General features: G+C 72.0%; 143 protein-coding genes, 2 pseudogenes and 1 riboswitch. Of the genes and pseudogenes, 97 read left to right on the top strand and 48 right to left on the bottom strand.

Annotated features, from left to right (window positions below):
• Window positions 1-235 (bottom strand): hypothetical protein (locus ABT137_RS28735; RefSeq protein WP_351713899.1); only part of this gene is annotated, 235 nt, incomplete at its 3' end.
• Window positions 232-1,011: a transcriptional repressor LexA gene (gene lexA, locus ABT137_RS28730; protein ID WP_133028126.1), complete on the bottom strand. Its 780-nt coding sequence runs from the start codon at window positions 1,009-1,011 to the stop codon at window positions 232-234. The genes ABT137_RS28735 and lexA, both read right to left, overlap by 4 nt.
• Before the next feature lie 503 nt (window positions 1,012-1,514).
• Here lexA and nrdR point away from each other — a divergent pair.
• The 3 genes from nrdR (at window position 1,515) to ABT137_RS28715 (ending at window position 6,239) form a co-directional block, all read left to right on the top strand.
• Complete coding sequence (gene nrdR, locus ABT137_RS28725; protein ID WP_351713897.1) at window positions 1,515-2,066, top strand: transcriptional regulator NrdR; 552 nt, start codon at window positions 1,515-1,517, stop codon at window positions 2,064-2,066.
• A gap of 164 nt (window positions 2,067-2,230) precedes the next feature.
• The gene (locus ABT137_RS28720; RefSeq protein WP_351713895.1) at window positions 2,231-5,131 is read left to right on the top strand and encodes a vitamin B12-dependent ribonucleotide reductase; all 2,901 of its coding nucleotides are present in this window, start codon (window positions 2,231-2,233) and stop codon (window positions 5,129-5,131) included.
• 196 nt (window positions 5,132-5,327) lie between these two features.
• Window positions 5,328-6,239 carry a hypothetical protein gene (locus ABT137_RS28715; protein WP_351713893.1) on the top strand — a complete coding sequence of 304 codons (912 nt, stop codon included), beginning with the start codon at window positions 5,328-5,330 and terminating at the stop codon, window positions 6,237-6,239.
• A 366-nt stretch (window positions 6,240-6,605) separates the two neighbouring features.
• Here the strand turns inward: ABT137_RS28715 and ABT137_RS28710 are convergent, their stop codons facing one another.
• A complete protein-coding gene (locus tag ABT137_RS28710; protein WP_351713891.1) occupies window positions 6,606-6,959 on the bottom strand; it encodes a MerR family transcriptional regulator in 354 nt (117 codons plus the stop codon).
• A 101-nt stretch (window positions 6,960-7,060) separates the two neighbouring features.
• Between ABT137_RS28710 and ABT137_RS28705 the strand changes: the two genes are divergently transcribed.
• Window positions 7,061-7,846 (top strand): amidohydrolase family protein, encoded by a 786-nt coding sequence (locus ABT137_RS28705; protein WP_351713890.1) that lies wholly within the window; start codon window positions 7,061-7,063, stop codon window positions 7,844-7,846.
• Window positions 7,847-7,995: 149 nt separating this feature from the next.
• Here the strand turns inward: ABT137_RS28705 and ABT137_RS28700 are convergent, their stop codons facing one another.
• A complete protein-coding gene (locus ABT137_RS28700) occupies window positions 7,996-8,529 on the bottom strand; it encodes a TerD family protein (RefSeq protein ID WP_351713888.1) in 534 nt (177 codons plus the stop codon).
• 150 nt (window positions 8,530-8,679) lie between these two features.
• Between ABT137_RS28700 and ABT137_RS28695 the strand changes: the two genes are divergently transcribed.
• The 3 genes from ABT137_RS28695 (at window position 8,680) to ABT137_RS28685 (ending at window position 10,971) form a co-directional block, all read left to right on the top strand.
• Window positions 8,680-9,285, top strand: coding sequence for a YdbC family protein (locus ABT137_RS28695; RefSeq protein ID WP_351713886.1), 606 nt, complete (start codon window positions 8,680-8,682; stop codon window positions 9,283-9,285).
• 86 nt (window positions 9,286-9,371) lie between these two features.
• Window positions 9,372-10,031 carry a histidine phosphatase family protein gene (locus ABT137_RS28690; RefSeq protein ID WP_351713884.1) on the top strand — a complete coding sequence of 220 codons (660 nt, stop codon included), beginning with the start codon at window positions 9,372-9,374 and terminating at the stop codon, window positions 10,029-10,031.
• A 10-nt stretch (window positions 10,032-10,041) separates the two neighbouring features.
• Entirely contained in the window at window positions 10,042-10,971 is a 930-nt protein-coding gene (locus ABT137_RS28685) for an ADP-ribosylglycohydrolase family protein (protein WP_351713882.1), read from the top strand.
• 546 nt (window positions 10,972-11,517) lie between these two features.
• Here the strand turns inward: ABT137_RS28685 and ABT137_RS28680 are convergent.
• The gene (locus ABT137_RS28680; protein ID WP_351713880.1) at window positions 11,518-13,065 is read right to left on the bottom strand and encodes an MFS transporter; all 1,548 of its coding nucleotides are present in this window, start codon (window positions 13,063-13,065) and stop codon (window positions 11,518-11,520) included.
• 188 nt (window positions 13,066-13,253) lie between these two features.
• Here ABT137_RS28680 and ABT137_RS28675 point away from each other — a divergent pair, with 188 nt between their 5' ends.
• The 3 genes from ABT137_RS28675 to ABT137_RS28665 all read left to right on the top strand — a co-directional run bounded on the left by ABT137_RS28675 (window position 13,254) and on the right by ABT137_RS28665 (window position 15,356).
• Window positions 13,254-13,877 (top strand): TetR/AcrR family transcriptional regulator, encoded by a 624-nt coding sequence (locus tag ABT137_RS28675; RefSeq protein WP_351713878.1) that lies wholly within the window; start codon window positions 13,254-13,256, stop codon window positions 13,875-13,877.
• An 82-nt stretch (window positions 13,878-13,959) separates the two neighbouring features.
• Window positions 13,960-14,661 (top strand): ribonuclease HII, encoded by a 702-nt coding sequence (rnhB, locus tag ABT137_RS28670; protein WP_351713876.1) that lies wholly within the window; start codon window positions 13,960-13,962, stop codon window positions 14,659-14,661.
• A 68-nt stretch (window positions 14,662-14,729) separates the two neighbouring features.
• Window positions 14,730-15,356, top strand: a complete 627-nt coding sequence (locus tag ABT137_RS28665; RefSeq protein WP_351713874.1) for a hypothetical protein — start codon at window positions 14,730-14,732, stop codon at window positions 15,354-15,356.
• A 309-nt stretch (window positions 15,357-15,665) separates the two neighbouring features.
• Here the strand turns inward: ABT137_RS28665 and ABT137_RS28660 are convergent, their stop codons facing one another.
• Both ABT137_RS28660 and ABT137_RS28655 read right to left on the bottom strand, forming a co-directional pair.
• Complete coding sequence (locus tag ABT137_RS28660) at window positions 15,666-16,286, bottom strand: hypothetical protein (RefSeq protein ID WP_351713872.1); 621 nt, start codon at window positions 16,284-16,286, stop codon at window positions 15,666-15,668.
• 285 nt (window positions 16,287-16,571) lie between these two features.
• A complete protein-coding gene (locus ABT137_RS28655) occupies window positions 16,572-18,737 on the bottom strand; it encodes a RecQ family ATP-dependent DNA helicase (protein WP_351713870.1) in 2,166 nt (721 codons plus the stop codon).
• Window positions 18,738-18,867: 130 nt separating this feature from the next.
• Between ABT137_RS28655 and ABT137_RS28650 the strand changes: the two genes are divergently transcribed.
• The 7 genes from ABT137_RS28650 to ABT137_RS28620 all read left to right on the top strand — a co-directional run bounded on the left by ABT137_RS28650 (window position 18,868) and on the right by ABT137_RS28620 (window position 30,757).
• Window positions 18,868-20,433 (top strand): DUF4192 domain-containing protein, encoded by a 1,566-nt coding sequence (locus ABT137_RS28650; RefSeq protein ID WP_351713868.1) that lies wholly within the window; start codon window positions 18,868-18,870, stop codon window positions 20,431-20,433.
• Between the two features lie 366 nt (window positions 20,434-20,799).
• Window positions 20,800-22,908, top strand: coding sequence for a glycogen debranching N-terminal domain-containing protein (locus tag ABT137_RS28645; RefSeq protein ID WP_351713866.1), 2,109 nt, complete (start codon window positions 20,800-20,802; stop codon window positions 22,906-22,908).
• Between the two features lie 178 nt (window positions 22,909-23,086).
• Window positions 23,087-23,845, top strand: coding sequence for an NUDIX hydrolase (locus ABT137_RS28640; RefSeq protein WP_093498678.1), 759 nt, complete (start codon window positions 23,087-23,089; stop codon window positions 23,843-23,845).
• Between the two features lie 80 nt (window positions 23,846-23,925).
• A complete protein-coding gene (locus tag ABT137_RS28635) occupies window positions 23,926-26,640 on the top strand; it encodes an ABC transporter ATP-binding protein (RefSeq protein ID WP_351713864.1) in 2,715 nt (904 codons plus the stop codon).
• 162 nt (window positions 26,641-26,802) lie between these two features.
• Window positions 26,803-27,690: a FadR/GntR family transcriptional regulator gene (locus ABT137_RS28630; RefSeq protein ID WP_351713862.1), complete on the top strand. Its 888-nt coding sequence runs from the start codon at window positions 26,803-26,805 to the stop codon at window positions 27,688-27,690.
• A gap of 524 nt (window positions 27,691-28,214) precedes the next feature.
• Window positions 28,215-29,768: an RNA polymerase sigma factor gene (locus tag ABT137_RS28625; RefSeq protein ID WP_351713860.1), complete on the top strand. Its 1,554-nt coding sequence runs from the start codon at window positions 28,215-28,217 to the stop codon at window positions 29,766-29,768.
• Between the two features lie 122 nt (window positions 29,769-29,890).
• A complete protein-coding gene (locus ABT137_RS28620) occupies window positions 29,891-30,757 on the top strand; it encodes a serine protease (RefSeq protein ID WP_351713858.1) in 867 nt (288 codons plus the stop codon).
• A 97-nt stretch (window positions 30,758-30,854) separates the two neighbouring features.
• Here the strand turns inward: ABT137_RS28620 and ABT137_RS28615 are convergent, their stop codons facing one another.
• Complete coding sequence (locus ABT137_RS28615; protein WP_351713856.1) at window positions 30,855-31,085, bottom strand: DUF7455 domain-containing protein; 231 nt, start codon at window positions 31,083-31,085, stop codon at window positions 30,855-30,857.
• Window positions 31,086-31,526: 441 nt separating this feature from the next.
• Between ABT137_RS28615 and ABT137_RS28610 the strand changes: the two genes are divergently transcribed.
• The 6 genes from ABT137_RS28610 (at window position 31,527) to ABT137_RS28585 (ending at window position 38,963) form a co-directional block, all read left to right on the top strand.
• Window positions 31,527-33,650 carry a DNA gyrase/topoisomerase IV subunit B gene (locus tag ABT137_RS28610; protein WP_351713854.1) on the top strand — a complete coding sequence of 708 codons (2,124 nt, stop codon included), beginning with the start codon at window positions 31,527-31,529 and terminating at the stop codon, window positions 33,648-33,650.
• A 735-nt stretch (window positions 33,651-34,385) separates the two neighbouring features.
• Window positions 34,386-34,919: a DUF1453 domain-containing protein gene (locus ABT137_RS28605; protein WP_351713852.1), complete on the top strand. Its 534-nt coding sequence runs from the start codon at window positions 34,386-34,388 to the stop codon at window positions 34,917-34,919.
• Window positions 34,916-36,067 carry a sensor histidine kinase gene (locus ABT137_RS28600; RefSeq protein ID WP_351713850.1) on the top strand — a complete coding sequence of 384 codons (1,152 nt, stop codon included), beginning with the start codon at window positions 34,916-34,918 and terminating at the stop codon, window positions 36,065-36,067. The genes ABT137_RS28605 and ABT137_RS28600 overlap by 4 nt, the downstream gene beginning before the upstream one ends.
• A complete protein-coding gene (locus tag ABT137_RS28595; protein ID WP_217552983.1) occupies window positions 36,064-36,747 on the top strand; it encodes a response regulator transcription factor in 684 nt (227 codons plus the stop codon). The genes ABT137_RS28600 and ABT137_RS28595 overlap by 4 nt, the downstream gene beginning before the upstream one ends.
• A 69-nt stretch (window positions 36,748-36,816) precedes the next feature.
• Window positions 36,817-37,374, top strand: a complete 558-nt coding sequence (locus tag ABT137_RS28590) for a DUF485 domain-containing protein (RefSeq protein ID WP_351713848.1) — start codon at window positions 36,817-36,819, stop codon at window positions 37,372-37,374.
• Window positions 37,371-38,963 carry a monocarboxylic acid transporter gene (locus tag ABT137_RS28585; RefSeq protein WP_351713846.1) on the top strand — a complete coding sequence of 531 codons (1,593 nt, stop codon included), beginning with the start codon at window positions 37,371-37,373 and terminating at the stop codon, window positions 38,961-38,963. Before ABT137_RS28590 ends, ABT137_RS28585 begins: the two co-directional genes overlap by 4 nt.
• A 15-nt stretch (window positions 38,964-38,978) precedes the next feature.
• Here ABT137_RS28585 and ABT137_RS28580 read toward each other — a convergent pair whose 3' ends face one another.
• On the bottom strand, window positions 38,979-39,671 hold the full coding sequence (locus ABT137_RS28580; protein WP_351713844.1) for a response regulator: 693 nt from the start codon (window positions 39,669-39,671) through the stop codon (window positions 38,979-38,981).
• A 158-nt stretch (window positions 39,672-39,829) separates the two neighbouring features.
• On the opposite strand from ABT137_RS28580, the gene ABT137_RS28575 reads away from it, so the two are divergent.
• The 3 genes from ABT137_RS28575 to ABT137_RS28565 are packed head-to-tail and all read left to right on the top strand — an operon-like array spanning window position 39,830 to window position 42,604.
• Window positions 39,830-40,651: an ABC transporter ATP-binding protein gene (locus ABT137_RS28575; protein WP_351713842.1), complete on the top strand. Its 822-nt coding sequence runs from the start codon at window positions 39,830-39,832 to the stop codon at window positions 40,649-40,651.
• Window positions 40,641-41,507: an ABC transporter permease gene (locus ABT137_RS28570; RefSeq protein ID WP_351713840.1), complete on the top strand. Its 867-nt coding sequence runs from the start codon at window positions 40,641-40,643 to the stop codon at window positions 41,505-41,507. Before ABT137_RS28575 ends, ABT137_RS28570 begins: the two co-directional genes overlap by 11 nt.
• Before the next feature lie 53 nt (window positions 41,508-41,560).
• Complete coding sequence (locus ABT137_RS28565; RefSeq protein WP_351713838.1) at window positions 41,561-42,604, top strand: ABC transporter substrate-binding protein; 1,044 nt, start codon at window positions 41,561-41,563, stop codon at window positions 42,602-42,604.
• A gap of 6 nt (window positions 42,605-42,610) precedes the next feature.
• On the opposite strand, the gene ABT137_RS28560 is transcribed toward ABT137_RS28565, so the two are convergent.
• From ABT137_RS28560 to ABT137_RS28540, 5 genes and pseudogenes are all read right to left on the bottom strand, one after another.
• Window positions 42,611-43,291, bottom strand: coding sequence for a response regulator (locus tag ABT137_RS28560; RefSeq protein WP_351713836.1), 681 nt, complete (start codon window positions 43,289-43,291; stop codon window positions 42,611-42,613).
• On the bottom strand, window positions 43,288-44,961 hold the full coding sequence (locus ABT137_RS28555; RefSeq protein WP_351713834.1) for an ATP-binding protein: 1,674 nt from the start codon (window positions 44,959-44,961) through the stop codon (window positions 43,288-43,290). The genes ABT137_RS28560 and ABT137_RS28555 overlap by 4 nt, the downstream gene beginning before the upstream one ends.
• Before the next feature lie 83 nt (window positions 44,962-45,044).
• Window positions 45,045-45,989, bottom strand: a complete 945-nt coding sequence (locus ABT137_RS28550) for a ferredoxin family protein (protein ID WP_351713832.1) — start codon at window positions 45,987-45,989, stop codon at window positions 45,045-45,047.
• 82 nt (window positions 45,990-46,071) lie between these two features.
• Complete coding sequence (locus ABT137_RS28545; RefSeq protein WP_351713830.1) at window positions 46,072-47,325, bottom strand: citrate/2-methylcitrate synthase; 1,254 nt, start codon at window positions 47,323-47,325, stop codon at window positions 46,072-46,074.
• A gap of 38 nt (window positions 47,326-47,363) precedes the next feature.
• A pseudogene (locus ABT137_RS28540) lies at window positions 47,364-47,663 on the bottom strand (formyltransferase family protein); the annotation flags it as partial.
• 155 nt (window positions 47,664-47,818) lie between these two features.
• Here ABT137_RS28540 and ABT137_RS28535 point away from each other — a divergent pair.
• The gene (locus ABT137_RS28535; protein ID WP_351713828.1) at window positions 47,819-49,117 is read left to right on the top strand and encodes an ROK family protein; all 1,299 of its coding nucleotides are present in this window, start codon (window positions 47,819-47,821) and stop codon (window positions 49,115-49,117) included.
• A gap of 4 nt (window positions 49,118-49,121) precedes the next feature.
• Here ABT137_RS28535 and ABT137_RS28530 read toward each other — a convergent pair whose 3' ends face one another.
• Window positions 49,122-50,213 (bottom strand): Gfo/Idh/MocA family protein, encoded by a 1,092-nt coding sequence (locus ABT137_RS28530; RefSeq protein WP_351713826.1) that lies wholly within the window; start codon window positions 50,211-50,213, stop codon window positions 49,122-49,124.
• A 130-nt stretch (window positions 50,214-50,343) separates the two neighbouring features.
• Here ABT137_RS28530 and ABT137_RS28525 point away from each other — a divergent pair, with 130 nt between their 5' ends.
• The 3 genes from ABT137_RS28525 (at window position 50,344) to ABT137_RS28515 (ending at window position 54,452) form a co-directional block, all read left to right on the top strand.
• Entirely contained in the window at window positions 50,344-51,381 is a 1,038-nt protein-coding gene (locus ABT137_RS28525) for a sugar phosphate isomerase/epimerase family protein (protein WP_351713824.1), read from the top strand.
• A 730-nt stretch (window positions 51,382-52,111) separates the two neighbouring features.
• Complete coding sequence (locus ABT137_RS28520; RefSeq protein WP_351713822.1) at window positions 52,112-53,278, top strand: citrate synthase; 1,167 nt, start codon at window positions 52,112-52,114, stop codon at window positions 53,276-53,278.
• An 85-nt stretch (window positions 53,279-53,363) separates the two neighbouring features.
• Window positions 53,364-54,452: a CobW family GTP-binding protein gene (locus ABT137_RS28515; protein ID WP_351713820.1), complete on the top strand. Its 1,089-nt coding sequence runs from the start codon at window positions 53,364-53,366 to the stop codon at window positions 54,450-54,452.
• Here the strand turns inward: ABT137_RS28515 and ABT137_RS28510 are convergent.
• The gene (locus ABT137_RS28510; RefSeq protein ID WP_351713907.1) at window positions 54,449-56,905 is read right to left on the bottom strand and encodes a DNA gyrase/topoisomerase IV subunit A; all 2,457 of its coding nucleotides are present in this window, start codon (window positions 56,903-56,905) and stop codon (window positions 54,449-54,451) included. The two genes, ABT137_RS28515 and ABT137_RS28510, sit on opposite strands and share 4 nt — an antisense overlap.
• A gap of 288 nt (window positions 56,906-57,193) precedes the next feature.
• On the opposite strand from ABT137_RS28510, the gene ABT137_RS28505 reads away from it, so the two are divergent.
• The 4 genes from ABT137_RS28505 (at window position 57,194) to ABT137_RS28490 (ending at window position 62,022) form a co-directional block, all read left to right on the top strand.
• The gene (locus ABT137_RS28505; protein WP_351713818.1) at window positions 57,194-58,597 is read left to right on the top strand and encodes a M16 family metallopeptidase; all 1,404 of its coding nucleotides are present in this window, start codon (window positions 57,194-57,196) and stop codon (window positions 58,595-58,597) included.
• Window positions 58,594-59,982, top strand: coding sequence for a M16 family metallopeptidase (locus tag ABT137_RS28500; protein ID WP_351713816.1), 1,389 nt, complete (start codon window positions 58,594-58,596; stop codon window positions 59,980-59,982). The genes ABT137_RS28505 and ABT137_RS28500 overlap by 4 nt, the downstream gene beginning before the upstream one ends.
• 192 nt (window positions 59,983-60,174) lie before the next feature.
• Window positions 60,175-60,338: riboswitch (cyclic di-AMP (ydaO/yuaA leader) on the top strand.
• A 12-nt stretch (window positions 60,339-60,350) separates the two neighbouring features.
• On the top strand, window positions 60,351-61,106 hold the full coding sequence (locus tag ABT137_RS28495; protein ID WP_351713814.1) for a M23 family metallopeptidase: 756 nt from the start codon (window positions 60,351-60,353) through the stop codon (window positions 61,104-61,106).
• 220 nt (window positions 61,107-61,326) lie between these two features.
• A complete protein-coding gene (locus tag ABT137_RS28490) occupies window positions 61,327-62,022 on the top strand; it encodes a GntR family transcriptional regulator (RefSeq protein WP_351713812.1) in 696 nt (231 codons plus the stop codon).
• Between the two features lie 207 nt (window positions 62,023-62,229).
• On the opposite strand, the gene ABT137_RS28485 is transcribed toward ABT137_RS28490, so the two are convergent.
• Window positions 62,230-62,511, bottom strand: coding sequence for an HPr family phosphocarrier protein (locus ABT137_RS28485; protein WP_351713809.1), 282 nt, complete (start codon window positions 62,509-62,511; stop codon window positions 62,230-62,232).
• 176 nt (window positions 62,512-62,687) lie between these two features.
• Here ABT137_RS28485 and ABT137_RS28480 point away from each other — a divergent pair, with 176 nt between their 5' ends.
• The 4 genes from ABT137_RS28480 (at window position 62,688) to ABT137_RS28465 (ending at window position 68,194) form a co-directional block, all read left to right on the top strand.
• On the top strand, window positions 62,688-65,582 hold the full coding sequence (locus tag ABT137_RS28480; RefSeq protein WP_351713807.1) for a bifunctional acetate--CoA ligase family protein/GNAT family N-acetyltransferase: 2,895 nt from the start codon (window positions 62,688-62,690) through the stop codon (window positions 65,580-65,582).
• 133 nt (window positions 65,583-65,715) lie between these two features.
• Window positions 65,716-66,303, top strand: a complete 588-nt coding sequence (locus ABT137_RS28475) for a DUF5998 family protein (protein ID WP_351713805.1) — start codon at window positions 65,716-65,718, stop codon at window positions 66,301-66,303.
• Window positions 66,303-67,496 (top strand): alkaline phosphatase family protein, encoded by a 1,194-nt coding sequence (locus ABT137_RS28470; RefSeq protein ID WP_351713803.1) that lies wholly within the window; start codon window positions 66,303-66,305, stop codon window positions 67,494-67,496. The genes ABT137_RS28475 and ABT137_RS28470 overlap by 1 nt, the downstream gene beginning before the upstream one ends.
• A gap of 47 nt (window positions 67,497-67,543) precedes the next feature.
• Entirely contained in the window at window positions 67,544-68,194 is a 651-nt protein-coding gene (locus ABT137_RS28465) for a thymidine kinase (protein ID WP_351713801.1), read from the top strand.
• 66 nt (window positions 68,195-68,260) lie between these two features.
• On the opposite strand, the gene ABT137_RS28460 is transcribed toward ABT137_RS28465, so the two are convergent.
• On the bottom strand, window positions 68,261-70,231 hold the full coding sequence (locus ABT137_RS28460) for a helix-turn-helix domain-containing protein (RefSeq protein WP_351713799.1): 1,971 nt from the start codon (window positions 70,229-70,231) through the stop codon (window positions 68,261-68,263).
• 344 nt (window positions 70,232-70,575) lie between these two features.
• Between ABT137_RS28460 and ABT137_RS28455 the strand changes: the two genes are divergently transcribed.
• Both ABT137_RS28455 and ABT137_RS28450 read left to right on the top strand, forming a co-directional pair.
• Window positions 70,576-71,337, top strand: coding sequence for an SDR family NAD(P)-dependent oxidoreductase (locus tag ABT137_RS28455; RefSeq protein ID WP_351713797.1), 762 nt, complete (start codon window positions 70,576-70,578; stop codon window positions 71,335-71,337).
• Between the two features lie 26 nt (window positions 71,338-71,363).
• Window positions 71,364-71,564 carry a hypothetical protein gene (locus tag ABT137_RS28450; protein WP_351713909.1) on the top strand — a complete coding sequence of 67 codons (201 nt, stop codon included), beginning with the start codon at window positions 71,364-71,366 and terminating at the stop codon, window positions 71,562-71,564.
• A gap of 58 nt (window positions 71,565-71,622) precedes the next feature.
• Here the strand turns inward: ABT137_RS28450 and ABT137_RS28445 are convergent, their stop codons facing one another.
• Window positions 71,623-72,426 (bottom strand): VOC family protein, encoded by an 804-nt coding sequence (locus ABT137_RS28445; RefSeq protein ID WP_351713795.1) that lies wholly within the window; start codon window positions 72,424-72,426, stop codon window positions 71,623-71,625.
• A 313-nt stretch (window positions 72,427-72,739) separates the two neighbouring features.
• Between ABT137_RS28445 and ABT137_RS28440 the strand changes: the two genes are divergently transcribed.
• Window positions 72,740-73,582, top strand: a complete 843-nt coding sequence (locus ABT137_RS28440) for a sulfurtransferase (protein WP_351713793.1) — start codon at window positions 72,740-72,742, stop codon at window positions 73,580-73,582.
• A gap of 57 nt (window positions 73,583-73,639) precedes the next feature.
• Here ABT137_RS28440 and sepH read toward each other — a convergent pair whose 3' ends face one another.
• Complete coding sequence (gene sepH, locus ABT137_RS28435) at window positions 73,640-74,677, bottom strand: septation protein SepH (protein ID WP_351713791.1); 1,038 nt, start codon at window positions 74,675-74,677, stop codon at window positions 73,640-73,642.
• 471 nt (window positions 74,678-75,148) lie between these two features.
• Here sepH and ABT137_RS28430 point away from each other — a divergent pair, with 471 nt between their 5' ends.
• Entirely contained in the window at window positions 75,149-75,964 is an 816-nt protein-coding gene (locus ABT137_RS28430) for a hypothetical protein (protein WP_351713789.1), read from the top strand.
• Here ABT137_RS28430 and ABT137_RS28425 read toward each other — a convergent pair.
• The gene (locus ABT137_RS28425; protein WP_351713787.1) at window positions 75,888-77,207 is read right to left on the bottom strand and encodes a D-arabinono-1,4-lactone oxidase; all 1,320 of its coding nucleotides are present in this window, start codon (window positions 77,205-77,207) and stop codon (window positions 75,888-75,890) included. The genes ABT137_RS28430 and ABT137_RS28425 overlap by 77 nt on opposite strands.
• On the bottom strand, window positions 77,167-78,405 hold the full coding sequence (locus ABT137_RS28420) for an MFS transporter (protein WP_351713785.1): 1,239 nt from the start codon (window positions 78,403-78,405) through the stop codon (window positions 77,167-77,169). The genes ABT137_RS28425 and ABT137_RS28420 overlap by 41 nt, the downstream gene beginning before the upstream one ends.
• 163 nt (window positions 78,406-78,568) lie before the next feature.
• Between ABT137_RS28420 and ABT137_RS28415 the strand changes: the two genes are divergently transcribed.
• Complete coding sequence (locus ABT137_RS28415; protein WP_351713783.1) at window positions 78,569-79,696, top strand: ferrochelatase; 1,128 nt, start codon at window positions 78,569-78,571, stop codon at window positions 79,694-79,696.
• Between the two features lie 8 nt (window positions 79,697-79,704).
• A complete protein-coding gene (locus ABT137_RS28410) occupies window positions 79,705-80,520 on the top strand; it encodes an inositol monophosphatase family protein (protein WP_351713781.1) in 816 nt (271 codons plus the stop codon).
• Between the two features lie 266 nt (window positions 80,521-80,786).
• Here ABT137_RS28410 and ABT137_RS28405 read toward each other — a convergent pair whose 3' ends face one another.
• Complete coding sequence (locus ABT137_RS28405) at window positions 80,787-80,960, bottom strand: hypothetical protein (protein WP_167450044.1); 174 nt, start codon at window positions 80,958-80,960, stop codon at window positions 80,787-80,789.
• A gap of 421 nt (window positions 80,961-81,381) precedes the next feature.
• On the opposite strand from ABT137_RS28405, the gene ABT137_RS28400 reads away from it, so the two are divergent.
• The 4 genes from ABT137_RS28400 to ABT137_RS28385 all read left to right on the top strand — a co-directional run bounded on the left by ABT137_RS28400 (window position 81,382) and on the right by ABT137_RS28385 (window position 84,929).
• Window positions 81,382-82,035: a response regulator transcription factor gene (locus ABT137_RS28400; RefSeq protein WP_003993508.1), complete on the top strand. Its 654-nt coding sequence runs from the start codon at window positions 81,382-81,384 to the stop codon at window positions 82,033-82,035.
• Window positions 82,036-82,040: 5 nt separating this feature from the next.
• Entirely contained in the window at window positions 82,041-83,300 is a 1,260-nt protein-coding gene (locus ABT137_RS28395; protein WP_351713779.1) for a sensor histidine kinase, read from the top strand.
• 401 nt (window positions 83,301-83,701) lie between these two features.
• On the top strand, window positions 83,702-83,998 hold the full coding sequence (locus ABT137_RS28390) for a DUF4193 domain-containing protein (protein WP_003997302.1): 297 nt from the start codon (window positions 83,702-83,704) through the stop codon (window positions 83,996-83,998).
• Between the two features lie 13 nt (window positions 83,999-84,011).
• Entirely contained in the window at window positions 84,012-84,929 is a 918-nt protein-coding gene (locus ABT137_RS28385) for a hypothetical protein (RefSeq protein WP_351713777.1), read from the top strand.
• Window positions 84,930-85,018: 89 nt separating this feature from the next.
• On the opposite strand, the gene ABT137_RS28380 is transcribed toward ABT137_RS28385, so the two are convergent.
• On the bottom strand, window positions 85,019-85,486 hold the full coding sequence (locus ABT137_RS28380; RefSeq protein WP_351713775.1) for a DUF3093 domain-containing protein: 468 nt from the start codon (window positions 85,484-85,486) through the stop codon (window positions 85,019-85,021).
• Window positions 85,487-85,544: 58 nt separating this feature from the next.
• Here ABT137_RS28380 and ABT137_RS28375 point away from each other — a divergent pair, with 58 nt between their 5' ends.
• The 8 genes from ABT137_RS28375 (at window position 85,545) to ABT137_RS28340 (ending at window position 93,515) form a co-directional block, all read left to right on the top strand.
• Entirely contained in the window at window positions 85,545-86,129 is a 585-nt protein-coding gene (locus ABT137_RS28375) for a PaaI family thioesterase (RefSeq protein WP_351713773.1), read from the top strand.
• Window positions 86,126-86,707, top strand: a complete 582-nt coding sequence (dut, locus tag ABT137_RS28370; RefSeq protein WP_502984589.1) for a dUTP diphosphatase — start codon at window positions 86,126-86,128, stop codon at window positions 86,705-86,707. Before ABT137_RS28375 ends, dut begins: the two co-directional genes overlap by 4 nt.
• Window position 86,708: 1 nt before the next feature.
• A complete protein-coding gene (locus ABT137_RS28365) occupies window positions 86,709-87,473 on the top strand; it encodes a DUF3710 domain-containing protein (RefSeq protein WP_351713771.1) in 765 nt (254 codons plus the stop codon).
• Window positions 87,474-87,677: 204 nt separating this feature from the next.
• Window positions 87,678-88,847 carry an alginate lyase family protein gene (locus tag ABT137_RS28360; RefSeq protein WP_351713769.1) on the top strand — a complete coding sequence of 390 codons (1,170 nt, stop codon included), beginning with the start codon at window positions 87,678-87,680 and terminating at the stop codon, window positions 88,845-88,847.
• Window positions 88,848-88,999: 152 nt separating this feature from the next.
• Window positions 89,000-91,558, top strand: a complete 2,559-nt coding sequence (locus tag ABT137_RS28355; RefSeq protein WP_351713767.1) for an ATP-binding protein — start codon at window positions 89,000-89,002, stop codon at window positions 91,556-91,558.
• Entirely contained in the window at window positions 91,555-92,241 is a 687-nt protein-coding gene (locus tag ABT137_RS28350; protein ID WP_351713765.1) for a response regulator, read from the top strand. Before ABT137_RS28355 ends, ABT137_RS28350 begins: the two co-directional genes overlap by 4 nt.
• Before the next feature lie 77 nt (window positions 92,242-92,318).
• A complete protein-coding gene (locus ABT137_RS28345; RefSeq protein ID WP_351713763.1) occupies window positions 92,319-92,717 on the top strand; it encodes an OB-fold nucleic acid binding domain-containing protein in 399 nt (132 codons plus the stop codon).
• 3 nt (window positions 92,718-92,720) lie between these two features.
• Window positions 92,721-93,515 carry a DUF3159 domain-containing protein gene (locus tag ABT137_RS28340; protein ID WP_351713761.1) on the top strand — a complete coding sequence of 265 codons (795 nt, stop codon included), beginning with the start codon at window positions 92,721-92,723 and terminating at the stop codon, window positions 93,513-93,515.
• A gap of 66 nt (window positions 93,516-93,581) precedes the next feature.
• Here the strand turns inward: ABT137_RS28340 and ABT137_RS28335 are convergent, their stop codons facing one another.
• Window positions 93,582-94,253, bottom strand: a complete 672-nt coding sequence (locus ABT137_RS28335; protein ID WP_351713759.1) for a potassium channel family protein — start codon at window positions 94,251-94,253, stop codon at window positions 93,582-93,584.
• Entirely contained in the window at window positions 94,253-94,924 is a 672-nt protein-coding gene (locus ABT137_RS28330) for a potassium channel family protein (RefSeq protein ID WP_351713757.1), read from the bottom strand. The genes ABT137_RS28335 and ABT137_RS28330 overlap by 1 nt, the downstream gene beginning before the upstream one ends.
• Window positions 94,925-95,287: 363 nt before the next feature.
• Here ABT137_RS28330 and ABT137_RS28325 point away from each other — a divergent pair, with 363 nt between their 5' ends.
• From ABT137_RS28325 to ABT137_RS28315, 3 genes are all read left to right on the top strand, one after another.
• Complete coding sequence (locus ABT137_RS28325; protein ID WP_351713755.1) at window positions 95,288-97,333, top strand: APC family permease; 2,046 nt, start codon at window positions 95,288-95,290, stop codon at window positions 97,331-97,333.
• 157 nt (window positions 97,334-97,490) lie between these two features.
• The gene (locus ABT137_RS28320; protein WP_351713753.1) at window positions 97,491-98,819 is read left to right on the top strand and encodes a class I SAM-dependent RNA methyltransferase; all 1,329 of its coding nucleotides are present in this window, start codon (window positions 97,491-97,493) and stop codon (window positions 98,817-98,819) included.
• Between the two features lie 67 nt (window positions 98,820-98,886).
• The gene (locus ABT137_RS28315) at window positions 98,887-99,141 is read left to right on the top strand and encodes a hypothetical protein (RefSeq protein ID WP_351713751.1); all 255 of its coding nucleotides are present in this window, start codon (window positions 98,887-98,889) and stop codon (window positions 99,139-99,141) included.
• A gap of 263 nt (window positions 99,142-99,404) precedes the next feature.
• Here the strand turns inward: ABT137_RS28315 and ABT137_RS28310 are convergent, their stop codons facing one another.
• Both ABT137_RS28310 and ABT137_RS28305 read right to left on the bottom strand, forming a co-directional pair.
• Entirely contained in the window at window positions 99,405-100,901 is a 1,497-nt protein-coding gene (locus ABT137_RS28310; protein ID WP_351713749.1) for a carboxylesterase/lipase family protein, read from the bottom strand.
• 42 nt (window positions 100,902-100,943) lie between these two features.
• Window positions 100,944-101,591, bottom strand: a complete 648-nt coding sequence (locus tag ABT137_RS28305) for a TetR/AcrR family transcriptional regulator (protein WP_351713747.1) — start codon at window positions 101,589-101,591, stop codon at window positions 100,944-100,946.
• Between the two features lie 170 nt (window positions 101,592-101,761).
• On the opposite strand from ABT137_RS28305, the gene ABT137_RS28300 reads away from it, so the two are divergent.
• Together ABT137_RS28300 and ABT137_RS28295 are read left to right on the top strand one after the other, a co-directional pair.
• Entirely contained in the window at window positions 101,762-103,300 is a 1,539-nt protein-coding gene (locus ABT137_RS28300) for a long-chain-fatty-acid--CoA ligase (RefSeq protein ID WP_351713746.1), read from the top strand.
• Window positions 103,301-103,510: 210 nt separating this feature from the next.
• Entirely contained in the window at window positions 103,511-104,527 is a 1,017-nt protein-coding gene (locus ABT137_RS28295; protein WP_351713744.1) for an extracellular catalytic domain type 2 short-chain-length polyhydroxyalkanoate depolymerase, read from the top strand.
• A gap of 81 nt (window positions 104,528-104,608) precedes the next feature.
• Here ABT137_RS28295 and ABT137_RS28290 read toward each other — a convergent pair whose 3' ends face one another.
• The gene (locus ABT137_RS28290) at window positions 104,609-105,217 is read right to left on the bottom strand and encodes a TetR/AcrR family transcriptional regulator (protein WP_351713742.1); all 609 of its coding nucleotides are present in this window, start codon (window positions 105,215-105,217) and stop codon (window positions 104,609-104,611) included.
• 108 nt (window positions 105,218-105,325) lie between these two features.
• Between ABT137_RS28290 and ABT137_RS28285 the strand changes: the two genes are divergently transcribed.
• The 4 genes from ABT137_RS28285 to ABT137_RS28270 all read left to right on the top strand — a co-directional run bounded on the left by ABT137_RS28285 (window position 105,326) and on the right by ABT137_RS28270 (window position 111,173).
• Entirely contained in the window at window positions 105,326-106,519 is a 1,194-nt protein-coding gene (locus tag ABT137_RS28285; RefSeq protein WP_351713740.1) for a M20 family metallopeptidase, read from the top strand.
• Window positions 106,516-107,895, top strand: coding sequence for an amidohydrolase family protein (locus tag ABT137_RS28280; protein WP_351713738.1), 1,380 nt, complete (start codon window positions 106,516-106,518; stop codon window positions 107,893-107,895). The genes ABT137_RS28285 and ABT137_RS28280 overlap by 4 nt, the downstream gene beginning before the upstream one ends.
• 444 nt (window positions 107,896-108,339) lie before the next feature.
• Window positions 108,340-108,861: a hypothetical protein gene (locus tag ABT137_RS28275; RefSeq protein ID WP_351713736.1), complete on the top strand. Its 522-nt coding sequence runs from the start codon at window positions 108,340-108,342 to the stop codon at window positions 108,859-108,861.
• A gap of 341 nt (window positions 108,862-109,202) precedes the next feature.
• Entirely contained in the window at window positions 109,203-111,173 is a 1,971-nt protein-coding gene (locus ABT137_RS28270) for a potassium transporter Kup (RefSeq protein ID WP_351713734.1), read from the top strand.
• A 131-nt stretch (window positions 111,174-111,304) separates the two neighbouring features.
• Here ABT137_RS28270 and ABT137_RS28265 read toward each other — a convergent pair whose 3' ends face one another.
• Complete coding sequence (locus ABT137_RS28265) at window positions 111,305-112,060, bottom strand: GbsR/MarR family transcriptional regulator (protein WP_351713732.1); 756 nt, start codon at window positions 112,058-112,060, stop codon at window positions 111,305-111,307.
• A gap of 232 nt (window positions 112,061-112,292) precedes the next feature.
• Between ABT137_RS28265 and ABT137_RS28260 the strand changes: the two genes are divergently transcribed.
• Both ABT137_RS28260 and ABT137_RS28255 read left to right on the top strand, forming a co-directional pair.
• Window positions 112,293-112,958: a DUF4097 family beta strand repeat-containing protein gene (locus tag ABT137_RS28260; RefSeq protein ID WP_351713730.1), complete on the top strand. Its 666-nt coding sequence runs from the start codon at window positions 112,293-112,295 to the stop codon at window positions 112,956-112,958.
• Between the two features lie 68 nt (window positions 112,959-113,026).
• Window positions 113,027-113,845, top strand: a complete 819-nt coding sequence (locus tag ABT137_RS28255) for an alpha/beta fold hydrolase (protein ID WP_351713728.1) — start codon at window positions 113,027-113,029, stop codon at window positions 113,843-113,845.
• A gap of 36 nt (window positions 113,846-113,881) precedes the next feature.
• Here the strand turns inward: ABT137_RS28255 and ABT137_RS28250 are convergent, their stop codons facing one another.
• Window positions 113,882-114,079, bottom strand: coding sequence for a hypothetical protein (locus ABT137_RS28250; protein WP_351713726.1), 198 nt, complete (start codon window positions 114,077-114,079; stop codon window positions 113,882-113,884).
• A gap of 85 nt (window positions 114,080-114,164) precedes the next feature.
• Between ABT137_RS28250 and ABT137_RS28245 the strand changes: the two genes are divergently transcribed.
• The gene (locus tag ABT137_RS28245) at window positions 114,165-114,500 is read left to right on the top strand and encodes an ArsR/SmtB family transcription factor (protein WP_351713724.1); all 336 of its coding nucleotides are present in this window, start codon (window positions 114,165-114,167) and stop codon (window positions 114,498-114,500) included.
• A complete protein-coding gene (locus ABT137_RS28240; protein ID WP_351713722.1) occupies window positions 114,500-115,210 on the top strand; it encodes a cation efflux transmembrane domain-containing protein in 711 nt (236 codons plus the stop codon). The genes ABT137_RS28245 and ABT137_RS28240 overlap by 1 nt, the downstream gene beginning before the upstream one ends.
• A gap of 72 nt (window positions 115,211-115,282) precedes the next feature.
• On the opposite strand, the gene ABT137_RS28235 is transcribed toward ABT137_RS28240, so the two are convergent.
• Together ABT137_RS28235 and ABT137_RS28230 are read right to left on the bottom strand one after the other, a co-directional pair.
• Window positions 115,283-115,564, bottom strand: coding sequence for a hypothetical protein (locus ABT137_RS28235; RefSeq protein ID WP_351713720.1), 282 nt, complete (start codon window positions 115,562-115,564; stop codon window positions 115,283-115,285).
• 32 nt (window positions 115,565-115,596) lie between these two features.
• Complete coding sequence (locus ABT137_RS28230; protein ID WP_351713718.1) at window positions 115,597-115,920, bottom strand: hypothetical protein; 324 nt, start codon at window positions 115,918-115,920, stop codon at window positions 115,597-115,599.
• A 676-nt stretch (window positions 115,921-116,596) separates the two neighbouring features.
• Here ABT137_RS28230 and ABT137_RS28225 point away from each other — a divergent pair.
• The 6 genes from ABT137_RS28225 (at window position 116,597) to ABT137_RS28200 (ending at window position 142,728) form a co-directional block, all read left to right on the top strand.
• Entirely contained in the window at window positions 116,597-121,702 is a 5,106-nt protein-coding gene (locus ABT137_RS28225) for an acyltransferase domain-containing protein (protein ID WP_351713716.1), read from the top strand.
• A gap of 1 nt (window position 121,703) precedes the next feature.
• Window positions 121,704-124,940: a type I polyketide synthase gene (locus ABT137_RS28220; RefSeq protein ID WP_351713714.1), complete on the top strand. Its 3,237-nt coding sequence runs from the start codon at window positions 121,704-121,706 to the stop codon at window positions 124,938-124,940.
• Between the two features lie 10 nt (window positions 124,941-124,950).
• Window positions 124,951-133,050, top strand: coding sequence for a hybrid non-ribosomal peptide synthetase/type I polyketide synthase (locus ABT137_RS28215; RefSeq protein ID WP_351713712.1), 8,100 nt, complete (start codon window positions 124,951-124,953; stop codon window positions 133,048-133,050).
• A gap of 47 nt (window positions 133,051-133,097) precedes the next feature.
• Window positions 133,098-134,225 (top strand): LLM class flavin-dependent oxidoreductase, encoded by a 1,128-nt coding sequence (locus ABT137_RS28210; protein WP_351713710.1) that lies wholly within the window; start codon window positions 133,098-133,100, stop codon window positions 134,223-134,225.
• Between the two features lie 186 nt (window positions 134,226-134,411).
• Window positions 134,412-136,961, top strand: coding sequence for an AprA-related methyltransferase (locus tag ABT137_RS28205; protein WP_351713708.1), 2,550 nt, complete (start codon window positions 134,412-134,414; stop codon window positions 136,959-136,961).
• A gap of 91 nt (window positions 136,962-137,052) precedes the next feature.
• The gene (locus ABT137_RS28200; protein ID WP_351713706.1) at window positions 137,053-142,728 is read left to right on the top strand and encodes an ATP-binding protein; all 5,676 of its coding nucleotides are present in this window, start codon (window positions 137,053-137,055) and stop codon (window positions 142,726-142,728) included.
• 128 nt (window positions 142,729-142,856) lie between these two features.
• On the opposite strand, the gene ABT137_RS28195 is transcribed toward ABT137_RS28200, so the two are convergent.
• Window positions 142,857-143,330, bottom strand: a complete 474-nt coding sequence (locus tag ABT137_RS28195; RefSeq protein ID WP_351713704.1) for a MarR family winged helix-turn-helix transcriptional regulator — start codon at window positions 143,328-143,330, stop codon at window positions 142,857-142,859.
• Between the two features lie 71 nt (window positions 143,331-143,401).
• Here ABT137_RS28195 and ABT137_RS28190 point away from each other — a divergent pair, with 71 nt between their 5' ends.
• From ABT137_RS28190 to ABT137_RS28175, 4 genes are all read left to right on the top strand, one after another.
• Window positions 143,402-143,776 (top strand): cupin domain-containing protein, encoded by a 375-nt coding sequence (locus ABT137_RS28190; RefSeq protein ID WP_351713702.1) that lies wholly within the window; start codon window positions 143,402-143,404, stop codon window positions 143,774-143,776.
• A gap of 96 nt (window positions 143,777-143,872) precedes the next feature.
• A complete protein-coding gene (locus ABT137_RS28185) occupies window positions 143,873-145,363 on the top strand; it encodes an MFS transporter (RefSeq protein ID WP_351713700.1) in 1,491 nt (496 codons plus the stop codon).
• Window positions 145,364-145,813: 450 nt separating this feature from the next.
• Window positions 145,814-145,975 (top strand): hypothetical protein, encoded by a 162-nt coding sequence (locus ABT137_RS28180; protein ID WP_351713698.1) that lies wholly within the window; start codon window positions 145,814-145,816, stop codon window positions 145,973-145,975.
• A complete protein-coding gene (locus ABT137_RS28175; RefSeq protein WP_351713696.1) occupies window positions 145,957-146,517 on the top strand; it encodes a flavin reductase family protein in 561 nt (186 codons plus the stop codon). The genes ABT137_RS28180 and ABT137_RS28175 overlap by 19 nt, the downstream gene beginning before the upstream one ends.
• 84 nt (window positions 146,518-146,601) lie before the next feature.
• On the opposite strand, the gene ABT137_RS28170 is transcribed toward ABT137_RS28175, so the two are convergent.
• The gene (locus ABT137_RS28170; RefSeq protein WP_351713694.1) at window positions 146,602-147,222 is read right to left on the bottom strand and encodes a DedA family protein; all 621 of its coding nucleotides are present in this window, start codon (window positions 147,220-147,222) and stop codon (window positions 146,602-146,604) included.
• Between the two features lie 171 nt (window positions 147,223-147,393).
• Window positions 147,394-147,570 carry a hypothetical protein gene (locus ABT137_RS28165; protein WP_351713692.1) on the bottom strand — a complete coding sequence of 59 codons (177 nt, stop codon included), beginning with the start codon at window positions 147,568-147,570 and terminating at the stop codon, window positions 147,394-147,396.
• A gap of 359 nt (window positions 147,571-147,929) precedes the next feature.
• Here ABT137_RS28165 and ABT137_RS28160 point away from each other — a divergent pair, with 359 nt between their 5' ends.
• The gene (locus ABT137_RS28160; RefSeq protein WP_351713690.1) at window positions 147,930-148,508 is read left to right on the top strand and encodes a DUF1877 family protein; all 579 of its coding nucleotides are present in this window, start codon (window positions 147,930-147,932) and stop codon (window positions 148,506-148,508) included.
• A 60-nt stretch (window positions 148,509-148,568) separates the two neighbouring features.
• On the opposite strand, the gene ABT137_RS28155 is transcribed toward ABT137_RS28160, so the two are convergent.
• Window positions 148,569-149,843, bottom strand: coding sequence for a prolyl oligopeptidase family serine peptidase (locus ABT137_RS28155; protein WP_351713688.1), 1,275 nt, complete (start codon window positions 149,841-149,843; stop codon window positions 148,569-148,571).
• Window positions 149,844-150,156: 313 nt separating this feature from the next.
• Here ABT137_RS28155 and ABT137_RS28150 point away from each other — a divergent pair, with 313 nt between their 5' ends.
• Entirely contained in the window at window positions 150,157-151,401 is a 1,245-nt protein-coding gene (locus ABT137_RS28150) for a serine hydrolase domain-containing protein (protein WP_351713686.1), read from the top strand.
• A gap of 1 nt (window position 151,402) precedes the next feature.
• Here ABT137_RS28150 and ABT137_RS28145 read toward each other — a convergent pair whose 3' ends face one another.
• Window positions 151,403-154,177, bottom strand: coding sequence for an AAA family ATPase (locus ABT137_RS28145; RefSeq protein ID WP_351713684.1), 2,775 nt, complete (start codon window positions 154,175-154,177; stop codon window positions 151,403-151,405).
• A gap of 219 nt (window positions 154,178-154,396) precedes the next feature.
• Here ABT137_RS28145 and ABT137_RS28140 point away from each other — a divergent pair, with 219 nt between their 5' ends.
• From ABT137_RS28140 to ABT137_RS28095, 10 genes are all read left to right on the top strand, one after another.
• Window positions 154,397-157,195: a LuxR C-terminal-related transcriptional regulator gene (locus ABT137_RS28140; protein ID WP_351713682.1), complete on the top strand. Its 2,799-nt coding sequence runs from the start codon at window positions 154,397-154,399 to the stop codon at window positions 157,193-157,195.
• 31 nt (window positions 157,196-157,226) lie between these two features.
• The gene (locus ABT137_RS28135; protein WP_351713680.1) at window positions 157,227-158,198 is read left to right on the top strand and encodes an alpha/beta hydrolase; all 972 of its coding nucleotides are present in this window, start codon (window positions 157,227-157,229) and stop codon (window positions 158,196-158,198) included.
• Window positions 158,199-158,271: 73 nt separating this feature from the next.
• On the top strand, window positions 158,272-159,300 hold the full coding sequence (locus tag ABT137_RS28130) for an AraC-like ligand-binding domain-containing protein (RefSeq protein WP_351713678.1): 1,029 nt from the start codon (window positions 158,272-158,274) through the stop codon (window positions 159,298-159,300).
• Window positions 159,294-160,250, top strand: a complete 957-nt coding sequence (locus tag ABT137_RS28125) for a helix-turn-helix domain-containing protein (RefSeq protein WP_351713676.1) — start codon at window positions 159,294-159,296, stop codon at window positions 160,248-160,250. The genes ABT137_RS28130 and ABT137_RS28125 overlap by 7 nt, the downstream gene beginning before the upstream one ends.
• A 109-nt stretch (window positions 160,251-160,359) precedes the next feature.
• Complete coding sequence (locus tag ABT137_RS28120) at window positions 160,360-161,283, top strand: VOC family protein (protein WP_351713674.1); 924 nt, start codon at window positions 160,360-160,362, stop codon at window positions 161,281-161,283.
• Window positions 161,284-161,304: 21 nt separating this feature from the next.
• Entirely contained in the window at window positions 161,305-162,666 is a 1,362-nt protein-coding gene (locus tag ABT137_RS28115) for a cytochrome ubiquinol oxidase subunit I (protein WP_351713672.1), read from the top strand.
• Window positions 162,659-163,981, top strand: coding sequence for a cytochrome d ubiquinol oxidase subunit II (locus ABT137_RS28110; RefSeq protein ID WP_351713670.1), 1,323 nt, complete (start codon window positions 162,659-162,661; stop codon window positions 163,979-163,981). Before ABT137_RS28115 ends, ABT137_RS28110 begins: the two co-directional genes overlap by 8 nt.
• A complete protein-coding gene (locus tag ABT137_RS28105) occupies window positions 163,978-165,699 on the top strand; it encodes an ATP-binding cassette domain-containing protein (RefSeq protein WP_351713668.1) in 1,722 nt (573 codons plus the stop codon). Before ABT137_RS28110 ends, ABT137_RS28105 begins: the two co-directional genes overlap by 4 nt.
• Window positions 165,696-167,192, top strand: coding sequence for an ATP-binding cassette domain-containing protein (locus tag ABT137_RS28100; protein ID WP_351713666.1), 1,497 nt, complete (start codon window positions 165,696-165,698; stop codon window positions 167,190-167,192). The genes ABT137_RS28105 and ABT137_RS28100 overlap by 4 nt, the downstream gene beginning before the upstream one ends.
• Entirely contained in the window at window positions 167,189-167,653 is a 465-nt protein-coding gene (locus tag ABT137_RS28095) for a DUF5709 domain-containing protein (protein WP_351713664.1), read from the top strand. Before ABT137_RS28100 ends, ABT137_RS28095 begins: the two co-directional genes overlap by 4 nt.
• A 66-nt stretch (window positions 167,654-167,719) precedes the next feature.
• Here ABT137_RS28095 and ABT137_RS28090 read toward each other — a convergent pair whose 3' ends face one another.
• The gene (locus ABT137_RS28090) at window positions 167,720-168,217 is read right to left on the bottom strand and encodes a MaoC family dehydratase (RefSeq protein WP_351713662.1); all 498 of its coding nucleotides are present in this window, start codon (window positions 168,215-168,217) and stop codon (window positions 167,720-167,722) included.
• Between the two features lie 18 nt (window positions 168,218-168,235).
• A complete protein-coding gene (locus tag ABT137_RS28085; RefSeq protein WP_351713660.1) occupies window positions 168,236-169,207 on the bottom strand; it encodes an SMP-30/gluconolactonase/LRE family protein in 972 nt (323 codons plus the stop codon).
• 206 nt (window positions 169,208-169,413) lie between these two features.
• Here ABT137_RS28085 and ABT137_RS28080 point away from each other — a divergent pair, with 206 nt between their 5' ends.
• Window positions 169,414-170,502, top strand: a complete 1,089-nt coding sequence (locus ABT137_RS28080; protein WP_351713658.1) for an LLM class flavin-dependent oxidoreductase — start codon at window positions 169,414-169,416, stop codon at window positions 170,500-170,502.
• A complete protein-coding gene (locus ABT137_RS28075) occupies window positions 170,499-171,146 on the top strand; it encodes an FMN reductase (RefSeq protein ID WP_089104230.1) in 648 nt (215 codons plus the stop codon). The genes ABT137_RS28080 and ABT137_RS28075 overlap by 4 nt, the downstream gene beginning before the upstream one ends.
• A 21-nt stretch (window positions 171,147-171,167) precedes the next feature.
• Here the strand turns inward: ABT137_RS28075 and ABT137_RS28070 are convergent, their stop codons facing one another.
• Complete coding sequence (locus ABT137_RS28070) at window positions 171,168-172,037, bottom strand: LysR family transcriptional regulator (protein WP_351713656.1); 870 nt, start codon at window positions 172,035-172,037, stop codon at window positions 171,168-171,170.
• 88 nt (window positions 172,038-172,125) lie between these two features.
• Window positions 172,126-172,713, bottom strand: a complete 588-nt coding sequence (locus ABT137_RS28065) for a Dps family protein (RefSeq protein WP_351713654.1) — start codon at window positions 172,711-172,713, stop codon at window positions 172,126-172,128.
• Between the two features lie 211 nt (window positions 172,714-172,924).
• Here ABT137_RS28065 and ABT137_RS28060 point away from each other — a divergent pair, with 211 nt between their 5' ends.
• Window positions 172,925-174,286, top strand: coding sequence for a dihydrolipoyl dehydrogenase family protein (locus tag ABT137_RS28060; RefSeq protein ID WP_351713652.1), 1,362 nt, complete (start codon window positions 172,925-172,927; stop codon window positions 174,284-174,286).
• Here ABT137_RS28060 and ABT137_RS28055 read toward each other — a convergent pair.
• Window positions 174,278-175,504 (bottom strand): MFS transporter, encoded by a 1,227-nt coding sequence (locus ABT137_RS28055; protein WP_351713903.1) that lies wholly within the window; start codon window positions 175,502-175,504, stop codon window positions 174,278-174,280. The genes ABT137_RS28060 and ABT137_RS28055 overlap by 9 nt on opposite strands.
• Window positions 175,505-175,680: 176 nt before the next feature.
• On the opposite strand from ABT137_RS28055, the gene ABT137_RS28050 reads away from it, so the two are divergent.
• Both ABT137_RS28050 and ABT137_RS28045 read left to right on the top strand, forming a co-directional pair.
• The gene (locus ABT137_RS28050) at window positions 175,681-176,025 is read left to right on the top strand and encodes a GNAT family N-acetyltransferase (protein WP_351713650.1); all 345 of its coding nucleotides are present in this window, start codon (window positions 175,681-175,683) and stop codon (window positions 176,023-176,025) included.
• Window positions 176,026-176,141: 116 nt separating this feature from the next.
• Entirely contained in the window at window positions 176,142-177,884 is a 1,743-nt protein-coding gene (locus ABT137_RS28045) for a pyruvate dehydrogenase (RefSeq protein WP_351713648.1), read from the top strand.
• A 3-nt stretch (window positions 177,885-177,887) separates the two neighbouring features.
• Here ABT137_RS28045 and ABT137_RS28040 read toward each other — a convergent pair whose 3' ends face one another.
• The 5 genes from ABT137_RS28040 to ABT137_RS28020 all read right to left on the bottom strand — a co-directional run bounded on the left by ABT137_RS28040 (window position 177,888) and on the right by ABT137_RS28020 (window position 183,445).
• Window positions 177,888-179,498 carry an MFS transporter gene (locus ABT137_RS28040; protein WP_351713646.1) on the bottom strand — a complete coding sequence of 537 codons (1,611 nt, stop codon included), beginning with the start codon at window positions 179,496-179,498 and terminating at the stop codon, window positions 177,888-177,890.
• On the bottom strand, window positions 179,495-180,235 hold the full coding sequence (locus ABT137_RS28035; protein WP_351713644.1) for a YoaK family protein: 741 nt from the start codon (window positions 180,233-180,235) through the stop codon (window positions 179,495-179,497). The genes ABT137_RS28040 and ABT137_RS28035 overlap by 4 nt, the downstream gene beginning before the upstream one ends.
• On the bottom strand, window positions 180,216-180,758 hold the full coding sequence (locus ABT137_RS28030) for a DoxX family protein (RefSeq protein WP_351713642.1): 543 nt from the start codon (window positions 180,756-180,758) through the stop codon (window positions 180,216-180,218). Before ABT137_RS28030 ends, ABT137_RS28035 begins: the two co-directional genes overlap by 20 nt.
• Before the next feature lie 49 nt (window positions 180,759-180,807).
• On the bottom strand, window positions 180,808-181,470 hold the full coding sequence (locus ABT137_RS28025) for a hydrolase (RefSeq protein ID WP_351713640.1): 663 nt from the start codon (window positions 181,468-181,470) through the stop codon (window positions 180,808-180,810).
• Between the two features lie 103 nt (window positions 181,471-181,573).
• On the bottom strand, window positions 181,574-183,445 hold the full coding sequence (locus tag ABT137_RS28020; RefSeq protein WP_351713901.1) for an amidohydrolase: 1,872 nt from the start codon (window positions 183,443-183,445) through the stop codon (window positions 181,574-181,576).
• A 294-nt stretch (window positions 183,446-183,739) separates the two neighbouring features.
• Between ABT137_RS28020 and ABT137_RS28015 the strand changes: the two are divergent.
• Window positions 183,740-183,876, top strand: a pseudogene (locus tag ABT137_RS28015) (esterase); the annotation flags it as partial.

Here is a 183,876-nt window from a genome sequence, read left to right as displayed (position 1 = left end):
TCAGGGCGGCGATGTGCTGGAGTTCGGCACGGGAGGAGTCGCCGAAGAGGATGGGGAAGACGGGGATCTGCTGCCGGTCGACGGAGAGCTTGTTGGCGCCGGTCAGGCCAACCCGCGGTCCGAGGCAGGCGGATCGGTCGCCGGGGTCCGGACAGTGCAGGACCCCGGAACCGGCGCAGGGGTCCCGGGGCCCGATCTGAGGGCGGGCGGGAGGACCGCCCGCCGCAGGCGTCACACGCGCCGCAGTACCGCGACGACCTTGCCCAGGATGGTCGCGTCGTCGCCGGGGATCGGCTCGTAGGCCGCGTTGTGGGGGAGGAGCCAGACGTGGCCGTCCTCGCGCTTGAAGCGCTTGACGGTGGCCTCGCCGTCGAGCATGGCGGCGACGATGTCGCCGTTCTCGGCGACCGGCTGGCGGCGGACGGTGACCCAGTCGCCGTCGCAGATCGCGGCTTCGATCATGGAGTCACCGACGACCTTGAGCACGAACAGCTCGCCGTCACCGACCAACTGCCGGGGAAGGGGGAAGACGTCCTCGACCGACTCCTCGGCGAGGATCGGCCCACCGGCGGCGATCCGGCCGACCAGCGGGACGTAGGACGCGGCGGGCTTGCCGGCGGTGTCCGTGGGCTGCACGGTCACCGCCTGGTCGGAGCCGCGCACCTCGTACGCGCGCGGGCGGTGCGGGTCACGCCGCAGGAAGCCCTTGCGCTCCAGTGCCATCAGCTGGTGCGCCACCGAGGACGTGCTGGACAGGCCGACGGCCTGGCCGATCTCCCGCATCGACGGCGGGTAGCCCCGCCGCTGCACCGAGTCCCGGATCACCTCGATCACCCGGCGCTGTCGGTCGGTGAGGCCCGAGCTGTCCGCCCGGATGCCTGGAGGTCGGCCCGGCAGGGAACGCTTGTGTCCCTCGGGATTCACGGCTTCGTTCATGGCATGCACCGGGTCGAGTCGGCCCTGGGAGCGGTCCTGGGCGGTGATGGTGGCACTGTCTGCGGTCGTGGTCACGTCGGCCCCTCTCGATGGTCTCCCTGCTGGACAACGGTAGTTGCTTTCGAAAGGTTGCGCCAAACACACGTTCGAGTGAAAAAACGCGGTTCACCGTACGTGATCGCAAGTCTGGGTGTATGGCTCACGCGGTACCCGGCGGGCAAAAGAGCCCATTGTTGTACTCTTCACCGCCGGGGGACGGCCTTGTGGGTGTGCCCAGTCTGCCATCCGGGCCGCCGCCGACCGGGATGTCCGTCCCCATCTGCGCCGGAGTCGCACGTGACCTCCGTGCGGCGCCCACGGTATCTCCGTATCCGCCGTAGCGGTACGTGTGCGACACGCGCGACCTGGTGATGTATCTGCCAATCACCACATCTAGTGGTTGGATTGCTACTGCAGCCCACAAGTTGTGGTCCCCCGGGTCTCCGGTCTCTCTGAGATCGCCTATGCTTGGGGCTGCTTCGAGGGGCCCATGTGGCCCAGCGAGGCTATTGAGTCTGCTGTGAGGAGGGTTGGAGATCATGCACTGCCCCTTCTGCAGGCACCCCGACAGCCGTGTGGTCGACAGTCGTACGACCGACGACGGCACGTCGATCCGCAGGCGCCGCCAGTGTCCGGACTGCTCCCGTCGTTTCACGACCGTGGAGACGTGCTCGCTCATGGTGGTCAAGCGGTCCGGAGTCACCGAGCCGTTCAGTCGTACCAAGGTCATCAACGGCGTGCGCAAGGCATGCCAGGGACGGCCTGTCACCGAGGACGCACTCGCCCAGCTCGGCCAGCGGGTCGAGGAGGCGGTGCGGGCCACCGGAAGCGCCGAGCTGACCACCCACGACGTGGGACTGGCCATACTCGGCCCGTTGCAGGAGCTCGATCTGGTCGCCTACCTGCGATTCGCCTCCGTCTACCGGGCGTTCGACTCGCTCGAGGACTTCGAGGCCGCGATCGCGGAGCTCAGGCAGGCGGCCCAGGACCCCGTCGCGGACGACGAAGACGCGGGAGCGGGGGGCCAGGAGGACGATCACGGGTCAGGCGGGAGCGCACAGGTGCCCGCACCCGTTCGCGTCGCCGGCTGACGGGAGGACCGGAACCGGCCGGAGGGCCCGGATCCGGTTGTCGGACGGCGATCCAGGACTTGTCGCGGGTGGCAGCTGACGGCGCTCGCGACGCGAAAACAGAACAGTGTGTCACGGGAACATCGTGGCATTTCAGGGCGTTTTAGCCCGTACAGGGAGGCGGCATGACAGAGACGGCGAGCGATCCGGCACGGAGTTCCCGCGCGAAGGGCACCAAGGCCACCAAGGGACTGCGTATCGAGCGCATCCACACCACCCCCGGCGTACACCCGTACGACGAGGTGAGCTGGGAGCGCCGTGACGTCGTCATGACCAACTGGCGCGACGGCTCGGTCAACTTCGAGCAGCGTGGCGTCGAGTTCCCCGACTTCTGGTCGGTGAACGCGGTCAACATCGTCACCAGCAAGTACTTCCGCGGTGCCGTCGGCACCCCGCAGCGCGAGACCGGTCTCAGGCAGCTGATCGACCGCATCGTGAAGACGTACCGGAAGGCCGGTGAGGACCACAAGTACTTCGCCTCGCCCGCCGACGCCGAGATCTTCGAGCATGAGCTGGCGTACGCCCTCCTGCACCAGATCTTCAGCTTCAACAGCCCCGTGTGGTTCAACGTGGGCACCCCGCAGCCCCAGCAGGTCTCCGCCTGCTTCATCCTGTCCGTCGACGACTCCATGGAGTCGATCCTCGACTGGTACAAGGAAGAGGGCATGATCTTCAAGGGCGGCTCCGGTGCCGGCCTGAACCTCTCCCGGATCCGCTCCTCCAAGGAGCTCCTCTCCTCCGGCGGCAACGCCTCCGGCCCGGTCTCCTTCATGCGCGGCGCCGACGCCTCCGCGGGCACCATCAAGTCCGGCGGTGCCACCCGCCGCGCCGCCAAGATGGTCATCCTCGACGTCGACCACCCCGACATCGAGGACTTCATCGAGACCAAGGTCAAGGAGGAGGAGAAGATCCGCGCGCTGCGCGACGCGGGCTTCGACATGGACCTGGGCGGCGACGACATCACGTCCGTCCAGTACCAGAACGCCAACAACTCGGTCCGCGTGAACGACGAGTTCATGAAGGCGGTCGAGCAGGGCGGACAGTTCGGTCTGCGCGCCCGGATGACCGGCGAGGTCATCGAAGAGGTCGGGGCCAAGTCCCTCTTCCGCAAGATGGCCGAGGCCGCCTGGGCCTGTGCCGACCCGGGCATCCAGTACGACGACACCATCAACCACTGGCACACCTGCCCGGAGTCCGGCCGTATCAACGGCTCGAACCCCTGCAGCGAGTACATGCACCTGGACAACACGTCCTGCAACCTCGCCTCGCTGAACCTGATGAAGTTCCTGAAGGACGACGGCAAGGGCAGCCAGTCCTTCGACGTCGAGCGCTTCGCGGAGGTCGTCGAGCTCGTCATCACCGCGATGGACATCTCCATCTGCTTCGCGGACTTCCCGACCCAGAAGATCGGCGAGAACACCCGCGCGTTCCGTCAGCTCGGCATCGGCTACGCCAACCTCGGCGCTCTGCTGATGGCGACCGGTCACGCCTACGACTCGGACGGCGGCCGCGCGCTGGCCGGTGCCATCACCTCCCTGATGACCGGCACGGCGTACAAGCGTTCCGCCGAGCTGGCCGCGGTCGTCGGCCCGTACGACGGCTACGCCCGCAACGCCGACGCCCACCAGCGCGTCATGCAGCAGCACGCCGACGCCAACACCGTGGCCGTCCGCAAGGACGACCTGGACACCCCGGTGTGGGCCGCCGCCACGGAGGCCTGGCAGGACGTGGTCCGCCTCGGCGAGAAGAACGGTTTCCGTAACTCCCAGGCGTCCGTCCTCGCTCCCACCGGCACCATCGGTCTCGCGATGTCCTGCGACACCACCGGTGTCGAGCCCGACCTGGCGCTCGTGAAGTTCAAGAAGCTGGTCGGCGGCGGCTCGATGCAGATCGTCAACGGCACGGTCCCGCAGGCCCTGCGCCGCCTGGGCTACCAGGAGGAGCAGATCGAGGCGATCGTCGCCCACATCGCCGACAACGGCAATGTGATCGACGCTCCCGGCCTCAAGCACGAGCACTACGAGGTCTTCGACTGCGCCATGGGCGAGCGCGCCATCTCCCCGATGGGCCACGTCCGCATGATGGCCGCGATCCAGCCGTGGATCTCCGGCGCCATCTCCAAGACGGTCAACATGCCGGAGACGGCGACCGTCGAGGAGGTCGAGGAGATCTACTTCGAGGCCTGGAAGCTCGGCGTCAAGGCGCTCGCGATCTACCGCGACAACTGCAAGGTCGGCCAGCCGCTCTCCGCCAAGACCAAGGAGAAGGAGAAGGCCGAGGTCACCGAGAAGGCCGAGGCGACCATCCGCGAGACGGTCGAGAAGGTCATCGAGTACCGCCCGGTCCGCAAGCGCCTCCCGAAGGGTCGTCCCGGCATCACCACGTCCTTCACCGTCGGTGGCGCCGAGGGCTACATGACGGCCAACTCCTACCCGGACGACGGCCTGGGCGAGGTCTTCCTGAAGATGTCCAAGCAGGGCTCGACCCTCGCGGGCATGATGGACGCCTTCTCCATCGCGGTCTCCGTCGGCCTCCAGTACGGCGTGCCGCTGGAGACGTACGTCTCGAAGTTCACCAACATGCGCTTCGAGCCGGCCGGCATGACGGACGACCCGGACGTGCGGATGGCGCAGTCGATCGTCGACTACATCTTCCGCCGCCTGGCGCTGGACTTCCTGCCGTTCGAGACGCGCTCCGCGCTCGGCATCCACTCCGCCGAGGAGCGTCAGCGGCACCTGGAGACCGGTTCGTACGAGCCGTCCTTCGACGATGACGACGTCGACGTCGAGGGCCTGGCCCAGTCGGCGCCGCGCGCCCAGGAGCTGAAGGCCGTCGCCGCCCCGCGGACCGAGGCCGACTCGGCCAAGGCCGCCCCGAGGCAGGCGCACACCAGCGCCGAGCTGGTGGAGATGCAGCTGGGGATCCAGGCCGACGCCCCGCTCTGCTTCTCCTGCGGTACGAAGATGCAGCGAGCCGGTTCCTGCTACATCTGCGAGGGCTGCGGCTCGACCAGCGGCTGCAGCTGACTCTGGGCGCCGCTGAGGCGTAGATTGCCTGTTCAGGGCGGTGGAGCCGGTCTCACGGCTCCACCGCCCTCGACGCGCGTGACGCCTGGCTGTTGTGTTGGACGCAACGCGCCGCCGCGTCGAGGGCTTGTCGTGGCGATTGCTGTCGTGGCACGCTCGGGGCCATGATCAAGAGAATCGAGTCCTCCGTTCGCCGATGAGCGATACCACCGGGACAGGACTGCCCGGGTCACCGACACCGCTGTTCGATCACGCACTCCAGCTGCATCAACTGGCTCCAGGGGAGCCGCTTCCGCGCGACGGGGAACCCTATCCCGACGACGAGTCGCACCGTTCTCGGCGAGGCCCGGAGGCACCTGAGGACCGGCACTCGGCCGGCAAGGACGTTGCCCTCATCCTGAGCACGCATTTCGCGACGGCCTCCGCACTGCCCAGCGAATTGGCGGATGCCTTCCACGACGTCTACATCCCGATTCACCGCAACGAGCACATCGCCGCCGCGGCTGAGCGGGCAGACAGAGAACGCTGTCGCCAGACGGGCCGCTGGCTGGTCCGACATGGCACCGACCGATGCTCCGTCACGGTTGGGCTGGCCCTGGTCGCTGCAGTGGGAACAGCAGACGACATCCCGTTGATTCAAACGATCGGGCTGCTCTCCAACCGCTTCGGGCCACTGGCGGCGCACGCTCTCGAGATCCAGCCAGGAGGCGTCGCGGCCCTGCTGTGGCTTGCCGAGCGGGTCACCGGCTGGGGACACGTCTATGTCGTTGAAGCTCTCTGCAGACTCGACGACCCGACTGCCCGACCCTGGCTGCTTCGCAGGGCCTGCGACGGCGACATCCTCAACGGATACTTCGCCGGCCAGGTCGCCACAGTCGCCAGACTCCATGAGGCGCTTGTGGACCTCGACTCCGACAGCGACATGGTCGATCACATCGGTCGGCTACTCCATCTCATGAGCGACTGCGGAGGGATGGGACTCACCCTCGCTCACTACCCCCATGCGGGAGTTGTCCTGGAAGCTCATGCTCGCCACGTGGGTTCGCTCGGGCCGACCATCGAGCGCTACTTCACGGTCGCGGTGCTCACTCAGCACCTGACCACGTAGTCCCTCCAGGCTGCGGGGTGCACTGCGGCGCAGCAGGAAGCGCTCCGGACGACGTACCTCGACGTCCTCGACCGAGAGGAGTGGACGCAGACCGCACGCGCCGGATTCGCGGCGGATGACAACCGCATGCGGTGGCTCGCCGACCACCGGGCGCCGCAGTTGAGGCTGCGTGCGTTCCCCGATCGAGAGCCGACTGTCGGGGAATAGCGCACGCCGGGAAAAGTGATCTCCACCAGTGTCGTGAGCCCTCATCGGGCGTGAATTGGCTGTTCGGGTGGGGTGTCGGCGGTTTGGCCGACACCCGACCACGCGATTCGTCGGCGCGGCTGTTGCCTGGAACGCAGCCTTGTCGCGCCGGCCGTGCGGCTACTCGGCTCGTTCGGCTGCCGTAATGGCTCGTTGCAGGGTCTGGCGAGCCTGTGCCAGTTCATCTGCCCGCTGGTCAAGACGGGCGAGTCGGGCACGTAGTTTGTCCAGCACTCCCGGACACGGACGTAGCGAGCCGTCGGCGAGGGAGCAGGGCAGTACCTGCCGGATCAGGCTTGTGGACAACCCGGCCGCCAGCAGGGAGCGGATCTGTCCGACCGTTTGCTCGGCGGCATCGTCGTAGTCTCGGTACCCGTTGGCCTGACGGCTCGAGGCGAGTAGGCCGACGCTCTCGTAGTACCGGAGAAGGCGCTCGCTCGTCCCGGTTCTCCTGGCCAGTTGCCCGATCAGCATCGCTGCTCCACTGCGCTTGACCTTGCCATGGTGTCAGCCCTCAACGATGGGACCGACGGCAGCATTCCATCGCTGTCACCGATCCTGACCAGGAGAACTCGTTGATCATCGATGCGCACAGCCATGTCCACGATCCTGTGCACAGCCATATCGCCCTGCTGGACGAGGCAGGAGCCGACCGTGCCGTGCTCTTCGGCACCCGGCCCCATCCCGAGCGGGCCACTGATCTGGCTTCGTTGCGGCGTGAGATGAGTGTGCTGGGCGAGACGATCGGCGGACAGTCCAACGGTCCGGACAGCTACCGGGCCGCGTGGCAGGAACTGGACTCGGCGTGCGCGGCATACCCGGATCGCTTCATCGGGTTCGGCAAGGTTCGTCTGGACCAGTCGGCCGAGCAGATCGCGGCGGAGGTCGAGAAGGAGATCGTGGGCCGGGGTTTTCGGGGCATCGGTGAGCTGACCCCACCACCGGATGGGGCCGGACGGATCGAGCCGGTCCTCCGGGCAGCCGCCGGCCACGGCGGGCTGCCGGTCGTCGTGCACGGGTTCGCGCCGACCACGTCGGGAGACCTGGCAACTCTGGCCGGTCTCGCGCGCCGTCACCCGACCGTCCCCGTGGTGATCAGCCAGCTCGGCGGTCTGAACTGGCTGACGGCCATTGAGCTGGCCCGGGACACCCCGAACATCTACCTGGAACTGTCGACGGCGAACATCATCTTCGCGGTGCGACTGGCCATCGACGAGGTGCCTGACCGCACCCTGTTCGGCTCGGACGCGCCCTACGGTGACCCGTTCCTCGCCCGCGCCACCGTCGAACGCGTCACCGCGCCGGGTGCACTGCGCGATCGCGTCCTGGGTGGCACCCTCGCGGAACTGCTCGGTCTCTGACCGTACGTGCGTGCCCCGCCGGTACGAGGAACAGCGCATGCCAGGAATGAGTGCTCTGCGCCAGTACGAGTCGATGTGACGTGGAGTAAGGGGCGAAGGCCGTGGCCGGCGCCCCTTACCGTTCGCCTGTCACGGGCGATCGGCCGCCGTCAGGGGCGGCCGAGTCCGCCCATCTCCCGGCTGAAGACCACCGGGTCGTCCTCGAAGCCGTGCATCCCGGGCCGGAAACTCCAGTCGCCGGACCCGTCGCGTACGAACTCCGCGACGGTCGCCGCCGTCGCCCCGAGGACCGAGCCGAAGTCGTCCTCGGCCAGCACGTTGTAGCCCTCCCGGACGCGGACGGCCGGGTTCAGGACGTTCACGAACGTCCGGTGCGTGGCCCGCTGCTGGATGACGACTCCGACGACCACGCGCGCGTACCGGCTGTCGAGCCGGTCCAGTTCGAGCGTCATCACCTCGTCCCAGCCGAAGCCCTTGCCGTCCTGGCTGTCCCGGTTGAGAAAAATCGTGCCGTCGGGCGAACGGCTGTCGAAGTGCACCAGATAGGCCGGAGTTCCGTACGGGTCAACCGTCGTGAACGTCCCGGCGACGACGTCGAGATCGGTGGGCGGCTGCCCGGAAGGGCTGGGATCCCACTTCACCGCGACCTCGACCTTGCGGATCGCCTTGCTGAAACCGCTCACCACGCGTCCCCTTCCCCCTAGAGGTCACTGCCCCAACTGATGGTTTGCCAAGGCTCTTTGTCCATCGTGCCACGCGCGCGGGGGCGTATGCGCGGGTGATCTCTGCCGGAGCGTGACCAGCGCCACGCCCCATGGCCTTACGATGGCGCGGTGCTGGTCAAGTGGATTCGCTGCACCGTGGTTGACCGCCGGGGCTTCGAGCGGGGGCAGCGGAAATGGGCGGGGCTTCCGGGGGAGCCGGGATTTCGGGGACAGGGCGGGGGCTGGAGTCGGCAGCGACCTGGAGTGGCGCACATCTTCGCCTTCTGGGAGAGTCGTGCCTTCTACGACTCCTTCATGGCGCGCTCGCACGACCGCCTGGCCGCGTCCCAGTCCGGCACGTACAAGGACCAGCAGGTCAAACTGTTCGAGTACCGGTTCGACGTGAAGACCGGCTTCGAACCGCGGTTCACGGACAGCGACCTGGTCCGGGTGGCTCTCTGCCGGGTGCACGAGGAGCGCGTCGAACACTTCACGCTGATGCAGGAGAAGGTCTGGAACCCGGCGATGGCCGGCTCGCCCGGCATGATCCGCGGCATGTTCGCGGAGGCTCCGGAGAACGAGTTCATGATCCTTTCGATGTGGCGGTCGGCCGCCGAGCACGGCAAGTACCGCACCGAACGGGTGGAGCGGCTGGCGCTGCGCGCCCAGACGGAGGCCGACATCGCGGCCCTCACGGGGGACATCGTGGAGCTCGAACCGAGCTGGATCGTTTGATTATCCAACCCTCGATTTGTGTGACCTGCGCTGTATGGGGCCCATCCGAGTGCTCGATTTTTCGTCACTCGATCTAGGGTTTTGGCATGGCACGACCACGGCGCATCGTCCTTGTCCGGCACGGCGAGTCAACCGGCAATGTCGACGACTCCGTGTATGAGCGGGAACCCGACCACGCGCTGGCCCTGACCGAGCGGGGCTGGCGGCAGGCCGAAGAGACCGGAAAACGCGTCCGGGAGATCTTCGGCCGGGAGCGTGTCAGCGTGTACGTCTCCCCCTACCGCCGTACGCACGAGACCCTCCGCGCCTTCCACCTGGACCCGGATCTCATACGCGTGCGCGAGGAGCCCCGGCTGCGTGAGCAGGACTGGGGAAACTGGCAGGACCGCGACGACGTGCGGCTGCAGAAGACGTACCGGGACGCGTACGGTCACTTCTTCTTCCGCTTCCCGCAGGGGGAGTCCGGGGCCGACGTCTACGACCGTGTCGGCGGCTTCCTGGAGAGCCTGTTCCGCAGCTTCGAGGCGCCGGACCACCCGCCCAACGTGCTCCTGGTGACCCACGGCCTGGCGATGCGGCTGTTCTGCATGCGCTGGTTCCACTGGACGGTCGCGGAGTTCGAGTCGCTCTCCAACCCCGGGAACGCCGAGATGCGGATGCTCGTTCTCGGGGACGACGGCAAGTACACGCTCAACCAGCCGTTCGACCGCTGGCGGGACCCGGAGTCCTACTGGATGAGCGGCTAGGCTGGCCGCGATGACCTCCTCCTTTGATTCCCCGACCCCGGGGCGCCTGGAGCGCGCCCTGGCCAGCCTGCGCGGACTCTCGGTCGGCGACGCGCTGGGCTCGCAGTTCTTCGTGCCGGTGAACTACCCGCTGCTCAAGCGGCGGGAGCTGCCCCCGGCGCCCTGGCAGTGGACCGACGACACCGAGATGGCCTGCTCCGTCGTCGCCGTCCTGGCCGCCCACCATCGCGTCGACCAGGACGCGCTGGCCCACTCCTTCGCCGCGCACCACGACTTCGACCGGGGCTACGGGCCCGCCGTCAACCGCCTGCTGCGCCTCGTCCGGGAAGGCGGCGACTGGCGCGAGCTGGCCGCCGGGCTCTTCGACGGGCGGGGATCCTGGGGCAACGGCGCGGCGATGCGGATCGCACCCCTGGGCGCCTGGTACGCGGACGATCCGGAGCAGGCCACGCACCAGGCCGAGATCTCCGCCTACCCCACGCACCAGCACCGGGAGGCCGTGGCCGGTGCCATGGCCGTGGCGGCTGCGGCGGCGCTGGCAGCCGCGCCCGGCGGCCCGCCGAGCCCCGAGGCGCTCCTCGACGGGGTCGTCGCCCTCGTCCCGAAAAGCGCCGTCGGCCAGGGCCTGCGGCGCGCCCGCGACATGCTCGACTACGCCGACGCGGGCACCGTCGCGGCCGTCCTGGGCTGCGGACGCCGTACGACGGCCCATGACACCGTGCCCTTCGCGCTCTGGTCGGCGGCACGCGCCCTCGGCGACTACGAGACGGCGTTCTGGGCGACCGCCCAGGTGGGCGGCGACGTGGACACCACCTGCGCCATCGTGGGCGGCGTGCTCGCGGGCGGCAGGGCGGGAGCGCCGCCGGCCGCATGGGTGGAGCGGACAGAGGAGCTGCCGGAATGGGTACCGGCGGGGGCGGGGTCCGCTGTCGGCGGATGACGTCGGCAGACGTGCCACGGTCTGACTCGGGTGCTTGAGTCGGGCGCTCCCCGGCTTCATACAGGTCCGCGTCGACTGCACCGCAGGGGCCCGTGGCCTGGAAGTACGGTGCCGCATCTGCGCTGAAAGCGCGCCCCCCGGGACCCTTTCGGAACTCTCCGTGCCCGATGGGAACTCTGCGTGACCGCGAGGCGTTTTCCCGGCAACCGCAACGCGCTCTGTCCGAGTGCGGACGGAGCACGGAGCAGGAAGCGAGCCGCTGGGGGTGCGTGGGCGATGGGGACCGGATGGGCTCTTGCGAGGGTGTCCGCGGCGCCGGTGACCGTGGTGGTTGCGGCCGCAGTATTAGTGGCCGTGATGCCAGTGGCCGTGGCGCTTGTGGCCGTGATGCCAGTGGACCTGATGCCAGTGGCCGTGGCGCTTGTCGCCGTGGCGCCCATGGCCGTGACGCTCGTGGCTGCGATGCGGATGGCCGGACCTCGGCCTCTGCCGTCTGTCCCCTGGCTGAGGTCCGGTCATCCGCGGCTCTGCGCGGACCCGGCGGGGTCAGCCCACCCCCGGGCCGGCCGTGCCGGCGAGCGCTTCGAGGTCGCTCTTGCGGACCTTGATCACCAGCCAGGCGGTGAGCAGCCCGAGCCCGGCCATGACGGCGGCGGGGATGAACGCGGTCGAGATGCCGTGCGCGAGCACCTCGTGCCCCCACGGCGCGGGCAGCTGACGGGTCTTGGCGAACTCCGCCTTCTGCTCCGGCGAACCGTCGGCGAGGAACTTCGGCAGCTGCTTCTTCGCCTCGTCCTTGCTGGCCGAACCGAACACCGTGGTCAGGATGGACAGCCCCAGCGAGCCGCCGACCTGCTGCATGGCGTTGAGCAGCCCGGAAGCCGCCCCGGCCTCGTGCTGGGCGACACCGGAGACCGCGGTGACGGTCGCCGTCACGAAGTTCAGCCCCATACCGAAGCCGAAGACCAGCATGGGCCCGAGGATTCCGCCGAGATAGGAGCTGTCGGGCTTGATGAACGTCTGCCAGGTGAGTCCGACGACCACGAGCGCCGAACCGGTCATCATGAACGGCTTCGGGCCCAGGACGGGCAGGAACCGCTGCGAGAGCCCGGCGCCGACGGCGATGGCCGCCGTCACGGGCAGGAAGGCCAGACCGGCCCTGATCGGGCTGTAGCCCAGCACGTTCTGCACGAACAGCACGATGTAGAAGAACATCCCGAACATCGCGGCGGCCAGGCTGAGCATGATCACGTAGGTGCCGGAGCGGTTGCGGTCGGCGAACATCCGCAGCGGGGTGATGGGCTCCTTCGCCCGGGTCTCGATGAAGACGAAGGCGAGCAGCAGGACCACCGCGGCGGCGAACGACCCGAGTGTCAGACCGTCGCGCCAGCCTTCCTCCGAGGCCCGGATGAAGCCGTAGACCAGGGCGGCCATGCCCAGGGTGGAGGTCAGCGCACCCGCGATGTCGAAGCGTCCGGGGTGCCGCTGGGACTCGTTGATGTACTGCGGGGCGAGAGCGGCGATCAGCAGCCCGATCGGTACGTTGACGAAGAGCACCCAGCGCCAGTCGAGCCAGTCGGTGAGCATCCCGCCGGCCAGCAGACCGATGGCCCCGCCGCCCGCGGAGACGGCGGCGAACACGCCGAACGCGCGGTTCCGCTCCGGGCCTTCGGGAAACGTCGTGGTGATCAGCGCCAGCGAGGTCGGCGACGCGATCGCGCCGCCGACACCCTGGAGGGCGCGGGCGGCGAGCAGTTGCCAGGGTTCCTGGGCGAGACCGCCGAGGAGCGAGGCGAAGGTGAACAGCAGGATGCCGGTCATGAACACCCGGCGCCGGCCGAGGATGTCGCCGGCCCGCGCGCCGAGGAGCAGCAGGCCGCCGAAGGTGAGCGTGTAGGCGCTGACCACCCACGTGAGGTCCGTGGTGCTGAACTTGAGCGCCTCTTGAATGTGCGGGAGCGCGATGTTCACAATCGTCGCGTCAAGTACCACCATGAGTTGGCAGGCGGCAATCACGGTGAGTGCGATGCCGGGACGCCCCTGCCGGCGGGCCGCACCTGGTTTCTGGTCCGGTATCAGCTGAGAGGTTGTCACTATGGATCCCCCACGAAGGTGTTAGTGAACGCCAGCGTTCACTGTCGCGTCAACGGTAGTGAGTCCTCGGTAGAGAACGCAAGCGTTCACTTAATTGCGCGTCGTGTGTCGCGTCCCCCTTTGCCGTCGCGCGCCGCGCCCCCCGCTCCGGAATTCCCGCTTCCCCTCGCTCGCTGGAGAAACATCAGATGGTTACCTCGCGCTGGACTGCCGCTGCCCCTCAGGCGGCCTCCCCTCGTCGGCGCGGTGCGGTCCTCGAACGCGCGATCCTGGACGCCGCCCTGGAGCAGCTCAGCACGGTCGGCTGGAACGGCCTCACCATGGAGGGCGTCGCCGCCGGCGCCCAGACCGGGAAGGCGGCGGTCTACCGCCGCTGGCCCTCCAAGGAGGAACTGGTCGCCGACGCGCTGCAGGCCGGCCTGCCACGTCTGGAGGAGGCCCCCGACCTTGGAAGTGTGCGCGAAGACCTGTTGGCCCTGTGCCGGCAGGCCCGGGACGCGATGTTCTCGCGCCCCGGCTTCGCCCTTCGGTCCGTGATTCACGAATGCGATCCCCTGCAGGTCGAGCGGTTCCATGGCGTGATCTTCGACGGGGTGGTGGGGCCGACGATCCAGCTGATCGGTGACATCGTCACCCGCGGCATTGAGCGGGGAGAGGTGCGTGCGGACGCGGCCAACGGCTATGTCCTCGACGCCATTCCGGCCATGATGATGTACCGGAACAAGATTTCTGGAAGCGAATGGAACGACCAGGAGATCGAGGAGATGATCGACCGTTTCATGCTTCCGCTGCTGCTGTCGCGCGGGGCGTGAGCCGCGGCTCCGGCGGCCCCCGGCGTGGTCCGGGAGGCCGGGGTGTCGCTCGGGGATCAGTGCGGCGTACCCTAAGGGCGCCATGCCGTACGAACCGCCTACTCACACCGTCGAGCGCTCCCTTCGCGCCACGACCGGAGCGAAGGTCATTGCCGGTGTCGACGAGGTGGGGCGCGGTGCCTGGGCCGGGCCCGTCACTGTCTGTGCCGCGGTCACCGGTCTTCGCCGACCGCCCGAGGGCCTCACCGACTCCAAGCTGCTGACCGTCAAGCGGCGTACGGAACTTGCCGAGGTGCTGCGGGGGTGGGTCACGTCCTACGCCCTGGGGCATGCCTCGCCGGAGGAGATCGACGACCTCGGGATGACGGCCGCACTGCGACTCGCGGCGATCCGAGCCCTGGAGACCTTGCCGGTGCGTCCGGACGCGGTCATCCTCGACGGGAAGCACGACTACCTGGGTACTCCGTGGCGGGTGCGCACGGTCATCAAGGGTGACCGATCGTGTGTGGCGGTGGCCGCTGCCTCGGTGATCGCCAAAGTTCAGCGCGACAAAATGATGGCCGAACTGGGTATCGACCATGCAGACTTCGGATTTGCGGACAATGCCGGGTACCCGTCGCCCGTGCACAAGGCCGCACTGGAGGAGCGGGGCCCCACCCCGTACCACCGGTTGTCGTGGGCGTATCTTGATGCGCTGCCCCAGTGGCGGCACCTCAAGAAGGTCCGCAGCTGGGCGGAGGGAAGCGTTCCGGAGATCGAGGGTCAGCTCGGCTTCGATTTCTGACGTTCCGGTCGCACAGTTGTGCCACCCGGTTCACGTGACCTGCACCAACGTTTGATAAATATCAGCTCATGCCTCTCTTTCCCGAGGAGCCTCAGATTCACGAGAGTGCCCAGGGTCCCCGCGCCACTCCGGCCAGTGGCCGTACCGCGCCGACCCCTCGTCCCGTACCCGGCCCCCGCCCCGCGGCTCCGTCGCGTCCCGGTCGTCCCGGCCCTCAGCGGCCCACGCCGCCGGTGCAGCGCTCGCCGCGTGACGTGGCCAAGCCAGGCCAGCCCGGCCCGGCCGTCCCCGCCGCGGCAGCGGCGGCCCCGCAGATCCAGCTGATCCCGGCCTCGGTCGAGAGCGCTCTCGACGCGGCCGAGGAAGCAGTGGACCTGCTCCTCGAATCGGGTCGTGCCCCCGGCGACGTGCTGGTGATCACCACCGGCGCGCAGCATCCGTGGGCCGACCACGAGTTGTCCTTCGGCGAAGCCTCCTACTGGGCCCAGCACGACGCGGGCGACGACGTCTTCTACGCGGACGCCGCCGTCGCCTCCCGTGCCGTGACCCGCTCCGTGGTCGTCGTCGCCGTCAACGGCGGCCCCGACACCGTCGCCGCCACCGCCCTGCCGCTGGCCCTCTCCCGGGCCGGCGCCCTGCTGATCGTCTGCGGCGACCCGCAGCGCATCAACTCGGTGCTGGGCGCAGGCGTCTGAGCTGCCTCCGGCACCTCTGGGACTCCGGAGTTACCGAAGGGGCCGCGGCGGTGACTCGCACGGTGGCGCCTTCGGCATGCCCGGACGACCGTCGCGGGCCGCTGCCCGTCGCGGTGGTGGCCGTTCGGCGGGCGGAGGATCCGGAGCGCGGGCACCGGGCCGGTTCCTCCGGGTGACCGGACGGTGGGACGGCGGGATGTCCGCTCCGGCGCGGAGCGCGGCGTGACGCCGAGCACCCCGTAGGGCGTCTTCAGGGCGCCGTGCCCGGCGGGGCGTGCCCGGCCGGTGCTCCCTTGCAGGGGCCGGGGTTCAGCGGGCGGCCGCGCGGCGCAGTACCTCGGAGACGGCGCCGCCGGTACGCGGCGACAGGGGTGGGGCTTCGGACAGGGCAAAGGGTTCGGGAGGCGAGTCGGCGTTGGGACGCCGTCCGCCGCGCCCCTCGCCGAGCACCTGCCAGCCGTCGTGCGTCAGCGTGATGTACGCCCCGCAGCGCAGCCCGTGCAGAGTGCAGGCGTCCCGCAGCCCCCACATCCAGGCACCGTCCTCCTCCGTCCAACGCGCGTCCCCCTCGCGGCAGTAGAGCAGTACGGCGGTCCGCACCGGGGTGCGGCGGCGCAGGTCGTGCGGGATGACCCGGCGCAACTGGGCCAGCAGCGCGTTGCGGAACATCCAGCCGTCGGCCGGAGCCGAGCGCCGGCCGAAGGACGCGCTGGCACACAGCCGTTCCTCCGGATCGAGGACGGCGACGACCGCGGTGCCCGGTCGGGGGCGATGCCGGGTGTGCAGACCGCTGACGACCTCGCGAGGGTTGCGCAGCAGCGGTATTCCGGCGTCGGCCCACTCCGCGGGCTCGAGCAGACGACTGGCGGAAGCGGCGGACGCGGACGTCGACAACGATGCCGCCGAGGACGGAGCGAATCCGAAGGTCACGTTCCTCCCTTCGGCTACGCGCCCACACTGCGGGCGAGATCGGATTCGGGGCCGCGCGCACCGCAGCAAAGCCCAACCGGATCACGGACGAGCCGTGCGGGGAGCGGACCTCAATTCTTGCTGTCGAACTTGGATGCGGCAACGAGCAAATGGGGCCACCGACTGTTATCTGGCGGTGCGTGGCTTATATCCCTACCCGATGAGGTGCCCGGCGACCCCTGGGACGTTCGAGCACGGCACGTTCGTACGCCGCACCCGGCACCGTTTCGAACAGCAGCGGGCCGGTCAGCCCTGAACGGCGAGGACCAGCGGCAACACCCCCCGCGCCCCGGACCTGCGGAGCATGCGCGCCGCCACCGCCAGGGTCCAGCCGGTCTCGGTGAAGTCGTCCACCAGCAGGACCGGCCCCTGGACCTCGGCGAGGGCGACGGCGAGGCCGGGCGGCACGGTCAGCGCACCGTCGAGGGCCTTCAGGCGCTGGGCACTGTTGCTGCGCGAGACCCGAGCCGCCTCGCCCGCGTACTCCACGGAACCCAGCAGGGGCAGCCTGCCGACCTCCGCGATGCGTGCGCCCAGGGAGTGGACCAACCGGGGCCTGGAACGCGAGGCCACGGTGACGACACCCGTCGGCCGCGGCTGCGGGCCGGCCGCGCCCGGGGCCCAGCCGCCGGGTCCCTTCGCCCAGTCGGCCAGTACGTCCACCACGGCACGGGCGACATCGTCCGGCACCGGCGTGTCCGGGGCCTGGGGAGCGAGCAGCGGTCGCAGCCGATTGCCCCAGCCGATGTCCGACAACCGTCCCAAGGCCCGTCCCGCCGATGCCTGTTCACCGGCCGGAATGCGCCCCTTGAGATCGATGCCGATCGCCGGCAGCCCGGTCGGCCACATCCGGCGGGGCTCCACCTCGACGCCCGCGCGGCCCAGATCGACCCGCGCGGCGTCCAGCGCGGCCGAGGTGGTGTCGGCCGTGAAGCGGGGCCGCGCGCAGTTGTCGCAGCGGCCACAGGGCTTCGCGGCCTCGTCGTCCAGTTGGCGCTGCAGAAACTCCATCCGGCAGTCCGGCGTGGCCGCGTACTCGCGCATCGCCTGCTGTTCGGCCTCGCGCTGCTTGGCCACCCAGGCGTACCGGTCGGCGTCGTACGCCCACGGCTGCCCGGTCGCGACCCAGCCGCCCTTGACCCGCCTGACCGCGCCGTCCACGTCGAGGACCTTCAGCATGGACTCCAGCCGGGAGCGGCGCAGCTCCACCAGTGGCTCCAGCGCGGGCAGCGACACGGAGCCGCCGGCCCGGGAGAGAACGTCCAGGGTGCGGCGCACCAGATCCTCCGACGGAAAAGCGAGCGAGGCGAAGTAGTCCCAGATCGCCTCGTCCTCCCTGCCCGGCAGCAGCAGCACCTCGGCGTGCTCGACACCGCGGCCCGCGCGGCCCACCTGCTGGTAGTAGGCGATGGGGGAGGAGGGCGAGCCGAGGTGGACCACGAACCCGAGGTCGGGCTTGTCGAAGCCCATACCGAGCGCCGAGGTGGCGATCAGTGCCTTGACCCGGTTGCCGAGCAGGTCGTCCTCGGCCTGCTGCCGGTCGGCGTTCTCCGTCTTCCCCGTGTACGACGCCACGGGGTGCCCGCGCTGCCGTAGGAACGCGGTGACCTCCTCGGCGGCGGCCACGGTGAGCGTGTAGACGATGCCGGAACCCGGCAGTTCGTCCAGGTGGTCCGCGAGCCAGGCCATCCGGTGCGCGGCGTCGGGCAGCCGCAGCACGTTCAGGCTGAGGCTCTCCCGGTCCAGCGGGCCGCGCAGCACCAGCGCGTCCGAGGTGCCGCCGGTGCCGAGCTGCTCCGCCACGTCGGCGGTCACGCGTGCGTTGGCCGTGGCGGTGGTCGCCAGCACCGGCACGCCCGGCGGCAGGTCGGCCAGCATGGTGCGCAGCCGCCGGTAGTCGGGCCGGAAGTCGTGGCCCCAGTCGGAGATGCAGTGGGCCTCGTCCACCACGAGCAGTCCGGTCGCCGCAGCGAGCTTAGGGAGGACCTGGTCGCGGAAGTCCGGGTTGTTGAGCCGCTCCGGGGACACGAGGAGGACATCGACCTCGCCGGCCGCGATCTCCGCCTGGATCGACTCCCACTCCTCCGTGTTGGAGGAGTTGATGGTGCGGGCGTGGATGCCGGCCCGGGCCGCGGCCTCCACCTGGTTGCGCATGAGCGCGAGCAGCGGGGAGACGATCACCGTCGGGCCGCTGCCCGAGGCGCGAAGCAGCGAGGTCGCCACGAAGTACACCGCGGACTTGCCCCAGCCCGTGCGCTGGACGACCAGGGCCCGGCGCCGGTCCGCGACCAGCGCCTCGATCGCCCGCCACTGGTCCTCGCGCAGCCGGGCAGTGCCCGTGTCGTCCCCGACGAGACGGGCGAGGACGGTGTCCGCCCGGGCCCGCAGTTCCGCGTTGCTCGTGTGCTCCATGCGTCCCATACAACAGGACGGGACCGACAGCCGGGCGGGCTGTGGATACCGGAGACGGCTTTGTCGTGTCCCTGATTTGACTTATCCACAGGCCCAACCGGAATCACAAGATCCGCGAGATCGTCTGCGCATGACGAATCACAGCGAAACCACCGGACCCTCCGAAAACGGCGACATCACCCGAGGCGCGGTCCCTCTCGGACCATCCGCCCACGACACCCAGGTCACCCTGCGCACCCCGGCCGAACTGGCCGACGCGCTGCCCTATCTGCTGGGGTACCGCCCCGAGGACAGCATGGTGCTGGTGGCCCTGCACGACCGCGCCGGCCGCGGCCGCTTCGGCGGACGGGCCCGGCTCGGCATCCCCGCCAACAAGGACGACTGGGAGTCGGCCGCGCGCCAGCTCGCACAGGGCCTGGTGACCGGCGGCGAGCGCCGGGGAGCCCGGCCCGAGCAGATGGTCGCCTACGTCTGCCAGGAACCGGCGCCCGGCGAATCGGGCCGGGACGTGATGCACCGGCTCGCTCCGCTGACCCAGCTGTTGCGTCTTGAGTGCGGTCGGCTGGACGTGCCGGTGATCGAGGCACTGTGCGTCTCGGACGGCCGCTTCTGGTCGTACTGCTGCCCGACCGAGGAATGCTGTCCGCCCGACGGCACCCCCATGGGCCTGCCCGGCACCTCCGTGCTCGCGGCCGCCGCCACCTACGCCGGGATCCAGGTCCGCGGCAGCCTGCGCGAGCTGCGGGCCAGGCTGCTCCCCTGGGAGACCGGCGCCGTGCCGGAGCAGGAGATCGCCCTGGACAGCGCCGGCATGGCACTGGTGCCCCGCATCCTCGACGACGCGTTCCGCGCGGACGTGGCCGAGGAGACCCTCGCCCTCGCCGGGCGGGTCATCGACCGGTACGCCGCTGCCACCCCCGTGTCCGGCACCCACCGGGCGGATGCCCGTGACGACACCCTGCTCTCCCACGACGAGGCCGCGACGCTGATTCTCGGACTGCAGGACCGCACGACCCGAGACCGCGCGGCCGCCTGGATGGAGGGCGACGAGGCGGGACCGGCCCTGCGGTTGTGGCGAGCCCTTGCCCGCCGCTGCGTCGGCCCCTACGGCGAACACGCCGCCGCTCCCCTCACGCTGGCGGGCTGGGTCGCCTGGTCGACCGGCGACGACCTGGAGGCACGGGAGGCCTTCGCGATGGCCTTGGGCGCGGACCCCGACTACCTCTTCGCCAACCTGCTCCACCAGGCCTGCAACGAGGGACTGGACCCGGAGTCGATCCGCCGCTGCCTGCGGACGGAACGACGCACGGAAAGCGCGGAACGCACTGCTGGACGGATGGAACTCACCGGACGGATGGAACCCACGGACCGCGTCGGCCGCGTGCCGGCGGACGGGACGGCTGCAGTCGGCGACGCCGCTCCGGCTCACCACGATGCCGACGAGTCGGCGGCCGCCCGGTCCGGCACCCGCCGTGGCCGCCCTCCACGCACTGCAGACACCGCCGACGACCGACGTCCGCGGCCGGCCGGAACCCGGCCCGGGCGGGTGCGCTCGGGGCACACCCGCCCCGGCGCCGCCGGGCCGGGCCGCACGCGTACGCGTGCGGCGGAGAAGGCGGAGCGGAGTGAGACAGGCGGCCGAGCCGCGCAGGAGGGCAGGCGATCCGGGACCGGCTGCAACGAGGGGGATGAATGAACGGGGGACGGCCATGTGCGGCAGCCGTCCGGACCTGGGCCGGTGATGTCGTCCACTGGGCGCGGAGCCTCGTCGCAGGGACGCCACGCCATGACCACCCTCGCTTCGGCGGGCGTCGCACCGGCTTGCCGTACCAGCGGGTGCGCAGCCACAGGCGCAGGCCGACCGGTCCGAACGACGCAGCACCGCGTCGACGTCGGATCGGGTTCGGCAGGCGGGGGCGTGACCAGGAGGAGTCCGTCTCCGTTCACCTGAGTGGCGGAACGCCTGGACGGGCCGTGCCGCCGTCCGTCCCCCGTCCCCCCGAAGCCCTCCGTCCGGTGCCCGGCACATCACAGGCGCACAGCGCGCAGAAGAAGCGTCCTCATGCATCAGCCGACTCCGCCCTCCACCGCCACCGACAACCGCCGCCTGCGGGACGGCCCGCCCTGGCCGCCGGCGCAAGGCGGCCAGGGCCACGCGCAGCAGCGCGGCCGCGCACCCCGGCCCACCCTCGCCCGGCCGGTTCCCCCGGGCCCGGGGCGCGTCGGCGGGCTGCCGCCCACGCACACCGCCCTGATCTGCGTCGCGCTGCCCGGCCTCGCCATCTCCACCGAACACGGTCAGTTGACCGGCCAGGGGCTGGAAGGGTTCTACCGCGCGGGCCGGCGGCTGCTCGCGCGCTGCCAGGTCCGTGTCGCAGGCCGCGCACCGCTCGCCGTGCAGGCCCGGATGACGGGGGCGGACTCCGCCCGCTTCGTCGGCACGCTCCGGGCCTCCCCGGCGGCGGGACCGGATCCGGACGTCGTCGTGGAACGAATCCGGCACGCCGACGGCACCGAGCGCATCACCGTGCGGAACTGCGCACCCCACCCCCTGCGCCTGCCTCTGGAGGTGGCCCTCGGCACGGACCTGGCCGACCTGAGCGCCATCGCATCCGGCACCTCGGGGCCAGAACTCCCGGCCAGCGTCCACGACTCCGGCCTCCGCTGGACCACCCCCACCGGCAACGCCTCGGTCACGGCGGACCCGCCACCATCCGACGCGCTGGCCTCGGCGGGACTGCTGCGCTGGGAGTTCGAGCTGCCGCCGGGCGGAACGGCGAGCGTGGAGCTGCGGGTGCGCCCGGACGGCGCGAGCCCCCTGCGCGCCGTGGGACGCGCCGCGACCAGCCCGCTGGCACCGGCCAGAGCCACGGGCGACGATCCGAGGGCCGCGGCCTTGCTGAGGGCGAGCATCCACGACCTCCAGGCGTTGCTGCTCCGCGACCCCGCGCACCCCTCCGACTGCTATCTCGCCGCCGGGGCGCCGTGGCGGTGCGGTCTGGCCCCGGCCGAGGCCCTCGCCGCCGCCCGGATGACCCTGCCCCTCGGTACCCGTCTCGCCGCCGGCACACTGCGCACCCTGGCCCGCACCCAACTCCGCGGTCCGGGACCGCGGACCGGCATGATTCCCGGCCCGCGCCGCGACGCCGGAGCGCACCTGCCGCCGGGCTGCACGGGGACGGAGGCCACCCTGCTCTTCCCCGTCCTGCTGTCGGAGGCCCGCCGCTGGGGGCTCCCGGAACAGGAGACGAGGGAACTGCTCCCCGCCGCCGAACGCTGCCTGACCTGGCTGCGCACCACGGTGGGCGACCACACCTACCTCTGCGACCCGCAGCCCGGCGGCCCCGCGCGTGGCGAGACCCAGGCCCACGCCCACCGGGCCGCCCTGCTCGGTGCCGACCTCCTCGACGTCTGCGGCCGGCCCGGAAGTGCCGCGCTGCGGCAGTGGGCTGCGGAGCTGAGGAAGGCGTTCCGGGCGGACTTCTGGGTCGATGACCGGGGCGGCGGCCGTCCCGCGGCGGCCCTGACCCCGGACGGCCGCCCCCTGACCCACCTCGGCTCCACCGCCGTGCACCTTCTCGACACCGGCCTGCTCGGTGGCGGTGAACTCGCCGTCGGCCTGCTCGACAAGGTGCAGACCGAGCAGCTCGCCCGGCTGCTCGGCGGACCGGCCATGGACTCGGGGTGGGGGCTGCGTGCCCTGGGAGCCAAGGAGGCGGGACACAGCCCGTTCGGACATCGGTCCGGCGCCGTCCGGGTCCAGGAGACGGCACTGGCGGTCGCCGGGCTGGCCGCCGCGGGCTACGAGAAGGAGGCGGGCGGGCTGCTGCGCGGCCTGCTGGCGGCGGCCGAGCACTTCGGTCACCGGCTCCCGGAGATGTTCGCCGGAGAGCAGCGCTGCGAGGGGAGCGCTCCCCTTCCGCACCCCGCGGCCTGCCGTCCGGCGGCCACGGCCGCCGCTGCCGGAGTCCTGCTCCTCACCACGCTCGCCGGCATCCGCCCCGACGCCCCGGCAGGTACCGTCACCCTCCGCCCGGTCCACAGCGCGCCTCTGGGCGAACTCGGCCTGACCGGGCTGCGGGTGGCCGGTGCGCCTTTCTCGGTGCGGGTCAGCCGGCTCGGCCTGGCCATGGTCGAGGAGGCCGCGGACGGCCTGCAGCTGGGGGTGTGAGCTCCTGCCGGGAGAAAAGGCGAGCGCTTACGGCGTCACGGCCGCGGTGAAGTGACGTCCGAGTCGCGAGCGTGTGCCGGAGCGAACCGGAGGGTGCACACCGGAGCGAAGTGGATCAGCCGTCGGAGTGAGTACCGAAGGGAGTGTTTATCGTCAGGCAGACGACTATGATCACCGCATGCCCTACGACCCGTCAGCCTTTCCGCCGTTCGCCGTCACCGTGGACCTGGTCGTGCTGACCGTGCGCCGACATGCCCTGTGCGCGTTGGCGGTACGCAGAGGCGAGTCGCCGTTCCAGGGACGCTGGGCGCTGCCGGGCGGCTTTGTGAGGGCCGACGAGGACCTTTCGCAGGCGGCGGCGCGGGAACTCGCGGAGGAGACGGGGTTGCGGGCCCACGACCCCGACGCCCCCGCCCAGGAGGGCGGAGCCCACCTGGAGCAGCTGGCGACCTACGGCGACCCCAAGCGCGACCCCCGGATGCGTGTGGTCAGCGTCGCCCACCTCGCCCTCGCCCCTGACCTCCCCGCGCCGCGCGCGGGCGGTGACGCCAGCAACGCGCGCTGGGCGCCGGTGGAGGAACTGCTCGCGCAGGGCGGCTACGGCCGGGACGGCGAGCCCGTCGCGCCGCTCGCCTTCGACCACGCCCAGATTCTCTCCGACGGAGTGGAACGGGCCCGGTCCAAGATCGAGTATTCGTCTCTGGCCACCGCGTTCTGCCCGCCCGAGTTCACGGTCGGCGAGCTGCGCCGGGTCTACGAGGCGGTGTGGGGGGTGGCACTCGACCCGCGCAACTTCCACCGCAAGGTGACCGGAACCCCCGGCTTCCTCGTCCCCACCGGCGGCACGACCACCCGCCAGGGCGGTCGCCCGGCCCAGCTTTTCCGGGCCGGCGGGGCCACTCTGCTCAACCCGCCGATGCTCCGTCCCGAGGTGTGACCGCCCGACAGCGCGAACTCGGGCAGGGTTAAAACCTTCTATACCCGGAAAAACGGTCATTCCGCGCTATCTTCCCTAAGGTGATCCAGGCCTTCGGACTGACCAGCAACCCCCGCAAGGCGCACCCGCCCGCCGTCGACGACGTGACCTTCGAAGCGGACGCGGGCCGCGTCACCGCACTCCTGGGCGGGGCGGGCGCGGGCAAGACCACGACGCTCAGACTGATGCTCGAACTCCAACAGGGCCGCGGCCTCACCTACTTCAGGGGCCGCCCCCTGCACCGCATCGCCCACCCCTCGCGTGAGGTCGGTGTGGTTCTCGGCGACGTCCCCGGTCACCCGTCCCGCTCCGTCCGCGGTCATCTGCGCATGCTGTGCGCGGCGACCGGGGTACCGGCCCGGCGCGCCGACGAAGTGCTCGAAGCGGTCGGGCTCATCAGCCTCAGCGAGGAGCGCCTCGGCACGCTGTCGCACGGCATGGACCGCCGACTCGGCCTGGCCTGCGCCCTCCTCGCCGACCCGCACACCCTCGTCCTGGACGAACCCACGGACGGCCTCCCCACCCGCGAAGCCCACTGGCTGCACCGCATGCTCAGGGCACATGCGGCGCAGGGCGGCACGGTTCTGTTCACCACCGCCGACCCCAAGGAGGCCGCCCGCACCGCCGACCGGGTCGTCACCCTGGAGACCGGCAGGCTCGTCGCGGACCAGGAGGCCGGCGAGTTCGCCCGCACCCGGCTCCGCCCACGTGTGGCCGTCCGCAGCCCCCACGCCGCCCGCCTCGCCGACGCCCTCGGCAAGGAGGCCCGCACCGCCCACCGCTCGGTGGAGGTCGTACGGGAAGACGGCAACCGCCTCTCCGTGTACGGCAGTACGACCGCCGAGGTCGGCGAGACCGCCTTCCGTCACGGCATCCTGGTCCACCAACTCGCCGACGAGACCGGCGACATGGGGCCGGGGGCCGGGGCGGAGCCGCCGACGGGGGAGGGGCGGGAGGCGGGAGCGGCGCCGGAGCCGGTGCGGCAGGAGCCGCCCCGCAGTGAGCCGACTGCAGCCGACGAGGAGTGGCCGGCGTGCGAGCGGGGATGCGCTGAGAGCGCGGCGGAGCAGGCCGCGGCGGACGGTGCCCGGCCGACGTATCCGCAGCGGGCCGAAGAGGCGCCTGCCGCCGACCGTCAGGACGCACCGCACCAGGAAGGGCGCAAGGACGCGGACCCGCCCGCGGTCGCACCGCAGCCGAGGACGGAGCTGGGCGGCCTGCAGTCAGCGGCCGCCCCGGGCCTCGCGCAGCAGCCGCGCACCATCGACCAGGAGCCGGGCCGGAGCCGGCCCACGGCCGCCACGGAACCCTGTGACGCGGCCGAACCCCAGCCCCACACCACCGTCGCAGCCCGCACTGACCACCCGGCCGTCACGTCTCCGCCCGCGCCCCCGGACTCGGAGCGCTCCACCCGCATGCGCCCCTCCGGCGAGTTGCCCGCTCCGGCAACGGCCGAGCCGTCGACCGCCCCCTCGCTCGCCAAGCCGTCGGCCTCCCTCGCCTCCGCCGAACCCTCCGGTCATGCCGGGGCGACCAGGACGGCGCCCGCCGTGCCCGCCCAGCCACCGGCCGCCACTTCCGTGCAGCAACCGAGCCGCCCGGTGTCCGTCGAAGCCCCGGCATCCCAGCCGCCGGGCCACACCGAAGCCGCCACAGCCCAGCCGGCGACCCGCGCGGTATCCGCCGACGCTCCTGGGGTCCGGCCCTCGACGGGCGCCGTATCCGCCGAAGCCGTCAGCGATGAGCCGCCGATCCGTGCCGAATCCTTCGACGCTCCCGCAGCCCGGCCCTCCACCCGCTCGGAAGCCGCCGAGACCCCCGCCGTCCAACTGCCCGCCCGGCACCCGCAGCCTGAGCCGGAACTCCGGAAGGCGTCGGCAGCCGGCGGCGAGTCCGCCCCGGCGCCGGTCGGCCCCGCGCGCGACGGAGCCGCCGAGGAGCTGGACCCTCTCTCCCCGCTTCCGCCCCCCATCTCCGTCCGCCCTGTCCCCAGCCCTCTCCGCCCCCTGCGCTACGAACTCCGCCGGGCTGCCGGGATCGGCACCGGCTTCCTCACCTGCGGTGCCGTACTGCTGGTGTCCGCCCTCACTGCCGTACTGCTGGCCCGGGTGGGACACACCCCGCAGGCCCGGCTGTTCGCGGCCTGGCCGCGGGAGCTGCCGCTGCCCCCGGCGGCGCTCGGCGCGGGACTGCTCGGGGCACTGGCCTTCGGAGACGAGTTCCGTCACCCCGCGCTGGCGTCGGACCGCGGCACCGTGCCGCGCCGACTGGGGCTGCTCACCGCGAAACTGCTGGTCTCCGGGGCGACCGCGGTACTGCTCTCGTTCCTCACGCTGGGCTGTGACGCCGAAGTGCTCTACCTCGTCTACGGCCGGGAGCTCGCACAGGTTCCCGCCGACTGGATCTCACTGACCGCGAGTTGGTTCGCACTGATCGTCGGCTGTGCCTGGGCCGGCGTACTGGCGGCCGGTGTCTTCCGGTCCACCACGGCCGGTCTCGCCGCGGTGCTCGCCGTACCCGTGCTCGTCGTGCCCGTCGTACACAGGGCGGTGCAGGGTACGGGGGTACGGATGGCCGCCGGACTCCCGATGCGGATGCGGGAGATGTTCCTGCTGAAGTGGCCCTTCGGGGGAGAGCGTTATCTGGTCGGTGCGGTCCGGGTAATCGCCCAACCTGTGGGCGGTGCACTGGCGTTGTCACTGGTGGCGCTGGTCTGCGCGTATCTGTTCAGCACCCTGCGAGCCAGGGCCCGATGACCGCGGACCGGGCGCTTGCGATCCCGCCGTGCGCACAACTCCCCGTAGAACGGCCATTTCTTTCCGATAAGGCGTCAATTGCGATGGGGTGAGCGATCACCCTTTCGTGTGCTTTTCACCAAAGACCTCAAGGGAGTTGGAAGCAGCGCCGACAAAGGATCCGTGAGTACCCTTGCGCACACCATGATGACCGCCGCCCGCTCCGCAGACTCTGGTCTGGTCGGCCCGGGCGAACTCGACCGCTACCCGTATGCGGAGGTCCCCGCCACCGATCGGGTCGGCACGCCCGCCTGGGAGGGCGCGGATCCGGAGCTGGGCCGTGTCGGCCGGCGCGCCGCGGGCAGCCGCGGCCGCGGACTGCACGGCCAACTCGTCCAACAGCTGGGTCAGATGATCGTCTCCGGCGACCTGGGTGCGGACCGCCCCCTGGTCCCCGAGGAGATCGGCCAGCGTTTCGAGGTCTCCCGCACCGTCGTCCGTGAATCCCTCCGGGTCCTGGAGGCCAAGGGCCTGGTCAGCGCCCGCCCGAACGTCGGCACGCGGGTCCGTCCCGTCAGTGACTGGAACCTTCTCGACCCGGACATCATCGAGTGGCGGGCCTTCGGGCCGCAGCGCGACGACCAGCGCCGTGAGCTCAGTGAGCTGCGCTGGACGATCGAGCCGCTCGCCGCCCGTCTCGCCGCCGGGCACGGGCGCGAGGACGTCCAGCAGCGGCTGTGCGACATGGTCGAGATCATGAGCCACGCCATGGCGCAGGGTGACGCGCTGACCTTCTCGCGCGCCGACGCCGAGTTCCACTCGCTGCTCATCCAGATCGCGGGCAACCGCATGCTGGAGCATCTGTCCGGCATCGTGTCGGCGGCCCTCCAGGTGTCCGGCGGCCCGGTCACCGGCTGTGAGCGGCCGAACGAGACGTCCCTGGCCCAGCACGCGCGGATCGTCGACGCTCTCGGCACCGGAGACGGCACCGCGGCCGAGTCGGCGATGCGTCAGCTGCTGACCGTCCACCCCGAGGTGGAGCGCGTGGTACCCGCCCCGCGCGAGCACTGACCCGCGTCGAGAGCGGTGCGCTCGGTCGGTGCCGCGTTCTCGGGGCGCCGTCGGTCCGGGAACCCGTTTCCGCCGGCCGCCGCCGGGCCCCGCCGGATCCCTCAGGGCTCCGGCGGGGCCCGGCGGTGCGGCGGGGTCGGCGGGATCGGCGGGGCGTGCGGTGACCGGTCGCGCGACAGGTTCCGCAGCGGTCGTACAACCACCTGCGCGGCGGCCGTATGGCAGGCTCCGCAGTGGTCCGAACGGCCCGGAGAGATCATCAACGACAACCTCTGCCCATGTCTGACCGTTTTTGAGCGCTTACGGGGTGTGACTCGGGCCACGTAGATTGGGCGTAACGCTCTTGCGAACAACGCGATGACCTAAGAGGTGACAGTCGCGGAGGGAATACGGACGCCATTCATGGCGCTGTGCATCTTCCCGGCCCCCGCCCGCGCCGTCGGCCCATCCCCAAGCCGGCGGTCGGCTCCAGTCCGTCCCGGACGGGGCCGGAAGCCGTTTTCCAACGTTCCGAGAGGTTGTTCGTGTCGGCCAGCACATCCCGTACGCTCCCGCCGGAGATCGCCGAGTCCGTCTCTGTCATGGCTCTCATTGAGCGGGGAAAGGCTGAGGGGCAGATCGCCGGCGACGATGTGCGTCGGGCCTTCGAAGCTGACCAGATTCCGGCCACTCAGTGGAAGAACGTACTGCGCAGCCTCAACCAGATCCTTGAGGAAGAGGGTGTGACGCTGATGGTCAGTGCCGCGGAGCCCAAGCGCACCCGTAAGAGCGTCGCAGCGAAGAGTCCGGCCAAGCGCACCGCCACCAAGACGGTCGCGGCGAAGACCGTGACCACCAGGAAGGCCACCGCCACGGCCGCCCCCGCCGTGGCGCCCGCCGTCGCCGACGACCCGGCCGAGGAGGCGGGGCCCGTGAAGAAGGCCGTTGCCAAGAAGGCCGCCCCCATCGCCAAGAAGACGGCCGCGAAGAAGACCGCGACCGCCGCCGCCAAGAAGACGGTGGCCAAGAAGACCGCCGCCAAGAAGGACGACGCCGAGATTCTCGAGGACGAGGTTCTCGAGGAGGTCAAGGCGGGCGCCGAGGAGCCCGAGGGCACCGAGAGCGCGGGCTTCGTCCTGTCCGACGAGGACGAGGACGACGCGCCGGCGCAGCAGGTCGCCGCGGCCGGTGCCACCGCCGACCCGGTCAAGGACTACCTCAAGCAGATCGGCAAGGTCCCCCTGCTCAACGCCGAGCAGGAGGTCGAGCTCGCCAAGCGCATCGAGGCCGGTCTGTTCGCCGAGGACAAGCTGGCCAACGCCGACAAGCTGGCCCCCAAGCTCAAGCGCGAGCTGGAGATCATCGCCGAGGACGGCCGCCGCGCCAAGAACCACCTCCTGGAGGCCAACCTCCGACTGGTGGTCTCCCTGGCCAAGCGCTACACCGGCCGCGGCATGCTCTTCCTGGATCTCATCCAGGAGGGCAACCTCGGTCTGATCCGCGCGGTCGAGAAGTTCGACTACACCAAGGGCTACAAGTTCTCCACGTACGCCACCTGGTGGATCCGCCAGGCGATCACCCGCGCCATGGCCGACCAGGCCCGCACCATCCGTATCCCGGTGCACATGGTCGAGGTCATCAACAAGCTCGCGCGCGTGCAGCGCCAGATGCTCCAGGACCTGGGCCGCGAGCCCACCCCGGAGGAGCTGGCCAAGGAACTCGACATGACCCCGGAGAAGGTCATCGAGGTCCAGAAGTACGGCCGTGAGCCCATCTCCCTGCACACCCCGCTGGGCGAGGACGGCGACAGCGAGTTCGGCGACCTCATCGAGGACTCCGAGGCCGTCGTCCCCGCCGACGCCGTCAGCTTCACGCTCCTCCAGGAGCAGCTGCACTCGGTGCTGGACACCCTGTCCGAGCGCGAGGCGGGCGTCGTCTCCATGCGGTTCGGTCTCACCGACGGTCAGCCGAAGACCCTCGACGAGATCGGCAAGGTGTACGGCGTCACGCGTGAGCGGATCCGCCAGATCGAGTCCAAGACCATGTCGAAGCTGCGCCACCCGTCGCGGTCCCAGGTGCTGCGCGACTACCTCGACTAGGTCGCGGTCGTACGGCGTCGAAGGCCCGGCCTCCCACTGCGGAGGCCGGGCCTTCGTGCTGCGGGTCGCGGTGCGCTGGATGACTCTGGGTGTCCCAGTCCCACCCAGAGTGAGGAGCGTGCATGCGCCGTTCTGTTGCCCCGGCCCTGATCCGGCCGCTGATCCTGGCGGCCGTCAGCACGGCCATACCGCTGGCCACCACGTCTCCCGCCGTCGCCGACAGCGTCGTGGTCGGCGGCTTCCCCGTCGACGTCTCCCAGGCCCCGTGGACGGTCGCACTGTCCAGCCGTGACCGGTTCGGAGGTACCCGGGCCGGTCAGTTCTGCGGCGGGGTGGCGATCGGCCGGACCACGGTGCTGACGGCGGCCCACTGCCTGGCCGACGAGGTCATCGGCGGGCCGTCCGACCCGGTGCGCGACCTCAAGGTCATCGCAGGCCGCACGGATCTGCTCGGGACGCAGGGCCAGGAGATCCCCGTGACCGTCGCCCGGGTCAATCCCGGCTACGACCCCGACACGAACACCGGTGACTTCGCCGTTCTCACCCTTGCCGAGCCCCTGCCGGGCCGCGCGGTCATCGCGATGGCACCCCGGGGGGACACCGCCTACAAGCCCGGCACCAGTGCCCTGGTCTCGGGGTGGGGCGACATCACGGGCGGTGGCGACTACTCGCGTCGGCTGTACGCGGCGCGACTCCATGTGCTGCCCGACGCGACGTGCGAGCGGGCCTATCCTGGCGGCGCCGACGGCACCTACCGGGCGGACTCGATGGTGTGTGCGGGCGAGACCCGGGGCGGCCCGGACGCCTGCCAGGGCGACAGCGGCGGGCCGCTGGTCGCCGGCGGGAAGCTGATCGGGCTCGTGTCGTGGGGAAGCGGCTGCGGGCGACCGGGGAGTCCCGGCGTCTATACGCGCGTCTCGGAGGTCGTACGGGCGCTTGGTGCCCGCGGTGCCCTCAGTGGTTCGCGCGGGCCCCACAAGAGCTCCTGAGGGCCTCTGTGCGGATACGACGAGGGCGGCCGCTCCCTGAGGAGCGGCCGCCCTTCACCGGCCTGTGCCGGAGCTGGCTCGTCGTGGATGCGAGAGGTCAGCGCTCATCTTCGGAGGCGGTGGCCGGAATGGAGGTCAGCCGTTCCGTCTCGTCCTGTATCTCAGCGGCGATCTTCTTGAGTTCCGGCTCGAACTTGCGTCCGTGGTGGGCGCAGAAGAGCAGTTCTCCGCCGCTGAGCAGCACGACGCGCAGGTATGCCTGGGCGCCGCAGCGGTCGCAGCGATCGGCGGCCGTCAGGTGGCTCGCGGGGGTCAGAACAGTAGTCACGTCGCCTCTTCTCTAGCTCGACGAGCTGTCGTACCAGGGTCAACATCCAACCAGCCCGAAAACGTTCCCGCTCGGGGCTTCTCCTCGAAAAAAATCTTTCGAGGTGGCCGTCTGCTGCCGGTTGGCGGCGAATGTGCCGTATTGCGTCGTTTTAGGTGCTTACGGGTTCGCGCGGTTCATCGGTCTCATCCTCCCGGCCGGGTTGCCGGTTGTTTGTGAGGACGTGCCCGGAGCCTAAATGGTTCATGCCTCGAAGGGAACGTGATATGTACTTCACTCCATCGAGGGATCGAACACCCATGCGACCCTGGACTAGTGTGAGTTCACCACGAGGGTGGCGTTACAACGGCTCTACCAGGCCTCGGTACCCTCTGAGCGGCGACCGAAGCCGGCCCCCTACCCAAAAGGGGCTCCATTGAAATTCAGCGAGGAGCGAACCGCGTGACCGCCGATACGTCCGTGCCGTCCACTGCGCTGCTGGCAGGAGCAGATCGGGACGGCTCCAACTACACCGCGCGGCACCTGCTCGTCCTTGAGGGCCTCGAAGCCGTGCGCAAGCGTCCCGGCATGTACATCGGCTCGACCGACAGTCGCGGCCTGATGCACTGCCTGTGGGAGATCATCGACAACGCCGTGGACGAGGCCCTCGGCGGCTACTGCGACCACATCGACGTCATCCTCCACGACGACGGCTCCGTCGAGGTCCGGGACAACGGCCGCGGTATCCCCGTGGACGTCGAGCCCAAGACCGGCCTGTCCGGCGTCGAGGTCGTCATGACCAAGCTGCACGCCGGCGGCAAGTTCGGCGGCGGCTCCTACGCCGCCTCCGGCGGTCTGCACGGCGTCGGTGCCTCCGTGGTCAACGCGCTCTCCGCGCGTCTCGACGTCGAGGTCGACCGCGGCGGCAGCGTGCACGCCATCAGCTTCCGCCGAGGCGTGCCGGGGGCCTTCACCGGCGTCGGCCCGGACGGCAAGTTCGAGGCCGGGAGCGGGCTGCGCAAGACCAAGAGGGTGCCCAAGACCCGCACCGGCACGCGCGTGCGCTACTGGGCCGACCGCCAGATCTTCCTCAAGGACGCCAAGCTCTCCCTGGACACGCTCCACCAGCGGGCCCGCCAGACCGCGTTCCTGGTGCCCGGCCTGACCATCGTCGTCCGGGACGAGTACGGCCTCGGCGAGGGCGGCAGCAAGGGCGAGGAGTCGTTCCGCTTCGACGGCGGCATCAGCGAGTTCTGCGAGTACCTGGCCACCGACAAGCCGGTCTGCGACGTTCTCCGCTTCTCCGGACAGGGCACCTTCAAGGAGACCGTCCCGGTCCTGGACGAACACGGTCAGATGACCCCCACCGAGGTCACCCGCGAACTCGGCGTCGACGTGGCGCTGCGCTGGGGCACCGGTTACGACCAGAACCTCAGGTCGTTCGTCAACATCATCGCCACGCCCAAGGGCGGCACCCACGTGGCCGGCTTCGAGCAGGCCATCCGCGAAACCCTCAACGAGGCGCTGCGCGCCAAGAAGCTGCTGCGCGTCGCCGAGGACGACATCGTCAAGGACGACGCCCTGGAGGGCCTCACCGCCGTCGTCACCGTCCGGCTCGCCGAGCCGCAGTTCGAGGGCCAGACCAAGGAGGTCCTCGGCACCTCGGCGGCCCGTCGGATCGTGAACAGCGTGATCTCCAAGGAACTGAAGGCGTTCCTCACCTCCACCAAGCGCGACGCCGCCGCCCAGGCCCGCGTGGTCATGGAGAAGGTGGTCGCCGCCGCGCGGACCCGCATCGCGGCCCGCCAGCACAAGGACGCGCAGCGCCGCAAGACGGCCCTGGAGTCCTCGTCCCTGCCCGCCAAGCTCGCCGACTGCCGCAGCGACGACGTCGAGCGCAGCGAGCTGTTCATCGTCGAGGGCGACTCCGCGCTCGGTACGGCGAAGCTCGCCCGGAACTCCGAGTTCCAGGCGCTGCTGCCGATCCGCGGCAAGATCCTCAACGTCCAGCGGTCCTCGGTGACGGACATGCTGAAGAACGCCGAGTGCGGGGCGATCATCCAGGTCATAGGGGCGGGCTCCGGCCGCACCTTCGACATCGACGCGGCCCGCTACGGCAAGATCATCATGATGACCGACGCCGATGTCGACGGCTCGCACATCCGCTGCCTGCTGCTGACGCTGTTCCAGCGCTACATGCGGCCCATGGTCGAGGCCGGCCGGGTCTTCGCCGCGGTGCCGCCGCTGCACCGCATCGAGATCGTCCAGCCCAAGAAGGGCCAGGACAAGTACGTGTACACGTACTCGGACCGCGAGCTGCGCGACAAGCTCATGGAGTTCCAGAGCAAGGGCATCCGGTACAAGGACTCCATCCAGCGCTACAAGGGTCTCGGCGAGATGGACGCCGACCAGCTGGCCGAGACGACGATGGACCCGCGCCATCGCACCCTGCGCCGCATCAACCTCTCCGACCTGGAGGCGGCCGAACAGGTATTCGACCTTCTGATGGGCAACGACGTGGCTCCCCGCAAGGAGTTCATCTCCGGCTCGGCGGCGACGCTGGACCGGTCACGGATCGACGCATAGCCGCTGCGCTGGGCTTTGGCCGAAGGAGACCGCCGGGCCGAGGCGGGGTGGGCCGGGCGGCGGTGAGGTGTCCGCTGCCCGGCCGGCCCCTCCGGCAGGGCACCGCCGGCTGACCGGCCAGATGCTGGTCGGTCGTTTTCCGCGGGGTGCCCGCCGGTTGCCCGGTGGAGCATCGGCCCGCCGTTTTGTGAGGTGCCCTGCCGGGTTGAGCGCTGCGGGGTGCCTGCCGGTTGGCCTTGGGATGTCGGCCGGGTGCTTCGCGAGGTGCCCGTCGGGTGTGCTGCGGAGTGCCTGCCGGTTGTCCCGCGGTTGCCGGCCGGCCCGTCTCAGGAAGTGCCCGTCAGGTGTGCTGTGAGGTGCCTGCCGGCCTTCCTGGGTGATTCCATTCGACCGTTCTGCGGGATCGCCTGCCGCCGCCGGTCCGGCCGGGGCCCGTCGGTCAGCCTGAGGCCCATCGCTCGGTCCACCGGAGGTCCATCGGTCCACCGGATGTGCATCGGTCCACCAGGGCCCGCCGGTCCGTCCAAGGGCCGGGCCCTCAGCGCACCCGAGGCCCCGTCGGGCGACGATGCACCCCCACCTGGTTCTCCACCTGGGGGTGGAGAGATTCCGCTCGCTGGAATCCACCCGTGATCCACCCCCGCTCCGATCTGCTGACCTGCGCATTTCCGTAGCGTCGAAGGCGTCGGCAGCTCCCGCTCCCGGCACCGCCCCTTCCCGCTCACGGAGGCTCTGATGTCCGGGCTCGTCAACGCGTTGCTGATCGTGGCCGTCGTCGTCGTGGTGATCGTGCGCCAGTTCCGCGCCCGCCCGATCGACACAGGCAGGCGCTGGTGGCTGGTGCCCGTGATCCTCGCGGTCGTCGCGCTGCGCGAACCCGGCATACTCGACGCCCACCACCGCACCGCCTCCGCCGCGCTGCTCGGCACGGAATTGCTGGTGGGACTGGTGATGGGTGCCGCCTGGGCCTGGACCACCCGGGTGTGGACGGAAGCCGACGGCGTCGTGTGGACCAAGAGCACCAAGGCCAGCGCAATCGTCTGGTTCGGCGGCATAGCCGTGCGGGTCGGTCTCTACGCCCTCGGGGCCGTCGTCGGCGTCCATCAGGACAGCGCGGCCCTCATGCTCGGACTGGCGGTCACCCTGCTGGTCCGCGCCGGCATCCTCGTCTGGCGCGCCCAGTCGCTCCCCTCCACTGCCTCCGTGAGCGGCCCCACCCGGGCGTACGGTGACGACATGGCCCGGGTCACCAGGAAGGAAGGCGTGTGACGGAGAACGCCTGGACGCGCTGGCCCTCACGAGAAGCGCTGGCCCGCGAAGGGCTCTCACGTCCCCGGCGCTCCCTCGCCTGGGGCGTGAGACTGCTCGTCCTCGCCCTGCTGCTGTGGAGTGCCTACAACCAGTCGCACGTCCACGGCTGGGGCATGGCCGCGGCGGTGGCGGGAGTTGTCGTGACCGCCGTGGTCTCCTGGGGATTCTTCCGGACCACCTATGCCCACCGGCTCGTGCCCTCTCTGGTGCTCATCATCGTCCTCCTGGGAATCGCGGTCCTGGCGGAGATCACCGGCTTCCAGGGACCGGCCCTCGTGGTTTGGTGCGGCTGCGGCATCTCCGCCCTGGAGCGGCTGCCGATCGCGATCGCTCTGCCCGTCACGTCCGTGGCCCTGGCCTCGTACTCCGCGTTCAACAACGACGTATGGCTGACCACCGTGGCCACCGTCGTGGGCATGGCGCTCGCCGGGTATGTCCTGCGACTCGACGCCGAGGCCCGGGGAGGTGCCCAGCGGCTGCTCGCCCAGGAGCGTGCCGCGAGAGCGGCCGAGGCCGAGTCGGCGGCGCTGGCGGAGCGGGCCAGGATCGCCCGGGAGATCCACGACGTGCTGGCCCACAGCCTCTCCGCCCAGATGGTGCACCTGGAGGCGGCACGGCTGCTGATCGAGCGCGGAGCCGACCGGGAGCAGATCCTCGAGCGGGTGGTGGCCGCCCGGGGAATGGCCCGCGACGGACTCGCCGAGACCCGCCAGGCCCTGTCCGCGCTGCGCGGGGAGATCACCCCGCTGGAGGACTTCCTGACCGAACTCGTCGGCTCGACCGACGGCGCCGAGATCACCGTGACGGGTGACCGCAGATCTCTGCCCGCGGAGGCGTCGCAGACCGTGCGACGTGTCGCCCAGGAGGCGCTGACGAACGTCCGCAAGCACGCTCATGGCGCCAAGGTCCAGGTGCGGCTGGACTACGGCGAGCACGAAGTGGTGCTGAACGTACGGGACTCGGGTGGTCGTCCCGGCGAGCTGAGCGGCGCCGGCGGCGGGTACGGTCTGCTGGGTATGCGGGAGCGGGCCGAGCTGCTGGGCGGGTCGCTGGAGGCAGGGCGTGACGACGAGGGGTTCGAGGTGAGGTTGAGGGTGCCCGTATGACGGAGACGGAGGGGGAGAAGAAGCCCGCGCGGGTCGTGGTCGCCGACGACCAGACGGTGGTCAGGGAGGGGATCGTGATGCTCCTCGGGCTGCTGCCCGGCGTGGAGGTCGTCGGAGCGGCGGGCGACGGGGAGGAGGCGGTCCGGTTGGTCGCCGAGCTCTCCCCGGACGTGGTGCTGATGGACCTGAGGATGCCGCGCTGCGACGGCGTGGAGGCGACCCGGCGGATCCGGTCGGAGTACCCCGGGACCCAGGTGGTGGTGCTGACGACGTTCGCGGACGACGAGTCGCTGTTCCCGGCGCTGCGGGCCGGCGCCCGCGGTTATCTGACCAAGGACGCGGGCGGTGACGAGATCGTGCGAGCCGTGGAGAGCGTGCTGTCGGGAGACGCGGGACTGTCGCCGAGCATCCAGCGGCGGCTGCTGGAGCGGCTGTCACAGCCTGAACCGGCGCCCGTGGCCACCGAGGCGCCCGACGGGCTGACCGCGCGGGAGACCGAGGTCCTGGTGCTGATCGCGGAGGGGTTCACCAACCAGGAGATCGCCCGGAAGCTGCACGTGTCGACCGCGACCGTGAAGACACACATCAACAACCTGTTCGCCAAGACGGGTCTCAAGGACCGGGCCCAGGCGGTGCGTTACGCCTATGGAAAGGGATTGGTGCGGCCACCAGCGGATTGAGTCACCTGATGGGGTGAAGAGCCCAGGGAAGAAGAGTCGGGGATCTTCCCGATCTGTCCATCCTTGGGCATGCAGTCAAGCAACGGGCGTCACCGCGACGGCGGGGGCGACTCCGAGAGTTCGGCCGGGCGGCACGAGGACCAGGGCGAGTACGGCGCGGCCTCCCGAGAAGTCAGGTACGAGGACCCCTGGTACGACGCGCTGGCCTCCGGCTGGGGCGAGCCGGACGGCACCGGGGAGCCGGCACCGGCCGTACCCGGTGCGCGAACGGAGGTGGACGGGGCGGCCGTTCGGGCCCGTGACGTCTATCTGGAGGTGCAGCGCAGCGCGGCCTTTCAAGAAGTGCGCAGCCGTTATCGGAGATTCGTGGTGCCGGGGGTCGCCGTCTTCCTCACCTGGTACGTGGGGTACGTGGTGACCGCGACGACGGCGCCCGGGCTGATGGCGCGGCCCGTCGCCGGAGCGGTGAACGTGGCGATGGTGGCGGGGCTCGGGCAGTTCCTCACCACGTTCCTGCTCACCTGGGCCTACGCCCGGCACGCGCGGTTGCGCAGGGACCGTGCCGCGCTGGAGCTGCGCTGGGACACCCAGGAGCTGACCCGGGGCGTCCAGGGTGGTGCGTCATGACGGGGCAGCACCAGACGCTGGCGCTGCTGCTGTTCAGTGCCTTCGTCGCCGTGACGCTCGGGATCACGACGTGGGTGAGCCGGAAGCGGCATGGTTCGGCGGAGGAGTTCTATGCCGGCGGGCGGCTCTTCTCCCCGATGGAGAATGGTTTTGCCATCGCGGGTGACTACATGTCGGCGGCCTCCTTCCTCGGCGTGACCGGTCTCATCGCGCTGTTCGGCTACGACGGGCTCCTGTATGTGGTCGGGTTCCTGGTGGCGTGGCTGGTGGTGCTGTTCCTGGTGGCCGAACTGGTGCGCAACTGCGGGCGGTTCACGCTGGCCGACGTGATCGCGGCGCGGATGAGCGAGCGGCCGGTGCGGATCGCGGTGGGGACGTCGTCGGTCACCGTGTCCGTTCTCTATTTGGTGGCGCAGATGGTGGGGGCGGGCAGCCTGGTCGCGCTGCTGCTGGGGCGGACCAGCCAGGCGGCGCAGGCGTGGACGGTCATCGGGGTCGGCGCCCTGATGGTGATCTATGTGTCGCTGGGCGGGATGCGGGCCACCACCTGGATCCAGATCGTGAAGGCGGTGCTGCTGTTGAGCGGGACGGTGGTGCTGACCGTGCTGGTGCTGCTGCGCTTCCACGGCGACATCGACCGGCTGCTGCTCACGGCCGCCGACCGCAGTGGGCACGGGAAGTCGTTCCTGGCGCCGGGACTCAAGTACGGCGGGAGCTGGAGCGCGCGGCTGGACTTCATCAGCCTGGGGCTGGCGCTGGTACTGGGCACGGCGGGCCTGCCGCACATCCTGTCCCGCTTCTACACGGTGCCGACCGCGCGGGCGGCGCGCCGTTCGGCGGTCTGGTCGATCGGGCTGATCGGGAGCTTCTACCTGATGACGATCGTGCTCGGCTTCGGGGCGGCGGCCCTGGTCGGGCCGGACGCGGTGCGTGCGTCGAACGCGTCGGGGAACACGGCCGTGCCGCTGCTGGCGCTCGACCTGGGCGGTGGCGCGGGTTCCACAGGCGGAACGGTTCTGTTCGCCGTCGTCGCCGCCGTTGCCTTCGCGACGATCCTCGCCGTGGTCGCGGGGATCACCCTGGCCTCCTCGGCGTCCGTGGCCCATGACCTCTACGCCTCGCTGCGCAGGCCGCACGCCAAGCACCGCAGCGAGGTCGCGGTGGCGCGCACGGCGGCGGTCGGTATCGGTGTCGTGGCGATCGCCCTCGGCCTGCTGGCCCGGGACATGAACGTCGCCTTCCTCGTGGGGCTCGCCTTCGCGGTGGCGGCCTCGGCGAACCTGCCGGTGCTGCTGTACTCGCTGTTCTGGCGGAACTTCACGACACGCGGCGCGGTGTGGGCCGTATACGGCGGGCTCGTGCCCGCGCTGGGGCTGGTCGTGCTGTCACCGGTGGTGTCCGGGAGCCCGGGCGCGCTGTTCCCGGGGGTGGACTTCCAGTACTTCCCGTTGCAGAACCCGGGGATCGTCTCCGTCCCGCTCGGCTTCCTGGCCGGCTGGCTCGGCACGGTCACCTCGGACGAGGTCCCGGACGAGGCCAGGCACGCGGAGACCGAGGTGCGGTCGCTGACGGGTGCGGGGGCCGTCTAGAGCGGCCGGAAACGGCTACGGCGCCACCCAGGCGTAGCGGTGCTCCGGTCGGCCCGTGTCGCCGTACTTCAGGGAGAGGCGGAGGCGGCCGGCCTGTTCCAGGTGGCGGAGGTAGCGCTGGGCGGTGGAGCGGCTGAGGCCGGTCTCGGCGGCGACCTCGTGGGCGGAGAGCGGATGGTCGGCGCGGTGCAGGACGCCGCAGATGAGGTCCGTGGTGGGCTCGGACTGACCGCTGGGCAGGCCGGGCGCGGACAGCGTCGGTGAGGTGCGCAGGGCGCCGAAGATCCGGTCGACCTGCTCCTGGCCCGTCAGTCCCCGACCGCCGACCCGGTCGACGGTACGGCGCAGGGCCGCGTAGGAGTCCAGGCGGGTGCGCAGGGCGGCGAAGGTGAACGGCTTGACCAGATAGTGCAGGGCGCCCAGGCGCATCGCCTTCTGGACGGTGGTCACATCGCTGGCCGCCGTGATCATGATGACGTCGGTGCGGAGGCCCTGTTCCCGCATGCGGTGGACGAGTTCGAGGCCGGTCTGGTCCGGCAGGTAGTGGTCCAGCAGGACCAGGTCGATGGTGCCGCGGTCCACGGCGGCCAGGGCCTGGGCGGCGCTGTGCGCGCGGGCGGCCACCCGGAAGCCGGGAACCTTCCCCACGTACTTGGCGTTTATCTCAGCGACGCGGAAGTCGTCGTCGACCACCAGGACGTCAATCATCAGGCCTCTCCTTCAAGGCCGGCGAGCGTTAAGCCCGTGTTTCGGCTCCGCAGTTGTAGCGCGAGCAAAAAGAGCACAACAGATGCTTGCGAGCAAAAGAACGGCTTGCGCCCAGAAGACTCCTGCCGTGGTCCGGGTCACACCTACCGTCCCGGCCCATGAGCGCAGACACCAGCCCCGCCATCGAGCTGCGGGGCGCGAGCAAGATCTTCAAGACCCCGTCGGGGGGTCTGCACACGGCCGTCCGCGACCTCGACCTCACCGTCGGGCGCGGTGAGTTCGTGGCCGTCGTGGGGCCGACGGGTTGCGGCAAGTCCACCACGCTGACCTTGGTCAGCGGCCTGGAGGAGCCCAGTGAGGGCGAGGTGCTGGTGGCCGGTGCGCCGGTCGCCGGCGTCGGCGTCGGCGACAAGGTCGGCTTCGTCTTCCAGCAGGACGCCACCTTCCCCTGGCGGACCGTGCTCTCCAACGTGATGGCCGGGCCCCGCTTCCGGGGCGTGCCCAAGGCGGAGGCCAGGGAGAAGGCCCGCGCCTGGCTGGCCAAGGTCGGGCTCGCCGCGTTCGAGGACCGCTATCCGCACCAGCTCTCCGGCGGCCAGCGCAAGCGCGTGGCGCTCGCCGCGACCTTCGTCAACGACCCCGAGATCCTGCTCATGGACGAGCCGTTCTCCGCGCTCGACGTGCAGACCCGGGCCCTGATGTCGGACGAGCTCCTTGAACTGTGGGAGGGCACGGGCGCCTCCGTGGTGTTCGTCACCCACGACCTGGAGGAGTCCATCGCGCTCGCCGACAAGGTCGTCGTCATGACCGCCGGGCCCGCCACCGTGAAGCAGGTCTTCGAGATCGACCTGCCCCGTCCGCGCAAAGTCGAGTCGGTGCGTCTGGAGCCGCGGTTCATCGAGATCTACCGCGAGATCTGGGAGTCCCTCGGCGAAGAGGTCCGCATCACCCGCGAGAGGGGTGCCGCCAATGTCGCCTGAGGTGCTCAGCACACCCGTCGTCGACACGGTGAAGACCGGTCCGGACCGCGCCCGGTCCAGGGCCCAGGCCGCCCGCAGACGCAAGGCGATCGTGTTCGCCGTGCGGGTGCTGCTCCTGGTGGCCGTCCTCGGCCTGTGGGAGGTCCTGTCCCGGGCGAAGTTCATCGACCCGTTCAACTTCTCGATGCCCTCGAAGATCTGGGACCAGATCTGGACCTGGGTGACCCACGGCACCGCGCTCGGTTCCCTCGGCGAGCAGGTCTGGTACACGCTCTACGAGGCGTTGCTCGGCTGGGTCATCGGGGTCATCGCCGGTGTGGTCTTCGGTATCGCCCTCGGGCGGATTGCCTTCCTGGCCGATGTCCTCGGCCCCTACATCAAGGTGCTCAACTCGATCCCCAGGATCGTGCTCGCCCCGATCTTCGTGATCTGGTTCGGTCTCGGCGCGTCCTCCAAGGTCGCCTCGGCCGTCGTGCTGGTGTTCTTCCCGGTGTTCTTCAACGCCTTCCAGGGCGCCCGCGAGGTCGACCGCAACCTGGTCGCCAACGCCCGGATCCTCGGCGCGAGCGACCGCAGGGTGACCCTCCAGGTCGTCATCCCGTCCGCCACCTCGTGGATCTTCACCAGCCTCCACGTCAGCTTCGGCTTCGCCCTCATCGGCGCCATCGTCGGCGAGTACATCGGCGCCACCAAGGGCATCGGCCTGCTCGTCGCGCAGTCGCAGGGCACCTTCAACGCGGCCGGTGTCTACGCCTCGATGACCATCCTCGCCGTCGTCGCGCTCGCCGCCGAAGGGCTCCTCACCTTCGTCGAGCGCCGCATCTTCCGGTGGAAGCCGTCGGGTTCCGACAGCTGAGCCTGCCCCCTCCTCTCCACCCCGCACCGCCTCTCACAAGGACGTGAACCGTCATGCGCAAGTCCGCCAGATACAGCACCCTGGCCGTCGCCGGCCTGCTTGCCCTCTCCTCCCTCACCGCCTGTGCCAACGACGCGGCGAGCACGGCCTCCACCGGCTCCGGCAAGGGCACGAAGGTCAAGATCATGGTCGGTGGCCTGGACAAGGTCATCTACCTGCCGGCCATGCTCACCCAGCGGCTCGGATATTTCGACGCCGAGGGCCTGAACGTGGAACTGCTGACCGAGCCGGCCGGCGTCCAGGCCGAGACGGCGCTCGTCGCCGGGCAGGTGCAGGGCACGGTCGGTTTCTACGACCACACGCTGGACCTGCAGACCAAGGGCAAGGAGGTGGAGTCCGTCGTGCAGTTCTCGCGCGCTCCCGGTGAGGTGGAGGTCGTCTCCACCAAGGCGGCCGGGGACATCACCTCGCCCAAGGACTTCAAGGGCAAGAAGCTCGGCATCACCAGCCTCGGCTCGTCGACCGATTTCCTCACCAAGTACCTCGCCGTCAAGAACGGGGTGAAGGTCAGCGACTTCTCGCCGGTCGCCGTCGGGGCGGGCGCGACCTTCATCTCGGCGCTCCAGCAGGGCTCCATCGACGGCGGCATGACGACCGACCCGACCGTCGCGACGATCCTGGACAAGAAGGCGGGCAAGGTCCTGGTGGACATGCGGACGCCGGAAGGATCCCAGAAGGCGCTCGGCGGGCCGTACCCGTCGTCGAGCCTGTACATGCAGACGGACTGGGTCAACGGTCACAAGGACACCGTCCAGAAGCTGGTCAATGCATTCGTCAAGACGCTCAAGTGGATGTCCACACACAGCGCCGCCGAGATCGCGGCCAAGATGCCCGCCGACTACGCCCAGGGCGACAAGGCCCTCTACACGCAGTCCATCAAGAGCACGCTGCCGATGTTCACCGACGACGGGGTGATGCCCGAGAACGGCCCGGAGACCGTGGAGAAGGTGCTCAAGGCCTTCAACACGAACATCCAGAACGCCGATGTCGACCTGAGCAAGACCTACACGACCGAGTTCGTCGAGGCCGCGAAGTAACACGCCTCAGCCGCGGGTCGCCCACACGTAACGGTGTTCGGGGCGGCCCGCGTCGCCGTACTTGAGGGTCAGCCGGGCCCGTCCGGTGCGTTCCAGGAGCTTCAGATAGCGCTGGGCGGTCTGCCGGCTCACCCCCGTCCGCTCGGCGATCTCCTGGGCCGACAGGGGCCCCTCGGCGCTCATCAGGGACTGGCGGACCAGCTCGGCGGTGGTGGGGGAGTGCCCTTTGGGCAGCCCCGGTTCGGACGGCGCGGACAGGGCGCCGAAAATGCGGTCCACCTCGGCCTGTTCGGCCTCGCCGCCGCCGTCCAGAGTGCGCCGCAGCTGCGCGTAGGCCTCCAGCTTGGCGCGCAACCCCGCGAACGCGAACGGCTTGACCAGGTACTGCAGAGCGCCGTGGCGCATGGCCGCCTGGACGGTCGACACGTCCCGGGCCGCCGTCACCATGATCACGTCGGTCTGGTGGCCGCGCCGGCGCATCTCCTGGACCACCGCGAGACCCGTGTCGTCGGGGAGGTAGTGGTCCATCAGGACGAGGTCGAGGCGTGGCAGGGTCTCCAGCCGGTGCAGGGCCTCGGCCGCGTTGTGCGCCGCGCCGGCCACGTGGAAGCCGGGCACCTTCTCGACGTAGGCGGCGTTGACCCGGGCGACCCGGGTGTCGTCGTCCACGACCAGGACCTCGATCATCGGGTCTCCTCCCCGGCCGGGGTGAACGCCGGTTCGAGCGCCGTCGCCGGCTCCAGTTCCGGCTCGGTCAGCGCCTCGGGGAGCACGACCGTGAACTGCGCGCCCCCGCCCTCCGGTTCACCCACGGTCGCGGTGCCGCCCTGCCGTTCGGCGAGCCGGCGCACCAGGGAGAGCCCGATGCCGCGCTTGCCGTGCGCGGGCGGCTTCTTGGTGGACCAGCCCTCCGTGAAGACCAGCTCCCGCTGTGCCGCCGGGATCCCGGGCCCCGTGTCACGCACCCTGAGGACGATCGCGCGGCCCTCCGCACACAACTCGACCTCCACGCGTGCGTGCGGCGTACCGGCGACCGCGTCCAGCGCGTTGTCCACCAGGTTGCCCACGACCGTGACCAGCCCCCTGGGGTCGATCAGCCGGTCCGGGAGCCGGGTGCGGTCGGACACCCACAGGGCGACCCCGCGCTCGGCCGCGACGGTGGCCTTGCCGACCAGCAGGGCGGCCAGCAGCGGGTCCTGAATCTTCTCCGTGACCTGCTCGGCGGTGACCCGGTGGTCGCCGACCACCTCGCCGACGAACTCCACGGCGTCGTCGAACATCTCCAGCTCCAGCAGCCCGAGCAGGGTGTGCATGCGGTTGGCGTGCTCGTGGTCCTGGGCGCGCAGGGCGTCGATCAGGCCGCGCGTGGAGTCGAGTTCGCGGCCGAGCTGCTCCAACTCGGTGCGATCGCGCAGGGTGGCGACCGCACCGCCGTCGTCGGTGGGCATGCGGTTGGCGACCAGGACCCGCTGACCGCGCACGGTGAGCAGGTCGGTGCCGGTGACCCGGCCGGCCAGGACGTCGGTGGTACGGCCCGCGCCGAGCGCGTCGTCGGGGGAGCGGCCGACGGCCTCGTCGCCGATGCCCAGGAGCCGCCGCGCCTCGTCGTTCAGCAGGCGGATACGGCCGCCGCGGTCGAGGGCGACGACGCCCTCCCGGATGCCGTGCAGCATCGCCTCGCGCTCCGCGAGCAGCGCCGAGATGTCGGAGAAGGCCAGGTCGCGGGTCTGCCGCTGCACTCTCCGGGAGATCAGCCAGGCGGCCAGCGCGCCGACCGCGAGCGCCCCGCCGGCATAGGCGAACAGCCCGGGGATCGTGCTGAGCAGCCGCGCCCGCACGCTGTCGTACGCGATGCCGACGGAGACCGCCCCGATGATCCGGTGCTTCGCGTCGTACAGCGGCACCTTGCCGCGCGCGGAGCGCCCCAGGGTGCCGTTGTCGATCTGCATGACCTCCTTGCCGGCCAGTGCCTCCCGGGGGTCGGTCGAGACGTGCCGGCCGATCTCCGAGGGTGTGGTGTGCGACCAGCGGAATCCGCCCCGGTCCATCACCACGATGTACTCGGCGTTCGTGGCCTTCCGGATCCGCTCGGCCTCCTTCTGCACCGGCCCGTGCACGCTGGGCCGGGTGGTCAGGACGCCCTCGGCGATCTGCGGGTCCTGGGCGGTGGTCTCGGCGATCGCCAGCGCCCTGCGCATCGCCTCCTGGTCCAGCTGCTTGCTCAGCGGTGCCAGGAAGAGCCCGGTCGCGAGCACCGCGACCCCGGCGGCGATGGCCAGCTGCATCAACAGGACCTGGGAGAACACCTTCCGGGGCAGCCGGGGGCGAAGACGGCGCACGGGGGGCGTGGGGCTCATACCCACGACGGTACGTGCGCGGGTGCGCCGTGTTTAAGGGGGTGTGGTGTGGATCTCTTGACCAGTTCTTGAGAAAGACCGGGTCAGCTCGCCAGCGCCGTCGTCGCGCGCAGCTCCCGCACCGACACCACGTCCATCCGGGCCGGCGACCCCAGCACCGACACCCCGCAGCTCTCCGGGCGTGGCGGCAGCGAGGCGCCCTGGGCCACGCACACCCGCCAGCGGCGGCCGTCGGTGTGGGCGACCGTGACCTTCCAGCGCGGAGCCGCGCCCTCGGTCCGTACGACGCTCAGTGCGCCCGCCGTGTACTCGTCCGCCGCCTCGCGCACGGCCAGTTCGGCCGCCTGGCCGGGGCGTTCCCAGGCGGAGCAGCCGCGGCACCCCTCCAGCACCACACGACCCTCGTGGATGCCGTGCAGGACCTCCTTGACGGCATGGGCCTCGGCCCGGCCGTACACGTAGCCGTACGGGAGGACGAGCACCGTCGGCGAGAAGCGATGACCACCCAGATGGGTGACCTCCCAGGTGCCCGTCGCACCGGACGCGACCAGCTCGGCGGCGAGCGGGCGGCCCAGCAGGGCGCAGCAGCGGTCGCGCCTGCCGTTGGTGCACACGAGCGCGAGCGGGCTGCCCGGGTGCGGCCGGCCGCCGAGCGCCGCGCCGAACGAACGGTGGTCGCCCGCGCCGAGCGCGGCGAAGTCGAGGCTGAGCAGGCGGGCCGGATCGCGGGTGGTGGCGCTGTGCAGCCAGACGTTCCCGGGGACCGTGTGGGCGACGTACACCTGGCGGACGGCGGGGGTGCCGGGATCGGCGTGGCGGCCGGGGCGGCGGATGAGGGCGATCCGTACTCCGGTCCCCTGGGCGGCGGCCTCCAGGGCGCGGCCCACTGCGGGGTCCAGATGGCTCGAAGTGAGCGCCTTGGGACCCCACGGGCCGGGTTGTTCCAGCAGCAGCCACGTCGTCGCGGTGGCGGCGGTACCCGAAACGGGCTCGTCGAGCATCCGGGAGACGGTTGCGCACCTACTCACAGAGGTGAGCCTAACCTGACTTTGCCCGGGGTGACTTCCGGCCTCCTCCGTTCGCGCCTCCGAAGAGGTTGCCGAAAGGCGGTTACGGCAGAGGTTGTGGCGGTTTCGGGCCTACGTAGTGGCCGCTGGGGCGCATGCGCAGCGGGCGTTCGCCGTACTCCTCCAGGGCGTGGGCGATCCAGCCCGCCGTCCGGGCGACGGCGAAGATCGTCTCGCCCGCGGTGGCCGGCATCCCGCAGGAGGCCGTGAACACGGCGAGCGCCAGGTCGACGTTGGCGTGCAGCGGCGTGTGCCGGGCGGTCGTGGCGACGATGTCCCGGGCCGCGAGCAGGGCGGGCTCCGCGCGGGGGACGCCCTCCAGCAGTGCGAACAGCGCACGCGCGCGTGGGTCCTCACCCTGGTAGAGGCGGTGGCCGAGGCCGGGGATGCGGCGGCCCGCGCGGAGTTCGTCCGCGATCACGGTGACGGCGGTGCCCTGGTCGAGGACGTCGAGCAGCAACCGGTGGGCGAGGCCGCTGGAGGCACCGTGCAGGGGGCCTTCGAGCACGCCGAGCCCCGCCGACACGGCCGCGTACGCGTGCGCACGGGCGGAGGCGGCGACCCGGACGGCGAGGGTGGAGGCGGCCAGGTCGTGGTCGACGAGCAGCGCGAGCGCGGTGTCCAGGACACGGAGTTCGGCGTCACCGGGGTCGATGCCGGTCAGCCGGCGCCACAGGCGGTGGGCCAGTGGGCCGTCGTCGTGCCCCCGCCGGCGCCGCACCGGGAGCGCGGCCACGAGCGTGGGGATCAGCACGCGCGCGGCGCCCAGGACGGACTCCTCGGACAGGTCGAAGCGCAGCGGGTCCTCGGCGGCCGCGGCGATCGTGGCGACCCGCAGCCGGTCGGTGGGCGAGGTGTGCTCGGGCAGTGCGTCGACGGCCCGGCGGGCGACCGCGACGGTGGCCTCCGGGGCGGTGAAGGTCATGCCCCGGGTCATGCGGCCCGTCCACAGCCACTCGGCCACCTCCTCGTAGGAGTGGTGCGCGGCGAGCTCGGTGGCGTCGACGCCCCGGAAGAAGTACCGGTCCTTGTCGATCAGCGTGATCCCGGTGCGCACCGACAGATCACCGCCGGAGCCCGGACTCCCGGCGGCCTCCCGCCTGTTGCGCCGGGCGAGCGCCGCCACCTCCCCGGCGTCGAAGGTGCTGGCACGACCCCCGGGCTCGCGTCTGCTGCTGAGCTGGCCCCGGCTCACGTAGGCGTACACGGTCTCGGGCTTCACACCGAGCAGCTCGGCGGTCTCCCTGGTGCTCAGCCGCCGCGTGGGACTGCCGGGAGCGGGGTGTTGATCGCGCATGGGCGTCACCGTAGCCGCTCCGGCATGGATTGACTCGATCAATGTTGACGGAGTCGAGTGGCCCAGGTGAAGGCGATGGTGTGGTTGCCGTGCCGGACGCCCCGGTCCTCGGCGTGCCACAGCACGGCCCGGGAGAGCACCGCCCGCTCCACGCCGGCGCCCCGCCGCCGGAGGTCGGCGGCGGTGTCGGCGTGGGTGACGCGGACGACGTCCTGCTCGATGACCGGGCCCTCGTCGAGGTCCTCGGTGACGTGGTGCGCGGTCGCGCCGACGAGTTTCACGCCCCGTTCCTCGGCCTTGGCGTACGGCCCGGCGCCGATGAAGGCGGGGAGGAACGAGCGGCCGGTGTCGCGCGGTAGCTCACCGGCGGCATCCCACCGAGCCGGTCGGGTGACGTTTCCACGCGGTCGGCTTCGCACGCGGTGATCCGCCGGTGGAGCCCTCCCGTCGCCGCCGGTGACGACGGCGGTCGTCAGGACCATAAGCTCACTGCATGACCGACCACACCCGTACGCTCTCCCTCGTCCTGGGTCTGATCAGGAGCGGAGCGGCCGTGACCAGGCCCGACCTCGGCCGGCAGACCGGGCTGGGCCGGACGATCATCACGCAGCGGGTGGACCACGCGGTCCGGATCGGCCTGGTGGCCGAGGGCGAGCCGGCCCCCTCCACCGGCGGACGGCCCTCCCGCATCCTGCGGATCGCGTCCGGTCGCGGTGCCGTCCTCGGCGCGGTGTTCGGCGCCACCCATCTGCACGCCGCGGTGACCGACCTCGACGGCACGCTGATCGCCGACCGTCGGGTGCCGTGGGACATCGAGTCGGGCCCCGAGGCGTCCCTGGCCACGCTGGTCGAGACGGCGGGGCCGCTGCTGAGCCCGGAGCTGCGGGAGCGCCTGTGGGGGGTGTGCGTGGGCGTCCCCGGACCGGTCGACTTCGCCCGCGGGATGCCGGTGCGGCCGCCCATCATGGCCGGCTGGCACGGTTTCCCGCTCCGGGACCGGCTCGAAGCCCACTACGACGTGCCGGCCTGGGTCGACAACGACGCCAACCTGATGGCGCTGGGCGCCTGGAGCCGGACCCGGGCGGCGGCGGGCGACAACCTGCTGCTCGTCAAGGCGAGCACCGGGATCGGCCTGGGCCTGATGTCCAGGGGCCGGCTGCACCGGGGAGCGCGCGGCGCGGCCGGCGACCTCGGGCACACCATCGTCGCCGAGGAGTCCCGGCACCGGTGCCGGTGCGGCAAGTTCGGGTGCCTCGAAGCGTTCGCGGGCGGCTGGGCCCTCACCCGTGACGCACGTGCCGCGGCCCTGGAGGGGCGCAGCCCCTTCCTGGCCGAGCGCCTGGAACGTCTGGAGCGCCGGGACGCGCCGTTGGCCGTCACCGACGTGCTCGACGGCTGCCGGGCCGGCGACCGGGTCAGCACCGAGCTCGTCACCAGGGCGGGCGAGCTGGTCGGCGGGCAACTGGCCACGCTCGTCAGTGTCTTCAATCCCTCGACGGTCTACCTCGCGGGAGTGCTGGCGCAGGCGGGCGACGTCTTCCGGGACCCCGTCGCGGAGGTCGTGGCCAGGCGCTCCCTGCCGCTGGCCACCGACGAACTCGTCATCGCCCGGGTCGACCTCGGCCGCGCCGAGGGGGTCGTCGGAGCGGCGACCCTGGCCATCGACGAGCTGCTGCACCCGGACCTGCTCGACCAGTGGCTCCGGCACGGCAGCCCGCGCGGGATCCGCGCACGCACCGCCGACCTCACCGAGCCGCTTCCCCTCGACGTGCCGCTGGCGGGTGCGCGGTAGCAGCTCACCTGTCCGCAGTCGGTACGTCGGTCCAGCCGCCGCCGCGCGCCGAGTCGACGACCGCCTGGGCGAGCTCTGCCGCGCGCAGTCCGTCGGCGAAGGACGGCATCCCGGTGACCTGTTCGCCGCGGATCGCCGCGTAGGCGTCGGCCACGAAGTCGGCGAAGGCCTCGTAGTAGCCCTGCGGATGCCCGGACGGCAGGCCGGCCGCCCGCCCGGTGGGGGCTCCGGGCCGGTTCGGGTCGCGCAGCAGCACCTCGTTGGCGTTCCGGCCGCCGATCCACAGCGACTCAGGGGTCTCCTGGCGGAACGCGTAGCTGGCGTCCGGCCCGTCGAAGGAGAACGACAGCGCGTTCTTGTACCCGGCGGAGACCTGGCTGACCACCACCGATCCGATCGCGCCGGCGTCGGTTTCGAGGAGGACGACCGCGCCGTCCTCGGTCTCCACGGGACGAGGGGTGCCGTCCGCCGCCGGGCGCGCCGGGACCGCGCGGGCGAAGGACGCGTTCACCCGGGTGATCCGCTGCCCGGTCACGAACTCGGCGAGATCGCACCAGTGGACCCCGATGTCCCCGAACGCGCGCGTGGCACCGCCGTCCGCCGGGTCGACCCGCCAGTTGGTGGCCTCGGTGTCGGCGAGCCAGTCCTGCAGATAGCTGCCGTGGATCAGCCAGGGCGGCCGGTGCCCCGGCCTCAGGATCCGCTTGCGTGCCTCCCGCACGGACGCGTAGTAGCGGTAGACGAAGGGCACGGCGGTGACCAGCCCGCGCTCCGCCGCCAGTTCGGTGAGTTCGCGTGCGGTCGCGGCATCGGTGGCCAGCGGCTTCTCGCAGACGACCGGCACACCGGCGGCGAGGGCCGCACGGCAGAAGCCGGCGTGTGTGGCGTTGGGCGTGCACACGTGCAGCACGTCCACCCCGTGCCGCAGCAGGTCCTCGACCGAGTCGAAGCCCTGGCCGGCCCGGAACTCCGCGGCGGCGCGGCGGCCCTTTCCGGGCGTCGATCCGACCACGCCCACCACCTCGCCGCCGGCCACGAGCGCCGACCGGGTATGCACGGCCCCCATGAAGCCGGTACCGATGACACCGACGCGCATGACACGCACCTCTTCTCTCTCCCCGGAGCTAACGCGTGAACAGATCGAAAAAACGGAGAGCGATCACTTCCGCAAGGTCGACTTTTGCTCACCGTAAGCTAAAGTGGCGGGAACGCCAAGGAGGCCGCACATGAACCAGAGCCAGGCACAGAGCCGGGAACCGGCCCGGCAGCCGGTCACCCTCTTCACCGGTCAGTGGGCGGATCTGCCGTTCGAGGAGGTGGCGCGGCTGGCGAGCGAGTGGGGCTACGACGGACTGGAGATCGCGGCCTCCGGCGACCACCTGGACCTGGCCCGTGCCGAGGCCGACCCCGACTACCTGCCCCACCGGCAGGCGATCCTGGAGCGCCACGGGCTGAAGGTCTGGGCGATCTCCCACCATCTCGGCGGCCAGGCCGTGTGCGACGACCCGATCGACTTCCGCCACCAGGCGATCCTGCGCCCGGAGATCTGGGGCGACGGCGACCCGGAGGGCGTCCGGCAGCGCGCGGCCGAGGACATGAAGCGCGCCGCCCGCATCGCCCGCAGGCTCGGCGCCGACACCGTCGTCGGGTTCACCGGATCGAAGATCTGGAAGTACGTGGCGATGTTCCCGCCGGTCTCCCAGGCGGTGATCGACGAGGGGTACGAGGACTTCGCGCGCCGCTGGAACCCGATCCTCGACGTATTCGACGCCGAGGGCGTGCGCTTCGCCCACGAGGTCCATCCGTCCGAGATCGCCTACGACTACTGGACGAGCGAGCGCACCCTCGAGGCGATCGGCCGCCGCCCGGCCTTCGGCTTCAACTGGGACCCTTCGCACATGATCTGGCAGGGCGTGGACCCCGTCGGCTTCATCACGGACTTCGCCGACCGCATCTACCACGTCGACTGCAAGGACACCCGCCTGCGGCCGCCGTCGGGACGCGCCGGGATCCTCGGCTCCCACCTGCCCTGGGGCGACCCGCGCCGGCGCTGGGACTTCGTCTCCGTCGGCCACGGCGATATGCCCTGGGAGGACGCCTTCCGCGCCCTGGCCGCCATCGGCTACGACGGCCCCGTCTCGGTGGAGTGGGAGGACGCGGGCATGGACCGGCTGCACGGCGCGGCCGAGGCCGTCGGCCGGATCCGCTCCGCCCTGTGGCCACTGCCGAAGGCGTCGTTCGACTCGGCGTTCAGCAACCAGTGAGCGCCCCGGGCGGGGTGACCGGCCGTTGACCTCGCCCGGGCAGCCGCCCACCCGACGAGCCTTGATGAGGCATCACAGTCCGCCGCACCCTCCCCTGCGGCGGGCGACACCCCGCTGAGCAGGGTCACCGAGCCCCGGGAGGCCCGTCACCTCGTCCAGCGTGCACGTCCTGTCCGTGGCCGCCGGGGACGGCAGCCTCACCCGGCTCAACTCCCGCCCCGCACCCGGCCCCCGGCCCGTCTACCTCGCGTTCGACGAGCGCCGGGGCGTCCGCGTCTCCACCGACCACGGCGACTTCGACCACGTCGACCACGTCTTCCGCGCGGACGACGGCACCTGGACGGTCGGGTATCTCTACGACGACTCGACCGACGCCGTCTCCGGACGGGCGTCGCCTGGTTCCGCGTCGCCGACGACGGCACGCTCACCCGGGCGGGAGACGTCCGCCTCGCCTGCTCCCTCCCCCCCCGGGCGTCGCGGCCCGCGGCTTCGCCTTCGATCCGTCGGGCACGTTCCTGCTCGTCGCCGACCGGCCGACCTGGTGCGCTCGTGCGCGGTCGACGGCGCCGACGGGACGTTGCCGCCGCTGACGGAGACGCATGTTCAGCAACCGGCGTTCATCGCGTTCGCGGAGCCGACTGGATGGCTAGTTGATTCAATCAATGTTGACGGAATTCCATCAATGATGGACAGTCGAATCATGTTCAGGGAGGAAAAACGGAGGCAGGTCATGACCGTCAACAGGAGTGCGTCGGTCCTCGTCGAGGTGCCGCGCGGGCTCGCCGGTGTCGTCGTCACGGACACCGAGGTCGGTGACGTCCGGGGGAGCGAGGGCTTCTACCACTATCGCCAGTACTCGGCGGTCGAACTCGCCCGCACCCGTGGCTTCGAGGACGTCTGGCACCTCCTGATCCACGGCGACCTGCCGGACCCGGAGCGCGCGGCCGCCTTCGCCGCCGAGACCGCCGCGCTCCGGCGCCTGCCCGACGGGGTCCGGACGGCCCTGCCCGAGGTGGCCGCGGCGAGCCGTACGTCCGGGCCGCTGGCCGGCCTGCGCACCGCCCTCTCGCTGCTCGGCGCGGCCAAGGGGTTCCGGCCGGTGTACGACATCGACGCGGACCGGCGCCGGGCCGACACGGTCGCCGCGTGTGCGGCCGTACCGACGCTGCTCACGGCGCTGTACCGGCTGGGGCAGGGGCTCGACCCGGTGGAGCCGCGCGAGGACCTGTCGTACGCGGCCAACTACCTCTACATGCTGACGGGCACGGAACCGGATCCCCGGCGGGCGCGTGCGGTCGAGCAATACCTGATCTCAACCATTGATCACGGATTCAATGCATCAACGTTCACCGCACGCGTCATCGCGTCGACGGGCGCCGATGTAGCGGCCTGCCTCGTGGGTGCCGTCGGCGCCCTGTCCGGGCCGCTGCACGGGGGTGCGCCCAGCCGTGCGCTGGACACCCTGGACGCGATCGCGACACCGGACCGGATCGACCCGTGGATCCGCGAACGGGTCCTCGCCGGTGACCGCGTGATGGGCTTCGGGCACGCGGTCTACCGCACGGAGGACCCCCGTTCCCGCATGCTCCGCGAGATCGCCCAGGACTTCGGCGGCCCCCGGGTCGAGTTCGCCGTGGAGGTCGAACGCCACGTCGAGCGCATACTCGCCGAGCTGAAGCCCGGCCGCGAACTCCACACCAACGTGGAGTTCTACGCGGGCGTGGTCATGGAACTGTGCGGCCTGCCCCGGGAGATGTTCACCCCGACGTTCGCGGCGGCCCGCGCGATCGGCTGGAGCGCCAACATCCTGGAACAGGCGACGGACTCGAAGATCATCCGGCCGGTGGCACGGTATGTGGGGCCGGAGCCGGGGGTGGTCAACGCCGTCACCGCGTAGCCGGAACGGGGTGTGGTGTCCGGTCCGGTGGGATTTCCTATCCTGGACCGGCCCGCCACCCCGCCCGCGCGAAAGAGGCCCCCCGTTGGAGCACCACCCCACCCCCCGGCAGATCCCGGTCGTCGTTCTCGCCGGATTCCTGGGGTCCGGGAAGACCACGCTCCTCAACCACCTGCTGCACCGCAGCGGAGGCAGCCGGATCGGGGCGATCGTCAACGACTTCGGGGCCATCGAGATCGACGCGATGGCCGTGGCCGGGGCCCTCGGCGACTCGACCGTCTCGCTCGGCAACGGGTGCCTGTGCTGTGCCGTCGACGCCAGTGAACTGGACGTCTACCTGGAGCGGCTCGCCAACCCCGGCACCGGTGTCGACGTCATCGTCATCGAGGCCAGCGGTCTCGCCCAACCCGAGGAACTCGTCCGGATGCTGCTCGCCAGCGAGCACCCCGGCATCGTCTACGGCGGCCTCGTCGAGGTCGTCGACGCCGCCGAGTTCGACGACACCCGCGCCAAGCACCCCGAGATCGACCGGCACCTCGCCCTCGCCGACCTGGTCGTCGTCAACAAGCTCGACCGGGCCGCGGAGGGCGGCGAGCGCGTCCTCGGACTGGTGCGGTCGCTCAGCGACCGCGGGGCCGCCGTCGTCCCCGCGACCTACGGCCGCGTCGACCCCGAGTTCCTGTTCGACTGCCGGCCCACCGCCGAGCGCATCGGACAGCTGTCCTTCGACGACCTGCACGACCACCACCACGACGGCGACGGAGCGCACGGGGGACATCTGCACGCCGCCTACGACAGCCTCTCCTTCGCCGCCGCGCAGCCCCTCGACCCCCGTCGGCTGATGGCCTTCCTCGACAGCCGTCCCGAGGGGCTCTACCGGATCAAGGGGTACGTCGACTTCGGGCCGTACGACACGGGCAACCGGTACGCCGTGCACGCCGTGGGGCGGTTCCTGCGGTTCTACCCGGAGGCCTGGGGGCGCGGCGAGGACCGGCTCACGCAGCTCGTGCTGATCGGCTCCGGCATCGACGCGGCCGCGCTCCGCAAGGACCTGGAGGCGTGCACGAACGACGCCCCACACGCCGACGAGCACGGCATGTGGGGCGTCCTGCGGTACGTCCAGGGCCTTGCGGAAGGCCCTGACGACGAGCCTGCGGGGGCGTACGGGGCCTAGACCGGGCCCGCCACCACCGACACCGTCTTCGCCAGCGACACGCCGGAGCCGTCGCGGCGTGGGTCGATCTCCGGGAGGTCGACCGGGGTGCCGTTCTTCTGGGCCGCCTTCGCCGGGACCGGGCCCGCCCAGGCGAAGGACAGGCAGTCCTCGCCCTTCAGGAACCGCTGGCAGCGCACGCCGCCGGTGGCCCGGCCCTTGCGGGGGTACTGGTCGAACGGGGTCAGCTTCGCCGTCGTCTGCACCGAGTCGTCGAGGGTGCCGCGCGAGCCGGCCACCGTGAAGACCACCGCGTCGGCCGCCGGGTCGACCGCGGTGAAGGAGATGACCTTCGCGCCCTCGGTGAGCTTGACGCCCGCCATACCGCCCGCCGGGCGGCCCTGTGGACGCACCTGGGAGGCCTGGTAGCGCAGCAGCTGCGCGTCGTCCGTGATGAAGACCAGGTCCTCCTCGCCGGTGCGCAGCTCCATCGCGCCCACGATCCGGTCGCCCTCCTTGAGGGTGATGACCTCCAACTCGTCCTTGTTGGACGGGTAGTCGGGGACCACGCGCTTGACCACGCCCTGCTCGGTGCCGAGGGCGAGACCCGGCGAGGACTCGTCCAGGGTGGTCAGGCAGACCGCCGTCTCGCCGTCCTCCAGGGAGAGGAACTCGGAGAGGGGCGCACCGCCGGCGAGGTTCGGGGCGGTCGCCGTGTCCGGGAGCTGGGGGAGGTCGACGACGTTGATGCGCAGCAGGCGGCCCGTCGAGGTGACCGCGCCGACCTCACCGCGCGCGGTCGCGGGGACCGCCGAGACGATGACGTCGTGCTTGGCGCGCTTGCCGTCGGCGTCCTCCGCGAACGGCCCGCCGTTCATCGTGCGGGCCAGCAGGCCCGTCGAGGAGAGCAGCACCCGGCACGGGTCGTCGGCCACCTGGAGGTCCACCACGGCCGCCGCGGCGCCCGAGGCCTCCAGCAGGACGGTGCGCCGCTCGGTTCCGAACTTCTTGGCCACCGCGGCCAGTTCCGCCGAGACCAGCTTGCGCAGCTCCGCGTCCGAGTCCAGGATCCGGGTCAGCTCGGCGATCTCCGCGGTGAGCTTCTCCTTCTCCGCCTCCAGCTCGATGCGGTCGTACTTGGTGAGGCGGCGCAGGGGAGTGTCGAGGATGTACTGCGTCTGGATCTCCGACAGCGAGAAGCGCTCCATCAGGCGTTCCTTGGCCTGCGCGCTGTTCTCGCTGGAGCGGATCAGCCGGATGACCTCGTCGATGTCGACGAGGGCGGTGAGCAGACCCTCCACCAGGTGCAGCCGGTCGCGGCGCTTGCCGCGGCGGAACTCGCTGCGCCGGCGGACCACGTCGAAGCGGTGGTCGAGGTAGACCTCCAGGAGCTCCTTGAGGCCCAGGGTGAGCGGCTGGCCGTCCACCAGGGCCACGTTGTTGATGCCGAAGGACTCCTCCATCGGCGTCAGCTTGTAGAGCTGCTCCAGGACCGCCTCCGGCACGAAGCCGTTCTTGATCTCGATGACCAGGCGCAGCCCGTGCTCGCGGTCCGTGAGGTCCTTGACGTCGGCGATGCCCTGCAGCTTCTTGGAGTTGACCAGGTCCTTGATCTTGGCGATGACCTTCTCGGGGCCGACCGTGAAGGGCAGTTCGGTGATGACCAGGCCCTTGCGGCGGGCCGTCACCGTCTCCACCGCCACCGTGGCCCGGATCTTGAAGGTGCCGCGGCCCGTCTCGTACGCGTCCCGGACGCCCTCCAGGCCGACGATCCGGCCGCCGGTGGGCAGGTCGGGGCCGGGGACGTGCTTCATCAGCGTGTCCAGGTCCGCGTTCGGGTAGCGGATCAGGTGGCGGGCGGCCGAGATGACCTCGCCGAGGTTGTGCGGCGGCATGTTCGTCGCCATGCCGACGGCGATGCCCGACGAGCCGTTGACCAGGAGGTTCGGGAACGCGGCGGGCAGCGCCACCGGTTCCTGCTCCTGGCCGTCGTAGTTGGGCGAGAAGTCGACCGTGTCCTCGTCGATCGACTCGGTCATCAGGCTCGTCGCCTCGGCCATCCGGCACTCGGTGTACCGCATGGCGGCCGGCGGGTCGTCGTTGCCCAGCGAGCCGAAGTTGCCGTGGCCGTCGACCAGCGGGACGCGCATCGAGAACGGCTGGGCCATGCGCACCAGCGCGTCGTAGATCGACGAGTCGCCGTGCGGGTGCAGCTTGCCCATGACCTCGCCGACCACGCGCGCGCACTTCACGTAGGCGCGGTCGGGGCGCACGCCCATCTCGTTCATCTGGTAGACGATCCGGCGGTGCACCGGCTTGAGTCCGTCGCGGGCGTCCGGCAGGGCGCGCGAGTAGATGACCGAGTACGCGTACTCGAGGTAGGAGCCGCGCATCTCGTCCACGACGTCGATGTCGAGGATTCTCTCCTCGAACGAGTCGTCGGGCGGCGGGGTCTTCGTGCTGCGGCGGGCCATCGCTGCCGGCTCCTTGCTCATGCGTGAACGGGATCTGACGCGGACCATTGTGGACCGCGGCACTGACAACCCGGGCCAGGACCCGGTCTCCGCGGCCCGCCCCGGTGCCCGGAAGCCGCCCGGAGCGCGGCCCGGAGACATTCGAGGCGGGTCGGACGCAGGCTACGCGATCCGCTGTGGGCGTACGTCGTGCGGGAACTTCGCCCGGCCCCCGCACGCTTGCATACAGTGGCAGGACCGGCAGAAAAACCGCGGTTCGGGACCGCTTCCGCGAGCGAAGGGACGTACATGCCCATGGGTCACACGACCACGGCCGAGACAGGCTCCGGAGGCCTGGCAGCGACCGAGCACCGCTTGGCCAACGGTCTGCGCGTGGTGCTCTCCGAGGACCACCTGACCCCGGTCGCGGCGGTCTGCCTCTGGTACGACGTCGGTTCCCGGCACGAAGTCAAGGGCCGTACCGGCCTGGCTCACCTTTTCGAGCACCTGATGTTCCAGGGCTCCGCCCAGGTGAAGGGCAACGGCCACTTCGAGCTCGTCCAGGGCGCAGGCGGCTCGCTCAACGGCACCACCAGCTTCGAGCGCACCAACTACTTCGAGACCATGCCCGCCCACCAGCTGGAGCTCGCCCTCTGGCTGGAGGCCGACCGCATGGGCTCGCTGCTCGCCGCCCTGGACGACGAGTCGATGGAGAACCAGCGGGACGTCGTCAAGAACGAGCGCCGCCAGCGCTACGACAACGTCCCCTACGGCACGGCCTTCGAGAAGCTGACCGCGCTCGCCTACCCGGAGGGCCACCCCTACCACCACACGCCGATCGGCTCGATGGCGGACCTGGACGCGGCCACCCTGGAGGACGCGCGCGCGTTCTTCCGCACCTACTACGCGCCCAACAACGCCGTCCTGTCGGTCGTCGGCGACATCGACCCGGAGCAGACCCTCGCCTGGGTCGAGAAGTACTTCGGTTCCATCCCGGCGCACGACGGCAAGCCGACCCCGCGTGACGGCTCGCTGCCCGACATCATGGGCGGGCAGCTGCGCGAGGTCGTCGTGGAGGAGGTCCCCGCGCGGGCGCTGATGGCCGCCTACCGGCTCCCGGAGGACGGCACGCGCGTGTCCGACGCGGCCGACCTGGCCCTCACCGTCCTCGGCGGCGGCGAGTCCTCCCGGCTCTACAACCGCCTGGTACGGCGCGACCGTACGGCCGTCGCGGCCGGCTTCGGCCTGCTGCGGCTCGCCGGGGCGCCCTCGCTCGGCTGGCTGGACGTGAAGACCTCCGGTGACGTCGAGGTGCCGGTCATCGAGGCCGCCATCGACGAGGAGCTCGCCCGGTTCGCCGAGGAGGGCCCGACGCCCGAGGAAATGGAGCGCGCCCAGGCCCAGTTGGAGCGCGAGTGGCTGGACCGGCTCGGCACCGTCGCGGGCCGCGCGGACGAACTGTGCCGCTTCGCCGTCCTGTTCGGCGACCCGCAGCTCGCCCTGACCGCCGTCCAGCGCGTCCTGACGGTCACCCCGGAGGAGGTCCAGGAGGTCGCCAAGGCCCGGCTGCGTCCCGACAACCGCGCGGTGCTCGTCTACGAACCGCTGTCCGCGGAGTCCGCGGAGCACACCCAGGAGGCGGGGCGCGGCGAGGACCCGGAGAAGGAAGCCACCGTAGAGGCCGGCAACGAGAACGAGGAGACGGCCAAGTGACCGAGCTCGCCACCATGGACTTCCACCCCCAGCCGCAGCCGGGCGAGGCCAGGCCCTGGGCCTTCCCGGCCCCCGAGCGCGGCACCCTGGACAACGGCCTGACCGTGCTGCGCTGCCACCGCCCCGGCCAGCAGGTCGTCGCCGTGGAGGTGCTCCTGGACGCGCCCCTGGACGCCGAGCCGGCCGGCCTGGACGGCGTCGCCACGATCATGGCGCGCGCGTTCTCCGAGGGCACCGACAAGCACTCCGCCGAGGAGTACGCCGCCGAGCTGGAGCGGGCCGGCGCCACCCTCGACGCGCACGCCGACCACCCCGGCGTCCGCATCAGCCTGGAGGTCCCGGCCTCCCGGCTCGCCAAGGGCCTCGGGCTGCTCTCCGACGCCCTGCGGGCCCCCGCGTTCGCCGAGAGCGAGGTCGAGCGGCTGGTCCGCAACCGCCTCGACGAGATCCCGCACGAGCTGGCCAACCCCGGCCGCCGCGCCGCCAAGGAGCTCTACAAGCAGCTGTTCCCGTCCACCGCGCGGATGTCCCGCCCACGCCCGGGCACCGAGGACACCGTCGAGAAGATCGACGCGGCCGCCGTACGTGCCTTCTTCGACCGGCACATCCGCCCCGGCACGGCCACCGCGGTCGTCGTCGGCGACCTGACCGGCATCGACCTGGACGAGCTGCTCGGCGAGACCCTGGGCGCCTGGCGCGGTTCCACCGCGCAGCCCCGCCCGGTCCCGCAGGTGACCGCCGACGACACCGGCCGGGTCGTCATCGTGGACCGCCCCGGCGCCGTCCAGACCCAGCTGCTCATCGGCCGCGTCGGCGGCGACCGGCACGACCGCGTGTGGCCGGCCCAGGTGCTCGGCACCTACTGCCTGGGCGGCACCCTCACCTCCCGCCTGGACCGCGTCCTGCGCGAGGAGAAGGGCTACACCTACGGCGTCCGTTCCTTCGGGCAGGTCCTGCGGTCCGCCCCCGACGGCACCGGCGCCTCGATGCTCGCCATCAGCGGCTCCGTGGACACCCCGAACACCGGACCGGCCCTGACGGACCTGTGGACGGTGCTGCGCACGCTCGCCGCCGAGGGCCTCACGGACGCCGAGCGCGACGTGGCCGTGCAGAACCTCGTCGGGGTGGCGCCGCTCAAGTTCGAGACGGCGGCGGCCGTCGCGAGCACCCTGGCCGACCAGGTCGAGCAGTACCTGCCCGACGACTTCCAGGCCACGCTGTACCGGCAACTGGCCGCCACCGGCACCGTGGAGGCCACCGCGGCGGTCGTGAACGCCTTCCCGGTGGACCGCCTGGTGACCGTCCTCGTCGGGGACGCGGCACAGATCAAGGAGCCCGTCGAGGCGCTCGGGATCGGCGAAGTCACGGTCGTCGCCGCGGAGTAGCGGCACGCGCGTGTGCAGAGCCCTGGCGGCCACCCGGTCACCAGGGCTCTGGAATGTCCGAATTGGGGCAGAGGTTGCCTGTCTGCCCTGTGGGATGCGCGACAAAAACAGTGTTCCGTTTGAGCATGGAAGGCGGGCCCTCGTAGGTTCTTCCGGGCTGTCCGTCAGGCATCGCGCCGCGTCCGCGGCACCGGACAGTCATCGCCGAGTCCCCGTACGGCGCGAGCCAGGGGAGCCGGGGACCCACGCAGTCCCTGGGGTGAATCGGGCGCCCGCGCGTGTCGTGAGGGGGCCCGTAGGAGACCTTCCTGCTCCGAACCCGTCAGCTAACCCGGTAGGCGAGAGGGAAGGAAAGGACCAGCCTCTACATGGCGTTCATGTGCGCCTCCGGGAAGCACCGTCGTCCCGGCCGGGTGAAGCGCACCACCGCGCAGGCCGCCGGCATCGCGGCCCTCACCACCACCGGTGTCGTCGGCACCGTCTCCGCCGCCCCGGCGCTCGCCGCCGAGAACTCCGTGGAGCAGACCGGCCTCACCCCGGTCATCACGATCAGCGACTCCGTCGCCGAGCAGATCGACGCCCAGGCCGCCGCCCAGCAGGCGGTCGCCGAGCGCAAGGCGGCCGAGGAGGTCGCCCGCAAGAAGGCCGCGGAGCAGGCCAAGAAGGAGCGCGCGGCCAAGGTGCGTGCCGCCCGCGAGGCCGAGCGCAAGCGCCTCAACACCTTCGTCGCACCGATCAGCGACTCCTACGTCTCCACCGGCTACAAGACCGGCGGCTCCCTGTGGTCCTCCGGCGCCCACACCGGCATCGACTTCCACGCCGCGAGCGGCACGGCCGTGCACGCGGTCGGCACCGGCACGGTCGTCTCCACCGGCTGGGGCGGGGCGTACGGCAACGAGATCGTCATCAAGATGGCCGACGGCATGTACACCCAGTACGGGCACCTCTCGTCCATCGGCGTCTCGGTGGGGCAGAAGGTCACCCCGGGCCAGCAGATCGGCCTCTCCGGCGCGACCGGCAACACGACCGGTCCCCACCTCCACTTCGAGGCCCGTACGACCCCCGAGTACGGCTCCGACGTCGACCCGGTCGCCTACCTCCGCAAGCACGGCGTGAACGTCTGACGCGAGCCGATCTCACTCCGGGCGAAGCTCGAACGACATCCGGTGAGATCTTGCGAAGCCCCGGCCTCAGTGCCGGGGCTTTCGTCGTTTTCGTGCCCCCACTGTCCAAAATATATCCCTGGATTCCGGCCCCCCGTCGGAAATTCCGGCTCATTGCAATAGAGTCACGGAACGGGCGTCACTCGGCGGCGTTTCACGGGGATTAAGGCGGAGGTCGGTCATGCGTATTCCGGCGCACTCGGTATGCACGGCGATCCGGGACGACATCGTCGCGGGTGTCTACGAGCGCGGCAGCCGGCTCACCGAGGAACTCCTGGCCCGCCGCTACGGGGTCTCGCGCGTCCCCGTCCGTGAGGCCCTGCGCACCCTGGAGGCGGAGGGCTTCGTGGTGACGCGCCGGCACGCGGGCGCCTGCGTCGCCGAACCGACCGAGCAGGAGGCCGCCGACCTGCTGGAGATGCGCATGCTCCTGGAGCCGCTCGGCGCCTCCCGGGCCGCCCAGCGCCGCACCGAGGCCCACCTCAAGGTGCTGCGCGGACTGGTCAGGCTGGGGCAGGAGCGGGCCAGGCGGGGCAACAGCGAGGACCTGCGCTCCCTGGGGGGCTGGTTCCACGAGACCCTTGCGCAGGCCTCCGGCAGCCACGCCCTGACCTCGACACTCACCCAGCTGCGCCACAAGATCGCCTGGATGTACACCGTGGAGACGCCTGCCAACCCCGTGGAGTCCTGGACGGAGCACGGCGCCATCGTGGACGCGGTGGCGCGCGGCGACGGCGACCGCGCCCGGGCGGTCACGGCCCTGCACACCGAGCGCTCGACGGTCTCCCATCGGCTGCGCTTTCCCGGTGCCGCCGAACGGGCGAACGGTGTGAGGACTTCGCAACACCCCGTAAACATGTCGGGCCTGCGGCATTAACACGCGCGCCGTATACAAAGAGGTGTTATTCGGCGGGGCGTATTTTCGCTGCCCGAATTCACGCGCGCCGGGAATTCGCGGTCGCGCTCCTAACGTGTGGGAATTGCGGCACATGACGGACGGCCCGGTACGGGCGGCGGGGAAACGACGAGGCCGCGCCGACCCCCGTGGGAGTGGCGCGGCCCCGGACGTGCGGGCGCAGGTCGCTCAGACGGTCTCGGGGAGTTCCTCGAGACCCTCGGCGACCAGCTTGGCCAGGCGGTCGAGAGCGGCGTCCGCGCCCTCGGCGTCGGAGGCGAGGACGATCTCCTCGCCGCCCTGGGCGCCCAGCCCCAGGACAGCCAGCATGGAGGCCGCGTTGACGGGGTTGCCCCCGGCCTTGGCGATCGTCATCGGGACGCCTGCGGCCGTGGCGGCTCGGACGAAGATGGAAGCGGGGCGGGCGTGGAGGCCCTCGGCCCAGCCGACGTTGACGCGGCGCTCAGCCATGTGATGCTGCCCTTCGGTGTTCAGGGTTGTCTAGACCAGTTTCCCACATCGTGAAGCATGCCCGGAGGGGACGTGAGCCCCTCCGGGTGTGTCGTCGGACCGCGGCCTCGGTCCGGCGTCCGTCCTCCACAGACTGCCTCGCGCCGTTGTCGGACGCGAGCCGTACTCTGGGGCCCATGCAGACCCCGGCGGACCCGCAGGACCGGCACGAGTACCCGTCCCACTGGGAGGCTGACGTGGTGCTGCGCGACGGGGGTACCGCGCGCATCCGGCCCATCACCGTTGATGACGCCGAGCGCCTGGTCAGCTTCTACGAGCAGGTCTCGGACGAGTCGAAGTACTACCGCTTCTTCGCGCCCTACCCCAGGCTCTCCGCCAAGGACGTCCACCGCTTCACGCACCACGACTTTGTGGACAGGGTGGGACTCGCGGCCACCATCGGCGGCGAGTTCATCGCAACCGTACGCTATGACCGCATTGGCCCCGACGGGACGTCCGCCTCCGCGCCCGCCGACGAGGCCGAGGTCGCCTTCCTCGTTCAGGACGCCCACCAGGGCCGGGGTGTCGCCTCCGCCCTCCTTGAGCACATCGCGGCCGTCGCGCGCGAGCGCGGGATCCGCCGCTTCGCCGCCGAGGTGCTGCCCGCCAACACCAAGATGATCAAGGTGTTCATGGACGCCGGCTACACCCAGAAGCGCAGCTTCGAGGACGGTGTCGTCCGCCTGGAGTTCGACCTGGAGCCCACGGACCGCTCCCTCGCCGTGCAGCGCGCCCGCGAGCAGCGCGCGGAGGCCCGTTCGGTACGGCGCCTCCTCGCGCCCGGTTCCGTGGCCGTGATCGGCGTCGGCCGTGCGCCCGGCGGGGTCGGCCGCAGCGTCCTCGGCAACCTCCGGGAGGCCGGCTTCACCGGCCGCCTGCACGCCGTGAACCAGGCCTTCCCGGACGACCTCAAGGAGATCGACGGGGTGCCCGCGCACCGCTCCGTGGGGGACATCGACGGCCCTGTCGACCTGGCGGTGGTCGCCGTACCCGCCGGGCACGTGCCCGAGGTCGTCACCGAGTGCGGCGAGCACGGCGTCCAGGGACTCGTCGTCCTCGCCGCCGGATACGCGGAGAGCGGCCCCGACGGCCGCGAGCGCCAGCGCGCGCTCGTCCGGCGGGCGCGCACGTACGGCATGCGCATCATCGGCCCCAACGCCTTCGGGATCATCAACACCGCGGACGGCGTCCGGCTGAACGCCTCCCTCGCACCCGAGATGCCCCGCCCCGGCCGCATCGGCCTGTTCGCCCAGTCCGGCGCCATCGGGATCGCCCTGCTCTCCCGGCTGCACCGGCGCGGCGGCGGCGTCACCGGCACCACGGGCGTCTCCACCTTCGTCTCGTCCGGCAACCGCGCGGACGTCTCTGGCAACGACGTCCTCCAGTACTGGTACGACGACCCCGAGACCGACGTCGTCCTCATGTACCTGGAGTCCATCGGCAACCCGCGCAAGTTCACCCGCCTCGCGCGGCGGACGGGGGCGGCGAAGCCGCTGGTCGTGGTGCAGGGCGCGGGGCAGGCGCCGCCGGGCCACGCGGTACGGGCCACGCGGCTGCCGCACGCCACGGTGTCCGCGCTGCTCAGGCAGGCCGGGGTGATCCGCGTCGACACGATCACCGAACTGGTCGACGCGGGGCTGTTGCTCGCGCGGCAGCCGCTGCCGGCGGGGCCGCGGGTGGCGATACTCGGCAACTCGGAGTCGCTCGGGCTGCTGACGTACGACCGGTGCCTGGCCGAGGGGCTGCGGCCGGCCCGGCCGCTGGACCTGACGACGCGGGCGAGTGCCGCGGACTTCCACCGGGCGCTGTCGCAGGCGCTGGCCGACCAGTCGTGCGACGCGGTGGTCGTCACGGCGATTCCGACGATCGGGGAGGGGGCCGTGGGGGACGCGGAGCTTGCGGAGGCGCTCAGGTCGGCAGCCGAAGAGGTTCCCGGGAAGCCGGTGCTTGTGGTGCACGTGGAGCTCGGCGGGCTTGCGGAGGCGCTTTCGGCTGCGGGCCGTACCGCACCCGCCGTGAGTGCGATGGCACCCGGCGCTGCAGGCGGTGTCCACCCTCCCCCGCTCTCGGCTTCGCTCGAGCGGCGGGACCCCCATCGCCCTGCGGAACGACTGCCCACCGAGGTAAAAGCGGTCGCCCCGCCTCCGAAGTCCCCCGCCCACCCCTACTCCCGCCTCATCCCCGCCTACCCCGCCGCCGAGCGGGCCGTGCGGGCGCTCGCCGAGGCCGTGAAGTACGCGCAGTGGCAGCGGGAGGCCGCCGAGCCCGGGAAGGTGCCCGAGTACGACGACATCGACGAGAGGGGCGCCGCCGAGCTGATCGGCGCGCTGCTCGAACGCGGCGAGGGGCTCACCATCGGCGTCGAGGAGACCTGCCGGCTCCTCGGCAGGTACGGCATCCACGTGCACCGCGCACTGCCCGCCCCCACCCCCGGTGCCGCCGTCGACGCCGCCCGTGCTGTCGGCTACCCCGTCGCCCTCAAGGCCACCGCCCCCCACCTGCGCCACCGCGCCGACCTGGGCGGCGTCCGGCTCGACCTGGCGGACGAGGAGCAACTGCGCCGCGCGTACGCCGAGTTGAGCGAGCTGTTCGGGCCGCCCGAGGAGCTGCGGCCGGTGGTGCAGCGGATGGCGCCCCGGGGTGTCGACACCGTCGTACGCGCCGTGATCGACCCGGCCGCCGGGGCCGTGGTGTCCTTCGGCCTCGCCGGGGCCGCCTCGCAGCTGCTCGGGGACATGGCGCACCGGCTGGTTCCGGTCACCGACCGGGACGCCACCTCACTGGTGCGTTCGATCCGGACCGCGCCCCTGCTGTTCGGCTGGCGCGGCTCGGCCCCCGTCGACACGCCCGCCCTGGAGGAGCTGCTGCTCAGGGTCTCCCGGCTGGTCGACGACCATCCCGAGGTCGTCGCGGTCACCCTGGAACCGGTCGTGGTCGCCCGGCAGGGCGTGAGTGTCCTGGGGGCCACCGTGCGCCTCGCGCCACCGCCGGTCCGCGACGATCTGGGCCCCCGCACCCTGCCCGCCTACTGACCGCTCACCGACCGAGACGAACGCCCGCACTCCTCGGCGGCGTTCGACGCGGCCGCGGGCGACCGCGGTGGCATCGGACGCCGCCGCGCACGACTGGCCCGGGTCCCCCTGCCCACGGATTAAGATGGACGCCATGGCCAAGACCAGTACGACGACCCAGGGGCTGCGTGTCGCGATCGAGCGCAGCGGCTACTACCCGGCCCTCGTGGCCGAGGCGGTGGAGGCCGCCATCGGCGGCGAGCCGATCCGGTCGTACCTGGTCCACCAGGAGACGACGTTCGACCAGAACGAGGTGCGGCGGCACGTGACCGTGCTCGTCCTCACCGGCAACCGCTTCATCGTCAGCCACACCGACGAGCAGGCCGCCGACAGCACCTCCCCGACGCCGTACGCGACCACCTCCACCGAGTCGGTCAAGCTCGGCCGGATCTCGTCGGTCGTGGTGAGCCGGGTCGTGGCCAACCCGGAGCAGTACACGCCGGGCACCCTGCCCCGCGAGATCGTGCTGACCATCGGCTGGGGCGCCGTCTCCCGCATCGACCTGGAGCCCGCCGCCTGCGGCGACCCCAACTGCGAGGCCGACCACGGCTACACAGGCAGTTCCACAGCGGACGACCTCAGCCTGCGGGTCAGCGAGGCCGGGGACGGCCCGGAGACGGTGCGCCAGGCGCTCGCCTTCGCGCAGGCCATCTCCGAGGCGACCGCGGACGTCACCCACTGATGGCGTACGCCGCCTGGGACCATCCGGAACCCCTCGCCCTCGGCTCCGCGCCGCTGCCCGAGTACGGCAGCGGTTCCCTCGCCGACCTGCTGCCCACCCTGGCGGCGGGCATGGCCGTACCCGGAATGACCGCGTCGATCACGGAGCTGAGCCCCGCCGACCGCAACTGCGTCTTCCTGATCGACGGTCTGGGATGGGAGCAGATCAAGGCCCACCCGGACGAGGCGCCCTTCCTCACCTCGCTGCTCGGCAGCTCGCGCGGCGGCACCGGACGGCCCCTCACCGCCGGGTACCCGGCGACCACCGCGACCTCCCTCGCCTCCGTCGGCACCGGCCTGCCCCCGGGCGCCCACGGCCTGCCCGGCTACACGGTCCGCAACCCGCAGACCCGGGAGCTGATGAACCAGCTGCGCTGGCAGCCCTGGACCGATCCGACCGCCTGGCAGCCGTACCCCACCGTCTTCCAGCTCGCCCAGGACGCCGGCGTGCACGCCGCCCAGGTCTCCTCCCCGCACTTCGAGCACACCCCCCTCACCAAGGTCGCGCTCAGCGGCGGAACGTTTCACGGGCGGCTGACCGGCGAGGAGCGCATGGACCTCGCGGCGGAGCAGCTCGCCGCAGCCGACCGTGCCCTGGTGTACACGTACTACGCCGAACTGGACGGCGCCGGGCACCGCTACGGCGTGGACTCCGACACCTGGCGCGGCCAGCTCATGCACGTCGACCGGCTCGTGCAGCGGCTCGCCGAGCAGCTTCCGGCGCGCAGCGCGCTGTACGTCACCGCCGACCACGGCATGGTCGACATCCCGTTCGACGAACAGCACCGCATCGACTTCGACGAGGACTGGGAGCTGAAGGCAGGCGTCGCCCTGCTCGGCGGCGAGGGCCGGGCCCGGCACGTCTACGCGGTGCCCGGCGCCGCGAACGACGTCCTGACCTGCTGGCGCGAGGTGCTCGGCGAACAGTTCTGGGTGGCCTCGCGGGACGAGGCGATCGCGGCCGGCTGGTTCGGCCCGCCGGACCGGTTCGACGAGCGGGTCTACGACCGGATCGGCGACGTGGTCGCGGCCGCGCACGACGACGTCCTGATCATCGCCTCGGAGCGGGAGCCCAAGGAGTCGGCGATGGTCGGCAACCACGGCTCGATGACCCCCGCCGAGCAGCTCGTGCCGCTGCTCGAAGTACGCTCCTGACTCCCTGCCCCTGCCCCCACCACTGACCGAAAGGTGCTCAACTTCCCATGCCCGAGCTGGTGTTCTTCTCCGGAACGATGGACTGCGGGAAGTCGACGCTGGCGCTGCAGATCGCACACAACCGGTCGGCGAGGGGGCTGCAGGGGCTGATCTTCACCCGGGACGACCGGGCGGGGGAGGGGAAGCTCTCGTCGCGGCTCGGACTGGTGACCGACGCGGTCGAGGCGGTGCCGGGCATGGATCTGTACGCCCATGTCGTCGACCGGGTCTCGCACGGCGGCCGGGTCGACTACCTGATCGTGGACGAGGCGCAGTTCCTGGAGCCGGAGCAGATCGACCAGCTGGCGCGGGTCGTGGACGACCTGGGCCTGGACGTCTTCTCCTTCGGCATCACCACCGACTTCCGCACGAAGCTCTTCCCCGGCTCGCGGCGGCTGATCGAGCTGGCGGACCGCCTGGAGACGCTCCAGGTGGAGGCGATGTGCTGGTGCGGGGCGCGTGCCACGCACAATGCCCGCACGGTGGGCGGCGAGATGGTGGTGGAGGGCGAGCAGGTCGTCGTCGGTGACGTGAGCAGTCCCGCGGCGGACGTCGGCTACGAGGTGCTGTGCCGACGCCACCACCGCCGCCGTGTGACGAGCGCTTCCGCCCACGCCGGCGCGCTCTCGCCGGACGTTCTGCCGGTGACCTCCGACTGACCTCCGGCTGCCGGCTGCTGCTGATCGGCGAGCAGGTGGGCGTCCGCGACGTCGCGGGGCGCTCGTTCAGGGGCCGGCACCGCCGGTCTTCCCTGCCGCCCCGGCATGCGCCTGCCGGTGCCGCAGGGTGCGCCGGGTGCGGTGCAGCCGCAGGGCGAGCTGGATCTCCAGGGCCCGTTCGGGTTCCAGCCAGTCGGCTCCGAGGAGTTCGGCGATGCGCTCCAACCGCCTGGACACCGTGTTGGGGTGGACATGCAGGCTCGCCGCCGCGCGCGTCGGGCTGGCGGAGGAGGCGAAATAGGCGTCGAGGGTCCGGGTCAGCTGGGTGAACCGCTGTGCGTCGTAGTCCAGTACGGGACCGATCACGGTCTCGATGTAGTCGCCGATGCCGTGGGTCTCGGAGAGCAGGACGCCGAGGAAGCCCATCTGCCGCGGGGTGGCGACACCGCCCAGGTTGCCCAGTTCGACGAGCGCCTCCAGGCAGCTGAGGGCCTCGCGGTGGGCCTGCGCCACATGGCCCGGGCCCGATACCGGCCCGGCCGCCCCGACCGTGACGGGATGTCCGACGACCGGCGCGAGCTCCGCGGACACGGCGGTGGCCGCGGCGAGCGGGTCCTCGCCGGGGACCAGCAGCGTCACACGGCCGTCCCGGAACCTCGCGAGCCCGGACGTGCGATGGGCGTACGACGAGGCCCACGCGGCGGCCCGGCCCGCCGGACCTCCCTCGGGCCGGGCCACCACCGTCACATGCGCTTCGTCGAGGGAGAGGCCGAGCCGGCGGGCCTGCGCGACCAGATGGCGCGGCTGCGGCCCGACGTCGCCGAGCAGCTGCTCCAACAGCTCGTCACGGATCTGGTCGTGGGCCACCGTCGAGGTGCGCTGCAGCAACAGGATGAGGGCGACCGCCCGCGCGGTGAGCTGGAGCAATCGCACTCCGAAGCCGTCCGTGAGCGGTTCGTCGGGGACCAGCAGCACGGTGCCGAGGTTCTCGCCGCCGGCCGTGACCGGCGCGACCCAGCCGCCCCCGGACATCGGCACCGGGCAGCCTGCGGCGTGCGCGTCGTAGGTCCACCTGAGCATGTCGGACTCGGCGAGTTCGGGCGGTGTGCCGGTCACGACGACCTTGCGGCCGAGGCAGTCCCTGACGACCATCGCCCCCGACAGCTCCCTGACCGCCGCCTCGGCGAGGGTCTGCGGGTCGCAGCCGCCGAGCACCAGGTCGATCAGCCGGATGTAGGCGGCCTCGACGCGGCGTTGCACGTCGAGACTGCTCCTGGCGCGGGAGGTGTCCCGGGCCGGCTCGGTCACCTCGGCGCGGGTCTCCTCCAGCAGCCGCGCGCGTTCGACGGCGACGCCCGCGAGCCTGCCGAGCGAGCGCAGGAGGCTGATCTCGTCCGGCGTGAAGTACCGCACCTTCCGGTCGGCGCCGTAGAGCGTGCCGAAGACCGTGGTGCCGTAGCCGAGCGGAACCGCCAGGATCGCGTGCAGACCTTCGGCCCGTACGACGGTATCGATGCCGGGGGAGTGTGAAATGTCCCTGTCGGTCAGGTAGTCGGGGCTCCAGGCGGGTGCCCCGGTCCGCTGGACGAGACCGCCGAGGCCGGAGTCGTCGGAGAGCTCCAGGCCCACGCTGCGCGAGGTGGTCTCGCCCTCCGCCGCGCGGATGGCGGAGGCCCGGCTCTCGTCGTCCGCGTTGCGCAGTCCGATGTAGGCCATGTCGACGTTCAGCAGCCGGCGGGCCCGTCGTGCGGTCTCGTGCAGGAGCGCGTCCATGCCGTGCACCAGGGTGAGGTCGTGGGCGGCGTCGACGAGCGCGGCGAGCCCGGCCTCCCGCTGCTGTGCGTGGCTGACCCGGGCCTGGACGGACGAGGCCAGCCGGACGGCCTGGTCGAGCTCCGCCAGGGCCTCGTCGGACAGCTCCTCGTCCCGGGCGGTGCGCAGCAGTTCCTCGAACCGCGCTGCCGGAGCCCCTTCGGCGAGCAGTTCCAGCACGGACATCGCATCCGGTGAGGTGGCCGGCACCAGACCCTTCACCATCTTCCCCCGTGATCAAGCAAATAGCTCCTTAGAGAGCCTAAACATGGGGACCTGCGGCGGCAACCGCCGTCCGCGCTCGCCCGCGTGCGCGCACCGGTGGTGGCCGAGTCACCTCTCTCCCCGGCCGGATGTGTGGTCAGATCACCTGTCGCCCGCCGGGGTTGCCGCGGAAGGATCGGGCCGGGGCCCGTGAGAGCGGGGACACGAGCGGCGCACGGAACGGGAGGTCGGGGGCGGGACGCCGATCGTGCGGGCACCCTGATGTCCCCTCCGTCACGACATGCACCCGCGACATGTACCTGCGACACGACATGTACCTACGCCATGTGCCAAGGAGCCCCCCCATGACCGCCCGTTTCAAGGACAAGGTCGTCATCGTCACCGGGGCCGGAGCCGGCATCGGCCGGGCCAGCGCCAGGGCCTTCGCCCGCGAGGGTGCCACCGTGGTCGCCGCCGGAGCCCGGCCGGAGTCCATCGAGGAGACCGTGCGGATCGTGGGCGAGGAGGGCGGCACGGCCGGCGCCGTCGTCGCCGACGTCACCCGGCCCGAGGACATGGAACGCCTGGTGCGCACCACGGTGGAGCGCCATGGCGGCCTGCACGTCGCGCACAACAACGCGGGCGTCTTCGGCAGGCCCGCCCCGGTCGCCGACCTGGACCTGTCGACGTGGCAGTCCGTACTGGACGTCAACCTGAACGGCGTCCTGCTCGGCATGCAGCAGGAGATCAGGCACATGCGGGCCCACGGCGGCGGCGTCATCGTCAACACCGCGTCCAACATCGGGTACCACGGGCGCCGCCCCGGCATGGCCGCCTACGCCGCGTCCAAGGCCGCCGTGAGCACCCTCACCCGGGTCGCCGCGCTGGACCACATCAGGGACAACGTGCGCATCAACGCGGTGAGCCCCGGCGCCACGGACACCGGCATGTCGCTGCGTCCGGGGGAGAGCGACGCCGATCGCGCGGCCCGGCTGGCCACGACGGTTCCGATCGCCCGCGTCGCGACGACCGACGAGATCGTCAACGCGGTGCTGTGGCTGGCGTCCGACGAGTCGAGCTTCGTCGTCGGCCACGACCTCGTCGTCGACGGCGGCGTCACCAGCTGATCCCGCCAACCACCCCGCCGTTCCGTGTGACGCGCGAGGGCGCCCGGCTCACCTGCTCCCCGGGCCGGATCGACCCGACCAGCGACGCCTGGGACGACAGCCGCAGGCCGCTGGTGGGCGAGTTCGTCTTCCACGGCCAGACCGTCTTCGCCGAGTTCGCCGACCAGGCCGGCGACCACGACCCGCAGATCGTACGGATCGACGTCGGCAAGTGCCGTAAGCACTGACCCGGCGTCACCGTGGTGTGGGACGGGCGGACGCGCACCGTCCCGCTCCGGCGCCGGCTCAGCTCGGGCTCTCGATCACCGAGAAGACCGCGCCCTCCGGGTCGGCCACCGTCGCGACCCGCCCGTGCGCGCTGTCCCGGGCCGGCTTCAGCACCTGCCCGCCCAGCTCGGCGACCTCCCGCAGGGTCGCGTCCGCGTCGGCCACCTCGAAGTACGTCAGCCAGTGCGGCCCCCGGTCCCGCGGCAGCGAGAGGCCGACGCCGTGGATGCCGGCCACCGGGCGGCCCCCGACGTGCAGGGTCACGTAGTCGAAGTCGGCGGACACCACCGGCTCCTCCTCGTAACCGAACACTGTCTCGTAGAACTTGGCGACACTCGACGTCTCGAAGGTGAGCAGCTCGTCCCAGACCGGTGTGCCCGGCACGCCGGTCAGGGCCGTGCCGAGATGGGCCGAGCCCTGCCAGATGCCGAACACCGCGCCGGAGGGGTCGGAGGCGATGGCCAGCCGTCCGGCCTCGGCCGCGTCCAGCGGGCCGACCCCCACCGTGCCGCCGCACAGCCGGGCCGTCTCGGCCGTCAGGTCCACGTCGTCCGAGGCGAAGTACGGCGTCCACGCGATCGGCAGATGCAGGTCCGGCGACAGCTGTCCGATGCCCGCGACCTCCTGCCCGTCGAGCAGCGCCCGGACATACGGGCCGAGCTGCTGGAGGCCGGGCTCGAACTCCCAGCCGAACAGGGTTCCGTAGAACTCCTCGGTCGCGGTCAAGCCGTGCACCATCAGACTCACCCAGCAGGGGGTGCCGGGCGCGCGCCGAGCGGGCGTGCCGCCGTTCGCGCCCGCCGATCCCCGTACCTCGGTCATCGTCACTCTCTCCTCGGCCCCTCGCGGTGGCCGTGTCGCTTCCGCTCTCCGGACCGGCTGTGCCGCAGCCGCGGGCACGCTCCGTGCCGATGCTCGCACCCTCCGTGGCGCCCTTCGTCCACGGCCGAGGGGCGGCTTCGCCGCGAGGATGCCTGGTCTGCCGTTTCTCGCCCGTTTCCGGCCGATTGCCGTGGGGTGTCCATCGGCTGTACAGCATGTGCCCGATCCCGTACGCCCGGTGATCGAGCCTGTCCGGCCGAGCAGAGTAGTCGTACCTGGACGATGCGGCCACCCCTGGCGTAAGGATGGGGCCATGGAAGCCATCATCGACGCAACCGAACTCGCCGACGACCTGACCGGGCCGAACCCGCCCGTCCTGCTGGACGTCCGCTGGCAGCTGACCCCGCCCGGCACCCCGCCCTTCGACGGCCGGGCGGCCTACGCGGCCGGGCATCTGCCGGGCGCCGTCTACGTGCACCTGGACGGTGAACTCGCCTCGCCGCCCGGCGGGAACGGCCGGCATCCGCTGCCCGACCTGGCCGTCTTCGGCGCGGCGATGCGACGCGCGGGGGTGTCGGCGGGCCGCCCGGTCGTGGTGTACGACGGCGGACAGGGCTGGGCGGCGGCGCGTGCCTGGTGGCTGCTGCGCTGGACGGGTCACCCGGACGTGCGGGTCCTCGACGGCGGGTTGCCGTCCTGGACGGGCGCTCTTTCGGCTGACGTGACCGAACCGGCCGAGGGTGACTTCGAACCGGCCCCGGGGGCGGGGCAGTTGCTCGACGCGGACGGGGCGGCGGCGCTGGCCCGCTCGGGTGTGCTGTTCGACGCCCGCGCGGGGGAGCGGTACCGGGGTGACGTGGAGCCGATCGACCGGGTCGGCGGCCACATCCCGGGCGCCGTGTCGGCGCCGACCACCGAGAACGTCGGCCCGGACGGCCGCTTCCTGCCCGCCGCCGAACTCGGTGACCGCTTCAAGGGCCTGGGCGCCTCGGAGGGGGCCGAGGTGGGCGTGTACTGCGGCTCGGGCGTCTCCGGCGCCCACGAGGTGCTGGCGCTGGCCGTCGCGGGCATTCCGGCGGCGCTGTACGTCGGTTCGTGGTCGGAGTGGTCCGCCGACCCGTCCCGTCCGGTGGCGGTCGGCCCCGACCCGCAGTAGCGCAGCAGAAAGAGGGGGCACGCGCGCGTGCCCCCTCCCTGCACCTGCTTCGGTCTCTTACTCCTGCTTCTTGCGCCGGGTCCCGAAGACGATCTCGTCCCAGCTCGGCACGGCGGCCCGGCGGCCGGGGCGGACGCCGTCGGCCTCGGCCTGGCGGTCGGTGGCACCGATCAGCCGGTCCCGGTGGCTGCCGACGGAGCGGGGCATGAGGACGTCCGCGTAGGCGGAGCCGGCCGAGGCCGCCGGGGCCGGGGGCTCCTCCGCGGCCGGTTCCGGAGCGGGCTCCTCCGGGACCTCCACCGGGCGCTCCGGGACCACCATGTCGCCCCGGAAGCTCGGCACCGCCTCCAGCAGGCTGGTCAGCGAGTCCCGTTCGCCGGTCGTCTCCTCGACCGGATCGGACGACTGCGCGGGCAGGCTCGGCCGCTCGCGGTCCCGGTCGCCGGGACGGTCCAGCGGCCGGTCGCGCGGCAGCCGCGCGATGCGCGGCACGAACGGAAAGCTGGGCTCCGGTACGGCGAGGTCGTCGGACTCGCCGATCAGCGAGCGCGCCTCGTCGTCGACCGCCTGGACGAGCCGCCGCGGCGGGTCGTAGGTCCAGCTCGCCGAGTGCGGTTCGCCCGCGACCCGGTAGACGAGCAGGACCTCCCAGGTGCCGTCGTCGCGGCGCCAGGAGTCCCACTGCACGGTGTCCTTCTCGGCACCGCGCAGCACCAGCCGCTCCTGCACGGCCTCGCCGAGCAGCGGCCCGGAGTTCTCGCCGGGCCGGCGGACCGGCGTCTTGCGGGCCCGCTCGGCCATGAAGGCGCGCTCGGCCAGTACCGGACCCTCGAAGCGCCGCACCCGGTCGACGGGGATCCCGGCGAGTTGCGCGACCTCTTCGGCCGTCGCGCCCGCTCGTATCCGCGCCTGGATGTCTCGGGGCCGGAGATGGCTCTCGACCTCGATCTCGATCTGGCCGAGCCGGGGCCGGTCGCCGCGTACGGCGGCACGGAGCCGTTCGTCGATCGGAAGGGTGTACTCCGTAGAGTCGGCAGCCTTGAGCACCAGCCGTGTGCCGTCATTGGAGACGGCCACGACACGCAGTTCGGGCATGGGGACCTCCCGGGTGGTGCCTGCCGACGTCACGTGCGTCGCTGCTTCCGCTAGTCGAGTGTGGCCTGCCCGGGTGCAGCCTGCCACAACCTTGCCGAGTTGCCCGGCGTGTCGGGCACGGGCCCTGCACCGCCGTTATGGCACGGTTACCTATTCGCAACGCTAAGTGACCAACTCCGTCACCCTGTGCAACTAGCCCCCTCCCGGCGGTCCTGCAAGGCCTCGGACGCCCTGGCGGGAGACCGGACCCAGGGTTCGCAACAGTACTCCATTCGGGCCACGTGCGTGGATTGGCGCGCCGCCCAACTTCTGGCAACAACCGCTCCCCGGCCGTTGTTTGCCCGTATCGGGCGATCTTGAACGTGGCGTACTTCACGCAATCCTCAGAAACGGAACTAATGGTTTCGTCCGTACGTCCCTTTCTTATGCAGTCGATCGAACAAGTGCGGGAAGGGTAGGCAAGGTTAGGGAATGCGTGAAAGGCCCGGTTCCGGTGACGAGACCAGTACGGGGGAGGAGGTGAAGGGAAGTTCGAAGCGGATCGACCTCAGCGTGCCCCAGGTCGCGGGCAGCGCGGTGGCCGCGGTGGTGGCCGCCAAACTCGCGTCCTACTTCGGGGTGTACGGGACGATCCTCGGCGCCGGAGTCGTCAGTGCGATCGCCACCTGCGGCGGCTCGGTGTTCCAGCACTTCTTCAGGCGCACCGGTGAACAGTTCCGGGACGCGGCGGTGACCGGCCCCAGAACCCCGCGCCCCCGGGAGCAAGCGCCCCCGGCGTCCGGCGAGTTCACGGAGGGGACCGTCTACCGCGCCCGGGTGCGGACCCGGCGCCGCCCGCTGGTCGCGGCCGCTCTGGTGTTCATGGTGACCATGGCCGGCATCACGGCCTACGAACTGGTCTCCGGCAACAGCTTCAGCGGCGGCTCCGGTACGACGGTCAGCGGCGCGGTCACCGGCGACGCCACGTCGTCGAGGCCGTCCGGCATCTCCGGTTCCTCCGACGCCACGGATTCTCCGGGCACTTCGGGTTCCTCCGGCGCGAACTCCGGTGACGGTAGGGCCGCTTCGCCCACTCTGTCGCCGTCGTCCTCCCCGGGGGCGTCGCGTACCCCCGGGAGCGACGGGACAGCTGCCCCGGCACCGAGCGGGTCCGCGAGCGGGGAGCCGAGCACGGCCCCCACGCCCGGTGACTCCGCCGGCGACTCCGCGGCTACTGCCCCAGAACCCTCCGCAGATAGTCGTTCTGGAACAGCCGGTCCGGATCGAGCCGGTCCCGCAGCGCCGTGAACTCGCCGAAGCGCGGGTAGACCTCGGCGAAGTAGTCCGCGTCCCGGGTGTGCACCTTGCCCCAGTGCGGGCGGCCCTCGTGCGCGGTGAAGATGCGCTCGGCAGCGGTGAAGTACGCCTGGTACGGCGTGCCCCGGAACATGTGCACGGCGATGTAGGCGCTGTCCCGGGCGGACGCGGTGGACAGGGCGATGTCGTCGGCGGGGGCGGTACGGACCTCGACCGGGTAGCTGATCCTGAGGTCCGAACGGTCGACCATGGCCTTGAGTTCCCGCAGCGTGTCCACCAGGGCCGCGCGCGGAACGGCGTACTCCATCTCGACGAACCGCACCCGGCGGGGCGAGGTGAAGACTTTGTAAGGGATGTCGGTGTAGGTCCGTGCGGACCAGGCGCGGGTGGAGATCCGCGCGATGGAGGGAATGGTCGCGGGCGCCGCGCGGCCGACCATGTTCACCGCCTGCCAGAGGCCGTTGGCGACGAACTCGTCGTCGAACCAGCCGGCCAGTTGCCCCACCGGCTGTGCCGGTCCGGCGCTGCGGTTGTTGCGCTTGGTGTTGGTCGACGCGGTGTGCGGGAACCAGTAGAACTCGAAGTGCTCGTTCTCCGTGCTGTGTTGGTCGAACTCGGACAGCACCCGGTCGAAGGACATCGGTTCCTCGCGGGCCGTGAGCAGGAAGACCGGCTCCACCGCGAAGGTGATCGCGGTGACGATGCCCAGGGCGCCGAGGCCGACCCGCGCGGCCGCGAAGACCTCCGGGTTCTCCTTCTCCGAGCAGGTGAGCACCGAGCCGTCGGCGGTGACCAGTTCGAGTTCCCTGATCTGCGCGGCGAGTGAGGCCGACTCCCGGCCGGTGCCGTGGGTGCCGGTGCTGGTCGCCCCGGAGACCGTCTGCTCCATGATGTCGCCCATGTTGGTCAGCGACAGGCCCTCACGGGCCAGGGCCACATTGAGTCTCTTGAGCGGGGTGCCGGCCTCGACCGTGACGGTCATGGCCTTACGGTCGATGTTGCGTATGCCGGTCAACAGCTGAGGGCGGATCGACACACCGTCGGTCGCGGCGATCGAGGTGAAGGAGTGGCCGCTGCCGACCGCCTTCACCTTCAGGCCGTCCTCGGCCGCCTGCCGTACGGCCGCCGCCAGTTCGTCCACGGAGGCGGGCATGACCTCCCGCGCGGGGCGGACGGTGACATTCCCTCCCCAGTTACGCCACGTGCCGCTCTTCCCGCTCGCTGTACTGCTCAACGGTGCCTCCCCGACCCGTGACCGGCCTGCTGAGCCGGCGGTACCCGAGGAAACCGACCGCGACCGCGACGGCCCCGGACACGGCCGGAACCCCGTACCCGGCACGGGCGCCGGCCGCGTCGATCACCCAGCCGGCGACCGAGGAGCCGAGCGCCACCCCGACCGCGAGGCCGGTGCTCACCCAGGTCATGCCCTCGGTGAGTTTCGCGCGAGGTACGTGCTTTTCGATGAGGGACATCGTCGTGATCATCGTCGGTGCGATGGACAGGCCCGCAACGAACAGCGCCACGGCCAGAAGCGGCAAGTTTCCGACCAGTAGGAGGGGGATCATACTCACGGCCATCGCGCATATGCCCAGCAGCCACCTGCGTTCCGGCTTTCCCCCGAACCGCATGAGCCCGAAGGCCGCTGCGGCCACGCAGGAACCCGCCGCGTAGAGCGCCAGGACGACGCTGGAAGCGGCCTTGTGGCCGCGTTCGTCGGCGAAGGCGACGGTCACCACGTCGACCGCCCCGAAGATGGCTCCGGTGGCCACGAAGGTCGCCACCAGTACCTGGAGGCCGGGCGCGCGCAGCGCCGAACCGCCGCCGTGGTGGCCGCGCGGGTGCGGCTCGGGCTCGGTGGCCCGCTGGGCGGTCAGCCAGAAGACGCCGGCGGCGAGGAAACAGGCGGCCAGCAGTGGGCCCGCCTCCGGGAACCAGGTCGTGGACAGGCCGATGGAGAGGATCGGCCCGACGATGAAGCACACCTCGTCGACGACGGACTCGAACGAGTAGGCGGTGTGCAGCTGCGGGGTGCCCCGGTAGAGGGCGGCCCAGCGGGCCCGGATCATCGCGCCCAGGCTCGGCACCGCGCCGATCCCGGCGGCGCACCCGAACAGCACCCAGTCCGGCCCCCCGTAGTGGGCGGCGAGCAGCAGCCCGGCCGCCGCGGCGAGCGCGAGCAGGGTCGCGGGGCGCAGGACGCGGCGCTGGCCGTGCCGGTCGACCAGCCGGGAGACCTGCGGCCCGATCGCCGCGGCGGACAGCGCCATGGTGGCCGACAGTGCGCCCGCGAGCCCGTACCGCCCGCTGAGCTGGGAGATCATCGTGACCACGCCGATGCCCATCATGGACAGCGGCATCCGGCCGACGAAGCCCGCGGCGGAGAAGCCCTTGCTGCCGGGGGCGGCGAACAGGGCGCGATAGGGGCTGGGCACAGGGGTCTCCGACAGATGTGCGAGTAAGGCGTGATTGCGGCTGATACAGCTTACGATTGGGGCCGCCGTGTTGCACCCGCCCGGCACCGGGGATAAACCTCCCGAATCCGACTCTTCACGCTCCTGTTTCCGGGCCGTCAGTGCCGGGTGGCAGGATCGGCACATGTCAGACGCGCTCGATGCCACCCCCTACGACGCCCTGCTCCTGCTCTCCTTCGGCGGCCCGGAAGGCCCGGACGACGTGGTCCCGTTCCTGGAGAACGTGACGCGCGGTCGCGGTATCCCGAAGGAACGTCTCAAGGAGGTCGGGCAGCACTACTTCCTGTTCGGCGGGGTCAGCCCGATCAACGACCAGAACCGCGCCCTGCTGGACGCCCTGCGCAAGGACTTCGCCGAGCACGGCCTGGACCTGCCGATCTACTGGGGCAACCGCAACTGGGCGCCGTACCTGACCGACACCCTGCGTGAGATGGTCGCCGAAGGCCGCCGCCGCATCCTGGTGCTCGCCACCAGCGCCTACGCCTCCTACTCGGGCTGCCGCCAGTACCGCGAGAACCTCGCGGACTCGCTGGCCGCGCTGGCGGCCGAGGGCCTCGAACTGCCGAAGATCGACAAGCTGCGGCACTACTTCAACCACCCCGGCTTCCTCGACCCGATGATCGACGGGGTGCTGGCATCCCTCGCCGACCTCCCCGAGGACGTCCGCGCGGGTGCCCACATCGCCTTCACCACCCACTCCATCCCGACCGCGAGCGCCGACACCTCGGGGCCGGTCGAGACGCACGGCGAGGGCGGCGCCTACGTCGAGGAGCACCTGGACGTCGCCGAGCTGATCGCCGCCGCGGTCCGCGAGCGCACCGGCATCGACCACCCCTGGCGGCTCGTCTACCAGTCCCGCTCCGGCGCCCCGCAGATCCCGTGGCTGGAGCCGGACATCTGCGACCACCTGGAGGCACTGCACGGCGCCGGGGTCCCGGCCGTCGTCATGGCCCCCATCGGCTTCGTCTCCGACCACATGGAGGTCCTCTACGACCTCGACACGGAGGCCTCGGCCAAGGCCGGGGAGCTGGGTCTGCCGGTCCGCCGGTCCGTGACCGTCGGGGACGACCCGCGGTTCGCCGCCGCGATCCGCGAGCTGGTCCTGGAGCGCGCCGCCGCGGAGAGCGGGCGGGAGGTCACGCCGTGCGCCCTGGGCACGCTCGGCGCGAGCCACAACCTCTGCCCGGTCGGCTGCTGCCCGGCCCGCGCCCCCCGCCCGGCCGCCGCGGGCGCCGACAGCCCCTACGCGTGAGGAGCACCGTGACCGACGCCCTGCACACGGACCTGCTGGACCTCGCCCGGGAGGCGGCCGCCCGCGCGGGCGAGCTGCTCCGGGACGGCCGCCCGGCCGACCTCGCCGTGGCCCGGACCAAGTCCAGCCCGATCGACGTCGTGACCGAGATGGACATCGCGGCGGAGAAACTGATCACCGACCTGATCGCCGGACACCGCCCCGACGACGGCTTCCTCGGCGAGGAGGGCGCGTCGACGGAGGGCACGAGCGGCGTCCGCTGGGTGATCGACCCGCTCGACGGCACGGTCAACTACCTGTACGGGCTGCCGACCTGGGCGGTCTCCATCGCCGCCGAGCAGGACGGGGAGACCGTGGTCGGCGTCGTGGCGGCCCCGATGCGCGGCGAGACGTACCACGCGGTGCGCGGCGGCGGGGCCTGGGCGACCGGGGCGTGGGAGGGCGAGCGGGAGCTGCGCTGCCGCCCGGCGCCGCCGCTGGACCAGGCGCTGGTGTCGACCGGCTTCAACTACGTCACCGCCGTCCGCACCCACCAGGCCGAGGTCGCGGCCCGGCTGATTCCGCTGCTCCGCGACATCCGGCGCAGCGGGTCGGCCGCGATCGACCTGTGCGACGTGGCCTGCGGCCGGCTGGACGGTTACTACGAGCGCGGTCTCAACGCCTGGGACTGGGGCGCGGGCGACCTCATCGCCCGTGAGGCCGGCGCCCTGACCGGCGGCCGCCCCGGAGAGCGCCCCGCACGCGCCCTGACGGTCGCCGGCACCCCGGGTGTCTTCGAGCCCCTCCAGCGCCTCCTGGAGGACTTCGGAGCGTGGCACGACTGAGGGACGCCGCCCGCGTGCGCTGAGGGGCAGCGGCAGCGCCGGAGACCGTCGTGGCTTGGCGCCACGGCGGCGGCGAAAAGGTGCTGGGTGCCGCTATCGCTCGCGAGAACTCCGGGCGACTGCGGCGTCCTCACGGAAAAAGATCTTGCGGTCTGCCGGTCGGCAGGAATCGAACGCTGTTGCGGTGGGAAAGGATCAGGTACGAGCAGGGCCCCGGCGCTGGATTCGCCGGGGCCCTGTTCTCGTGGTGCGGTGCTGCGGGACTGTCAGACGCTGGTCGCGCCGACTTCCACACCGTGTTCGGCTGCGAGGCGGCGCAGGTCGTCGAGCTCGGCCTGCTCCACTTCGACAAGGAAGTCGTCACCCTCGTCACGAGCCCGGGTGATGTCGGACTCGGTCGCCTTTATGCGCTGCAGAAGTCCTGCGGTGAATGCGTCCATGCTGCGCCCCCTCGTCCTGGGTCGTGGGTCGGTGGCACGGGGGTGTGCCGTTCGGAAAGGGGCGATCACGTCTCTCGCGGGTGCCCAGCGCTGCCCTGCTGGGCGGCGACGGTGCCGGACACCCCCATCGTCCACTCTGCTGTAGCGGCGGTGTACGTACCGCATGGTGCTGCGGCACATGCAGAGCGTGATCGCGGGGTGTACATGCCGTCCTCCCCCCGCTCCTCTCCGTGGAAACCTCAACCGCAGGAGAAAATCTCGCATTCCCGCCCGGCGGCCTCGGATCCGGCTGCGCCCGCCCCCGTCTTACTGCCGACTTATGGCCGAAAAGGGCAGGATGGAGGTCACACATCCCATGGAGACCCCCTGCCCGGGTGCGCCGGTGCGCGCTACGCGGGTGGACAGAGGAAGGACAAGCGACGTGCGCGTACTCGTCGTCGAGGACGAGCAACTGCTCGCCGATGCGGTGGCCACCGGACTGCGCCGGGAGGCCATGGCCGTCGACGTCGTGTACGACGGTGCGGCCGCCCTGGAGCGCATCGGCGTCAACGACTACGACGTGGTCGTCCTCGACCGCGACCTCCCCCTCGTGCACGGCGACGACGTCTGCCGCAAGATCGTCGAGCTCGGCATGCCCACCCGCGTGCTGATGCTGACCGCCTCCGGTGACGTCAGCGACCGCGTCGAGGGCCTGGAGATCGGCGCCGACGACTACCTCCCCAAGCCCTTCGCCTTCAGTGAGCTCATCGCGCGTGTGCGGGCCCTCGGCCGCCGCACCAGCGTGCCGCTGCCGCCCGTCCTGGAGCGCGCCGGAATCAAGCTGGACCCGAACCGCCGCGAGGTCTTCCGCGACGGCAAGGAGGTCCAGCTCGCGCCGAAGGAGTTCGCGGTGCTGGAGGTGCTGATGCGCAGCGAGGGCGCGGTGGTCTCCGCCGAGCAGCTCCTGGAGAAGGCGTGGGACGAGAACACCGACCCCTTCACCAACGTCGTGCGCGTGACCGTGATGACCCTGCGCCGCAAGCTGGGCGAGCCCCCGGTGATCGTCACCGTCCCCGGCTCGGGTTACCGGATCTGATGGCCGTGACCACCACCCCCGCACCCCCGCAGACACCCCCCAAGCCCACCTGGGACCCGAGAAGGCCGCAGCCGGTCCTGCCGTGGCTGCGCCCGACCATCCGTATAAGGCTCACCCTGCTGTACGGCGGCATGTTCCTGATCGCCGGCATCCTGCTGCTGTCGATCATCTACTTGCTCGCCGCCCAGGCGATCAGCACCGGCAACCAGCCGCTGTTCAAGATCATCGAGGGTGTGAACATCAAGGTCTCCAGCGACAACTGTCCGGCGATCACCAGCGCAAGTGCCGGCACCCAGATCCAGATCCCGGACTTCAACGCGGCGATCGCCCAGTGCGTGGACCGCCAGCGCCAGGCGGCCCTGGACGACCTGCTCAGCCGCTCGCTCCTCGCCCTGCTGGGCCTGGCCGTGATCGCCTTCGCGTTCGGTTACGCGATGGCCGGCCGGGTGCTGTCCCCGCTCGGCCGGATCACCCGGACCGCCCGCGCGGTGGCCGGCTCGGACCTGTCCCGCCGGATCGAGCTGGACGGCCCGGACGACGAGCTGAAGGAACTCGCGGACACCTTCGACGACATGCTGGAGCGGTTGCAACGGGCCTTCACCGCCCAGCAGCGCTTCGTCGGCAACGCCTCGCACGAGCTGCGCACACCCCTGGCGATCAACCGCACGCTCCTGGAGGTGCACCTCTCGGACCCTGGCGCGCCCATGGAGCTGCAACAGCTCGGCAAGACCCTGCTGGCCACCAACGAGCGCAGCGAGCAGCTCGTGGAGGGCCTGCTGCTGCTCGCCCGCAGCGACAACCAGATCGTCGAGCGCAAACCGGTCGACCTGGCCGAGGTGGCCTCCCAGGCCGTCGACCAGGTGCATGCCGAGGCGGAGGCCAAGGGCGTGAAGATCCGGGGCACCCGGAAGCCGGCGGTGGTCCAGGGCAACGGCGTGCTCCTGGAGCGGATCGCCCTGAACCTGCTGCAGAACGCCGTGCGCTACAACGTGCCCGAGGACGGCTGGGTCGAGGTCAACACCGAGATCCAGCACGGGCAGGCGGTGCTCTACGTCGCGAACACCGGGCCGGTGGTCCCGGCGTACGAGATCGACAACCTCTTCGAGCCCTTCAGACGGCTCCGTACCGAGCGAACGGGCAGCGACAAGGGTGTGGGCCTCGGCCTGTCGATCGTACGGTCGGTGGCCCGGGCGCACGGCGGGCACATCGTCGCCCAGCCGCGGGAGGGCGGCGGACTCGTGATGCGCGTCACGTTGCCGGTCTGACGCCGTTACAAGATCGCGACACACGCGGGGGGTGTTCGCTTTGCGCGGAATTTTCCAGCGGCGCGGCACATTCCCCTCTGTGCGATCGATCACAAGGGCGGATTTCCGGCCATCTACTCTCCGTGATCATGGCTAGGGGAATAAAGCCGGTAAAATCCCTGTTTTCAGGGGTCTTGATCACGGGAAGTACAGGGTGAGGCGCCTTTGAAGTGCCTCGACAGGACCGTGTACGGTCCCCATCGCCATTCAACCTGATCGCTCTCGAGGGGTCCGGTTGGATGTCGATTGAGTAACAGACCTTGATGTGAGGCAAAATCTCCGCCTCGGGTCGGGCACAAGTCCGGCCTCTCACGCGTTACGTGCGCTGGAGACACCGCAGACACCCAGAGGGGGAGAGCGACATGGCAACCGATTACGACACTCCACGCAAGACCGACGACGACGTCGACTCGGACAGCCTTGAAGAGCTGAAGGCCAGGAGGAACGACAAGTCAACGTCCTCGGTGGACGTCGACGAGTTCGAGGCCGCAGAGGGCTTGGAACTGCCCGGCGCGGACCTCTCGAACGAGGAGCTGGCCGTCCGGGTGCTGCCCAAGCAGCAGGACGAGTTCACCTGCATGAGCTGCTTCCTGGTTCACCACCGCAGCCAGCTGGCCCGGGAGAAGAACGGCCAGCCGATCTGCCGCGACTGCGACTGAGGAGGGGTCGGGCATGACCGGCTCGACCCCACCTCGGAAGCGCCGCTTCCCCCTGCCGGGAGCGGACTCAGGGCCGTCCGACGGCCCAGGCGCGCGTCATGACGAGCGGGGCTCACCCGATCCGGGAGCCTCGCTCGAACCGGCGGCCGGCCGGGGTGACCTCCCGGCGCCGACGGACCGGCCCGCGCCCGTCGCAAGGCGACGGGCCGCGGCCATCCGCGACAAGGCGGTGGACATGGCCCGGGAAGGCGTCCGTAAGGGCGGCAGCCGGGCGAAGGCGGGGCTGGGGTACCTGGCGGACCGGATCATCGAGATCGCCCCGCGTGTCCCCGTACGTGACCTCGCGACCCTGCGCCGGCAGTTCCCGGGCCTCGGGCCCGAGCAGCTCGCCGACAAGCTGGTGGCGGGCGCGGCGGGCGCGACCTCGGCGGTCGGGGCCGGGGTCGGGGCGGCGGCGATGCTGCCGGTGCCGCCGGCGATGCCCACGGAGCTGGCCGCGGAGATCACCGGGGTCGCGGCGATCGAGCTGAAGATGATCGCCGAGCTCCACGAGGTGTACGGCGTGCGGCCGCCGGGGAACCTGAAGGCCCGCAGCACCGCGTACCTGTCCTCCTGGTCGGGGGAGCGCGGGATCGACGTGATGAAGCCGTCGACGATCAACAACGCCCTCGGCGGGCACATGAAGCGCGAGCTGCGTCAGCAGATCATGAAGCGGATGGTGCGGGACCTGCCCAACCTGATGCCGTTCATGGTGGGCGCCGCGGTGGGGGCGGTCATGAACCGCCGGGACACCAGAAAGCTCGCGGCGCGGATCCGGACGGACCTCAGGAAGATCCAGGTGCCGTGGGAGGAACTGCCGGAGCTGCCGCCGCTGGAGAAGCCGGCGGAGCCGCTGCCGATCGCCGAGCTGCCCGAGGACTTCGGGGGCTGACGGCCGTCCCGGGTGCGCGGGAGGTTCGGCACCGCCGGACGGGGCGCGGGTGCGGCCCGGATGACGCCCGGCGGCCGCGTGCCCGAGTGCTACGCCTTCGCGCTGCTCTTCGCCGCCTCGATCGCCGCAGCCAGGGCCTCCGGCTCCCGGGTCGACAGGTACAGGTACGGCGTCGGGTCCTCCGGGTCCGTGACCTCCACGCGGAGGGCCCTCGGGATGTAGGAGCGCAGCAGGAGGAAGGCGCGGACGTCGGCCTTGTACGTGCGCCAGGCGCGCGCCTCGTCCGGCTCCAGGATCTCCGCCGGGCCCAGCGCCGACACCGGGATCTTCGCCTCGCCCGCGATCAGCGAGTCGCCGACGACCCGGATGCGCGGGGAACCGTACGAGCTGGCCACCACCGCTGCCGCCGCGGTGCCGCCGGCCAGGCCGCCCAGCATCGGCAGGGTGCCGAACGGCAGCAGGATCAGGGCGAACGAGACGCCGACCAGGAAGCTGATGAACCACCACGACCGGGGGGCGGTGAGGCGTTCTTCGTACGGGGTGGCGGAGAGCTGCATGGAGCCAAGCTTGGCACGGTGTCCGGATTCACCGGACGCGCGGGTAAGGTCTGCGGCTGTGAGTGGTAGTTCCGCAGCTCTTCAGCCTCCTGCCAGTGCCCGGAAACCGGAGCGGCACCCCGACGCGCCCGCGCCCGGTGAGCTCATCGGTGCACACTACGAACACTGTTTCGGGTGTGGGCACGGGCAGTCCCACGGGCTGCATCTGGAGGTACGGGCCGGCGAGGGCGTCTCCCTGACCGCCGAGTTCACCGTGCGCCCCGCCCACCAGGGCGCCCCGGGCCTCGCACACGGCGGGGTGCTCGCCTCCGCCCTCGACGAGACGCTGGGCTCGCTCAACTGGCTGCTGCGGAAGATCGCCGTGACGGGACGGCTGGAGACCGACTTCGTCCGGCCCGTGCCCGTGGGCACCACGCTCCACCTGGCGGCCGAGGTGGTCGCCGTGGCCGGCCGGAAGATCTACTCGACCGCCACCGGGCGCATGGACGGTCCCGCGGGGCCCGTCGCCGTCCGCGCCGACGCCCTCTTCGTCGAGGTCCCGGTCGAGCACTTCGTCGACAACGGCCGCGAGGAAGAGATCGAGGCCGCGATGAAGGACCCGGACCAGGCCCGGCGTGCCCGCGCCTTCGAGGTGAATCCGTGAACCCTGCAGAATTCCTGACCCCGGCCCGTTCGGCGGCCCCGCTCGGCGTCCTCGTCCGTCGCGTCGACCCGGACGTACCGCTTCCGGCGTACGAGCACCCCGGTGACGCGGGAGCCGATCTGCGCACCACCGAGGCGTGCGAGCTGAGGCCCGGGGAACGGGCCGTACTGCCCACGGGGGTGTCGATCGCCCTTCCGGAGGGGTACGCGGCCTTCGTGCACCCTCGTTCGGGGCTCGCCGCCCGGTGCGGTGTGGCCCTCGTGAATGCCCCGGGGACGATTGATGCCGGGTACCGTGGGGAGATCAAGGTGATCGTGGTGAATCTCGACCCGCGCGAGGTGGTGCGGTTCGAGCGCTTCGACCGGATCGCCCAACTGGTCGTCCAGCAGGTCGAGAGGGTCCGCTTCCACGAGGTGGCGGAACTTCCCGATTCGGCGCGGGCCGAGGGGGGCTTCGGGTCCACCGGCGGTCATGCCGCGGTGGGCGATGTGAGCGGCACAAGCGGTCAGGCCGCCGAGGGCGGTCGGACGGGTGGGAATCGATACGCTTCGGTCGTATCCGACCGGGAAGGACAGTGACGTGTTCGGACGTCGCAAGAAGAAGGGTGCCGCCGAGGACGCGGCCGGCGAGGCCGAGCAGGTCGTCGACAGCGTCGACACCGAGGCGGACGAGGAAGAAGAGGGCGAGCGCGAGCGCGTTCGTCTGGAGCCGGAGCCCCGGCCCGACGGGCCGTGGGACGACACCGAGGTGCGCGAGGCCGGCGAGGGCCGGGTGGACCTGGGCGGTCTGTTCGTGCCCGGCGTGGACGGCATGGAGCTCCGGGTCGAGGTCGCGGGCGACGCGATCGTCGCGGCGACCGTCGTGCTGCGCGACAGCGCCATCCAGCTGCAGGCCTTCGCCGCGCCCAAGCGCGAGGGCATCTGGGGCGAGGTCCGCGAGGAGATCGCGACCGGCATCACCCAGCAGGGCGGCATCGTCGACGAGGTCGAGGGTCCGCTGGGCTGGGAGCTGCGCGCCCAGGTGCCGGTGCAGCTGCCGGACGGCACGGGCGGCTTCCAGGTCGTGCGGTTCGTCGGTGTGGACGGTCCGCGCTGGTTCCTGCGCGGTGTGATCTCCGGGCAGGGCGCGGTGCAGCCGCAGGCGGCCGGTCTCCTCGAGCAGATCTTCCGGGACACCGTCGTGGTCCGCGGCGAGGGCCCGATGGCGCCCCGCGACCCGATCGTCCTGAAGCTGCCCAACGACGCTCAGATGGTCCCCGAGGGCATCCAGCAGGAGGAGTCCTCGCGCTTCTCCGGCGGCATGGGCCAGCTCCAGCGCGGACCGGAGATCACCGAGGTCCGCTGAGAGCGCGAACAGGCGACAAGGGCCGCATCCCGCACCGGGATGCGGCCCTTCCGCATTCACATGCCCGGATGCCCCAGGTGTGAATGGCTCCCGCTTACTTCACACCTTGACGGAAGTCTGGTCCGTACCTACGGTCTCCGTTCAACGCCTATGTTCACAGAGGCGCTCCAAGTTCACATACGAGAACGTACGAACGGAGTCGCTGTGCGTCGCATCCCCCTGCTCGCGGCCGTGGGAGCCCTACTCGTGGGCGCCTTCACGGCCCCCGCCGCCCACTCCGCCCCCAGCACCTTCGTGCACCCCGGAGTCACCGTCTCCAAGGCCCAGCTGGACTTCGCCCGCACCGAGGTGCTGGCCGGCGCCCAGCCCTGGAAGTCGGCCTACGACCAGATGATGGCGAGCAAGTACGCCGACCTGAACCGCACGCCGACACCCTGGGCGACGGTCGAGTGCGGCTCGTACTCGAACCCCAACTACGGCTGCACCGACGAGCGCGAGGACGCGATCGCCGCCTACACGGACGCCCTCGCCTGGTACATCACCAAGGACGCGCGGTACGCCCAGAAGGCCATCCAGATCATGGACGCCTGGTCGGGCACCATCACCAGTCATACGAACAGCAACGCGCCCCTGCAGACCGGCTGGGCGGGCTCCTCCTGGCCCAAGGCCGCCGAGATCATCAGGTACACGTACACCGGCACCTGGGCGAACGAGGCCCGCTTCGCCACCATGCTGCGCAACGTCTACCTCCCCACCGTCATCAAGGGCTCCAACTCCAACGGCAACTGGGAGCTGTCGATGATGGAGGCCGCCGTCGGCATCTCCGTCTTCCTGGAGGACAAGACGTCGTACGACACGGCCATGGCGAAGTTCCGCACCCGCACCGCCGCCTACGTCTACCTGGCCTCCGACGGGTCGGTGCCGAAGACCGTGCCCAGCCAGAACCTGGACACCACCGCCAAGATCGTCTCCTACTGGCAGGGCCAGTCCACCTTCGTCACCGGCCTCACCCAGGAGACCTGCCGGGACTTCACGCACACCGGGTACGGCATCTCCGCGATCTCGCACGTCGCCGAGACCAGCCGGATCCAGGGCACCGACCTGTACGGCACGGACGTCGGCGAGCGGCTGCGGCAGGCGCTCGGCTTCCAGGCCAAGTACCAGCTGGGCACCGCCGTCCCCAGCTGGCTCTGCGGCGGCTCCCTGAACCTGGGGCTCGGGCCCGTCACCGAGGTCGGCTACAACGCCCTCCACAACCGCCTCGGCATCGCCATGACCAACACCCAGACGCTCACCCTGAACAACCGTCCCGCGGGCAGCAACAACCTCTTCGTCGCCTGGGAGACCCTCACCCACGGCGACAACCCCAACTGAGTGCACGGTGATGGGTGCCGGAGCCGCGGCACCGGCGCCCATCAGGGTTGCGTCAAAGATGCCCGCTGCCGGGGTCCCTGCACCATTCGCCTGGATTGTTGGCCGTAAGGTCGACGCTGCGTTGACGGCAGTTGCAGGAAGACAATAGGACCATGGCACGCGGCAAGCTTCGGATCTATCTCGGTGCGGCACCGGGCGTGGGCAAGACCTACGCCATGCTCTCCGAGGCGCACCGGCGGGTGGAGCGGGGCACCGACTGCGTGGTCGCCTTCGTGGAGCACCACGACCGGCAGCGCACCGAGGTGATGCTGCACGGCCTGGAGCAGATCCAGCGCAAGGAGCTGGAGTACCGGGGCGCCGTGTTCACGGAGATGGACGTGGACGCCGTACTGCGCCGGGCCCCCGCCGTCGCCCTGGTGGACGAACTCGCCCACACCAACGTCCCCGGCTCCCGCAACGCCAAGCGCTGGCAGGACGTCGAGGAGCTGCTGGCCGCCGGGATCGACGTGATCTCGACCGTCAACATCCAGCACCTCGAATCGCTCGGCGACGTCGTCGAGTCCATCACCGGCGTGCGCCAGCGCGAGACGGTGCCCGACGAGGTGGTACGGCGCGCGGACCAGATCGAGCTGGTCGACATGTCGCCCCAGGCGCTGCGCAGGCGCATGGCGCACGGCAACATCTACACGTCGGACAAGGTCGACGCGGCCCTGTCCAACTACTTCCGGCCGGGCAACCTCACCGCCCTGCGCGAGCTGGCGCTGCTGTGGGTGGCCGACCGGGTCGACGAGTACCTGAAGCAGTACCGCAACGAGCACCAGGTCTCGGCGATCTGGGGCTCCCGGGAGCGGATCGTCGTCGGGCTCACCGGCGGACCGGAGGGGCGGACGCTGATCCGGCGGGCCGCGCGGCTCGCCGAGAAGGGCGCCGGCGGCGAGGTGCTCGCCGTCTACATCTCCCGCAGCGACGGCCTGACCTCCGCCTCCCCGAAGGAACTCGCCGTCCAGCGCACCCTGGTCGAGGACCTCGGCGGCACCTTCCACCACGTCGTCGGCGAGGACATACCCGCGGCCCTGCTCGACTTCGCACGCGGCGTCAACGCCACCCAGATCGTGCTGGGCTCCTCGCGCCGCAAGGCGTGGCAGTACGTCCTCGGACCCGGCGTCGGCGCCACCGTCGCCCGCGAGTCCGGACCCGACCTGGACGTCCACATCGTCACCCACGGCGAGGCCGGCAAGGGGCGCGGGCTGCCGGTGGCCCGGGGCGCCCGGCTCGGGCGGGGCCGGATCATCGCGGGCTGGCTGGTCGGACTGGCCGGTCCCGTCGCCATGGCGCTGCTGCTGAACACCGTCGACCTCGGCCTCGCCAACGACATGCTGCTGTTCCTGACCCTCACGGTCGCGGCCGCGCTGCTCGGCGGGCTCTTCCCGGCGCTCGCCTCGGCGGCCTTCGGGTCGCTGCTGCTGAACTACTTCTACACCCCGCCCCTGCACCGGCTGACCATCGCCGACCCGAAGAACATCGTGGCCATCGTGATCTTCTTCGGGGTCGCGCTGTCCGTCGCCTCGGTCGTGGACCTCGCGGCCCGCCGCACCCACCAGGCGGCCCGGCTGCGCGCCGAGTCGGAGATCCTCTCCTTCCTGGCCGGCAACGTGCTGCGCGGCGAGACCAGCCTGGAGGAACTGCTCGAACGGGTCCGGGAGACCTTCGGCATGGAGTCCGCCGCCCTCCTCGAACGGCCGAGCGACGTCGAGCCGTGGAGCTGCGCCGGGCGCGCCGGCTTCGGACCCGCCCTGGAGCGGCCCGAGGACGGCGACGTCGACGTGCCGATAGGCGACCACATGGCCCTCGCGCTGACCGGCCGGGTGCTGCCCGCCGAGGACCGCCGGGTGCTCGCCGCCTTTGCCGCCCAGGCGGTCGTCGTCCTGGACCGCAGGCGCCTCCAGGAGGAGGCCGAGCAGGCCCGCGCGCTCGCCGAGGGCAACCGGATCCGCACCGCCCTGCTGGCCGCCGTCAGCCACGATCTGCGCACCCCGCTGGCCGGCATCAAGGCGGCGGTCACGTCGCTGCGCTCGGACGACGTGGACTGGTCCGAGGAGGACCGGGCAGAGCTGCTCGAAGGCATCGAGGAGGGCGCCGACCGCCTGGACCACCTCGTCGGCAACCTGCTCGACATGTCCCGGCTGCAGACCGGCACCGTCACCCCGATCGTCCGCGAGACCGACCTCGACGAGGTGGTCCCGATGGCGCTGGTCGGGGTGCCGGACGGCAGCGTGGACCTGGACGTCCCCGAGACCCTGCCCATGGTCGAGGCCGACGCCGGGCTCCTGGAGCGGTCGGTGGCCAACCTGGTCGAGAACGCCGTCAAGTACAGCCCGCCCGACCGCCCCGTGCTGGTCTCCGCCAGCGCCATCGCGGACCGGGTGGAGGTGCGGATCGTGGACCGCGGGCCCGGCGTGCCCGACGAGGCCAAGGAACGCATATTCGAGCCCTTCCAGCGCTACGGTGACGCTCCGCGCGGCGCCGGGGTCGGACTCGGGCTCGCGGTCGCCCGGGGCTTCGCGGAGGCGATGGGCGGCACCCTGACCGCGGAGGACACGCCCGGCGGCGGGCTCACCATGGTCCTCACCCTCCGCGCGGCAGGATCGGTCACCGAAGCGGCGCGAGCCGTGGCAGAACCCTTGGCAGAACCGGAAAGGCAGGCCTCATGACCCGTGTGCTCGTGGTCGACGACGAGCCGCAGATCGTGCGCGCCCTCGTGATCAACCTCAAGGCGCGCAAGTACGAGGTCGACGCGGCCCCCGACGGCCGTACCGCCCTCGAACTGGCCGCCTCCCGCCACCCCGACGTGGTCGTCCTCGACCTCGGCCTGCCCGACATGGACGGCGTCGAGGTGATCAAGGGGCTGCGCGGCTGGACCCGGGTGCCGATCCTGGTCCTCTCCGCCCGCCACTCCTCCGACGAGAAGGTCGAGGCGCTCGACGCGGGCGCCGACGACTACGTCACCAAGCCCTTCGGCATGGACGAGCTGCTGGCCCGGCTGCGGGCCGCCGTACGCCGCGCCGAGCCCGTCGCCGGGGGCGGCGAGGACGACGTCCTGGTGGAGACCGAGGGGTTCACCGTCGACCTGGCCGCGAAGAAGGTCAACCGGGCCGGCCGGGACGTACGGCTCACCCCGACCGAGTGGCACCTCCTCGAGGTGCTGGTCCGCAACACCGGCCGCCTGGTCAGCCAGAAGCAGCTGCTGCAGGAGGTGTGGGGGCCGTCGTACGGGACGGAGACCAACTACCTGCGCGTGTACATGGCACAGCTGCGCCGGAAGCTGGAGGCGGATCCCTCGCACCCGAAGCACTTCATCACCGAACCCGGGATGGGGTACCGGTTCGAGAGATGAGACGGTTCGACACGTGAGGCGGGTCGCGAAGTGAGCTGGACTACGGCGGTGTCGGTGAGCCCCGGTACGCTTCAGACATGAGTGCTGTTCCTCGTTCCGAGAAGCCGGTCGGCCGGTTCCGGCGCATGCTCGACCGGCTCTCCTCGTCCCAGGAGGACCTGGAGTCGGAGGAGCTGCGCGAGGACGCCGACACCGCGGGCTGCACCCGGATCGGCGACTGCCACGACCGGCAGATCGTCACGGTAACTGGTACCTTGCGCACGGTCACCCTGCGGCCGCGCGCCGGAGTCCCGGCCCTGGAGGCCGAACTGTTCGACGGCTCCGCAGCGCTGGACGTGGTGTGGCTCGGCAGGCGTTCCATCGTGGGCATAGAACCGGGACGCAGGCTGATCGCATCGGGCCGGATCTCGCTGAGCCGGGGCCGCCGGGTGCTGTTCAATCCCAAGTACGAACTGAGACCCCTCGGTAGGGAGTAGCCGGTGACGTCGCTCGACAAGCCGACCGAAGACACGCAGGCGGAGGACGCCCGGGCGGAAGACGCGCGGGCGGTGACCGAGGCCGCGCTCTTCGAGGCGTTCGGCGGTGTCCGGGGCATGGTCGAGACGGTCCTGCCCGGACTGCTCTTCGTCACGATCTTCACGATCAACAAGGACCTGCACTGGTCGGCGATCGCCGCCCTCGCGGTCTCCGTGGTGCTGGTCGTGGTCCGCCTCGCCATGCGGGACACCGTCAAGCACGCCTTCAGCGGGGTCTTCGGCGTCGCCTTCGGTGTCGTCTTCGCGATGATGACCGGCAACGCCAAGGACTTCTACCTCCCCGGCATGCTCTACACGCTGGGCCTGGCGCTGGCGTACATCGTCACGACCCTGTGCGGGGTCCCGCTGATCGGCCTGATCCTCGGCCCGGTCTTCAAGGAGAACCTCTCCTGGCGCACCCGCAACCCCGGCCGCAAGAAGGCGTACGCCAAGGCCAGCTGGGCGTGGGGCCTGATCCTGCTCGCCAAGTGCGCGATCCTCTTCCCGCTGTACTGGTGGGCCAACACCGCCCAACTCGGCTGGGTGCTCGTCGCGTTGAAGATCCCGCCGTTCCTGCTCGCGGTCTGGCTCACCTGGGTCTTCCTGGCGAAGGCGCCGGCGCCGATCGACGTGTTCGCGGAGATGGAGGCGGCGGAGAAGGCCGAGGAGGAGCGCAAGGCGGCGCTCGCCGCGGAGAGCGGCGAAGGGGCGACGGCCGTGGAGAGCGGCGAGACCTCCGGCGGACGCCACCGCAAGTAGTCCCCCCCCCGCACGTGAGAAGGGCGCCCTCCGACTCCGGAGGGCGCCCTTCTCACGTGCGTGTCGTCAGCTGTCTTCCCGCCGTACCGACAGCAGGTCCTCCAGCTGCTCCTCGCGGGCCTGGGCGGCCACGAACAGCAGCTCGTCGCCCGCTTCCAGGGAGTCCTCCTTGGACGGGGTGAGGACCCGGGTGCCGCGGATGATCGTGACCAGCGAGGTGTCCTCGGGCCACTCCACGTCGCCGACCTGGGTGCCGGCCAGGGCCGACTCCTCGGGCAGCGTCAGCTCCACCAGGTTCGCGTCGCCGTGGCTGAAGCGCAGCAGGCGGACCAGGTCGCCGACCGACACCGCCTCCTCCACCAGGGCCGACATCAGGCGCGGCGTCGAGACGGCGACGTCCACGCCCCAGGACTCGTTGAAGAGCCACTCGTTCTTGGGGTTGTTGACCCGGGCGACGACGCGCGGAACGCCGTACTCCGTCTTCGCGAGCAGCGAGACGACCAGGTTCACCTTGTCGTCGCCGGTCGCGGCGATCACGACGTTGCAGCGCTGCAGCGCCGCCTCGTCGAGGGAGGTGATCTCACAGGCGTCGGCCAGCAGCCACTCGGCCTGCGGGACCCGCTCCACCGAGATGGCGGTCGGGGCCTTGTCGATCAGCAGGACCTCGTGGCCGTTCTCCAGCAGCTCGCCCGCGATGGAGCGGCCGACGGCACCGGCCCCGGCAATGGCGACCCTCATCAGTGACCGCCCTCCTCTTCAGGACCCCCGGCGAAGGCGGCCTCGACCTTGTCGACGTCGTCCGCCCGCATCATCACGTGCACCAGGTCGCCCTCCTGCAGGACCGTCTGCGAGGTGGGCAGCATCGCCTCGCCGAGCCGGGTCAGGAACGCGACCCGGACCCCGGTCTCCTCCTGGAGCCTGCTGATCTTGTGGCCGACCCACTTCGGGGAGGCGTGCACCTCGGCGAGCTGGACCCCACCGGTGGGGTCGCGCCACAGCGGCTCGGCGCCCGAGGGCAGCAGCCGGCGCAGCATCTGGTCGGCGGTCCAGCGGACCGTGGCGACGGTCGGGATGCCGAGGCGCTGGTAGACCTCGGCGCGCCGGGGGTCGTAGATCCGGGCCGCGACGTTCTCCACACCGAACATCTCGCGGGCGACGCGCGCGGAGATGATGTTCGAGTTGTCGCCGCTGGAGACGGCGGCGAAGGCGCCGGCCTCCTCGATGCCCGCCTCGCGCAGGGTGTCCTGGTCGAAGCCGACTCCGGTGACGCGGCGGCCGCCGAAGCCCGGGCCCAGCCTGCGGAAGGCGGTGGGGTCCTGGTCGATCACGGCGACCGTGTGCCCCTGTTGCTCCAGGGTCTGGGCGAGAGCGGAACCCACTCTGCCGCAGCCCATGATGACGATGTGCACGACCGTCCTTCCGGTGTTCAAAAGTTACTGCTCAGCCCCATCAGGTTCTCAGACCGAGGCCCAAGCTACACACGCACCGTCCCGGCCGGGCACCCCTGTGCCGCGCTCATCGCCGAGTGATGCTGCGCACGCTCCAGGCGGTGAGGATTCCGAGGCCGACGAGGGCGACCGTGGCACCGATCAGCTCTGCGGTCGCGGGCATGGGACCTCCGAGGTGCGAAGACAGGCGGGGTCTGCCATCTAGGCACGGATCGGGCGTAAGCTGCGGAATCCGCAGTTCCAGCCGTCACCTTTTTCACTCGGGAGGCAGATCCCGCACTGCGGCTGGAGACCTGCCAGGTGGAAGGCCTACGATCCTCTCTCGTGTCCAAACTGACCGACGTGCCCAAACGGATCTTGATCGGGCGCGCTCTGCGCAGTGACCGGCTGGGCGAAACGCTCCTGCCGAAGCGCATCGCACTCCCCGTCTTCGCCTCCGACCCGCTGTCCTCCGTCGCCTACGCGCCGGGGGAGGTCCTGCTGGTCCTGTCCATCGCGGGCGTGTCGGCGTACCACTTCAGCCCCTGGATCGCGGTCGCGGTCGTCGTGCTGATGTTCACGGTGGTCGCCTCCTACCGGCAGAACGTGCACGCCTACCCGAGCGGCGGCGGCGACTACGAGGTCGCCACCACCAACCTCGGCCCCAAGGCGGGCCTGACCGTGGCGAGCGCGCTGCTCGTCGACTACGTCCTGACCGTCGCCGTCTCCATCGCCTCCGGCATCGAGAACCTCGGCTCCGCGATCCCCTTCGTCGTCGAGCACAAGGTGCTGTGCGCGGTCACGGTGATCGTGCTGCTGACGCTGATGAACCTGCGCGGCGTGAAGGAGTCCGGCAAGCTCTTCGCGATCCCGACGTACGTGTTCGTCGGCGGCGTCTTCATCATGATCGCGTGGGGTGCGTTCCGGGGGCTGGTCCTCGGGGACACGATGCGCGCCCCGACCGCGGACTACCACATCAAGGCCGAGCACCAGGGCCTGGCGGGCTTCGCCCTCGTCTTCCTCCTCCTGCGCGCCTTCTCCTCCGGCTGTGCCGCGCTCACCGGTGTCGAGGCGATCTCCAACGGCGTCCCGGCCTTCCGCAAGCCGAAGTCGAAGAACGCGGCGACCACGCTGGCGGCGATGGGTCTGCTGGCGGTCACCATGTTCTGCGGGATCATCGCGCTCGCCGCGGTCACCAAGGTCCGCATGGCCGAGAACCCGGCCACCGACCTGATCCACAACGGCGTCGCGCTCGGCTCGGGCTATGTCCAGAACCCGGTGATCTCCCAGGTCGCCGAGGCGGTCTTCGGCAAGGGCAGCTTCCTGTTCATCGTGCTCGCCGCCGCCACCGCCCTCGTCCTCTTCCTCGCCGCGAACACCGCGTACAACGGCTTCCCCCTCCTCGGCTCGATCCTCGCCCAGGACCGCTACCTGCCGCGCCAGCTGCACACCCGCGGCGACCGGCTGGCCTTCTCGAATGGCATCGTGCTCCTTGCCGGCGCGGCCGCCCTGCTCACGGTCATCTACGGCGCCGACTCGACCCGCCTGATCCAGCTGTACATCGTCGGCGTGTTCGTGTCCTTCACGCTCAGCCAGACCGGCATGGTCCGGCACTGGAACCGCCACCTGGCGGTGGAGAAGGACCCGGCCAAGCGCAGCCACATGATCCGCTCCCGCGCGATCAACGCGTTCGGCGCCTTCTTCACCGGCCTGGTGCTGGTCGTCGTCCTGGTCACGAAGTTCACCCACGGCGCCTGGGTGGCGCTGCTCGGCATGTGCATCTTCTACGCCACCATGACCGCGATCCGTAAGCACTACGACCGCGTCTCCGAGGAGATCTCGGCCCCCGAGGAGCCCGACGACGACCTGGTCCGTCCCTCCCGAGTCCACTCCGTCGTGTTGATCTCGAAGATCCACCGTCCCACCCTGCGCGCCCTGGCCTACGCCAGGCTGATGCGCTCGGACACCCTGGAGGCGCTCACCGTCAACGTCGACCCGGCCGAGACGAAGGCGCTGCGCGAGGAGTGGGAGCGGCGCGGGATAGACGTGCCGCTGAAGGTCCTCGACTCGCCGTACCGCGAGATCACCCGCCCGATCATCGAGTACGTCAAGGGCCTGCGCGCCCAGTCCCCGCGGGACGCGGTCTCCGTGATCATCCCGGAGTACGTCGTCGGCCACTGGTACGAGCACCTGCTGCACAACCAGAGCGCGCTGCGTCTCAAGGGCCGGCTGCTGTTCACCCCCGGCGTGATGGTGACGTCGGTGCCCTACCAGCTGGCCTCCTCGGAGGTGGCGCGGAACCGGGCCCGCAAGCGCCAGGAGTGGAACGCGCCCGGCGCGGTCCGGCGCGGTCCGGCGGAGCACCGGCCCAAGGAGCACAGCGGGAGCTGACGGGGCGGGGGAGCGTGTGCGGACGGCCGCAGGGTGCCGTCTCCCACCTCCCCCACCGTGCGGACACGGCGGGCATCGGCGACCACGTAGACTGGTGGGCTGTCGTCGGCCCCCGCCCGGGCCGTTTCCCTCCCCCTTGATCTGGAGTCACCCCGCCATGCAGGCAGAACCGAAGAAATCGCTGGTGGGGACGGAGTACGAGGTCGAGGTCGGCCCGGTCGCGCACGGCGGGCACTGCATCGCCAGGACCGCCGAGGGCCAGGTGCTGTTCGTCCGGCACGCGCTGCCCGGCGAGCGGGTCGTGGCCCGGGTGACCGAGGGCGAGGAGGGAGCCCGCTTCCTGCGCGCCGACGCGGTGGACATCCTGGACGCCTCCAAGGACCGGGTCGAGGCCCCCTGCCCCTACGCCGGCCCCGGCCGCTGCGGCGGCTGCGACTGGCAGCACGCCAAGCCGGGCGCCCAGCGCCGCCTCAAGGGCGAGGTGATCGCCGAACAGCTCCAGCGGCTCGCGGGCCTCACTCCCGAGGAGGCCGGCTGGGACGGCACGGTGCTGCCCGCCGAGGGCGACAAGCTGCCGGCGGGCGAGGTGCCGCAGTGGCGGACCCGGGTGCAGTACGCCGTCGACGCCGACGGCAACGCGGGACTGCGCCGGCACCGCTCGCACGAGGTGGAGCCGATCGAGCACTGCATGATCGCGGCGCCGGGCGTCAGCGAGCTGGGCATCGAGGAGCGGGACTGGTCGGGCATGGCCGCGGTGGAGGCGATTGCCGCGACGGGCTCCCAGGACCGCATGGTCATCCTGGAGCCGCGCCCGGGCGCCCGCCTCCCCCTGGTCGAACTCGACCGGCCCGTTTCGGTCATGCGGGTCGACGAGCACGACGGCGGCATCCACCGCGTCCACGGCCGCGCCTTCGTCCGCGAACGCGCCGACGGCCGCACCCACCGGGTCGGCAGCGGCGGTTTCTGGCAGGTCCACCCGAAGGCGGCGGACACCCTGGTCACGGCGGTCATGCAGGGTCTCCTCCCGCGCAAGGGCGAGATGGCGCTGGACCTCTACTGCGGCGTCGGCCTCTTCGCCGGCGCCCTCGCCGACCGCCTCGGCGAGAAGGGCGCGGTCCTCGGCATCGAGTCCGGCAAGCGCGCGGTGGAGGACGCCCGCCACAACCTCGCCGACTTCCCGCGGGTCCGCGTCGAGCAGGGCAAGGTCGAGTCGGTCCTCCCGCGCACGGGCATCACGGAGGTGGACCTCATCGTCCTCGACCCACCTCGCGCGGGCGCGGGCCGCAAGACGGTGGAACACCTGGCGTCGCTGGGCGCCCGCCGCATCGCCTACGTGGCCTGCGACCCGGCGGCCCTCGCCCGCGACCTGGCGTACTTCCGGGACGGGGGGTACCAGGTGCGGACACTGCGGGCGTTCGACCTGTTTCCGATGACGCATCACGTGGAGTGCGTGGCGATCCTTGAACCTGCCGCGAAGAGCCTTTGACCTGCGAGTTCCCTGATTTTCGAGGTTCCGGGCGGGTCGGCTGGACCTTTTTTCGCGGATCCACCGCGTGGAGCGCTTCGCAGGCGCGCACCGTGTGTCTCACCTGTGGTTTTCGCGTACCGGGGCGCGTGTGGGGCGTGCTTCGGTGGGCCGGCCAGTCGGGCATGAGCCCCGGCGCTACGACGCCCTCGAGCCGGACGCCCTTGAGCAACCGGTGCTCGCTGCCGCCCGCACGCCGATCGTGCCCACGCGCACCGACGAGTCCGCCATCAAGGGCACGGAGCGCATCAGCAAGAACTTCAAGTCGTCAAGCCGCAGGTGAACCCCTACCTCCAGATGGCCGGAGCCTTCCTCCACGGCTCCACCCCCTCCGCCACCCTGATGCACGGCTCGGTACGCGAGGACATCCGTACGACCTCGGGCGAAGGCACACCGATCCTGGAGACGATCGTCGGCTACCGGGGGCCCCGGCCCGCAACGCCCGCAGGAAGGGGCTGCTGTTCGGCGAGTACGCCGAACTGCTCGCGAAATTCGCGACCCGTACGACGTGAAGTCCGGCCGCGCGAAGGCGGACGGCGCGCGCTCTCAGCGCAGACCGTCCCACAGGGACCGAAGACCGCGGCGCGGGTCATGATCCGTGGCCGACGTCGCCGCGAAGCGGCGGACGGTCCGCCGCGGAGCATCGTAGGCGGGCCAGCCGGGACTGCCGGTGGCCGCGAAGGAGACCCAGGCGGCGTGCATGCTGTCGGCGATCGCCTGGGGCGGGTGGTCGCCGAGCAGGGGCGCGAAGGCCGGGTCGGCCAGGTTGTCGAAGACGAAGGGGACGTCCAGCGCATGGCACGCGCCCAGCGCGCCGTCAAAGGCGGGGGAGGGCCAGGCGAACTCGTAGACGAAGGCGCGAGCACCGTGGCGCGCCTGGGCCTCGGCCAGGCGCAGCGCGGGCAGGCGGTAGAACCAGTCGGTGGCGATGTCCGTGAACACCTCACCGGGGCTCGCTCCGGGGACGGCGGCGCGGTAGGCGGCGACGCCGCTGCCGGGCGGCAGGCCATACGCGGCGGCGGTGCGTTCCACAAGCTCGTCGGTCACCAGAGCGCTCAGCCCGGAGACCACGGTGAACAGGCGGAACTCGTCGCTGGTGCAGCCCACCAGGATGTCGACACCCGCCGCCGCGCCCGCGGCGATCGCGTCCATCGGTGCGCAGGGAAGAGTGTCGTTGTCGACCACCGGTTCGAAGGGCATCAGGTTGAGTGCGACCTCACCCCACAGTGCCGGGTCGGGGCGGGCGGAGATCTCGCCGCGGAGCCGGAGTTGCGCGGCCAGCAGTCGGTCGACGGGTACGGCGGCGAGGGCGGGCCGGGTCGGCGGTACCTCGAGGATCGCCGCGAGGCGGGCGGCGACCAGGGCAGCGCTCTCGGGAACGAGCGCGTGATGGGCCGCTCCGCTCTGCAGCGCCGCGCGGTGGAAGAGACCCTTGGCCGCAGGCATGGCCAGCAGGGCGCCGATGCTCATGGCGCCGGCCGACTGGCCGAACACGGTGACGCGGTCGGGGTCGCCACCGAAGGAGGCGATGTTGTCGCGGACCCATTCGAGCGCGGCGATCTGGTCCAGCAGTCCCAGGTTGGCCCGTGCGGGGTCGCCGGGGCCGAGGTGCAGAAAACCCTCCACGCCCAGACGGTAGTTGAGGGTGACCAGAACGATGCCGTCGCGGGCGAACGCGGTGCCGTCGTAGCCGGTGAGCGAACCGCAGCCGTTGCTGAAGGCCCCACCGTGGACCCAGACCAGGACCGGCAGCCGTCCGGCCGGTTCCGGGGTCCACACGTTGAGGTTGAGGAAGTCGTCGCCCGGGACGAGTGTCTCGGGGAGCAGGCGGTCCATCGGCGGCGGGTACGGTGCCTGAGGCGCGGTGGGGCCGTACGCGTCGGCGTCACGGATCCCGTCCCACGCGGCCGGCGGCTGCGGGGGTGCGAAGCGCAACGGCCCGGTGGGAGCGGCCGCGTAGGGGATGTTCCTGAAGCCGGCGATCCCGGCAGGACCGGTGACACCGCGGACCAGGCCGTGGCGGGTCGCGAGGACCGGTTGCATGGGCACTCCTTCGCGCGGAGGGGGTACGGGGAGCCGGTTCGCTCAGTGACCGGCGCTGACGATGCGCAGCGCGAACTGCGCGTACTGTTCGGCGACCTGTTCGCGGGTGCGCTGGAGGGCGGGGCCGAACCACTGCGCGACCTGTACTCCGAGGCCGCCGATCGCGGTGACCGCCAGCAGTGGATCGTCGAGCTCGAACTCGCCGTTCTCGATGCCGCGTTCAAGGACGTCGGCGAGCAGGCGGCGGCATTCCTCGCGCAACCGGAGCGAGGGCGCGGCCAGTTCGGGTGACAGGGCGTGCAGTTCGCTGTTGGTGACCACCGCCAGCAGCGGATAGTCGGTGTGGAGCAGCACATGAGCACGGACCAGGGCGGCCAACTGCCGGGCGGCGCTGTCGTCACGGGTGCCGTCGGCCGCCTCCGTCAGCCGGGTGCGCATCTCCTCGTGGCCGATGCGCACCAGCTCGGCCAGCACGTTCCCCTTGGACGGGTAGTGCGCGTACAGGGTCGCGGAGTTGATGCCGACCATGCCCGCGATCTGCCGGATCGAGGCGCCGGCGAAGCCGGACTCGGCGAACAGCTCCAGACCCGCCTCGAGGATCCTGCCCCGGGTGCCCGGCGGTGTGACGCCCTCGGGGAGAACCGCCCCCATCGCGACGACCCGGCGGGGCTCCCAGTCGGGAAGTTCCACGGCTGCTCCTGAAGGCTCGGCGAGATTTCCAACCAATCGATTGGTTGACACCGTAACCCAGAAGCCGGATGGTGTCTCGCAACGCCCCTGAAACAACCAATCGATTGGTTGGAAGCCTGGTCGTGCTGTCCGCTCCGGCAGTCGGCCGCGATCACTGGAGGAGCCCGCCCGTGAGCCGTTCCGCCACCCGCCCTGCCGAGCCGGCGAACCTCGCAACCCTGCTGACCGCGAGCGCGGAACGCGCCCCCGCGCGGATCGCCGTGCGCCTGGGCAAGGAGACCCTCAGCTACGCCGAACTGGAGGACGGCTCGTCACGGACGGTGGCCGTGCTGCGGCACCACGGCGTGAACCCCGGCGACCGGGTGGGGCTGATGGTGCCGAACGTCCCGGCCTTTGCCGTCCTCTACTTCGCCGTCCTGCGCGCAGGCGCCGTGGCGGTACCGATGAACCCGCTGCTCAAGGCGCGCGAGGTCCGCCACTGTCTCTCCGACTCGGGCGCGGCGCTGCTGCTGACCTGGGAGGACCACGCGGCCGAAGGGCGTGCGGCGGCCGCGGACTGCGGTACCCGTCACCTGGTGGTCGGCCCCGTAGGCCTGGGCGAACTGTGGGCGGCGCACGAGCCTGTGACCGAGGTGGCGGACCGGGCCGGCGAGGACACGGCCGTCATCCTCTACACCTCGGGCACCACCGGAACCCCCAAGGGCGCCGAACTCACCCACGCCAACCTCACGCGCAACACCGAGGTCTGTGCCCGCACCCTGCTGCGGCTCGGCGAGGACGACGTGATCTTCGGCGGCCTGCCGCTGTTCCACTCCTTCGGCCAGGTCGTCGGCCTGAACTGTGCCGTCGCGGCGGGTGCCTGTCTGACCCTGCTGGCGCGGTTCGACCCCGCCGAGGTGCCGGCGCTGATCGAGCGCGACCGCGTGACGGTCTTCCTCGGCGTGCCGACCATGTACGCCGCGCTGCTCGCCCGGGGCGGACCGGGGACGGCCGACACGTCGTCGCTGCGTCTGTGCATCTCCGGCGGCGCGGCCCTGCCGGTCGAGGTCCTGCACGGCTTCGAGACGGCCTTCGGCTGCACCGTCCTGGAGGGGTACGGCCTCTCGGAGACCTCGCCGGTCGCCTCCTTCAACCACCCCGAGGGCCCCCGCCGTCCCGGCACCATCGGCACGCCGATCGAGGGCGTGCGGATGCGGATCCAGGACGACCGGTGCCGCCCGCTCCCGGACGGCGAGCCGGGCGAGATCGCGGTCTGCGGACACAACGTCATGAAGGGGTACTGGCGGCGCCCCGAGGCCACCGCCGAGACGATCGTGGACGGCTGGCTACGCACCGGTGACATCGGCGTCCGCGACCCGGACGGCCTCTTCCGGGTCGTCGACCGGAAGAAGGACCTGATCATCCGCGGTGGCTTCAACGTCTATCCCCGTGAGATCGAGGAGGTTCTCTACGAGCACCCCGCGGTCGCCGAAGCGGCCGTGGTCGGCGTTCCGCACCCCACCCACGGGGAAGAGGTCGCCGCCGTGGTCACCCTCCGGAGCGGCGCCGTCAGTACCCCCGACGAGTTGCGCGACTTCGTCCGCGCCCGCGTCGCCCCGTACAAGTACCCGCGTCTCGTCCGGATCGCCGACCTGCCCAAGGGGCCGACCGGCAAGATCCTCAAACGCGCGATCACGGTGTCGGCGGACCCCGCCGACGAGCCCGGCTGATCCGGCCGGTGTGCGCGGTGCCCGCGCTCACCGGCCCACCCGTGTCCGCGTCCCCCGCTCCTGTGCCCTCGGCCGGGCCCCGCCCGGCCGTCCGGCACGGGGCGCTCCGGGCCGGACGGCAGGACCCTTCCCGTCCTTTCGCCGCCGTGCCCCCGTAAGAGACCGTCCACAGGGGCGGTCCTCCCTTCCCAACACAACGGAGTGTGCTCCATGAGATTTCGCTCCCTGCGCAGGGCGGCGCAGGCCCTCGCCGCCCTCGGGGTCGCATTCGCCCTCGCGGCGGTCGGCCCGGCCGTGTCGGCCCGGGCGGCCACGCCGACCCTGCCGGATCTGAACATCACCGGCACCTATGTCACCGGCGTCTCCTCCGGCGGCTTCATGGCGACCCAGCTCCAGGTCGCCTACTCCGGCACCTTCGACGGCGCCGGCGTCTTCGCCGCCGGGCCGTACGACTGCGGGCAGGGGCATGTGATCAAGTTCGTCACCTGCGACCTCGGCCTGGGCGTCGACGACCTGGAGCGGCAGGCCGAGGACTGGGCGTCCGAGGGCCGCATCGACCCGGTCGCGAACCTGCGGGGCAAGCCGGTCTACACGTACCACGGCTACCTCGACCCGGTGGTCAACCCGCTGGTCTCCCGGGCCGGCGTCGACTTCTACCGGCACTTCGGCGCCGACGTCACCTACCACGACTCGGACCCGGCCGGACACTCGTGGCCCACCCCCGACGGCGTCGTCCCCTGCGCCCTCACCCTGCCGCCGTTCCTGAACGACTGTCACAACGACCCTCAGCGCGAGATGCTCACCACCTGGCTCGGCGGGGTCAATCCACGCAACACCGGCACCCCCGAGGGCACCCTCACGCACTTCGACCAGAACGCCTACGCTCCCGGCGGCTCGGCCCGTGCCCTGTCGATGGACTCCACCGGGCAGCTCTACGTTCCGCCGGCCTGTGCGAACGGCGCTCCCTGCAAGCTGGTGGTGGCCCTGCACGGCTGCCTGTCCGCCCAGCAGCTTCTCGGTACGGCCTTCGCGGAGAAGGGGAACCTCGACACCTACGCCGACACCAACAACTTGGTCGTCCTCTACCCGCAGGCCGTCTCCAGCGTCTGGCCGGTCAACCCGCAGGGCTGCTGGGACTGGTTCGGCTACCTCGGATCCGACTACGCCGTACAGAGCGCACCGCAGATGACCGCCATCGTCAACATGGTCCACGCCCTGGGCGCCTGAGCTCCACCACCGGCGGTACCCGCAGCGCGCACCCTGCGCTGCGGGTACCGCACGTCCGGAGCGGGATGTGCGGCGGCCCGATCAGGGGCGTGCCGTGATCAGTGTCTCCGCCAAGGCACGGGCGGCTGCCGAAGTGCGGTCGCGGTCGCCGGTGGCGACCAGGTCCAGGAGCAGCCCGCGGAAGGCGGCGAGCGTGAGGGTGGCCAGGGCGGAGGCGCGCTCCCGGTCGGCGACGCCGGCCGCGACCAGGTGGTCACCGATCAGTGCGAGCCAGTCGAGCACGATGCCGTCGAGGAAGTCCCGGTAGCGCTCCGGCTCGCGCACCGCATGGCCGTACGCCTCGAAGAAGAAGCGCCAGTAGCCCGACTGCTCCGGGGCCGACATGGCGTCCCAGACCGCCCCGATCGCACGGCCCGGCTCGGCGGAGACCAGTACTGCGGAGTTCACGTCGAGCACATGCCGGTCGTGGGCGCGGAAGGCCAGGAAGATCTCCGCGATGAGTTCTTCCTTGCTGCCGAAGTAGTAGAGCAGCGTCCTGTGCCCGATCCCCAGGGCCGCCGCCAGCGGACGGATGGACAGGCCGTCCAGCCCGTGCTGCATCACATAGGCCATCGCGGCATCGAGCAGTTCGCGCCTGCGCGGCTCCTGTCGGGCACGTACGGCTTCCGCCCTGTCATGACTGTCGTCCATGAGATACATCATATCGACCGCGTGAACCGATCGGTTCAAAGCCTGGCTAGGCTGGGCGATGCAGTGATTGAACCGATCGGTTCAATGATGTCTTGACGAAGGATTTCCATGGACCTGAAACAGCGCATCGCCGAGCGGCTCGACACCGCGCACGCCACCCTCGTAGGCCTCAGTCACGCCATGTACGACCACCCCGAACCGGGCTTCGAGGAGCACAAGGCTTCCGCCTGGCTGGGTGAGCTGCTCGTCGAGGCGGGCTTCACCGTCGAGCGAGGCGTGTGCGACCTGCCCACCGCGTTCGTCGCGACCTATGGCTCCGGCCCGTTGCGGATAGCCTTCGACGCGGAGTACGACTGCCTGCCGGGCATCGGGCACGCCTGCGGACACAATGTCATCGCGGCGACCTCGGCCGGAGCCGCCATCGCCGCCGCCGCGGTCGCCGACGAGCTCGGACTCACCGTCAAGGTGATCGGCACCCCGGCCCAGGAACTGGGCGGAGGCAAGATCCTGATGCTGGAACGCGGTGCCTTCGACGGTATCCATGCCGTGCTCATGGCTCACCCCGGCCCGCTGGACGTGGCGGAGACCGTGACGCTGGCCATGTCCCACTTCGACGTCGAGTACCGCGGGCGCGAGTCCCATGCGTCGATGTTCCCCGAGAACGGGCTCAACGCCCTGGACGCCCTGACCACCGCCCAGGTGTCGCTGGGACTCCTGCGCCAGCAGATGCGATCCACGGACCGGGTGCACGGCGTCGTACGCCACGGCGGAGACGCACCCCACGTCATTCCGCACCAGGTCACGGCCGAGTACATGGTCAGGGCGGCCGACATCGGCGAACTGCACGCGCTGGAGGCCAGGGTGCGCGACTGCTTCCAGGCCGGTGCCCTGGCCAGCGGCACCTCCATGGAACTGCGCCCCTACCACCCGCCGTACGCCGAACAGCGTCAGGACGCCGAACTGCTCGCGCTCTACAAGGTCAACGCCATCGCCGTCGGCCGCACCTTCCCCGACCTCGACCCGTCGCTGGTGCGACGGGCCGCGGGCGCCAGCGACTTCGGCAATGTCTCCCATGTCGTCCCGGCGATCCAGCCAAGCCTCGGCCTGGACTCCTTCCCGGCCGTACCGCACCAGGCCGACTTCGCCGCGCACACCGTCACGCCCGTCGCCGACCGCGCCATCCGGGAGGGTGCCGCGGCACTGGCCGGCACGGCGGTCGACGCCGCGCTCGTCCCGGAACTGCGGGCCCGGCTGACGGCCGCCTCCTTCGGCTCCGCCACAGCAGGGGAGACGGGCCGGTGAACCCGCCCGATGGGCTCACCGGCCCGTTCACCCTGCCGGACGTCACCCTTGTCCAGCCCGCCGAGTTCTCCACCCCCCACACCGAGCTGCAGATACGCTGCGACCGCATCGCGGCCCGTGCCGACGGCGGGGGCAGGATTCTCGAGGAGTACCGGGGCGCGTACGTGGTGCCGGGGCTCGTGGACATGCACACCCACCTGCCGCCGAAGAGTCCGCTCCACCTCACCGAATCCGTCCTTCTCCTGAACATCGCCCACGGCGTCACCACCATCCGGGACGCCGGCGACGCCGACGGCACCTCGGGGGACGCCGCCCGGCAGGCGATCGAACGCGGCCATCCGGGGCCGCGCCTGTCGACCGCCGGGTCGTTCGTCACCCGGGGCCGCACGCGCTGGCCCAACAGCGTGCAGATGACGGGGCCCGGACAGGCCGCGGACATCGTGGCGCGAGCGGCCGACGCCGGGCACCGCTGGATCAAGTCGTACGAGGGTCTCGGCATCGCCGACATCGCCGCCCTCGTCACCGAGGCCCAACGGCGCGGCCTCGGAGTGCTGGGCCATGTGCCGACCGCACTGCGTCACGACCAGACCCTTCTTCCCGACGCACAGCACTTCTTCGGGGTCGCCGATCCCGGTGACCTGGGTGCGGACACCGTACTGTGCCGCTCCACGGACTGGCAGGGCGTCACCGACCGGCGCCTGGAGGAGGTCGTCCGGCACAGTCTCGATCACGGTTTGGTCCACACCCCGACCCTGGTCGCCACCGAGGCGCTGCTCAGCTACCGCGACTACGACGCGGCCCGGCGCGACCCGAAGACCGGCATGCTGCCCCCGCTGTACGCGGACCGGCTCTGGCATCCGCAGCACGGCTTCCCGGTGTACCGGGGCATCGACGGTGCCCGCCTGGACCTGGTCGCCCACAGCCTCCGCCTCAAACTGCGCCTGGTGGGGTTCATGCACAGCGCGGGCGTACCGCTGCGCCTCGGTACGGACAGCCAGCCGTTCACCATTCCCGGTCAGGCGCTCCACACCGAGATGAGGCTGTTCTCCCAGGCCGGCGTTCCCGCCCCCGAGGTGTGGCGCATGGCGACCAGCGACGCCGGACGGACCCTGGGCCCCGGCCTGGGAGAGCCCGCGCTCGGGACCCTCGCTCCCGGCGCACCCGCCGACCTCCTCCTCTACGACGCCGATCCGACCTCGCGCACCGATCCGTACGACGGACTGAAGGCAGTCGTAACGCGCGGGCGGCTCTACACCCGCGCTGTCCTGGACGCAGCCCTCGCCGCCGACCGGCGCCGACTGCGCAGACCGCTGCCGGCGCTGCTGGGGCGCGTCGGCTCGAGGCGGGTGCTGAGAACGACCGACTTCGCCTTCTGACCGACGGCCTGGTCCGGCTCGCCGCGCAGCGCGTGAATGACGGTGAAGACGCTGCCGGGGTAGGCGTGGGTGAACCAGGCGTGTCCGTCGTAGCCGGCGCCCAGTTGGTGCAGGTCGATGGGGGCGATGTCGCCGGTGACCCGCCAACTGCCGTCACTGCGTTGGTAGGTGAAGTTGTCCCCGAGCTGGAGGGTGAACTTGCCGTCGTTCGTGCGGGAGTCGGCGCAGCCCTGGGTGTTGTCCTTCGGGTCGGGTACGTCGTCGATCAGCAGTCCGGACGGGGCGCCGCCGCAGGGGCCCGCCGTGTACTGGCGGTTGAGCGCGGGCTCGCCGGAGCCCAGGGAGTAGACGAGATTCTCGCTGGATCCGGTGGTGCTGTCCTCGCCTGCGCCCCTGATCCGCCGGCAGCCTGACGAACCCTCATGAATGAAGGACACTGAGCGGATGAGTGGCATACGCAGTGCTCTGGGGCCGTTGGAACGAGTCAATGGCCGCTGGATCCTGGGCGATCACCTACGGCCGGGCGGCACGTGGCTGGAGTTGCGCCCCGAGGGGCTGTATCAATTCACGGGCGAGTCCGAGGGGCAGTTGATTCCCTGGCCCAGGGTCATGCTGATCGGCTTCACGCTGGGCGCCAAGTATCCCCAGAAGGGCTCGTACGGTGTGCTGGCACTGCTGGGCGGGTTGCCGGGCCCCTGGAAGGGGCGTGGACGTGGATATCTGCACATGACACTGCGACACCCGTACGAGAACTGGTTGGCCTCCTTCGACCGCCACCCCCACTGGTACGACTCGACGGAGCTGGTGCTGTTCGAGGAACTGCTCAGGCAGACCGCCGACGAAGGCGAGGCGAACAGGCTCGCCGACTCGGATTGGTTGGGCCGGGCGGTCGAACTGCTGGTAACGCAGCGGCCACGGACCCCCAGTGGAGTACGCGAGGCGGTGGCCAGGGCCCGTCAATTGTGACGCGCAGTGGTAGGTGCCGTACCGGTCGCACACCCCGGTGACGCATCGGCGGAGACGAACGGGCCGAAGAAGCTGACAACAACCCTGCTTCCTGTGCCCAGGCGACAGACGGGACGCACATCTTGTGACAGCTGCCGTGCTCTGCCGCCCCGAAGCCGCTGCTCGAAACCTCTTGTTGGTGACTACCGTCGCGCCTCGGACCAGGTGTGACGCGTGGACCTCTGTGGCATCGTGCCGAACCCGGAACCGGCGTGCGGGGTGTGCTGTCGGGAGGTGTGCGCCGGACCTGTATCGTCCCGCACGACATGCCCGGCAGCCGGCCTGCGCCGAGGAGGATCGACATGACCAGCCATCGGCACCCGACCGGCTCGGACGAAGGACCAGCAGCGGGGCTGTCAGGGCCGCATGCTCCGGACCCGCGGGCCGCGGTCCGCCTCTCGCTGATGGTCGGGGCGCTCGGTGTGGTGTTCGGCGACATCGGGACCAGCCCGATCTACACCCTCCAGACGGTGTTCAACCCTGGCGACCCGCACCCCGTCCCGGTCAGCACGGAGAACGTGTACGGGGTGGTGTCCCTGGTGTTCTGGTCGGTGATGATCATCGTCACGGTCACCTATGTCCTGCTCGCGATGCGCGCCGACAACGACGGCGAGGGCGGCATCATGGCGCTGATCACCCTGCTGCGCCGGTGGAGCGGACAGCGCGGCGCGCGGGCCGCCGGCATCCTGGCGGCCCTGGGCATCTTCGGCGCGTCGCTGTTCTTCGGCGACAGCATGATCACACCGGCGATCTCCGTGCTGTCCGCGGTCGAGGGCCTGAAGGTCGTCGAGCCGTCACTGGGCGACGCGGTCGTGCCGATCACCGCGGTGATCATCGTGGTGCTGTTCCTGGTGCAGCGCAGAGGAACCGCGGCGGTGGGCCGGGTGTTCGGGCCGATCATGATCGCCTGGTTCCTGGCCATCGGCGCCTGTGGTGTCGTCGGCATCGCCGACCACCCGGAGATCCTCAAGGCCCTGTCGCCGACCTATGCGGCGGGCTTCCTGTACGGCCACTTCGGGACCGCCTTCTTCGCCCTGGCCGCGGTCGTGCTCGCGGTCACCGGCGCCGAGGCGCTCTACGCCGACATGGGGCACTTCGGGCGGCGCCCGATCACGCGCGCCTGGCTGTTCCTCGTCTTCCCGGCGTGTGTCCTCAGCTACCTCGGCCAGGGCGCGCTGATCCTCGCCGACCCGGGCAACATCAGCAGCCCGTTCTTCCTGCTCGTGCCGGACTGGGGACGCTGGCCGATGGTCCTGCTGGCCACGGCCGCCACGGTGATCGCCTCCCAGGCGGTGATCACCGGCGCGTACTCGGTGACCTCCCAGGCGGCACAGCTGGGCTACCTGCCGAGGCTGCGGATCGCGCACACCTCCGAGTCCGCCGTGGGCCAGGTCTACGTCCCCTGGATCAACTGGCTGCTGATGGTCTCGGTCCTCACCCTCGTCTTCGCGTTCCGCAGTTCCGCGGCGCTGGCCTTCGCCTTCGGTATGGCGGTCACCGGCACGATCACCATCACCACCCTGCTGTTCTTCTACGTCGCCCGCGCCAAGTGGGGCACACCGCGCTGGCTCATCGGTACCGGCGCCGCGCTGCTGCTGACGGTGGATCTGCTGTTCGTCGCCGCCAACCTGACCAAGCTGGTCCACGGCGCCTGGCTGCCGCTCCTGATCGGCCTCACCGTGTTCACCGTCATGACCACCTGGCAGCGCGGCCGCGAGCTCGTCACCGCCGAACGGGCCCGGCGCGAGGGCCCGCTGGACGAGTTCATCGAGGAACTCCGTGCCAAGGAGGCGACGACGCTCCGCGTGCCCGGCACGGCCGTCTTCCTCAATCGCGGCAAGCAGACCGCGCCCCTGGCGATGCGGGCCAACCTCGAACACAACCACGTACGGCACGACCACGTCGTGATCCTGGCCATCACGACCGAACCCATTCCCCGCGTCCCGGCCGACCAGCGGATCACCGTCGACGGCCTCGGCTACGCCGACGACGGGATCGTCCACGTCACCGCCCACGTCGGCTACATGGAGACACCGGACGTGCCCGGCGTCCTGGCGGCGCTGGACCCGGCCTCGACCGAGGGGCCGCTGCAACTCGACGAGGCGTCCTACTTCCTGTCCACGATCGAGCTCCGTCGCGGAAAGGCGCCGACGATGGCGCCCTGGCGCAAGCGCCTGTTCATCGCCACGTCCTACATCACCGCGGACGCCGCCGAGTACTTCGGCCTGCCCCGCGACCGGACGGTCATCATGGGCTCGCACATCGAGGTGTAGGCGAGCGCCGCCTTCCGCACCGAGACCGGACCGGCCCCCCGGCCACGCCGTCACCACGCCGCAGATGAGGAAGAGACCAAGGTCGGACCGGGGGTTGGGGAGCAACGGATCGTGACCGTCGACACGGCTGTCTATCCGTGGTCCGGACTTGGCCGGTCGGTGTCGTTCGAGGTCGTCCCGGATTTCGTGTGGAGGACTTCGCGGGCCTGTTCCGCGGCGCGGGCGATGCTCTCGCTGACGAAGTCGAGGAAGCGGGCGACGTTCTCCATGCGGGTGGCGGCCGGCGTGCCGGGGACGAGGACGCCGATGCCCTGCCGTGCGGTCTCCGCGACCTGGGCGGTGGAGCGGGCGCTGGCCATCATCGACTGGTACCAGATGTCGTCGTCGACGATGTAGCGCTCGCGGCGGCCCTCTCCTTGTTCCCGGCGGGCGAGGCCCTGGCTCTCCAGGAACGCGATCGCCTTGGAGACGGACGCCGGGCTGACCTTCAGGCGCTCGACGAGTTCGGACGCGGTGAGGCTGCCGGTGTCGGTGAGCGTGATGGAGGCCATGACGCGGGCGGGCATCGTGGTCATGCCCGAGGCCATCATGACGGTGGTGAGAGTCTCCTCGTACTCGCGCACGGCCTCGGGGTCGCGTCCGTGGGCCGGCAAGGGCGCCGCGGTCCCTCGGGGCGCCGTCCGCCTGCGTCGGTGGGCGCGGCGTTCGGTGGCGCGGTGGGCCAGGTCGGCGCGGTAGTCGGTGGGGCCGCCGTTGCGCATCACCTCGCGCGTGACCGTCGAGGTCGGACGGTCGAGGCGTCTGGCGATCTCGGCGTAGGCGAGGCCGTCGGCCAGTCCCAGCGCGATCTGCTGACGTTCCTGCTGGGTGAGCCTGCCTCCCGGCATCGCGGTCTCCTTCGTGCCCCTCGGTGGTTCCTGTCGTCCCCAGCGTAGCTTTCATCCTCAATTCATTGCAACGGACCCTTGGTCATCGTTGCCTTTAACTCGAAGGTCAATGCAACACTTTTGCGCCTCTGTACTGCAACGATGGTGATTTAATGCAATGGGACTGTTGTCGAATTAGTGAATGCAACGTAGCTTTTCTTTCATCGGAAACAGCGAGTCACAGGAGAGAACGATGCAGAAGTTCGACACCCCCGCCCCGATCTCCGCCGTCCTGGACATCCCCGCCGGACGCATCCAGTTCATCGCCGCGGACCGCACCGACACCACCGTCGAGGTCCTGCCCGCCAATCCCGCCAGGAACCGCGACACCAAGACCGCCGAGCAGACCACCGTCGCCTATGCCGACGGCGTCCTGCGGATCACCGCCGCGGCCTCCGGCAACCAGCTCTTCGGCCCGTCCGGATCCCTGGAGGTCACCGTCAAGCTGCCCGCCGGCTCCCGCGTCGAGGCCAAGACGGCCGGCGCCCAGCTCCGCGGGGTCGGACGCCTCGGTGACATCGCGTTCGAGGGCGCGTACCGCCAGGTCAAGATCGACGAGGCCGCGGCCGTCCGCCTCACCGCGCTCGACGGCGATGTCGAGATCGGCCGGCTGGGCGGCCCCGCGGAGATCAGCACCGCACGGGGCGACATCCGGATCAACGAGGCGACCCGCGGCACGGTCGTACTCCGCACCCAGGACGGCGACATCTCGGTCGGCGCGGCCGCCGGCGTCTCGGCCGCTCTGGACGCCGGTACCGACTACGGCCGCGTCAGCAACTCCCTCAAGAACGACGGCACCGCCGAACTCGACATCCGTGCCACCACCTCCCGGGGCGACATCACCGCCCGCAGCCTCTGAGGAGACAGCACGCGCAGGGCCCGTATCAGCCGTACCCGACAGCTCACACGATCAGGGGGAACAACGACATGACGAAGAACGGCACTTCCTCGGCCGGTTCGACGTGGACCGGCATGGTGCGGGTCGACGACACGGCCCTGGCCGTCACCGACACCGGCGGTCCCGGCGTCCCGGTCGTCTACCTCAACGGCCAGTTCGCCACGCAGGGCTACTGGCGGCGGGTCGTCGCCGAACTGGGCCCGGAATGGCGGCACATCACCTACGACGAGCGGGCCCGCGGCAGGAAGTCGCAGCGCTCGGCGGACTACTCCTTCGAGGCCGCCGTCCGCGACGTCGACGCCGTGCTCGCGGCCAGGGGCGTGGACCGGGCGCTGGTGGTGGGCTGGTCCTACGGGGCGTTCGTCGGGGCGCACTGGGCCCACCGGAATCCGGAGCGTTGCCTGGGTGCGGTCCTGGTCGACGGCGCGGAACCGTACGACTGGCTGGACGAGGCGATGGAGCAGCGGATCCGGAAGATGTTCCGGCGCATGGGCTGGTTCCTGCCGCTGCTGCGCCCCACGGGCCTGACCCCGCGGATGACCCCCCGGGAGATGGCGGACTGCAACATCGAGCTCGGCAGGATCTCCCGGGAGCGTGAACTGGGCCCGGTGCTGGACGGCATCACTGTGCCGGTGCGCTACGTGCTTGCCTCGGGGGCGTCCCTCGGCAGCAAGGGCGACGAGCAGGAACGCATCCGCGCCGGCCTCGACCAGGTGTTTGAGCGCAACCCGAACCTCCGGCTCAGCGCGAAGGTCGCCAGCAATCACGACGCGATCCTGAAGAAGGATTTCCCGGCCGTCGCCGAGGCCGTGCGCGAGGTCGCCGCCCTCGACCGAGGGGGACGCTGAAGACATGACCAGCGGGCTGGCGACCGCGCGTTCTCGCTACCGCCGTCCGTCATCACCGTCCGCCTCGACCGCGTCCGGACCGCGCAGGGCGACCAGCCCTTCGCGCGGGACGGGCGCGGTGGAGCTGTAGCGGCAGAGCGCGATGAGGCTGCGGTGCTCGCCCGGGAAGACGGTCCGCGCCGGTATCCGCTGGATCGCTGATCCCTGAACGCGACGTTCGGGGATGGATGGCACATCTGCGGCGACAGTTGGCCGGCGGCTCAGTCTCAGTCTCAGTACATGGTTTCCTGAATTCAGGATTCCATGTACCGTCGTGTTTGTGCTGACTGTTGCCTCCGACGTCGAGGTGCTGGCCCGGTTCGGCCGCGCGCTCGCCGACCCGATCCGCTGCCGCATCCTTCTCGCCCTGCGGGCTGCCCCGGCCTACCCCGCCGACCTCGCCGACGCCCTCGGGGTCTCGCGCACCCGACTGTCCAACCACCTCGCATGCCTGCGTGACTGCGGTCTGGTCGTGACCGTGCCCGCCGGCCGCCGCACCCGCTACGAGCTCGCCGACGACCGCCTCGGCCACGCGCTCGACGACCTGCGCAACGCCGTGGTGGCCGTCGAGACCGACCGCACCTGCCCAGACGCCGACGAAAAGGGGTGCTGCTGATGACCGCGATATCCCTCGGCCCCGCCCCGGCCCGCCGGGACGCCCTCACCCGCCGGATACGGCTGCTGGTCACCGCGACCATCACCTACAACGTCGTCGAGGCGGTGGTCGCCGTCACCGCCGGCACCCTCGCCTCCTCCACCGCCCTGATCGGCTTCGGCCTCGACTCCGTCATCGAGGTCTCCTCGGCCGCCGCCGTCGCCTGGCAGTTCTCCGCCCGCGAGCACGCCGTGCGCGAGGCCCGCGAGAGGAGGACCCTGCGGATCATCGCGGTGTCGTTCTTCCTGCTCGCCGCCTATGTCGGCGTTGACGCCGTACGCGCCCTGACCGGCACCGGCGAGGCCGAACGTTCCGTCCCCGGCATCGTGCTCGCCGCCCTCTCCCTGGCCGTCATGCCCTTCCTGTCCGCCGCCCAGCGCCGCGCAGGCCGCGAACTGGGCTCCGCCAGCGCGGTCGCCGATTCCAAACAGACTCTGCTGTGCACCTACCTCTCGGCCGTACTCCTGGTCGGCCTGGTCCTCAACGCCACCCTCGGCTGGTCCTGGGCCGATCCCGCCGCCGGCCTCGTCATTGCGGCCATCGCCATCAGGGAAGGCCGCGACACCTGGCAGGGCAAGGGCTGCTGTGCCCCCTCCAGCGCGAACATCCCCGCCGCCAAGAAGGACGGTGACACGTGCGGCTGCCATGCCGCCCGCGACTGCTGCGACTGACCTGGAGACCTGCGGTTCGGGCGGGTGGATCGGCCGACTTCCGCCGGAGGTCACACCGAGGCCGGACTCGGGTCATTCGTCCGTGAGCTCGTCGAGAACCTCGGCGGCGGTGGTGTTGCCCTGGTCCGCCAGACGCCGGAGTTCGGCGAGGTCGTCCTGTTCGGCGGCGAGTTCGATGAGCTGGTCTGCCGCGGTGGAGTTGCCGGTCTCCGCGAGACGCCGCAGTTCCTCCATGTCGCTTTGTTCCGCGGCCAGTTCGATCAACTCGTCGGCGGCGTCCGCGTCTCCGCGATCGACGCGTTCGCGCAGGGCGGCCACATCGGACTGGTAGGACGGGTTGGACTCGGTCGTCATGGAACTCTCCGTGCCGTCGGGGTGGTGAGGGGCTATGAGCCGGAAGGCGGCAGCTTCCCGGAGGCGCGTAGTCCCTCCCGGTGTGCGTGCCAATCGTCCCGCGGTGCGGGCAGGCGCTCGGCGAGGAACTCCGCCAGTGCCACCATCTCTTCGAGCGGGGCCCGGCGTGTCGGCGCCGCGTCGGTGAGCAGGTCCAGGCCCTCCCGGAACAGTGCCGCGTGCTCCAGGTGGAGGGGCGCGTCGAAGTTCTGCGGCTGTCGGCCGGCCGGGTCGAGGCTCACCCGGTCCATTCGCTCGCCGGCCGACCTGATGCGTCGTGCCAGGTCGTAGCCCTCCAGGAGCTTGACCCCACCCATGATCGCGCTTCTGCTCGCCGGCAGTGCAGGAGGTTCTCTGCTCTACGGTCAGGAAAGCCCCGATGCCCGAAGCACCGCTTGGACCGTCTCCTCGTCGATGCGATGCCCCGTCGGTGAGCTGTTGGATCCACCTGCCCGCCACCGTCCTCGACCCGGCCGGGATCGCGGCCGGGACCGCGGCCGGCGAGCTGCTGCCGGCACTGGGGGAGGCAGGGACCGGAATCGATGATTCCCGCGCCACCGGACCTACCCCACACGTGATCAAGCGGAGTGGTCCCGGCAGCCTCCGCGAACGACGTCGCTCCGGGCCACGACATCCGGCCACTCCAGGCCACCCGCCGTCAAGCTCCTGCCAGCCACTTTGCAGGCCCACCCTCGGCGAATCTAAGCGGAATTGGCCTCGGTGCCAGAGTGCAGCGGGCCGCTCCCATGCTCGAGTAAAGGAGCTTGACAAGCCGACGCGGGGCCTGCAAGGGTCAGTCGGGTCACGGTTCAAAGCGGGGAATTCAAATTTCAGGGGATCAAGGGACGGCCACAGCCACTTATGTAACGGCAGTGTTGCACACCCCCCTCTTCAGGTCGTATTGGCTCTCGCCCTTATTTGGTGAGCCGAACGAGGTCGCACAAAAGCAGTTTTAATATTCCGGTTAACCTTTCGGGGGAAGGGTAGCTCTGAATGGAAGCGACAAAGTCGGCCGATCATCAGTCTGCCGACCTGGCCGCTGCGGTGCGCGCCGAATTATCCGCCCGGCTCGGCATGGATTCCGCTGTTCTACGCGACGACATCGTGTTCTCCGCCTATGGACTCGACTCGCTCAAGGCCGTCGGATTCGTCGAGGCGCTCGGCGAACTGATGGGCCGTAAGCTTCCGGCCACGCTCCCGTGGGAATGCCCGACGGTCGAGCGGCTGGTCGCGCGGCTGCTCGGCGCACCGGCACCGGAGTCGACGGCCCTGGGCGGGACGGAGGGTTCCGGGGCACCCGTGAGCGGCGAGCCCATCGCCGTCGTGGGCATGGCCTGCCGCTTCCCCGGCGCCGATGACGTCGACCAGTTCTGGCAACTCCTCAGCGACGGCGCCGACCTGACCGGACCCGTACCGCCGGGGCGGCTCACGCCCGCGTCCGGGCCGCGTGAAGCCGGCTATCTTCGCGGCCCCGTCGACCGGTTCGACCCGCTCTTCTTCGGTATCTCCCCGCGTGAGGCGCAGGAGATGGATCCGCAGCAGTCCCTCTTCCTCGAAGTGGCCTGGGAGGCGCTGGACGCCGCCGGGCTCGGCGACGGCAGCCTCGCCGGCAGCCGCACCGGCGTGTTCGTCGGCGCCATCTGGCACGACTACGCCGACCTCGGCGCGGCGCCGGACGGCCCGGCCTCGGCCTACCTGGCGAGCGGGCGCTCCCTGAACATGATCGCCAACCGCTTCTCGTACGCACTCGGGCTGCGCGGTCCGAGCCTCGTCGTCGACACCGCGTGCTCGTCCTCGCTGCTGGCCGTGCACCTCGCCTGTCAGAGCCTGGCCACCGGGGAGTCGAAGGTGGCCGTCGTCGGTGGGGTCAACCTGCTCCTCGACCCGCGGACCACGGAGGCGCTGCAGGGCTTCGGCGCTCTGGCGCCGGACGGCCGGTGCAAGGTCTTCGACGAGCGTGCCGACGGCTTCGGCCGGGGCGAGGGCTGCGGCGTCGTCGTCCTCAAGCCCCTGTCGCGCGCGCTCGCCGACAACGACCGGATCTGGTGCGTGATCCGGGGGTCGGCCGCCAACAACGACGGGCAGAGCAACGGCCTGACCGCGCCGAACCCGGTCGCCCAGCAGGAAGTCATCAGCCGGGCCTACGAGACGGCGGCGGTCGACGCGCGTGAGGTCGCGTACGTCGAGACGCACGGCACGGGAACCGCGCTCGGCGACCCGATCGAGGCCTCGGCTCTCGGTGCGGTGCTCACCGTGGGGCGGCAGGAGGACGCGCCCGACCTGGTCCTCGGTTCGGTGAAGGCGAACATCGGCCACCTCGAAGGCGCCGCGGGCATCGCGGGGCTGATGAAGGCGGCGCTCTGCCTGTGGCACCGCCGGATCCCGTCGAACCCGCACTTCGACATCCCGAACGCGCACATCGACTTCGAGGGCATGCGCCTGCGCGTCCCGCGCGAGAACGAGGCCTGGCCGCAGGACGCGCGCCCGCTCGCCGGAGTCAGCGCCTTCGGCTGGGGCGGCACGAACGTGCACGTCGTTCTCGAGGGACGCGACGAGCCCCGGCTCCGTGAACTGCCCCCGGCGGGCACCCCGGAGCCGGTCGGGCAGTCCACCGCCCCACTCGCGGACGGGCCGAACCCGGACATCCTCTTCGTCTGCTCTCCGCACGGCCACCAGTACCCGGAGATGGGCGTCGAACTGATGCGCGCGGAGCCGGTCTTCCGCGCCGCGGTCGAGGAGTGCGACCGCTACTTCGTCCCGCTGGCCGGCTGGTCCCTGGCCGAGAAGCTCGCCACGGGCTCGGAGTCCAGGAAGCGCCTGGACGTGGTCCTGCCGCTGCTGTACGCCGTGCAGGTCGGCCTGGCCCGCCTGCTGGAGCACCACGGCGTGCGCCCGGCCTCGGTGGTCGGACACTGCATCGGCGAGATCCCGGCGGCCGTGATCGCCGGAATCCTCGACGTGGAGCAGGCGACAGCGCTCGTCTACCACTACAGCCGGTACCAGTACCAGATGGCCCGCCCCGACCACGGCATGGCCGCGCTGGAGTACACGGCGGCCGAGGCGTACGCACTCGTCGGCGACGACGACAGGGTGACCGTGGCCGCGTGCAACGGGCCGCGTTCCACCGTGATCTCCGGCGACCGCGCCCGGCTCGAAGAGCTGGTCGCCGAGACCAGGGCGGCCGGCGCCCAGGCCGGCATGATCGACGTCGACGTGGCCGGGCACGGCCCGGCGATCGAGCAGGTCATCGAGGAACTGGTGCGCGACATCGGCGAGCTGCGCCCGCGCCCGGGGCGGATCCCGATGATCTCCTCGGTCACCGCGGAACCGCTCGACTGGCGTGAGGTCGACGGCGCCTACTTCGCGCAGAACCTCCGCCACCTGGTTCGGTTCGACGACGCCGTACGCCGGGCGATGACCGACGGCGCCTCGGTACTCCTGGAGATCACCGCCCATGCCGTGCTGCTGCACGCGCTGGGGCAGCTCACCGAGGAGGCCGCAGCCGGCGCCCCCCGCGACGACCGCACCCCTGTCGCACTCGGCACCATGCGGCGCGGCGACCCGCGCGGCGGACTCTCCGACGCGCTCGCGGCGCTGCGGGCGCTCGGCTGGCAGCCGGAGGCGCGGGACGAACGGACGGCGCATCTGCTGACCCTCTCCGCGCGGAGTCCGCAGGCGCTGCTCCAGTACGCCGGGGAGACGGCCCGCGCGCTGCGCACGGCCACGCCGGAGACCACCGCGGCGGACGTCTGCCGAGCCACCGCTCGCCGCACCGCCTTCCCGTACCGGCTCGCCGCGGTCGGGCGCGATCTGCCCGGCCTGGCCGCCGACCTGGAGCGGCTCGTCCGGGGCGGCGACGCGGAGGCCGCAGGGGTCTCCGAGCAGCCTGCGGCCGGCCGGCCCCGGACCGCGTTCGTGTTCCCCGGTCCCGGCTCGCAGTGGCCCGCCACGGCCCGTAGCCTGCTGGCCGAGGAGCCGGTGTTCGCGGCGGTGCTGCGCGAGTGCGACGCGAAGGCGGCGCCGCTGCTCGGCCGCTCGCTCCTTGAGGAGCTGGACTCCACCGTGGCGTACGGGCAGCCGAACGGTCTCGTCCAGCCGCTGCTCTTCTCCGTCCAGGTGGCACTCGCCGAGCTGTGGCGGTCCTGGGGAGTGGAGCCGGACGTGGTGATCGGCCACGGCACAGGCGAGGTGGCGGCGGCGTGCACGAGCGGGGCGCTCACCCTGGACGACGGCCTGCGGATCACCTGCCTGGGCACTGTTCTGCCGGACGGCCCGCCGGAGGAACCGCGGGCGGAGCTGGGCGGGCTCCGGCCCGCCGCCGGCCGGGTCCCGATCCACTCGACCGCGCTGAACCAGCGCGTCGACGGCTCCGGCATGGACGCCGCGTACTGGTGCGACACCCTCAGCGAGCCCGGGGCGTTCCCGGACGGTGTCCGGTCGCTGCTCGACGACGGCAACACCCTCTTCGTCGAGATCAGCCCGGACCCGGTCCTCACCACCGCGATCGACGAGGCCGCCGCGCACGCCGGGCGGCGGGTGACGGTCGTCCCGTCGCTGCGCCGCGACGAGGACGGGCGCGCGGTCATGCTGCGGTCGCTCGGCGCCGCCCATCTCGCCGGTGTCGAGGTCGACGGAAGCGCGGCGCTGCGCCCCGGCGCCCGTCGTCAGGCGGACCTGCCGGCGTACCCCTGGCAGCGGGAGCACTTCCCGATTCCCGGCCTGTCCGGTGCCGATCGCGAGGCGCGCTCCGGCTACGCGGCCGGTACGGGTCCGGTGCTCGGCGCCCGGCTCGACTCGGCGGTCGAACCCGGGGTGCACTACTGGCAGACGCGGCTGTCCGCGGAGATCCCGGAGGTCGCGGACCACCGGGTCCGGGGCACCGCGGTGGTGCCGGCATCGGCCTACCTCGCGCTGGCCGCTGCGGCGGTCGACGAGGTGATGCCGGGGACGGAACTCGGTGTCTGCGACCTCCTGTTCGCCTCCGCGCTCGCGCCGGAGGCCGGACGGCCGCGGCTCGTGCAGTCGGTGCTGGCCGAGGAGGGCGGCGGCGCCCGCTTCCGGGTCTTCGACCGCGGAGGCGCGACCCCGGTCCTGCTCGCCGAGGCCGTGTTCCGGGCCGAGGACCGTGCGCCGGACGGGCACGGTCCCCTGCGCCACGACACAGAGCTCTCCGCGCCGGACGCCCTCACGGAGGACGGCTTCTACCGGCTGCTCGCCGACCACGGCGTCGAGTGCGGTCCGGAGTACCGGCGGGTGACCGCCTTCCGGCCTCTCGACGGCGGTGCGGTCGCGCAGGCCACGCTCACGGCACAGGACCTCGCGATGGCGGGCACGCGACTGCCGCGCGCCGTCTACGACGCCGCCTTCCAGACCGCCACCGCCGCCGTCCTCGGCGGCGACCCGGGCGGTACGGGTGTGGTGGTGGTCGAGGGAGCCGACTCGATCTCCTTCTCCGGCAAGCCGTCGGGCACGGTCTCCGTGCACGTGCGGCTCGAAGCGGACGGCGCCGGGGGCACCCTGGCCGACGTGCGGGTGCTGGACGCCACCGGCGGAGACCTGATGGAGCTCCGCGGGCTGCGCGTGCACCGGTCCGACACCTTGCGGATCGCCTCACCCGCCGCGCAACCGGGAGGCCTCGCGCGGGCCCCGCAGTCCGCGCGGCCCGCGGCGGCCGACGAGAGGGGGCCGGAGCCGCTCACGGCGGACGACCCGACGGCCGAGGTCGAGTCCGTCGTGCGGACGGCCGTCGCACGGATCGTGGACACGAGCCCCGAGCGTCTCCGCGTCGACCAGCCGTTCCGCGAGCTCGGCATGGACTCGCTCATGGCGGTCGAGCTCCGAAAGAGGCTGGAACGGAAGTTCGGCGTGAAGCTGTCGTCCAGCCTCGCCTTCAACTACCCGACGGTCCAGGAGCTCGTGCCGTACCTCATCGACAAGGCCGGGCTGAACACGCCGCGGCACGACGGCGACGCGCAGCGGCCGCCCGAACCGCTGCCGCCCGGCTCACCCGACGGATCCGTGCTCCAGCCCGGTGCTGACGACGCAGACAGCCTGCTGCGGGAGCTCGAACTCCTCGAAGCACGCATAGAGGACCTCTGACATGACCGATTCCCCCACCGTCGCGGCTCGGCCCGCGTCGGCGCCCGACGCTGCGCGCATCGTCGCACGCCTCCGGGAACGCATCGAGAAGCTGGAGCGCACCCGCAGCGAGCCGATCGCCCTCATCGGCATCGGCTGCCGCCTGCCCGGCGGCGTCCGGTCCATGGAGGACTACTGGAACCTGCTCTCCGGCGGCGTGGACGCCATCACGCCCATCCCCGCCTCGCGGTGGGACGGGGACTCCTACTACGACCCCGACCCGGAGACGCCCGGCCGGATGCGGATGCGATACGGCGCCTTCGTCGACGGGGTCGACGAGTTCGACCCGTACTTCTTCGGCATCTCGCCGCGCGAGGCCTCCCGGATGGACCCGCAGCAGCGGCTGTTCCTGGAGGTCGCCTGGGAGGCGCTGGACCGGGCCGGACTTTCCCGGGGGACGCTCGCCGGCACCGCGACGGGCGTGTTCGTCGGGGTGAACTCCGCCGACTACCTCCAGCTCCAGGTCGCCGACCCGTCCTGGGCGGACACCTACACGATCACCGGCGGCACCAACTCGCTGATCGCGAACCGGCTCTCCTACCTGCTCGACCTCAACGGTCCGAGCCTGACCGTGGACACCGCCTGCTCCTCCTCGCTCGTCGCGGTGCACCTGGCCTGCCAGAGCCTGCGCAGCGGCGAGAGCGACCTGGCCGTGGTCGGCGGTGCGAACCTGATCCTGTCCCCCTCGGTGGCGGTCGCCCATGCCAAGGGCATGCCGCTCTCCCCGGACGGCCGATGTCGCACCTTCGACGCCGCCGCGAGCGGATACACGCGCGGCGAGGGCGTGGTCGCGGTCGCGCTCCGCCGGCTCAGCGACGCGGTGGCCGCGGGCGACCCGGTCATCGCGGTGATCAACGGCACCGCGGTGAACCAGGACGGGCTGAGCAACGGTCAGACCGCCCCGAACGGCCGGGCCCAGCAGAGGGTGATCCGCCAGGCGCTCAAGTCCGCCGCCCTCCAGCCGGACCAGATCACCCTCGTCGAGGCGCACGGCACGGGCACGGTCCTCGGCGACCCGATCGAGGTCGAGGCGCTGGCGGCGACCTACGGGCGCGCGGACGAGGCGCCGCCCTGCCTGCTCGGCTCGGTGAAGACCAACATCGGCCACCTGGAGTCGGCCGCGGGACTCGCCGGGCTGGTGAAGGCCGCACTGTGCATCAAGCACGGCCGGATCATCGGCAATCTGAACTTCGACCGCCTCAACCCGAACATCGACCTGGACGGCACGCGGCTGGCCATCGCCGAAAGGGCTCAGGACTGGACGGTGCCCGACCGCTTCCGGCACGCGGCGGTCAGCTCCTTCGGCGCCGGCGGGACGAACGCGCACGCGATCCTCGGCCCGGCACCGGCGCCCGCACCCGAGGCCGCGCCTGCCCCGCCGCCCCCGTACGTCGTGGCGATGTCCGCCCGCACCGAGGAGCTCCTCGCCGCGACCGCGGCGGCGCACCAGGACTTCCTGCACGGGGCCCCGGCCGGCGACGCGGAGTACCGGGCCGTCGCGCACACGGCGACCGTCCGGCGCACCCACCAGGAGCACCGCCTCGCCGTGGTGGCCCGCACCGCGCGCGAGGCGGCGGAGCGGCTCGGCGACTGGTCGGAGTCCGGCTTCGCCCCCGGTGTGACCAGCGGGCGGGCCGCCGACGTGCCGAACGGCACGGTGTTCGCCTTCTCGGCGCACGCCCAGGGCGGCTGGGCGGAGACCGCGCGGCGGCTGGCGCAGGAGAGCCCCGCCTTCCGGGAGACGCTCGACGACTGCGACGACGCCCTGCGCCCGTGGCTCGGCCGGAGCATCCACGACCTGATCGAGGGCATCGACGACGAGCAGCGGATCGACCTGGTGCAGCCGGTGCGGTACGCGATCACCCTCGGCCTGGCCGCCTGGTGGACGGAGCTGGGGGTTCGCCCGCAGGCCGTCATCGGGCACGGGTTCGGTGAGGCGGCCGCGGCCCGGTTCGCCGGGGTGCTCGACCGCGTCGACGGCGCCCGGGTGATCTGCGCGCAGAGCGCCGCCGTCGAGGCACGGCGGGGCCACGGCGGGATGCTCGCGGTGGCCGCGTCGGCCGACCGGCTCGCCGATCTGGTCCGGCGTCACGACGGGCTCGTGGTGGCCTCGTCGGAAGGGCCGCTGTCCGCTGCGCTCGCCGGCCCGCAGGACGCGCTGGAGAAGGCGGCGGCCGAGCTGAAGGCGGAGAACGTCCCGTCACGGCTGGTCAGCCAGGCGGTCGCGACCCACAGCTCGGCCATGGACGCGATGCGCGAGGGACTGCTCGACGTGCTGTCCGGGCTGACTCCGCGGCCGGCCGGTCCGCAGATCGTCTCCACGGTGACCGGACAGGTCCGCGAAGGCACCGACTTCGGGCCCGAGCACTGGTTCGAGAACATGCGGCGCACGGTCCGCTTCTGGGACGCGGCGCAGACCGCGCTCGGCCTCGGCGCCGGCCTGTTCGTCGACCTGAGCCCGGGCCAGCCGCTCGCCGGCAGTCTCCAGCGGGCCCTCAGCGACGCCGGGGTCGAGGGGCTGGCCGTGCCCGCGCCGAACTCGGGCCCGGCGGCCGGGGAACCCCTGCTGCTGGGCGCCGCGGCGCTGCACTGCGCAGGCCTGCCGATACGTTTCGACACGCTGCTCGGTCCGGTCGCCCAGGCGGTGCCGCTGGTACCCCAGCAGTGGCAGCACGAGCGGCTCTGGTACCGCGAGCGCGACACCCGGGCCGTGGCGCAGGCGCCGAAACCGGCCGCGCCGCAGCGCCGCCGCGCCTCCGCCGATGCCGGGCTCGGCGGGCGACTGCGTACCCTGCCGCCGGCCGAACGGGTGCCGGCCGCCGCGGAGTTCGTCCTCGGCCTGGTGGCCACGGCCCTGGAGTTCGACCCCCGGGAGCTCGACCCGGACGCCGGCTTCTTCCAGCTCGGCATGGACTCGCTCATGGCGACGAACGTGCACAAGCGGATCGTCGCCGCCGTCGGCATCCAGATCCCGGCGACGGTCATGTTCGAGCACGGGTCCGTCAACGCGCTCGCCCGGCACCTGGCCGAGGTGGCCGCTCCCGAGGACGAGGGCGGGGACGGGGCCGTTCCCGAGGCCGTCACGGTGCCCGCCCCCGAGGCCCGGGACGTGGAGGCACTGGATCTCGCCGAGGCCGAAGGCCTGTCGGAAGAAGAACTCATCTCTCTGCTGAACGCGGAAATCGACAGTGAGGGTTAGGCGAAGGGCTATGACCATCGACACAGCTCAGTCCAGCCAGGCCCGCGAGGTGCTGGCCCGGAGCCTGGTGCAGATCCGCAAGCTGCGGGAACGCCTCGACGAGGCGGAGCAGGCGAAGACCGAGCCCATCGCGGTGATCGGCATGGGCTGCCGGCTGCCCGGCGGAGTGCGGAGCCCGGAGCAGTACTGGGATTTCCTGCTCCAGGGCCAGAGCGGGACCGGACCGGTCCCCTCGGACCGCTGGGACCCGCAGCGGTGGGGCGGCGTGAAGGGCGGCGGCTTCCTCGACGAGGTCGACCGCTTCGACGCCGGGTTCTTCGGCATCTCCCCGCGCGAGGCCGCCGCACTCGACCCGCAGCAGCGGATGTTCCTCGAAGTGGCCTGGGAGGCCCTGGAGCACGCGGGCCAGGCGCCGGACCGCCTGTCCGGCAGCCCCACCGGCGTCTACCTGGGCGTCACCACGTACGACTACACCCAGAACCAGATGCAGCACGTCGTCCCGGACGAGCTGGAGATGTACTGCACCACCAGCAACGCCTCCACGTTCGCGGCCGGGCGGCTCTCCTACTGGCTCGGCCTGAGCGGCCCGAGCCTGTCCGTGGACACCGCCTGCTCCTCCTCGCTGGTCGCGGTGCACCTGGCCTGCCAGAGCCTGCGCTCCGGCGAGACCTCGATGGCCCTGGCCGGCGGCGTCAACGTCCTGCTGAGCCCCGAGTGGTTCCTGCTGATGACCCAGGCCGGGATGCTCGCCGAGGACGGCCGATGTAAGACCTTCGACGCTTCCGCCGACGGCTACGGCCGCGGTGAGGGCTGCGGCGTGCTGGTGCTCAAGCGGCTGTCCGACGCGCTCGCGGACAACGACCGCATCGAGGGGCTGATCCTCGGCTCCGCCGTCAACCAGGACGGCCGCAGCAGCGGCATCACCGTGCCCAACCCGGCGGCCCAGACCGACGTGATACGGGCGGCGCTGCGCGCGGCCAGGGTCGACGGCAGCCGCGTCGGGTACATCGAGGCGCACGGCACCGGAACCCCGCTCGGCGACCCGATCGAACTGCGGGCGCTGCGCGCCGCACTCGGCACGCCGGCCGGTGCGGAGCCGCCGCTGGTCGGTTCCGCCAAGACCAACTTCGGCCACCTGGAGGCCGCGGCCGGCGTCGTGGGCCTCATCAAGGCCCTGATGACCGTGCGGCACGGCACCGTACCGCCGCACCTGAACCTGGACACCGTCAACCCCGCGGTCGACCTGGACCAGTTGCACCTGCGCATCCCGGTCGAGCCGACCGCGTTCCCCGCCGGGACCGGCACGCGCGTCGCCGGAGTCAGCGCGTTCGGCGTCAGCGGCACCAACGCGCACGTGGTCGTCGGCGAGCCGCCGGCGCCGGAAGCGAGCGCGGACGTGCCCGAGCCGCGCCAGGACCACGTCCTGACCCTGTCCGCGAAGAGCCCCGCGGCCCTGGGCGAGCTGGTGCGCGCCTACCAGGACCGGCTGGCGGCCGTGGACGAGCGCGAGCTGCCCGACCTGTGCCACACCTCGACCGTGGGCCGCGCCGTGCTGCCCCACCGGGCCGCCGTGGTCGGCTCGACCGCCGAGGTACTGAGCGAGCGGCTCGCCGAGGTGATCGAGCCGGACGAGGACGCCTCGCCGTACGTGCACACGGGCCGGGTGAGCGCCTCCGGGCGGCCCCGCGTCGCCTTCCTGTTCACCGGCCAGGGCTCGCAGTACGCGCCGATGGCCGCCACGCTCTACCGCACCGAGCCGCTGGTGCGCGAACTGTTCGACCAGGTCGACGAGCTCCTCGCGCCTGTGCTCGGCCGCCGCCTGCTGCCGCTGATGCTCGACGGCTCGCTCGACACCGGGCTCATCGACGAGACCCGCTACACCCAGCCGGCCCTGTTCGTCCTCGAGTACGCCGTCGCCCGGCTGTGGCGCTCCTGGGGCGTCGAGCCGTCCGCCCTGCTCGGCCACAGCATCGGCGAGCTCGCCGCGGCCTGTGTGGCCGGGGCGATGGACTGGACCGAGGGCGCGCTGCTCGCCGCCCACCGCGGCCGGCTGATGCAGGAGCTGACCCCCGAGGGCGCGATGCTCAACGTGTTCGCCGACGACCAGCGGGTGCGCGAACTGCTCGCGCAGGCCGGGCCGGGGCTCTCGCTCAGCGCCATCAACGGCCCGCAGAGCATCGTGGTGGCCGGCGCGCCGGAGGCGATGGAGCGCTTCCTGTCCGTCCTCGCCGAGGCGGGCGTCAGCTCACGGCCCATCAACAGCGCCAAGGCCTTCCACTCGCCGCTCATGGAGCCGATGCTCGACGCGTTCGAGGCCGAGGCTGAGAAGATCGTGTACCGGGCTCCACAGATCCCGTTGTTCTCGAACGTCACCGGCAACTCCCTCAACGGCGACCGATGTATCGGCGCCGGGTACTGGCGCCGCCACGCGCTGGCCCCGGTGGACTTCCTCCGCGGGATGCAGGCCGTGTTCGACTCCGGCTGCACCGTGTTCATCGAGGTCGGGCCGAGCCCCGTGCTCTGCGGCATGGCCTCGCGGTTCGCCCCGCAGTCCGACTCCGGCCCCGACGTCCTCTTCCTGCCCTCGCTGCGGCAGCGGCAGGACGACAACCGGGTGATGCTCAACAGCCTGGCCGCGCTGCACACCCGCGGCGTTCCGGTCGACTGGGAGAAGGTCGACGCGGGACGGGACCGGCGCAAGATCGCCGTACCCACGTACCCGTTCCGGACCGACCGGCACTGGTACACCCCGAGCACGCGCACCGAGGTCGCGGCGGCACCGGTCTCCCCGGCCCCGACGGGCGCCTCCCCGAGCGGCGCGGGCGGCGCCCTGCTCGGCGCCTCCATCCCGTGCGCCCTGGACAGCCGTCTCTACGACGCGCGGATCGACCCCGCGGCGCACGCGGTCCTGCGCGACTGCGTCATGGAGGGGATGCCGGTGGTCAACGCCGGCGTCTACCTTGACCTGGCCATGTCGGCCGCGCGGCGCGAAGGCGTCGCCGGGCCGATCGTCGTCGAGGACTACTCGGTTCCCCAGAGCCTCATCGCCGGCGAGGTGTGTGCCGGACAGCTCGCGCTCGAACCCCTCGACGAGACGCGCCACTCCTACCGTTTCTTCGCCCGCCCGGAGAGCGCAGGAGACTCCGCCCCCTGGGTGCTGCACGCGCAGGGACGCGTCGGCCCCGGCATGCCCGGTACGGCCTCCGAGGCCATCGACGAGGCGGGGCTGGCCGCCGAGTTCGCCCAGCAGACCACCGGCGAGGAGCACTACACCCAGCTCTGGCAGCGCCAGATCTACCTGGGCGGGGCGGCCCGCTGGATCGATCACCTCTGGCACCGGCCCGGCGAGGCCGTCGCCCGGCTCAGGCCGGCCGCGGCGGGCGAGGCCGACCCGTATCTGCTGCACCCGGGCGTGACCGACTCGCTGCTGCAGATGCTGATCAGCTGCATGCCCGAAGGCGGCGCGCCGGACGAGGCGTACATGCTCCTCGGCATCGACCGCCTCACCTTCCACGGCCACGACGGCGGCGCGATCTACTGCCGTGCCACCGTGACCCGGTCCGGCTACGCCGGCGACGTCCTCACCGCGACGCTCGACGTGCGGGACGCCGAGGGCAACCCGGTGGTGTCGGCCGAGGGCGTGTACATGAAGCGCGCCGACAAGGACGCGGTCACGCGGCAGCAGAACGGCGCGAAGCCGAATGCGGCGCGCCCCGGCGCGGCGCCGTCCGCCAAGCCGGCCGGAGCGAGTGGTGCGGCACGCGCCCGCATCCTCGCCCTGCCGTCGGACGAGCGCCCGGCCGAGACCCTGAAGCTGGTCGCCGGAACCATCGCGGGCGTGCTCGGAGCAAGCGCCGAGGACCTCGACCTCGACGAGCCGCTGCCGGCCCTCGGTCTCGACTCGCTGATGGCGCTGCAGGCCAACGACCAGCTGACCCGCCAGCTGTCCGTCTCGCTGCCGCTGGTCGCCTTCATCGAGGGCTGCGACATCAACGGCCTGACCGAGCTGGTCCTCGAAGCGCTCGGTGAGCCGACCGGCGCCGGCGCCGTGCAGGACGCCGCTCGGGGCGCGGAGACGAGCCTCGAACCCGTCGCCGACGAGCCGCCGCGGATCGTGCCCGACCCGGCCGCCCGGTTCGAACCCTTCCCGCTCACCGACCTCCAGCAGGCCTACATGATGGGCCGCACGGACGCCTTCGAACTCGGCAACGTCTCGACCTACTTCTTCACCGAGGTCGACCTCGAAGGCGCCGACCTCGGCCTCCTGACCGACAAGCTCAACGAGCTGATCGACCGCCACGACATGCTCAGGGCGGTGATGAACGGCGACAGCACCCAGCGGGTGCTGCCCGAGGTGCCGCGGTACGAGATCCGCACCTACGACGTGTCCGGGCTCGAGGCCGAGGCGCGCGACCGGGAGCTGACCGCGGTCCACGACGAGATGCGCGACCAGGTCTTCGACCCGGCCGAGTGGCCGCTGTTCGACGTCCGCGCCACCGTCCTCGGCGAGGGGCGCATCCGTCTGCACGTCGCGCACGAGGCGCTGATCAGCGACGCCTGGGGCGCGTCGACGGTGTTCCGCGAGTGGGCGCAGTCCGTCAACGGCGAGGACCTGGGCGAGCCCGCGGAGATCACCTTCCGCGACTACGTCACCGCGATGAAGGAACTGGAACAGGGCCCCGAGTACGAGGCCTCCCTCGAGTACTGGCGCGGCCGGGTCGCCCACATGCCGCCCGCGCCCGAACTGCCGCTGGCACGCGACCCCGCCACCGTGCGCCGGCCGCACTTCGTGCACCGCTCGCACCGGCTCGACCGCGAGGCCTGGACGGCGTTCCGGGAGCACGCGAAGGCGGCCGGGGTCACCGCGTCCGCGGCCGTCTGCGCCGCGTACACCGAGGTGATCGCGCAGTGGAGCACGAACCCCGACTTCACCCTGAACGTGCTCTTCTTCAACCGGATGCCGCTGCACCCGCAGGTGGACTCGATCGTGGGCAACTTCAGCTCGACGATCCTGCTGGAGGTGCATGCGGGCGGCGGCACGCCGTTCGCCGACCGCGCCGTCAAGGTGCAGCAGCAGCTGTGGCAGGACCTCGGACACAGCCGGGTGAGCGGTGTCCGGGTGCTGCGCGAGATGAACCAGCAGCGCGGCGAGTCGGTCCGCGCGTCCGTACCGGTCGTGTTCGCCAGCACGGTGAACTTCGCCGCCCGTGACACGCGCGCCGCGGGTGTCGGCCTGGTCCAGCACCTGCTCTCCCTCGGCGACAGCGGACACGAGGTCTCCAGCGCCATCCGCACTCCGCAGGTGTGGCTCGACCACCAGGTGATCGAGGACGACGGAGAGCTGATCGTCAACTGGGACGTGGTGGAAGAGCTCTTCCCGGCCGGCCTGATCGACACGATGCACGCCGCCTACGCCGGCCTCCTCAACGAGCTGGCCGCCTCGCCCGCGGCCTGGCACGGTCCGATCGCCCCCCTCCTGGGCCGGCAGGACCTCGCCGCGCGCCACCGTGTCAACGCCACCACCGGTCCCCGGCCCGAGGGGCTGCTGCACGCCGGGTTCCTCGCCAACGCGGCCGAACGGCCCGAGCGGGTCGCCGTGATCACGCCCGACCGCAGCCTCACCTACGGTGAACTCGACACCCTGTCGAACCGGATCGGGAACTGGCTGCTCGACCGCGGCACCACCCCCGAGCAGCTGATCGGCGTGGTGATGCACAAGGGCTGGGAGCAGGTCGCCGGCGCCCTCGGCATCCTCAAGGCGGGCGCCGCCTACGTGCCGATCGACGCCTCGGTCCCGGCCGAACGGCTCCGCAGGCTCTGCGAGACCTCCGGCATCACCCTGGCGCTCACCCAGCCCGGCGGGCCGGCCGGCGAGTCCTGGCCCGAAGGCGTCGAACGGCTCGTGATCGACGACGAGACGCTCGCCGCGCTCTCCGACGCGCCGCCCCCGCCGTCCCCCGCGGACCCGGGAGACCTGGCGTACGTCATCTTCACCTCCGGCAGCACCGGAACCCCCAAGGGGGTGATGATCGAGCACCGGGCGGCCGGCAACACCATCGCGGACGTCAACGACCGCTTCGCCGTCACCGACCGGGACCGCGTGCTGGCCCTGTCCGCGTTCAACTTCGACCTGTCCGTCTACGACGTGTTCGGCATGCTCTCCGCCGGCGGCGCGATCGTGCTGCCCGAGCCGGACGCCGCGCACGAACCGTCCCGGTGGGCCGAACTCGTCCGCGAGCACGGCGTGACGATCTGGAACAGCGTCCCGGCCCTGATGGAGCTGTTCGCCCAGCACCTCGCCTCGCCGACCGCGCGGCCGGCGGACGGGGTCCGCATCGTGATGATGAGCGGCGACTGGATCCCGGTGACCCTGCCGGAGTTGATCCGGCGCGTACTGCCCGGCGCGGCGACCTGGAGCCTGGGCGGCGCGACCGAGGCGGCGATCTGGTCGATCTGGTACCCGATCGAGAGCGTCGACCCGCAGTGGACGAGCGTCCCGTACGGCACGCCGATGCGCAATCAGCAGTTCCATGTGCTCGACGAGCAGCTGCGCCCGCGCCCGGCCTGGGTGCCCGGTCAGCTCTACATCGGCGGCGAGGGTCTGGCCCGCGGCTACCACGCCGACGGGGAGAAGACGCGCGCCGCGTTCGTCCGGCACCCGGCCACCGGTGAGCGGCTCTACCGCACCGGCGACCTGGGCCGCTACCGGCCCGACGGCGTGATCGAGTTCCTCGGCCGCGAGGACAACCAGGTCAAGGTGCAGGGATACCGCATCGAACTCGGTGAGATCGAAGCGGCGATCTCGCACTGCGACGGCGTGCGCGCCGCCGTGGTGCAGGCGCTCGGCTCCCGGCAGGGTCCCAAGCGTCTGGTCGCCTACGTGGTCCACCAGCCCGACGCCGCCCCGGACACCGGCAAGGTGGAGTCGGCGCTGCGCGCCGTGCTGCCGGAGTACATGGTCCCGAGGCAGTTCGTGCTGCTCGACGAGCTGCCGCTCACGGCCAACGGCAAGGTGAACCGCGGCGCGCTGCCCGACCCGTCCCTGGCCCTCGACGCCGCCGGCCGGGCGCCCGAAGGCGAGACCGAGACCCGGCTGGCCGCGATCTGGGCCGAGTTCTTCGACCCGGCGCTGGTCACCGCGGACGCCGGCTTCTTCGCCCTGGGCGGCGACTCGCTCACCGCGGTGCGGCTGATGGCCCGCATCGAGGCCGAGTGGGACCGGGTGCTGCCCGTCTCCCTGCTGTTCGCCCGGCCCACCATCGCCCAGCTGGCCGAGGCGTTGGCCGACACCGTCGGCTCGGCCCGCCGCGAGGCCCTGGTGCCGGTGCGTACCCAAGGCGCGCTGCCGCCGCTGTTCTTCGTGCACCCGGTCGGCGGCGACGTGCTCTGCTACGCGGAACTGGCCGCGCGGGTCGACGGCGACCGCCCGTTCTACGCGCTCCAGACCCCGGACGACCTGGACGCGCCGACGCTGACCGAACTGGCCGCCCACTACGTCGAGGAAGTCCTCGCGGTGCGGCCGGACGGCCCCTGGGTGCTCGGCGGCTGGTCGATGGGCGGCGTGGTCGCGATCGAGATGTCCCGGCTGATGGCCGAGTCGGGCCGCACGGCGGAGTTGGTCGTCGCGGTGGACCTGCTCGAACCGCCGGGTCCGGCCGCCGGCGGACCGCTCGGCGCCGGCGAGCTGCTCGACTGGCTCGCCCGCGACCTGGCCGGGCTCTCGGGCCTCGACTGGACCCCGCGCCCCGCGGCGGACGACGACGGGGCGGTGTCCGACGCCGACCGCGTCCAGCCCCTGCGCGAGTCCCTGGTGAGCGCCGGCGTGCTGCCGGCGGACATCGGCGCCGAGGCCTTCCAGCGGATCGTCGAGCGCTTCATGGCCAACTCGCGCCTGCTGGAGGCCCACCGTCCCGCCCCGTCCCGGGTCCGCACCCTGCTGCTGCGCGCGGCGGACGGCGGCGCGGACGAGAAGACGGCAGCGGCCTGGACGGAACTCCTCGGCGGTGACGTCACCAGCGTCGAAGCCGTCCCCGGCGACCACTACTCCGTCGTCGCGCCGCCCGCCGTGGACGTCGTCGCGGACGCGATCCGTCGAGCCCTGCACGCCTGACCCAACCGGCGAGCGAAATCCCAGGAAATCCGAGAGGACACCCAAGCATGCGATTCGGAGCGTTTCTCCCTCCCTTCCACAAGCTCGGTCAGGACCCGACCGCGAACTTCCAGCACGACCTGGAGCTGATCACCCGCGCCGACGAACTGGGCTTCGACGAGGCCTGGGTCGGTGAGCACCACTCCGGAGGCTGGTCCACCATCGCCTCGCCGGAGCTGTTCATGGCCGCCGCCGCCGAGCGCACCCGGCGCATCATGCTGGGCACCGGCGTCGTCAGCCTGCCCTACCACCACCCGCTCACCGCGGCCGACCGGATGGTCCAGCTCGACCACCAGACCCGCGGCCGGATCATGTTCGGCATGGGCGCCGGGGTGCACCCCTCGGACGCGTACATGATGGGCATCTCCGCCGGCGACCAGCGGCGGATGATGGCCGAGTCGCTGGACGCGATCCACCAACTGCTCACCAGCACCGAGCCGGTGACCCGCAAGACCGACTGGTTCGAGCTGCGCGAGGCTCGGCTCCAGCTGCGGCCGTACACCCAGCCCTGCTTCGAGATGATGGCCGCGGGCGTGGGCACCGAGCGCAGCATGCGGCTGGCCGGCAAGTACGGCATCAACCCGCTGACCTTCGCCGGACTGGCCGGACGCGAGGCCCCGCCGCTCGGCAAGCTGTGGGAGGCCGCCGAGGACGAGGCCGCGAAGAACGGCACGACGGTGGACCGCAGCAAGTGGCGCGTGGCCATCTGCACCCATGTCGCGGAGACCCGCGAGGAGGCGTACCGGCAGGTGCGCGAGGGCGCTGCGGGCTGGTTCCGCGGTTACGTCAAGGGCACCCTCGGCGCCGTCGGCGACCTGCCGGAGGGGCGCGAGGTGGAGCACATGGTGGAGACGCGCACCGCCATCATCGGCTCCCCGCAGGACGCGATCGAGGCGATCGAGCACCTGGTCGAGCAGAGCGGCGGCCTCGGCAGCCTGCTGCTGACCGTGCAGAACTGGGCCAACCGCCGCCAGACCATGGAGAGCTTCGAGCTGTTCGCCTCCGAGGTCGCGCCCCACTTCACCGGCTCGGTGCAGAGCCTGCGCGACTCGCAGGCCTGGGAGGCGTCGCACCGCGACGACTTCTCCGCGCAGGTCCGCGAGGCGGCCCAGGCCGCGGCGAGCGGCAAGGTCTGACAGGACCGCGCCGACCTCGGACGACGGGTCCGGGAACGGGAAGGGCCCCCGGCGGGCCCTTCCCGCCCACGCACCAAGCAGAAGACTCAATGCGGCTACCAGGCTCGCGTCATCAGCTGACCACGGGGGTCCTCAGTGCTTTCCGGGACGACGATATCCATCACGCGCCCATCGACCGACAGTGAGGTGCCGGCAGATCACCAGGCCGACGCGCGCCGCCGTCATTTCCTTTACCAGGACGGCGTGGTCGTCTCCTCGGTCATCCGCGCGCTCGACTCGCTCGGCCTGCTGGAAGCCGGCCCCGGCCAGGGGTGCGGCCTTCCCGAGACCGGCTACCTGGGAGTCGTACGGCGCTGCCTCGCGGGCGTCGGCTGGTTCGACGGCGACGCCGGGCCGGCGACGTGGACGCCGTCCGGGCGGGCGGCCCTGCGCCACCGCGCTCCCCTCGTGGAGGCGGGCCGGCTCCTCGCCCGGTTCGCCGGCGGCGCCGACGTGCGGCGGACCCCGTGGGACGAGGAGACCTCGGCCGCCTTCTCGGCTGCGGTCGGGCGCTTCGAGGAATGGCACGCGGGCACCGAGCGGGACGAGCTCGTCGGGGCCTGTCTGGCAGGCGCGCTGCTGGTACCGGTCATGCTGTCCCTGCGTGCCGGCGAAGACGGCGACCGGCTCCCGGAGGACGCAGAGCGCTTCCTGGCCCTGCTGGGCTGGGTCGACGCCGAGGGCCGGTGGACCCCGAAGGGCCGGGCCTTCCGGGAGTTCGAGGACCACTTCGGCCTGGCGGCCTCGTACCTCCCCCTGCTGGCCCGCCTGGAGGAGCTGCTGCGCGGCGAGCTCGTGGTGAGTCCCGGCGACGACGCGTGGCACTGCGAGCGCACGCTCCAGGTGCAGACCGGCTCGGCCGCCCGTCGCCGGTACTTCGCCGACGCGGACCCGATCTTCCGGGAGATGTTCGCCTACGGCCGGTCGCCGGCGTTCATCGCCGACATGGGGTGCGGTGACGGCAGCTGGCTCGTCCACCTTCACTCCCTGCTCGGGGACAGCGTCCGGTACGTCGGAATCGACGCCGACCAGGTCGCTCTCGACGCGGCGCGGCAGAAGCTTCAGGCCGCCGGGGTACACGACCCGCTGCTGCTCCTGGGTGACGTGGCGTCGCCCCAGGACCTGCGGGACCGACTGGCCGAGCACGGGCTGTCGATCGAGGACGGCCTGCACATCCGCTCGTTCGCCGACCACGGCCCGGTCTTCCGCGGCGGATCGCCGTCCGAGGTCCCCGCCACGGCATCCGGCGCGTACGTGGCGACCGACGGCACGCCCCTGTCCGCCGCCTCGGCCGAGGCGGACCTCGTCGCCCACCTGGAGCGCTGGAAGCCGTACATCGGCAAGCACGGCATGGTCCTCGTCGAGGCGCACACCGTGCCCACGCACGTCGCGTCCCAGCACCTCGGCACGCTGCACGCGGCCGCCTTCGACGCGTACCGCGGCCTGACGCACCAGTATCCGGTCGAGTACTCGACGTTCATGACCTGCTGCCGGCGGGCCGGCCTGACCGCGAGCAGCCACCTCGAACGCCGCTACCCGGCGACGCGGCCCTTCGTCGCGGTCTCGGTCAACCGCTTCGTGTGCGCGCAGCCCAATCCCCTGGAGGTGATCGAGGCGGCCGCGGGCACGGGACAGGGGCCCGTGACGACCAGGCGGGCGAGCGACTGGCGCCCGGAACCGGGTTCCGACCTGGACGACGGCCGCGGCCTGCACGAACTGCTCTACTTCGGCGGCGACTTGTCCCAGCCCCGCCGGTGGTCGGCCGGAGCGACCGGGGTCGTGGTCCGCGAGGTCATGGCCGCGATCAACGCGCGCGCCGAGCGGGCCCGCAAAGGCGAGGTCCTCCGGGTGCTGGACTACGGGGCGGGCACGGGCCTGGCGTCGATCGAACTCGCCAAGGTCTGCATCGCGCAGGGCCTTCCCGAACGTCTCGCCGGTCTCGGTATCGGCTTCCAGCTCCACCTGGTCGACCTGCCGACCGGATGGTTCGCCCAGGGCTACGAACTCCTGAAGGACGTCCCGTGGGTCAGGTTCCATTCCCTGCGGGGAGAGGGCGGTGAATTCCGCGGTCTCCTCGACGTCATGGGGGGCGACCACGTCGACGTGGTCATGGCCAACATGGTGTTCCACCTGCTCCGTGAAGGCCCCATGCGGCACGCGGCCGCCTCGATCGCGGATGTGCTGGCGCCCGGCGGAAAACTGGTTTTCAACGCGCCCGACCTCGGACCCGCCACCAGGAACTCCATCCTTTTCCACGATCCCAACCGGTTGCTCAGGAAGTACTGGCTGAAAGCGCTGGACGCGGCCGACCCGGCCGATTGCCACGAGTCGCTGCGCGAGGCCGTCGCCCGCGCGCGTTCCGCCGGAAGAGCGGACGCCCAGAAACGTGCGGATCGCCGGATTCTGCCGACGCCGCAGTCCATCGAAGGCGTTGTCGAGGCTCTCGAACCCTTCATGACCGGTACGTCGTTCGGCCAGACTTTCGAGCTGCTGGCCGAGGAGAACCTGGCGACCGCCCTCGTCCCGTCGAACCAGGCGGAATACCTCTCCGAGATCACCGACCGGGAGACCCGGGAGGAAGTCATTCGCTTCATCGTGCGCGAATGCGTCTTCCCGGAACTCTCGAAGGGGCCGGCCGGGACCGGTCTCGGCTACAACATCGAGTGGAAGTTCGGCGTCTTCGAGCGCCGCCAGTAATTTCCCTTTCTCCCCTTTCTCTCCTTTCTCCCCTTTCATCGCCGAAGAGTATTTCCGGCGCCCCACGCATACCCGTAAGGAGGCCTGGCCGGTGTTCAGGCGTATTGCCATCGTCAATCGCGGGGAGGCCGCGATGCGGCTGATCCACGCGGTCCGCGACCTGTCCGCGCAGACCGGGAAGGTCACCGAGACGGTCGCGCTGTACACCGACGCAGACGTCGGGGCCTCGTTCGTCCGGGAGGCCGACCGCAGGGTCTTCCTCGGCGCGGCCGCAGACCGCCCCTATCTCGACCTGGCGGTGCTGGAGCGGGCCCTGGCGGAGTCGGGCGCGGACGCGGCGTGGCCGGGCTGGGGCTTCGTCGCCGAGGACCCGGCGTTCGCGGAGCTGTGCGAGAAGGCCGGGGTCACGTTCGTCGGCCCGTCCGCCGAGGCGATGCGCAACCTGGGCGACAAGATCGGCGCGAAGCTGATCGCCGAGCGCGTCGGCGTGCCGGTCGCCCCGTGGAGCCGCGGCCCGGTCGCCACCCTGGAAGAGGCGCATCGGGCGGCAGAGCGCATCGGCTACCCGCTGATGCTGAAGGCGACCGCCGGCGGCGGCGGTCGCGGCATCCGGGTCATCACCTCGGCCGCCGACCTCACCGAGGCGTTGGAGCGGACCAGCGCCGAGGCGCTGCGGGCGTTCGGCAACGGCACGGTCTTCCTGGAGCGGCTCGTGACCGGTGCGCGGCACGTCGAGGTCCAGGTCATCGCGGACGGCCAGGGCACGGCCTGGGCCCTGGGCGTGCGGGACTGCTCGGTGCAGCGCCGCAACCAGAAGGTCATCGAGGAGTCCGCCTCCCCGCTGCTGTCCGCGCAGCAGGTCACGGACCTGAAGGCGGCCGCGGAGCGGCTCGTCCTCTCGGTCGGCTACCGGGGTGCCGCGACCGTGGAGTCCCTCTACCACCCGGACGACAAGCAGTTCGCGTTCCTGGAGGTGAACACCCGCCTGCAGGTCGAGCATCCCGTCACCGAACTGACCACCGGCGTCGACCTGGTGCGGATGCAGCTGCACGTGGCCTGCGGCGGACGCCTCGTCGGGGACCGGCCGGCCGAGTCCGGGCACGCCGTCGAGGCACGGCTGAACGCCGAGGACCCGGACCGCGACTTCGCGCCCGCGCCCGGCCGCATCGCCCGCCTGGTCCTGCCGGCCGGGCCGGGGATACGCGTCGACACCGGCGTCAGCGAGGGCGACACGATCCCCGCGGACTTCGACTCGATGATCGCGAAGGTCATCGCCTACGGCCGCGACCGGGACGAGGCCCTGGCCCGGCTGCGGCGCGCCATGGCTGAGACCAGCGTCGTCATCGAGGGCGGCGCCACCAACAAGAGCTTCGTCCTGGACCTGCTGGACCAGCCCGAGGTGACCGACGGCAGCCCCGGGGCCGGCTGGGCCGACACCGGCTGGATCGACCGGGTCCGCGCACAGGGCCGCCTGGCCGCCCGCGAGCACTCCGGCGTCGCCCTCGTCGCCGCGGCCGTCCGGGCCTGCGAGGACGAGGAGGCGGCCGGCCGGCAGGCGCTGCTGGCCGCCGCCCGCGGCGGGCGGCCGCACGTCCGCCACGACCCCGGGCAGGCCGTCGACTACAAGCTCCGCGACGTCTCCTACCGGGTGCGGGTCGCGCGCCGCGGCCCGGACCGGTTCCGGGTCGAGATCCGAGCCGGCGGCGACGCCGCCGTGGCCGACGCCGTGTTCGAGCGGTTCGACGGCTACAGCGGGGCCCTCACGGTCAACGGGCAGCGGTTCCGGCTGACGACCTCCGTGCACGGGCCCGTGCACCTCGTCGAGGTCGACGGCGTCGCGCACCGGGTCAGCCGTGACGAGGGCGGCGTGGTCCGTTCTCCCGCCCCGGCCCTGGTGGTCGCGACCCCGGTCGCCGCCGGGGACGAGGTCGCCGAAGGGGCCCCGGTCCTGGTGCTGGAATCGATGAAGATGGAGACGGTGCTGCGGGCCCCGTTCCGTGCCCTGGTCCGCGAGTGCGCGGTCCCGATCGGCACCCAGGTCGAGACCGGTGCGCCGTTGCTGCGCCTGGAGCCGCTGCCCGACGAGGACGGTGCGCCCGACGACGGCTCCGCCGCCACCGCGGCGACCTTGGGGGAGCAGGCCGTCGGCCTGCCCGCGCGGGCGGACGACGGGTCGGCCGAGGAGCTGGCCGGCGCGTGCCTGCGGGACCTGCGCGGCCTGCTGCTCGGGTTCGACGGCGACGCCGACGACCGTACGGCCCTGCTCGTCCGGTACCTGGACGCCCGCGCCGAGCTGGGCGACGAGCTCCTTCCCGCGGAACTGGACCTGCTCACCGTCTTCGCCGACCTGTCGGAGCTGAGCCGGAGCAGGCCGGTCCGGCATGCCGGGGAAGCGGATTCGGACCCGGCCACGACGGGCCCCGCGAGCGCCGTGCACAGCCCGCGCGAGCACTTCCACGTCTACCTGCGCAGCCTCGACGCCGACCGCGCCGGGCTCCCCGAGGCGGCCCGGGCCGTGCTGCACCGGGTCCTGGCCCACTACGGCGTCACCGGGCCGGACCGGACGCCGGAGCTCGAGACGGCGGTCTTCCGGATCTACCTGGCGCAGCAGCGGTTGGCCGACAGCGCCGGGATCGTCTGTGAGCTGCTGCGGCGGTGGCAGGCGGGCGCACTGCCCGCCGAACCCGTCCGCGCGCGGGCGGGCCAGGCCCTGGACCGGCTCGTCGAGGCGGCCCGGGACCAGTTCCCCGCCGTCTCCGACCTCGCCCGCGGCGCCGTGTTCCGCTGGTTCACCCGGCCGCCGCTGCTCCGCGACCGGGCCCGCGTGTACGCCGCCGTCCGCGCGGACCTGCGCCACCTCGACGCGCACCCGGCCGCGGCCGACCGCGCCGACCGCATCCGGGCGATGGCCGTCGCCCCCGAGTCCCTCGTCCGGCTGCTCGGGCAGCGGCTCACCCGCTCCGCGCACCTGGCGTCCGCCGGCCGGCCCGGCCTGGACCACGCGCCGCTCCTGGAGGTCCTGACCCGCCGTCGCTACGGCGACCATCGCCTGACGAACGTCACCGTCGCCGACGCTCCCGGGCACCGCTTCGTCACCGCGGAGCACGTCGGCACCCCCGCCGGAGCCGTGACCCGCGTCGCGGCCACCACCACGGACCTCGCCGGCCTGTCCGACGCGGTCGCGGCCACCGGCGCCCTGGCCGGCCGGACGCCCGGCGGCGGCCTGGCCGCCGACATCCATCTCGCCTGGCCCGGCAGGGCCGCCACCGACGAGCTCGCCGAGGCGGTCACCAGCGCCGTCACGGCGCGTCCGGCGCCCCCCGGGGTCGTCCGGATCACCGTCACGGTCGCCGCCACCGCGGCCGGCGTCCTGTCGCAGCACTTCACCTTCCGGCCCGGCGACGACCGTCCGGCCGAGGACCGGCAGGTCCGGGGCCTCCACCCGCGGCTCGCCGAGCGCCTGCGGCTCGGCCGCTTCCGCGAGTTCGGCCTCACCCGGCTGCCCTCCACGGACGAGGACCTGTACCTGCTCAGGGCCGTCGCGAAGACCGACGCCAAGGACGAGCGGCTGATCGCGATGGGCCAGGTCCGGAAGCTGACCCCGCAGCGCGACGCCGACGGCCGGCTCGTTGCCCTGCCCGAGGTGGAGAACACCCTCGCCGCCTGCCTCGACGCGCTCCGCACCGCCCGGTCACGGCAGCCCGGCGGCGGGGGCACGGGGACCAACCGGATCCTGATGTACGTGTGGCCCCCCGGTGACGTCAGCGCCCCGGAACTGGCCCGCCTCGTCCGCCGGCTCCGCCCGTCCGTGTCGGGCGTCGGCCTGGAGGAGGTCGAGCTCGTCGTCCGGCAGCGCCAGGCGACCGGGGAACCGGCGGAGATGTCCCTCCGGATCACCGGCGACACCCAGGGCGCCCCGGTGCTGCATGCCGGGACGCCGCCGACCGACGTCATCCCGCCGCTGGACGACTACCGGCGGAAGGTCCTGTCCGCGGCCCGCCGCGGCGCCGTCTACCCCTACGAGCTCACCGGCCTGCTCGCCGGGGACAAGGGCACCTTCACCGAGTACGACCTCGAACCCGGCGAACCCGGCAGCGCCGTCGGGCCCGACGCAGGGCGCAGGTGCCTGGTCCCGGTGGACCGGCCGAAGGGCAGGAACACCGCGGGCATCGTCGTCGGCGTCGTCACCACGCCCACCGCCGTCTACCCCGAGGGCATCACCCGCGTGGCGCTGCTCGGCGATCCGACGAAGTCCCTCGGCGCCCTGTCCGAGCCCGAGTGCGCCCGCGTCATCGCCGCCCTCGACCTGGCCGAGGAGCTGCGGGTCCCGATCGAATGGATCGCCATCTCCGCCGGGGCGCAGATCTCCATGGCGTCGGGCTCGGAGAACATGGACTGGGTCGCCGCCGCGCTCAAGCGGATCGTCGAGTTCACCCAGGCCGGCGGCGAGATCAACATCGTCATCGCCGGGATCACCGTCGGCGGCCAGCCGTACTGGAACGCCGAGGCGACGATGCTCATGCACACCAAGGGCATCCTGGTCATGACCCCGGACTCGGCGATGGTCCTCACCGGCAAGCAGTCCCTCGACTTCTCCGGCGGCGTGTCCGCCGAGGACAACTTCGGCATCGGCGGACACGACCGGATCATGGGCCCCAACGGCCAGGCCCAGTACTGGGCCCCGAACCTCACCGCCGCGGCCGCGCTCCTCATGACCCACTACGACCACGCCTACGTCGTGCCCGGCGAGAAGGCGCCGCGTCCGGCCCCGACGACCGACCCGGCCGACCGGGACATCCGCGGCTACCCGCACCCGGCCGACGGCAGCGACTTCGCCACCGTCGGGGAGATCTTCTCCGACGCGTCCAACCCGGACCGCAAGAAGCCCTTCGACATCCGCACCGTGATGCGGGCCGTCGTCGACCAGGACCACCCCGTCCTGGAGCGGTGGGCGGGCATGGCCGACGCCGAGACCTCCGTGGTCCAGGACGCTCACATCGGCGGACGCCCGGTCTGCCTGCTCGGCGTCGAGTCCCACGCCGTGCCCAGGCAGGGCTTCCCGCCCGCCGACGGCCCGGACACCTACACCGCCGGCACCCTGTTCCCCATGTCGTCGAAGAAGACGGCGCGGGCGATCAACGCCGCTTCCGGCAACCGGCCGCTCGTGGTCCTGGCGAACATGTCCGGGTTCGACGGCTCCCCGGAGTCGATGCGCAAGCTTCAGCTGGAGTACGGTGCCGAGATCGGCCGGGCGGTCGTCAACTTCGAGGGCCCGATCGTGTTCTGCGTCGTCTCCCGCTGCCACGGCGGCACCTTCGCGGTGTTCTCCAAGGCGCTCAACCCGGACATGACGATCCTCGCCGTCGAGGGCTCGTACGCCTCCGTCCTCGGGGGCGCCCCCGCCGCCGCGGTCGTGTTCTCAGGCGAGGTCCGCAAGCGCACCGCAGCCGATCACCGCGTCGCCGACCTCCGCGCGAAGGCGGCCGGGGCGGTGGCGGCCGACCACGCCGCGCTCACCATCGAACTGGCCGAGGTCACCGAGGCCGTCCGGGCGGAGAAGCTCAGCGAGGTCGCCGCCGAGTTCGACGGCATCCACACCATCCAGCGGGCCGTCGAGGTCGGCTCCGTCGACAGGATCATCAGCGCGGCGCAGTTGCGCCCCGCGATCATCGACGCGATCGAGACCGGGCTGCGACGTGAGACAGCGGCCCGCGTGACATCCGGGGACAGGGACGCCGAACCCGCCACGTCGTACGGCCGGTGGTGAAAATGTCGACTTCGTCCCGCCCGCGAGAGCGATCCCGTCTGCCGGCGGTCAGCACTGTTCATGTCGGCTTTCCCGGGAACCGGCGGACGGCCGATGCCCCGGATCTCCGGAAAGAGCGGCGCCCCTGGTCACCATGTGGGCCGCAGCGGAGGAATATGGCCCCTGCTCAGCGTCTTAATTATCTCGGCCAGTGTCATCCGCAGGGTGTACATCGGGATCTTCCCGGTCTGGCCGATGATTTCTGCTTCGAGATCGTGCAGCACGGCACCGGCCTCAGAAAGGTGCACGTAGGCCTTTTCGGTCAGCTGAAGCAGCTGACGGCGGCCGCCGGACGGATGCTGCACGCGCACCACATAGCCGTGTTCCTCAAGGTGCGTGGCCATTCCGCTGACCGCCTGCTTGGTAATTCCCAACGCGGCGGCCAGTTCGGTGCCGGTGGCGCCTTCGCCCTTCAGTACCTGAAGGGCCATGCCGTCAATTGGCCTGATGTCTTCGTAACCGCGTTCGTTGAGTCTGCCCACGAACTCCCCGAGCAACAGCTGGAACGTCATCCCGACAAGGTAGATGAGCTCGTAGTCGGTCAGTTCATCCGCGTTTTCCATGGGTCCATGTTGACACACGAGCACCCGTCCCCATTAGACTATGTCAAGTAACTTGACACAGGGAGAGTAGCATGATTATCATCGATCCGTCCGAAGACCGGACAATCAAGACCGCGTCCGCCGTGATGTACGCCCTCGCCGCGCCGAGCCAGGGCAGCGAGCAGGTGGCGACCTGGAAGGTCTCGGTGATCGACGGCGGCGAGTCCCCCGTCCACGTCATCGACAAGGACCAGATCTGGATGCCGATCGCCGGCTCCTTCGAGTTCACGGTCGACGGCGAGACCGAGCAGATCTCGGCCGGCCAGGCCCTCGTGGTACCGGCCGGGTCCGTGCGCCACTTCCGCAGCACCGGCGAGCCGCTCGAGGCGCTGGTCGCCATGCAGGCCGGGGCGCTGGTGAGCATTCCCGGAACCGAAGGAGCCAACCCGATCCCCTGGGCTGTCTGACATCGGCGCAGGCCCCTGGCCACCGCTCCTGACGGGTGACCGGCTCCGCCAGGCGGGCCGTCACCCGGCATCCGTCCCCCTGTCCGAAGGAACGCAATGTCGAACAGCCCGACCACGCCGCCCCAGATGGCCGACCGGTCAGCCGAGCGCCGGTTATCGATAGCCCTCTTCGTGATCGTGACCTGCCAGCTCATGATCATGCTGGACCTGACGATCGTGACCACCGCCCTGCCCACCATCCAGCGTGCGCTGGGCTTCTCCTCGGCCAACCTCACCTGGGTCATCAACGCTTACGGGGTGGCCTTCGGCGGCCTGCTGCTGTTCGGCGGCAGGCTCGGCGACGTGTTCGGCCGCCGCACGGTCTTCCTCACCGGCGTGGCGGTGTTCACGGCCGCGTCCCTCGCGGGGGGCCTCGCCCAGAGCGCCACCTGGCTGCTGGTCACCCGGGTGATCCAGGGGATCGGCGCGGCCGTCGCCGCGCCGAGCGCACTGTCGCTGATCGCCACCACCTTCACCGCACCGGCCGCCCGGGCCCGAGCCCTGAGCTACTACACCGCCGCGTCCTCGGCAGGCGGCTCCCTCGGTCTGCTGGCCGGCGGCATCCTCACCTCCTGGGCCAACTGGCGCTGGGTGATGCTGGTCAACGTGCCGATCGGCATCGTGATCATCGTGCTCGCCATCCGGTTCATCCCGCGCCTGTCGCACGCCCAGGCCAAGCTCGACCTGTTCGGCGCGATCACCGGCACGGCCGGTCTGATCGGCATCGTCTACGGGTTCACCCATGCCGCTGACAAGGGCTGGGGCGACGCGCAGACGATCACCGCCTTCGCCGTGGGAGCCGTGCTGCTCGTCGCCTTCCTGATCGGCGAACAGCGTGTGGCCCAGCCGATCATCCCGCTGGCACTGTTCTCCGTCCGCAACCGGGCCGCCGCCTATGCCGGCATGCTGATGCTGCCCGCGGCCATGTTCGCCGGTCTCTACTTCCTGATGGTGTACGCGCAGGAATCACTGGGATACAGCCCCGTCAGGGCCGGCTTCGCGGTCGTTCCGCTGACCCTGGGCGTCCTCTCCTCCCGGTGGACCTTCCCGCCGCTGGTGAAGAAGTTCGGCCCGAAGAACCTCGTGACAGCCGCGGCGGCACTGATCATCATCGGCCTGCTCTGGCTCAGCCAGATGACCTCCTCCACCGGCTACGCCTTCATCGTGGTCCCCACGATCTTCTGCGGCGTCGGCGTCGGCATCGCCTTCACGGCGCTGAACTTCACCGTCCTCGCGGGCCTGCCACCGCAGAACGCCGGCGCTGCGGCCGGCATGCTGCAGACCATGCAGCAGGTCGGCGGTGCGCTCGGTATCGCCGTCCTCGGCACGGTCTACATCTCCCGGTTGGACAACGCGGTCGCGACCGGCAGCACCGCGCACGGTGCGGTCGCCCATGCCGCAGGACAGGCCCTGGGCGGCGGCGCGGCATTCATCGCCGTCCTCCTGCTCATCGGGCTGTTCGGCTTGGTGAAGACAGCCCCCGCCCCGGCCCCGGCCCCTGCCCCTGCTCCCGGGGCACAGCCCGCCGGGCAGGCCGGGAGGGACTGACCTCGGAGCACACCCGCAGTACCCCGCAGGTGCACTCGGCCTGGCTGGCGCGGCTGAAGACCTCGGTCCGCCAGGCAGTGAACGAATCGGCCTGCCTGGCGCGGCCGAAGACCTCGGTCCGCCAGGCAGGCCGCGCCCGAGAAGCCGAACCCGTGCACCGCACGTCGTCGCCCGGTGCATGGACAAGACCTCACTGGCATCAGCTGGACCCAGTCGGAGAGCGGGCAGCCGACGATGCGTCACGAGCCGACGCAGTCCACGGCTGACGTGCCGACCGGGCGGCGCCCCGGGCCGGTGCCCCAAGGGGCGCCGTGAGCAGGCGAGTTGCCCCCCTTGGGGCACACGACCTCGCCGGCAGCTCCCGAACCGGCTGCACGCCCGGATTCCCCTGCACAACAGGCAGCCGACGGGTCCTGCTCGCCGACACCGTGATGACGATTGGAGGCGGTCGTGACAATCAGCGTTGTCGCGGGAAACCCCACGGCAGGTCCGCGAACTCCCGGCCCGGCCCGGACACTCGCGAACCCCGTCGCCGTTCCCGGCGACGAGATGCCGACGACCGACCCGGCCGAGCACCTGGCGGAGATCTTCACGTGGGCCGGCACACCATGACGATCGCGGGCCTCAACCGCCGGTTCGGCACTGATGCCGCCGCCCTCGCACCCGCGGTCGCTCACTCCGACCAGATCCGTGCCGTCTTCGGCGGATTCCCCGCGGCGGTCGTAGCCCTCTGCGCGGAGATCGGCGGCTCACCCTACGGAATGATCGCCACATCACTGACCGTAGGAGTCTCCTACGACCCGCCCATGGCACTGTTCTCCGCACACAACGACTCCTCGACGTGGCCCGTCCTGAAAACAGCCGGCCGGATCGGCGCCTCCGTGCTCGCCGAACACCAGAGCGCGGCCTGCCACCAGCTCGCGGCGAAGGGTGTGGACAGGTTCGCCGACCTCGACATCCACACCACCCCACACGGCCCGCTCTTCATCGAAGGCGCAAGCTCCTGGATGGACTGCGAAATCACCGGAGAGCTCCCGGCCGGCGACCACACCATCATCACCTTCCGCATACACCAGATCGGCCACAGCCCCCACACTCCCCTCATCTACCACAACGGCCACTTCCCCCGGATCCACCACGACCACAACCCTTGAGGATGTCGACCTCGCACTCCTGCCCGGTGTTCGCCGTCGCCGGGTGTCGGCCGTCCCGAGCCGGAAAGCTGAACGGTCTCCGGGTCAGTCCCGGTGCCGGTGGCGCAGTACGTGCCGGAGGACGAGTGCGGCGACCAGGACGCCGAGGGCGATGAGCGCGTAGAGCTGGTAGCGGCTGATCTCGTCGTAGACGGCGGTGATGTGGGTGCCCGCCACATAGGCCAGGCTCGCCCACAGGCCGACCCACAGCGCGGCGCCGAGGGCGTTGAAGACGAGGAAGCGACGCCAGGGCATGCCGCTGGTGCCCGCGACGATGCCGTTGACCTGGCGCAGTCCTTCGACGAAGCGGGCGACGGTGACGATCTTGCCGCCGTGGCGGGTGAAGAACTCCTCGGCCGCCGCGAAGCGCTCCGGCGTCAGGAACACGTAGCGGCCCCAGCGGTGCACGAAGGCCCGTCCGCCGGTGTGGCCGATCAGATAGCCGACGTTGTCCCCGACGACGGCGGCGGCGAACGCGATGACCGCCACGGCCACGATGTTCAGCTGTCCTGCCCCCGCGTAGATCCCGGCGGCGATCAGGATGGTCTCTCCGGGCGCGGGGACGCCGAAGTCCTCCACGAGGACGACACCGCCGACGGCCCAGTAGCCGTAGTGGGTGAGCAGCGGGGCCAGGTGGGCCAGCGGGCCCGGAAGCGGCGGCGCCATGCCCCCACCGTACGCGGCCACCCGGCTTGTGTGCCGGTCAGCGGGGCCGGGCGAGGACGACGCGGACCCCGCGCTCGACCCCGCCTTCAGCGGGTACCGGCCCGGCGCAAGGGCAGACCCCGGTCGGCCGAGATGACGCGAGGGCGCCCGTGTTCTCGGCCCCGTTCCACGCTACTTGTCCTTGCCGTTGCCCTGGCCGCCGTTCGCCTGGCTGTTGCCGGCGGTGCCGGTGTCGCCTGCTGTGCCGTCGGTGGAGTTCGCGGCGCTCTTGCCGGACTTGCCCGCGCCGGTCGAGTGGCTCGGTTTGGCCGTCGCCCCTGCCAGCTGCTCGGCGCAGTAGGCGGCCACCCTGTCCGCACCGCCGGCTGCCGCGACCAGCCGCTGCCAGGCCGTCGAGCCCAGCGCCTTGCCGCGTCCCTGGATCTGCGCGTAGGTACGGCAGTGGGCTTCGGTGTCCTGGGCGGTGGCGGGCCGGTCCGCCGGGCGAGCGCTGCCGGAGGACGGTGACGAGGCCGCGTCGCCCGGCCCGTTCGAGACGGCCGCCGCGGGGTTCGTCGTTCCCCGGCCGTGGCCGGCGCCCTCGGTGGAGGAGCCGGCGGAACCGGCGGCACGGAGAGGGACGCGCGGACCGGCGGCGAGCGGTCGCTCCGTCTCCCGGCACCGCCGGACCGCGTGACGCTTCGGCGCTCTCGTGCGCTCCCTCTGTCATGAGTACCTACCTCCGTCTGCGAGCGGTGCCGGCCCCGGCACTGCGTAACAGTCCGGCTTGGCTGGAGCGGCTTTTCGCGAGCGACGCAGAGGCCGCCCGGCGCCGGGCCGACCGGTTCCGCGAGGAGATGCTGGACCAGTGCTGTCTGGACCAGGAGCGCATCTACACCGGCGCTCCGCCGACAGGCCCCGGGGACCGGCCGCAGGCCCAGGTGGTGCTCGGGGGCCGCCCCGTGCTCCGCACCGACCGGCGGAAGTCGCCGTTGCTGGTGCTCACGGCGGCCCAGGCCCGCAGGGTGGCCGGATTCCTGGAGCAGGCCGACTTCGACGCGCTGTGGGACGTCGCCCGGGACGGACTCCTGCCCCGCTACGGCGGGAGGACCGCGGAGCCCGAGACGGCGCGTGCGTTCGCCGTGGCGCACCGCGAGTTGCGGGCGTTCTACGCGCACACGGCCGAGTGCGGGGACGCGGTGGTGAAGTGGCGGTCCGAGGCGTGCGCGGCTCCGCTCCCGGGCGGGAGCGGAGCCGCCGCGACGCGGAACCTGCGGGTGTCCGGCGGGGGACACATGGCTGTCTGACCCGGGAGGTGCAACAGCTCCGGCCCTCTCGACTCCCGCGTTCCGGGGGCGGGGTGTGGATCAGGAGCTGTGGCCCGACAGGAAGTCGGTGATGTGGCTCATCGTCTTCTCGGTGGACCAGGGCTCTGCGGCGCTGTCGGGCGCGGAGGCGCTCGGCGAGGTGCTCGCCGAGGTGCCGGTGAGGGCCGCCACGCCGAGGTCGCCGTGGCCGGCCCCGGTGAGCACCACGCGCTTGGCGCCGACGCCCTTGTCCTTGAGGGCGGTGAAGAGGTTCAGCGTCTGGCTGGGGGAGACCAGGGGGTCGGCCGTGCCGTGCATGAGGAGGAAGGGCGGCGTCGAGGAGGTGATGTGGGTGGCCGGGTCCGCGGCGGCCACCTGACTGGTGTACTGCGCGACGGACTTGGTGGTTCCGGGGCCGTAGACCCACTGCGCGGCGGAGTTGCCCGCGGCGTAGTTGAAGTCCTTGGCGGCCTGGTCGTAGTCGGCGGCGAGCCGGGACAGGTTGGCCGGGCCGAACTCGTCCACGACTCCCTGGACCGCGCTGCTCTGGTCGAGGTGGTCGCCGACGTCGTACTTGGTGTCGCCGCTGGTGACTCCGGTCATGGCGGCCAGGTATCCGCCCGCCGACTGGCCCCAGACGAAGACGTGGTCGGTGTCGATGCCGTAGGTGCCGGCGTTGGCGCGCAGGTAGCGGATGGCGGACTTGACGTCGGCGAGGGCGTCCTTGTAGGTGGCGCCGCCGGTCGTGGTGCGGTACTGGATGCTGGCGACCGCGTAGCCCTGGTCGGCGACGTAGGTGCGCTGGTCCAGGTTGCCGGTGCGGTCCGACATCACCCAGCCGCCGCCGGTGACGTAGACGACCAGGGGCTTCTTGCCCGAGGTCCTCGGCACCTGGATGTCGAGCTTCAGGTCGGTCTTGACGCCGTGCGTGGTCGGTGAGGAGTAGGTGATGTCGTCGGTCGTCGTGACCGCCGAGGTGTCACAGGTGATCGCCGGGCCGGTCGGGTCGATGACCGTGCTGGTGCTGTTGTCGGTCTTCTTGATCGTCGTTGCCTGTACGAGCTTCGTGGTGCCGCCCCCCGGTTGTCCGGACGGCGCGCCGCCGGCCTGGCCTGCTCCCGTTCCGGATGCGGATGTCGGGCACGCCGAGGCCGAAGCCGATGCCGATGCCGACGCGGTGGACGACGCGGCCGAGGAGCCGTCGTCCCCGCAGCCGGTCAGGCCGACTCCGGCCGTGAGGGCGACCACTGCCAGGGCAGCGATCCGCCCCGGGCGCCGGGGCCGTCGCCACCGCTTTCCCTCGCCGTGGTCCGCGGTCACATCGTGTCCGTGCATCGCGCCTTCTCCCGCCGATCGCCGTTCTCGAATGGAGACTGATACGGAGGTTGAATCTCCGTTTCGTCGTGCGGTCACCGTAGCATGAAGCGGAGAGTTCATCTCCGTTTTGGTGCCTATCGGGTGACCGGGGCCGGTCGTGGCGGCGGGCGGGTCCCGTTGCGCGCCTCCGTCCCGCTTCCGCATGCCCTCGGACAGGGGGGCTACGTACACCCCTCATCCGGTGGGAAATCCCATCCCCACGCGGATCCGGTTCCGGTTGGCTGGTGGTCGTCACCGACCAGGACATCCGGAAGCAACGGGGGATTCGAACATGAAGATGTCGTCGTCGACGAAGGCCGGGGCCGCCCTGCTCACCGCAGCGCTGCTCGCGTCGGCCTCACCCATGACCGCGGCCGCCGTCACCGCCGGACACCGCCCGGCCGCGCGGTACTCCTACGGCGCGGACACGCTCCGGCAGGACCTGGCGGCCGTACGGCAGGCCGGGGGAGGGGATGTGAACGTGCTCGCCAGGGTCGACCGGGCGGACGGGGCGCCGCTCATGGCACGCATCGGCACCCGGACCGCCGGCTCCTCGGACCCGGTCCCGTGGAACGCGCACTTCCGCGTGGCGAGCACGACGAAGACGTTCACGGCCACCGTGGTTCTCCAACTCGCCGCGGAGAAGAAGCTGTCGCTGGACGACACCGTCGAGCACTGGCTGCCGGGGGTCGTCGCCGGCAACGGCAACGACGGCAGCCGCATCACCGTCCGCGACCTGCTCCGCCAGACCAGCGGCCTGTACGACTACGTCGACGACCCGGAGATCCAGGACCGGCTGATCAACCACTTCGACGAGAACCGCTACGACACCACCCCGGCCGCCGACCTGGTGGCGGTCGCGATGAAGCACCGGCCGGTGTTCGTGCCGCGGCCCGGCGGTGCCACCCGATGGGCGTACTCGAACACCAACTACCTGCTCGCCGGAATGATCGCCGAGAAGGCCGGCGGCGCGAGCTGGCCGGACCTGGTCGCGCACCGGGTGATCGCGAAGCTGGGACTGCGGAACACCTCCGTCCCCGGGCTCGACCCGTATCTGCCGGACCCGTATGTGCGCGCCTACCTGACGACCGCGGACGGCAAGCGCCTCGACGTCACCGAGCACAGCTTCCAGCACACCGCCGACTCGGGCGTGGTGAGCACCACCGCCGACCTGAACACCTTCTTCCGTGCCCTGGCCGGCGGTCGGCTGCTCCCCGCCGAGCAGTGGCGCGAGATGCGGCAGACCGTCGAGCGGACCGACGACCCGGAGGACGTCGCCGAGATGCCCGAGGGCACCTACGGCCTCGGGCTGCGCAGGATCCCGCTCTCCTGCGGCGGTTACTACTACACCCACGAGGGCGACGGGGCGGGCGTCAACACCCGCCCCGCGGTGAGCGCGGACGGCAGGCGGGCGGTGACCGTCTCCCTCACCACCACGACCGCGCCGCCGGACCTCGCCGCCCTCAACCGCGCCACGGGCACGCTCATCGACCACGCCCTGTGCGACCGGCCCTCCGCAGGCTCCCGGAAGCGGTAGGTCAGCCCTGGTCCTCCTGCGTGAGGGCGTCCCGGAGCTGGGCCCTGGCCGTGATGCCGAGCTTGGGGAAGATCTTGTGCAGGTGGTAGCCGACCGTACGGGGGGAGAGGTAGAGACGGGCCGCGATGTCGCGGTTGGTCAGCCCCTGGGCGGCCAGTTCGGCGATCTGGCGTTCCTGCGGGGTGAGTTCGCCGGCGGGGGCAGGGGCGGTCGCCGCCCCCGCGGCCCGGAGCTCCGCCGTCGCCCGCTCGGTCCACGGGCGGGCGTCCAGGCGCTGGAAGCACTCCAGGGCCGCGTTCAGGTGCGGGCGGGCCTCCGCGCTGCGGCGGCGCCGGCGCAGCCACTCGCCGAAGTCGAGGTGGGCGAGGGCCTTCTCGAACGGCCAGCAGTCGGTGGCCGGGTCGTCGAGGGCGGCGCGGAAGTGCCGTTCGGCGTCGTCGGTGTCGGTCAGCAGGGCGGTGGCCCGGTGCAGTACGGCGGCCAGGCGCGGGGAGGGGTCGGGCTTCAGGTCCTGCCGCACGGCGTCCACCACCGTGCGCGCGTCGTCCACCCGCCCGGCCCGCACCGCCGCGGCCGCCAGGTCGCCCAGGTAGTAGAGCGAGGCGTGGTAGTGGACGGGGGCCGGCCGGAAGTCCCGGGTGAAGGTCGCACGCAACTGCTCGTAGGCGTCCGCGTGGTCGCCGGCGGCGAACGCGGCCATGCCCATGGCGTGCCGGTGGCGGACCTGCAGGCTCAGCGACCGGCGCAGGTCCACGCCCCGCACGGCCTGCAGCGCCTCGGCCCGGGCGGTCGCGGGGTCGCCCCGGAGCGCGCGCAGGGTGGCCCGCAGGACGCCGGCGCCCACGGTCACGTTGTCCGCCCCCGCCTCCGTCGCCATCCAGAACGCCTCGTGCGCCGCCTCCTCGGCCGCCGTCCACGAGCCGTTCTCGAACAGGGCGAGGGCGAGCGCCTGGGTCACGGTCGCGTTCGTGCCCGCGCTGCCGGCCCGCCGCAGCAGGTCCATGGTCAGCCCGAGGACGCGCACGGCCTGCTCGGTCTCGTCCAGGATCCAGGTCGCGCCGCCCAGCGCCGTGAGGTCGCCGAGCGACTCCTCCTGCGCCAGGGCGGCCAGTCCCGCCGCCACGTGCCGTGTCAGAAGCGGCCGTTCGTGAACGGGATCGATGACCGCCCGGGCCCAGGCCCGGGCGGCGGGGTCGTCGTCCCCGTCGATCAGGCCGCTGATCCGGTCGAGTTCGGCGCGGTGGCGGGGCGCGCCGGAGTTGTAGACGGACGTGGCGGCGGTGCTCAGCGCACCGAGGGCGAGGTCCGGTGCCGACGTGGCGGTGGCTTCGGCGACGCCCAACAGAAGTGCCAGCGCCTCCTCGTGACGGAGGGTCACCCCGAGCGCCCAGCCGCCCAGCAGCGAGGCCTCGGCACGCAGCCGGGGATCCTCGGTCATCGGTCCGACGCGGCCGCTCAGCTCGCCGACCCACTGCGGATGACCGGCGAACATCGCCGCCTGCGCGGCCGTCAGCAGGCGCCGGGCCCGCAGGTCCGGCGCCGGGGTCAGTTCGGCGGCACGTTCCATCGCGGTCGCGGCCGCCGCGTAGCCGCCCCGGCCCCGGGCCCGTTCGGCGCTCTCCGCCAGGGCGTCGGCGACCTCCGCGTCCTGCCCGGTCGCGGCGGCGGCCAGATGCCAGGCCCGGCGGTCCGGCTCCCCGGCCAGCGCGGCGGCCAGGGCGAGATGGGCCTGCCGGCGCTCGTGGAAGGAGGCCGCGTGGTAGACGGCCGAGCGCACCAGCGGGTGCCGCAGCAGCACCCCGCCGTCCGCCACCCGCACCAGCCCGGCGCGCTCGGCGGGGTCCAGCGCCGCCACGACGTCCAGCTCGGGGGCGGCCCGCATGAGGTCCGTCAGCCGGGCCGGGCCGGCCGCGGCCACCAGGAGCAGGGCCGCCCGGGTGGACGCGGGCAGGCCCGGCAGGTCGGCGGCGAACAGGTTCTCCAGGCGTGCGGTGAGGGGCAGCGTGGCGCCCCCGGCCCCGCCGGCGCCCATGTCCCCGGTCCGGCCCCGGGCCAGGGCGCGGGGCAGCTCGATCAGGGCCAGCGGATTGCCGGCCGCCTGCCGGAGGATCTCGGCCCGAGCCTTGCCGCGCGGCGGATCCGGCTGCGCGTCGAGGAGCTGCCCGGCCGCGGAACGGCTCAGCGGGCCCAGCGTGATCTGCGGGAAGGCCCGGTCGAAACGGGCCGGTACGCCGTCCTCGCGGGCGGCGAGCAGCAGCACCACCGGCCTGCCCTCGAGCCGCCGGGCGAGGAAGGCCAGGACGTCCACCGAGCCGAGGTCCAGCCACTGGGCGTCGTCCACCAGCAGGAGCAGCGGCCGGCGCGCGGCGGCCTGGGCAATGAGCCCGAGCACGCCGACGCACAGGGACAGCTGATCGAGTTTCAGCTCGTACTCCGCCGCGTCCGGCCCGAAGGCGCGGTCCAGCGCCTCCCGTTGCCCCGCGGGCAGGCCCTCTCCGGGCAGCAGCGGATGCAGCAACTGGTGCACGCCCGACAGACCGAGACCCGCCTCGCCCTCGCTGCCGCGTACCCGCAGGATCCCGAGGCCCCGGTCCCGGCCCCGCTCGGCAGCCCGGTCCACGAGGGTGCTCTTGCCGGCTCCCGGTTCCCCGGTCAGCACCAGCACCTGCGGGCCGCCGCCGTCCACCGCCCCCAGCAGCCGGTCGAGGCGGCCGAGTTCGGCGGCCCGGCCGAGGATGCCCGGATCGGAGGGGTGGTCGGTGGTGCCGGCGTGCATGAACCGTCCTTGTCGTCGAGCCGCTGATACGGCAATGGCGTCGAGCCGCTGATACGGCAATCCTGCCAGCGGCCGGCGGCAGGACGGGAACCGCGGGCTCGCGCGCACCGACCGGGCCGCGGGCGCAGGTGACTGGTCATGTGACAGAAGCGCGCCTACCCGGTCTCGGCGATGATGGCCCTGGCCAGGGAGAACGCGCACCATCCGGGGAGTACGTGCATGACGGTCCACCCACCCCAGCAGTCCACCACGACCGGCGACGAGCCCGCCGTGCTGGGCCGGGACGGTGAGATCGAGCGGATCTTGCGGTGCGCGACGCGCGAGCCCGGCACGCCCCAGACCCTGCTGCTCCTCGGTGAGGAGGGCACCGGTCGTACGACACTGCTCCGGCACGTCCGGGACCGGGCCACCGCCGAGGGCGTGCTGGTGCTGGCCGCGCAGGGCTGGGCCGAGGACCCGCGGGACGCGCACGCCTGTCTGCACCAGCTGCTGACGCCGTCGGTGCGGAACGAGCTGGCCGCCCTGCCCGCCGACCGGCAACGGGCGCTGACGGCCGTACCGCCGGTTGACGCCCCGGCGGACGAGGCCGAGCTGCACGCGGCGGTGACGGCGCTGCTGGCCCGGCTCGCCGGGGCCGCTCCGGTGCTGGTGTGCGTGGACGACGCCGACCTGTGCGGCCGGGCCTTCCCGGAGGCCCTGTTCGCCGCGGTCCGGCAGCTGACCGGCCGTGCGCTCACGGTGCTGCTCGCCGCACGCCACGAGGCGGCCCTGCCCGGTCCGCCGCCCGGCACCGAGACCCTGCGGCTGGGCCCGCTGAGCGGCCCCGCGGCCGCGGCCCTCCTCGACCGGCAGCCGGCGGCGCCCACCGGCCGGCACCGGCTGGAGATCCTCGCCGAGGCCGAGGGCAACCCGCTGGCCCTCGTGGAACTGGGCCGCGGTGCGCCGGGCCCCGCCACCCCGGTGCGGTACACGCACGTCTTCGGCGTACGGGTCGACGCGCTTCCCGCCGAGACCCGCCGGGCCCTGCTGTACGCGGCGGCCGCGGGCCCCGGCGGTACCGTCGCCGCGGTCATGGCCGCCCTCGGCACCGGCGACCTGGCGGTGTGGGCGCCGGCGGAGGCGGCCGGGCTGATCGCGCTGGCCGAGGACCGGTTCGACTTCCGGCATCCGCTGGCCCGCTCGGCCGCCTACCTCGGGCGTCCGGCCGGTGAGCGCCAGCAGGCCCACCGGGAGCTCGCCAGGGTCGCCGTGCAGCCCGAGGTCAGGGCCCGCCACCTGGCCGCCGCCACCGTGGGCGCCAACGCGTTCATCGCCGCCGCCCTGGAGGTCTCCGCCTGGCGGCGCGGGGACGCGGTGGAGGCCGCACGCGCCCTGGAACAGGCGGCCCGGCTCAGCCCACGGCCGCCGGAACGCGCCCGCCGGCTGGCCGAGGCCCTGACCGCGGCCCACGCGACGGGCGACCCCGGCTGGGTCCGCGAACTGTACGAACGGCTCGTCCAGGAAGGGGCCGAGCCGGAGCTCGGCTGCGCGGCGGCCGGTGCGCTGGCCTCCGCGCTCTCCCACGAGTCGGCCCAGCGCGAGGCCTTCGAGCTGCTGGCCGACGCCTCGGAGCACTTTCCCCTCGTCGACCGGTCCCTCGCGCTCGCCCTCGCCGGCCTGGCGGCGGGCATCGCCGCCCAGTCCGGGCTGACGGAGCACACGGCGGCCCTGCCCGCGCTGCTCGACCGGGCCCGGCAGGCCGAGGCGTCCGGGCGGTGGCGGCCCGCCACGGCCGGACCACTGGCCCGACTGGACACCCCGCACACCCGGCGGGCCCTGGCCGCGCTGGTCACCGCGGTCGCCCGGCCAGGCTCCGCCACCGGCGCCCCGGCCGTCCTCGGCCGCTCGCACCATGCCGTCCCGCCCGACGTCTCCACCACCCCGCCCGCCACCCCGACCGCCCCCGCGGCCCACGCGGTCCTCGCCGCGGTCGCCCACCAGGCGGACGAGGCGGACGTGGACCTGGGGCAGTCACGGACGGCCGACGAGCGGTTGCGCGGCGCCCGCGCCTTCGGGCTGCGCGGCTGGTCGGTGCTCCCGCTCGTGGACACCCTCCTGGCCACCGGGCGGTTCGCCGAGGCCGACAGCGTGATCGAGGACGCCCTGACGGAGGCCGCGGTACTGCGCCTGCCGCGCCTGCGGGCCGACCTGGAGACGCAGGCGCTGACCGTACGGGCGCTGCGCGGCACCCTGCCGCCCGAGCCCTGGTTCACCCCCTCCGTGTGGCGGGCCGTCTGCCTGGACGAGAACCGGGCCACCCATGCCCGGCTGCTGCGCGCCCGCGGACTCGCCTCCGTCACGCGCGGCGACATGGAGGACGCCTGGCGGCAGCTCAGCGGCCTGTTCACCGCCGACGGCTCGCCCCTGCACCCCTTCCTGTCCGCGCGGGCCGTCGCCGAACTCGCCGTCACCGCTCAGCGCACCGGCCGGTCGGCCGAGGCGCTGCCCGTCCTGGAACGGGTCGTGGCGGAGCAGGGGGACCGCCCGAGCACCCGGATGACACTGCTGATGCACCACGCGACCGCCCTGATCGGCCCGGACTGCGAGGCGGAGGAGCACTTCCAGCTCGCGCTCGTCAACCACGGGGCGAACCGCTGGCCGTGGGAGTGCGCCCACGTGCGCCTCAACTACGCCATCTGGCTGCGCCGTTGCCGCCGCACCCTGGAGGCGCGCCAGCAGCTGACCACGGTCCTGGAGACCGCGGAACGCCTCGGCGCCGGCGCTCTCGCGGCCGCCGCCGGCAGCGAACTGCGCGCCAGTGGCGCGGCCCCCGCCCCGGCGGACGCGGGTCTGCTGGAGCAACTGACCGCGCAGCAGCGGCAGATCGTCCAGCTGGCCGCGCGCGGCCTGTCGAACCGCGAGATCGGGGAGCGGCTCTTCCTGTCGCCGCGTACCGTCGGCTCGCACCTGTACAACGTGTATCCCAAGCTCGGCATCAGCAGCCGCCATCAACTCCGTGACCTGGTACAGGGCCGGTGAGGGCGCCCGAGGGCCGGTCGGAGGAGCGCCCATGACACCCGGAGCACCGGGGCCGGGTACGGCCGTCGTCCTCGACCCCGTGGTGCAGCGCCTGGTCAGCGCCGCCGCCGTGCCGCCCGCCCTCGACGACCTCGGCCCGGACGCGGCGCGGCAGGCGCTGCGGGAGACCCAGGCCGACCGGTTCGAGGACTTCGCCGTGGACGCGGTCTTCCACGTGGCACCGGTCGGCCCCGCGCGGCTGCTCGGCTTCTGGACCGTGCGTCCGGCCGGGGCGCGCGGCCCGCTCCCGGCCCTGCTGTACCTGCACGGCGGCCGGTGGGCGCTCGGCGACGCCCAGACCCACGCCCGGCTCATCAGCGAACTCGTCACCGGCGCCGGCGTGTGCGCCGTCGTCCCCGAGTACAGCCGCACCCCCGAGGCCCGCTACCCGGTGGCGCTGGAGGAGTGCTACGCCCTGCTGGCCTGGGCGGTCACCCAGGCCGACGCGCTCGCGCTGGACCCCGGCCGGCTGGCGGTCGCCGGCGACTGCGCAGGGGCCACGCTGGCGGCCGCCGTGACCATGCTGGCGAAGACCCGGCACGGGCCGCGGATCAGCGCGCAGCTGCTCTACTACCCGCTGACCGACGCCCGCTGCGACAGCCCCTCGCAACGCCAGTTCGCCACCGGCTACCTGCTCACCCGCCGGGCGCTGCGCGCCTACTGGAAGCGGTACGTCGCCGACCCGGCCCACCGCGGCGAGCCCACCGCGGCTCCGCTGCGGGCCCGCCCGCAGGAGCTGGCGGGACTGCCGCCGGCCCTGGTCGTCACCGCCGAGGCCGACGTGGCCCGCGACGAGGGCGAGCAGTACGCGCGGCGGCTGTCCGAGGCCGGCGTCGACGCGCTGGCCATACGCTTCCTCGGAACCATCCATGACTTCGTGGCCCTGCACGCCCTCGCCGGCAGCGCGCCCACCCGGGCGGCGCTGCTGACCGGTTGTGCCTTTCTCCGTGCCCGGTTGCGGTGACGGTCGCGGCGCCGGCCGAGGACCAGTCGGCCGACTGATGCGTCGGTGGCGGTCGCCCGGCGAGGCTGACGGCATGGCAACCGCGATCGGCTCCTACGAGGAGGGACGCCGGCCTCCGACCGGCGCGACGAGCGAACGGACCAGGGTGCTGACCACGCGCTCGGTTCCGCCGGACGAGAGCCTGGAGTACTGGCACGACGCCGTGTTCGACACCCTGGTGGGGATGGACATCGCCGCCGAGGGCGGTACCTACGACGCCACCCTGCGCACCGACCGCCTCGGAGATCTGCAGATCACCACGGTGGAGGCCGACCCCGGCCGGGTCCACCGGGCGCCGCGGTTCATCGCCCGCGGCGACGGCCGGGAGATCTTCGTGGCCGTCCAGAGCGCCGGCCGTGCCCGGGTCGAACAGGACGGCCGCACAACCGAGTTGCGGACCGGCGACCTCGCCTTCTTCGAGACCCTTCGCCCGTTCCGCACCACCTTCCCGGACCGCTTCCGGCTGAAGATCTTCGCCGTACCGCGTCCGCTGCTGGAGCTTTCGGAGGCCGACGTGCGACAGCTCACCGGCCGTGCGATCCACCCGCGCGACGGGCTCCCCGCGCTGCTCGGGCCGCTGCTGGAACGGCTGGCGGACACCTCCGCGGAGTACACGACGCCGACGGCCGAGCGGCTGGCCGAGAGCGTCATCGACCTGGTGGCGGCCACGGCGGCGGACCGGCTCGGGGCGGACCCCGCCGACCTGCCCGGCGCCGACGGCGTGCTGCTGCTGCGCATCAGGACGTACATTCGCTGGCACCTGTCGGACCCCGCGCTGACCCCGACCGCCATCGCCCGGGTGCACGGTATCTCGGTGCGCTATCTGCACCGGCTGTTCCAGGCCGAGGGCACCACCGTGTGCCAGTGGATCCGCGACCTGCGGCTGCGCGAGTGCCGCCGGGAACTCGCCGCACGCCCGGCGGGCTCGGTCAGCCTGGGCCAGGTCGCCCGGCGCTGGGGGTTCACCAGCGCGGCCGGGTTCGGCAAGGCCTTCCGCAGCTCCTTCGGGCTGTCCCCGACGGACTGGCTGGACCGGGTGCGGACGGACGGCCCGCCGTGCTGACCGCGGTGTCCTGCGCCACCCGGGACCTGGCCCCCGGCGACCGCCTCGACGCCTGGCAGCGCGTCCTGTCCCGGACCTTCGTGGACGTCGAGGTCACCGTGGACCGGGACCGCCCGTGGACCGGTGAACTGGCCGCCGAACGGCTCGGCGCCCTCCAGATCGCCACCGAGGACTTCGGCCCCGGCACGGTCCTGCGCGGCGCCCGCACGGCCGCCGCCGATCCCCGCACCCACATCCTGGTCCGCCGCCAGCTGGCCGGTACCGCCCTGCTGCTCCAGGACGGCCGCACCGCCGAGCTCCACCCCGGCGGCCTGGCTTTCCACGACGCGCGGCGCCCGTTCAGGATCGTGCTCCCCGAGCGGCAGCGGGCCCGGATCCTCATGGTGCCCCGCGCCCTGCTGCGCCTGGAGGAACGGCAGCTGCAGGCCCTCACGGCCACGGCGGTGGACGAGGCCGAAGGCGGCGCGGCGGCCCTGCTGCTGCCGCTGCTCGACGGACTCGTCGACGAGGTCACCCGGGTCACCGCGGCCCGGCGCGAACAACTCGCCCGTACCGTCGTGGAGATCCTCGCGACCGTGGCCCTGGAGCGGATCGGCGGGCCGCCCGAGTCGGCCCTGTGGGAGCGGATCACGGCGTCCGTCCGGGCCCGGCTCGGCGAACCCGGACTCGCCCCGCAGGACATCGCCGACCAGCACGCCATCTCGCTGCGCTATCTGCACCGGCTCTTCCAACGCCAGGGCACCACCGTGGGCGCCTGGGTCCGGGCGCGCCGCCTTGAGGCGGCCCACGCGGAGCTGGCCCTGCCCGGCGCCGCCCACCGGTCGATCGCCGCGGTGGCCGTCCGCTGGGGCTTCGCCAGCCCCTCCCACTTCAGCCGGGCGTTCCGCGAGTCGTACGGGATGTCGCCGGCGCAGTGGCGGCGGGCCGCGGGCGCGGTCCAGGCGGACTGACACCGCGGCTGTTCCCTGAGGGGCCGCACCCCGGGCGCTCTCGGAACGATCGCCCCGGTCCTCCCCGCCTACCGTCCGGAGCACCGGGTTTCGGCAGAAAGGGACACGCATGAAGCGCAAGGCGATGGCATGGACTCTCCCGGCGCTGCTGGTGGCGCTGAGCGTGGTGGGCTCCGGTGCCCCGTCCTCGGCCCAGAGCGGCACCGCGGTCCGGGCCTCGACCACCGCGGTCGGCCCCCAGTACGACACCACCCATGTGTACGTCACCCCCGGTCAGGAGGACGCCTTCGCGGACAGCTGGGTGGCGACCTTCGGCGGCACCCACACCGCGAAGGTCGTCACGGACGTCACGCCGACCCCCAGCGAGACCGAGTCGGAACTGGTGCTCTCGCCCGTCGGCACGCTGTCCGTCTTCGACTTCAAGACGCCTGTGCCCTATCCGTTCGGCAGCGAACGCACCGGCTGGCTCATGAGCGACTTCGACCGGGGCGTCCGGCTGGCCCGGCAGAGCGGCGCGAACATCGTCGTGGCGCCGTTCGACGACCCGATCGGGAAGGACGCGGTCGTGCAGTTCCCGGGCGGGATCAACGCCCAGCTGTACTGGCACACCAAGGCCCCGTCGTACGCGCCCCTGGAGACCGTGCCCGACAACCGTGTCTATCTCACTCCGGACTCGGCGTCCGCCTTCCTCCGCTCCTACCTGCGGTTCACCGGCGGCCGGATCGTCTCCGACGACCGTACGGCGGACGGCGGCGACCTCGGCCTGCCCGGGAAGAGCTACCGCCGTATCGCCCTGACCTCCCCGTTCGGGAACACGGTCGTCAGCGTCACCGACGGCCACCTGCCCTACCCGTTCGGACGGGAGACCACCGGCTACGCGGTCGAGGACCTCACGGCCACCCTGCACAAGGCCGAGGCGGCGGGCGCGCGGGTCCTGTGGGGCCCGTACGACGGCGAGGGCCGTGACACCGCGATGGTGCAGTTCCCCGGCGGTTACGTCGCCGAACTGCACCAGGGCAGCAGCACCCGCTGACCGAATCTCTGGAGACCCCTCATGGCCTCGTCCTCCGTCGTGGAGCTGTCGCGCTGGCAGTTCGCGATCACGGCGATCTTCCACATGACGTTCCCGGCGCTCACCGTCGGGCTGTCCCTGCTGCTCGCGGTCGCGTACACGGTGTACGTCCGCACCGGCAACGCGCTCTACCTGCAGATCTTCCGTTTCTGGAAGAAGATCTTCGCCGTCGGCTTCGGCCTCGGCGTGGTCGCCGGCACCGTGATGACCTTCGAGTTCGGCCTGAACTGGGGCATCTACGCGCACGCCGTCGGCCCGGTCATCGGCGTCACCATCGGCATGGAGGTGATCACCGCCTTCTTCCTGGAGGCCGGTTTCATCGGGATCATGCTGTACGGCGACGGCCGGGTGAAGCCCCGTACCATGGCTCTGGCCTCCTGGATGGTGGCCGCGGGCACCCTGCTCTCCACCACCTGGATCCTCTCCGCCAACAGCTGGATGCAGGACCCGGCCGGATACACCGAGGTGGACGGCCAGTTCCACGTCACCGACTGGTGGCAGGTGCTCCTCAACCCGGCGTTCGGCTACCGCTTCCCGCACATGCTGCTCGCCGTCCTGATCTCCGCGTCCTGGTTCGTCGCCGGCATCAGCGCCTGGTACCTGGTCAAGCGCCGGGCGTCCGCGCTGCCGTTCGCTCGCCGCACCCTGTCCGTGGCGATGGGCGTGCTGGCGATCCTGATGCCCGTCCAGCTGTACGCCGGAGACGCCACCGCCGTCTTCATGGGCGGCCACCAGCCCGCCAAGCTCCAGGCGTTCGAGGGCAACTGGAAGACCGACAACAACGGCTACAACCTCGTCGTCATCCCCGACACGGACAAAGGGAAGAACGACTTCCGCATCGAGATACCCCACCTCGGCGCCGTCATCGGCCACGACCTGACCGGCCAGGCCAAGGTCCCGGGGCTGTTGCAGACCCCGCCCGACGAACGCCCCAACATGTGGAGCGCGTTCTACGGCTTCCGGGCCATGTACTTCACCGCCCTCGCCATGTTCGCCACCGCCTTCGCCGGGCTCGTCCTGCGGCTGCGCGGCCGCCTGTTCACCTCCCCGCGGTTCCTGCGCTGGCTGGTGTGGATGACCCCCGCCGGGATCATCGCCATCACCGGCGGCTGGATCACCGCCGAGACCGGCCGCCAGCCCTGGGTGGTCTACGGAAAGCTGCGCACCGCCGACGCCGTCTCCCACCTGAGCCTCACCGAGGCGGCCCTCAGCCTCACCGGGTTCGTCCTCCTCTACGCGACCCTGCTCACCCTCTGGATCCGCTACATCGTCCGCACCGTCAAGGCCGGTCCGGAACCGGTCACGGACCGTCGAACTCCCGCTCCGGAGGCCTCCGTTGCCTGAGTACCTGACCTACGCCCTGGTCCTGCTCTCGCTCGGGGCCTACGTCGTCCTGGACGGCTACGACCTCGGCGTCGGCATGCTGAGCCTCGTCGACCGCGACGCGCGGCGCCGCCGCGAGTACAACGAACTGATCGCCACCGCCTGGGACGCCAACGAGAGCTGGATCATCCTGGCCGGCGTGACGCTGTGGGCCGGGCTGCCCGGGGCGTACGCGACCGTCCTGCCCGGGGTGTACCCGCCGCTGATCGCCATGCTGTTCGCGGTGATCCTGCGCGGCATGGGCCTGGAGTTCCAGAGCGCGTCCGCTACGTACCGGCGCGGCTGGGGACTCCTCTTCGGCGGGGCCTCCCTCGCCGTGACCCTCTGCCAGGGCCTGGTGATCGGCGCGGTCCTGTCCGGACTCCCGCAGCAGGACGGCCACTTCACCGGCGACGCCCTCGCCTGGCTCACCCCCTACAGCGTGCTGTGCGCGCTCGGCCTGGTCTGCGTGTACCTGCTGGCGGGCGCCGCCTGGCTCCAGGACAAGACGGAGGGCACGGCCCATGCGTGGGCGGGCCGGCTCGGGCGTCCGCTGCTCGGCGCGACCGTCGTGGCCGCGCTGATCCTCGGCTTCGGCCTGGAGGTCGCCGACCCGCAGCATTTCCACTTCGAACAGCCCCTGCGCGCCACCCTCTTCGGCCTCGCCGTGGCCGCCGCCGCGGCCTGCTCCGCGGTGGCCTGGTACGGCTTCGGACGGCGGCCGGACTGGCGGCCGTTCGCGGCGGTGCTGGGAGCCGAGGCCGCGGGGCTGCTGGCGCTGGTGGCGGCGACGGCACCGGTCGTCGTACCGCCGTCCCTGACCCTGCACGAGGCGTCCAGCCCGCACGGCTCGCAGGTGTTCCTGGTGGTCGGGGTCGGGCTGTGCATGCCGTTCGTGCTGGCCTACAACATCTATGCCTGGTGGGTCTTCCGGGGGAAGTTCCGGGAGGCCGGGCGGCCGGTGCCGCCCACGACGGCATTGGCCGAAACGTCGGCTGTTCCGTCGGACGTTCCGTCGGACGTTCCGTCGGCCGACGTTTCGGCCGACGGAACAGCCGAGCCGTTCGCGCCCCGGCCGGAGTCCCGGGTCGTCGTCCTCGTCCGCCGGACTCTGCTGACCCTGCTCGGCATCCTGCTGGCGGCCGTCTCCCAGGACATCTTCGGCGGCGAGTCCACGTGGGTCGATCCGCTCGGCATCGCCCTGCTGTCCGGCACCGCGCTCGTCGCCTGGATCCTCGGCGACCGCCGCGACGGCCGGCTCGGGGAGTACGACCTGCCCGGCGGCGAACGCCCGTGACCGACACCGCGGCCCTGGTGGCGGAGCTCGCCGACGAGGACGGCCACGGCGCGGACGGGCGGGCGTCCACCCGGCGGCTACGGGCCTGGGCGCGGATCGGCGAACCGGAGCTGCGCCGGGCGGGCACCCTGCGCGGCCTCGCCCAGCTCGGCACCGTGATCTGGGCGGGCGGCCTCGGCTGGGCCGCCGGGCGGGGGCTCGCCGCCCAGCACCTGCACACCGCCCCGGCGGCCGTCGCGCCGGCCGCCGGGGTCGTGGCCGCCGGCCTGGCGCTGCGCGCCGCGCTGCTGGCCGCGGCCGACCGGGCGGCGGCGACGGGCGCCGCCCGGGTACGGTCCGCGCTGCGCGCCCGCATCCTGCGCGCGGCCCTGCCGGGGCGGGCACCGCACGGGGGACCGGCGGACATCGCCTACGCCGAGGCCCTGGACGCCGAGGTGGCCCGCCTCGACGACTGGCTCACCGACTACGTTCCCGCGCGCCGCGCCATGCTGCTCGGCAGCGGTGCCGTCCTCGCCGCCATCGCCCTGCGCAGCTGGTTCGTGGCGCTCCTGCTGGTGCTGGCCACCCCGCTGCTGCCGGCCAACCTCAAGGTCATCGGGATGGGCACGAAGGCGGCCGTACAGGCCCAGCTCGGTGCCGTCCGCACCCTGCACGGCCGGCTCCTGGACCAGCTGCGCGGACTGCCCACCCTGGTCGGGCTCGGCGCGCAGGAGGAGGCGGCGCGGGCCCTGCGCCGGGACGACGAGGAACTCGCCCGCCGCACCACCCTCGTCCTGCGGGTGGCGTTCCTGTCCACCGCCTGGGTGGAGCTGCTCATCACGGGCACCCTCGCGGTCGTCGCGACCTACTGCGGCCTGGTGCTCCTGGACTACCTGCGGCTGCCCGGCGTACCGGACCACATGAGCCTGGCCACGGCCCTGTTCGTCCTCACCCTCACGCCCGCCTACTTCGCGCCCGCCCGCGAACTGGCCCGCGGTTACCACGCCCGCGCCCAGGCGGCGGCCGCGGCCGACCTGATCGCCGGGGCGATGCGGGGTGCGGTCCCCGAACGCCGCCTGCGCCCGGCCGCCCGCGGCGCCGCGCCCCTGCCCGTCCGCCTGCGTGGGGTGTCCGTACTCCGTCCCGGACGGGCGCGGCCCGTTCTGGACCGGGTCGAACTCGACGTCCGGGCCGGGGAGTTCGTCGTGGTGACCGGCCCCAGCGGCGCCGGGAAGTCCACGCTGCTGTCCGTGACGGCGGGCCTGCTGGTGCCCGACCGGGGCAGTGCCCTGCACGGGCGGGAGCGGCCGACTCCCGCGCACGTGGCCTGGGTCGGCCAGCCGGGCTTCCTGCTCCCCGGGAGCGTGCGCGAGAACCTCCGGCTCGCCCGGCCGGCAGCCGACGACTCCGCACTCGTCGCCGCTTTCGAGGAGTTGGGCTTCGGCGGCCTGCTTGCCGCGCTGCCCGACGGACTCGGCACCCCCGTCGGCGAACGCGGCTTCGGCCTCTCCTCCGGCCAGGCGCAGCAACTGGTCTTCGTGCGCGCCCTGTTGCGGGACGCGCCGCTGCTCTGCCTGGACGAACCGACGGCTCATCTCGACCCCGACGCCGAGGCGGCCGTGGCGGACGCGCTGAGCCGCCTGGCCCGGCACCGGACCGTCCTGCTGGCCACCCACAGTCCGGCCCTCCTCCCTCTCGGGGACCGCTTGCTCACCCTGGACCAGGGAAGGCTCGTATGACCCTGCGATTGCTGAGAGCGGCGGTCCGACGGCGCGATCTGCTGTACGGCCTGCTCCTCGCCGCGGCGGCCGAACTGTCCGCCGCGACCCTGCTGGGGGTGTCCGGCTGGTTCCTCACGGCGTGCGCCCTGGTCACGGTACGGGCCGACACCACGTGGTCGTGGCTGTACCCGTCCGGCGCCGTCCGCGTCCTCGCCCTGTCCCGCACCGGGCTGCGCTACGCGGAGCGCCTGGTCAGCCACCGTGTCCTGCTCGGCGCCACGGTGGCGCTCCGGGCCCGGCTGGTGCGCGGCGCCGCGGCCCTGCCGGCGCGGCGGTTGCGCGCCCTGCGGGACGGGGCCCTGCTGAGCCGGCTCACGGACGACGTCACGACCGTCGGCGCGCTCCCCGCCGACGTCCTTGCCCCGCTGGCGAGCACCGCGGTGACGGCGGCGGTCGTGACCGGGCTGCTGTGGCACGCCGACGCCCGGCTGGGCGGGGCGGAACTGCTGGTGTTCCTGCTCGCCGCCGCGACCGCCGTGGCCACGCACCGGCGCGCGCAGGACGCGGTACGGCGCTCGGCGCGCGAGCAGGCGGTCGTCCGCACCGAACTCCTCGGCGCCCGGGACGCGTTGCCCGAACTGATCTGCCTGGACGCCGTGACACCGGCCAGGGCCCGGATCGCGGCGGCGCTGGAGCGTGCCCATCGTGCCGACGAGGACACCCGCCGGGCCCTGCGCGCCGGGCAGTCGGCGCTCCGCCTGCTGGGTGCGCTCGGCCAGTGCCTCGTCCTGGCCCTCGCCCTGGACGTCGCGGCGACGGCGCAGTCCGTGTCCGCCGCGATCGGTGAGGTCCTGCTGGTCGCCGCCGGATTCGAGCTGGTCGAGCAACTGCCGAGGATTCTGCCGGCGTACGGCCGGGCGCGGGCCGCGGCGCAGCGGCTGGCCCCGCTGGACGCCGTGCCCGCTCCACCGGCCGACGGGACAGCAGCGGCCTTCGAGGCCGAACCGGGCACCACCACCCTGGTGACCGGACCCAACGGCAGCGGAAAGAGCACGCTGCTGGGCCGGTTGGCAGGCCGCGCGACCCCGCGGGACCTGACCCTGGTCGAGGCCGAGGACTGGCTCGCGGACGCGACCGTCGCCGAGAACCTGCGGCTGGCCGCCCCGGACGCGGCCCCGGAACGGCTCGCCGAGGTGCTGGCCCTGGTCGCCCTCGACGACATCCCGCAGGACTTCCCGGTGGGCCCGAACGGCGGCAGGCTCTCCCAGGGCCAGCGCCGCAGGCTCGCCCTCGCGCGGGCCGTGCTGCGGGATCCGCCGGTCCTGCTGCTGGACGAGCCGACCGCCGGACTCGACCGGGCCACCGCCCGCCGCGTCCTGGGCGCCGTCCGCGCGGCCCTTCCCACCACCGCTTTCGTGATCGCGCTGCCCGACCGCGACCACGACCTCCTACCCTTTCCGGTTGACGGCCGGATCGAACTGACGGCCCGAGTGACGATGGAGCGCGTATGACCGACGAGGCGATGGGTGACGAGGTCTACCAGCCGGACGGTTCGGAGGTGCAGGACGACGCCGGTCTGCTGGACGCCTCGGACACCCTGGACTACCGGGCCGGCGAGGAGGCCCTGGACGAGGGCTACTCGCCGCCGGAGCGGCCCTGGGCCGTGGAGCACACGGGAGTGACGGCGGCGGAGGGACTGCACGGGGAGACCCTGGACGAGCGCCTCGCCGAGGAGGTGCCGGACATCGGCGTCCCGGACGGCGACGACCTCGGCGACGCCTGGGACACGGACGGCGAGCTCCTCGACGACGAGGTCGGCGACGACCGCGCCGGACGGCTCCTCGCACCGGACGAGGGCGCGCACGAGGTCACCGACTCCGACCTGTTCGCCTCCGACCGGGGCCTGGACGGCGCCGGGGCGTCGGCGGAGGAGGCCGCGATGCACGTGATCCCCGACTCCGAGGACTTCTGAGACGACACGCACGAGGGCGCGGGGACGGTTTCCGTCCCCGCGCCCTCGCCGTCTCCCGGACCCCGCCTAGCGGCGCAGCAGGTACTTGTGCTGCCCGGACAGGACGAGTTCGCCCCGCTGGTTGTGCACGGTGGCCGCGGTGGTGACGACCCCGGTGCCGTCCTCGGCGGGTTCGAGGGCGGTGATGGTCAGCGCGGGGTACAGGGTGTCGCCCGAGTGCACCTCGCCGGTGAAGGTGCAGGACAGCTCCGAGAACCTGACGAAGACCTCACCGATGACGTGCGGGAACAGGGTCGCGCCCGGTGCGGTGAAGGCCAGGACCTGGAGGCCGTGCACCACGGGGGCGCTGTGCCCGTGCCGGCGGGCCCACTCGGCGTCGTAGTGGACCGGGTGGTTGTCGGCGGACACGGTCTGGAACGCCGCCGCGTGCGCGTCGGTCAGGGTCCGGCTGGGGGCGCGGAACACCTCGCCGACCTCCAGGTCGTCGAAGGTCCGGGCGGGGACGACGAGGAACTGCTCGGGGTCGAAGGCGGCCTCGCCGGAAGGCGTCTGGGGGGAGCTCATGGGATGTCCTCGATCGGGTCAGTGGGACGACGGGCAGCGGAGGCGGGCGGTGAGGAGGTTGGGGTCCTGCCGCGTGACATAGGCGGCGTCGGCGACGTACACCGTGTTTCCCCGGACGGCGACGGAGGTGGGATTCTCTAGCCCATCGGTGTGGTCGAGGACGACGGAATGGCCGCCGTGCCCGGACACCAGGGCCACCTCGCTGCCGGCGTTGAGTGCCGCGAGGAGCTGGTCGCCGTGGCCCGTGAACGCGAAGTCGTCGACGCCGGTCAGGCCCGTCGCGGCGGTGTGGACCGTGCCCGGGGTGCCGTCGTGGCGGACCGGGATGCGCAGCAGGGTCCCGTGGTCGAGGTTGCTCACCCACACGGCTCCGTCGTGCACCTTCACGCCGTTGGCCCCCAGGAAGCCGGCCGGGGCGAGGGCGGCACCGGTCGCCCACACTTCGGGGGCCCCGCCGGTCGCGGGTATCCGCCAGATCCTGCCGAGCACCGAGTCGGCGGCGTACAGCTGCCCGGTCGGCCCGTCGAGGGCCAGGCCGTTGGGCAGCGCGTCGGCGGGCAGCGCCGCGATGCGCTCCGGGCTGCCGCCGGGACGCAGCCGCCAGACGCCGGTGAGGCCGGCGGTGCCGGTGGCGTAGAGGAAGTAGAGCGAGCGATCGGGACCTTGGACGATGCCGCCGAGGAACGGTGACCCGAGCACCGGGGTCCGGGCGTCCTCGGGCGGCGCGGGAAGCGTCGCGAGGACGCGGACCGTGCCGGTCCGCTCGATCACCGCGACCTGGCGGGAGAAGGCGAAGGTGACCGCGGCGGCACCGCCCGGAAGCAGGGTGAGGTTCTCGGGCTGCTGTCCCGCGGCGAGGTCGAGGTGCGCGACGAAGGACGTCGGCGTGAGCGGCGGCTGGGCCGCGAGGGCCGCGTCCGCGCTCGTGATCGTGGTGGCGAGTGCCGTGGTGCCCACCACGGCGGCGGCAAGAACTCTGCGAAGCTGCATGGCCTCGACCGTAGGCACCCACGGCCCGGTGACATGCCTCGTCGCGCACGTCGCCCTGCCGCAGAGCGCCAGAGCCCGGCGGCAGGGCACTGGAGGGTCCGTCGCGGTGCGCGCACGGTCATGGCGGCCGGGAGGGCGACGGCTAGCGTTCGGCGCATCCCACGCATGCGCGACGCAACTCGCCGGAACCGGAAGACGATAAACCCATGCAATTCGGCATCTTCACGGTCGGTGACGTGACGACCGACCCGACCACGGGACGTACTCCCTCGGAGCACGAACGCATCAAGGCGATGGTCGCCATCGCGCTCAAGGCGGAGGAGGTCGGCCTGGACGTCTTCGCGACCGGCGAGCACCACAACCCGCCGTTCGTGCCGTCCTCCCCGACCACGATGCTCGGCCACATCGCCGCCCGCACCGAGAAGCTGATCCTGTCCACCGCCACGACGCTGATCACCACCAACGACCCGGTGAAGATCGCCGAGGACTACGCGATGCTCCAGCACCTGGCCGACGGCCGGGTCGACCTGATGCTGGGCCGCGGCAACACCGGCCCCGTCTACCCGTGGTTCGGGCAGGACATCCGGCGGGGCCTCGACCTCGCCAAGGAGAACTACGCCCTGCTGCGTCGCCTGTGGCGCGAGGACGTCGTCGACTGGGAGGGGACGTTCCGCACCCCGCTCCAGGGGTTCACCGCCACCCCCCGCCCGCTGGACGGCGTACCGCCGTTCGTCTGGCACGGGTCGATCCGCTCGCCCGAGATAGCCGAGCAGGCCGCCTTCTACGGCGACGGCTTCTTCCACAACAACATCTTCTGGCCGGCCGACCACACCCGGCGCATGGTCCAGCTGTACCGGCGGCGGTACGCCTTCCACGGCCACGGCCGGCCCGAGGAGGCGATCGTCGGGCTCGGCGGCCAGGTGTTCATGCGGAAGAACTCGCAGGACGCGGTGCGCGAGTTCCGGCCGTACTTCGACAACGCGCCGGTCTACGGGCACGGGCCGTCCCTGGAGGACTTCACCGAGCAGACCCCGCTGACCGTGGGCTCCCCCCAGCAGGTCGTCGAACGGACGCTGTCCTTCCGCGAGTCGGTCGGCGACTACCAGCGGCAGCTGTTCCTGATGGACCACGCCGGGCTGCCGCTGAAGACCGTCCTGGAGCAGCTCGACATCCTGGGCGAGGAGGTCGTACCCGTCCTGCGCAAGGAGTTCGCGGCCGGGCGGCCGGCGGACGTGCCCGCGGCACCGACCCACACCTCCCTGGTCGCCGCCGCCCGACAGGAGGCCGCCGCATGAGTGCCACCGCCCCGGCCGGAGGCCGCCCGGTGAAGCTCGTCGCCGTCTCGGCGGGCCTGAGCACCCCGTCCGGCACCCGCCTGCTCGCGGACCGGCTCGCCGAGGCCGTCCACGGCGAACTCGGGCCGCGGGGCTACGAGGTGGAGAGCCGCGTCGTCGAACTGCGCGAACTGGCCGTCGCCATCGCCAACCACCTCGTCACCGGCTTCCCGCCGCCCCCGCTGGCCGCCGCCATCGACGCGGTGACGGGCGCCGACGGCCTGATCGCCGTGACCCCCGTGTTCAGCGCGTCCTACAGCGGGTTGTTCAAGTCGTTCTTCGACCTGATCGACCCCGGTGCCCTCACCGGCAGGCCGGTCCTGGTCGCCGCGACGGGCGGGACGGCCCGGCACTCCCTGGTCCTGGAGCACGGGCTGCGGCCGCTCTTCGCCCACCTGCGCGCCGTCGTCGTACCGACCGGCGTGTACGCGGCGTCCGAGGACTGGGGGACCGGCGGCGACGCGTACGCCGAGGGGCTGCCCGCGCGCATCCGCCGGGCGGGCGGCGAACTGGGCGCCCTGATGGCCGCCCGGCCGGCCGATCCGGAGCCCGGGGACGAGATCGGCGCCCTCGAACGGCAGCTGTCCGACCTGCGGTTCGACTGATTCGACTGAGGAGAGCACGATTCACGTGATGTGGCGCAGCAGCGCCGCGACGGCCGCCGGGGGCTCCCCCGGCGGCCGTACCACCATCACCTTCCAGCTCGGCGCGTGCCGGGCGATCCGGTAGGTCGTCAGGTCCGGGAAGCGGTGGGCGATGGTCGGCGGCATGATGCAGACGCCGAGGTCGGCCCGGACCAGTTCGGACGCGGCCACGATGTCGTTGACCTCGAAGGTCGTGGCGCGTTCGACGCCGGCCGCCCGGAACGCGCGGTCGGCCGCGTCCCGGATCGCCCAGCCGGGGGTGAACTCCACCTGCGGCAGCTCGGCGATCTCGGCCAGGTCGACCGTGCCCTCGGCACCGTTCGTGGCGAGGCTCCGGCGGGGTGAGGCCACCAGGACCATCTCCTCGCGGGCCAGCAGCCTGGTCACCAGACCGCGCTGCTGCTGGCGGTCCAGCGCCACCACCGCCAGGTCCACCGTGCCCTCGCGCAGCGCCTGCCGGATGTCGATGACCGCCGCCTGCCGCAACTGGACCACCACCCGCGGATGTTCCGCCCGCAGCGCGGCCAGCGCGCGGTGCAGGTTCGCCCAGACCCCCTGCATGGTGCCGACCGTCACCCGGCCGCGCAGCTCGCCCTTCGCCGCGTCGACCGCCTCGCGGGCCAGCTCGGCGGCGCGCAGCGCCTGCCGGGCCGCCGGGACGAACGCCTCACCGGCCGGGGTGAGCCCGACCCGGTGCGTGGTCCGGGTGAACAGCGGAGTGCCCAGCTCGCGCTCCAGGGCGCGGACCGTGCCGGAGACGGCGGACTGGACCACGTGCAGCCGCCGCGCGGCCGCCGTGAACCCGCCCGCGTCCGCCACGGCGACCACGACTTCCATCTGCCGCAGGTCCATGATCTGCTCCCGGTGGCACGGCGCCCGCCTCGGTACGGCGGGGATCTCCGCCGCATCCTAGGCAGGCATCCGCTGCTCCCGGGCTCTCTCAGGCGCGGACCAGGGGAGTGTCGACCAGGTGCTCCGCCAGGAACCAGGCCTGCAGCTCTCCGGTGCGGATCACCTGCGAGACCAGCAGGTCGTTGGTGCCGTCGTCGCCCGTCCCGGCGGCCCGGGCGGCCGCGTCGTGCGCGTCGACCAGGATCGTCTCGTGGGCCTCCAGAAGCCGCGAGAGCATCGCCGGGACCTCCTCGACGCCGTCCGGCGGACGCGGGATCGAGGTGATCTCGGCGACGTGCCGCGGGTCGCCCACCGCGACCCCGCCCAGGGTCTGGACCCGCTCGGCGAGCGTGTCGACGAGGGTCAGCTGGTCGTCCGCGTGCTTGTCCAGCAGCAGGTGCAGCTGGTAGAAGGTCGCGCCGCGCAGCAGCCAGTGGTGCTTCTTGTAGAGGCCGTACAGGATCTGCGTGTCCGCCAGGACCCGGTTCAGACGCTGGCAGGAGTACATGCGCGTCTCGTACGAGAGGCCGAGGGGGAACTGCTTGACGGTCCCGAACTCCTGGATGACCTCGCCCTTCTGGTGCAGCCACGGCTGGCTGTGCTGCAGGGCCTTTCCGGGCTCGGAGCTGGTGGTCATGGTGCGCCTCCTGGCGGATGTCCGATGCGGCTGGGTAGGCGAGTGACGCTAGGCGCGGCGGCGGGGGAGGCGTTGCCCGGGAGCGCCCGGACCGAGGCCTCTGAGCGCACCCGGTTCGCTCTGGGACCGGCCGCGGTGCACGCACGGACGCGGGCCGGCCGCCGCGGCGCCCTACCGTCGGTGACCGGCAGTCGTAGGGAGCGAGGGGCGTATGAACGAGCAGGTGGACGTGGTCGTCGTCGGCCTCGGGCCGGGCGGGGAGTACCTGGCGGGCACGCTCGCCGAGGCGGGGCTCGACGTGGTCGGCGTCGAGGCGGAGCTGGTCGGCGGCGAGTGCCCGTACTGGGGGTGCGTCCCCAGCAAGATGATGATCCGGGCCGGGAACGCGCTGGCCGAGGCCCGCCGGGTCCCCGGTCTGGCCGGACGGGCGGAGGTGACCGCGGACTGGAGCCCGGTCGCCGGGCGCATTCGCACCGAGGCCACCGACGACTGGAACGACCGGGTCGCGGCCGACCGGCTGGCGGCCAAGGGCGGCCGCCTGGTCCGCGGCCGGGGCCGTCTCACCGGACCGCGCCGGGTGACCGTCGACGGACGGGTGTTCGAGGCCCGCCGGGGTGTCGTCCTGGCCACCGGCAGCCGCCCCCGCATACCCCCCGTGCCGGGTCTCGCGGGCACGCCCTACTGGACCAACCGCGACGCCATGTCCGCCAAGGAGCTCCCGGCGTCGATGCTGGTGCTCGGCGGCGGTGCCATCGGCGCCGAGGTCGCCCAGGTCTTCGCCCGGTTCAGCTGCCGGGTCACCGTGGTCGAGGGGCAGGAGCGGCTGCTGGCCCAGGAGGAACCCGAGGCCGGAGAACTCGCGGTCGAGGCCCTGCGCGCCGACGGGGTGACCGTCCTGACCGGGGCGCGGGCCGGCCAAGTCGCCCATGACGGTGCCGGGTTCACCGTGTGGCTCGACGGCGAGGCCGAGCCGCGCCGGGCCGAGCGGCTGCTCGTGGCTACCGGACGGTACAGCGACCTCGCCGGGCTGGGCGTCGAGGCGGCCGGGCTCGACCCCACCGCCCGCGCCGTCCCCACCGACGGACAGCTGCGGGCGGCGGACGGTCTCTGGGCGGTCGGCGACATCACCGGCCGGGGCGCCTTCACCCACGTGTCCATGTACCAGGCGCAGATCGCCGTCCAGGACATCCTCGGCAGGCCCGGCCCCGACGCCGACTACCGGGCACTGCCCCGGGTCACCTTCACCGACCCCGAGATCGCGGCGGTCGGGCTGACTGAGCGGCAGGCCCGCGACCGGGGGCTGCGGGTGCGGACCGCCGTACTGCCGAACGCCTCCTCGACCCGTGGCTGGATCCACGGGCCGGGAGGCGAGGGTTTCCTCAAGCTGGTCGAGGACGCCGACCGGGGTGTCCTGGTCGGCGCGACCTCGGCGGGACCGGCCGGCGGCGAGCTGCTGTACGGGCTGAACGTCGCCGTCCACGCCGAGGTCCCGGTCGAGCGGCTGCGCCACATGATCTACACGTACCCGACCTTCCACCGTGCGATGGAAGCGGCCCTCGGCGCCCTACGCTGAGTGCTGCGCGCCGGTCCGGCGCTCGGTGAGCCAGTACAGCAGCCCCAGCACCGGCAGGGCGGCCCCGAAGAGGCTGACCGCGCTCCAGCCGCCGGACCGGTAGGCGATCGAGCCGAGCTGGGAGCCGAGGGCGCCGCCGATGAAGAAGATCGCGATGAAGGCGCTGTTCAGGCGGGCCCGGGCGAGGGGATCGAGTTGGTAGACGGTGTGCTGGCCGAGGATCAGACTGGTCTGCACGGCCATGTCGAGGGCGACGGCCGCGAGCCCGATCAGGACGACGCTGTGCTGACCGAACCCGGCTATCGCGAAGGCCACCGCGGCGAGGCCGAACGCGACACCGGTCATCCGGCGGGTCAGCCCGCGGTCGGCCCAGTGCCCGGCGAACGGGGCGACGGCCGCACCGGCGGCGCCGACCAGGGCGAACACCCCGACCCCGATGGCGGAGTAGTGGAAGTGCGGTCCGGTCAGCACGTACGAGACGGTGGTCCAGAAGGCGCTGAAGGCACCGAACATCGCCGCCTGGTAGAGGCCCCGGCGCACCAGCGCGGGGTGCGTGCGCACCAGCGCCGCCGTGGAGCGCAGCACCTTGCGGTACGGCACGGACGTGGTCGGCGCGTGCTGGGGGAGGGCCAGCCGCAGGGCCACGCCCAGCAGCGCCATCAGGACGGCGGAGCCGAGGTAGACGACCCGCCAGCCGGCCACGCTGGAGACCAGGCTGCTGAGCGTGCGGGACAGCAGGATGCCGGTGAGCAGGCCGCTCATCACCCGGCCCACCACCCGGCCCCGGGCGTGGTCGGGCGCCAGGCTCGCGGCGAACGGGACGAGGATCTGCGCCACGACGGAGGTGGCCCCGCTGATCAGCGAGGCGATCAGCAGCATCGGGAACCCGGTCGCCAGACCGGCCGCCACCAGGGCGAGCGTGGTGACCGTCAGGAGCGCGGTGATCAGGCTCCGCTTCTCCAGCCGGTCGCCGAGCGGCACCAGGAAGATCATGCCGATCACGTAGCCGACCTGGGTGAGTGTGATCAGCAGGCCCGCGGTCGCCTCGCCGATGTGGAAGACACCGCGCAGCTCGGACAGCAGGGGCTGGGCGTAGTACAGGTTCGCGACCGTCATGCCGGAGGCGACGGCGAACAGCGCGATCAGCCAGCCGGGCACCCCGTGGGCGGCCTCGGCGGCGGCCTCCCGGCGCGGGGAGCGTATTTCGGACGACGACATCTGGGACACGGGACCTTCCTCACAGGAGGCGTTGCTCTTGTCCTTCACCAGCGCTCCGCCGCCCGACATGCTTCCCACCGCACGGCGATGGTTCGGGATGTCAGTCATCTCGGCGGGAGATCGCCGTCGCCGTGCCTGCCCCACCGGTATCGTCACACCCCACCGAAAGGAACCCGATGAGTCAGCCCCAGGCCGCCCCGGTCGTCGTACACGACGACGCCCACCACCGCTACGAGATCCTGGTCGACGGCGAACGCGCCGGCCTCACCGCCTACCGCGACCACGGTGACCAGCGGGTCTTCTACCACACCGAGGTCGACGACGCCTTCGCCGGACAGGGCCTGGCCGGCCGGCTGGTCGAGGAGGCGCTCACCGACGTCCGCGCCGGCGGGAAACGCGTCGTACCCGTGTGCAAGTACGTGGCCAAGTTCCTCCAGAGGCACGAGGAGTTCGCCGACCTCGCCGACCCGGTGACCCCCGACGTACTGCACTGGCTGCGCGGCGAGCTCGACCGGGCGTGACATGCGCTGCCGGAGGTGATCCGGTGCGCTGATGGTCAACTCCGGTTCGCCCCGGGCCGTTACCGTGACCGGCGGCGCGGCGTCCCCCGCCGTGCCACCGGAGGCGAAGGAGCGGCATGGCCAGGCAGACCATCGCGGAACAGTACGTCGACCTCATGGCGCGCGCGGGCGTGCGCCGCATCTACGGGGTGGTCGGGGACAGCCTGAACCCCGTCGTCGACGCGGTCAGACGGCATGACGCGGTGGAGTGGGTCCAGGTCCGCCACGAGGAGGTCGCGGCGTTCGCGGCCGGCGCCGAGGCCCAGCTCACCGGCCGCCTCGCCGCCTGCGCGGGCTCCTGCGGCCCCGGCAACCTGCACCTGATCAACGGCCTGTACGACGCCCACCGCTCGATGGCGCCGGTGCTGGCCCTCGCCGCCCAGATACCCAGCGGCCAGATCGGCACCGGCTACTTCCAGGAGACCCACCCCGACCGGCTGTTCGCCGAGTGCAGCCACTACTCGGAGCTGATCTCCTCACCGCACCAGATGCCGCGCGTGGTCCAGACGGCGATCCAGCACGCCGTCGGCCGCCGCGGCGTCTCGGTCGTGGCCCTCTCCGGCGACACCGCCGCCGAGCACACCCCGGACGCGGCCCCCGAACTCACCCTGTCCCTGGACCTGCCCGCCATCCGCCCGGGCGACCGCGAACTCGCCCGGCTCACCGACCTCGTGGACGCCGCCGAACGCGTCATGGTCTTCTGCGGCCGGGGCGTCGCCGGCGCCCACGCCGAGGTGATGGCCTTCGCCGAGAAGGTCAAGGCCCCGGTCGGGCACGCGCTGCGCGGCAAGGAGCACATCCAGTACGACAACCCGTACGACGTCGGCATGAGCGGACTGCTCGGCTACGGCGCCGCCTACGAGGCGATGCACGAGGCCGACCTGCTGATCCTCCTCGGCACGGACTTCCCGTACACCGAGTTCCTGCCCCGGCATGTCCGCACGGTCCAGGTCGACGTCCAGCCCGAGCGCCTCGGCCGCCGCACCCAGCTCGACCTCGCCGTCTGGGGCGACGTGGGCGAGACCCTGCGCTGCCTGACCCCTGCGGTGCGGGAGAAGGCGTCGCGCCGCTTCCTCGACCGCATGCTGGAGCAGCACGCGCACGCCCTCGAAGGCGCCGTGAACGCGTATACGCGCAGCGTCGAGAAGCAGACCCCGATCCACCCCGAGTACGTGGCCGCGGTCCTCGACGAAGAGGCCGCCTACGACGCCGTGTTCACCGTGGACACCGGCATGTGCTGCGTGTGGGCGGCGCGTTACCTGACGCCGAACGGCCGCCGCCGCATCCTCGGCTCGTTCGTGCACGGCTCGATGGCCAACGCACTGCCGCAGGCGATCGGCGCCCAGTTCCTGGACCGCGGCCGGCAGATCGTCTCGCTCTCCGGGGACGGCGGCTTCTCCATGCTGATGGGCGACTTCCTCACCCTCGTCCAGTACGGCCTGCCGGTGAAGGTCGTCGTCTTCAACAACTCCTCGCTCGGCATGGTCGACCTGGAGATGATGGTCGACGGCCTGCCCCCGCACGCCACGTCCTACCCGCACACCGACTACGCGGCCATCGCCACCGCGGCCGGAGCACGGGGCATCCGGGTCGAGAAGCCCGCCGACGTGCGCGGCGCGCTCCGCGAGGCCTTCGCCCATGACGGACCGGCGCTGGTCGACGTCGTCACCGACCCCGCCGCCCTCGCCGTCCCGCCGAAGATCACCGCCGAGCAGGTCAGCGGCTTCGCGCTCTCCGCGAGCCGGACGGTGCTCAGCGGCGGAGTCGGCCGCATGGTCCACCTGGCGCGGGCCAACCTCCGCAACATTCCGCGCCCTTGAGTCTCAGGGCCGCCGTATCGCCGGTCCCGCCGTCGTGTCGAAGGCGTGCGTCACCTCGGGCGCGCTGCCCGGGGTGAGCAGCGCGCGGGCCTCCTCCTCGAACCGGCGGTCGGTGGCCGTCAGCCGGACGTGGTGCTGGGCCTGGTGCTCCGCCCAGGAGGACACCAGGTAGTTCTCGACGAAGCGCTCGGGGTCGTGGCCGTCCTGGTAGAGGCCCCAGGACAGGGCTCCGGTACGGCGCCGGGAGCGGGCCACCCGGCGCATCCGGTCCGTGAACTCGGCCTGCCGGTCAGCCGGGACGCGGTAGACGACGGAGACCAGGACCGGGCCGTCGGCCTCCCCGGGTTCGAACACCAGGGGAGGCGCCGGCCAGTGGTCGGACGGCGCGGGGTTGATGCCCTCGGCGTCCCGCAGCGGCCAGCGCCGTACGCTGGCCGCGCTCAGCAGCATGGCGCCGCCGGCGATCAGCAGACAGGCGCTCAGCCCGAGCCCGTCGGCGACCGCACCCCACAGCGGCGCGGCCAGCGCCTGACCACCCTGGAAGACCAGGAGGTAGACGCCGAGGCCGCGGGCCCTGACCCAGCCGGGGAGCCGGGTCTGCACGGCCGCGTTCAGCGTGGACAGGACGGCGATCCAGGCCAGGCCCGCGGGCAGCAGGGCGAGCGCGACCAGCCACGGCACATGGACCGTGGCCAGGACCGCGAGCACCGCGGCGAACACCAGGGCGCCGGCCGCGAGGGTGCCGTTGGCGCCGAGCAGGCGACGGGCACGGGGGAGGAGGAAGGCGCCGCCGACCGCGCCGATGCCCACCGCCCCGAGGAGCAGTCCGTAGCCGCCCGAGCCGAGGCCGAGGGAGCGGCTCGCGATCAGCGGCAGCAGGGCCCACAGGGCGGCGCCGCCGGGGATGAACAGGAGCGTGCGCAGCAGGATCCGGCGGACGCCGGGCGCGTTCCAGACGTAGCGGCGGCCGGCGTACAGGGCGGCCAGCAGCCCTTCGTTCCCGGCGGGCGGGACGGCGGCCGCGGCGGGGCGCCGCCACAGCAGCAGGACGGCCGCGATGCCCAGATAGGACGCCGCGTTGAAGGCGAAGACCCAGCCCGCGCCCGCCGCCGCGACCACCGCCCCACCGAGCGCCGGGCCGACGGCACGGGCCAGGTTCATGTTCACCGCGCCCAGCGCCGCCGCCTGACCGAGCCGCTCCCGGTCCACCAGCTCCGGCTGGATCGCCTGCCAGGCCGGGCCCATCAGCGCGGTGCCGCAGCCCAGCAGGAAGGTCAGGAGCAGCAGGGCCGTCGGCGACAGGGCGTCCAGGAACGCGAGCACGGCCAGTGCCCCGGACACCGCGAGCATCGCGAACTGCGCGGTCACCAGCACCGCCCGCCGGTCGAACCGGTCGGCGATCACCCCGGAAGGCAGCGCGAGGAGGACGACGGGCAGGCTGGACGCGGTCTGCACCAGCGTCACCAGCGCGGCGCTGTCCCCGACCAGCAGCCACTGGGCGCCGACCGTCTGCATCCAGCTGCCGACGTTGGAGACCAGCTGGGCGATCCACAGCGCCCGGAAGACACGGGCCGCGAGGGGCGCCCACGGGGAGTCGGCGGCGGTGTCGCTCATGCCGCTCCCGGCCGGGTCCAGGCGGGGTCGCCGCCGGCCAGGCGGTGCGTCGCCAGGGAGGTGGCGAACAGGAGCAGCAGGGCCAGGCCCAGGGTGAGCACCAGATGGCCGTGGAGGAGGAGTCCGGTTCCGGCGAACGCGCCGAGCAGCATGGCGAGGACGGACAGGATCCGGCGGCCGGGCCGGGGTGCGGCACCGCCCGCCGGACCGGAGTCCGCGGCCAGGCCCGTCAGCGTCAACGTCAGCACGGTCGTGGTCATGTCGGGGACGCCGAGGCGCCGGGCGACCGCGTTCTGCAGGCCCATGGCGAGCCCGAGGAACACGATCAGCGTGTACTGCACCCCGGTGCCGACCCGGCCGTCGCCGACCGCGGCGGCCGCCACCGTGACGGCGACCAGCACGGTCTGCACGGCCGTCGCCGTCTTCAGCAGATGTCCGCGGTGCGCGGCGAACCGGGTGCCCAGCCGCCCGCCGGCCAGCGCCCCGGCCAGGAACGCGGCCAGGGCGACGACGGAGGCGAGCGCCGACAGGTTCGGTGCGCCCGCCAGCGCGAAGCCGAGGAACACCACGTTGCCCGTCATGTTGGCGACGAAGACATGCCCGAGGGACAGATAACTCACCGCGTCCACCAGCCCGGTGACCACCGTCAGCGTCAGCAGCAGGGGAGGCAGCGGGCCGTGCCGGTCGTCCTTGGGCGGTACCAGTGTGTGGAGCGCGTCAGTCAGCAGCCTGCGCACGAGGGGCTCCTTCCGGTGCGGACGGTGCGGAGGGCGCGGTGGCGGTGCGGTGCAGCACCGCGCGGGTGAGCAGCCCGCTCGTGGGGCCGAGCACGATCGCCGCGAGGACGAGCCACAGCGGCCACGGGGTGAGGCCCAGCGCGTGGTCGACGGACCACCGGCCCGGCCCGGTGAGGGACAGGGCCACCGAGACGACGACGAGGACCAGCGGATACTCGTACCCGTCGTTCTGCACCCACAGGCCCTTGGGCCACTTGACCGTCCCGGCGACCGTCATCACGCCCATCGCGGCCATCGCGGCCAGCGGGGTGAGCAGCCCGGCGGCCAGGAACAGGCCGGCGCCGATCTGGCTGCCGCCCGCGACGACCGCGGTCAGCCGGCCGCCGCGGAAACCGTCGTGCCGGAACTCCTCCGTTCCGCCCGCCAAGCCCTTGCCTCCGAGGTGGAAGCTCACCTTCTGCACTCCGTGGCCGGCGATGAGGAGCCCCGCCAGCAGCCGGAGGACCAGCAGTCCAGCATCCATGTCTTCCTGCCTGTTCCTGCCTGTACCCGACTTGGTAAGAGACGTCCGGTCAGCCGGCCGCGTGGGCGCCGATCATGGTCTGGGCGTAGACCAGGCCGAGGCCGTAGGCGCCGCCGTGCTCCTTGACCACGTTCGTGACCGCCTCGTAGGTCTCCGTGCGGGCCCAGTCGCGCTGGAGCTCCAGGAGCACCTGGACCCAGGTGACCGGCGCGGCGCCGCCCTGGACCATGCGCCGCACGGCGTGCTCGTGAGCCTGCGGGGTGACACCGCCGGACGCGTCGGCGACCACGTACACCTCGTACCCCTGGGCGATCGCGGAGAGCACCGGCAGGACCACGCACACCTCGGTCCACAGACCGGCTATGACGAGCTTCTTGCGGCCGGTCGCCTTGACGGCCTCGACGAACGCCTCGTCCTCCCAGGCGTTCATCGTGGTGCGGTCGATGATCTTCTGGCCCGGGAAGACGTCCGCGAGCTGCGGCATGATCGGGCCGGAGAACGACTCGGCGGCGACCGTGCTGAGCACGACCGGTACGCCGAACGCCTTGGCGGCCTTGGCCAGGCCCAAGGTGGAGTTGACGATCGCGGTGCGGTCGCCGCTGCCGGTGCCGAAGAACATCTGCGGCTGGTGGTCCACGAACAGCACGGCGCAGTTGTCGGGGGTGAGGAGGTCGGGGCCGGGGGTGGCGGTCACCTGGGAGATGTCGACCATGACGAAGAACCTTTCTCAGTGAACAGAACAAGGGTGGGATGGGACCCGGAAGGAGGAGGTTCACGTGCCGTCCTCCTTCCGGGAGTCCAGAAGTCCGGGAGTCTCAGAGGAAGCAGGGGTCGGACGGCGTGGCGGCGCCGTCCGGGATCAGGCCGCGGCGGACCCGCCACGCCCGGTGCAGTTCGGACTCGGCGACGGCCTCGCCCAGCGCCTCCGCCTGGCGTACGCCCGTCAGGCCGCGCGGGGCCGCCTGGTAGCCACCGAAGTGCGCCACCGGGCTCCAGTCGGGGGTGATGGCCGGCAGCTCCTCGTCGAGGCCCTCGTACTCGCCTGCGGCGTAGACGATCCGGCCGCCGGTGACCGTGAGCAGCGACTCGATGTGGGCGATCTCCGGTTCGGGCACGGTGAAGTAGTCGTCGGAGAGGATCGCGAGGTCCGCGTAGAACCCCGGGCGCAGGACGCCCTTGACCCCCTGCTCGCCCGTCAGCTCGGCGCCGGCCCGGGTGAACATGCGCAGGGCGGCCTGCCGGTCGACCCGGTTGGACGGGGGGCGGAGCACGAGGTCGCCGACGTTGCGGCCGCTGATCAGCCAGTGCAGGGCGACCCACGGGTTGTAGGTGGAGACCCGGGTGGCGTCGGTGCCGGCGGCCACGGTCAGCCCGCGGTCCAGCATCTCCCGGAGCGGCGGGGCGTCGGCCGCGGCACCGGGGCCGTAGCGGCGCAGGAAGGCCTCGCCCTGGAAGGACAGCCGGTTCTGCACGGACATCGCACCGCCGAGCGCGGCCACGCGGTCGAGGCTCTCCGCCGACACGGTCTCCGCGTGGTCGAACAACCACCGGTTCCCGGCCGGGAAGAGACCCTCGGCGGCCAGCTTCTCGAACACCGCGAGATCCCGGCGGATCGTCTCGTCGTACGTGGCGTGCAGCCGGAACCCCCAGCCGTTCTCCATGAGAAGACGCACCGCCTTCTCGAACTCCGGCTCATAGTCGTCGTGTTCGGGACGCGGCTGGTTGAAGTTCTCGAAGTCGGCGGCCGCCCAGGTGAGGTTCTCGCCCGCGCCGTTGAGGCGCAGCCACTCGTCGCCGTCGCCGTAGTCCGCCATCTCGATCCAGCGGGTGAGGTCGGCCACTTCCTGGCCCGCGGTCTGCGGGAAGAGGTGGTAGGCGATGCGCAGCGACAGCTCACCGGCCGCGGCCAGCTCGACGACGGTGCTGTAGTTCTCGGGGAAGTTCTGGAAGCCGCCGGCCGCGTCGATCGCCGACGTCAGTCCGAACCGGTTCAGCTCTCGCAGGAAATGACGGGTCGAGGTCTTGCGGTGCGCCTCGTCCAGCACCGGCGCCTTGGCCAGCGTCGAGTAGAGGATGAGGGCGCTGGGCGCGGCCAGCAGCATGCCCGTCGGCTCCCCGTCCCGGCCACGCACGATCTGGCCGCCTCGCGGGTCGGGGGTGTCCTTGTCGAATCCGGCGGCCTTCAGCGCCGCCCGGTTGAGGACGGCCGACTGGTACAGGTGCAGGACGAACACCGGGGTGTCCGGGGCGGCCGCGTTCAGCTCGGCGACGGTCGGCAGCCGCCGTTCGGCGAACTGTTCCGCCGACCAGCCGCCCACCACTCGCACCCACTGGCCCTTCGGGGTCCGGGCGGCCTGCTCGCGGAGCATCGCGAGGCCCTGGCGCAGTGTGGGCACGCCGTCCCAGCGCAGCTCCAGCACGTAGTTGAGCCCGCCGCGGATCACGTGCAGGTGGGCGTCGTTGAGGCCGGGGATCACCCGTCGCCCGAGCGCGTCCACGACCTTGGTGGCCGGGCCGATGTGCGGGGCCACGTCCTTGTCGTCGCCGACGACCGTGACCACACCGTCCCGGACGGCGATCGCCCCCGCATGCGGGCGGTTCGGGTCTCCGGTGTGGATTTTCGCGTTGCGGACGACGAGCTCTGCGGGATCGTCGACGGCCTGGGGAACCAGACCGCCGACCGGCATTGAGGACACGCTTTCGGGACCCCTTCCGGGATGGAATTGCGGTGTCGGCCTGTCAGTTCGCCGTCGAATCGGAGGCGAACCGCGGCCGTCGAGCCGTCACGCTAGATCCGCTCCCGGCCGCGGTGTGTCCCGTGCGCGCACTCGCACCTGCCCCGCAGCGCACCGGTCCGCGCGTGCGCTGCGGGGCCGGTGGGCGTGCGCTCGGGGGCAACTGCCCGGCGGACACCGCTCCTACGGTGAACCGCGGCGGCGCCGGATCGCCCGGTGTGCCCCACGCAATCCCAGGAGACTCACATGTCCGAAGCCTTCACGCCCGTCACGCCGGTCCTTGAGCCCGCCGCGCAGGCCTTCGTCGAGGCCACCGCCAACCCGCCCTACCTCTTCGACCTCGCCCCCGCCGAGGGCCGCAAGGCCGTCGACGAGGTCCAGTC

This window comes from Streptomyces sp. NPDC001980, from assembly GCF_040296885.1.
Classification (GTDB): domain Bacteria; phylum Actinomycetota; class Actinomycetes; order Streptomycetales; family Streptomycetaceae; genus Streptomyces.
Note: the sequence above shows the minus strand (reverse complement) of the source record. Positions and strands in the feature narration are given on the sequence as shown.

What these genes read in the sequence shown, in the direction of transcription:
- nrdR (WP_351713897.1), top strand. Translation starts at nt 1,515, where the DNA reads ATGCACTGCCCCTTCTGCAGGCACCCCGACAGCCGTGTGGTCGACAGT.
- ABT137_RS28720 (WP_351713895.1), top strand. Translation starts at nt 2,231, where the DNA reads ATGACAGAGACGGCGAGCGATCCGGCACGGAGTTCCCGCGCGAAGGGC.
- ABT137_RS28715 (WP_351713893.1), top strand. Translation starts at nt 5,328, where the DNA reads ATGAGCGATACCACCGGGACAGGACTGCCCGGGTCACCGACACCGCTG.
- ABT137_RS28710 (WP_351713891.1), bottom strand. Translation starts at nt 6,959, where the DNA reads ATGCTGATCGGGCAACTGGCCAGGAGAACCGGGACGAGCGAGCGCCTT.
- ABT137_RS28690 (WP_351713884.1), top strand. Translation starts at nt 9,372, where the DNA reads ATGGCACGACCACGGCGCATCGTCCTTGTCCGGCACGGCGAGTCAACC.
- ABT137_RS28685 (WP_351713882.1), top strand. Translation starts at nt 10,042, where the DNA reads ATGACCTCCTCCTTTGATTCCCCGACCCCGGGGCGCCTGGAGCGCGCC.
- ABT137_RS28675 (WP_351713878.1), top strand. Translation starts at nt 13,254, where the DNA reads ATGGTTACCTCGCGCTGGACTGCCGCTGCCCCTCAGGCGGCCTCCCCT.
- rnhB (WP_351713876.1), top strand. Translation starts at nt 13,960, where the DNA reads ATGCCGTACGAACCGCCTACTCACACCGTCGAGCGCTCCCTTCGCGCC.
- ABT137_RS28665 (WP_351713874.1), top strand. Translation starts at nt 14,730, where the DNA reads ATGCCTCTCTTTCCCGAGGAGCCTCAGATTCACGAGAGTGCCCAGGGT.
- ABT137_RS28655 (WP_351713870.1), bottom strand. Translation starts at nt 18,737, where the DNA reads ATGGAGCACACGAGCAACGCGGAACTGCGGGCCCGGGCGGACACCGTC.
- ABT137_RS28650 (WP_351713868.1), top strand. Translation starts at nt 18,868, where the DNA reads ATGACGAATCACAGCGAAACCACCGGACCCTCCGAAAACGGCGACATC.
- ABT137_RS28645 (WP_351713866.1), top strand. Translation starts at nt 20,800, where the DNA reads ATGCATCAGCCGACTCCGCCCTCCACCGCCACCGACAACCGCCGCCTG.
- ABT137_RS28640 (WP_093498678.1), top strand. Translation starts at nt 23,087, where the DNA reads ATGCCCTACGACCCGTCAGCCTTTCCGCCGTTCGCCGTCACCGTGGAC.
- ABT137_RS28620 (WP_351713858.1), top strand. Translation starts at nt 29,891, where the DNA reads ATGCGCCGTTCTGTTGCCCCGGCCCTGATCCGGCCGCTGATCCTGGCG.
- ABT137_RS28605 (WP_351713852.1), top strand. Translation starts at nt 34,386, where the DNA reads ATGTCCGGGCTCGTCAACGCGTTGCTGATCGTGGCCGTCGTCGTCGTG.
- ABT137_RS28595 (WP_217552983.1), top strand. Translation starts at nt 36,064, where the DNA reads ATGACGGAGACGGAGGGGGAGAAGAAGCCCGCGCGGGTCGTGGTCGCC.
- ABT137_RS28590 (WP_351713848.1), top strand. Translation starts at nt 36,817, where the DNA reads ATGCAGTCAAGCAACGGGCGTCACCGCGACGGCGGGGGCGACTCCGAG.
- ABT137_RS28585 (WP_351713846.1), top strand. Translation starts at nt 37,371, where the DNA reads ATGACGGGGCAGCACCAGACGCTGGCGCTGCTGCTGTTCAGTGCCTTC.
- ABT137_RS28580 (WP_351713844.1), bottom strand. Translation starts at nt 39,671, where the DNA reads ATGATTGACGTCCTGGTGGTCGACGACGACTTCCGCGTCGCTGAGATA.
- ABT137_RS28575 (WP_351713842.1), top strand. Translation starts at nt 39,830, where the DNA reads ATGAGCGCAGACACCAGCCCCGCCATCGAGCTGCGGGGCGCGAGCAAG.
- ABT137_RS28570 (WP_351713840.1), top strand. Translation starts at nt 40,641, where the DNA reads ATGTCGCCTGAGGTGCTCAGCACACCCGTCGTCGACACGGTGAAGACC.
- ABT137_RS28565 (WP_351713838.1), top strand. Translation starts at nt 41,561, where the DNA reads ATGCGCAAGTCCGCCAGATACAGCACCCTGGCCGTCGCCGGCCTGCTT.
- ABT137_RS28560 (WP_351713836.1), bottom strand. Translation starts at nt 43,291, where the DNA reads ATGATCGAGGTCCTGGTCGTGGACGACGACACCCGGGTCGCCCGGGTC.
- ABT137_RS28555 (WP_351713834.1), bottom strand. Translation starts at nt 44,961, where the DNA reads ATGAGCCCCACGCCCCCCGTGCGCCGTCTTCGCCCCCGGCTGCCCCGG.
- ABT137_RS28545 (WP_351713830.1), bottom strand. Translation starts at nt 47,325, where the DNA reads ATGCGCGATCAACACCCCGCTCCCGGCAGTCCCACGCGGCGGCTGAGC.
- ABT137_RS28535 (WP_351713828.1), top strand. Translation starts at nt 47,819, where the DNA reads ATGACCGACCACACCCGTACGCTCTCCCTCGTCCTGGGTCTGATCAGG.
- ABT137_RS28530 (WP_351713826.1), bottom strand. Translation starts at nt 50,213, where the DNA reads ATGCGCGTCGGTGTCATCGGTACCGGCTTCATGGGGGCCGTGCATACC.
- ABT137_RS28525 (WP_351713824.1), top strand. Translation starts at nt 50,344, where the DNA reads ATGAACCAGAGCCAGGCACAGAGCCGGGAACCGGCCCGGCAGCCGGTC.
- ABT137_RS28520 (WP_351713822.1), top strand. Translation starts at nt 52,112, where the DNA reads ATGACCGTCAACAGGAGTGCGTCGGTCCTCGTCGAGGTGCCGCGCGGG.
- ABT137_RS28510 (WP_351713907.1), bottom strand. Translation starts at nt 56,905, where the DNA reads ATGGCCCGCCGCAGCACGAAGACCCCGCCGCCCGACGACTCGTTCGAG.
- ABT137_RS28505 (WP_351713818.1), top strand. Translation starts at nt 57,194, where the DNA reads ATGCCCATGGGTCACACGACCACGGCCGAGACAGGCTCCGGAGGCCTG.
- ABT137_RS28495 (WP_351713814.1), top strand. Translation starts at nt 60,351, where the DNA reads ATGGCGTTCATGTGCGCCTCCGGGAAGCACCGTCGTCCCGGCCGGGTG.
- ABT137_RS28490 (WP_351713812.1), top strand. Translation starts at nt 61,327, where the DNA reads ATGCGTATTCCGGCGCACTCGGTATGCACGGCGATCCGGGACGACATC.
- ABT137_RS28485 (WP_351713809.1), bottom strand. Translation starts at nt 62,511, where the DNA reads ATGGCTGAGCGCCGCGTCAACGTCGGCTGGGCCGAGGGCCTCCACGCC.
- ABT137_RS28480 (WP_351713807.1), top strand. Translation starts at nt 62,688, where the DNA reads ATGCAGACCCCGGCGGACCCGCAGGACCGGCACGAGTACCCGTCCCAC.
- ABT137_RS28475 (WP_351713805.1), top strand. Translation starts at nt 65,716, where the DNA reads ATGGCCAAGACCAGTACGACGACCCAGGGGCTGCGTGTCGCGATCGAG.
- ABT137_RS28470 (WP_351713803.1), top strand. Translation starts at nt 66,303, where the DNA reads ATGGCGTACGCCGCCTGGGACCATCCGGAACCCCTCGCCCTCGGCTCC.
- ABT137_RS28465 (WP_351713801.1), top strand. Translation starts at nt 67,544, where the DNA reads ATGCCCGAGCTGGTGTTCTTCTCCGGAACGATGGACTGCGGGAAGTCG.
- ABT137_RS28460 (WP_351713799.1), bottom strand. Translation starts at nt 70,231, where the DNA reads ATGGTGAAGGGTCTGGTGCCGGCCACCTCACCGGATGCGATGTCCGTG.
- ABT137_RS28455 (WP_351713797.1), top strand. Translation starts at nt 70,576, where the DNA reads ATGACCGCCCGTTTCAAGGACAAGGTCGTCATCGTCACCGGGGCCGGA.
- ABT137_RS28445 (WP_351713795.1), bottom strand. Translation starts at nt 72,426, where the DNA reads ATGACCGAGGTACGGGGATCGGCGGGCGCGAACGGCGGCACGCCCGCT.
- ABT137_RS28440 (WP_351713793.1), top strand. Translation starts at nt 72,740, where the DNA reads ATGGAAGCCATCATCGACGCAACCGAACTCGCCGACGACCTGACCGGG.
- sepH (WP_351713791.1), bottom strand. Translation starts at nt 74,677, where the DNA reads ATGCCCGAACTGCGTGTCGTGGCCGTCTCCAATGACGGCACACGGCTG.
- ABT137_RS28430 (WP_351713789.1), top strand. Translation starts at nt 75,149, where the DNA reads ATGCGTGAAAGGCCCGGTTCCGGTGACGAGACCAGTACGGGGGAGGAG.
- ABT137_RS28415 (WP_351713783.1), top strand. Translation starts at nt 78,569, where the DNA reads ATGTCAGACGCGCTCGATGCCACCCCCTACGACGCCCTGCTCCTGCTC.
- ABT137_RS28405 (WP_167450044.1), bottom strand. Translation starts at nt 80,960, where the DNA reads ATGGACGCATTCACCGCAGGACTTCTGCAGCGCATAAAGGCGACCGAG.
- ABT137_RS28390 (WP_003997302.1), top strand. Translation starts at nt 83,702, where the DNA reads ATGGCAACCGATTACGACACTCCACGCAAGACCGACGACGACGTCGAC.
- ABT137_RS28385 (WP_351713777.1), top strand. Translation starts at nt 84,012, where the DNA reads ATGACCGGCTCGACCCCACCTCGGAAGCGCCGCTTCCCCCTGCCGGGA.
- ABT137_RS28380 (WP_351713775.1), bottom strand. Translation starts at nt 85,486, where the DNA reads ATGCAGCTCTCCGCCACCCCGTACGAAGAACGCCTCACCGCCCCCCGG.
- ABT137_RS28355 (WP_351713767.1), top strand. Translation starts at nt 89,000, where the DNA reads ATGGCACGCGGCAAGCTTCGGATCTATCTCGGTGCGGCACCGGGCGTG.
- ABT137_RS28350 (WP_351713765.1), top strand. Translation starts at nt 91,555, where the DNA reads ATGACCCGTGTGCTCGTGGTCGACGACGAGCCGCAGATCGTGCGCGCC.
- ABT137_RS28345 (WP_351713763.1), top strand. Translation starts at nt 92,319, where the DNA reads ATGAGTGCTGTTCCTCGTTCCGAGAAGCCGGTCGGCCGGTTCCGGCGC.
- ABT137_RS28335 (WP_351713759.1), bottom strand. Translation starts at nt 94,253, where the DNA reads ATGAGGGTCGCCATTGCCGGGGCCGGTGCCGTCGGCCGCTCCATCGCG.
- ABT137_RS28320 (WP_351713753.1), top strand. Translation starts at nt 97,491, where the DNA reads ATGCAGGCAGAACCGAAGAAATCGCTGGTGGGGACGGAGTACGAGGTC.
- ABT137_RS28310 (WP_351713749.1), bottom strand. Translation starts at nt 100,901, where the DNA reads ATGCAACCGGTCCTCGCGACCCGCCACGGCCTGGTCCGCGGTGTCACC.
- ABT137_RS28295 (WP_351713744.1), top strand. Translation starts at nt 103,511, where the DNA reads ATGAGATTTCGCTCCCTGCGCAGGGCGGCGCAGGCCCTCGCCGCCCTC.
- ABT137_RS28290 (WP_351713742.1), bottom strand. Translation starts at nt 105,217, where the DNA reads ATGGACGACAGTCATGACAGGGCGGAAGCCGTACGTGCCCGACAGGAG.
- ABT137_RS28285 (WP_351713740.1), top strand. Translation starts at nt 105,326, where the DNA reads ATGGACCTGAAACAGCGCATCGCCGAGCGGCTCGACACCGCGCACGCC.
- ABT137_RS28275 (WP_351713736.1), top strand. Translation starts at nt 108,340, where the DNA reads ATGAGTGGCATACGCAGTGCTCTGGGGCCGTTGGAACGAGTCAATGGC.
- ABT137_RS28270 (WP_351713734.1), top strand. Translation starts at nt 109,203, where the DNA reads ATGACCAGCCATCGGCACCCGACCGGCTCGGACGAAGGACCAGCAGCG.
- ABT137_RS28265 (WP_351713732.1), bottom strand. Translation starts at nt 112,060, where the DNA reads ATGCCGGGAGGCAGGCTCACCCAGCAGGAACGTCAGCAGATCGCGCTG.
- ABT137_RS28260 (WP_351713730.1), top strand. Translation starts at nt 112,293, where the DNA reads ATGCAGAAGTTCGACACCCCCGCCCCGATCTCCGCCGTCCTGGACATC.
- ABT137_RS28255 (WP_351713728.1), top strand. Translation starts at nt 113,027, where the DNA reads ATGACGAAGAACGGCACTTCCTCGGCCGGTTCGACGTGGACCGGCATG.
- ABT137_RS28240 (WP_351713722.1), top strand. Translation starts at nt 114,500, where the DNA reads ATGACCGCGATATCCCTCGGCCCCGCCCCGGCCCGCCGGGACGCCCTC.
- ABT137_RS28235 (WP_351713720.1), bottom strand. Translation starts at nt 115,564, where the DNA reads ATGACGACCGAGTCCAACCCGTCCTACCAGTCCGATGTGGCCGCCCTG.
- ABT137_RS28230 (WP_351713718.1), bottom strand. Translation starts at nt 115,920, where the DNA reads ATGGGTGGGGTCAAGCTCCTGGAGGGCTACGACCTGGCACGACGCATC.
- ABT137_RS28225 (WP_351713716.1), top strand. Translation starts at nt 116,597, where the DNA reads ATGGAAGCGACAAAGTCGGCCGATCATCAGTCTGCCGACCTGGCCGCT.
- ABT137_RS28220 (WP_351713714.1), top strand. Translation starts at nt 121,704, where the DNA reads ATGACCGATTCCCCCACCGTCGCGGCTCGGCCCGCGTCGGCGCCCGAC.
- ABT137_RS28215 (WP_351713712.1), top strand. Translation starts at nt 124,951, where the DNA reads ATGACCATCGACACAGCTCAGTCCAGCCAGGCCCGCGAGGTGCTGGCC.
- ABT137_RS28210 (WP_351713710.1), top strand. Translation starts at nt 133,098, where the DNA reads ATGCGATTCGGAGCGTTTCTCCCTCCCTTCCACAAGCTCGGTCAGGAC.
- ABT137_RS28195 (WP_351713704.1), bottom strand. Translation starts at nt 143,330, where the DNA reads ATGGAAAACGCGGATGAACTGACCGACTACGAGCTCATCTACCTTGTC.
- ABT137_RS28190 (WP_351713702.1), top strand. Translation starts at nt 143,402, where the DNA reads ATGATTATCATCGATCCGTCCGAAGACCGGACAATCAAGACCGCGTCC.
- ABT137_RS28185 (WP_351713700.1), top strand. Translation starts at nt 143,873, where the DNA reads ATGTCGAACAGCCCGACCACGCCGCCCCAGATGGCCGACCGGTCAGCC.
- ABT137_RS28170 (WP_351713694.1), bottom strand. Translation starts at nt 147,222, where the DNA reads ATGGCGCCGCCGCTTCCGGGCCCGCTGGCCCACCTGGCCCCGCTGCTC.
- ABT137_RS28160 (WP_351713690.1), top strand. Translation starts at nt 147,930, where the DNA reads ATGAGTACCTACCTCCGTCTGCGAGCGGTGCCGGCCCCGGCACTGCGT.
- ABT137_RS28155 (WP_351713688.1), bottom strand. Translation starts at nt 149,843, where the DNA reads ATGCACGGACACGATGTGACCGCGGACCACGGCGAGGGAAAGCGGTGG.
- ABT137_RS28150 (WP_351713686.1), top strand. Translation starts at nt 150,157, where the DNA reads ATGAAGATGTCGTCGTCGACGAAGGCCGGGGCCGCCCTGCTCACCGCA.
- ABT137_RS28145 (WP_351713684.1), bottom strand. Translation starts at nt 154,177, where the DNA reads ATGCACGCCGGCACCACCGACCACCCCTCCGATCCGGGCATCCTCGGC.
- ABT137_RS28140 (WP_351713682.1), top strand. Translation starts at nt 154,397, where the DNA reads ATGACGGTCCACCCACCCCAGCAGTCCACCACGACCGGCGACGAGCCC.
- ABT137_RS28135 (WP_351713680.1), top strand. Translation starts at nt 157,227, where the DNA reads ATGACACCCGGAGCACCGGGGCCGGGTACGGCCGTCGTCCTCGACCCC.
- ABT137_RS28130 (WP_351713678.1), top strand. Translation starts at nt 158,272, where the DNA reads ATGGCAACCGCGATCGGCTCCTACGAGGAGGGACGCCGGCCTCCGACC.
- ABT137_RS28120 (WP_351713674.1), top strand. Translation starts at nt 160,360, where the DNA reads ATGAAGCGCAAGGCGATGGCATGGACTCTCCCGGCGCTGCTGGTGGCG.
- ABT137_RS28115 (WP_351713672.1), top strand. Translation starts at nt 161,305, where the DNA reads ATGGCCTCGTCCTCCGTCGTGGAGCTGTCGCGCTGGCAGTTCGCGATC.
- ABT137_RS28100 (WP_351713666.1), top strand. Translation starts at nt 165,696, where the DNA reads ATGACCCTGCGATTGCTGAGAGCGGCGGTCCGACGGCGCGATCTGCTG.
- ABT137_RS28095 (WP_351713664.1), top strand. Translation starts at nt 167,189, where the DNA reads ATGACCGACGAGGCGATGGGTGACGAGGTCTACCAGCCGGACGGTTCG.
- ABT137_RS28090 (WP_351713662.1), bottom strand. Translation starts at nt 168,217, where the DNA reads ATGAGCTCCCCCCAGACGCCTTCCGGCGAGGCCGCCTTCGACCCCGAG.
- ABT137_RS28085 (WP_351713660.1), bottom strand. Translation starts at nt 169,207, where the DNA reads ATGCAGCTTCGCAGAGTTCTTGCCGCCGCCGTGGTGGGCACCACGGCA.
- ABT137_RS28080 (WP_351713658.1), top strand. Translation starts at nt 169,414, where the DNA reads ATGCAATTCGGCATCTTCACGGTCGGTGACGTGACGACCGACCCGACC.
- ABT137_RS28075 (WP_089104230.1), top strand. Translation starts at nt 170,499, where the DNA reads ATGAGTGCCACCGCCCCGGCCGGAGGCCGCCCGGTGAAGCTCGTCGCC.
- ABT137_RS28070 (WP_351713656.1), bottom strand. Translation starts at nt 172,037, where the DNA reads ATGGACCTGCGGCAGATGGAAGTCGTGGTCGCCGTGGCGGACGCGGGC.
- ABT137_RS28065 (WP_351713654.1), bottom strand. Translation starts at nt 172,713, where the DNA reads ATGACCACCAGCTCCGAGCCCGGAAAGGCCCTGCAGCACAGCCAGCCG.
- ABT137_RS28060 (WP_351713652.1), top strand. Translation starts at nt 172,925, where the DNA reads ATGAACGAGCAGGTGGACGTGGTCGTCGTCGGCCTCGGGCCGGGCGGG.
- ABT137_RS28055 (WP_351713903.1), bottom strand. Translation starts at nt 175,504, where the DNA reads ATGTCGTCGTCCGAAATACGCTCCCCGCGCCGGGAGGCCGCCGCCGAG.
- ABT137_RS28050 (WP_351713650.1), top strand. Translation starts at nt 175,681, where the DNA reads ATGAGTCAGCCCCAGGCCGCCCCGGTCGTCGTACACGACGACGCCCAC.
- ABT137_RS28045 (WP_351713648.1), top strand. Translation starts at nt 176,142, where the DNA reads ATGGCCAGGCAGACCATCGCGGAACAGTACGTCGACCTCATGGCGCGC.
- ABT137_RS28040 (WP_351713646.1), bottom strand. Translation starts at nt 179,498, where the DNA reads ATGAGCGACACCGCCGCCGACTCCCCGTGGGCGCCCCTCGCGGCCCGT.
- ABT137_RS28030 (WP_351713642.1), bottom strand. Translation starts at nt 180,758, where the DNA reads ATGGATGCTGGACTGCTGGTCCTCCGGCTGCTGGCGGGGCTCCTCATC.
- ABT137_RS28025 (WP_351713640.1), bottom strand. Translation starts at nt 181,470, where the DNA reads ATGGTCGACATCTCCCAGGTGACCGCCACCCCCGGCCCCGACCTCCTC.
- ABT137_RS28020 (WP_351713901.1), bottom strand. Translation starts at nt 183,445, where the DNA reads ATGCCGGTCGGCGGTCTGGTTCCCCAGGCCGTCGACGATCCCGCAGAG.